This window comes from Limnothrix sp. FACHB-881 (assembly GCF_014698135.1).
Lineage (GTDB): Bacteria > Cyanobacteriota > Cyanobacteriia > CACIAM-69d > CACIAM-69d > CACIAM-69d.
Map to the genome: position 1 here is coordinate 1 of NZ_JACJSN010000008.1, position 198,457 is coordinate 198,457.

Genomic DNA, 198,457 nt, shown 5'->3' on the forward strand with positions numbered 1-198,457 from the left:
AGCATTTCCCACTGGCAGCCAGTGCGCTGGACGTAAAAGATGCCATTGAGGATTTCTCGGAAATCAACTTCTATCGGATGTCCAAAGCCTTTAGGAGCGGGCAGCAGCGGCTGAAGGAGCACCCACTCATCATCGCTCAAATCACTGGGATAGGCTTTGCGGGTAGGATTGGCAATGACCGGGAGACGACTCATGAGCTGGGTGATGCTTCGGTTAGGTCTAGCCTAAAACCGGATTTAGAGCTACCAAGTCGGCTTTAGCTTCTCTTTATAAATTAGCTCTTAAAATTTTTGGCTGATATAAATTTCCGAATCGTTATTACGAGTTTTTACTCATTTTTCTGCATTATATCTTCCTACACGACTAGGACTGAAGGATCAGAAACTTGAGCTTGCGATTGCCACTGCGAGTCATTTTAGTTGTGCCCTTTGTGCTGCAAATTCTGACAGCCGTGGGACTTGTTGCCTTCTTTTCCTTTAAAAATGGTCAGCAGGCAGTGCGCAGCCTAGCCAGCCAGCTCATGGATAGTACCACTCAGCGAGTTGACTCAGAACTCAAGTCTTATCTGAAACTGCCTAAGCAATTGCTGGATGCCACCGCCAAAGCCGTCCTGACCAATCAATTAGATCTGTCTAATCCACGAGAAAAAGAACTCTATTTCTGGAGGCAATCCTCCGCATTTGAATCTATTAGCTATATTGGCTATTTGTTGCCAGATGGTTCAGCAACTGGGGCTGGAAGATGGATTAATCCCAAGGAAGTTACTTTGTATGAGCATCACGCCAGAAACAATCTATCTCAAGAATATAGTAGCGATCAGTATGGTCGCCGTTCTCAAGAATTACAGCGTTATTTTGCTGATCCTCTTGATATTAATCAATCCTATGCAGAAGTCAAATATAGACGGGGATTCTCTTGGGGAGCAGTTTATGAATATGCAGGAAAAAACCTGACTATTAATCCGAATTTATCTTCTGAGGTTGCTCAGGCGATCACTGATTCTAATTATTACGTTGCTCTTGGCGCAATTTATCCGCTATTTGATAAAAACAATAAAATCTCAGGGATGTTGTCAGTTGACCTGCAATTAGATCATATCAGCAAATTTTTGCAGAATCTAAAAATCAGTCCATCTGGTTATATCTTTATTGTTGAGCGCAATGGCCAATTAATTGCTAGCTCTGGTCAGCAACTGGTATTTGCAAAGTTAGGCGATCAAAAAACACTTCGCTATAACGTTAATAATATTCCCGATTCAATAATTCGGAATACGGCTCAAAAAGTTCAACAAAAATTTGGCAACTTTCAATCCATCTATCAGGGTCATACATTCATGGCCTCCATTAATCAGCGCCAGCAATTTGTGCAGGTAACCCCCTGGCAGGATCCAGATGGCATCGATTGGCTCATCATTATCACAGTGCCAGAGTCAGATTTCATGGAGGCCATTGATGCCAACACACGCATGAGCCTATGGCTCTGTTTTGGGACGGCTGTGATCGTCACTGTCTTGAGTATCTGCACGGCAAATTGGATCACCAATCCTGTTTTTAGCTTGCAGAGGGCAAGTAACGCGATCGCCAGTGGCAATCTTAATTTACTGATTAAGGAGAGTAAGATTGTTGAGCTTCAAGGCTTGGCGCAATCTTTTAATCAAATGGCAACTCAGCTAAAGCATTCCTTTGAAATTTTAGAGGATCGCGTGGCGGAAAGAACTGCGGAATTAGAAGCTGCAAAAATTGCGGCCGATGCAGCTAATCATGCCAAGAGTGAATTTCTGGCAAATATGAGCCATGAACTGCGAACGCCACTGAATGGCATCTTAGGCTATGCCCAAATTTTGGCGCGATCGAAAGCGCTTACCGATAAAGATCTACATGGTATTGATGTGATTTATCAATGTGGTTCGCATCTGCTGACCCTCATTGAGGACATTCTGGATTTGGCCAAAATTGAAGCTCGAAAGCTGGAGCTTGACCCAAAACCAGTTCACCTGGAAACTTTCCTCCAGGGGGTGATTGAAATTTGTCGAGTTCGTGCAGATCAAAAAAATATCGAATTTTACTATCAACCAGATCCTAATCTGCCAACAGGAATTTTAGTAGATGAAAAACGCTTAAGACAGGTACTCATTAATCTAATGGGCAATGCCATTAAATTTACTGACTATGGTTCCGTTACCTTAATGATTAATCGAGTGGTTTCTGACTCATCCCATCAGTCTCAGCTTGATTTAACCACTCAAGATCACTGCTGTTTGGAATTTAAAGTTATTGATACAGGAATTGGTATTGCACCAAAAGATATCCAGAAGTTATTCCGATCCTTTGAGCAAGTAGGTGAATCAGGGCGAAAAGCAGCAGGCACCGGTTTGGGCTTGGCTATTAGCCAAAAAATTGTCTCCCTGATGGGTGGAATGATTCAAATCAAGAGCCAACTGGGTGCAGGAAGTCAGTTTTTCTTTCAACTGAATGTTCCCCTAGCAACCGATTGGTTGCAGGAGTCGGTGAAATCCATGGGTGAAGTGGTGGGTTATCAAGGTCTGAAACGCTCTATTTTGATTGTTGATGATGTTCCAGATAATCGAGCTGTTTTGCGGAATTTATTAGAGTCAGTTGGCTTTTTAGTCATAGAAGCGGATCAAGGGCAACAGGCTTTAGGAGAATTGGAACGCCAACTACCCGACTTGATCATTACGGATTTGTCAATGCCTGTGATGGATGGGTTTGAACTGATTCGACAGATCCGTCGTCATCAACAATGGGCCAGCTTAAAGGTCATTGTTTCGTCGGCTTCCGTGTCCCAGCTCGATCGACAAATGAGTCTAGATGTTGGTGGCGATGATTTTCTGGAAAAGCCAGTCAAGGCCGATCGCCTCTTTAGTCTTCTGGCTCAACATCTGGATGTGATTTGGCAACTGCAAAAGCAGGATTCAGCGCAGCTTGTGCCACTCGACAACTCACAAGACCGAATCGTTCCACCCCTCACGGAATTACAATCCTGGTTGTATTTGGTGCAGGTCGGTCGTCTTCAAAAGTTGGTTACGGCGGTGGAGTCACTGCTGCAAGAAGCTGCCACAACCCCAGATGAGCATCTGGAGTCCGGTTCCTATGAGCCTTTTGCGCGAGATGTGTTGCACTTAGCCAAGCAGTTTAAATTAGAAGAGCTTGAGGAAATGATTCAGGCTGCGATTGTTGGTTCCCAGAATTGATCTCTCGATTCTCGCTAATCATAGAAATTAGTGAAAATTATGGATAGTGCCGTAATTCAGTAATGATGAGCTGGTGAAAGTCTTGCGGTGTAGGCGATCAGTCACCAAAAATCATCACCTCACAGGCACTACCAGAACTTTGAATTAAGGCTTTGAAAGCCTCAGAATATAATGAGTGGGTAACAATCCGTTAATTGATCAAAAGCTTCGAGCAATTAAAGCTATGATCAATGAGCCAAAAATTCATACGTTGGCGTTTAATGTATCAAAGATAACGTTTGGTGTCAAAAGTTATACTTGATCAAATGTGAATTTGATCAAATTGATATTCGATTAAAACAATATAAATTGTAAATTAGTTGCGAATTGATGCGTTGACTAATTATTTTTAGCTGAAAGATTGCTGTTGACTTGCTGAGTGACCTAACGCTAACTATGACGGATCTTGTGCTGATTGTTGATGACACCCCTACTAATTTAGATGTGTTGTCTTTGACCTTGAGTAATTCAGGATTTGAGGTGGCGATCGCAACGAGTGGTGAACGTGCTTTGCAGCAAGTTGCCAGGTGTTTGCCCAGCCTGATTTTGCTGGATGTCATGATGCCGGGACTGGATGGATTTGAAACCTGTCTGCGGTTAAAAGAAAATCCTGAAACTGCTCAAGTGCCGGTTATTTTTATGACCGCGCTCACGGATATTAAAAGTAAGATGCGTGGGCTGGAAGTTGGAGCCGTTGATTATATTACAAAACCGTTTCATACCAAAGAAGTGTTGGCTCGAATTAGAACCCATTTAAAGCTTTATCGCTTAACAGAGAAATTAGCCCAAGAAGTTGAAAACGCGACCACTGAGCTACGAGCTTCGCAGATGCAGCTTGTGCAGAGTGAGAAAATGTCTGCCCTGGGAAGCCTCATTGCTGGTGTGGCCCATGAAATCAATAATCCTGTGGGCTGCATTCTCGGAAATATTCAGTTGGCAGAAGATGCGTTAGGCGACTTATTCAAAGTCATTAGGGGTTATCAACAGGAACTGAAGGAACCGAGTCCTGAGCTATTGAAACTGCTGGCTCAAATTGACTTGGATTATTTACAGGAAGATTTGCCGAAGTTGCTGAATTCGATTAAAGGCAGTGGTGAAAGAATTACGACAATTAGTCGTAGTCTGCGAACTTTCTCTAGAATGGGAAGCGATCGCCCGCAGCTTTTCAATGTGCATGATGGCATTGACAGCACATTGATGATTTTGCGCCATCGACTAATTTACAAAAAAGATCGTCCAGCAATTGAAGTAGTGACAAATTATGATGAAATCCCAGATATTTTGTGTTTTCCAGATCAGTTAAATCAGGTTTTTATGAATATTTTAGCGAATGCCATTGATGCGCTGGATGAAATGGTCAGTGATTGGCAAGAGACTAATCCGCTGCCAGATGTGCTGAAAATTACAATTAGGACTCGGGTTGATGGCGAGTTTTTGTCAATCAAGATTGGTGACAACGGTAAGGGAATTCCGGAGCAGATTAAGCCCCGAATTTTTGAGCATTTGTTTACGACGAAGCAAATTGGCAAAGGAACGGGTTTGGGACTGGCGATCGCCCATCAAATTGTGACCGAAAAGCACTTGGGTACTTTGACGGTGGAGTCTCAGGTGGGGCAAGGTACTGAGTTTGAAATTCGCTTGCCCACTCAGCTAGACGTTGAATCTGAGCCTGCTTGATGGCTGGGTTGCTGGCAATTTGAGGGATTGTTGAGCACCAGATGCGTGGTTTGGGGGTTTTCCCCAGGCATAGGCAACCGGTGCTCAGATTTAGTTTTTGGTGAGACCATGCTCCAGGGCAAAGCGGACTAATTCGGTGCGGCTGTTGGTGCCGGTTTTGCTGAATAGGCGGCTGACGTACTTTTCCACATTGCGCACGCTGGTATCTAACCGGCGAGCAATTTCCTTGTTCATTAGCCCCTCGGCGACCAAATTCAAAACACTTTGTTCACGGGGGGTCAAATCCACGGCGATCGGGGGCGGGGTGGGAGTGATGCCGCCGCGTTGGGTCAAGATGGCTTTGATTTCCGCAATTTGCCGAGCCAAATCGGCGATGTCATGTTCGCCATCACCCGTCGGGGCGGTCACTTCATCGCGTCGGCGCAGTAAGTTTTCGACGATCGCCACCAGCTCATCGGGGTCAAAGGGTTTGGATAAATAGGCATCGCAACCGGCGCTATAGCCTTGGATGCGATCGCCCGTCATGCCCTTGGCGGTCAGAAAAACCACGGGAATTGATCGAAACCGGGCATCATCCCGCAACTGCTGCAAAAACTGGTAGCCATCCACCTTGGGCATCATCACATCGGAAATGACGAGATCCGGGGCAAATTGCTGCACCATTTCCCATCCTTCGGTGGCATCGCGGGCAACACGCACCGTGAAACCACTGTCTTCTAGGTAGGCTTGCACCGCTTCCCGGAGACTGGGTTCATCATCAACTAACAGCAATTGAGCAGACATGGGACTGAGAAGAAAGGAAGGAGGAACGGAAAAGGCAGGATGGCAACCAGCCCCAGGGGCCGATCGGTCGGTTTGGAAATCCTGAATCCTAGCCTAGCGGTTGTGGGTGCAGGGCTATCGATCGCGCGGTGGTGTTCGTGGCTGGGTTGCGCTGGGCCAGGGCGGCCCAGGTGGTGGCATCGGCCTGGCCAGTGGGGGCCAAACCCCGATCGCCCTGGAACTGATGCAGGGCGGTGGTGGTGGTTGCGTCAAAGTGGCCGGTGATTCGGTGGTCAAAGTAGCCTCGGCAGCGGAGCCGGGCTTGCAGTTCGGCCACCCAAGGCCCCCGATCGCCCGTTTGCAGGGGCCGATCGGGCCGGATCGGCGCAACGGTTGGTCTGGGGGGTGGGCTGGGCCGTTGGGGGTTGCCTTCTACCCAACGCCAAACCCTGGCATCGGCAATGCCGGTGATCGGCACGCCCCAGGCCCGCTGTAATTTGCGAACGGCTCGATCGGTCAGAGGGCCGTAATACCCCGGTTGATAGGGCGCGCGCAACAGGCCCTGACGTTGGAGGGCGGCTTGCAGAACGGCCACGCGATCGCCCCGCTGACCGGGATAGAGGGTCGATCGGCTGGGGGGCGCTTGCCCTTGGGGCCAAGGATCGGCCGGCAAAGGACGCGCGGGAGTTGCTTGGCGATCGCGGCTAATGGTTTTGGCCAGGCGATCAACGGCGTGATTGGCGCTGTGGGCGGCGTTGGGCTGGGCGCTGGTGGGCGTTGCGTCCGGCGGCAAGGGGCGATCGTAGCCGGGCCCGTAGGCCAAGCCGCGATATTTCAACACCACCGATCGGGGCCAGGGCCAAGCCGCCAACCCTGCCGCCAGCATCGATCGCCCCGCTTGCAGCACAAACTCACAGCCCCGGTATTTGCCGAGATATGGGCCGATCGTCACGGAATCGCTGACCCTGGATGGGGACATCGAGGGGCGATCGGGATTGTCCTGGGCAATGCTGGGGGCCGGGCGTTGATAGGCCAGACCGCGATATTTCAACTCCATGCCTTGATTTAATCCGATGGCGAAACGGGATGCCAATTACCGCTTGGCTCCGCTGACTTCTGGCCGGCCGTACTGGCGCAAAATGTCCGCCAGGGTGGGATAGGCCGTTTCCAGGCCAAAGCTGGCCGGCGACCAAACTTGGTCATAGGTAAAGTGCCGGTAGGCCATGCAGAACCGATCCCAGGGGCCCATCTGGATGTTGAACCAGTCAATTAGCCGATCAGCCAAGCCCACCGACAGGGGAATTTTCAGCCGCGCCGGTCGTCCCTTCAGCACCGTGGAAGCAATATCCACCAGTTCATTGGCGGTCAGGGCCGGCTGACCCAACACAAAATGGCGCGGCCCGGGTTCCGACGGTGGATTGAGGGCCAAGTGGACCACCACCCGGGCAATGTCCGCCGCATGGACAAAGTGAAAGCTGCCATCCACCTTCAGCCGCCGGATCAAGCTGATGTAGCGCAGGGCTTCCGGCAGGCCTTTGGTGGGTTCTGAGTAGGGTTTATCGCGATCGCCCCCGAGCACGATCGTCGGATAGATGGCGGTGATGCGATCGGCTAGCGGGCGATCGGTCAATTGCTGGGTGCATTCGGCTTTGCTGCGAATGTAGTCCGTGCCGAGTTGCAGGGCTTCCGACAGCAAATGCCCATCGCGCCCCAACACGCTGGCCGTGGAGAAATACAGAATCTGATCGCAGCGATCGGGATCCAGCCCATCCATCAGCGCTTGGTTTTGACCCACGTTCACCGCAAAGGTTTCCGGCCCGCCCCAGCAGGTGGCCGCTAGGATGGCCGTTTGCACCTGCTTCAGGCGATCGGCAAAGCGATCAAGCTCGCGCAAATCGCCCGCCAGTACCTCAATTTGCGGGTGATTTTGCCAATCAAATTGCAATTTTTCGGGACTGCGCACCAACAACCACAGGGGGCGATCGGTCAATTGCAACAGGCGATCAACCAGATAGTGGCCCACACAGCCGCTCGCCCCCGTGATCAAAATCGGCCCCATATGGCTTGGTTGCTCCCCGCCCCGATCGGCTTGTCTGAGTGCAGCCGGGCAATCTTAACAAACCGGCGTGCTTGTGATCTAGATGGCAACACCAACCGATGAGGCTAATGGAGGGCCACGAGGTTGCTAGGGTGCGACGGGGGTAATCAACTTAAATGGCGGTTTAAATGGCGGTTGGATGTTGTTCCCGAGTCACAAAAATGCATTGCACCGTTTCCCGATCGAGGGCGGCTCGGGTGCGACCAATGCTGACGATATAGGACGGAAACCGCTGCTCGATCGCAATTTGATTTCCCGGCAAAATGCCCAGCGCCGTCAGCTTGCGGAGCATGGCATCATCCTGGGTTTCCAAATGGGCAATCCAATGGGGATCGCTCGATCGAATCGTGGACAACGCATTCATGGCAATCAGTCTCCAGAGGTAAAAAACGGGCTAGGACGAATAGGATAGCTCAGGGTTGAAAGGGTTGATTTTTCCTAGCCTAATCGTCCCAGACAAGGGGTTTAAGTCCCTTGCCCCCCGAGATCTTGCAGTGGCAGGATGCAAGCCTCGGGGATTGGACGATAGCCCCCTATACCCAGCATTCAAACATCACTGTCCTAGAGCACAATATGAAACAAATTTAGCCCCCAATTCAAAACATAGCCAACTGCCAAAGCGAAGGGGAAAATAAATGACACCATCAACAGGGCAGTTTTGACTCCTCGCTCCTTGATGATCATCTGCAATTGGGCAATGCAAGGCAAAAACAGAGTCAGCACCACTGCTGCAATCAGCAGTTGATCGCCCGTGAGCTGACCGCCCTGCTGCAAATCAAATAACCCCGCAGCGCCATAGTCCCGTCGGAAGAACCCATAGAGCAAAATGGGTGCGGTTTCTTTGGGCAAACCCAAACCTAGGGCGATCGGTTCAATGCCGCTAATCAGCCAATCAAAAATTCCCGTTAAACGACCCACCCAAATAATAGCCGAAGCCCAAATGAACAGCGGCAACACTTCCCAGAAATACCACTTCATCCGCACCCAGGTTTTGGTGATCACGTTGCGGATTTTGGGCAGGCGCAGAGGGGGCAGTTCAATATAAAACTGAGCCGCAGAACCGGGCAGGAATTTATCAATTAAGAAGCCGGCCAGCAGGAAAATGCCCACGATCAACCCAGCCCAGGTGACCAAAGCCGCCGGGCGCTGGGCCAGGAGTCCCAAAATCACACCCCATTGGGCTGCACAGGGAATAGCCAAGGACAGCAAAAAAGTGGCGATCAGTCGTTCCCGCTTGGTTTCCAGGGTGCGGGTAACGATCGTGGCCATGGTGTCACATCCCAGCCCCAAAACGATCGGGATAACAGCTCGGCCCGAGAGGCCGATCGCCTTAAACAGTCGATCGAGCATCAGAGATAGCCGAGGCAAATAGCCGCTATCTTCTAACAGGGAAAACATTAGAAAATAGGTCGCCACCACCGGCAGCACAATCGCCGTGGCGTAGCGAATTCCGAGGGTAATAATCCCGTAGTCATGGGCAAAGAGATCCTGCAAGGCGGGCCAGGGAATCACTTGCTCCGTGACATGGTTCACAACGGGGTTAATTTGTTCCTCAAAGAAGGTTTCAATCCGATCGACTAGTTCTCCGGCTCCGAATTCCCCAACGAATTTATAAACCCCCCAATAGAGCACCAATACCAAAATGGGAAAACCCGAAATGGGGTTCACCGTTAGCTTATGGATCCGCTCGCCCCAACGGCGCTGGCTGGGGTTCGGCTCCGCTAAGGTGTTTTGTTCGATCGCCTGGGCAAATCCTTGGCGTGCCTGGGCAATTTCCAGCGAAATTGGTCGGTTGAGTTGGGCTTGGGTCGTGGCGATTAATTGCTCTAGATCCTGTTGTCGATCGCCCGGTAATTGCTCCCACAAATTGGGGTCTTTTTGCAGCAACAACAGGGCAAAGCTGCGGGATGACAAATGGCGATCGGCAAAGTCTTGACCCCAGCCCGATCGCCACCAAGTTTCAATTTGGGCGATCGCCACTTCGATCGGCTCTAAATATTGGATTGTTAGACTCATTTCTGTTTTCTATTGGCCTGCTCCTGGGCGGCCTTGATAGTTCAGCAATCGTTTAGCAATGGCACGTCCTAGCCCACCGCGGCCAAGACTGGGGCTGGGGTGCTGGCTAGGCGATCGGCCAGGGTTTCTCGCAATTGATCCACGCCCCAGTTGCGGGCCGCCGCCATCAACACCACCGGCACGCCCAATTCTTCAATCAGGGCTTCCCGATCGATGGTCAGGCCCCAACGCTGGGCCTCGTCCATCATGTTCACCGCCACAATCACGGGCAGCTCTGCTTCTAGCAACTGCACCGTTAGCGCCAACATCCGCCCCAAATTCTTGGCATCCAGCACATGGACGATCGCCCCAAAGGGTTCCGACATCAGCAAATCTCGGGCCACCCGTTCTTCTTCGCTAATCGGTAACAGGGAATACATCCCCGGCGTATCAATCACACTGACGGCGCGATCGTCCAGGGTCATGGCCCCGCGCGTCACTTCCACCGTTGTGCCGGGATAGTTAGACACCGTGACGTAAGTGCCAGTCAGGGCATGGAATAGGACGGATTTGCCCACATTCGGCATTCCCACCAGGGCAACTTGTGGCCCACTGGGTTCGATCGGGGGCCGGTTGAAGTTTTCGCCAAAGGGCAACCACCGCAGCGATCGCTTAGACCCACAACTCCCGTTGTTTTGATGGCACTGATGACAATCCATGACCCAACTCTCCCTGGCAATCTTGCCGGGCAACGTAATTTGCAGACGCTATTTCAAGACGCTATCCCAAAGTGCTCAAACCCAAGTGCTCAAGCACCTGCAAGCAGCCAATGCCAACGCCAGCCCCGGACTGAGAGCATTTTGAGACGGTCGCCCTCATTTTAGAAGTGGCAGGATAGCTTACTGGAAATCTGCAAGACTTTCTCAATAATCCTGATTCTACTTCTTGAGCAATTTAGAGTCTAGAGAACCGGTGCTGGGGCGGGGCGATCGGCCCTGATCTGTGCCGAAATTTGGGAAGCGGCCGGGCCAATCTGGACAGTGCAAACCGAAATCAGCAAGCTCAAGAAATTCAGAATTTTCAATAATTGCAGCGATTGGGTGGGTATTGGGAATAGTGGAACTTTCACCCATTGCCAACAAACCATGGAGGGTCAAATTCTGTAATTTTGGCAATTAGCCTCCCGGGAGCCATGCCACTCTATTAAGAAAAATCAGCAATTTTATTGAAAATATCCGTCTATTGCACTTACACTGCTAATGAGTTTGGACAGTTCTGTCCCTCCAAAAGCTTTTCCCCTAAGATCCTTGAAGCCACCGCGCCCCTGGGGGTTTGTCCCGCTGGGTCGTGGGCCACTGGCTGGGATTGTTTGTGCCCCCCATCCTTGTTATGGGGAACTAAAGCCATGAGTCATTCCTCAAACCCCGATCGCGAGCCATCCGTAACCCCTGAGCCGCAACCGTTGGCTAATTCAGGGTTGGACTCGGCCGCTGAGGTCTCTCCAATCGCCCCAGCTTTCCAGGAGCAGCCCCCCGAGTCCGATCGGCTGGTGATCAACGCTTCCTCTGCCCCTCCTCAATCCCAACCTGTGAACTCTGATTCTGATCTGGCCGCAACGGCAACGGGTGCGTTGGCGCAATCCACCCCATCCGGTGCGATCGAGCCGGGCCCTGACTCTGCGTACCTCACCCTGTCTGCCCAATTGGGGCAATGGTTGCAGGAATACGGGGAAATTACGACGATTTTGCCGGTGTTGGCGGGCTTGTTTGTCACAACCCGGTTTCAACTGCGCGGTTCGCGGGCCCTGTTGACCAACCTGGCGATCGCGGCGGTGGTGCGCCAAGTCATTCTGTACTTCAAACAGCAGGCCAACAGCTCGGCGGGAACCTTGGCCATGGTGACGGCGGGGGCGGCTTTGGCCACGGTGACCGCAGCGCCGGCCCCCAGCAACCAATCCGCAGCCGCTGCCCAGACGAGTCCCATTTCCCTCACTGAACTGGGCAATAATTTGGGCGTTGGTTTGGGTTGCGAAGATTGCACGATCGTCCATTCCGTGCCGGGGCGGATTCGGTTGCGGATCGATCGCCTCCGCACCGATCGAGCCTATGGCAAGCGGCTGGAAACCCTGCTGAAGGATGAGCCGATCGTGTTGGGCACGCGGATCAATCAGGCGGCGGCCTCCTTGGCGATTCAATACGACTCCACGGGCCTCTCGGATTTGGAGTTGGGGTTGCGATTGTTGCAGGTGTTGAATCGCGCCAACCAGGATTAGCCACCATCAGGATTTCAGCGAAAAGGGCATGGCAATGGCAAACATGGGGCAGACCGTGGCGGACGATCGCACCTGGCGCTGGGAACGACCGGCGGCCTGGACCCATTGGGAATTGATCCATTGGCAGCCGGGCCGGGTGCGGGTGCGTTGGTGGCCGGCGCGGTCTTCGGCCCTGGCGGTGGAACGGTTGGAAACGGCCCTGGCGGCGCGATCGGACGTGGCGGCGGTGCGGGTGGTGCGGGCGGCCGCTTCGGTGACGATTGTGTATCACGATCGCCAGTTACCAATGGCCGGCCTGCGATTACGCTTGGATGACTGGCTGGCCCTGGCTTGGCCCGATCGGGCCCTGCTGTTGCAACCGGCCCCAGAACCGCCAGCTCCTGCCACGGTCGGAGACCCGATAGAAGCGGCGGAGGATGAAGAAGAGGAAGAAGCCTCCTTGTCCCAAACCTTGACGGCCTTGGCTTTGGCGGGGTTGGCCCGGTGGCGGCCCCTGTTGCCGTTGCGGGTGCTGGCGACGGTGGCCCTGTTGCGGGCCGTTTGGCCCGTGGCCCAGCGGGCTTGGCAAAGCGTGACGGTCGATCGCCGCTTGAACATTGACTGCATGGATCTGTTGGCGATCGGCCTCAGCAGCAGCGGTGGATCTTTGGTGGTTCCGTCCTTGGTCTTGACTCTGCACGCTTTGGGGGATGCGATTCGCGATCGCACCGCACGGGCCACGGCCCTGCGAACGGCTAATTTGTCCGACGCGATCGGGCGGTTTGCTTGGGTGAAAATGAACGACGGGCCGCCCCAACGAATTCCCAGTGACCAGCTCCAGGTGGGCGATTTGGTGGTGGTTTATCCCGGTGAGCAAATTCCCGCCGATGGGCCGGTGCTGTCTGGTGAAGCCACGATCGATGAAAAAAGCCTGACCGGGGAACCCTTGCCCGTGGCCGCCAGTGCCGGCCGCTGGGTTCATGCTTCAACCTTGGTGCGATCGGGGCAAATTTACCTGCGAGCCGAACGGGTGGGCAACCAAACCCGTGCCGCCGCCAGCTTGGCCCTGCTGGAACAGGCCCCGGTCTATGACACTCGGATGGCCAACTATGCCGAACGGCTGGCTGACAGGGCGATCGGCCCGGCCCTGATTTTGGCCCTGGTGGTGCTGATTGCCACCCGCGATCCGGCTCGGGCGGCGGCCATTCTGACCCTGGACTTTGTGACCGGCATTCGGCTGTCGATTCCCACGGCGTTCCTGGGAGCCTTGAACCACACCACCCGTCACGGCGTGTTGGTGCGCAGCGGGCGAACCCTGGAACAGTTGGCGGCGATCGATACGGTGGTGTTCGACAAAACGGGCACGCTCACCCAGGGCGACATTGTTTTAGAGCAAGTGTTGCCCGCCCAACCGGACATCACCCCTGATCAACTCCTGCAACTGGCCGCTTCGGCGGAACAGCGGCTCACCCATCCGGTGGCCGAGGCGATCGTGCGGGCAGCGGCCGATCGGGGCCTGACCCTGAGCGATCGGGGTGAATGGAACTATGAAGTGGGCTTGGGGGTACGGGCCCAACTGGCGGCGGGTGATGTGCTGGTGGGCAGTGCGCGATTTTTAATTCAGCAGGGTGTGACGGGTTTGGGCGAATGGCTGACCACCCTGGATCAACAGGCCAGCAGCCAACCCTCGATCGCCCAGCCTTCGATCTATGTGGCCGTGGATGGCCGATTCATGGGCGAACTGCGCTACACCGACCCCCTGCGGCCCGAAAGTGCGGCCCTGGTGCAAACCCTGCAAACGGAATTGGGATTGGATGTGCGGTTGCTGACCGGCGACACGCCCGCCCGCGCGGCCCAGGTGGCACGGGCCCTGGAAATTCCGACCGATCGGGTTTATGCGGAAGCCTTTCCCGATCGCAAAGCCACCATCATTCGCGACCTGCGGCGATCGGGGCGCACCGTGGCCTTTGTGGGCGATGGCCTCAACGATTCCGTGGCCCTGGCCTATGCGGATGTGTCCATTTCCTTTGAGCAGGGGTCGGAAATTGCCCGCGAAACCGCCGATGTGGTGTTGATGAATAACCATTTGCTGGATTTGCTGGAGGTGTTGACCATCGCCCGCCAAACCCAAGGGTTGATTGAACAAAACACCGCCTTGGTGGTGTTACCCAACCTGATTGCATTGGGGCTAGCCACCACCCGCGGCCTCAGCCCCCCGATCGCCACCGCCATCCACAACGGCTCCGCGATCGCCGCCGGTCTCAATAGTTTGCGCCCCCTGATTCAGCACCACTTTTTTGAGCGACCCCGCGATCGCTAGCGTTCCCTCCCCGCCCACCGATCGCCCCTAATTCACCCCAGCTTTCACCTCGTCGTTCAACCTGCGTTCACTGCCTCGATTTGCAAACCCTTCACCCCCTTCAGACCCATGGCTTGGATTCATCTGGATAAATCCGTGATCACCTTTCATGTCAAGGAAATGATTGAGGATGGCTGTCAACAGGACTTGACTGCCTTGCTGGGGTTGGGGGCCGTCCTGGTGGGGCCCGTGGTGGTGCGATCGCTCCTGCAATCCTTGCACCAGCGCCAACGCCCGATCGCCCTGAGCGATTGGATTACCCAAGCCCAACAAACGGCCCCCGCTCCCACCCTGCGCCTGGCTCCCGCGGCCCAAAACCAACGCCCCAACCGCGCAATGGCAATTGGGGCTTCTCAGCAGGATTCAGTTCAGGGCACAGCACAAACCAACAACGCCGCTTAGGAGAGCGTTAACCGCTCGATCGAACTCGGCAGGAACACCTTGGTGTTCATTCCTGGGCGCTTATATGGGCGCTTATAATTGGGCGCTCATTGTTTGATGACATCGGGACGGAATTGGGCAGTGAGTGGATCGGCTGGCGCATCCAGCCCGATCGCTCACCCTTCCCATTAGACCAGTCGGTGTTCTTCTTCCGGCGAGGTTGCATTCAACGCCGGGGTCACCTCCGATCCGGGCGCACTGGCCGTTAAACCCAGCGGTACCCGGGCTTCCGCGAGGGCTTCAGCACGGGCCTCCGCCGCAATATCCGCGATCATTTCGCCGGTTTCCGCGATCGCGGCTTTTGTCTTTTCAAACAACACAACCCCGGTTTTCAACCCTGCCTTGAGCGCTGGTTTCAACAAAGGCAAAATAATCGGGGCAACCACCACCGTTGCCACACCGGCCAAGGCCACCTTAGCCGCAGGTTCTTGAGCCAAACCGATAATGCGCGATCTCAGACGGAGTTCGCCAAGATTCATCATGGGAGTTACTCGCCACCGACGATACATGCCCTAATTCTATCAAGTCTTTCCAAAAGGATTGGATTAAAACAATCTAGATTTCAGGACAACATCAGTCAGCTTATTGAATATTTTTTAGAGGATTGTAATCGCAATTTTGGGCTGCAAAATGATTGAAAAATGACCCAAAGCAGTCCTGTGATTCGTTTATGATTCCAGATTCCTATAGAGAATTTCTGTCAAATTTTACGCCAACTCATCTCCCAACAGATCGCTCAACTGATCTCAAGGAACCCCAAAATTGGATGCCGAGGATGTCTGAAAAGCCAAAGCTAGGAGAAAACTTGGGTTGGTGGTCGCCTGGCGGTGCTGGTTCCAGTTCGTCGCGGCCGTAAAAAGCGAGGGCGATCGATTCCCGATCGCCCTCGCTTTTGATGCTCTTTATCGACGCACTGAAGCTGCGCCGCACGAAGGGCCGAATGTCTTATCGCGCGCCCACCAACAGCTTGTCAGCGTTCTTCGCCGTTTCAAAGAAGAAGGCGGCATTTTCTTCCGGGGTAGTGGACAGAATGCCATGGCCCAGGTTCAGGACGTGACCCTTGCGGCCGGCCTTGTTGATCGTGTCGATGATCCGATCGCGAATGAATGCCTTGGAGCCGAACAGCACGCCGGGATCGATGTTGCCCTGCACCATGATGTCTGGGCCCAGGCGACGACGCGCATCGGCCATATCCACCGTCCAATCAACGCTGACCACATTTGCGCCCGATTGGCCCATCCGTTCCAGAATGCCGGCGCTGCCGCTGATGTAGAGCACCAGGGGCACATCGGGGTAGCGATCGCGCACCTTCTTGAAGGCCCGTTGTTGGTAGGGCAGGGCAAAGGTGTCGTAATCCTGGGGCGACAGTTGACCCGCCCAGGAGTCGAACATTTGCACCATTTGTGCGCCGCAATCGATTTGGTGACACATGTAATCTGCCACCATGTCCGACAGCTTTTCGAGGAAAGCGTGCAGCACGGCTGGCTCCGAGAAGGCCATCCGCTTAATCACGGCATATTCCTTGGAGCTTTTGCCTTCGATCGCGTAGGCCGCCAATGTCCAGGGCGCGCCCACAAAGCCCAATACGGCCGCCTTGTTGCCCACTTCTTGGCGAAGGGTGGTCAAGATGGTGCGGATGTAGGGCATGGCCGCATCGGGATCCAGACGAGTCAGGGCCTGGACTTGCTCCATTGTCCGAATTGGCGACTCAATCACGGGGCCGCGGCTTTCGATGATGTCGAAGGGGATGCCGATCCCGGTCAGGGGCGTGAGAATGTCCGAAAACATGATCACGCCATCGGGTTGGAAGGCGCGGAAGGGTTGCAGGGAAATTTCGATCGCCAAGTCAGCAATTTCCGAGCGATCGCGGAAGGACGGATATTTTTCGCGCAAATCCCGATAAACCTTCATGTAACGCCCTGCTTGGCGCATCATCCACACGGGCGGGCGAGGCAGTTCTTCGCCCCGCAGCGCTCGCAACAAATAAGGCGTATCGTTTGCGCTGGTCATCGTCGCCGCTTCCTTCTTACAAAAACCGGTTTGTTAAATCGAGTGCTTTGACAGCTTACCACCCGTGCGAGCAAGGGCGACTCTCTTGCTTCGTAACGGTTTGCAACGATTTTCGGGCCGCAATTTAGGCAGTCATGGGACGGAGATTTAAGCAGTCATGGGATGGAGATTTGAGCCAGGAAAAATTCCGGGACCCAAATTTCGAGACCACTCGAATCGGATTGCTCCAAGAATCATGCGCCACTCAAGCGACTCTCGCAATTGTGCCAATAACCTAGCCAAACTACATCCGCCCCGGTCAAATCTCAACCAGGTAAAATAAAGATAAAACTCATTGAGCTATCTGCATGGATGGCGATCCCTTCTGGGAGGATTCTTAATCCGGACAATTAGATGAACCGTGGGCAATGGGGCAAAGGCACAGGTGCATCTGCCACAAAGCCGGAAAATCTAGCGCTGAGAAAATCCAGCGCTCAAAAATGCTAGGACGGCGGGTAATCAATCCGCTATGCTGCTGGCAATTCCCCCTCCATGCCGAGTCTGACCGTTAGCCTTATCTAACCCCCCCCAAACACATGGAACCCTCCACCATGGGCGATCGCGCCGCCAGCCCCCGCCCGGAACGCGAAAAAGTTGAGCTTTCGATTCGTCTCGATCCGGACTTGCTCGATCGAGTCAATCACCTGACCGACGACCCAAGCAAAATTATCGAAGCCGCCGTGCGCCAATGGTTGCGGGGTGGCCCAGCCCGCGAGGATGACCTCTCGCGGTTGTTGCCGCGCAATCCCGTTGTGCCGCCCCGTGGCGAATGGAACGATTAGCCGATCGGTCTTAGCTTCTGTTCCCTGAGCTTGTGTTCTTAGATTGCGTTGCCAGTTGTGTTGAATCGCGGAAATTGTGGTGAACTGGGCCTCAGGATTGAAGCTCAGAGATGTTACCACTGAGGTTATTGAGCGGTTATGGCCCTGTAAGCGAGCGCGTAATGTCTGGATCCCCTTCGTCTTCGGATTTTTCGCCATCTACGTTGACCTCCCCGGACAACTCCGCCATGGATCCGACTGTCCTCCCGCATCGCCCTGGTGATCATCGGGATCTGACGACATATCCAGCGCCGCTTGGGTCTCTTGGTGTGGGTTCATCTCCGGTTAGCGTTCCCTCAGAATCGATCGCACCGGGATCGATTGCGCCGGGGGCGATCGCCTCGGGATCCGTCGCACCAGGATCCGTCGTGTCCGGTTCTGTGCCATCTGATTCTGTGCCGTCGGGAGGGGTTGCGCCCGAATCTGGTGCGCCTGCATCCAGCCTGCCGGAAGCAATCGCGAAGCCAGGGCGATCGGGCATGACCATTGATGAACCCCTCGCGCTTCAGCACTTGGGGGCCGAGTTGGCCTACATCCAAGACAACGAGGGTCACTATCGAGCTTTCCACTGGCGAGAAGCCGCCGCCGTGGGCCTCGATTCCCAACTCATTTGCGCGGCTCCGCCCGAAGAACCCCTCTTTGGGCCAATCAGCCTGCCTGAGTATTTTGAGATTTTGAACCGGGTCATCTTGCAGGGTGCTCCAGAACGTTTAACTTGTCGCCTGGCCTGGGCGAATCAGTCGCGTACTTTTGATTTAGTGCTCAGTCCGATGCTGGGGGACGATGGGCGAGCCGATCGGGTGTTGGTCATGGGGCGATCGATTTCAACGCGATCGCACGAGCCAATGACTCCGGCGAATCTCCCTTCTGCCCTGGATGCTCATCAAAAGCTCCTGAGCAAAATTGCCACCAGCATTCGGCGCACCCTGCCCCTCAGTTCGGCTCTCTATCAAATTCTCTTGACCAAGATTGCGCGCAACATTCGCAAAACGCTCGATCTCGACACCATTTGGCAACAAACGGTTTGTGGCCTCGTCCAAGCCCTCAGTGTTTGTCGGGCCGTTGTTTGTGCCTACCCGGGCCCCCAGGAGGGGGTGGTGCGAGTCGTGGCGGAACATACCCGCAGCCCCAGTCCCCATCCCATGCTGGGCGCTGATCTCTCCGTGGCCCATGACACACCGATGGGGGAGGCGCTGATTAGCCTGGAACCCGTGGTGATGGATCGGCTAAACCAAGATCCCTTCGGGAATCAGTCGGCAATTATTGTGGCGGCTCGTCACCAGGGCAAGGTGAACGGACTGATTGCGCTCTATCAGTACGATCGCACCCGCCACTGGACGACGGCCGAAGCGGAACTGATGCGAGAGTTGGCCGACCAAGTGGGCACGGCGATCGCCCATGCCACCCTCTTTGCGGAAAGCCAAGCCCTGACCCACGAGCTGCAAGAGAAAAACATTCACCTGATTCAAAAACAGCAGGAATTAGAGGAAGCCCGCGAACAGGCGGAGGAGGTCTCGCGGCTCAAGAGTGAATTCTTGGCCAACACATCCCACGAAATTCGCACGCCCCTGAACGGGGTGATTGGCTTTCTGAAGCTGATTTTGGATGGGATGGTGGATGATCCCGAAGAGCAGCAGGACTTTTTGCAGGAGGCCTACAACAGCGCCGTTCACCTGCTGAATATCCTGAACGACATTTTGGACATTGCCCGCATTGAGGCCGATCGCTTGGAATTGCACCTGGTGCCGGTGAACCTGCGGGAACTCTGTCGCCATGCTTCGGATTTCACCTTGGCCCAAATTCAGCAAAAGGGCTTGCGCTATGACTTGCAGCTCCCGGATACCCATGACGATGTGTTGATGTATGGGGACGATCAACGGTTGCTTCAGGTGTTGCTGAATCTGATTGGCAACGCCATTAAGTTCACCCACGAAGGCGGCATCACCGTCAGTGCTGACCTGATTTGGCAACCGGTGGTGGTGCAGAATCGCGAGCTACCGGGATTGGTGCGAATTCGGGTGGCCGACACGGGCATTGGGGTCTCGCTGGATAAACAAGACCGGCTGTTCCAATCCTTCAGCCAGGTGGATGGGGCCCGCACCCGACGCTATGGGGGCACGGGGTTAGGACTGGTGATTTCCCGGCGGCTGGTGGAGGCGATGGGGGGCGATATGAACTTCTACAGCCTGGGCGAAGGGCTGGGTTCCACGGTGACCTTCACGGTTCCCCTGTATCAGGAGCCGGTGATGCGACTGGTGGAGACCTAGGGGCGATCGCCCGCTAGCGACGACGGATCCGACCGAGGGTGGTGATATACAAAACCGCTTCGGCCGGGGGAATGCCCAACACCTCGTTCACTTGGTTGTCAAAGAATCCGGCGATGCCGCTGGCCCCTAACCCTAGGCGGATGGCCGCCAAGTTCAGCCGCTGGCCCAGGTGGCCGCTGTCTAGATGTAAGTAGCGATAGGCGCGATCGCCATAGCGCTCGATCGCCGCGTCTAGGTCTGCCGTTTGGAACACTACCGCCGCCGCATCTCGCCCCAGTTCCTGGCCCAAGCAGAGGAAGTGCAACTCTTCTCGGAAATTTTTGAAGCGAATTTGCCGTAACTCGTTGGCCTGGGGAGCGTAGTAGTAGCAACCGGCTTCGAGACCCTCCACATCGGACACCGCCACGAAGCTGTTGATCAAATAGGGGTCGAAATAGTCCGGGTCAGGATCGAGACCCTGATCGGCGTAATCGCGGGGATGGTAGGCGAAGGTCAAGATGCTGGATAGGTCACTGAGGCTGAGGCTGTCACCGCTGTAGGCCCGGGTTGAGCGACGGTGCAAGATGGTGCGCTCCAACTCCTGAAGCTGCTGACCCCAATGGATGGGTGGCGCGGCGATCGGGGCTTTGAGACCAAAGGGCAGATTGTACTTGTCGGCGGCGACCAAACGGTTGTCCTGGGTGAGCAAGCTCGGATCGATCGCGGCGGATTGGGACGTGATTCGCGTGGCCTGGTGTAGGTAGCGTAGTAGTTGACCATCGGGCAAATCAGGATAGGCGCGATCGGCCCGGGAGGGCAGGGCGCTGGGGGCGGACAGGTGCGGGCGATCGGGCCCGGTTCCTTCGGTGAGGGCCACCACCGCCGTCACGCCCTCTTGCTCGGGTTCCAGAAACAGCAGCCGTTCCAGTTGCTCATCATCAAAACCACCGATCAGCGTGGCCTGATAGTCCACCAGAGAGCTGGCAAGCGTGGCATTGGCCAACAGATGCCCCGTATCCAGACAGATGCGGCGATAGGCTCGATCGCCATAACGCCAGGCCGAGCGCTGAAAAACCGCCGTGGTGACCAAGGCCAAGGAAGCGTCGGTTAAAGCAGGGTGCTGAAAGCAGGCCGCTTGCAGATCGGGCCAAAGGGCGCTATCCCATACCTGAACCAAACCATGGGTTTTCACTTGGTAGTGATATAGCCCCGCCGCCAAGGGGCCGTTGCCCGGCGACAACAGATAAACTTCCGCCGGATACAGCCCCCCCGCCGAAGGAGCCGAACGGAGCGCCACGCCCATTTGCGGCAGCCGAGCCGTGATCCCATAGGCGCAATAGAGCAACTTGGACAGTCGCCGCCACCAGGTCGCGATCGGGCTGTCTAAAACATCGATCGCGCTGGGCTTGAGATCCAGCACTGTGCCAAATCGATAGTCCTTGTATAGTTCCGGGCGATCGTCCCAATTCAGCGGTCGAGATTGACGCTCGATCGTTTCAGGATCATACTTAGTGCGCTCATGATAGTACTGAGCGATAGACAACTCTACCTCGGGCATGGCTTCCAATTGAACGAGGAACGATCGCGCAATCAATATCCAACAACAACGGGGACAAATCAATCCACTCGCGGTAAACATCATCGCCCAATTACACCCCCGATCGTCCCACCACGGGAGCAAGATCAACCATCAGCGCCGTGAGGTACATCTCCCCATTCCGAGTTAATGGTGTGGCCGCCTGGGAGAATTTTTGAAAATGGCTTAATGATGACTTTTTTAAATCAAATGATAATTATTTTTGATTAATAAATTTGCCCTCTATTCAATGCTGAATTGGCTGCTGATCCCACTTCCATCGCCAGCCCATGCAGACGCTCCTGTCCTTGGGAATGTGGCCTTGGCCGATGGCCCTAGTTCGCAATTTGCACCACTACTGGAGCGCGGATCTCCCAAGAAGCCTAGGAGTCTTCAAAGCGATCGAGGGATCATGATATCTGTAAGATTAATTATTTTTTGGCAATTTTAAATGTGTTTTCCTGGTTTATAATTTTCTCGATTATTTTCTAATGCAACCTCCCGATCGCCGCTGGGATTGCTGGAGAAGCAAATTCACAAACTGACAAAATTGATACCTGATTATGGACTGGAAAGACAGTAACCCCAGAAAATGAATCTAAAAAAAATCTTAGGTCTGCAAAAATATCCGAAAAATTCTGATAGAAAACGGTTGAATTTTAGAAAAATTCTGACTTCTTCCTGAGACCTACAGTCAGCCAATATCCAGCCAATATCCAGCCAATATTAGTTAATTAAGCTTTCGTCGATGGTTTAGGAATGCAGCCCAAAATTTGCCCAGTCAGTAATCACCCCAAGGGTTTACCCCGGCAGTAGAATAAGCTCCCGCCACCACTTTGGGCAGAAATTGAGCAGAAACTGACCTGTCACCGTCGCTCCCGCCGTCGCTCGGGAGCCTGTTGTATCGTCGTCGATGGTATGCAAAAACTGACCGCAGCAGAACTCCAATCTGCATATCAGCAAGGTCAACGCAATTTTCAAAAAAGTGATCTTCAGGGAGTGGATCTGTTTGAAGCCTCGTTACCAGACATTGATCTGCAACAGAGCTGTTTGGTCATGGCCTACCTGCCCTATGCCAACTTGAGCCAAGCGCAACTGGCGAAAGTTCAGGGACAACGAATGGAGTTGGGAAATGCTCAGCTCTATCAGGCCAACTTGGCGGGCGCGAACTTGCAGGAGTCCCAATGTGTGCGCAGCAACTTTCGCTATGCCAACCTGCGATCGGCTGATTTGCGTCATGCCAATCTCTGTGGGGCCGATCTATATAGTGCAGATCTGCGGGAGGCGGATTTGCGAGGGGCCGATTTGACCAGTGCCAACCTGAAGTCAGCGCATTTGGAAGGGGCCAAGCTCCAGCGGGCTAATCTGTTTCGGGCGAAGGATCCGGATCTCTCCCAAGCCTTTTATGACCACACAACCCTGCTCCCCGATGGTTACCGGGCCATGGAAAATGAGCACCAATCGCCAACCGGTCAGCAGTCTTTGGATTAGTCAGATTAGACAGCGCTCCGGATTGACGGGGAAATTCAACTCGACCCTACAATGGCGGTTGATGCTCGGAAAGAGTGGATGGGGCTATGGCACAAGAACAGCGCAATCGCATTGATGAACAAGCAACGGTGATCCCGAAAGAAGGTCGATCGCCCCGAAAGCTGGGATTGCGTTCTGGGGGCTGGCTGTCTTTGGGGGTATTGGGCTTGGGGATGTTCGGGGCTTGGCAAGCGCAGGCCCAAACCCAGTCATCGGGAACTGCGGCGATCGCCCAATATGCCGATGCGGTGTTGGCGATCGAGCCGGTGCGCCAGGCCGCGGCCAGCCAACTGAAAACCGTCATGGGCGATCGGCCCTTACCAGTGGTGATTTGCTCTCAGGGCGATACGGTGAAGTCGCTGTCACGGGAGGCGCGGGAAATTGCCGTTTCTTTCTGCAATCAAACCAAGGGCATCATTGAGGGAACGGGCCTCTCGATCGCCCAGTTTAATCAAATGACTCAAACCCACGCGATCGATCCTGCCCTGCGCCAACGGATTCAAGAGGAGTTGGTGAAGCTACAGGCTCCGTCGCAGCCCTAACTGTTCGCAACAAAAGACATCCTGACACAGCAAAAAGCACCCCGGCGTTAGTGATCGCGGGGTGCTCAATTTGGTATCGGATTGAGAAAACGCTTTTAGTTGAGATTTGGCATCAAGGCAACCCATCCATAGAGACCGATTGCCTTGAACTTCCCGGCCTGTCCGGATTGCAACCACACCTGATCACGCCATCGGCAGGCCTGGCAGTGGCGGCAACGAGGCCAGTTCTAGAACTTGAACTCGGTGCGCAGTACGCCCATCACAGCCGTATCACCGTTGTCGTTGGCATCAAACACAGCCACCACACCCGGAGTCAGGTAGATGTTGTCGTTGAGGGCGAACTTGTACATGGCTTCCACCAGAATCGGCGTGTTGTCGTCTTCATCAACGCCGTCGGCATTCACCACCGTCGGCGGTTGACCCACCGTCAGTGCGCCCATGCTGCCTTCCTTGCCCAGGTCGGGGAAGGTGAAGCCCACACCCCAGGTCAGGATGTCAGCATTTGCATCATCGTTGTTCAGGCTGTCAGCCCAGGTGTAGCCAAAGAAGCCATGCATTCCGAAGTGCTCCGAGAAGCGGTATTGGGTTTGGAAGCCAATGTTGTCGCTGTCGAAGGAGTCACCCTTGAACAAGTTGAAGGTGTTCTTCGTGCCCGAGCCGCCCAGGACGTTGAAGGGGCGATCGACCCGAGAGTAGTAGGAGTGGGCGTAAAGCAGACCGGCCGAGAAGCGATCGTCTGAGCTGGTGTAGTTCAAGCTGACGCTGGCGCTGTAGCTACCGTCAAACAAACCGCGACCCTCATCGGGGCTGGCGGAGTTGCCGGCCGAGTAGAGTGCGGCCACCGTGAAGTTGTCGCTGGGGTTCCAACGAATCCCGGCACCGCCGTAGCTGGGCTGACGGAAGATCGGGTTCAGGTCAGCAAAGCTGGTGATTGCGCCGTTCCCGTTGCCGTAGATCGGGTTATGCACCGGGTGGGCATCTTCCAGGATCAAATCTTGACCCACGATCGCCGTGGCGCGATCGCTCAGGGGGAACTCATAGGCCAAGAAGGTCAGGCGGAAGTTCGTATCGGAACCGTTGCCATAGCTGAGGTTGGTTAGCCCCGTCACATCGTTCAGCGGGCTACGAACGCTGTTGGATTCCAAACGGGTGAACAGCTTGTCCTTGCCGGTGAAGCTCGTGACCAACAGCAACCGCGTCCGTTGGCTGAAGGTGACGTTTTCTGCGCCGCTATCGTCGCTGTCGTCGCCCGTGAGCGTGCCACCCTGCATTCCGAAGATCACCTGACCGGACAGCTTGGTGGTGGTTGAAAACTGGTTGGCTTCCAGTTCCGAGGTGCGTGCTTCCAGGGAATCAACCCGGCCGCGCAGGGCTGCCAACTCAGCGGCAAATTCTTCTTGCAGCTTTTGCAGCTTCCGCAAATCTTCCTTGGTGGCCAGCGGGTCGGTGGCGGCCTTGATCAGGTCATTGATCCGATCGAGGCAAGCATTCAAACCAGCGGCGAACTCGTAGCGGCTGAGGGGGCGGTTGCCCTTGAACGTGCCATCGGGATAACCCGCAATACAGCCGTAGCGCTCCACCAGGGACTGCAATGCCTGGAATGCCCAATCGGTGGGCTGTACATCCGACAGTTGCGAAACGGAAGTGACTTGATCCAGCGCCATTTCCGAGTCGATCGACCCGAGTAGCGTCGCTTCCGTGGAGGCGTTTACCCCAACCGGACTTTCAGCAGCCGCGCGATCGGCCGTGCCCAACATTGCCCCACCCGAAATGGCCAAGGCGGCCATCAGGATTCCATAGCGACTTTTCAACACGATCTATCCTCACACCAAAACTTTAGTAAATCCTCACTCAGCTCATCACCCTTGTAAACAACGGCGAACAAGCTGATCCTGATAGTAAATAATCAGTGAGGATTTGGTTAAGTATCGGTTATAACGTTTTTTTCAAAACAGCACAATATCCAAGTTATCGAATAGCGACAATTAGGGTCTGTGATGATGGCCCCCGTTGAAACTCGCCCCCCTCAGGACTTTCAGAAAAGCAGGAAAAATTTTTTCTGTATCCTCAGATACAACGACCTATATTTCAGCGCCCTAGGATGACGCTAAAATCGGGACAAGCCAGGGCTTTTTTGAGTCCTTTATCCAGGCAATAAGCGGGGTTTGTAACTGATTTTTACGCAAAGCTGAGGAGTGTAAAACAATACAATGTCCGGTCAATTTAATCGCCGTAAATTTCTGTTTTACGGCTCCGCTGCCCTGAGTGCCAGTGTTTTACTCAAGGCCTGTGGCCAAGCCCCGGAAAGCGCTCCATCGCCGGGCAGCCCTAGCCCCGGGGCTAGCCCCGCCGGATCTCCCGCTGCTAGTGGTGACACGATCAAAGTCGGCGTTCTGCATTCCCAGAGCGGCACGATGGCGATCAGTGAAAAGAGCGTGATTGATGCTGAACTGCTGGCGATCGAAGAGATCAACAAGGCCGGCGGTGTCCTGGGCAAGCAAATCGAGCCGGTTGTGGAAGATGGAGCCTCTGATTGGCCCACCTTCGCAGAAAAGGCGAAGAAGCTGATTGACCAAGACAAGGTGGTCACCATTTTTGGTTGCTGGACTTCTGCCAGCCGCAAGGCAGTGCTGCCGGTCTTCGAGGAGAAGAAGCACATGCTTTGGTATCCCGTGCAGTATGAGGGGCAGGAATGTTCCCAAAACATCTTCTACACGGGCGCTGCGCCGAACCAACAGATTGAACCGGCCGTTGAGTGGCTGTTCAAAAACAAAGGTAAAGAATTCTTCCTGGTCGGTTCTGACTACGTTTTCCCGAGAACTGCCAACACGATCATCAAAGCCCAAGTGGAAAAGCTGGGTGGCAAAGTTGTTGGTGAGGATTACATTCCCCTGGGCGGCACGGAAGTTACGCCCATCATCACCAAAATTCGCAGCGCTCTGCCCAACGGTGGCGTAATCTTCAACTCCTTGAATGGTGACAGCAATGTTGCATTCTTCAAGCAGTTGCAAGGGGCTGGTTTGGGCCCTGACAAATATCCTTCGATGTCCGTGAGTATTGCGGAAGAAGAAGTGAAAGCGATCGGGGTGGAATACCTAGAAGGCCACTACGCCGCCTGGAACTATTTCATGTCGGTGGATTCTCCGGCGAACAAGAAGTTCGTGGACGCATTCAAGGCTAAATATGGCCCCGATCGCGTTACGAATGACCCCATGGAAGCGGCCTACATTGCCGTTTATCTGTGGAAGCAAGCCGTCGAAAAGGCGAAGACCGCCGATGACCTGGAAAAAGTGCGGGCGGCTGCCTATGGTCAAACCTTCGATGCCCCAGAAGGCATGGTGACCATGAACGCTAACCATCACCTGTCGAAGGTGGTGCGGATTGGCGAAATTGAAAAGAGCGGTCAATTCAAGGTCGTGTTTTCAACGGATAAGGCGATCGAGCCAGTGCCCTGGAACCAATTTGTGGCTGAAACCAAGGGCTTCGCTTGCGACTGGTCGGATCCGAAGAAGGGCGGCAAGTACAAGATCTAAGCCATTTGATCTTTGTAACCCTGATGATGCTTGGCGGGCAATAGCCACTGCATAGGCATCGGTTCTACAGCAGCCAAGGGGCAGTCGGCCAAGTCGTCACTGCCCCTTTGTTGTTGAAAGACCATGGTAATGAGGTTTATTTCACCCGCACACTCAACCCAGTTCTTGAGATGCTTGATGCCATTTTTAGCGGAATTAGCATTGGCTCCGTGTTGCTCATTGCAGCATTAGGCCTGGCGATTGTGTTTGGGCTAATGGGTGTGATTAATATGGCCCACGGCGAGCTGATGATGCTCGGAGCCTACACAACATTTTTGGTTCAGAATCTGTTCAAATCCTTCGGAGAGGGGGCGTTTGAAATTTATATCTTCCCAGCGCTGATTGCTGCTTTTATTGTGACAGCGATCGCGGGGGTAATTTTGGAACGGGGGGTGGTGCGGTTTCTCTACGGTCGCCCTCTGGAAACCCTGTTGGCCACCTGGGGGGTGAGCCTGATGTTGCAGCAGTTTGTGCGCAGCATTAATTGGGTGATGGCGATCGGGCTGGTGCTGTTTTGTGCACTCTTTTTTGGGGCTTGGGGGCTGTTGGGTAAACGCGCCAATTGGGTGGCCATCAAAACCCAGGCCCTGAGCATTTTGTTGCCGGTTTCAGCGGGGATTTCGATCGCCGTGGGCAGCCTGTTAGCTCAACAATTTAAGTTAACGGTCACCAAGCCCTGGTTCGGGGCCCAAAACGTGGACGTGACGGCTCCCCGGTGGTTGCGGGGCGGGATTCCGATCGGGGATTCGCAATTACCTTCCACCCGATTGTTCATCATTGCCCTAACGATTCTTTGCCTCTTTGGCCTGTATTGGTTCCTGAATCGATCGCTCTGGGGCCTGCGCATCCGTGCCGTTACCCAAAATCGCAGCATGAGTGCCTGCTTGGGCATTGCCACCAACACCGTCGATTCCTTGACCTTTGCCCTCGGTTCCGGGCTGGCGGGAATTGCGGGCAGCGCGATCGCCCTGTTGGGTTCCGTGGGGCCCAACACCGGCCAAAACTACATCGTTGATACCTTCATGGTGGTGGTGGTGGGCGGTGTTGGCAAACTGGTTGGCTCGATCGTCGCCGCGTTGGCCATTGGTACTGCGAGTTTCCTGATTGGTTCCGGAACCCTGGCCGCTGTGTTTGAGAAGATTCCACCCCTTGCGGAGTTCTTCAACTTCTTTGCCACCGCCAGTATGGCTAAGGTGATGGTCTTTGCCGCCATCATCGTCTTTTTGCAAGTGCGTCCAGGCGGTCTTTTCCCCCAAAAGGGACGGACGGTCGAGTCCTAAACAGCAATCTGGGAAATGTTTTGCGGCTTATCCATTTCTCCAGATTGTGCGTTTTGCCAGCTTTGATTCTTTAGTTTCGGTTCTTCAGTTTCGATTCTCAAATTCCAATTCGAGAATTGCAGCAATTGCTAACGACAATCCTCATTGCGGGATGTGAGTATGGGATCTTTACCTTCAACCCGAAAACAGCGATCAATTCCCCTCAGTTCGGAGGATTGGGCAGCCATTGTTCTCCTCATTGTGGCGCTTTTGATCCCACTGTTGCTGTCGGATTTTCGCCTGAACCTTCTGGGCCGCTATCTGTCCCTGGCGATCGTGGCCTTGGGTATTGATCTGATCTGGGGCTATACGGGTCTGTTGAGCTTGGGGCATGGGGTGTTTTTTACCCTGGGTGGCTATGCCTTGGCCATGCACCTGAAGCTAGTACAAATTCCGCCCGATGCCACGGTGAAATTGCCGGAGTTTATGTCCCTGTATGGGGTGACGGAACTGCCTTGGTTTTGGCAACCGTTCTATAACTTTCCGGTAACCTTGGTTGGCATGGTTGCCGTTCCCATGGTTGCCGCCAGTATTCTGGGCTATTTGGTGTTTCGGAACCGAATTCGAGGCGTTTATTTTTCCATTCTGACCCAGGCGGCGACCATTGTTTTCTTCAACTTTTTCAATGGTCAGCAAAAGTTAATTAACGGTACCAATGGGCTAACCAATTTTGGGCAATTTCTGGGCTTTGATATTTCATCCCCAGGAACCCAAAAAATCATCTATTTCATCACAGTCGGTGGATTGGTGGTTGCCTATTTGGTTTGTCGTTGGCTCATTTCTGGCCGCTTTGGGCGACTCCTGATCGCCATTCGGGACGATGAACCTCGGGTGCGTTTTTCTGGCTACAACCCCACGGGTTTTAAGGTGGTGGTGTTTGCGGTTTCTGCGGCCCTGGCGGGGTTGGCAGGGGCATTATTTACCCTGCAATCGGGAATTGTGTCGCCCAAAACCATGGATATTCCCTTCTCGATCGAGATGGTGATTTGGGTGGCCGTCGGCGGGCGTGCCACGCTCCTGGGCGCAATTGTGGGAGCGGTGTTGGTGAACTTTGCCAAAAGCCTTTTGAGTGAACAATTCTCAGCAATTTGGCTCTTTTTCCAAGGGGGCTTGTTCCTACTGGTGGTGATGGTGTTGCCCGACGGCATTGTTGGTTGGCTCAAGACCTCTGGCATGGATTTAATCAATCGACTGATCGGTCGATCGCCCCAGCCGGTTGCCACCTATCCCAGCTTGGAAACCGATCCCGAAGTTCAATTTGAGCGCGAAGAATTGCAGGATAAATCATGACCCATTCTTTGGATCTGCCGACGGCGGCGGCTCAGCCAATCCTCGCCATTCAAAACCTGACCGTCAACTTTGATGGATTCAAGGCCCTGAATAACCTAACTTTCAGCATGGCCCCCGGCGAATTGCGGGTGGTGATTGGGCCCAACGGTGCAGGAAAAACCACGTTTTTGGACACAATCACGGGCAAGGTCAAGCCCACCCAAGGAGATGTGTTGTTTAAGGGCCGCAGTCTCAAAGGGCGCAGTGAATATGAAATTGCGCGCTTGGGTATTGGTCGCAAATTCCAAACGCCTCGGGTCTATCAAAATTTGACCGTGGCCCAAAATTTGGAACTGTCGGGCAATCCCCAAAAAGGCGTGCTCCATAGTTTGTTTCGGAAACCTTTGCGATCGGAACGGCAGTCCGTTGCCCAGCTCTTGGAAACCCTAGGACTCACCAGCAAAGCCCAATTACCGGCGGCCCTGCTCTCCCATGGGGAAAAACAACGGCTAGAAATTGGCATGTTGGTTGCTCAATCGCCCGATCTTTTGTTGGTAGATGAACCGGCGGCCGGTTTAACCGACGAAGAAACCTACCAACTGGGAGAATTATTGATTTCTTTGGCGGAAGTTCATTCAATCATTGTGATTGAGCATGATATGGAATTTGTGCGGCAAATTGCCCGTACAGTGACGGTCTTACATGAGGGATCATTGCTGTTTGAAGGCACGATGGATGAAGTTCAAAGCGATGAACGGGTGATTGAAGTCTATTTGGGCAAAGAAGACGAGGACTAGGGATCTGGCAATTGCCCCTAGAAAAGACCCAAGTAATTGAGATGGAGGACTGGGGATGTTGAAGGTTTCGGGCTTGAATGTTTATTACGGTGAAAGTCATATTCTGCGCGATGTGGATATGACCGTTCGCGAAGGGGAAATGACTTGCTTAATTGGTCGGAATGGGGTGGGAAAAACGACGCTTCTGAAAACCATTGTGGGACTGCTGCCGCCTCGGAGCGGCGCGATCGCCCTGGCTGATTCTCCGATCGCCCATTTGTCTCCCGATCGCCGAGCAAAGTTGGGCATTGGCTATGTGCCCCAAGGTCGCGATATCATTCCCCGGCTGACGGTGCGGGAAAACCTGCTGTTGGGTTTGGAAGCTTGCCGAGGAACCGATCGCGCCGGAGCAAATGCCAAAGACTTAACGATTCCTGAAGAAATTTTTGATTTATTTCCGGTGTTGAAAACCATGCTGAATCGGATGGGGGGCGACCTGTCCGGCGGTCAACAACAGCAACTGGCGATCGGGCGGGCTTTGATGGGCAAACCGAAACTTTTGGTGCTGGATGAACCCACGGAAGGGATTCAACCTTCGATCGTGTTGCAGATTGAAGAAGCGGTGCAACATATCATTCGATCGACCGGCATTGCGGTGTTGCTAGTGGAACAGCACTTGCACTTTGTGCGCAAGGCTAATCACTACTACGCCATGCAAAAAGGTTCAATGGTGGCCTCCGGTGACACGAGCGAACTCAGCAACGAAACCATCCAACAATTCCTGGCGGTTTAGGGAATTGGTGTAGGGCGTGAACGTCGGGTTTCGCCAGTCCCATTGCGTTCCCATTGCGCTCGCATCGCGTTTTTATTGCGGGGACTTCCCTCAACTTTCCAAAATCTTGCTCCCGATCGCGATCGCATTCAATTGAAGCGGTAGGATCGGGAGGTTTTGAGTTGAGGAAACCTCCCGTGGCCTTGGTGCGTGTTCGTGAGCATGTCAATCCCCTCAGTCGCCATTATGATCGGGCGATCGAACCCCCCAATTGGTCGCAACTGTTTCGCCAACTCGATCGGCCCCTTCATCTCGACATTGGCTGTGCGAAGGGGCATTTCATCTTAGCCATGGGGGCCCAAGAGCCAACCTGGAACTTTTTGGGCCTCGAAATTCGCGAACCCTTAGTGCATCAAGCCAACCGCTGGGCCGAAGAACGCGGCCTCGAAAATGTGCGGTATTTGCCTTGTAATGCCAATCGCTCAATCCGTCCTCTGTTGGCATCCTTGCCCCCAGGAATTGTGCAGCGGGTAACGATTCAATTTCCCGATCCTTGGTTCAAAAAACGCCACCAAAAGCGCCGGGTCGTGCAACCCAGCCTGGTCAAGGATTTGGCGGAGTTTTTACCCTTGGGGGCACAGGTTTTTGTGCAATCAGACATCGAAGACGTGGCGATTGAAATGCGCGATCGCTTCTGTGAACATGCGGCTTTTCGGCTCACCCATTCCCTTCCTTGGTTGACGCAAAATCCGTTACCGATTCCCACCGAACGGGAAAAATCGGTTTTGGATCAAGGCTTACCGGTTTATCGGGCCTTGTTCGATCGCATTTGATGGCGAAATCTAGTAATTCACCGAATCGATCGAATTAATTTCACCGAATTAATTTCACTGAATTGATTCTACCTAATCAATAGGGGCAGGTTCCTAGAACCTACCCCTACGGATTGCACCGAATTCAGCGCCAACCTGCGTTTGAACTCCCTTGCATTCCAGTCGATCGCGATGCTGGGAAAAATCCTAGCCGCGATATTTACGGAAGGCGAGCGTCACGTTGTGACCACCAAAGCCAAAGGAATTTGACAGGGCCACTTCCACCGGCATTTCCCTTGCTTGATTGGGCACATAGTCCAAATCGCAAGCGGGGTCAGGATCATCCAGGTTAATGGTTGGCGGAACCTTGTTATGGACGATCGCCATAACCGTCGCCACTGCTTCAATTCCACCGGAGCCACCCAGGAGGTGGCCAGTCATGGACTTGGTAGAGCTAATGGCCACCTTGGAAGCCACGTCTTCACCCAAAGCTGCTTTGATGGCCGCTGTTTCCGTGGAATCGTTGGCGGGGGTGCTGGTTCCGTGGGCGTTGATGTAGTTCACTTGGTTGGGAGTGATGCCTGCATCCTTCATGGCCAAGCGAATGGCTCGGGCTGCGCCTTCCCCGCCGGGAACTGGAGCCGTCATGTGGTATGCATCGCAGGTCATCCCGTAGCCGATGATTTCCGCGTAAATTTTGGCTCCCCGGCTGAGGGCGTGATCCAGTTCTTCAAGCAACAGAATCCCGGCTCCTTCGCCCATGACGAAGCCGTCGCGTCCTTGGTCAAAGGGACGGCTGGCGCGGGTGGGATCATCGTTGCGGGTGGACATGGCCTTCATGGCTGCGAAGCCGGCCATCCCCAGCGGTGTGATGGCTGCTTCTGAGCCGCCGCACACGATCGCCTGGGCATAGCCTCGCTGCACGAGCCGGAACGCATCCCCGATCGAGTTGGATCCCGCCGCGCAAGCTGTCACCGTGCAAGAGTTTGGCCCCTTGGCCCCCAGTTGGATTGCCGTCAGACCAGCGGCCATATTGGCAATCATGGTGGGAATCATGAAGGGGCTGCATCGATCGGGCCCACGATGGAGTAGCACTTCCACCTGGTCTTCGAGAACCTTCAGTCCCCCAATGCCGGTTCCGATTAACACCCCAACCTGCTCAGCGTTCAGGTCGTTGATCACGAACTGGGCATCTGCAACGGCTTGCTTACTGGCACAAACCGCGATTTGCGTGAACCGATCCATCCGCTTGGCATCTTTGCGATCGATGTATTGCAGCGGATCAAAGTCCTTCAGTTCGCCGGCAATTCGGCAGTCGTGGCGTGAGGCATCAAACAGCGTAACCGGCCCAATGCCGTTACGCCCCGCCATTAGCCCATCCCAATATTCACTGAGGGTGTTGCCAATGGGGGTAATTGCGCCCAGACCGGTGACGACAACGCGCCGACGGGGTTCGTCAGCGGGGGCCGCACCGGCAGCGCTTGCCACAGGGGTGTCAACGCGGTTGGAACTGGTCATGGTGATAACAGTCTGGAGGTCTGCAAACCCAGCACGAGAGGTCTACGAGCCGTCAGTGGGCGATCGGGCTGCAATAACTAAGATTGTTGAGCGAGGATATAGTCAACCGCTTCTTGCACGGTGGTGATTTTCTCAGCCGCTTCGTCAGGAATTTCGATATCAAATTCTTCTTCGAGGGCCATGACTAACTCAACGGTGTCCAGGGAGTCTGCACCCAGGTCGTTGCTAAAGCTAGCTTCCGGTACGACCTTTTCATCCTCAACGCTGAGCTGATCGGCTACGATTTTTTTAACTTTTTCGAAAATTAGAGCTGACATGATGACTCCTATTGGACAGCCCCCCAAGCCGCCCAGGTTCTAGTCTGACGGGGTGAGGGTTATCGTCGCACAACGGGGGTGCAATGATCGATCCGACAACAGATCTGAGCCGTTGAAAACTCTGAAAATGCTGCGATCGAGAAGGTGAGCGGGCGGGCCTTGCATCCGGCTCAGTCGGCTTGCGTCTGAATAGACCGCAGCGAGGCAGTCGGCTGGCTCGAAGATGACGATAACCAGGCCGCGACCAAGGGGCATCGAGACGGGTCACCGATGAGGGCGCATCTAAGCATTCCTTCATCTTATCGGAAAGCGGCCGTTGCGGGTGAGATTCTACGGGCGATTGCTCCCCGCAGCCCAATGCGAAGCGGTGGGCGGTTTGGGTTGACTTGGCGGGGCAGAAATTCTGGGGTGGGATCAAGGCACAGATACTGAAACCAAGCAACTGGCTCAGAATGGAACAGAATCCAAAAGATTTGCCCTAAACCCCAGTCGCGCCCTTTAAACTCAGAACCATCAACGCCATGACAGCGCCATGACTGAGTTGCCACGATTCGGCTGCCACGATTCGGTTGTCATGTGTTGTCACGTAATCGATGGCTCATGATTCGGCAGTGGCCACGATCGGCAATGACGTGATTGGCAATGAAGTGAATGGGCGTTTGATTAACCCTTGGGAGTAATTTAACGATGGTTGTTGCCCAAAGTGGAACACCGACGACATCGCGATCGACCGGTTCTTTTCCCGATCGCCAGCCGCTACAGGGTCGATCGGGCAAGCTGAAATATGCCTACTACCCGGGCTGTGTGGCCAAGGGGGCCTGTGGCGAGTTGCACCAATCCACCACCGCGATCGCCCGTGTTTTAGGCATTGAACTGGTGGAATTGACGGCGGCCGCCTGTTGTGGGTCAGGCACGTTCAAGGAAGAATCCCAACTGCTTGAAGATACGGTCAATGCTCGCAACATTGCCCTGGCCGAGGCCTTGGATTTACCGATGCTGACCCATTGCAGCACCTGCCAAGGGGTGATTGGCCATGTGGATGAGCGACTCAAAACCGCCCGCGATCGACAACCGGACTATTTTCAACAGGTTAATGGCCTGCTGTCGGATCAGGGTTGCTTGCCCTATCGGGGTTCCACGGAGGTGAAGCATTTGCTCTGGGCCCTGGTGGCCGACTATGGCATTGAAGCGATCGCCCAGCGGGTGACTCGCCAACTGGCCGGCCTCAACTGCGCCGCCTTTTATGGTTGCTATTTACTGCGGGCCCAGTCGTTCAATCGTTACGACAACGCCGACAACCCCCGATCGATGGAGCAAATTTTTGCGGCCTTGGGCGCTGGGGCGATCGACTACCGTGGGCGCACCCAATGCTGCGGTTGGCCCCTGGCCAGCTATGCCACTGAGGCCTCCTTCCAGTTGGCGGGAACCCACCTTGCAGAGGCGATCGCAGCGGGGGCCGACTGCCTGGTCACGCCCTGTCCCCTTTGTCATCTCAACCTCGATTCCCGACAACCGGAAGTGGCAAAAGTGACCGGGCGATCGCTCAACATCCCGGTGCTGCATCTGCCGCAACTGATTGGCCTAGCATTGGGCCTGGCCCCGCGCGATTTGGGCCTCGATCGCCACATTGTTTCCACGCGCCCAGTGCTCCAAAAGCTGGGTCTGGCTTAGGCATCAGCCCCCGGCGACGGGCGATCGACCCCGGCGGGAATCGGCCCCCAAACGACCCACAATGACTGGCCCCCGCCGTCAAGCTTGGTTTACCAACTTTAAATTTTTGCAACCTTCAAGGAAGCCACCAAAACTCGCAAGATACACTGAACGGTGATTTCAACGGATTCTCGGCACGATCGCCGTTTACTTCAAACCAAGGAATCGAAGGGAGTATTGCTTCAATGTCTCATTCGGTAAAAATTTACGACACCTGCATTGGCTGCACCCAATGCGTGCGCGCTTGCCCCACCGACGTGCTGGAGATGGTTCCCTGGGATGGCTGCAAGGCCGCTCAGATTGCTTCCTCGCCCCGCACCGAGGATTGCGTGGGTTGCAAGCGTTGCGAAACCGCTTGCCCCACCGACTTCTTGAGCATCCGTGTTTATCTGGGCGGCGAAACCACCCGCAGCATGGGCTTGGGTTACTAAGCCACGGCTTTTGATGTTGGTTGAAGTTGGCTTGGCTGAATTAGCGCATCTTTGCTGGTTGGCTAAGTTGTCTTGCCGGGAGTCTCGATCGCATCCCCCGCTGGGGTGGTGAACTTGGGACAACGTTGCAGGAATTTTTTAGATGATTTTAAGAGTACGCACCCTTTGCGTACTCTTTACTTTGCTGAACTTTGCTGAAGTTGGGTGGTTTTAGAATTTTGGCAATTTCCAATTAAACCGTTTTAAACCGTTGTGGCGGCCATGTCGTAGTGAATCCCAGCGGCAGCCAGGCGATCGAGCGCTTCACCCAATCGGGGCAAGTCGCAAATCAAGCTGACCCGCACATAGCCTTCGCCCCCCGGGCCAAAAGCATTCCCCGGCGTGAAAACAACGCCCGTTTGCTCCAGCACCGAAAGGGCAAAATCCGTAGAAGTCAGACCCGGCGGGCAGGGAACCCACAGGTACATGGTGGCGCGGGTGGGCTTCAGAGACCAACCCAATTGGTTAAACCGCTCCACTAGGAAATCCCGGCGCGATCGATAGCGTGTTTGCACCTCCGTCAGGTAGGTATCAGGCATCGAAAGGGCTGTTTCCGCCGCCTTTTGCAGGGCTGAAAAGATGCCGTAGTCCAAATTGGTTTTCAGGGTGCGCAACCCCTGGACAATCTCCGTGTTCCCCACCACAAAACCAACCCGCCAGCCGGCCATGTTGTAGGTTTTCGAGAGGGTGTGGAATTCCACGCCAATCTCCTTCGCGCCCGGAATTTCCAGCAAGCTGGTGGGTTGATAGCCATCAAAGGCCAGCTCGGCATAGCAGAGATCGTGAACCAACAGAATCTCGTGCTTGCGGGCAAAGGCCACGGCTTCCTCGTAAAACTCGCGGGGGGCGGTGGCGGCGGTGGGGTTGCTGGGGTAGTTGAAGTAGAGAATTTTGGCGCGATCGGCCACGTCGTCCGGGATGGAACCAAAATCAATCAGCCAATCCTGTTCTGCCTTGAGCATGATCGTGTACAGATCAGCGCCGGCCAGCAGGGGCCCCCGGAAGTGGGGAGGATAGGCAGGGCTAGGAACAAGAATGGTATCGCCCGGATTGATGTAGGCCAGCGCCAGGTGGGTTAGACCCTCCTTGGAACCCAACAGGGGCAATGCTTCGCTGTCGGAATTGAGCTTTACGCCATAGCGCCGCTCATACCAATCGGTGATGGCGCGTCGAAAGCTGGCGTTGCCCTCAAAGGGGGGGTAACCGTGGCCGTTGGGATTGTCGAGGGCTTCTTTGGCGGCGGCAATGACCGGGGCGGGCGCGGGGCCGTCGGGGTTGCCCATGCCCAAATCAATCAAATCTAGGCCCTGTTCCCGGGCGCGGGCTTTCAGTTCGTCAAGGCGAGCAAAAACGTATTGTGGTAGGACGCGCAGGCGATCGGCTGGTTGAATTTTCATGGCTGAGTGACCTCCTCTCCGGTGTAGATGGGGGCCGCGGCGATCGGCCCGCCATCGGGGCTGAAGCTGCTGCGGCAGGGGGCGAGGGTTGACACCAGGGCCGCCATCACTTGGTCGGCACTCACGGGGAAGGGGAGGTGATGAATATCCGATCGCTCATGGCAGGCCAACTCTGCGGCCTGTTTCAAATCCTGAAGTGTCATTTGCCCAAGGCCCAGATCTTCCAGGCAGCGCGGCAACCCGATCGCCTCGTAAAAACTCAGCAATTGGGCCCGGGCAGCGGCAGCCAACTGACTGCCTTGGATCATTTCTTCGAGCCGCAGTTGGGCCAAAATTCCGAGGGCCACCTTTTCGCCATGCAGCGTGCCGTGGCTGGCGCTGATGTGGGTGAGACCGTTGTGGATCGCGTGGGCGGCCACGGTGCGACATTGGGCCCCGCCCAAACCGCCAATCACCCCGGCCATCAGCACGGAAGCATCAACCACTTCTTGCCACAGGGGGCCGCCGGGTTGGGCGATCGCCTCGGCGGATTTTTGCAATAGCAAATCTCGCAACACTCGGGCCGATTGAACGGCGGCAACGATCGTGGTTTGCTCAGAGCGCCCGCTGCTGATGGCGGCTTCGTACCATTTGGCGATTGCGTCACCGATGCCCGCCACCAGGGTGCGAGTGGGGGCCGTCAGCACCAGTTGATAATCCAAAATCAGCAAATCGGGGCAGCGATCGAGCGTCACATCATACAAAAACGCTCCCGATTCGGAATAAACATTTGAGAGGGCTGTCCAGGCGGCGCAAGTGGCCCCGGAACTGGGAATCGTGGCGATCGGGACTTTTAGTTGATGGGCCACCAGTTTGGCCGCATCCAGGGCCTTGCCGCCGCCGGTGCCGATGATGTAGTCCGCTCGATGGGTCTTGGCCGCCACGCGCAGGCGTTCCAGGCTGCTTTCACAGCAATCGGGCAAATAATTGGCGGCGGTGCTTTTAGCCCCGATTTGCTCCAGGATCGGTTGCAAAGGAGGTAATAGGGCCGCCAGGGAGCGATCGCCCCCGATGATCAAGGGTCGCTTGCCCAACCGGGCCAGTTCTGCTCCTGCCTGGGCAATCGCACCCCAACCGCGTGTCACCCTGGCCGGGGCGATCGTTAAGGCTGGAATTGGCACGGTCACGGCAATAGGAGCAGTCGGCATGGCAGTCACCCACTACGATTAGGAATTGACCAGAAAGTACACTTTACTCTATGGCGGGAATAGACAGCGCACGATCATTTTTTGGCTGTCGTTGGCTGTTGTTGGCTGTCGCCAATGGTGACCTTATCGAATGTTGTTGCGATCCAATTTTCAACTCTGGCGGTGGCGGGCGATCGCGGCGCGCTGCTCAAGCCTTGGCCTGCTCTCTCTACTCTTAGGTTGCGTCAGTGACTTGCCCAAGGCACAGTTACCGAGCGTTACAGAACTGCCCAACGATCGGGACACCCTGATCGTGACCACGGACATTAACAATCAAGGCCCCGACCCATCACGGTTGGCATTTTATACGGCCGACTTACAAACGGGCTTGGTGGCTCGCTGGCTGCTGCAAAACGACGTGGAAATTGAGCAGCCCAACAAAAATCAAGCCCTAATTGAAAATGGCCCGCCCGTTTTGTTGCGCGATGGCAGCGGGTTGATCTATCAAGGCGTATTTTCCGGGCGATCGAGTCCCTTTTTGATTACGCCCCAAGGGGGAGTGCGATCGCTCGCCGTTCCCCCCGCCGCCCAAAGCTCCAATGGCCGGCGGGCCTGGAGTGCCGATGGCCGTTGGTTGGCCTATGAACGAATTGAGTCGCGTGGTGAAGCCACTTTTTCGGAAATTTACTTACTCGATCGGCAAACAGGCCAACAACGCCTTTGGCTCGCGAACGATGATGCCGATCGGGAAATTCGCTGGATGAGCTGGTCTCCCGATAGTCAGCGCCTGGCCGTTGCCCGCTATCAACTGGGGCAAGAGGCGGTGGATCTGACCCTGCTGGATTTGCAAAAGCCGCCCCAAGTGCTGATTCGGGAAGGGGAAACCACGCCTTTTCAAGTGCCCGAAGTCGCCATGTACGACTTCCAGTGGTTACCGGATAGTCAGCGGCTGAGCTTTTTAAATCACCGCAACCCGGCCGTGCGCGGCAACGACGATCCGCTTGATGAATTTTTGAGTTTTCAGTGGCTGTTTCCCCAATCGTCCGGGGTGAAATCCCAGTCCTCAATTTGGATTTTAGATACTCGATCACGCCAATTTCAGGAATTGCCGCTGGTGACCCAAGGGGAGCGCTTGGGGGATTTATCGGCCTATACCTGGTCACCGGATGGCCAACAACTAGCTTTGGTGGCCGGCTTTGCGGGCCCCTGTCGGCGGCTGGTGACCGCTGGTCAGGTCACCTGTAGTGACCATATCTATGTGGCGAGTGCGGATGGTCGGCGACTGCGGCAGTTAACCCAGGTGGAGCAGTGGCCGAGCTATCGGGTGTTGTGGTTTTCTCCCCAACGTCCTGCGAGGCCATCATTCTAATGGCAACTGATTTAAGCCTGAGTTCTGCCTGATTTAAGCCTGATTTAAGCCTGATTTGAACTTGATTTGAGCCTGATTTGTATCTCAGTGGCCTCAAATTCCGTGGAAGTGAACGAGCCAGCGAAAGAGCGACGGGAGAATGGCCTTTAAATTGGAGAAAGTATACATACACTGAGCCTAGCTTCCCGTGACTCCGCAGAATTCTGAGCCTTGGCAGTTCTCGATTGATCGGCTGCGTTCCCTCACTCGATATCGCTGCCAAACCGCTTGGCAGGGGTGGCGAGGGGAATTGCGTCTAGATTGGGCCTTGGATCCCGATCGGTGGTCGCGTTGGCCGCAGATGGCGGTGAATGACAAGGGCCACATCCCCGTGGCGGCGGGGCGATCGACCCTGTGGTTGGCCCAACGGATTGTGATTCCGGAATATTTGGCAGAACCCTACCCGATCGCGGGGCTGACGTTGCGACTGGCCTTGGGCTGGTGGGCGGAAGTGGCGGAAATTTATCTGAATGGGCAATTTGTCCAAGCGGGCGATCTCTTCGATCCGGCCTGTCGGCGGTTGCTGAGCGCGGCGGCGGAACCGGGCATGGCGTTTGATTTGGCGATTCGATTGGTGTCACCTGGCCATGATCAAGGGGCGCTGGTGAAGGCAGAACTGATTTTTGAGACGGCTTCTTTGGTCGATCGCCTGGATCCGGGAACGCTGGCCGATGAGTTGGCGGTGGTGGCTCAGTTTGCCACTTTGGAATCGCCCGATCGCCCCGACCGCGCCAGTTTGGATCAGGCGATCGGGCAAATTCACTGGGTGGCCTTAGCCGATCGGGTGGCCTTTGAAGCCTCCCTGCAACGGGCCCGCCAAACCCTGGTGGCCGCTGGTTGGGCCGACTGGCTCAAGCAGCGACAAATTCACGCCGTGGGCCATGCTCACCTGGACATGGCTTGGCTCTGGCCCGTGGCGGATACCTGGGATGCGGCCGATCGCACCTTTCGATCGGTCTTGCAGTTGCAAACGGAATTTCCTGACCTCACCTTCACCCATTCCAGCCCGGCCCTGTTTGAGTGGTTGGCGGCCGATCGCCCGGCCCTGATGGCTCAAGTGCGCGATCGGGTTGGGGAAGGGCGGTGGGAACTGGCGGCGGGCCTGTGGATTGAGCCGGACTTGAACTGCATCAGCGGCGAATCTATCGCCCGCCAAATTCTTTACGGTCAACAATTTGCCCTGAACCATCAAGGCCAGTGGGTGGCGGATCAACCGGCCCGGATTGCCTGGTTGCCCGACACCTTTGGGTTCTGCTGGCAATTGCCGCAACTGTTGCGGTTGGGGGGCATTGATATTTTTGCCACCCAAAAACTGCGCTGGAACGACACCACCCGCTTTCCCCACGAGGCCATCACCTGGGAAAGCCCCGATGGGTCGCAAGTGTTGGGCTGGATGTTGCCGCCCATTGGTACCGACGCGGATCCCCTGGCGATCGCTCGGTATGCCGTCGATTGGGAACAGGCCACCGGCCAAACCACCAGCCTTTGGTTACCGGGGCTGGGCGATCGAGGAGGCGGTCCCACCCGGGAAATGCTGGAGCAGTGGCAGCGCTGGTCTGCTTCTCCCCTGTTCCCGCAGCTAGGGTTTGGACGGGTGACCGACTTGGGTGCAAAACTCGCCGCGATCGACACCTGGCCCCGCTGGCGCGATGAATTGTACCTGGAGTTTCATCGTGGTTGCTACACCACCCACTTGGATCAAAAGCTGGCCAACCGTCGCTGTGAAGGACTGCTGTATGAAGCGGAACTTTGGTGGTCTTTGGCGGAAATGGCAGGGCTGGTGACTTCCGAGTTGGCCACCGCTGCTTTTGCAGACTTAGAGCAGGCCTGGAAACGGGTGCTGTTTAACCAATTCCATGACATTTTGCCCGGTACTTCGATCCCCGAAGTCTATGAAACGGTGAATGGGGATTGGCAGGTGGCGGAAGCCGGAGCCTTGGCCGGGCGCGATCGCGCATTAAGTCACTGGTGCGCGGCGATCGACCTGACCCAACCGCCCGTGGCCGGAGCTTCCCCAGTGGTAATTTTTAACAGCCTCAGTTGGGAGCGATCGGGCGTGGTGGAACTGGCGTTGCCCCCGGGATCTTGGCGAGCGGTGAGTGGCGATGGGCAACCGTTGTTAACTCAGCGATCGGGGCCCCGGGGCGATCAGTTGTTGGTGCAGGTGAATGACTGTCCCGGCGTGGGTTATCAATGCCTGTGGTTAGTGCCCGATGCCGAACCCACGATGGTGGATTTGCAACATTTACCCAACGAGCCGCCGATTCTGCAAAATCCCTGGTTACGGGTCACGATCGATCCGATTACCGGCAACATCAGCAGTTTGTTTGACATCATCCAAAATTGCGAAATCTTGTCCGGCCCCGGCAACGAGCTGCAAGCCTTTCGGGACGCGGGGCAATATTGGGACGCTTGGAATATTGATCCCGCCTACGAAACCAACGCGCTGCCTCCGGCTCAACTGTTGGATTGGCGATGGGAAGAGTCCGGCCCCGTGCGCCAAGTTCTGCGAGTGCGACGACAGGTGGGGCAATCGGTGATCACTCAAGATTACGTTCTGGAGTCCCGATCGCCCCTGTTGCAAATTCGCACTACCGCCCAATGGCAAGAAACCCAAGTGCTTTTAAAAGCCGCCTTTCCCCTCAGTGACGAACCGGATCTCGCCACCTACGAAATTCCTTGCGGGGCAATTGTTCGCCCCACCCGACCCAGCACCGCCGCCGAACAAGCGAAGTGGGAAGTGCCCGCCCTGCGCTGGGCTGACCTGGCCGCCCGCTTAATTGCGGATCATCCTGCTGTGCCTGGGCGATCGACCCCCGATGCGACCCCCGATGTGGCCACCGATGCGCCCCCCGATCGGACTCCCCAAATTGCGGATCCCACGCCGCAGGATGTGGCGGCCTGGGGGGTGAGTTTATTAACCACGGGGCCCCATGGGTTTGATGCCAAGCCGGGACACCTGCGCCTGAGTTTGTTGCGATCGCCCTGTTGGCCCGATCCCCACAGCGATCGAGGTACCTGGGAATTCACCTACGCAATCTATCCCCACTTGGGCGGCTGGCAAGGGGCCCAGACGGTGCAGCGATCGGCCGAGTTGCAATCACCGCTCTTGGCCTGTTGGGTTCCTGTGCCCGCCACTGAGGATCCGCAATTAGCCGAAGCTGCGGCCGATCCGGCGATCGCGCCCCAGTTGCCCACCCAAGCCACCTTGCTCAACTTGGGCTGTGACTATGCCCAACTGATGGCCCTCACCCGCCATCCCCAACGGGCCGATCGCTGGGTGTTGCGGCTTTATGAAAGTGTCGGCCGATCGGGTCAGTTGCACTTGACTAGTGATTTGCCCTTGACCTGGGGCGATCGGGTCAATTTGTTGGGCGATCCCCTGTCGGACTCCACCCCAACGCCCACAGCAACAACCCCAGCAGACCCCGCCAGCACAAAGGCGATCAAGCCCTGGCAAATTTGTTGCCTGGAACTCGATCGCCTCAACTAATCGCTCCCAATTGAACTTATTTCCCAGACTGGCTGGGAACCACGGTCTCCGTTAGCCGCCTAGGATTCCCTTGAAGATTCGTGAGCCTCGCCCTCCGGAGCCGCGCTGCGTGGCCGCGGTTTCGATGGCTTTTGGTCTCCGCTCCGTTGGGGCCGTGGTGTGGCGGGCCGAGTCCCTTCGGGCCGATCCCCCGGCGGGCGATCGTTCCGATTAAACCGGCGACCTCCGCCGCCCCGAGGCTTGTGGTTACCCGTCGGCTTGCGGGGTTTGCGGGGGGGCATTCGTCGGATGGATGTGCCCTGCACGATCGTCAGCACATCCCCTTCCCGCTTCACCTCCACATCCCAGAAATGACCCACGGCTCGCTCACCCAGCACGCCCTTCAAGTGGATCTTGAACGCCTTCGCCTTGTCATCGGGGCGACGCGGCGCTTGCTGGATGCGCATGGTTACCGCCTCTTGGTCGGCCCGATGGAACATCACCTCGCCTCGGATCGAGAAAAATTCTTGATCCACCACGGCTGGTTCTAAAACCGGCTCATCGGATCCTTCCGGCGGCTTGCGGTGCAAGGTTTCCGGCTCCCAAACGCCCACCACTTGCAAATGCAGGTGATTTTCACGGGTGCGCGGATAAACCACCCACAGGTGTTCCTTATCGAGGTCGATGTGGTTTTTGACAAGGCTCATGACCCGGCCCAGCAACACCGCATCGATCTGGATATCGTTTTCCACCACCAAAGCACCCTTGGTTAGGCGCTCTTCGGAAGGCAGGTAGCGACCTCGCACCAGCCCGATCGCCCGGTATTGCATGGGGTCACTGGGGGGTGGAATGGGATGCAGTCGCAACCCAAGGGTACTGTCCTCTTCCGAGATGGGAGCGGCTTCCTCCGGTTCCACGGGTTCCGGCGTGGCGGCCGGTTCGGGGGTGGCGGTTGGGTCTCGCCGCACGGGCTTGGAAATACTAACGATTTTGGCGGACTCTTTTTCCGATTTAGCGGCTTCCTTGCGAGGGGCTTCTTCGGCTTGAGCGGCGGGTGGATTGGGACGGACGGGGGGCGGGTTTGGCCGCTTGGGCCCGTTGTTCGGTGTGGATGACTCGGCCGCAGGCGGCTCAGACGGGGGACACATAAGACCTCCTTGCAGGGGACGGAGACAGGAGCGAGGAACAGAGATCAGTTCGGTGATCGGTCAGCGATCGGTCAGCCCGGCGATCGGTGCATCACGGTGCGCATGGCGATGTGTATGACACTGGATCAGCGCGAATCAGAAATGCAAATCAAAAATGCAAATCAGGGCGATCGCGCCACAGCCATTGAAGATCATTTGGCAAAAATCATTTGGCAAAGATCCTTCAGGGCCGGGCCTCAGCGAGCTTCCCGAGATGAGCCGAGAAACGAGCCAAGAGACCTCAGACGAAACCGATTCGGAACTGATGTTGACGGGGCAAACCCAGGACTCACCCAAACCCCTGGAATGGCATTTTCCAGAGACCAATCACCCCATGGGTTCATGGGGAAACTGAAGGTGACGGCTCAAGGGCCAAGACCCGGGGGCTGTCAATCTGCCTATTCTACTGAATGCATGGATAGCCCAAGGGAGTCAGAAGATTTTTCTGGTTTTTTGGGAGTTCGGGGAAGCGTTGCCGATTTGGACTTGACCTAAAACCCTGATGCCATCATCATTTGAGCGAAATTAGGGATCGATCGCCGCATGGGGTTTGCTCGGTTGCCGAAGGGATCGGATCCAAGAATTCCTGTCGGTTTAGAGCGTGTGGATGTCAAAATGTCGGGTTACGGCCCCCCAAGAGACTCCCCAGCCCGGGGCGGCTCTTCCGTCAGGCAAACGAGGCAAAAACTGTGACGAATCAAAAGCAAAACCGTTGGCTCACGAGCGCTGTGCTGTTTTTGGCGCTACTCGCTTTTGTTGGACTGTCGGTGCTGCCCTTGTTGGGAGGCCTACGCCAAACCCCCAATTCTGCCGCCAGCCCGGGAACTAGCCCGGCCAGCTCGGAGCGCGATCGACTCATGAATGAGGCCAAGGGCTATGAGTTGGTGCTGCAACGGGAGCCGGACAATCAAACGGCCCTGCGGGGGCTGTTGGAAGCCAAGCTGAAAATGGGCGATCGCAAGGGGGCGATCGCGCCGTTGGCCAAGCTAGCGGAGCTGAACCCTTCCGAACCGGACTACGGCATTCTGTTAGCCCAAGCCCAGAAAGAGGCGGGGGACTTGGAAGCGGCGGCAGCCACCTACCGCACCCTGCTCGATCGCCAGCCCAATAGCCTCAAGGCCCTGCAAGGATTGGCCACCCTGCTGGTGGAACAGCAGCGCCCCCAAGCGGCCGTGGGTTTGGTTCAGGAGTCGTTGGATCAGGCGATCGCGGCCAATAAAAGCAAGCCCAACAGCGCCGATGTGGTATCAATTCGGCTGCTCTTGGGCGAGGTTTACGTCAAGTTGGAGCGGTATGACGACGCGATCGCTGCGTTTGACAAGGCCCTAGAGGGTAATCCCAAGGATTTTCGACCGGTTTTGGCCAAGGCGATCGTGCTGCGCAACCAAGGCAAGACTCAACAGGCTGAGGAATTGTTTGCAACGGCTGCGGGGTTAGCACCCGATCGATTTAAAGATCAAATCCGCAAGCTGGCGGCCACGGAACCCGGTGCTGAGCCAACCCCCGCCGCCAGCCCCAGTCCGTCGCCCGCACAGCCCTAGGCTCTGGTTGTCATTGCCTGCAATCCAGTGAAAGCGGTCGATCGATGCGTAGCCTAACGGCCCCAGACAAGGGGCTTAAGCCCCTTGCCCCAACGATCCGCGCCAACCAACCGGCCTAAGCGCCGCCCGGGCCATCCAAGTCTGCGAAGTCAACCTTGCCATGTACATGGTTGTGGCGAGCGGGGACTGATTCCTCGCTTTCCATGATGCCGTTGACAGTTTCCGTGAGGGCTTTGGGATCCATGAAGATCACCTTAGAGTTGGGGCTTTCGCTAATTCGCTGGCTAGCGTCCACATAGCGCTGAGCCACCAGGAATTTCACCATTTGCTCCAAAACCCCCTTGTTTTGGGGACGATCCTGCATGGCGGCCGAAATGAGCTGCACCGCTTGCACAATCCCTTCGGCCTCGGAAACGGCGGCCCGCTTGCGCCCTTCCGCTTCGGCAATGGCCGCATCGCGCTTTCCTTCGGCTTCAGAAACGGCAGCTTGGCGTTCCCGCTCGGCAATCCGAGTTCGCTCCATGGCGCGATCGATCTCTTCAGGGCGCTTGATGTTTTGGATGGCTACCCGCAGCACCTTAATGCCCCACTCAGTGGTAATGGTATCGAGGCGCTCCAGGAGGTAATTATTCAATTCTTCAATTTTGGAGAAGGTTTCCTCTAGATCAATTTGGCCGAATCGGGCGCGTAATTCCGTCAAAACCAGGTTTCTGAGAGAATCATCTAGATTATCAACGTTGTAGTAGGCGGCTTTTAAGTTAACGATGCGCCAAGAAACGAGGGCATCTACCTCGATCGCCAAGCCGTCTTTGGTGATGACTTGCTGGGGGGCGATATCCAGGTCGCGTTCCCGCACGGTTTCGACAATCAGCGAATCCACGAACGGAATCACAAAGTTCAATCCCGGATCGAGCGTTCGTTGATAGCGACCGAGGCGCTCAACCAATGCTTTATTTCCCTGTTCAATCACCCGAGCGGAGCTGGCAAAATAGCCCAAGCCCACGGCGAGAGAAACGAGTAGCCCCAACACTGCATCCACTTTGATTCACTCCATGCTTAGGTGCGACCGTTGGTTGACGCTGCAACCAATGCCGATATTTGGTCTTGCCACTTTGGTTTTGCCACTCTTAGGGGCATTTGACAAGCGGCCGGGCCCCCTGTGTGGTTGGGGGATGACAGCGATCGCCCCAGAAATCTCCTGGAAGGATCAAAAAATGAATTCAAGATAACCCAAAAAAGATAGTCAAAAAATAATCGAAATTGCTGATTGCGGGGCTTTTCGTGACTCTTGCTGGCTGCTCCAGGAATGGCTGCCTCAGGAATAGCAGCTTCAGGAATTATGGTCGCCGCCCAGAGCAACATCCTCCAGAAGGGGGGTGGCCGCTGGCCAAATATGCGCTTCAGCCCGCTCGGCTCGCAATCGATCGAGGGTTTCCACAAAATCCCGAATGCCCTGAAATTGCTGATATACCGAGGCAAAGCGCACGTAGGCCACTTCGCTGAGCAATCGCAACCGATCGAGCACCAGTTCGCCTAATTCATTGGTTTTCACTTCCCGAATCGATCGCTGTTGCACTTCCGCTTCAATTTCGTCCACGATCGATTCCAACTGTTCTACGCCAATGCCAGTTTTTTCACAGGCGCGGATTAACCCCCGCAGCAGCTTTGAGCGATCGAACGACTCCCGCCGCCCGTCTCGCTTGACCACGGCGATCGGCACAAATTCCACCCGTTCGTAGGTTGTGAAGCGCCGTAAACAAGCCAAACACTCGCGCCGCCGCCGAATGCTTTGTCCGCCTTCCGCCGCCCGCGATTCAAGCACCCGACTATCCGTGTGATGGCAGAACGGACACCGCACAGGCATCACCCCTCATAACAGAACCCGAGTGACAAACCGTGCGATCGAGTTGCCCCACAGACCCTCCATCCAAACGATTCATCACTCGGGTTGAACGGTGATCATGGTCGATCGAGCCACCGAAGGGCTACCTCCCAACCCTAGATTGGGCGATCGGGCCAACGATCCAAATATCAATACAGCCGATATGGCCAATACAGCCCCTGGCGCTAATGTCGCCAAGCCGAATGTCGGGAAGCTCAATATCGTGAGGCTCCGTGCAATCAAGCTCAACGCAGCCCATGCGGCCAAGCCTTGCCTACTTGCCAATCCGAGGAGGCTCGCGGAAGGCAATTGCAAAAAACAACGTCCCGATCGCCAACGCCAAAATCAAAATGTAGGCAACGCTTTCCATCGTTCATTTCCTAACAACTTTTCCTCAGTCTATCAAGCAAGGGTCGAAAACGTTCAGTTTCCAAAATCCCGTCAAATCAGGATTTACAACCTGCAACAATCTTCTGAAAAGGAACTTCCGAAAAAGAACTTTCGAAAAAACCTGGGGCTGGCACTGAAGACAAGCTGCCCAGGGCGATCGGCCCCACCGCCCAACACCCCCAAAACACAGCGAGAGAGCCTGGAATTCCAGACTCTCCCGTTAATTTTTGGGCTACTAAGGAGTCAGAGTCTGACCCCTAGCACCCCAAAGCTAGAGTGACCAAAGCCAAGCCCTAGACCGACTCCTTACGGGTGGTCAAGTCGCCCAGTTTTTGGAACGCACCAAACTCGATTTGTTCGCCCAGGTCGGCTTCAATCCCAGCAAACACGTCGCGGAACAGCGTCCGAGCACCGTGCCAGATGTGACCAAAGAAGAACAGCAGCGCAAACGAAGCATGGGCGAAGGTGAACCAACCGCGAGGGCTGGTGCGGAACACGCCATCTGCATCGGTGGTGTCGAACTCAAACGGTTCGCCCAACTGCGAACGGCGAGCCAACCGCTTCACATCCGCCGGGTTGGTGAAGGTTTGGCCGCCCAGCGCACCGCCGTAGACCTTAGCCGTGACACCGCTTTGCTCAACACTCAGCCTCGATTCTGCACGACGGAACGGAATGTCCGCACGCACCACACCATCCGCATCGGTCATCACAACCGGGAAGGTTTCGAAGAAGTTCGGCAGACGGCGCACGTTCAGTTCGCGACCTTCAGCATCGGTGAACACCGCGTGACCCAGCCACTTCTTGGCCGTGCCGTCGCCGCTGTTCATCTTGCCGACGCGGAACAGACCGCCCTTGGCGGGGCTGTTGCCCACGTAGTCATAGAAAGCCAGCTTTTCGGGAATTGCCGACCAAGCTTCATCCAAGCTCTTGCCAGCCGCCACATCGGTTTGAACGCGACGTTGGATTTCCTGTTGGAAGTAGCCGCTATCCCACTGATAACGGGTGGGGCCAAACAGTTCGATCGGGGTGGTGGCGTTGCCGTACCACATGGTGCCCGCAACCACGAAGGCCGAGAAGAACACCGCAGCGATGCTGCTCGACAGCACGGTTTCGATGTTCCCCATTCGCAGGGCCTTGTAGAGGCGCTCGGGCGGGCGGACGCTCAGGTGGAACAGACCGGCAATAATCCCGACAATCCCCGCAGCGATGTGGTGGGCCACAATCCCGCCGGGGTTAAAGGGGTTAAAGCCATCGGGCCCCCATTCGGGCGCAACGGGCTGGACATGGCCAGTGATGCCATAGGGGTCAGACACCCACATCCCTGGCCCAAACAGACCCGTGAGGTGGAATGCACCGAAACCAAAGCAGAGAAGACCAGACAAGAACAGGTGGATGCCGAACATCTTCGGCAAGTCGAGGGCGGGTTCGCCCGTGCGGGGATCGGTGAACAGTTCCAAATCCCAGAACACCCAGTGCCAAACGGCTGCCAAGAACAGCAGACCCGAAAGGACGATGTGGGCAGTTGCTACGCCTTCAAAGCTCCAGAAGCCGACGTTGGTGGCAGTTTCACCCGTGACGCTCCAGCCGCCCCACGATTCGGTCACGCCCAAACGCGCCATGAAGGGCAGCACGAACATGCCTTGCCGCCACATGGGGTTCAGAACGGGATCGCTCGGATCGAAGTTGGATAGCTCAAACAGCGCCATGGAACCGGCCCAGCCGGCCACAAGCGCTGTGTGCATTAGGTGTACGGCAATCAGTCGGCCTGGGTCATTCAGGACGACTGTATGCACTCGATACCAGGGTAGTCCCATTGACTACGGCCTCCTCAATCGTTGGTGATACAGCAGTGCAGTAAATCGATCGCCTGTTATGGAAGTCGCGATGCAGTTTCTCGAAAGAATCCGTTAAGGCAGTTATCTAAAAAAGTGTATAGAGTCCACATACCGATCGCAAGCAAACGGGGAGGCCGATCGCCCTGTGATGGCGGCAATGGGTGATTGGCAGGGGAATGCGCCAGCCGTTGTTGACGGTTGGGGATCGAGACCGTGGCGATCGGGGAAACCCTAGAACTGGCCGGCTTTTTGGGTTTGAAAGTGGGCTTGGGCCAGGCTCAGACGTTCGATTACCTGGTCGGCGCTGATTAAACGGGTGAGCAGCACTTGCCCGATCGGCTGATTAAAGTTGCCGTCGCCCGTGGTGGTCGGTTCGGGCTTGACCTCGATGGTGACGATGCTGGACTCGGCCCGATACAGCCAGAGCACTTCGTCCTGCTGGGTGATGGAGAGGTGGGTGCGTTCAATGCGGGGCCCGCGTCGCCAAGCGATGGTGCTCCAGGGGCCATCGGTGCTCCAAACGCGCCCAACAACCCACCCGTCCGCAAGAAAGAAATATTTCCAAGATTCAGTGCTGTTCATGGCTGTCCCCGGGGAGGCGATCGCAAGTCCGCGCTCAACTTATCACCAATTCACGGCGGGTTGTTGACAGCATCGGGAGTGATTGTCGAGGCTTGGCAGCCGTTGGGCAGGGGGAGGGGAGCGGCGGCCACAACGCGATCGCCCAAGTCCGCTTGGCGGGCCCAAAGAGTTGCGCCGCTGGCAAGAGAACTGTTGGGATTGCTGCGGCCCAGGGTACAGATTTTGAGTTCCACCCAGGTCAGTCCCGGTGGCGGCCCAGAGGGGCGATCACCGGTTGGCGGGTTGGCGATCGGGGTGGCCGTTGGGGTGGCGGGGGCGATCGGCAAGGAAATGCGCAGAATTTGAATGGTGCTGTTGGGGGGTAACCAACCAACCAGGGTGGTTCGATCGGGCCCGTATAACCCCAGGGCGGCAGCTTGGGGCTTGATTTGCAGCACCTCGCCCACGTTCAGAGCCATCGGGCTGGGTACGGGGCTGGGTGTGGTGTTGATTCCACTGGGCGAGGCGATCGGGGTGGGGCTAGGAGCCGGGGTATTGGGGGCATTGGCATCGACCAGTTGCCGCACCAGGGGCATGATCACCAGGGCCAACAGCCCACCGCCGAAAATGACTAGGGCCAACAGGCTGAACCAGCGGCCAACCCAGGGCGATCGAACCAGGGGCGATCGGCCCTCAGGGGGAATTGACGAGGGTTCCGCCGAAGGGGTCACCAGTTCCGTTTGGGGCATTTTGGCCACCACCGAGGGCAACAGGTCATCCCCTTGAAAACTATTGGGGTTATTGGGGTTGGCGGCGGGCGAAACCTCCAATTCTCGATCGAGCGGTGGACTAGGAACCATCACGGGGCGGCGCAGGCGGGCTGGATCCGGCACGATCTGGCGCGTGGCTCCAATTTGCACCAGGCTGATGGTGGCGTTGTCGTGGCCATTGTGCTGATTGGCAAGGGAAATCATTTGGGCCACGGTTTGACCGGGATCCCCTTGGCCCCAACGCGCCGGGAACTGGTCACGCCACGATCGCTCGATCAGGTCAAAATCGCTCACCCCATCGGAGCAGAGGACGATCGCGCAATCCTCGTCCAGCACCATGCGGCGCACGCTGGGATAAAGTTGCTCAGAATTGCCCATGCCTAAGGCCTGTACCAGGGCCCCGGCGGCACTGATTTGCAACAAATCTCGATAGAATCCGAGACCCAAACGGGTTTCGCGGGTAGCCAGGTCATCATCCAAGGTCAAGGCATGGCAGCCCGTGGGCGTGATTTGATAAGCACGGCTATCGCCCACATGGGCAATGTACAGCCATCGATCGATCACCAGGGCCAAAACCACCGTGGTGCCCATCCGTTGTCGCTCGGCTCGCCCCTCCTGCACATTACGCTGGGTAATGACGGCATTGGCCATCCCGATCGCCCGCAGCAGGGTGGCATTCACCAACTCAGGGCTAGGGGGGGCCTGGGCGGCGGCCTCCACAAAGGGCACTAACTCGGTGGTGAGCTGCTCGATCGCCCAACGGGAAGCCACGTCCCCGCCCTCATGGCCCCCTAGCCCATCGCAGACGATCGCCAAGCCCAATCGTTGCCCTCGGGTCTGATCTTGGCTGAAGGGATAGCAAGCATCTTCATTGCGCGATCGGCTCGGCCCCGGGTCGCTCAGGCTGGCCACGGCCAGCTCCACGGGCGCATCCTGGGCCGCCACTTGGGTGATGAGCTGCTCCAAATTCGCCACCAGAGTCGGCGGATCGCAATTACCCAACGCCACCTGTTGCAACAGGGGCGACACCAAAGATTCCAAAGCCGGATGGGGCCGCAGCCGTTGCACCCACCAGCGCCCCCACTCGGCCCAACTGGGCGATCGCCCCGCATTGTCCTTCAGGGCCAGCAACCGCACCCAGCCGCTCCCCACCCGCAGCCGCTCCGGCTCCAACAGGGTGGCAGTGACCCCTGCGTCTTGCAAGGGTTCCCAGAGCCGCGCCACTTGCCAAAGCCAATTCAGTTGGCGCAGGGGTGTGGCCTTGGCCCATTGGTCAACCAACTTTGGCAGCAGGGATCCGTCGGGGCCGATCGGGGCCCCTTCAAGCAACAAAATGGCTTCCCGGCTAAAGTTCGACTGTTTGACAACGCCGTAAATTTGGGGCACTGGGGGCCGATGCTCCACCAGCCGCAAATAGCTGAGAAGCAGGCGCGTCACCTCCCCAGGCACTTCGGGCACTTGGCCTGGCTTGCCGTCCAAAAAGCGCCGATCGCCCAAGTAGTAGTAGCGATTGGCGAGCCAAGTGCCGGGAGCCAGCGACCGCAGGTCGGATCCAATCCCGTAGAGGTATAGATGCAGCAGCGGAGCACCACAGGCAGCACAGACCTTGGCCGAGGCGGGATTCCCGTGACCGCAGTGGGAATTACTGCATTCGATCGACCCGATCGGCACCGTCATAGCTCCTCAATTGCCGCTCCCTAACGGGCCGTTAAGGGCGCAAACTCCGTCAGAATGCCATACATTGCCCAAATCGCCATCGGTCGCAGGTAGGTACTGGCCCGGAAGGTGTTTTGAGCCGTAATAGCCTCCGGCGTTCGGAATTGCAAGCCCCCGCTATAGATTTGGTTCACAACGGCGGCGGCCACTTCCATGGCTTCCTGCTGGTAGCCCATTTGCAACCAAAAGGCCGCTAGCCCAAAGTTAATTCCTGTCCAGACTTCTAGGGGGTGGGTGGCCTTCGGGTTTTCGGGGGAACCATCGGGCAACACACCGTTGGCCACCCCCAGGTTAGGCAGGTCGTGGGGAATGTCCCACCCCAGTTCCCGGGCCCGATCGCTCCGACAGAAGGCGTTGAACTTGACGAAACAGGAGTCATAAACCGTCTCGATCGTCCTGCGAACGGCGGCGCTGTCCACCACATCCGGCAGCCCCAGCAATCGGGCATAGAACTGACCACAAAGCTGATCCGCCATCACCACGTCGGAACCGCTGCCGGTGTCGAGACGATAGGACTGCCCGTTCCAGAGGGCCGAGTGATAAACCGATCGGGCTTGGGTGAGCCAGTCTTGGTAGGTGGCCAGGGTGGCCGCCAAGCGGGGGCGATCGAGGGCGGCGCGGGCCCGGTCTGATTCATAGGTTAAATCATCCAAATCCGCTTCCAGCAGCACTTGCCCGATCGCGATCGCCGCTTCCAAGGCCGCAATCCACAGGCCGCCGCAGTAGGCACTCACGCCCACCAGTCGCCAATCATCAAAGGTTTGGTCGGGTGCGCCGGAGTTTTCGGGAATGCCGTCGCCGTCTTGGTCAAAGGTTTTTAGGTAAGCGAGCGATCGCTCCACCGAATCCCAGCAGTCCACCAAGAATTGCCGATCGCTGGCCCCCGTGAGTTGATAGTCCCGGTAGACCTGCAACACGAAATCGCAGGGTAAATCCTTCCACAGGTTGCAATCCTGATAGCTGGTGTAGTTGGTGGCTTCCCAGGGATGTTCGTTCGGTGCGCCCAAATCATGGGGGGTGGCATCGGCAATCTTCCGAACCGCCGCCGCCCGGTTATAGCCAATGATTCGAGGGGTGGCATCGGCCGTGGGGATTGCCCGCGCAAAGGCTCGCATCACGGCCTTTTCCAGCTCGGGCCACAGCAACAGCAGCCCAAAGGAACCATAGAGCCGCACATCTAAACTTTCATACCAGCGGTAATCCAGACATTCGGCCACGGCGAATTGGCCCTTGGGATCTCGCTCATCGGCGGCACTCCAAACGGTGGCCCCAGCCGTCAGGTCGTATAGCTCATTGAGAAGGCCCATTTTGAACCAATCGGGCCAGTCGGGGCGATCGAGTACGGGTTTTTGCCAGGCAATGATTCCTTCGCGCCAGGCATCGTAATGCTTCAGGGCGGTGCGGGCGATCGACCAGGCCCCTTGACCATTGCGCCCGAAAAAGTCCGTGTAGCGCCGATAGTAGGTCACGCCGGCCTTGAATTCCGTGGTGGGAAAGTCCCAAGCCAAAATGAAGGGAATTTTGCGAGTTTTGCCGGGTCGGAGCGTGAAGCGAACGGCGATCGCCGCGCCAATCCGTTCACCGGCCTTGGCGGGCCGATCATCGCTTTCGTCGGACAGGTCACCCGATCGGGAAAAATCGCGCCACAGATCCGAACCATCGCCGGCCGGATTCCAGCGGGTGTGGTGAAACACCTCCACCGCCGGGTTTTGCACCGTCATCAGGGCCCATTGGCCCATCCCTTCGGCCAAGGGGCGATCGCCCGGATCAATCAAGCCTTCCAAGTTCAGGAGCGTGCAGCCCACCCGCGAGAAATCTTCAATCCAGCGGTTAAAGTTCCCCTCGCTCTCGCCCCAACGGGGTTGATATTCATACTCGGGGCTGCCGTCGTCCCGCACCGTAATTTCGGGATTCTTGAGGGCATTGGTGAACCAACCCACCGTGTTTTCCCAACTGAGCAAAATACTGACCGTAATGGGGCGATCGGTGGGGTTGTGGGCCGTCCACTCAAACACCGCCACGGGATAGCTGGTTTCTTGGTAGTTGCCCGCCAAAATCGGTGAAAACTGTTCGCAGGTGAGGTGGGTCTGCAACACGTTTTCGTAGGTGAACCAACTGCGCGGGTAGAGCGCCGAGTAAGTGCCCGTTGAGCGCTCGGCCGTGGAAGCGGGATACCAAGCCCAATCCCCCAGACTGCCATCGGCGGGTGGTTCGCTGCTGAGGGCATAGGTTCGGGGTAAGTCGCCCTCTGCTTGCTCAAAAACCGCAAACTGACAGCCGGGCAGGTTGGCAAACACATGCTCCCCGCCGTCCATGTGCCAAAAGTTAAATTCACCCCGGGGCGATCGACCCAAGGAGCCGGCCCCAAATCCACCCAAGGGCGCACCATGCCAGGGGCCATCGTCCAAATTGCTGGCATAGCGGACGGTGTAAGGACGTTCCCAACCAAGGCCGATCGGGCGGCTCCAAGCGCATGGGGGGATTGACCCGGCGGAGGGGTGACCGGTGGGGGGCGCGATCGGGGTCGCGGGGGAATTGTTTGTGGGATTTGCCTGAACCATGCCCAGAATTCTAAGGTCTTTTGTTCGATCGCGCCTAGGACTTTGGTTGAAGATTCGACGGTTAATCAGCGTCTGACGCGAAGATCACCTGACGAGAAGATCACCCCGATCCCCACCCCCATGCCCGATCGCCCGGTGGCTCCCACCTTGTGTCTGAGGTCTGTTCTCCAGTACAACGGGAATGGATGATTCTGCAACCAACGTTCACCCATTCCCGATCGCCGTTCAACCAATCGCTGTTCAATCGATCGCGGTTGAATGAAAAAAATTTGAGTCGCTTAGCACTCCAGTCAGAGTCAAGAATTCAGTTTAAGAACTCAATCCACTTTTGATGAGCTTGCTATGGAAAGCTGGGCCTATTTGCACTATGCCCTGGCGTTAGAGGCGCTGGATGCCCCGGAACACCTGGAAGACCAAAATCAGGGAGCTGATCAGGTCATCGATCGGGCCACGGGGCAGCTCAATCGAATCACCTCGGGCCGAATGCTTCTGGGGGCGATCGCCCTTGGGGTGTTGTCTTGGCCATTTCTGGCCGAAGGGGCCCAGGCCTATAACAGCCTGCGATTTGGCGATCGGGGCTTGGCGGTTCAAAATCTTCAGCAACTGCTCAAGGGGGCTGGGCTGGAAGTGCCGATCACCGCTGAGTTTGACAGCGCCACGGAACTGGCCCTGCGCAATTACCAACGGCGCACCGGCAAGCTCACCCCCACGGGCGTGCTCGATCGCACCAGCACCATGATGTTGATGGCGGCCAATGGTGCGCCCGCCCGCCAAACGCCCGCCCCCTACTTGGTGCGCGGCGACCAGGGCCCTTCGGTGCAAGTTCTGCAATGGCGACTGCGACAGGCCAGCACCTTTAACCTGCCCCTGTTGGTGACTGGAACCTTTGACGAAGCCACCCGCACCGCCCTGTTGACCTATCAGGCCCAGCACCGATTGCCAGGAACCGGCGTATTGGATTTAGAAACCCAAGCCAAGCTTGATGCGGAAACGGTGGAGCCGCGCAACCCTTGGCGATCGGACGGCCGCGGCGACACGGGCAACACGAACGATCGGGGGAATCAGCCGGGTGGTTGGCAGCCGGTGATTAACCGTCCGCGCCCCGTGGCTCCGGTGGTGCTGCCCCCGAGCGCTCGCCCCAGCTCCGAGGTCAACACAGGAAGTTATGGAACCCTGACCGCGCCAATCTATGGGGGCGAAACGAGCGATCGCGTGGCCACCCTCCAAGGCAAGCTGCGCACCCTGGGCTTCCAAAAATCGCGCACCAATACGGGTCATTTTGGCAAAGTCACCCAAACGGCCCTGGTTGCCTTCCAGCGATCGCGTCGCATTCCCGCCACCGGCTACGTGGATGCAACCACGGTCAATGCCCTGGCCACCGTGCCCGTTTCCGGCCGCCGAGGCTCTCCCTATTTGCCCGTGAAGCGCCATGTGCGCCGGGCCCGAAACTGGGTGCGACCCGCGACCGATTCCAGTTGGCAGCCTGTTTATAATCCCTGTTGCGTGCGAATCTGTGGCTCTGGCTATGGCGGCTGGCAGTGATTCAGTAGTGATTCTAATTGCAGTTGAGTCTGTGCCCCCGGTTGCGGACGCTTCGGATTGCTTAGGTTCGGATTCTTTGGATTCTTAGGTTTGGCAAATTATCTATGGAAAGTCTTGGCTATCCCCACTTGGCAGCGGCCTACCGGTCTGATTTCCTGGAACTCCCGTCCCTAGAAGCGGCCCTCAGTCGGGTGATCGCCTGGGAGCGGCTGTCGTCCCAAGGTTGGTTGCGCTTTTTGTCGCTGCTGTTGACCGTCAGCATTCTGGGTGCGGCGATCGGCCCAGCCCTGGCCGCTGAGCGTGCGGGTGAAACCCTCCGCAGTGGTGGCGGTGGCGGCGGCGTGGGCGACGGCCCCGCCTTCGTCAATCCCGATCGCCCCGTCACCAAGCCCCTGCCACCCATCACCGTTCGCCCTTGCCCCACCTTCAAAACCATCAGCAGCTACGTTTACCGCCCCCCTTATCTTCGCAATAGCGGCGGATGGGGCGCGGGAGCCGGCCCCTGCTATAGCTGTGTGGGCGGTCGCAACGTCAACACCAGTCGTTTGCAACAGCGGCTGAAAGACTTGGGCTATTTCCGCTTCCGGGTCACGGGGTATTACGGCCCGATCACCGAAGCGGCGGTCAAGCGATTCCAACGGGACTCTGGCTTAGTTCCTGACGGGGTAGCCGGGCCGCGCACCAAGGCGGCTCTGGGTCTGCTGGGCTAGGTTTGACGCGATCGCCCTAACCCAAATCCCGTTCCAGGGCGATCGCCCATTGGGCCGCGATATCAATTTGGGTGAAGGGAATCTTCATGGCTGGGCCGCTGTCCTTGCGCACCAGCTCCAAAATCACCTGCTTGGCTTGAGTGGGATATTTCTCGGGGTTGATCGCCTGGCCATCGGCCATGAGCACCACGCCCTGCACTTGCTCCAGGGAAAGCCGTTGCACCTCGATCGGCCCCTTGCGGTTGGGAATGCCCCAAACCAATTCACGACCCTTTTGGCCCAAGACGGCGTAAATGTCGTATTTGGCGCGATCGAACCCTTTTGCCCAAATTTTGTAAGCCTCTAGCCGTTGGTATTCATTCCAACCGGCATAGGCGAGACCAATAAACAGCCCCAGGAGGGGCAGCCACATCAAACCATGTTCCATAGGGCCGTTACGGGGGTGCGAATTGGATAATTTGGGAGATGATCTTGCTGATTTTACGGGTCTTGTGGATGTTGTGGATCGCCTAGGGTCGAGCACCTGATCATTGTGATCCAAGATTGCAACTCAAAATCCCGATCAAAATTTCAATTTACGCTTCCAAATTTCACTTGAATTAATTAATTGATTGATTATTAATTACAGCCTCTAACTTGCTTCAGATAAAGACTATCAATTGAGCGGTGCGGGGGACAGTAATGCTCGCATGACTCTAATTGCAATAAAAATCCCTTGAATGGTATTGCTATTGTGCAAATGTGAAAGAGCACCCAAAAACTAAGAGTAGACTACATTTTTTTGATAAAACTCTGCTCAAGAAAGTTGTCCCTTGCTCGAAGTGAAATATATAGTTACGCTGCCGATCAATAGGGCATCAGCCGAAAGTTACTGGTGCTTATTAACTAATTCCAAACTCGACAGATGGTGTTTTGTTGCGGAAAGCTGTGCAATCATTTCCGCGCGCGATGAAACTTTTAGCTTACGAAACATTCTCTTCAAAGCCTGCTTGACAGAATTTTCTGTAATCCAAAGTTCACTCCCAATCTGTGCATTGGTTCGTCCTAAAGCTACCAAATTGGCAATCTGCAACTCACGCGGCGTTAGTCGATTGCTACTGAATGATTGATGTTGAGGTTGCAAAGTTGTACTTCGTATGATTCGTACCCTTGCAGTCCAAGCAGATAAGTGCAAACAAATGGCACTCATATCAGCTAAGTCTTGAGTATCAAAAGCAGACATTGATCTTTCACGAGTACATCCCACGGAGCCGACTACTTGACCACGATCAATAATTGGTCCCGCCATCACATGCCAGTGATCTGACCGCGGACAGATTAATTTCCAAGTCTTAGGTATGGTTACTAACCCTTCATGAACGGGTGTATGACGTTCCGCGATGTAACGCGCCACAGGATTATGTTCAAGAGATAGGGCGACGTTCAGAATAGCTTGAAACTTTTGATCGGCTAAAAGCTGATCGAAGAAAAATATCCCAGAGCGCTTAGCAGCAAAATAATTCCCAATTTTTGGAGCAAGTTGTGATTGTAAGCTATCTTCATCCTTTGCTTTGTGAATCTCTTCAAATAAAAGCTTTAAGGAAATGGTCATGATGGTGAAAAGAGTACTCGATCGGGGACTATCCCAGTTTGGTTGCTGACTCTAGTATAGGAGAAAATTCAAGTGCAACCAAAGGAAATGAATTCATGACCGACCCACAAAAATGCATTATTGGTTTGGCATTTTATCCTGGCATGACATCGCTGGATATTCTTGGGCCACAACAAGTTCTTAGTGGGCTTCCTAATGTACAAATTCATCGAATATGGAAGACACTCGATCCCGTTGAAACTGATGACGGGATGATGGTTTTACCCGATACTACTTTTGAGAATTGTCCGCGCCTAGATGTTATTTGCATCGGTGGTGGTTTGGGAATGGCGGCGATAGAAGACGATCCAGAGATACTGGCGTTTTTACGAGCACAAGGCTGTACTGCCAAATTCATTACCTCTGTCTGCGGCGGATCGATACTTTTGGCGAAGGCAGGGTTGCTCGAAGGCTATCGGGCAGCAACTCACTGGGCAGCACGCGAACAACTCGCCCAGTTAGGTGTTGAGGTCAGTACTGAGCGGGTTGAGATTGATCGCAATCGCATTACGGGTGGAGGCGTGACGGCTGGAATCGATTTTGGCTTAATGATCGCTAGCATCCTTTATGGTGAGGAAATCGCCAAAATTATCCAACTATTGCTAGAGTACAATCCCGCTCCACCATTTAATACTGGTTCGCCTGAAAAAGCAGGGGCTGAGTTGGTCGATAAAGCACAGTTGTTTATGCAGGAGTTGTCGAATTTGGCACTGGCAAAATCAGTAACTCGTCACTCAACGAATTTGAGCTTTACCACCAATGTGACTGAATTACAGTAACCCGTTGCTCAACGAATTTGGGTCTCATCATCAATGTGACTGAATTACAGCCTTTACCTCAAATGATAGGTACGTCATGAGCCTGGGTGATGCAAGCACTGCAAGCCCTCACCGTACTTGTTAAGCGAGGCAAAGGCTTAACTCAATCATCAATCAATTGAATCCGACGCGAGCGTTAACCGATCGCCCACTTGCAACATCCTAGATTCTTTGTTGACAGAGGCAGAATTGGGGTCGATCGCCGGAACTTGGGTATTGATGGCCAAGCGGTAGAAGTGATTAAAACGCGATCGCTCGGCCCAAGGTGGCAGGGTGATTTGGCGCTGGGCCATGAAGGTTTTTTGAAATTGAGCCGTGGGTTCGCCGGTTTGGCTGTTTCGGGTGGGGACAATGCAGCGTTGACAGGGATTCGTGCCCAGAAATGGCACTGCGCCAATTTGAAACGGGATCCCGTTGCCAGCGGTGCTGTAGAGCTGTTCTTCCCAAAAAGGCTCCACCTCGTCAATTTCCAGGTTGGTTCGCAGCCGATCGCGCAGTTCCGCGACGGTCAAATCTGGAAACCAACTGGCCACCGTTGCGATCGATCCTGTGCTAATCAAGGTGGGGCCCCAAGCGGCCGGATCATCGGGAAAGCCGGCCTCGTGGTTGTGGGCAATGGTGACCGGTTGCTGAAAGTAGTCGCTGAACCAGGTGGCTAATGCTTCCCGATCGCGATCTAAATGGAAGGTGGCGGCGGCTTGAGAGCCTGCTTGTAAGCGCAGGGTGACGAGACGTTGGGCTAGGTCAAAGGTCGATCGAATGTGGTGAATGGCGGCGTTGCGCTTGCCGTTAATGAACTTGCCTTGGGCATCGAGCAGGGCAAATTCCCGATCGCCCACTAAGGATCCAGCCACCGTCAGGGCGACCCGATCGACCGCGACACCATCCAGGGACTTGATCGGAAACAGGGTGATGCGGGCCAGCCTCGGGTGGGTGGACATGGGGGAGTAGAGGGGTGATCGATGGGTCAACTGGCACTAGCTGGCCTGGGCAGACTGCTGATCGTAGCCGTAAAAATCGATCCGATAGTCAGCGATCTTGACCCCCGTTTGGGCCTCGATTTGGGCAATCAGCTCCGGTGGCAGGGTCACATGCACGTCAACAATTCGGCCGCTGTCTAGGCAGTTGATGTGGCTGTGGGGGTCGCTAATGTTGCCGTACAGACGACCATCAGCCCGATCGATACATTCCACAATGCCGTTACGGGCCAAGGCTTCCAGGTTTTGGTAAACCGAGGTGTGGCCAATGTCTTTGCCCCGCCGATTCAGTCGGTCATAAATTTCCCGTGCCGATAGGTGCTCCTGATCGTCCCATAGCAGTTCCAAGATGAAGCGGCGCTGGCGACTGACGCGCATTCCCAGGGTTTGGCAGCGTTCTAGGGCATCATCAAGCGATCGAATGGGTTTCACGGGCGGCTTCTCAGCAGAACGGGTTAGACAACTGGGTTTGAGGGCAGGTTCAGGGACGGGCGAGAGCGCGGACGGTCTCTTGACAGCGGCGGGCCGTTCGATGCCGGGGGTGGCTGTCAGGGGTGTAAACCGCTGGGAGATGGGCGATCGGGGCTGGCGTTGTTGCGAGCCTTTACCACATCAGGGGGCTATCTCATACCCGGACTGATTTGATTTTAGCGCACCTCTTGGAAACAAGGGTTTGGTGCGAATGGAATGCTCCCATGGACTGTCTGGGCGGTTCAGTTGATCGCGCTGCTGATTAAACCGCCCATTGAGCCAAATCACTGGTGGTTAAGACTCCAGGGCACTGCCTGCGGGGCCGATCGCCGCCACGGCCGTTTCCAGGGCGATCGCCGCGTGAGTCCAGTGGGTTCCCCCTTGGAAATAGGCCACATAGGGCGCGCGCAAGGGCCCATCGGCCGACAGCTCTGAGGTGCTGCCTTCAATGAAGGTGCCCCCAGCCATCACCACTTGATCTTCATAACCGGGCATCACGGCCGGCACGGGATCCACGTAGGAATCGATCGGGGAGGCCTGTTGCACTGCCCGGCAAAAGGCAATTACCTTTTCGGCACTGCCCAGCTTCAGGGCCTGGATGATGTCGCTTTGGGCTGCGTCCGGAGCTGGATTCACCGGATAGCCCAGGTTGGCAAACACCCGCGCTGCCAGGTAATTGCACTTGAGCGCTTCTCCCACCATTTGGGGAGCCAAGAACAAACCCTGATAGAGCAGTCGGTGTTGGTCGAAGGCCGCCCCGCCCTCGGAACCAATGCCGGGAGCCGTTAACCGACAGGCCGCTTGCTCCACAAGATCAGCCCGGCCGGCCACATAGCCGCCAGCGGTGACGATCGTGCCGCCGGGGTTTTTGATCAAGGAGCCGGCCATCAGGTCTGCGCCCACGGCGGTCGGTTCGTTGTCTTCCACAAATTCGCCGTAGCAGTTGTCCACAAAGCAAATCGTGTTCGGATTCTGGGCCTTCACGATCGCCACGATCCGGCCAATGTCAGCAACGGAGAGGCTGGGTCGCCAGTCATAGCCACAGGATCGCTGGATCGTGACCATCTTTGTTTCTGGACGGATTGCTTGGGCCAGGGCTTCCCAATCGATCGTCCCGGCCGGAGTCAAATCCAATTCCCGGTAGGTGATCCCAAAATCCATCAGGGATCCCTGACCGCTGCCCCGCTTGCCAATCACCTCTTCGAGGGTGTCGTAGGGTTTGCCGGCCACGGACAGCAGCTCATCGCCGGGCCGCAGCACTCCAAAGAGGGCACAGGCGATCGCGTGGGTTCCCGACACAATTTGCACTCGCACGATCGCGGCTTCGGCCTGGAGGGCCCGGGCCATGACTCGATCGAGCGTGTCCCGACCCAAATCATCGTGGCCATAGCCCGAAACCCCCGCAAAATGGTGGGCCCCCACTCGTTCCGCCCGAAACGCATCCAACACACGCTTCAGCTTGGCCTGCACCGCGCGATCGATTTGCCCGAATCGGGGCCCCAACTCCTCCACCGCTTGTTGCACCACCGCGGCCGCATCCACCGTGACACCGCCCTTGGTGGCCTGATCCATCTGAATCCCCATGACCGAACTAACCCCAAATGGCTTGAATTTTCGTAATTGCGCCCAAAAAATTGCCAAAATTAGGCAAGCTTTCCAAAATACCGCTCCGGTGCTCAATCGAGATCACCAACAACCCAAAATTGAGGGGCAAAGATGCACTGATCAAGGTCAAAACACGACCAATCTGAGCAGGTTGATCGCCCGTGATCCCCAATGTTTTCAGGGATTCCTGACTTAGACTGGCGTTGATCCCCGGCTCGATCGCGATCGAAAGGTTTCGCGATCCCAAAAATTCCCTAAACCCCCGATCGCGATCAAGCCGCCCCTCTGCGGCTGCTGCCGATTCCTAGATTTCGCAGCGCCAACCCACACCACCGCTGAATTTCGGTCAAAGCTGAATTTCGGTCAAACTGGATGCTCAGTCCATTGTGAAGAAATTCAAATAGGAAATGATACGCTGATTTAGCGCATCGATGACATAGGTAATTGAATGACTGCCGCAACGTCCGCACAGAACTTGCGCCCAGACTGGGGCGTAATTATCTTTATGACGGCGATGCACATCGCAGCCGTCGTGGCATTTCTGCCGCAAAACTTTAGCTGGGCAGCCGTTGGCCTGATGATCTTCCTCCACTGGGTGACGGGCGGCCTCGGAATTACCCTTGGGTGGCATCGCCTCGTCACCCACCGCAGTTTCGAGGTTCCCAAGTGGTTGGAGTACTTCTTCGTGTTCTGTGGAACGCTCTCCTGCCAAGGTGGCCCCATTTGGTGGGTTGGTTTGCACCGCCACCACCACCTGCATTCGGACACGGATCCGGATCATCATGATTCGACCAAGGGTTTCCTCTGGAGCCACATCGGTTGGATGATGTACGAAGTGCCCGCCGAAAGCGAAATTCCCCGCTTTACCAAGGATATCGGCGACGATCCTTTCTATAAATTTCTCGATCGTTACTTCCTGCTGCTGCAAATTCCCCTCGCCGCCATTCTGTACCTGATGGGTGGATGGTCGTTTGTGCTCTGGGGCATCTGCGTGCGGATGGTTTCCCTGTGGCATTGCACTTGGCTGGTGAACAGCGCCACCCACAAGTTTGGCTATCGCACCTTTGAAGACTCAGGCGATCGCTCCACCAACTGCTGGTGGGTTGCGCTCCTGACCTACGGCGAAGGCTGGCACAACAACCACCATGCCCATCAATACTCCGCTCGCCATGGTTTGGCTTGGTGGGAAATTGATGCCACTTGGATGACGATCCAACTGTTGCAGTTCTTAGGCTTGGCGAAGAACGTCAAGTTGGTGAAGGCGGAATCGTAACTTGGGGTGAGCGGCCGTTCAGCCCCGATCGCTTGACAACGGTTTGAGGAAAATTCTGATTCAATCCCAGCTTGGCCCCAAAAGCTTCAAAGCTTGATTCAAGAATTGTCTTTAGTCGTTTCAACTCAACGATCTTTAAAACCAGTTGATTAGCCCTCTTTCGCTGTACGGTTGAAAATCCCTACCATTCAATTGCAAATTGATCGACGGGTTGGTTTATTTCTGTCGAACTCAACCCGCGATTAAGCTTTCAGTCTTAAAGCAGTACCCATGGGAGTGCTGCTTTTTTGTTGCCCATGAATTGGGTTGACATGAATTGGGTTGATGGGTTGTTTTGTTCATGAGGCCACCCTCAAAGGAACTCAACCAGCCGCCATGAGATCGCCGGAGATTAATAGCCGCTGCCGGGCGCACCCGTGCCCCTATTTGATCCGCCTGTTCGCCAATTGGCAAAAAAATCCCGCCTCAAGGGCGGGATCTAATCTTTTGCGGATCTAATTTTGAGCGAAGATTAGATCCAGGTTTGAATGCGCGGCTACAACGATTCCCTGAACCATGCCCAGGACAAGGGTTGTGGGCGAGACTTAGTAGTCGAAGTCGCCGCCGCCCATGCCAGCGCCAGCGCCAGCCGCTTCCTTCGGTTCGGGCTTGTCAACCACAATGCACTCGGTGGTCAGCACCATCGCCGCGATCGAGGCAGCGTTTTGCAGGGCCGAGCGGGTCACCTTGGCGGGGTCAACGATCCCGGCTTCAAACATGTCTACGTATTCGCCGCTCGAAGCGTTGTAGCCCACGTTGAAGTCTTTTTCCATCACGCGCTCAGCGATCACCGCGCCGTTTTGACCGGCGTTTTCAGCAATCCGCTTCAGGGGAGCCGTCAGGGCACGAGCCACGATCAGTGCGCCGGTCAGCTCTTCATCCTTCAGATTGGCGTTTGCCCAATCGGTCAGACTAGGAGCCAAGTGTGCCAGGGTTGTACCACCACCGGGCACGATGCCTTCTTCAACGGCCGCTTTGGTGGCGTTGATCGCATCTTCCAGACGCAGCTTGCGATCCTTCATTTCGGTTTCGGTGGCCGCGCCAACCTTCACCACTGCCACACCGCCAGCCAGCTTGGCCAGACGCTCTTGCAGTTTTTCCTTGTCGTAGGAAGATTCAGTTTCTTCCATTTGACGGCGGATTTGCTCGCAACGGGCCTTCACTTCGGCTTCGTTGCCATCGGCCACGATCGTGGTGGTGTCCTTGGTGATCGTGATCCGGCGGGCTTGACCCAGTTGCTCCAGCTTGGTGCTGTCGATCTTCAAGCCAGCATCTTCGGTGATTAGTTGACCGCCGGTGAGGATGGCGATGTCTTCCAGCATGGCCTTGCGGCGATCGCCAAAGCCAGGAGCCTTCACAGCGGCCACGTTCAGCACGCCGCGCAGACGGTTCACCACCAAGGTGGCCAGGGCTTCCTTCTCGATGTCTTCAGCGATGATCAGCAGGGGCTTGCCAGCGCGAGCGGCTTGCTCCAGGATCGGCACCAGGTCTTGCACCAGGGTGATCTTCTTGTCGGTCAGCAGGATGAAGGGGTTATCCAGCACTGCTTCCATCCGCTCGGTGTCGGTGGCAAAGTAGGGCGAGATATAACCCTTGTCGAAGCGCATCCCTTCGGTGACTTCCAGCTCAGTCGTCATCGACTTGCCTTCTTCCAGGGAGATCACGCCTTCTTTGCCCACTTTGCTCATGGCATCGGCGATCATTTGGCCAACTTCTTCGTCGTTGCCGGCGGAGATGGCTGCCACTTGCGAGATGGCTTTGGAGTCGTTTTCGGGGACTTGGCGAGCGTGGGCCTTGATTTGATCCACCAGGTAAGCGACGGCCTTTTCAGTACCGCGCTTCAGGGTGATGGCGTTGGCACCAGCGGCCACGTTGCGCAGACCTTCTTTAACGATCGCGTGGGCCAACACGGTGGCGGTGGTGGTTCCGTCGCCCGCTGCGTCGTTGGTTTTGGAAGCGGCTTGGCGAATCAGGGCCACGCCGGTGTTTTCCACGTGATCTTCCAGTTCAATTTCTTTGGCGATCGTCACACCATCGTTGATGATTTGGGGTGCGCCAAATTTCTTTTCGAGCACGACGTTGCGGCCCTTGGGACCCAAGGTGACGGCCACGGCTTCCGCCAGGATGTCCATACCGCGCTCAAGGGCACGACGGGCGTTTTCGTTGTAGATAATCTTCTTAGCCATGATCTGCCTGTTGGAGATTAATGATGAGGAGTTTTGCGAAACCCAGGATTGGGCTGGTTAACCCGGTTGGGTCATTGATTTAACCGGGCGATCGAGCCGAGGAACCGTCAACCCTTGAAGAGCAGCCCTTAAAGAGCAGCGGTCGATCGGGACGGCTCGGGCCGTGGCTCAATTAGCCAACAACCGCCAGGATGTCTTTTTCAGAGAGCAGGACGTAATCTTCGCCGCCCAGCTTGATGTCCGTGCCAGCGTACTTGGAGTAGAGAACTTTGTTACCAGTGCTGACTTCGGGAGCTTGGCGGCTACCATCATCGTTGCGCTTGCCAGGGCCCACAGCGACGACTTCGCCAACTTGGGGCTTTTCTTTGGCGTTATCGGGCAGGAGAATACCGCCAGCGGTCTTTTCTTCAGCGGCGGCGACTTTGACCAATACGCGATCGCCCAAAGGAGTCACGGTCGATACGCTCAACGATACGGCTGCCATACAGAATCTGTCTCCAGAGGTTTGAAGTGAAAAGCTAGACCAATGGTGAAGCGGATAGGCGAAAGGCTGAAAACCCGTTGTTGTGCAGTGCTGACTGCGCGGTGCTGACAGGGTGTCTGTCGCAGCCTGACCAACGACTTTTAGCACTCTCTCCATCCGAGTGCTAATTTACTGGAGACCATGGGGCCTGACAACAGACCCCTCTGTACGGGTTCCCGAACTGGCAACCAGGGCGTAACTTGGAAAGATCCCGATCGCCCCGCCCGGCACGCCTCGCCAACCACCCTCAGCCCCACCGCATTGCCCCATGGCAACCCCATTGCATTCTTCCCTTGCGAACCCAGAGGCCGATCGACCCGATCCCGATCCCGATGCCTTAACCCCTTGCCCCGTCGAGGCCCAAACCAATTCCCCAACCGAGGAGGCTCGATCGCTCCTGCCCGTGGTGCGGACATTGGGAATCGATCGCATCGAACGCCACGTTTTCATTTGTGCCGACCAAACCAAACCCCTTTGCTGCCCCAAGGATGCCAGTTTGGAATCCTGGGACTATCTGAAGCGGCGATTGCGAGAATTGGGTCTTGACGGAACCGGCCCAGGCAACCCCTCCGGTTCAGAATTTTCCCCGTCCTCCGTGGTTTTTCGGACAAAAGCGAACTGTTTGCGGGTTTGCACGGAAGGGCCGATCCTGCTGGTTTATCCCGAAGGTGTGTGGTATCGACGCGCCACCCCAGCAGCGATTGAGCAGATCATTCAGGAACATCTCATGGGTGGACGTGTTGTACAGTCCTTGGCTTTCTTTGAGCGATCTTTGCCCCAAATGGCTCCCTGAGCGGCGGAACTGGGCAGCCGTTGCACTCGGGAATCAGGACTGCCTAGCGAAATTACTGGTAGCACTCAACACCAGCATTGCCCTAAACTAGGAGGCAGGTTAAAAAAATACCCATCAATCCTGTCCGTAGCTGGTTAACTTGCCCAGCCGTGGTTGGTTTTTCGGATTTCCTGCCCGTGGCCCAGCGACCACGACCCTAAGTTCATCCTAGTCGTATGATTGCGGCGCATTTCTGCGGCGGGTTGCGACAAAGTTTTGGTGAAATGTTGGTGAAATGGCAGTGAAGTGGTTGTGAACAATTGCGGTGAATTTAATTTCCCCCTTAAATTCCCGAACCGTAGGCTATGCAGTTCCTTGGGCTATGCAGCTCCTTGAGCAGCTCATTCCACGGGACTGAAATTAACCTGAGTGATTAAAAAGGTAGGCGATCGCACTCGATCGTGCTAACTTCCGCTCTTCCTAAAGATCTTTTCGCTTCCTATGAGAAGAAGCAATCTTGGTATTCAAAAACGAATCTTACTCATCGATGACGATCCAAATCTGATTTTGCTCGTCAAAGATTATTTGGAATTTCACGGATATGTGGTGATTCCGGCGAGCAACGGTCGCGAGGCCCTGGAACAGCTTGAGCAAGATTTGCCAGATATGATCATCTGTGATGTGATGATGCCGGAAATGGATGGCTACAGCCTGGTGAAATCCGTGCGTCAAGACCCACGAACAAACTGGATTCCGGTGCTGTTGCTGTCAGCAAAGGGCCAAAGCCAGGATCGAATTAAGGGGCTGACTACGGGGGCCGATATCTACATGACCAAGCCCTTTGAGCCGGAAGAATTGGTGGCCCAAGTCGAGTCTTCTTTGAAACAGGCTTCTCGGTTAATTCGTTACCAAGCGAAGGGAGATCGATCGCCCAAATTCAAAGTGCCAAAAGATGTGGAACTGACCCCCACGGAGTCGCGGGTGGTGCAGTTGGTGGCGCGGGGCATGGCGAATCGGGAAATTGCTGAATTGATGAGCGTCAGCCAACGCACGATCGAAAGTCACGTTAGCAATATGTTGGGCAAAACGGGACTCAGCAACCGCACAGAACTGGCACGCTGGGCGATCGAAACTCGAATGGCGTTATAACCAAAAACTTAAGGAAAACACTAAGCAAAAAAATAGATCAGCGATAGACAAAATGCTTAAGCAAAAACTAAGTGAACAGCTTAAGCAAACAACTCAAAAGCAAAACCTCAAACGAAAAATCAAACGAAACCTTAATAAAAAAGATGAGCGATCGCCTGAATTGGCTAATATCGCTCATCGCAATTGATATTGATTGAGTGGTGAGTGATGGTCTAGCTACAGCAATCTTGATTGATGGCGTTAGGCGGGCGATCAATCTGCAATGATCGAATAGTCGCCAGCCCGTTGGCCACCCGAAAAATCCTAGACCGCAGCCAGCTCGCGAGTGGCGGGGTTCTTGCTGTTGCGGATCCCTTCGATCGCGGTGGCATAATCCGGCGCGTTGAACACTGCCGAACCGGCCACGATCGCGTTTGCACCCGCTTCGAGCACTTGCCAGGTGTTGTCCACCTTCAGGCCGCCATCCACCTCAATCCAAGGATCGAGACCGCGCTCATCGCACATTTGACGCAGCTTGCGAATCTTCGGCAACACACCGGGGATGAACTTCTGGCCGCCAAAACCGGGGTTGACGCTCATGATCAACACCAGGTCGCACAGTTCCAGCGTGTATTCAATCAATTCCAGCGGGGTCGAAGGATTCAACACCACACCAGCCTTGGCACCGGCTTCCTTGATTTGGGCGAGGGTGCGGTGCAGGTGGGGCGAGGCGTTGTGCTCCGCGTGAACCGTGATGTGGTCAGCGCCGGCCTTGGCGAACGCATCCACATATTTTTCCGGCTCGACGATCATCAGGTGGACATCGAGGGGCTTTTGGGTGTGAGGACGCACGGCTTCAACGATCAGCGGGCCGATCGTGATGTTCGGCACGAAGCGACCATCCATGACATCAACGTGGATCCAATCAGCACCGGCAGCATCTACGGCCCGAATTTCTTCACCCAGGCGGCTGAAATCGGCGGATAGAATGGAAGGGGCGACGACGATGGGCTTTTGGCTCATGGTGGGTGCGTCCTCTGGGGGCGGGCAAGGGTAGAAATTGTATTTGTTTTAACAGAATATGAACAATATTTGTTAAAACTTGCAGGTTTTTCAGGGTTTCTTGACGAGCGATCGCGCTACAACCCAAACAGCATCCCCGATCTATCCACGATCAAGACAGGATCAGGATCTGTTCGCCCAAGATTCGTCCAAAATTCGCCCAAAATCTGTTCGTCGCCTTAATTGAGCCAGCAATTTGGTCAGCTTTCATCAGCTATCAGTGAGGAGTTATGGGTCGATCGCGCCATTTGTTTTCCCTCCGATTCGATCGCCTCGGCCAAGCCCTGATTCGGACTGGGCGCTTGGTGTTGTTAGGGGCGATCGGCTGCTCGATCGCCACGACCGCCAGCGCCACTTTGCCCGCCGTGCTGTTGCCGCTGTCCACGGGGCCCGATGGCATCGATTCCGATCGACTGCACCAATCGCCCTACAACATCACCGGCCGCAAAATTGGCATTGGCCAAGTGGAAATTGGTCGGCCCGGTCGTTTTGGCTACGACAAAGCGGTGGGGAACGCGGATGACTTTCGAACTGCGGGCCTGTTGGTTTTGGAGGAGCGGCCAGGGCCCGATGAATATGTGGACGGCCATGCCCACAGTGTGGCGGGGGTGATGATTGGGCGATCGGGGAAATTGGCGCGGGGCGTGGCTCCTGGGGCCATGCTCTATTCCGCAGCCACGGGCCCATCCGAAGGCAATGGCCAAATTGGGGAATGTTTAGCTAGCCAGTCCGTGGCCCTGCAAAACCATGGCGATGTGCGAGCCATTAACTTCAGCTTTGGCGAACCTCTCAGTCAGGATCAGCGACTGAACGCCATGTTGGATGGCAATTCCCTGCTCACCCTTTGTGTGGATTGGTCGGCGCGGGCCCATGACGTGCTGTATCTCATTGCGGGCAATCAGGGCGATGGGGGCATTTCAATTCCCACGGACACCTTTAACGGCATCAATGTGGCCTTTACCCGGCGGTTTCGGGGGCAGTTTTCCAAGTTGGATTTTGCCAACCTGGGGAACGTGGTCACGGGGGTTGGTCGGCATTTGGTGGGCTTCGAAAGCAATGCGGGGTTGCGGCGGTCGATCGGGCTGGTGGCTCCGGGGGCCGATGTGGGGCTGTATGAACTGAGCGGCCAGGTGATCTATGCCAGCGGCACGAGTTTTGCCACCCCCCATGTCACCGCCACCGTGGCCCTGCTTCAGGAATGGGCCGAGCGGCAAATTGCCGGAAAGCAAGCCCGTTGGAGCAAAGATGCCCGTCGCCACCAGGTGATGAAAGCGGTGCTGATGAATTCCGCAGACAAGGCCAAGGACGCGGGAGATGGCAACCGGTTGGGCATGACCCGGGATGTGTGGCGCGAAGACGAGAAAACCTGGCTCGATTCCGATGCCGCCAGCGATCCGACGATTCCGCTCGATGAACAAATTGGTGCGGGTCAACTGAACGCCTACCGGGCCTATCAACAGTTTGCACCGGGTCAATGGCAGCCGGGCGAGGCTGTGCCCTTGGTGGGCTGGGCGTTCCAGTCCTTGGCCCTGAAGGATGACCAACCGGCCGTTCACGACTACCCGATCGCCCAACCGCTCCAGGGCGGCAGCTTTGCGGCCTTGACCCTCACTTGGAGCCGCCATGTGGAATTGCTCGATCGCAACAACAACGGCCGGTTCGATCGGGGTGAAGGTTTTGTGAACAAAGGTCTGAGCGATTTTGATCTGTACCTGATTCCGGAAGGAGAAACCGTGGCCATCACCACTAACCCCTGTCGATCGATCAGCTCCGTGGACAGCGTGGAGCATGTGTTTTGTGAAGTGCCCAAAACCGGCCGCTACCGGGTGCGCGTGGCCCTGAAGGAGGCGGCTGTGGGTCAAAGTGATGAGTATGCCCTCGCTTGGTGGACGAAGGGAGCCAACTAGATGCACCAGCCGCCCGAGGATGTGCCGCCCCTGATCGATCGCACCAAGTTGGGGGTGCGCGATCGGGATCTCGACCCGATCGGCTCCCGGCTGCGGCTGTATCTCTACTACGCGCCGATCGCCGGTTGGTTGCCGGCCTTGCTGGCCCTGCGGCGATCGGGTTTGGATGAGCGGGAATTTGTGGCGGCCAAGCGATCGGTGCAGTTGGCGATCGGCTGGGCGATCGGCCTGGCCGTGGGCAGCACGGTCAGCGAACAGCTCGCTAACCCCAGCCTCAGTTTTTTGTTGCTGCAAAGCGCCTGGACAAGCACCTATTGCCTAATTTGTGTGGGGCTGATGGTGTCCGTGTGGCGGCGGCGCTCCTGGGCGATCGGGCCGGGCCGCGGGCGATCGGGCGATCGGCCGGATTCTGACTGAGATCGATTGGGTTGATGTGCAAAAAACGGTAGCCCAACTTCTGCCAACTTGACGATTTTTCGTACCTCTCAACCTGATGCAGCCACTTAAAGTTTAGGATGTTAATTAAGGTTCACAAAAACCGTATTGTGCGACCCCATAATGGGATAAGTATTGTTTTGCGCTATCCTAATCTCAGCCACTTGTAAGAACAAAGGCTCACTCAAGCAGCAGCCTTTGTTCTCGCCAGTATTCTCTGAATCTTTAAACCGATCTCAATTGGTTGGAAATCCCATGGCTCAACTGGATAGCAATCAGATCGCAGCTTGTCAGAATCTCCAGGAATCCGTTGAAGCCATTGTGCATCTGGTTGAGCAGGAGTCCACACTCCAAAATCAAGATATTACGTCAGTTCATACGTCTCTGCGTAAGGCGATCGCCCCGACCTTTGAAGTGGCCTTTGTGGGGGCTTTCAGCGCTGGCAAATCAATGCTAATTAATGCCCTATTGGGTCGGGAATTGCTCTATAGCGCTGAAGGCCATGCCACCGGAATTGAATGCTACATCGCCTATGCACCGAGCGATCGGGAACGGGTTGTATTGACCTTTGCTAGTGCGGCTGAAGTTCACGAAGAAGTGCAGGTCTTGTTGGAGCGGCTGGGGGTTTCTTCGGCAATTGATTTGAGCCGAGAAGAGACCGTTTCAACGATTCTCACCGCCTGCGAAAAAATGATCGAAAAAGAAGGCGGTGAGTCCAAATCTGAACGGGCTAAACAAGCAAAAGCCCTCAAGTTGCTCATCGAAGGCTGGTGGACTAATCGCGATCGCATCCATCCCACCAGTAATGCTACCTACTCAATGGAGCAATTTAATTTTACCAACCTCAAAGATGCAGCAGCCTATGCTCGCCGGGGCAGCAACAGCGCTGTGCTCAAACGGGTGGAATATTATTGCTGTCATCCGTTGTTGGAAGATGGCAACGTTCTGGTTGATTTGCCAGGAATTGATGCCCCGATCAAAAAGGATGCTGCCCTCACCTATAGCAAAATTAGCAATGAAGACACATCGGCTGTGGTGGCAGTGCTGAAACCAGCCGCAGCGGGTGACATGACGAAAGAGGAAACCGAACTCCTGGAAGCGATGCGCAGCAATTCGGGAATTCGCGATCGGGTCTTTTTCGTCTTCAATCGTATTGATGAAACTTGGTACAACGTTCAACTGCGGCAACGCCTAGAGTCCCTGATTGCCAGTCAGTTTCGAGATGGACAGCGACTCTATAAAACCAGTGGGCTGCTGGGGTTCTATGGCAGCCAGCTCCGAGAAACCAGCGCGGGCGATCGCTTCGGCCTCGACAGCATTTTTGCCAGCAGCATCAAAAGTGCAGAAATTGCCGAAGAAACACCGCAGTTTGTCTATGAATTCAATCGCTATTGCTCCAGTTCTGGCAAATTACCGGCCAATCGTTTTCGGATTTCGGTCAATAACTACGAAAGCCAAAACGAAAACTATGTTCGGATTTTGGGTGAATATGGTTCACCCCTGGTGGATCAACTGATTCATGACAGCGGTATTGAAGTGTTTCGAGAGGGCATCACGCGCTATTTAACGGAAGAAAAGCGGCCGCAACTTTTCTCGACTTTGGCCAATGATTTACAGCCCCTTTGCGTGGCCCTGCGTCGGTTGTATAGCGATCGCTACCGAGAACTCGATAGCCAGCCCACGGAACTCGAAGGCATTAAAAGCAATCGGCTCGATCGACTCAACACCGATCTGAAGCGCCTAGCCGAAAATTTTGCAGATCATTTAAAGCGTGAAGTTAACGAGATTGTCACCAATCAATGTGTCAGCTTTGAAGACGATTTCCGCAATTTACAAGTGCGAATGCAAGGACGGATGGGCGAGCTGCTGAATGGATTTTCCGTTAAGCAAGCTTACCAGCGAGCTACGTTGGCTCATCCACGCAATTCCACCGCTCCTTTGTTGGCAATTTTGGTTGAGGCATTCTATTACTTAGCCAATGAATTGGAAGAAGTGCTAACTGCGGAAATTGAGCGGGTGATTCGGCGGCTCTTTTCATTGTTGATGGATCGAATTCGCCATCAAGATTATTATCGGGAGCTATGCCGGTTAGTGGGAGATGATGCGGGGCTAGAAGATCGATTGAAGGCGATCGAACAATCCGTGCAATTAGCCCTCCGCAGCGAGGCGAGCACTGAGTGCGATCGCTACGTGCGTGAAAGTCCCGATTTCTATCAAGAAGGCTCGGTTTCGCTCTATCAGTTTCGGGAAGTGTTGCGCCAAACTTCTGTGGGCTATGACTTTTTGCCGATGGTGGAAGCAGAACCCGCCATTCGCCAATTGTTAGAACTCGACTTCTCCCCCAAGGTCAAACGCACCGTGACAAGCACCTTTCGCCAAGCGGTGAGCCAAACTCTGAAGTCGCAACTGTTGCCCGTGGCGGTGGAATACGAAGAAGTGATTTTGCAGCAATACACGATCGCCCGTAACCATTTGGAGAAAACGATCGAGAAGGAAGCCCAAGAACAACTGGAGCAACTGGCTGAACAAAAGTCTGCTTTGCAGGAGCAAATTGCGACTTATAACCAGGCAGTGGAGGCGATCGATGCTTGTTTGCAATCTATGGGGTGCGATCGCTACCAACTCCCGATCGTTGAGCTAGTGACCTAACCCCAACCGTGTTTGGCAGCAAGGGGCTTGAGCATCTTGTCTAGGGACAGAAACCAAGATTTTTGAGGCATTTGCGAATGACTGAGCCAATTGTTTATCGTCTTGATGCTGAGGATGTCATTCGATCGGATGATGGAAACTTGCCCTTTGTGGAAATTTCGACTTGCTTGGCTACGGATATGACTGCCAACTTGGAAGAAACCTACGATGAGGACTTAGAAAAGGCTGCTTTTTCGGATGGTTTTCCCTGTAGGGTTTTGCGTCCTGGTCAAAAACAATGGCTGTCAGGGAAGGTGCGTTTCTTTCTGGAAATTGAGCTTGATCCAGATCAAGAAGAAGAGATTACTAACCCCGAAGGATCCAACTCGACGTTGGATGAGCTACGTAAGCTGGCTGGGGAATAGGGTAGAAGTAGCCTGTAGGGTGGGCATTGCCCACCTATAGACCGTGCCGAAGAAATCTGGTCATGTTTTGGGAACAAGCAATTATTGAGGATAAATGTTGTCTTTGTTAAATAATAGTGGTGGGCATTGCCCACCCTACCAGCTACTTGACGTTGGCTGAGCTACGTAAGCTGGCTGGGGAATAGGGTAGAAGTAGAACTGTAATCTTCAAGAGGTTATTCATCATGGATTTTTCTAAAATGCAAGAACTTTTGCCCAACGAAGTGGTCACGATGGAGTATGGCTACTATATCAATAATCGTCCCACTAGCCAGATCTCAGAAATTCAAAAAATTATCAATGATCGCCTTGGTGGGGATCTTAGAGTTTTGTTCTCAGAAGAAGGACTGAAATGCCAAGTTTTAAGACTAGGCGCACCAAAATGGAAATCTGGACGACTGCGGCTAACATTGCTTTTTGAGCCAGATGAACCAGACGAAGTAGAGTCCTTGACTGGCAACCCTGATCAGCCCCTAGATGAAATTCGTAGATTGGCTGATGGATAAAGTTGATCTGGAGTCTTATCCTTAGTCAGGTCTTTTTAAAACCATGCCCCAGGAATTTACATCTCTCAAACCACATGAAGTGATCTCATGCGAAATGAAATATCAGATTGGCTTAAAAACTCCAACTTCCACGGTTGAAGAATTTCTACAGGCTATTGCCAATGCGCTGCAACACTATTCCGGCTATAACATATCCACCATTGAGTGGAATTCAAACCGTCGTTTATGGTTTTCTATAGAAGGGATTAAGGGAGAAGCTTTAAGGTTTGGAGCAAAGGGTTGGCAGTCGGGGCGGTTGAGATTGTCGATCGAGTTTTGTCCTGATGAACCGGAGCCAGAACCAGAACCAGAAACGCCAGAATTGCCCTTATTAGAAGCCAGCATTGAACCGGCTGATTCTCCGTTAGATGAAATTCGGCGATTGGCAGAGGAATAGCAATGGCCAAAACACCTCGCACTAAAATTGACTCGTAGTGTGACAGTTACGAATTTGATTAATCTGTAAGTTGAGTCGTGGTGCAAAATTCAGCACCAAAAAGATTCGCAAGAGCCTAATTTCTTTGCCACTATATTTGGAGGTAGTCAAAGTGGAGAATCATCAATTAATGAAGCTAGGTGAGGTGATCTCTATCTCTACCGCTCAACACATCAATATAACCAATGAAACCTGCACAGTTAAAGAGTTCATGAGAGGACTCTCTAGTGTGGTTGAGAATTATGTAAGGGGTTATGGCAACTATCGTTGGACTGAAGCGCGAGGTCAGTGGTTCACTGAAGAAGGCGTTGAAGGACAAGTGTTGAGGTTTGGGCAAAATGAGTGGGAGTCAGGAACTTTGCGATTAAGGATCGAGTTTTGTCCTGATGAACCGGAGCCAGAACCAAAACCAGAAACGCCAGAATTGCCCTTATTAGAAGCCAGCATTGAACCGGCTGATTCTCCATTAGATGAAATTCGGCGATTGGCAGAGGAATAGGAAATGGCTAAAACTCCCCGCATCAAAATCGATCCAGCCGTTCGACAATTTGTACTCGATCGCGACAATCATCAATGCCAAAGTTGTGGCAGCCGCGATCGCCTAGAAATTGACCACATCAAATCCCTCGCCGCTGGTGGCTCCAACGACATTAGTAACTTGCAAACCCTTTGTCGCAGTTGCAATGCCCGCAAGCGCGATCGCTTCGATTCGCGGTTCGATCGCCGGTTTAATTGGTAATCATCGCCCTATTGCAATCACGGCGATCGGGCCCAGAGGATTGATCACAGGTCATGCGGATTTTGCTTGTGGAGGATGACGATCGGATCTTGCAGCCCCTGGCCGAAGCCCTGCGCGATCGCCACTACACCGTAGACCTGGCCAGCGATGGGCGATCGGGGCTGGAGTTGGCCCAATCCCTGGACTACGACTTGCTGATTTTGGATTGGATGTTGCCCCAACTCAGCGGGGTGGAACTCTGTCGGCAACTGCGAGCCGCTGGGCAAACCGTGCCGATCGTGTTGCTGACCGGGCGAGATACCAGCCGCGACAAGGTGGATGGTCTCGATGCGGGGGCCGATGATTATGTGGTGAAGCCCTTTGACTTGTCGGAATTTTTGGCGCGGGTGCGGGCCCTGTTGCGGCGGGGAACCGTGGCTACTAATCCGGTGCTGAGTTGGGGGGCGTTGGCGCTGGATCCGCGATCGTGCGAAGTCACCTACCGCCACCAGCCGATCTCCCTGTCACCGAAGGAATACGCCCTGTTGGAATTGTTCTTGCGCCATCCTGGCCGCACGTTCGATCGCGCCAGCATTCTCGATAACCTGTGGAATTTTGACGAGCCACCCACCGAAGAAGCGATCACCGCCCACATCCGCCGCCTGCGCCAAAAACTGACCGAAGCAGGCGCACCCAAAACAGCAATCGAAACGCGCTATGGCATGGGCTACCGACTTCATCCACAACTGCCGGAACTGGACGCGGGTTCTTAAGCGATCGCGCCCTGGAACTGCCCTGGCGGCCACCGAAGCCGCCCAGTTTCGGGCCCTGCGGCGGCGGTTGTTGCTGTCGTTTTTGGCGGTGATGACGACGGTGGTGGGGCTGGGGTCGATCGTGGCGATCGAGTTTTTGATCTATAGCCTCTATCAGCAGGTCGATCGACAGCTTTTGGTGTTGGCTCAGGCAGCCGGCCACAGTTTGGAGGCGATCGAGGAAGCCCACGAAGAGCAATTTGACGACGACAGCGACGAGGACGATCGGCAGCAAGCAAAAGAGCGAGCAAAGCAGGAAAGAAAAGCCAAAAAAGAGCAAGCAAAGCAAGCGAAAAAAGAGCGAGCAAGGGAACAAGAATCAGACGATGAGGACGACGATCAAGATGAGTATGAGGATGAAGATCAGGACAAAAATCAAGCGAATCAAAATCAGGCAAGAACCCTTAATACCGATCGCCCCAATGCTGCCAACTTTTTAGACGATCGCTTTTTTGAAGAACGGGAAGAACTGCGGCCGCGCCTGGATAACGATGGGGATTTGGATATTCCCTGGCAAAGTTTGCAGCAACCGGATCAGGGGGTGGAGTGGTTTAATGCGCGGGGCAAGTTGTTGGCTCGCCAAGGTCGGATCTTTCCCGCCTGGCCCCTGGCCCCGATCGCCCAACCCCAGGGGGCGATCGCCCAAGATCAACAACTCCGCACCCTGACCACGCCGCTCTATGACAGAGAACAGCAGCCCCCCAAACTCCGGGGCTATGTGCGGGTGACGGAATCGATCGACCCGATCAACAACGCTATCCAGCAACTGGGAACCGGCCTGGCGATCGGCTCGGGCCTGGCGATCGGGCTGAGTACGATCGGGGGGCTGTGGCTGACCAGGCAATCTTTGCGGCCGATCGAAGCCAGCTTTCGGAAACTGCGGCAGTTCACCGCCGATGCCTCCCATGAGTTGCGCGGGCCGCTGACGGCCATTCGCACCTCCGTGGAAGTGATGCAATCGCACCCTGAGCGGATTGACCCGGCCGATGTGGCCAAGCTGTCGGCCATCCACAACGCCACCGGTCAAATGACCCAACTGGTGGAAGACCTGTTGCTGTTGGCGCGTCAGGACACACCCGGAGCCGCCGCCCACCCGCGCCAATCGATCGACCTGCCCGAATTGCTGGAATCTTTGATCGAAACCTACGCGGATCGGGCCGCCGTGCAGCAACTGGAACTGACCGGTGAGCTGGCCCCCGCCGTTGTGTTGGGCGAGCCGCTGTTGCTGTGGCGGCTGTTTGGCAACCTACTGGATAACGCCCTGAAATACACGCCAGCGGGCGGCCGGGTGCGGGTGGTGATTCTCCCGATCGGGCGCGATCGACAAGTGCGGGTCGAAATTCACGACACGGGCATCGGCATCGCCCCGGCGGATTTGCCCCAAGTGTTCGATCGACTCTGGCGGGCCGATCGGGTGCGATCGCACCGAGAAGGTGGCTCGGGGCTGGGCCTGTCGATCGCCCAGGCGATCGCCCGATCGCACCAGGGCCAAATCACTGTCCGCAGCCAACTGAACCAAGGCAGTTGCTTCACTGTCACCTTGCCGGTTGTTACACCAAGCAGCAAAGTCTCCACCTCATAAGTGAATGTCTGAAAAGGGTTTCCCGCAAAAAGTTAATCGCCGTTGTGTGCCCCCAGTGGACAGATTTTCAAGCGGTCGCTGGATGGTTGATCGTCATTTTTTTGTCATTTTTTCTACCTAGCCTGAAAGGGGCAATGCTTCAGCAACTTCCGCCCCCTAATCAGGTTGGTTGTCCTTGAAATTTCTTGAGCATGGTGATGAATAACCTCAAACAACTACAGTTTTTTGCCGTTGGTGCGCTCACAACCTTGATGGTTTTGCCAGAAGCGGCCCTGGCTCGATCGCTGGCGGAATCTTCCCTGGAGCAACGGCAATCTTTCCAGAATTCAGCTATGGGGCAACGGCCGGCTGAGCGCTTGATTAGTGGAATCGATCGAGCCAAAGATGATGACGATGACGACTGGGATGATGACGATGATGATGACCCCATCATTCGCATTTCGGGCCGGGTGATTCGCTTTGGCGAGCGGGACGAAAACGAGTGGATTGTGGAAGCCAATGGCCGGCGATATCGCGTGGATGCGGGGCCGCGTTGGTGGCGCGATTTACCCGTTTCTGTGGGCGATCAGCTCACCGTTGAAGGCGAGTTGGATGATGGCGAATTGGATGCATTTTGGGTGCAATTGGCCAACGGAGAAACGGTGCAATTGCGAGGGCGATCGGGGCCGCCGCCTTGGTCGGGGGGTCGCCGTCGATCGCGCTAATAACCTTCTTCAAGAGAGACCCACAATCCCAACTCTGTGGCTGTCATGAGTTTGTCGTTTTTGTTGGTTACGGTTTAGGTAATCGCTGAAAACGCGAGTTTTGCAATCCCGATCGCCCAGCCGCTACCTCTCTTGGAGAATGTTCATGTCCTTGCTTCCCTTGGCTCGCTCATCTTCTGCACCGGCAAGAGTTCTGACCCGGGGGCGTTTGACCCTGGCCTTGGTCGCCGCCCTCAGCATTGTGACCAGCGCCGGTTGCAGTTCCCAAACCGCTGCCAACCCTGCGGCCAGCCCCGCCGAGTCGGCCGCCGCTAGCCCCGTTGCCAGCCCCGTTGAACCGACCGCCAGCCCTGCCCCTAGTCCGGCGGCCGGCGGTGACCTCAGCGCATTGACCGCCGTGGTAACCAAAACCCGGGCGGCGGTGGAAGCGGGAGACGCAGCCAAGGCCAAAACGGAATTTGAGCAATTTGAAACCGCTTGGAAACCCGTTGAAGATGGGATTAAGGAAAAAAATCCCAAGGCCTATGAGGCGATCGAGGAAGCCATGGACGGTGTGAGCGGGCAACTGGGCGGTAATTTGGATAAAGCCAAAGCCCTGACGGCTCTGAGCAGTTTGGAAGGGGCGATCGGGCAGGCGAAATAGGGCCAAATCAGGCAATTTCCTTGATTCTGATTGCTGGTGTTGTTGCTTGCGGATCAGGCCTGAACCGATCGCGTGATTTGCCAGGTTCAGGCAACTTGTTTCTAGAGGCTCGATCGCCCATGTTCAAAAATTTCCAAACATTCCAGAAATACCAACGAAAATATCATCGATTTCTGGCTCCGATTTTGCTGTTGCCCCTGATCTTGACGGTGATTACGGGCATGTTGGCCACCTTGGTGGAAGAATGGCATCTGCCCGGAATTAAACGCAGCCTTTTGATGGATATTCATACGGGTGAAATTTTCCATCTGGAAGCGATTTATCCTCTCTTGGATGGGTTGGGTTTGTTGGCTTTAATCCTGACGGGTATCTCGATGTTGGGATGGTTTAAACCAAAGCGCAGCCCAAAGCCGTTGGAATAGGCTAAGGGATCGTCGGGTTGCTTCTTGATGTCAGCACCCATCACCCGAAATTTATGACCGATCGCTCTCCTCAACAGCTTCCTAGCCTCAATCTAGATCACCTGCTGAATCGTCGATTTCACGGCACACCCTGGCAAGCTTTCTGGCAGGAATTTTTGGGCAACAGTGGCCATTTCCTGATTCTGAAAATTTTGTCTGATATCGCCAAAGATGGCTGGTATGCCTCCATCAATGACATTGCAGATTGGTCTTTGATTGGGGCTTTTACTCTGCAATCTTGGTTTCTCAGCCAACGCAAGATTCATCCATTTTGGGGCAACTTAATTGGCCCTAGTTGCTACACGCTGGTTGATTTGCCGTTGGATGGTTGGGAATTTTTTGAAAACCCCAGTCATTGGATGCTTTGGGGGTTTTGCTCGTTGGTGGCCATTGCCCAGGGACTCAGGTTGGCCTGGAAGCCTGCTATCGCTCGATATCTATTGCCCCTGGAAAGCATTGCCCGCACGGTGATGGTGTGGGTTGCCTATTTGATTACGACGGCGGCGTTGCACCAAGAGCCGGTGACGTTGACCTATATTCAAATCTTTTTTACGGGCGCAAGCCACGAATTTCTATTTTCAGCGCTGGTGTTTTTGGGGGTGTTGTTGGGGTTGCAATCGCTGCAACTGGCTCAGCAACAGCAACAAACCCAAGAAACTGCGGCCATTTTGCGCAATTTGGCCCAATGGGGCATGGGCAATCATGTGGTGACTTCAGCGATCGCCAATCCGTCGGCGCTGACCTTTCAGCGGGTGGAACGGGCGATCGTGTTTATGGATATTCGGGGGTTCACGACTTGGTGTGAGGCGGCGCGGCCGGAGCGGGTGGCGCAGGTGCTGAATTGTTACTACCAAGTGGTGGAACCGGTGGCGACGGTGCATCGGCCGCTGCGGGTCACGTTCACGGCGGATGAGGTGATGGTGATTTATGCGGATTTGCCCCAGGCGATGCGAGCGGCGGTGGCGATGCAGCGGGCGGCGCGATCGGTGCTGTCGGCGGAAGGGTTGGGGGCGGGCTGCGGATTACACTACGGCCCGGTGGTGGAAGGGTTGTTTGGTAGCGACGGGGTGCGTACCTACACGGCGATCGGGGACACGGTGAACACGGCCAAGCGGATTGAAGGAGCCACGCCTGCCCACCAACTCTACCTATCGGATGCGGCCTATCAACAACTCCCGATCGAACTACAAATTCACTGCCAAGCATTGCCGTCGATTCAGGCGAAGGGTAAGCGTGTTTCTGTGGCGTTGTGGCACTGGCAGGGCCGCTTGGCTGATTTTGAGGGTTAATTAGGCGGGGCGATGGGCATTCGGGGCGGTGCTGTTTTCCACATCAATTCGATTTCTTCGGGAGTGAGTTGATAGGCTTGGTTCACCAAGTCCGAAAGCCGCTGTTCTCGTCGCAAAATTTCTGCATTGCGCTGTTGAATTGGGGTTGCATAATCGCTATAGGCAAGGTCAATTGATTTAACTTGTTTGGGGCCGATCGCGGTTCCTTTGGGGCAGCGTTTTTTCAGTTCGGCGCGAAATTCATCGAGGCTAAGTTGGGCAAAGTCGGCTAATTTCTGGCCGGGTTTTTCGATGTTGAATTCAAAGGCAAGCCAGCCCATTACGTCGCGGGTTGCTTCTTGGTTGGCTTGGGTGAGTTCGATCAATTCGCTGACCAAATCTTCGGCTTCTCGGCGGATCGGTTCGGTGGGCGGGGCGATCGGTAATTGCTCAAATAAATAGCCCATTGGACTAATTGCATTGGATAGCATCCGTGTAAAATTGCGATGGCTGTAAGACCAAATCAAAGGAGAACCTAAAGCTCCAAGTAAATATCGATCTTCAGAAGGAAGAAAAAACGTTTTGTCATTTCCAAAAATTCCAGAACTATCTAAGGCATAATTTGGCAAAGTTTGAATGACTTGATAGATGATCTTAGTGGAATCAAATAGATGATAATAGTTTGCCCCATATCTACTTAAGCAATACCAAGGAAATCGATTTTGCTGAACTTCTGGTCGCTGTTTTAATGACTTTTCATATTGTCTCAGCCAATTGAGCAATGATGGATATTCATTAATTGGAAAATCCCAGCTAATGAATAATAAATGCCTCTCTGATCCGGGTGAATGCCATCGTTTAATGTCTTGACCGCGCAAGTAAGGCTTAATGAATTCAGCGCACTTAGGATCTGTACTGATCAGGCTTTGGCGCGTTTGATTGTCAATTAAAAAAGCTTGATTTAAACCCGTTACAATCCCGCGATAGGGTTTGGTTCCTGCAAAGTCAACGAGGGGAACGCCGACGCTACGGATTTTTTGCATTAGCGCATCGACCTGCGGATTTTCCAGACTCCAGGCCGCTTCAGACAGGCGCGATCGGGGGATTTCATAGCCCTCCCGCTCCACAAATTGCGCCAAATTGAGGCCCTCTAGCTGCTCCCGAGGAACCGCACAAACCAGCACTTGATTTGCCGAGTCAGACAATCCACCCCCAAGCCCATCAGACAAGGGGCTTAAGCCCCTTGCCCCAGGATTGAGAGCAGCTTTTTGCAACACGATAATGCAAGGAAACGTGTCCGCATCGCGAAAAATCGGTGCATGGCCAAAATCGATAATTTGTTCAAAAATGGTTTGTTCTGCAAAGAACTTGCGTAACGGTTCGCCATAGCCCGATCGCAACCATTTGTTGGTGACAATGTAAGACAACATCCCGCCCGGTTTCAGCAGCTTTACCCCACGTTCATAGAAATAAACATAGAGATCTGCCACCCCGTCATAACAGGCATAATGGGTTTGCAAATAGGGCTTAAAGGGCGATAGCAACTCCTGGCGCACATAGGGCGGATTGCCCAACACCACATCAAAGCCCCCATCGGCCATCACTTCTGGAAATGCCCTTTCCCAATCAAACGCTCTGGGATCAACTGCCCGATCGGCAACAATTGAATTGCCTGCTTTGATGTTGTCATCCAAATTGGTGAGCGCTTGCCCCTTTTCAGCCGTTTGTAACCATAGGGAAAGCTTTGTAATTTCGACCGACTCGGAAGACAAATCAACCCCATAAAGGTTTTGATTGAGAATTGCTTTGTTCAGGTCAAAAATTTCCCGAATGCCGCCTTGCAAGTTAGCAATTTCCGTGTTGATTTTTTCGTATTGCCGCGCCAAAAAGTTAAAGGCCGCAATTAAAAAAGCGCCCGATCCACAGGCCGGATCCAAAACGCGAATGGTTTTGAGTTCTTCGCGCCAAGCTTTCAAATAAGCCAGTTCGGCTGCTTGTCGTTGCTTGGTGTTCCGTTCAGGAATGGCATCTAACTGAAGCCGATCGCGCAGCAACGCCGATCGCTTGGATAAATAGCCGCCTAAGGCTGTTTCCACCATGTATTGCGTCACCCAAGTTGGGGTGTAAAAAACACCTTGGGTTTTGCGTTTTCCTTGCTTGACGTTGTAGGTTTCACCGGCCGCCAGCGATCGCAATTCCTCTAGATCCGTGACCGATTGCTCAAAAATTCGCCCCAGAACATCAACTGAAACTTCTGTGTCAAAGTCATAGGCCGTCAGGTTTTTGAGCCTGGTGCAAAGCCAATCGGGAACCTCAATCTCTTGATCAACGATCGGATCAAGCTTAAAAAGACCGCCGTTGTAGCCCGAAATGGGGGGCTGATCGTTGCCTTGGTCAACCCACCGAAAAATGGCTTTGAATCGCTGCCAAATGCTCGATCGGTTGTAAGGGTTATGAAAATCATGGGCCTCTTTGAGGCATTTGGCTGGCAATAGCTTTCGATCTTCGCAAAAGGCAATGAACAGGATTCGATCGAGAACTTTTTGGGCCGCTTCAATAAACTCCGCCTGTCGATCGCTCCAATCTTTGCTATACCGACCCTTAAAAAACTGCACCAACTGTTGGCGCACATCTTTGTAATCTTGGTAGAGCTTTTCGGTGATCGCTTCTTCGGCTTCGTTGGACTCTGCCAACAACTCATCCAGCCGCGAGCGATCACCTTCATGGGCGCTGGCGGGCAAAAAGTTTTCCCTACAAAGCAGAAAATAAAAGCGCTTGAATGCTTCCAAATCTGCTAAATCTTCTAAGAAAAATTGCTCACAGCAAGCAGGCGTTTTGTTGGTGTGATAAAGCCGCAATTCGCGATAGTTGGAAACAATCACCCAGCGACAACCCATGGTGTAGTTGGCATAGCGCCAGCCCTGTTCCACCGGGGATTCTTGTCCTTTGTGGCGTGTGTCGAGATCGGTTTTGGTTCCTTTCAGCTCAATGGGGGCCACCACACGGCCGGTGAGCTTTTGTTTGCCGCCGGAACCCGTAACCGCAGAAAACAGCCCGATCGCCCCATCCGCAAAGCCGCCACCGCCATCGATATGCTTTTCGGCGTGCAATTCCCAATGTTGTCCTTGGCCACCCACAATGCTGCGATAGCCCAAGGCATCCCGGAAAATATCGCCCAGGAAATCGCCATGCAAAGAGGTTTCTTTGACGGCTTTTAAAGAGTTGCTTTTGAGCACTGTTGCCCAATTTTTAACGGGAGCATGACGCGCCTCCAAATCTGCTGGAAATTCAAACGCTTTGAGGGCAGTTTGTAGGGTTTTGCCATGAAACAAAGCGGGAAAGGTGACGCGCACAACTCAAACTCCTAACTCCAACGGGCCAGAACAACCCTTTGTTCTAACCTATGACTAACTTTAGCTCACTTGAACGAAAGAACTGAAGCGAAAAACCTGAGCTGAGTTGCACTACAGCCTTTACTGAAAATAATTGGCACGCCATATCGCAGATGCCATGGAGCAATGATTCGGTGGGCACTGCCCACCCTACAGGCTAAGTTGAGTTGCCCGAAGTTGAATGGCTAGGCCTTGGGGCGAAACAGGGCAAAAACGGAGGTGTAACCGTGAATAAAGGTTGTGCCACCCACGGGGCCAATTTCACCGTTGCAGAAAAAGCCCGCCACGGGCATCAGACCCAAATATTTTTGCAACAGGCAGGAATCAAAATTGGCTTTGTTATAAAGCCCTTGGCCACGGCCCACACAGGCAAACATCAAGGCCCCGATCGGGTCGGGCTGTTCCGATGGGCGATCGCGCAAATACCGTTCCAACAGGGCGCGTAGGTCTTCGGCGGAGGTGTCCGCATCTCGCAAATGAAACTGAATCCGTTGGCCCCGGCGGATTCGATCGCCGATCGCGATCGCGCCGCCGCTGGGATCCACCCCCAACAGGTTGCGAATCAGGAAATCGCCGGGTTCCAGGGTTTGGCGAAAGGCATCGCGGGCCAGACCCACAAAAAGGGAATATTGCGCCAGTTCGCGATCCTTGTCGCTGAGTTCTTCAATTAGTTGCCGCAGGGCCTTGAGGGGGGCTTGGGGTTTGTCGGCGATCGTGTCTTTGTCCATCTGAATCGACACTTGCATCACGATGTTGCGCTCGCATTCCGTGACCCACAGGGGCTGACCGATCGGGCGGCAACCTTGGGCCACAATCGGCTCAATCACCACATCGCCGCTGAGGGCCACCCCCACCGCGCCCGATCGATAGGCCTGATAGTCCGCAAAGAGTTGCTTGGTTTCCCGAAAGGAGTCCCCGCTGGCCAAGCCGCCCACGGTCACGGAGCCGGGATAGGCATAGTCCAGCCCTTGCAGCAGGTCGTTCATTTGCACCAACCCCGGATCCGCAAAGACCAAAAAGTTAGGGTTCGTGGCGGGATCTGCCCCGATCGCCTCAATCCAGGGTTGGGGCGGCCCATCCAAATCGGGCAGGGCCTCGCGATCGATGTGAAAGGTTTGGATGGTGACGTTGGGTAACCGAGCGGCCATCACGCAGAGGGCCGGATCATCTTCCACCTCTTCCACCTGTTGCGGATCCAGGTTGCCCACAACGCCGCTGCCCCCACAGCCCGCCATGGCCCGAGCGGGCAGGCGATCGCGCAGCAGGGGCATCAGCCGCGCATATTCGCTGCTAAAGGCCGATGAAATGAAGACCAGCAACAAATCTGGCGGTTGCCCCAAGGTGGCCAAAACACGCTGGCTGACCTCATCAATGGCCGCTTCTAGGGATGGTTGCTTGGAAACGGCGCTGACCCATTTCATTTGGTCACTCATGGGGGTTGTCCTCCTGCGGGCGCGGGTCGATCGCTCGGATCGAGTCGGATCAAGATCCTAACCCGGGAGCCTCTGGCCAAGGGCGATCGTGCAGCGAACTGTTGCAAATGAAGTGAGGAGCCGTTTGGATTTACACGGAGGTGGTTTCCCGGACTAATTTGTCCCAACCCAACTCCTTCAGTGCGCCGTTACGACGCAAGGGGCGCGTCACCAATTCCAAAATGTCGCGGGTGCTGCCGAAGCCGTGAATTTGGGCAAAGGTAAACTCCACCGACCACTTGGTATTAATGCCGCGTGCTTCCAAGGGATTGGCGTGGGCCATGCCGGTAATCACCAAATCCGGCTGCAAATCATAGATGCGCTGAATTTGATTGTAGTTGTCCGGCTTTTCAACAATCCGGGGCAATTCCACCCCCATTTCCTGACAGGTTTTGGTCAACAAATCCAGCTCGGCCCCTTGGTAGCGCTTGTCCATGTAGGGAATGCCAATTTCCGGCACAGTTGCCCCACAACGAATCAGGAACCGCGCCATGGAAACTTCGAGCAAATTGTCACCCATGAAGAAAATAGACTTGCCCCGAATCAGTTGCACATAGTCTTCCACGCTCTGCCAAATTTGTGCTTCCCGCTCGGCCAGTCCTTGGGGTTCAATGCCCAACACAGCACAGATTTTTTCGATCCAAGCGCGAGTGCCATCGGGCCCGATCGGGAAGGGTGCGCCAATCAATTTGCACTTGCGCCGCCGCATGAAGGCCGTGGCCGTGCGCGAGAGGAATGGATTCACCCCGGATGCGTAGTAGCCTTCGGCCAAAGCGGGCAATTCTGTGTAGCGTTTGGCGGGTAACCAGCCGGCTAATTTAATCCCTTGGCGCTTCAGTTCGAGGGTCAATTGTGTGACGATCGGGTCAGGCACTGAGCCAAACAACACCAGCGGTTGATGGTTCACATAGCCCGCTTCGTCTTCTTGGATTTCTTCTTTCTTTTTGCCAAAGTTCAGCAATTTTTGAATGGCGTTGCGATCGTCTGCGGCGGCGGGGGTTTGTTGGGTGGCATCGGGGCAGCGCTGCACCATGGCCGCCAGCACCGTATCTTCCCCTTGGGTAAAGGCATAATCCAGCCCATTGGCGCGGGCCACCACGATCGGGATGCCGATTTCTGCTTCTAGTTTGGGGGCAATTCCTTCCAGATCCATCTTGATGATTTCGGTGGTGCAAGTGCCGATCCAAACAATCACCGACGGGTTGCGATCGCGCTTGATATCTTCACAGAGTCGTTTCAGTTCTGCATAGTCATTCAACTGAGCAGAAATATCCCCTTCCTCGAGTTCCGCCATGGCATAGCGTGGCTCGGCAAAAATCATCACACCCATGGCATTTTGCAAGAAATAGCCACAGGTTTTCGTGCCAATCACTAAGAAGAAACTATCTTCGATTTTTTGATAGAGCCAAGCGACGCAACTGATCGGGCAAAAGGTGTGATAATTGCCCGTTTCGCAGTCGAATTGGAGGGCGGGGGTGTTGGGTTCGATCGTGGCAGTCATCGGCTGTTCCTCACAGGTAAAACGGTTGAGTGTTGGGGGATGAATCGGAGGGGCGTATGGCTGTACGTCCTGATCCAGAAGTTTGACTGCAACCCGCTACCCTGACCGCGATCGAACCCTGAATTTCGCTGAATTTAAAAGGTCGATCGCTCCCAAATGGGAATCAGCTCAGCATCGCGGGTGCGGCCATTGCAGTCGGTTTCCTCAAGCTGTTCGATCGGGGGTTGGGCAAACTCGATCGGCGCAGGATCGCTGGCGGGTAACAGGATGGCGGGACGGTTGCGGCGTTCGCGGGCGGCGGCCTTGGCGGCTAGCTCCAATTCCCGATCGGGGTCAAAGTCCAGCCCCAGCGCTTCGATCACCCGATCGGGATCGCTGCTGAGATCCACCAACAGCGGCATCAACTCCGTCACTCGTGGTTCCAGCACCGTCGCCGTCGCCAACAAAAAACTCGACAGGGGGCGGCGGTGGCCCAACTCGCTTTCTGTCCAAATGGCCATGCGGGCTAACCAGGAACGGTTATCGCGGTAATAGTCCAGCCACTTTTGACGGAGCGATCGGCGCAACTGTTCAACGTTCATAGGGCGGAAGATCGGTGGACTTTGGAGATATCAAACCTCGATCGAGCCTACCTGATTAATCCCTATCCGGGCGCAGCAGTTGCAGGGGAGTTGTGGGGCCTTGGGCGGAGGGCGCACAGCGGTGCGCCCCTACGTTTTGCCTTGGTTTTGTCGATCGCCCAACCGATCGCCCGTCGTTGGGGGGCAAAGGGCTTAAGCCCCTGGTCTGGACTGGGGTTCCGCCCTTACACCATCATCAATTCGGGTTCGGGTTCCGTCGTCTTTGGTTCTTGCGGGTTCAGATAGAAGTCCGACAGCATCGAGAACAACTCCCGATCGGGTGATCCGTCAGGAACCACGCCCTCCGGCATCGCCAACAGTTGGTCGGCAATGTTCAAGTAATAGTCACAAACCGGCAGCAACGACGGGTCAGACTCCGCCATCTCAAACAGCGTTTTGCCCTTCACCCGCGACACGCGAATATCTTCAATCAGCGGCAAAATTTCCAGCACCGGCATCGGCACGGCGCTGACATATTTATCAATCAGATCCCGCTTGGAAGTTCGGTTGCCAATCAAGCCCGCCAGCCGCAGCTTGTGCGTCCGCGCCTTTTCGCGCACCGAAGCCGCAATCCGATTGGCCGCAAACAGCGCATCAAAGCCGTTGTCCGTGACGATCACGCAGTAGTCCGCATAGTTCAAAGGAGCCGCAAAGCCGCCGCAAACCACATCGCCCAGCACGTCAAACAAAATCACGTCGTACTCATCAAAGGCGTTCAGCTCCCGCAGCAGCTTCACCGTTTCGCCCACCACGTAGCCCCCGCAGCCCGCGCCGGCCGGCGGCCCGCCCGCTTCCACGCAATGCACGCCGCCATAGCCCTTGTGGATCACGTCATCGGGCCAAACGTCTTCGTAGTGATAGCTCTTGGCTTGCAGGGTGTCGATGATCGTGGGGATCAGGTAGCCCGTGAGCGTGAAGGTGCTGTCGTGTTTCGGATCGCAGCCAATTTGCAGCACTTTTTTGCCACGACGGGCGAGGGCCACGGAGATGTTGCAACTGGTGGTGGATTTGCCGATGCCACCTTTGCCATAGACAGCGAGTTTCACGGGGGAGTCCTCTGGGGAAATCTGGTTGGAACAGGACTGGAGCAGGAATGCAACGGGGATTTAGTCTCGGTCAAGCTCAATCAATCTCGGTCAAGCTCGATCAAGCTCAGTCAGGCGGGGTCAATCTCGCTTGGTCTTCGCCAATCTCGGTGAGCTGCCCGAGTCCTGAACCGGCAGACCGAGCGCGATCGAAATGAGCGAGATGGCAAAAATCAGAACCGGAGCATTGAAGCCTGAGCAGAGGGGCCGATCGGGAATGGGATTAATCGCGAATGAAGCTCAGCGGTAACGAAAATCGGGAATGCAGCCAAAAAACTGAGTTGGGGGTGGGCAGCCCTGGAGCGATCGCGGTTGGTTGCCCCACCGATGGCATTATCAGCAGATTTTTCCCGAAAGGAAAGCAAGGCTAATTTTGTCCGGCCGCGCCAGAAGCCTAAGGGCTGACCCTAAATTCAAAAAATGGTTTTAAAGCTGATCAAAATCAAAAAAATGCGTTTTTAAGCCAGATTAATTAAATTTAGGTTTTTATTTATATAAAAATAAAACCAAAACCAAAACATAACTTCCTAGACCAGCCCAGCCCTTAATTCAGAGCCTGCTCGACTCCCTCATCAGTTTGGGCTTTCCCAAAGGCGGATCCGAGGGCGATCGCACCCCAAAACAGCCGGGCGATCGAGAAATTTGGCGCTGTTTGTTAAGAATTCAATCAAAGCGGGGAGGGTTGGCAGAAAACCAGGCGGCGGGATCGATCGATCAGCTCACCCTTGGCAGCGATCCCCGATCGGGAGTTGCGCCCACTCGTCAAGGAAGCCAGAATCGATCGGCCGCTGGCGAGTGGTTTGTGGCAAATTGGTGGCAGCATCGAGCCAGTTGTGTTACGCCATCTGGTGTTGCCCAATGGTGCAACGGCCCAAAACGCCTGCTGTTTTTGAAATCTCTCCGAGTCCTGTTGTTGCCGAGGGTTGCCCGTTATGTCTTTTGAGGTGTTGTTGATCCTGATCCTGGCGCTGATTTTTCTGTTGCAGTGGCTTGATGGACTCGATCGCGATCGACGCAAGGCAATTGAAGTGCGCCAAAAGGCTGAAGCGGATCTCCTCAATATGTTGATGTTGCGTAAATCCTTGGCAGATTTGTTGAAAAAATTGGCGGCGAACCCTGGCGACATGAGCTTGCAACAACAGGTTTTAGCCTCGATGCGAGTGCAGGAGGATGCCAAAGGAACCGGCCTGGGTTATGGCTCCCTGTTGGCGCTTTTTGAGGCGAATTCCGGTGATAAAACCCTGCGCAAAACGGTGCTAGAGGCGGGCCGGATTCACTACGGCAAGATTGCGGGCGGGGTGGCTTCGTTGGATGATGAACGCCGAGTCATGAACGATATTGCCGTTCGATCGTAGGAATAATCGCACGGGTGCTGAAGGTTGCTCCTCCGGGCGATCGCGGGGTGAGTTTTCCCCTTGGAGGTCAAGGCTTTTGGCAGTAATGTTTTTAAAGCTAGTAGGGTGGGCATCGCCCACCACCCTCTAGCCCAAGTAGTATCCAGCCCCAAAGTCACAACTCCCCTCTCCCCAGTAGTGACCGGATTCATTGGGCGATGCGTCGTAGGTGGGCACTGCCCACCCTACAGGCTGAACTCATTCTTGGAACTGCCTCGGGCATCAGCCTCGAAAGTTTTGTTTGGGAAACTGTTTCTTCGATTCGCAAGCCGGGAAACCTGGTCTGAGCTGTTTATGGTTTTGTCAAACCCTGCCCTTAAATTGCCCGCTGCGATCGCCCTTGTCTGCGTCTTGACCGGTTGCGCCCAAAGCAAAGTGGCCCAATGCAAACAATTGGTGACCATTGCCAACTTGGCCAACGAAACGGCCCGGGAAGCCGCCACCGGTAAACCGGAGGCCATGCGCCGTGCCGCTGAATCGTTCGATCGAGCTGCCCAGGATTTGGGCAAGTTGCCGCTCAGTGATACGCAATTAAAAGACCATCGATCGCGCTTGGCGGATATTTACACCGACACCAGCCGCAGCACCCGTGAATTTTTGAACGCCATTCAGCAAAAGGATCGCAACCTGGCTGAAATTGCGGTGCAATCGCTGGAGCAGTCCGCCAACAATGAGCGCAACCTGATCCAAACCATTAATCAAACCTGTCAGGTGGCTGAATCTGCCGCCAGCAATCCGACCCAGCCGAATCCCCCAGCGCCGTGAGATCTATTTACCGCTGATCACCGCTAATTCCCGCTGAGACAACCCACAGAGCGCGGTTTTCTGGAGGCCGATCGCGGGGCCATCAGTCTCGCGATCGACCCTTGCATTAGAACCAGTCGTCCTCATCGTCCCAATTGTCGTTGTAGGTCGATCGCCGATCGCGCGGTTGGTTGCTGCCGCCCATGTTGTTGTTGCGGGCTTCCCGTCGATCGCCCGATCGCCCTGACCCATCCCGAGGGGCGGGCCGGCTGGGGCGATCGGCTGGATTCCCATAGCCGCCGCCATAGCCCAAATCGTAGGGATCGCGCGATGCCGGGCGGCTCGGTTCCCGGCGGCGATCGCCCTGGCCGTTCGGTTCATTCCAACCCCGATCGCCTCGGCCCGGGTCGCCGCCTCGGCCCAAGTCGCCGCCTCGGCCGTAATCGTTGCGGCCATAGTCGTTGCGCCCGTAATCATTCCGACCGTAGTTGTAGTCACGATCGTAGCGGTCGCCGCCACCCAACACCGCGTCGCGTCCATCCTGGAAGGTGCGCCGAATGGAACCAAAGAAGTTGTCGTCATCTTCCTCGGCATAGCGATCGCGCACGTCCCGATTCAGGTTGTAGATCGCGTCTTGCAAGTCAGCCTGGGTGCGATCGATCTCGATGTCGTCACTGGCGGCGATCGCCTCGCGCAGGGCCTTAACGGTTTTCTCGATCGCCCGCCGATGCACCTCCACAAACTGCATCCCAAAATCGAGGGTCGCTTCCCGCAATTGCCGCTCGGCCTGGAAGGTGAGCGCTTCGGCCCGGTTGCGCTTGTCCACCCGATCGCGCTGCGATCGATCCTGGTCGGCAAACTGCTGGGCCTCCTCGATCGCCTGGCGCACATCCGCCTCGTTCAGGGTCGAAGCATCCTGGATAATCACGCTTTGCTCGCGGCCCGTGGTCATGTCCAGGGCCGTCACCTGCAAAATGCCATTCGCATCGATGTCAAAGGCCACGCGCACTTGGGGCACACCACGCGGCGCGGGCGGCAAGCCCTTGAGGATAAATTTTCCGAGGGATTTGTTGTTGGCCGCCATTTCCCGCTCCCCTTGCAGGATATGGATTTCCACCTGGGTTTGGTTGTTTTCGCTGGTGGAAAACATGTCCGATCGCCGCACGGGAATTGTCGTGTTGCGCGGAATCAGCTTTTTCATCACGCCGCCGGAGGTTTCCAGCCCCAAGGACAGGGGTGTCACGTCCAGCAGCAAAATATCTTTCACTTCGCCGCCCAGGATGCCCGCCTGGATCGCCGCGCCCACGGCTACCACCTCATCGGGGTTGACGTTTTGGCTCGGTTCCTTGCCCACGAGCGATCGCACCACGTCCTGCACAAAGGGAATTCGTGTGGAGCCGCCCACCAACACCACTTCATCGATTTGTGACGGCCGCAACCCCGCATCCATAAAAGCCCGCTTCAGGGGTGCGCGAATCCGTTCGATCAAGTCTGTGCAAAGGCCCTCAAACTGCGATCGGGTCAGGCGGGTTTCCAAATGCTTCGGCCCGTCCTCCGTGGCGGTGATGAAGGGCAAATTAATTTCCGTCGCGCCCACGCCGGACAGCTCGATTTTGGCCTTTTCCGCCGCTTCCGTCAGCCGTTGCAGGGATTGGCGATCGCGCCGCAGATCCAGTCCCTCGGTTTCCAGGAACTGCTCCGCCAGCCAATCCACAATTTTGCGATCGAAATCATTCCCGCCCAATTGCGTATCGCCGCTGGTGGCCTTCACCTCAAAGACCCCATCGCCCACCTCCAGCAGGGACACATCAAACGTGCCGCCCCCGAGGTCAAACACCAACACCGTTTGGCTACTGGCGCGATCGAGACCATAGGCCAAGGCCGCCGCCGTCGGTTCATTAATAATCCGCTTCACATCCAGTCCGGCAATCCGCCCCGCATCGCGCGTGGCCTGCCGCTGGGAATCGTTGAAATAGGCCGGAACCGTAATCACCGCGCCGGTCACGGGCTGGCCCAAATAGCGTTCGGCTTCGTCGGCCAGCTTCCGCAAAATCATCGCTGACAGTTCTTCCGCCGGAAAGTCGCGCTGCAACTTGGGGCACACCACCCGCACATTGCCCTCCTCATTGCGCCGAATCGTGTAGGGCACGCGCTTTGAAGAAGGCGACAGCTCATCGTATTTGCGGCCAATGAACCGCTTCAGCCCATAAAAAGTGTTTTGCGGATTCAACACCGTTTGGCGGCGAGCCAGTTGCCCCACCACCTTTTCGCCATCTTTGTTGAACCCAACGACGGACGGGGTGGTTCTCATCCCTTCGGCATTGGCAATGACGACGGGTTTCCCGCCTTCCATGACGGCCACGACGGAGTTGGTCGTACCGAGATCGATGCCAACGACTTTTCCCATTGCTTGGTTGCTTGTCTCTTGTTGCGGCTGCGAGTGGCTGAGGGGGCGATCGGGAGGGCCGTTCAGCCGAGTTGGATGAATGAACCAGCCCAATGACTGGCGCTTGAGATTGAGGGGCCCAGACAAGGGGCTTAAGCCCCTTGCCCCCCGAATCTCAAGGAATTTGCGGGGGACAGACTCAGCGCCCGATCGCGCGTTAAGAATCTTGTCGGCTTCATTCTATCCTGTGGCTTCCCATCCACCGAACCGAGGCGCGATCGAAACCGGAATCAGCCTCGGCCAAAATCCTTTGCCAGAATGGAGACTGTTAGGCCGCAATGCCAGGAGCGTCGCCCCATGCTGCCATCCTTCCTAGAATCATTGCCCAACGCTGACGAACTCCCCGATTCTTGCGATATTCCCGTGGATAACGAAGACCAGAATTTTATTCCCAACGTCCTCTTATTCTTGCTGGAATACATTTGGAAGCATCGGGAAGACTGGTTTTTTGCGGTTGATATGGGGGTTTACCACGCCACGGGGCCTCATCCGAAAGTGCCTGTGATTCCCGATGGCTTTTTGAGCCTGGGGGTCGATCGCCGCAAGAATGGTAAACCACGCCGCAGCTATATCACCTGGACGGAAAACAACATTCCACCGATTTTGACCCTGGAGGTAGTTTCCTACACACCGGGTGAAGAGTATGACGAAAAAATGGCAATTTACGCCCGACTGGGGGTGTTGTATTACGTGATCTACAATCCCGAATTTTGGCGGCGGGATGGTCACTTGCCCTTAGAGGTTTACAAGCTGGTGGAGGGAACCTATCAACTTCAGGTGGGTGAACCCTGCTGGATGCCGGAAATTGGCTTAGGGATTGGGCGCGATCGGCTGGTGGATGACCCGTTCGATCGGGAAGTCCTGACTTGGTGCGACGCTCAGGGCCGACGCTATCGCAGCGAGGCAGAGGTGGAGCGCGATCGGGCGGCCGCCGAACGCCAACGGGCCGCAACCGAGGCCCAGCGAGCGGACGAGGCCCAGCAACGGGCTGACGAGGCCCAGCAACGAGCCGATCGCCTGGCGGAGCGGTTGCGGGAGTTGGGCATTGATCCGGAGGCGATCGAGTCGGATTGATGGGGTTATGGCGGGTCTGGGGTGATCCAATCCGTGAGCGATCGCCCCAGGTAGGCTTCCAAAAAGGCTCGGGCGGCGGCGGGTTCGATCGCCTCTAGGGCTGCCACGATGGCTGGAATTGCGTCGGCTTGGGGATCTTGGGTTTCGTTGAACCAATAATGCACGGTCGATCGGGCAATGCCCATGGTGACGGCGAGCCGGTTTTGGCTGATGCCGTAGTCTTGCAAGGTTTGTTTGAGTGCTTTTCCTGCTCGCGCCATGCCCCCAATGGTCTCAAAGGGGGGCTGATGGGCGCAATGATGAGGGCAATCGGGTAGGGTGCATGGGAGCAATTTGTAATCGTTACGAAACGGTTGATTTGTTCTCCCATGCACCGTGGATTGATCGCCACCCAACCGATCGTCGTTCCATGCGTGGCGGGTGGCGGTGCATGGGAGATGAATGGTGATTGGTATTGCCTTCCGGGCGTTCTCCCATGCACCCTACGGTTCTTGGATTAGGGCTTGGAAGCGGGGATCTTGGCGGATGGGGTCGAAGGCGCTGTTGGTTTTGGCCCAGTCCCGAGCTTGGGAGTTTAGCTTGATTGCTTGTCGTAGGTGGTCGATCGCTTTATCCACTTGACCTTGTTTGACATAACAGACAGCTTTGCCATACCAAGGGTAGTGGTCGTCGGGTTTGAATTGGATGGCTTTGTCGTAGCTGGCGATCGCCTCTTCATACCGCCCGAGATTCTTCAGCGCACGGCCTCGGCTGCTCCAGGCATAGTGGTAGTCGGGTTTGAGTTGGATTGCTCTGTCAAAGATAGAGATCGCCTCTTCATGCCGTTCGAGAAAAAGTAGCGTCAAGCCTCGGCCGTCCCAGGCATAGTGGTAGTCGGGTTTGAATTGGATTGCTTTGTCAAAGCTGGCGATGGCCTCTTCGTACCGTTTGAGATTAATCAGCGCACAGCCTCGTCTAAACCAGGCCTCGTAGAAGTCGGGACTGAGTTGGAGGGCTTTGTCAAAGCTGGCGATCGCCTCTTCATACCGTTTGCGACAATCCTGCCCAATGCCTTGACGATAAGAAAACCAACGACCAAGCCGCTTTCGCAATCCGGTGCGGGGTTGCGGGGGATGAATTACCAACTCGGTTGGGGCTTCTCGCCAAGGCTGTTTGACCGGTTCTTGGGGACTGGGCGGGGGTGGTGGAACCGATCCCACCCGCACGGTGGGCGCTTGGGAACTCAGGAACATTTGCTGAATCGTCTCCCAAGCAGCCGCTGCATCGCTGTAACGTTCTCGCCAATCGGGAGCCGTCAGCTTGCCCAACACCGATTGCAGCCGATCGCTCACCTGCACCAATGATTGATAGATAAACCTGCCCTGCCCGTCGCGCGGCAGCTTGAGAGCCGGTAATCCCGTCAAGGCTTGCAGCGCAATAATCCCTACCGCGTAGAGATCGCTTTGCAATCGGGCCTCTCCAATGGACTGCTCCGGGGCAATATAACCCTTTGAACCCAAAAACAAAGTGCGGGGATCTTGAATCAGTTGTGCTTGGCTATATTCCCCCGTTGCGACCTCTTTCACACCCCCAAAATCAATCAACACCAACTGGTCATCCGATCGCCGTCGAAGGATGTTATCGGGCTTGATATCTCGGTGAATCAAGGGATGCTGATGGACTACGGCTAATACCGACAGCAGATCAACCAAAAGTTGCACCACCGCCATTTCATCCCAGCGTTCTCCCTGGCCAATCTCCAAGCTGAGGGGTCGCCCATTGATGTGTTCCATCACAATAAAAAATTCGCCCCCTTCCTCAAACTTGGCAAACAAGGAGGGAATTCGATCATGGTGACCCAGGATCATCAGCTTGTCCGCTTCGCGATCAAAGTATTGTTTGGCAATCAATAAATCGTCGGGCAGAATTTGGGAACCATCGCGATCGAACTTGGGTTTGAAATGCTTCACCACACAATCGGGATGGCCGGGTAATTGCAAATCCTGGGCAATGTAGGTGTCACTAAAACCACCTTGCTTGCTCAGGAGTCGGTTAATCAGATAGCGATTTTGGAGGGTGCGGCCAATCATGAGGGGCAGTGAGCAGCGCTGGGAAAATGGTGGTCAGCCGCCTCTAATTTAGCCCCTAGTGTCAATGAAGCACCGATCGCCCCCGACGGCCACCAGGGCTTGGCTACAATCCGATCGAGCTGATCGATCGCCCTGCTGATTGCTGCCTCATTTCTCTGCTGTGATCACCTGTAAATTTAGAGCCGCAATCGGGGGCGATCGCCACGAGGCGATCGGGTAAGACCCGAGGGCTTGAATTTTCTTAAGGGATGGCTGATCAGCGCGATCGCGTGGCTAGACTGAGCGGTGAGGATTTGGCTGGTTTGGACGAGGGAACTCCATGAGTGCGTTTGATTTTCAGCGATCGGGCGATCGCCCCCCCAGATTCAGCAAAGCGCCCAAGCCTCGGGAGTTGGGGTGGTCGGTGTTGGCTCCCTTGGCCGATCGCGATCAGCACCCCTGTCCCATCTGTCGCCACGGACAAATTCAGCCGATGCCGATGATGGAGGATGCCTGGGCCTGCGATTTTTGTCGGCATCTGTTCACGCTGGATTTGCAATCTCGGATTTTGCGGGTGGAAGACAGCACCCAGCCCTTGCAGTGGCGTTGGTTGGGGCGATCGTGGCAACCGGTGCGCTACAGCAATGAAGCGCTCACACCGACCATTTGGCTGCTGGCCGTGATTTTGGCGATCGGGCCGGTGGGGTTGATTGGTTTGTCGCAATACCTCTTTCCCCCTTTGCCCAGCTCCCGATCGGTGGGATTTGGCCAAGGGTGGTTAATTTCAGCGGCGATCGGGCATTTCATTTTGGCCGCCTGGTTGGTGCTGGAACATTACCAGTGGCCGCTCTATGTGTCGTTGAAGTTGCGCTGGCAAGATTGGCGATCGAACCGCTGATTGTCCTGATTAATCATCCCAATTTGACTCGATTGGACTCGATTTGAGTTGATCTGAATCATGCGGATCGAATCGGCGCGATCAGCTGAAGCGCAATCCATGGGAGCGATTAACCAGGCTGGCCCCACCCGCGACCTAGGCCACCAATGATCCGTGACAGGTTTGGTCTGCCAATTCCCGTTCCCACTGCTGGGCCTCTTGAATCGCCTGGGCTACCACCGCTTGGCAACTGTGGCCCGTTTCCACCTGTTGGAGCCACTGTTGGGCGGCATTGCCTTCCCGCAAAATGCGCTGCAAGGGTGACAGGAAGCAGCTAAACCCGCGCTCTTTGGCGATCGGGCGTAATTCTGCATAGAGTTGGGCGATCCAATCCCTGGCCTTGATGGTGCGGCCATCCTGCCAATGGCGTAGGGATGCATCCAAGCTGTGGCGAGCGACGGCCATTTCGTTGGCCAGAGTCAACGACAATAAATCGTCATTGCGGGTGGTGGCCGGCAACAGGCTCGCAGTGAGTGGATCTAAGCTGGGATCGTCCATCAGTTGGCACAGCCGAGCCTCCAGTAGGGCCGTGATCGCCAGCAGGGCCAATGGGTCAATCACCGGGTCACAAATCCGCATTTCCAATCGATTCAGGTTATAGGGTCGGCAATCGCCGTTGGGCCGCACGGAACTCCAGAGGTGGCGGACATTTTGCATGGTTCCCAGTTCTAATTGCTCTTCCGTCCAGCGAATGAAGTGCGCGTGGCTTTCAAACAGGGGCACTCGATCGGGCGTTTGGGGAAACAGATGCCAGCGGGTGGAATGAAATCCGGTTGGTTCGCCATCCAAGAAAGGAGAGGAAGCACTCAGGGCCAAGTAAAGCGGCGCTTCCACCCGCACCAGCCGACAGGCCCGCATCAGCAGTTCTGGATCGGCAATGCCAATGTTGATGTGAACGCTGGCGGTGACGACTTTGGTTCCGTAGGTGCGTTCAATGTAGGCGTGGTAAGGGTTGGCCGGGTCAGATCGGTAGAAGCGATCGCTCCCGCCGAGGGCTAATGTGCCGCCGGGCACTAGGGTGTAGGGGCCCAGGGTTTTCAGGTATTGGCGCAGGCGCAACCGAGGAACGAGCAAATCGCACAGCAACCGCTCATAGCTGCACAGGGGAGCGGTGGTGTATTCCACGTTGCGGCTGTCGGGTTCGCGCACAAAGCCATCGAGGTTGGCGGTAATTCGATCGGACAGGCCCACAATTTGCCCATCGTGGGTTCCGGTATAGATTTCAATTTCAAAGCCTTTGGACAGCATCATAGGGAGTTGTGAAGCAATTGTGCGCGTCGGTCTGCTCTGCCAGCCCGATTTCTATTGTCGCCTGTGGCGCGATCGCCCGAGGGCTGTTCTGCCGTTGCTGGGATTTTTTGGGTCTTGAAAGGGGCGATCGCCCGGCGGCCGTTCTGTCGGGTTCTGGCCTGGTTTTGTTGGATCTAGTTTTTGTTGGATCTGGTTTTGCCTGGCCGGTGGGCGATATGTTGCGCGATCGCCCTTGTGGCGCATCAGTGGCCCAGAAACCGTAGCAGCTCAGAGACCGTAGCACTGGGCGACCTGAGCCGCTGCTCGGTGGATGAGGGCATGGCGATCGACCAGGGCCGCCAAATCATCGCAGTAGCCGCCGCCGATCGTGCAGGCCACGGGATAGCCCGCCGCTACACAGGTGGTCAGCACCTGCATATCCCGCCGAAACAAGCCAGAATCGGTGAGGGCGAGCTTGCCCAGCCGATCGCCTCCGTGGGGATCTACCCCCGCATCGTAAATCACCAGATCGGGCCGCACTTGGGCGAGCAAATCTGGCAGGAAGCGATCGAGCGTTTGTAAATAGTCATCATCTTCCATGCCCTCTGGCAATGCCACATCCAAATCGCTGGCCTGTTTGCGGGCGGGAAAATTTGCCTCGCAATGCATGGAAAAGGTGAAGACCTGCGGTTCGTTGCGGAAAATCCAGGCGGTTCCATCCCCTTGATGCACATCTAAGTCCACAATCAAGACCCGATCGACCAAGCCTTCGGCCTGCAAAACCCTGGTAGCGATCGCCAAATCGTTGAAGATGCAAAACCCGGAGCCAAAATCGGGGAAGGCATGGTGCGTGCCGCCCGCCAAATTGCAAGCCAGCCCATGGCGCAGGGCCAGCCGAGCCGTCAGCACCGTGCCACCCGCCGCCACGCAGGTGCGATTGGCCAAGGCTGGCGACCAGGGCAACCCGATTCGGCGCTGGGCTTTTGGATCCAAAGTGCCTTGGCAATAGGCTTCCACATAGGCGCGATCGTGCACCAGCTCAATCCAGTCCTGGGGCGGCCGATCGGGTTGGTGAAACTGTTCTGGGGTTGCCGTGCCATCGCTGCGTAACCGGTCATAGAGCCTTGCAAACTTTTGCATCGGGAACCGGTGGCCGGGTGGCAACGGCGCGACATAATCGGGGTGATAAACTAGCGGCACATTCATCGCAATCTTGGCTCCGCAATTTTGGCTCCTGGGGCCGACCTGCGGTGGGTCGCCGGTTCATCGCTGGTTAAAGTTGGGTTAACAAGCCTGGGATGGCAGGGCGATCGACCCGGTTCCCAGCTTGGGGCTATGGGGCTAATCAACGGTTGATTGCTCCGGTTGATGATTCCCCCATGATTGTCCCCAAACGTCTTCCTAGGGTAACGCTCTCGCCTTCGTTGTGCGATTCGGGTGATTTGGCGATTTGGGTAATCTGGGCGATCGCCCCCCAACGGTTTAATGAACTGAAAATAATGAATTGAAAATAATTGAAAGATTAATTGTTCAATTAGTTCATGGGATTTTGAAACGGGATTTTGTCCGTGCAACCTTTCAGCGCAACTTGGCTTTACGGCAGCAACGATCCGGAGAATGCTGCTTATTTTGAAACGATCCGCCAATGGTGGGTGAGCTTGGCGGGCAAGTCCGTGACCTGGCGACAGCGCTTGCTCGATCGCGCCACGGATCCCCAGACCCTCGATTGGGATGCGGAGCGCTTCGACGATGAATTCACCATCCAAGGGCCAGAAGTGCGGGGCATCACGTTCTATTACAAAAAGCTGGGCAGCGACTTGGAACGCAACAGCACGCCCCAATCCTTGAAGCTGTCAGCCAATGGGCAATATCTCTACATCTATCCCCAATCTCAAAATGATGTGGTGATTCGGGTGGGGCAGCCAGAAGCTCGCTTGGAAACAATCGCCCTCAACAATCCCACCGCCACGGTCAAAACCGGTGGTGGCCAATGCATTCTCACGTTGATCGATCGCCCAGCGGGCCAAGCTGTGGAAGTGACGCTGAATGCAGAATCCCTGCTGGCCCTCAAAAAGCTGTTGCCCTAGATCTTGTGCCGAGATCTTGATCAGCGAGGGGCCCGTGCCATGAGCCAATGCCGTCGAGGGCGATCGCCCCTGCGACAGCTTTGGATCGCCAGTTGGGCGATCGGGTTAGTGGGTTGCGCCAGTGGTCGCACCCTCAGTTTCCCGTTCGATGCGGCCGGAGCCAACCCCAACAGCCTCAACAGTGCCTTTTCGGAAACCAGCCCGGCCGTGGCGGGGCGCTTTTTGGTGTTTGTGTCCGATCGTCGGGGCAGCCAGGATGTGTTGCTCTATGACCTCCAGGAACGACGGGCGATCGAGCTGCCAGAGCTAAACGCCTTTGACACGATCGCCGCCAGCCCCAGCATTTCCAGCGATGGCCGTTGGATTGCCTTTTCTGCCAGTCGCCAAGGTCGCACCGACATTTACCTGTACGATCGCACCACTAACCAGCTCCGCAACCTGACCCAAGCCCTGCAACTGGAAACCCGCAACCCGCAACTGAGCGCCGACGGCAGCCGCATCGCCTTTGAAATTGAACGGAGTGGTCAGTGGGATATCGCAATTTACACCCGCGATGGCCAGCCCATTAATATTCCCTAACTAATTTCCTCTCCCCTAATCTCCTAATAGTCAGCCCATTAATATTCCCTAACTAAGTTCCTCTGTCCTGATCTCCTGATCTCTTGATCGCGTAATCTTACCCTGGACTAGAACCAAGCTTCGATGATTAGTTTTTATGAATTCTGATGATGGGATAATTTCTTTTGATTCAAAGAATTTCGTGTCTCATTTTTATAATTTCAAATCTCTAATTGATTTTTCTGGACTAAAAAATGAGTCGATTAGCTCTTTGATTAAGAACTGTTGCAAGAAATTTCAGTCTCTATCAAAAATATAAAGCTGATGTTTTGATTGCTCCATGAACTGACGAGCAAACTTATAACTGAAATAGTACTGACGAATTATATAGTTCCTTTATTTTATTCGGAGAAATGGCAATGACGAATGAGAACCAAAGAGTTTACAAGGTGGTGGTTAACCATGAGCAGCAGTATTCCATCTGGCCTGTGGAGCGAGGAAATCCCTGGGGATGGCGGGATGCAGGCAAAGAAGGGCTGAAGAGTGAATGCCTGAAATATATTCAAGAAGTATGGACTTAATGGACTTATTAGTGTCTTGTTGCATGGACGCAATCAGGATGCTGGGATGCATAGGCAGTTAATGGGCGGCCATTGGATAGGCGGCCATTTTGGGTTGCGGCCATTGGGTATGCAGTCATTTGGGGTTCGCCATGTGGCGGTGCCATTCCGTGGAGGGGTTTGCCAGTCGATCTGGTCTGGTCGATCTGGTCTGATCGAGAGGTTTCAAGCTTCTGATCTGTCCTAGCTCCGTATTTTTGCGGTATGGGCTAAATCGGCGGTCGGGGGACGATCGTTGATAGCATGGTGGTAGTATTTTGCTCCCTTCATTCGATTTCACGATCGCCCTGCGACCCGATGGCTGAACAATATTTGCTCGATAAGCTGCAATCCGTTGAGCAAACCTTTAATGAGTTAACCCGCCGCCTTGCGGATCCTGATGTGGCCACGGATCCGACGGAATTTCAGCGAGTGGCCAAGGCGCGATCGTCCTTGGAAGAAACGGTGGTGACCTATGACGCATGGAAAACGGCCGTCAGCGACCTGGAAGGGGCCCGCGAAATCCTGAAGGAGTCGGGCGATGACCCGGAGTTGCGGGAAATGGCACAACTGGAAGTTGAAGAGCTGAACGATCGGGTCGCCCAGTTGGAATATCAACTGAAAATTTTGCTGTTGCCCCGCGACCCCAACGACGACAAAAACATCATGTTGGAAATTCGGGCCGGCACGGGTGGCGATGAGGCCTGTATTTGGGCGGGCGATTTGCTGCGGATGTATTCCCGCTATGCCACCACTCAGGGTTGGAAGGTGGCGTTGGCGAGCGAGTCGCTGTCGGAGGCGGGCGGTTTTAAGGAAGTGATCCTGGAAGTGCAGGGCGATCGGGTTTACAGCAAGCTGAAGTATGAAGCGGGTGTTCACCGGGTGCAGCGCGTGCCGGCCACGGAAGCGGGCGGCCGGGTACATACTTCCACCGCCACGGTGGCGATTATGCCGGAGGTGGATGAAGTGGAAGTTCACATTGACCCGAAGGACATTGAGCTAACCACGGCGCGATCGGGCGGGGCTGGTGGCCAAAACGTGAACAAGGTGGAAACCGCCGCCGACCTGTACCACAAACCGACGGGCATTCGGGTGTTTTGTACGGAGGAGCGATCGCAGCTCAAGAACAAGGAGCGGGCGATGCAAATTTTGCGGGCCAAGCTCTACGAAATGAAGATGCGAGAGCAACAGGAGGCGGTGACTTCTGCCCGGCGATCGCAGGTGGGGAGTGGTTCCCGATCGGAAAAAATTCGCACCTATAACTACAAAGACAATCGCGTGACCGATCACCGTTTGGGCCAAAACTTCACCCTCACGGCGGCCCTCGAAGGTGACATTGACGAGATGATTCAGTCTTGCATCACCCAAGATCAACAGGCCCAATTGGAAGAACTGGCAGCCCAGGTTGGTTAACGTTATCCGCTGTTTGCACCCCTAACCATGTCCTGGCAACGTCCCGACGGTCGATCGCCCGACCAGCTCCGCCCCGTTCAGTTTCAGCGAAATTTCACCAAATATTCTGCCGGGTCTGTGTTGGCCTGTTGTGGTGACACGCAGGTGATTTGCACCGTGTCCGTGCAGTCCGGTGTGCCGCGCTGGCTGGCCGATTCGGGTCAGGGCTGGCTGACGGCGGAATATCGGATGATGCCGGGAGCCACGCCCGATCGGCAGTCGCGGGAAACCTTCAAGCTGTCCGGGCGCACCCAGGAAATTCAACGGTTAATTGGCCGGAGTTTGCGGGCGGCGGTGGATTTGCGGGGCTTGGGGGAGCGCACCCTGACGATCGATGCGGATGTGTTGCAGGCCGATGCGGGCACACGCACCACGGCGATCACGGGCTGCTATGTGGCGCTGGTGGATGCGTTGCAATCGCTGGTGGCCGCTGGAGAGTTGGCAACGCTGCCGATCGCCTCGCCGGTCGCTGCTGTTTCCGTGGGGTTGATCGAGGGAGCCGCCTATCTGGATTTGAACTACCCGGAAGATGTGGCCGCCGATGTGGACTTCAACGTGGTGATGAACGGCGAGGGTAATTTAATTGAAGTGCAGGGGACGGCGGAATCGGGCAGCTACAGCCGATCGCAACTGAATGCACTGCTGGATTTAGCCGAAAAAGGTATCGGTGAATTGATGGCGGCCCAAGCGGCTGCTCTGACCGACTCCAATGATTAGAAATCGCAGTTTTTAGGCGATCGCATAGCCTGAAAAGCGGCGGAAATGAGGTGGATGAAACCCAATCACAATATCTTCTTTGGGAATACCTCGTTCAACCAAATTTTGAGCAATATCCAGTTCAGTATTGTTGGCCTGAATCCAGATTTTTCCTTGCTTTAGGTCAAGGTGCATTGAGCAACCATAAATTCTTTGTTTGTTGTACCAGCCGATCGCCAAAACCTGGTAGTGGTCATGCTCGCTGTCAAACAAGGTTTGAACTTCAATATCACCATAGGATGGCTTGTAAGCTGCATAGTCTGTTAGAAGCTGCTTAATCACAACTCGATAGGCTTGCAGTTTTTCTGTTTCCGAATTTAAGGCTTCCATTCAAGAATTACCTCACTATTAACATCGTAAACCAAGAATTTAAGTTGATATTTCTCAATCACCATCTGTGGAAATGCTTTTTGGAAAAAGGTTTCATAGGCCGTATCAGGAATAGCTAGAAAGAGTTCTCGCTGTGGCTCAAAAACTTCTAGTGCAACTCGGTAATTGATAAATTGTCCAATTGCAAGATGAAAATCAGAAAGGCCAGAAGTATTTATAAAGCTCTTAATTTCAATGGCAATTTTATGATTATCACGTTCAGCGGCGAGTAATTTTTCTGCCCCTAGATCAATGAAAAAATCAACTCCGCCAACTTTTAAAAATAGAGGATCATTTGTAATAGTCCACCCATCTTTGATCAAGGCTGTTTTAACCACGTTATGGAATAGGTCTCTGGCCATTATGTTGTGATGGTTGAGGCGGAGGTTTCCCGGTGAATGACTGGTGTGATGATGAGTCTTCGCTTGACTGAATTTTAATCGATCGATTGTGGCAAATTGATCGCCCGGTGGTGGGGGCAAGGGGTTTAAACCCCTTGTCTGTTGATGGTGTCACGGGGCGTGGGTGGGTGTTGGGGCTGGCTGGTCAGTGGAACAATAGAAACCTGTTCGCGATCGCTGAGGACTTATGGCGCAGGTTTTGGTGCTGACGAATGATGACGGGTACGATGCGCCGGGGATTGCCGCGCTCGATCGCGCCGTTACGGAATTGCAGTTGGGTTCAGTGCGGTGGGTTGCGCCCGCAGCGGAACAGTCGGGCTGTGGCCACCAGATTACTAACCATCGGGTGCTGGCGGTGCAGGAGCGCGATCGCGGGTTTTCGGTGGCGGGTACACCGGCTGACTGTGTGCGGTTGGCCGTCAGTGAGCTGGTTCCCGAAGTGGGCCTGGTGCTGTCAGGAATCAACGCGGGCGGCAACTTGGGCACGGATGTCTATAACTCGGGTACGGTGGCGGCTGCTCGGGAAGCAACGCTGCAAGGCCGACGGGCGATCTCCCTGTCGCACTGGATCCGACGGCCCTTGGAAATCGATTGGGACTGGGCAGCTCAGCAGGCAGCGCGGGTGTTGCCCCTGTTGCTCGATCGCCCCTGGGAGCCGGGCAGTTTTTGGAATGTGAATTTCCCGCACCTTGACCCCGGCGCTCCCGATCCCGAAATCGTGTTTTGTGAGCTGTCTCGTGACCCGGTTCCACCGATCTACCGGCGTACAGAGGAGGGCTATCAGTACAACGGCATCTATGGGGGTCGTCCCTACAAACCCGGAACCGATGTGGCCATTTGCTTTGGTGGCGCGATCGCCGTTACGCAGTTGCGGATTTAGGGAGCCGATCGCGGGCGATCACTAGAATTGAATCAGTTTGTCTCCCTCGTAAGGCTGGTTATGGTGCTTGCTGTCTCCCGCGATCGGGCCCTGTTGCTGGCTGAGTTTCTCGCATTGCCTGAAACTCAACCGGCCAGCGAATACATCAACGGCCAGGTTCATCAGAAGCCAACACTACTTTGAATTGAAATAGCTCAGGCAATCCATTGAAAATTAATAGGAAAACGACCTAATTCTTGGATGCTTCTAATTCTGCTTTCATGCGCTCCAAGGTGATGTGCATCTGATCAAACATCATTTGAGGAGTCATCCCAAATTGCGAGAGGTGGGTTTTCAGTTGCTCCACCTGCATTTTGGCCATGAAATCATCTGACAATTCAAATCGCTTCATGAAAATTCGATAGCGATCGAGCACGGTTTCCATCTGTTCGATGTAAAGTCGCTTCCCTTCGCGATCGAACTTGCCGTAGTCACCCCCAAGCTGCACTAGGGATTGATAAGTGCCAAAAATTTCCTTGGCTTCCTGTTGGACAATTTCAGAATCAAAAATGCTCATGTTTTATGCCTGGGTCATTGTTAACACCCATTTGTCTTTGATCTTAGCCGATTCTCCTCTGAGGCAAAACGCCCACCCAGTCGGGAGATCCGAACTTGAACGATCGGACTTTGCGCAGAGAAATTAGGGCAATGAACAGGGGCGATCGATGGCTGGTTTGCTCGGTCTGCGGTTCAATGGGTGTTCAATGGGTGTAACCGATGTTGCTTTGGCGCGCGCCGCCCCTCGACCCGCCAATTTGCCAACTATCATGAACAATGGGCGCAACATCGCTGCCACCAACTCAGCCAAGGGAGTTCCAGACCGGTGCTGAGTTCCCAGAGTGGCCGAGGCTTGGCAACGGTCAACGCTCTATTGTTCGCCTGTTTTTCCTTGCTTTTTCTATGTTTCGTTGCTGAATCCGTTGTCTAACGAGTAACTTCCATTGCCAGCCAGTTAACTGAGGAGAGAACCATGACGGAAGTGGCAGGAACCTTAACCCGACCACGCAAGCGAACGATGGCCGTGGCCCTGGCCCTCACCTGTTTTGTGGTTCCCTTTGCATCGGGGTTGCACAAGTTCTATTTGCGGCAACGATGGTGGGGCGTGGCTTATTTTCTGTTTTTTTGGACAATGATTCCGCAAATTGCCAGTGCGATCGAGGCAATTTGGTATCTTTCTCAAGACCAAGAAGAGTTCGATCGCAACTTTAATAAAGAGCTACCGGCCGCCCAACGAACTGTCACGGTTACTGTGCAACCGGAGCGGGTAAATGCGGTGGGGGATGCCCTACGAGAATTGGATCGACTTCGCCAAGAGGGATTAATTTCTGAGGCAGAGTTTGAACAAAAGCGCCGTCTGCTACTCGACCAAATTTAGATTAGCTGTCATCAATCTAAGTTTGAAAGATTAAAAGGTTTGACCTTGGTTGCTGGGCGAACCATGACCTGATCTCAACTTTTTAGCACTGATTCAGATCTTGATCTAAGTTGGATCAAAATCTAGTAGCCACTCAAGTTTGGCTTAACCGAAATTCAGTTAGCTAGAAGTTTCCAGTTAGTTGAATCATCATAATTTTTGTTGACTTCTGTGCCTCAGTTCTCTTCTCAAAATCCGCTATTCAGTTGGCTTCAAGCTCCCTTTCAGCCTGCGAACCCGGCTTTGAAAGCAGCTCGCAGCAAAATTGCGCGTGATCCATTTTGTCGGCTCAATTCTGCGTTGGAAGTGGTAGTAGCGGCCGAAATGGGCATTGCAATTGATGCTAATCGCGCCAGCATTGATGATTGGTTACGATTGCCAGGGTTATCGATTCGGCAAGCCACCTTGCTGACTCAATTGAGTGCGAGTGGAGTGGTGTTTTATGGATTAGAAGATTTGGCTGCTGCTTTAGGGGTAACGGTGGCACAGTTGGAGCCTTGGACACCGGTTTTACGATTTTATTTTTACGATCCGGAGGCGGCTTCTTTTCAACGAACCTTGGATGCTAATCACGCCACAGTTGATGAACTGGAGCGGCTGCCGGGGGTCGATCGCGCCTTAGCAGAAAGAATGATTCGCGATCGTCAAGAGCGGGGTGCTTTCCGCAGTTTAATTGACTTAAAACGCCGCTTGAATTTATCTGGTGAACTGCTCGGAGAATTAATGCACTATTTGCGATTCCCAACGTCTTAGATGATACGCATTGCAGGAAATTTAATAAAAACGTTATTGATATCAAATTTTTAAAAGAAAAATGTAACAAATGAGATTGATGAAATGAACTTAATTGATGATTGGCCAAAAACGACGGAAGCCGCCAAAGAAATTCAAAATCAACTGCGCGATCGAGTGATCTTGCAGGATCAATTTTCTGCCCCAAAATTGATTGGGGGAGCTGATGTGGGGTTTGAAGAAAATGGCGCGATCGCCCGTGCAGCCGTTGTGGTTTTGAGCTTTCCTGGCTTAGAGCGACTCGAATTTGCGATCGCTCGAATTCCCACTCCTTTTCCCTATGTGCCGGGATTTTTATCCTTTCGAGAAGTGCCCGTGATTTTGCAAGCTTTTGATCAGCTTCAGCAAAAACCAGATCTGATTTTATGTGATGGTCAAGGCTATGCTCACCCGCGTCGGTTTGGGTTAGCTTGTCACTTGGGATTGTTGTTGAACCTGCCAACTATTGGTGTGGCAAAATCCCACTTGATTGGAACCCACGAGCCGCTAGATTTGGCGAAAGGAAGTTGGCAACCTTTGATCGATCGCGAAGAAACTATTGGCGCAATTGTTCGATCGCGCCACAATTGTCGGCCGCTTTATGTTTCCTCGGGGCATCGAGTGAGTTTGCCCACGGCGATCGAGTTGGTTTTGAATTGCACCCCGCGCTACAGACTGCCAGAAACTACCCGCTGGGCCGACGCGATCGCCTCTCAACGGGGGGCTTTCAAGAACACTGAGCCTGGTAAGGTCAGCCCATAGCTCAGCAATGGCCAATCAACCCTGATTCGATCCTGACTCAAGATATTGCTGCGATGCCAATCTGTTGCTTAGGTGTTGTTTTAGGCGCTTTTGCAGTGATGGACTGGCGATGAACGCAAGGGGCTTGCTTAGCGCTTTTTGAATTTCTGAGTCTAAACTTCAAACTAAACTTCAAACTAAATCTCGAATTTCAGTTCTCGTAAAGTTTGGCGAATTCGCTCCGCTTCCGGTGACTGCTGTTGATCATATAATTCAACGGCTGTCTTGAAGGCTTTCAGACTTTCGGGCACATTGCCACCTTTCAAGAAAGCTGCGCCTAAATTTTGGTGAAATTCGGGCTTTGCCGGATCGAGTTCAATAGCTTTTTGATAATGTTCGATCGCCTCCAAAGTACGGTTCATTGCTCGCAGGTTTGAACCTAAATTGTAATGGGCGATCGCAAAGTTGGGGTCAATGATCACTGCTTGGCGATAGCTCTCATAGGCCGCCTGTAGGTTTCCTTTTTGGCGATAAAGATTACCTAAATTGATCAAAGAACCTAATTTCAAAATTGGCAGAACTGGTTGGCGCAAAGCCGCACGATAATGGGCTTGGGCTAAATCGAGGTTCTGTTGTTGATTATAAAAAATTGCCAGGTGATAGTGTAGCTCATATAAAACTTCGGTCATTTTCTCTTGTTCTGCCCGCTTGAGACCGGTTTTCAAGAGTGCGATCCCTTGTTCTGGTTCTCCTAAGTCGATGAGCAGGGCCCCCAACTTGCTACAGACGTAGGGATCCTCTGGATTTGCTTTCCAAAAAACTTCCATGGCAGCCTTGGCCCGATCGGCTTTGGAAGCGCTGGCGATGCGATCGAGCCGATAGCCATCATGATCGATGGCCGGCATCGAAAGGGACACAATTTTCCAGTGTGGTTCCTGTTGCAAAAGCCGCACCACACTGTCATCAATAATGGCGTGGTAGGGGCGATCGAACTGAATTTCAGGATGTCGCCGAAACAAACGCGAGACCAAAGAATAGGGAGATTGCACTGCGCCCAATTCTCGACGCACCAAATTCACCACCAAATGCTCTGGATAGCTAACCGCTTCGCGAATCGGTTCGATCGCTTCCGGCAGCAACCACTCATCCGCATCCAACACCAATACCCAATCGCTCTCGATTTGGGCCAAGGCTGCGTTTCGAGCGGCCGCAAAATCATTGCACCAATCGAAAAAAGCCACCCGCGCCCCATGCGATCGGGCCCGCTCAACGGTGTCATCGGTGGAACCCGTATCTAACACTAAAATTTCATCCACACAGTCGCGCACACTGTTGAGGCAGCGATCGATCTGATGGGCTTCATTTTTGACAATGAGCGATAAACAGATACTCATGGCCGAAACACCGAGTGTAAATCTGAAGGGTAGATAATGCCGTTAAAATAACGAGATGATCGTTTGATCTTCGTCAATCTGAGCGCTGATCTGATATTGATCGATTCCGGCTTGAACCAGATCTTAATCAGTCCTTAAATTGCGGTTTGTACGCAATTCCCAATCACAACCTCCCGCTTTCATACTGGCTAAATCGTTTCATAAATTGTCTCATCCTATGCCCCAAGACGTTCCACTCGGCTCAGTCATTCAAGGTTCCCTTAGCGAAGGGCTGGAGGTGCGGCTCCATGCCGATGTTTCCGTGGAAGAGATGCGAGTGGGCAAATTTTTGGTGGTGCGGGGGCGGCGATCGCACTTTTTTTGCATGTTAACCGATGTGGCTTTGGGAACCTCCAGCCAACGAATTACGATCGATCCGCCCCATCCCGATGATGATTTTTTGCGCGATGTGCTGGCCGGCAGTGGCACTTTTGGGACGATCGAACTCGCTCCCATGTTGATGTTTGTGCCCCAAGCAGAGATGGACTGGGAAACCCTGCCCTTACCCGATCACTTGGCTCCAGAACCTGCCCGATCGGCCCGCAAAAACGGCAAAGCCAAGGACAAAAACGGCAATCAAACATCCAGTAATTTAGCCTCCTTTGCTGCTAACCGCGATGCCAATTTGGAATTGTTACCCGTGAAAACCATTCCTAGTCACTTTTCGCAGGTCTATGAAGCGAGCGATCGGGACTTTCGGATCGTGTTTGGTTGGGAAGACGATCCCCAGCGACGCAATTTTGCGATTGGAATGCCGATCGATACCGATGTGCCCGTTTGCATTGACCTCGATCGGTTCGTGGAGCGCAGTAACGGCGTTTTTGGGAAATCGGGAACCGGGAAATCATTCCTCACCCGTCTGCTGTTGGCGGGCACAATTCGCAAGCAAGTGGCGGTGAACTTAATCTTTGATATGCATTCGGAATATGGCTGGGAAGCCATGCGCGAAGGCAAAGGAATCAACACCGTCAAAGGGTTGCGACAACTTTTCCCGGGGCAAGTGGAAATTTACACCCTGGACGCGGAATCCACCAAGCGCCGAGGCGTGCGCGATGCCCGAGAACTCTACATCAGTTATGACCAAATTGATGTGGAAGATTTGATGCTGGTGAGTGCGGAACTGAATCTTTCCGAAGCCAGCGTTGAAAATGCAATTATTTTGCAAAATGAATTTGGTAAATCTTGGATTTCACGGCTCCTCAGCATGACCAATGAGGAAATTCAGGATTTTTGCGAAACCAAAATGGGCAGCAAATCTTCGATCATGGCGCTGCAACGAAAGTTAAATCGTCTTGATCAAATCAAATATATGAGAAATGCTGGCTCGGATTATATCAAGCAAATTTTGGACTCCCTGGAAGCTGGAAAACACGTCATCATCGAATTCGGTTCCCAATCAAACATGCTGGCTTATATGCTAGCCACCAATATTATTTCTCGTCGAATTCATGGCATTTACGTGCGCAAAGCCGAGCGCTTTTTGCAAACCAAGGATCCCAACGATAAGCCCCGCCAATTGATGATCACGATTGAGGAAGCACACCGATTTCTAGACCCTGCTACCGCCAAGCAAACTATTTTCGGCACGATCGCCCGTGAAATGCGGAAATATTTTGTCACCTTGCTGGTGGTTGATCAGCGTCCCTCGGGGATTGATAACGAGGTCATGTCGCAAATTGGAACCAGAATTACAGCCCTGTTGAATGACGAAAAAGATATTGAAGCTATCTTTACCGGCGTGGCAGGAGGACAAAGCCTGCGATCGGTTTTGGCCAAGCTGGATTCCAAGCAACAGGCCCTAGTTTTGGGCCATGCTGTGCCCATGCCTGTAGTGGTTAGAACTCGTCCCTATGACGAGAAGTTCTATGCGGAAATTGGCGACACTTTTTGGGAAGAACTGCCCGATGAAATCGCGATCGCGGAAGGGGACAAAGCCAAGGCTGATTTGGGATTTTAAAACGTGCTCATAGAACGTTGATGGGTTGGGTTATGGGGCAGGCGATTGATCGGGCGATCGCCCGCAGGATCTTGAGCACCTGAAACTTGAGTGTCCAAAATCCTTACAACAGCCGTGATTGTTCCTCAACCCCCAAGCGACCAGTTATGGCAATGTCCATGGCTACGGCTACGGCTACGGTGATCAGGGGCGATCGCGCGGGCCCGCAAGGCTTAACAGTGGTGTGACAAAAACTTCGTATGACTGCCATGGCAATGTCGCACCCGCTGGCTATACCTAGACCATGATGCTGATCCTCGGAAGCGGCTGAAGGGGTTTCCAAAACCCCAACCCAGCGCACCAACCAAGCGCAGGGCGGGATACCAATCTTTCAGGTTCGGTTATTGCTCCCCAGTCTGTCGTACCCAATTCCAACTTTTGCGATCACTATGGAAAAAGAGTCGCGCTCAGAAACCTGAAAAAGCCTGATTCTTCATTCAAGTTTGTGGAGTGAATAACAGCCCAATTTCAGTGATTCGGTATTTGTTTCGACCCTTAACGTTACCGATCGAGCTGAGATCTTGCTTCCGGGAGATTCACCAATGAACTTCAAGGAAACTGAATGCCCATAACTCCCTTCGTGATCGCACTCCAATCCTTCTTGAATGGCTGATTTTCAGTGCATTTCTGGCTGATTCTGAACTGGTTTTGATGGATTCTGGCTGATTTTCGGGTGATTTTTGATGGATTTCCGGTTGATTTCTGGTTGGTTGCTGAATTTTCAGTTGTGACCGAATTTGACTAACTGAGTTTTGGCTGACTTTGGTTACGTTTTTCGTGGTTTTGCGAAATTGTCGCCTAATGGCTCGCCGTAACTCTGCTGGGAACTGTTGCCCAAGGTTAATTTAATGAACTTTTTGCAATCCAAGACCGTCTAATTCTTTGTCCCTTTGAGTGTTGCCAGGTGGGTTTTGGCCGCTCTTGGTTTGTGGACTCTTGACCTTTGGATCTTCAGTGTAGATCCGAATTTGGAATTTGTGGGACTCGTTTCCCAGGGCGTTTTTTGAAACAGACTTGCTCATCAATGAACGCCGATAACGCTGACGAATAATGCCGACCCGCAAGCTCTTGTGCTCGCGTCTTTGTGATTGAAAATAGGATGCTGACCATGCCGACCGCTATGATTCGCCCCCAAACGCAGCGATCCAAGTCGCGAGAAGGTGACAGTGCCGATTTGGTTCGCGCCTATTTGCACGAAATTGGCCGAGTTCCGTTGCTGACTGATGAACAGGAAATTATTCTGGGCAAGCAAGTGCAGCAAATGATGCGGCTCTTGGACATCCAGGAGAAGCTGATGGGCGAGTTGGATCGATCGCCCACGGAGCAGGAATGGGCCGCCGCCGCCCAGCTTTCGGTGGAAGATCTGCGCCAGCAGTTGCGGGTGGGCGATCGGGCAAAGAAAAAAATGATTGAAGCCAACCTGCGTCTTGTGGTTTCGATCGCCAAGAAATACCAAAAACGCAACCTAGAACTCTTAGACCTGATCCAAGAAGGCAGCTTGGGTTTGGAGCGCGGGGTGGAAAAGTTTGACCCCATGATGGGCTACAAATTTTCAACCTATGCCTACTGGTGGATTCGCCAAGCGATCACGCGGGCGATCGCCCAACAATCACGCGCCATTCGCCTGCCGATTCACATCACCGAAAAGCTGAATAAGGTGAAGCGGGTGCAGCGGGAGTTAACCCAAAAACTGGGTCGATCGCCCAAGCTCTCGGAAGTGGCGGCCGAGCTGGAATTGGAACCGGCCCAAGTGCGGGAATTCATGCTGATTTCGCGGCAACCGGTTTCCCTGGAGTTGCGAGTGGGCGACAACCAAGACACGGAACTTCAGGACTTGCTGGAAGATGAAGGCGATCTGCCGGAAGATTACGCCAGCCGCGAGGCCCTGCGCTTGGATTTGCAAGCCCTGTTGGCGGAGCTGACTCCTCAACAACGGGATGTGATTACCCTGCGTTTTGGCCTCGAAGATGGTCGGGAACTATCTTTGGCTAAGGTGGGCGATCGACTCAACATCAGCCGTGAGCGGGTGCGCCAGTTGGAACACCAAGCCCTGAAGCAACTGCGCCGTCGCACCGATGTGCGGGAATATTTGGCGAGCTAACGGCCGCCTTAATCCGCCTGCAACAAACCGATTGCAATAAACCGATTGCAACCGACTAATTTCAACAAACGAATTGCAACAAAAAGCGGCGTTCCCGATCGGGTCGCCGCTTTCCAGTTCTAGTTGCGTCGTTTTAGTGCATCCGAGGAAACGGAAAATCTGTCGTGAGGCAAGCCGCGTCTCCCAAAACGCGATTGCATCAGGAATTCAATCTTCGCAGTGTGATATCCGGTCGGATTTGCTTCGACCTGATTGTAGCTGAAGATACGAAAAATTTTGTAACATTTTTTTGCAAAATCTGGCAAAGATTCTGTGAAGAATTTGCAAGATCTCAAAATACCTGCTGTATCCCTCGCGTTTCCCAAAGCACCGGTAACGGCGATGGCCCTTGAAAGATGACTCTCCAACTCTCCCGATCGCTCCTGGAGCAACTGTGTCGAGCAGCGGAAGCGGCTTTGCCCTATGAATGTTGCGGCCTGTTGCTGGGCCGGCAAGTGCGCACCCCAGTTGAATCACCGGTTGAATTACCGATTGAGTCACCAGTCGGCCCAAGGGATCCAGCCCCCGCAGGTTCCATGGGGGCGATCGAGGCGATTGTCTATGAGCTGTGGCCCGCCAATAACGATTGGGAACAGCTCACCGATGAACCCTTTCGCACCTTGGATCCGATCCCCGCTGGCGAAACCAGTCCTGAGCGTCGCTATGCGATCGCCCCGGCCACGATGTTGGCGGCCATGCGGGCCGGTCGTGCCCGTAACCTTGATATCATTGGGGTTTATCATTCACACCCGCAACATCCGGCCGTTCCATCCGAGTTCGATCGCGCCTGTGCTTGGCCTGACTACTCGTACCTGATCCTGTCGGTAAAAGGCGATCAAACTGTGGACTGGCAAAGCTGGCGACTCAATCTCGATCGCCAGTTTCAGCCCGAGCCGATCGTTCTTTGTGGATCCTGATTGTTGATCTCAACTGCCCCTGGCGCGCCCGGTTGCTTAGCCACTGCGATTCGTTGATTCCCCCCAAGGCCGATCGCCCCCCAAGGTGATGCCTAGATGGGAAACCCCTCACAGCGATCGAAGGCGCGATCGCCCCCCCGCGATCGGGCATCGAACCCAAACCACCTCGCAACCTATGCTGAATATCGATACCAGCAACACACAACTCCTAAAAGAAGAGTACGAACGCTACTCTCGACACCTCATCCTGCCCGAAGTGGGACTGGAAGGCCAAAAGCGCCTGAAAGCCGCCAGCGTGCTCTGCATTGGCAGCGGCGGTTTGGGTTCGCCCCTGCTGCTCTACCTCGCCGCCGCCGGCATTGGCCGGATTGGCTTGGTGGACTTTGACGTGGTGGACTACTCCAACCTGCAACGCCAAGTCATCCACGGCACATCCTGGGTTGGCAAACCCAAAATCGAATCCGCCAAAAATCGGATCCTCGAAATTAACCCCTACTGCCAAGTGGATTTGTACGAGGCGCGGCTCAGTTCTGAAAACGCCCTCGACATCTTCCGCCCCTACGACATCGTGGTAGACGGAACGGACAACTTCCCCACCCGCTACCTGGTGAACGACGCTTGCGTTCTGCTCGACAAGCCCAACGTTTACGGTTCCATCTTTCGGTTTGAGGGCCAAGCCACCGTCTTTAATTACGAAGGCGGCCCCAACTATCGCGACCTCTATCCCGAACCCCCGCCGCCGGGCATGGTTCCTTCCTGCGCCGAAGGTGGCGTGTTGGGAATTTTGCCGGGGATCATTGGCGTAATCCAAGCCACGGAAACCGTCAAAATCATCTTGGGCAAGGGCACGACCCTGAATGGTCGTCTGTTGCTGTACAACGCCTTGGATATGAAGTTCCGGGAACTGAAGTTGCGGCCCAACCCCGAACGTCCCGTCATTGAAAAGTTGATTGACTATCAACAATTCTGTGGGTTACCGCCCGTGGGCCAAGCCGAAGAAAAACCCGACGTGGCCGAAATGAGCGTCACGGACTTGAAATCGTTGATCGACAGCGGCGAAGACTTTCTGCTGTTGGATGTGCGCAACCCCAACGAGTTTGAAATTGGCCGTATTCCGGGATCGGTGTTGGTGCCGTTGCCAGATATCGAAAGTGGCAGTGGGGTTGGGAAGGTGAAAGACCTGCTCAAGGGCCGCAAGTTGGTGGTTCACTGCAAGATGGGCGGGCGATCGGCCAAGGCCCTCGGGATCCTGCAAAAGTCTGGCATTGACGGCATCAACGTCAAGGGCGGGATCAATGCTTGGAGCCAAGAAGTGGATCCTTCGGTTCCCCAATACTAGTTCTTGATCCCAGCTCAAAATCCCAGCTCGAAATCCCAGCTCAAAATCCCAGCTTGTAGTCCCACTGAGTTGTGCGAATCTGGTTGGCGCAGATCTGGTTGGCGCAAACTTGGTTGGTGAAAATCTGGTTGGTGAAAAGCGGCGGTTAATCTTCATGAAGAGGGCCGCCGCTTTTGCATGGCTCAGTTTCCTGAGATCCTTGGGCAGAGGGCGATCGCCCGTTCCGGGACATGGGGTCGCCTAGACTTTTCAACCCCTTTGGATACAATGGAAATTGAACGGTTCAGTAAAAATTCCTAACTTCCATCGCTCGATTCGTCCATCGAGGGTGCGATCGTTCGGCGCTTTGGCCCTCCGGTCAGCATTGCCCAATCCCTTAACTTTCTTGGGCTAATTGGCTGTCCCTGCCTCAGTTCCGCTCGGTATTTCTGGTCGTCCAAATGCTCTGTCTCCAGTTGTGATGGCCCCCACAGTTCGCCAAGAAAAACATCAGTGGCGCAAGCTGAGTTTCCCTTCAACGCTGCATTTGTGCCCTGTTCTGGATTTGTTAGTGGAAGATGTCCCGGAGCCTTGGCGCTTTGAAGTGCGCCTTGGGTTACAGGAGGCTTTGGTCAATGCGGTGAAGCATGGTAATGGCCTTGATCCGGGAAAACGAGTGTGTGTTCACTTTTCTGCTCGCAGCCACCGCTACTGGTGGATGATTTCTGATCGGGGGGGAGGATTTAAGCCCCCTTGTTGTTGCCATGCGCCGCCGTTGCCACCCGTGGCCATGGATGCGGATCTGGATGATGTAACCATGGATTTGGATGCGGTGGAAGACCTGCTGCCGGGTAACGAGGGGGAATGCGGCCGCGGTTTGTTCATCCTGCATCAAGTGTTCGATCGGGTGGAGTGGCAAGAAGGCGGCCGCGTGTTGCATCTGTACAAGGAAACGGATCCGATCCGGGTCTCGAAACGGCAGCGGTTGGCCCAAGCGGCCCAAGGTTTGCGGGCCAGTTTGCGAGAACGCTATGTGGCGCTAGTGCGTTAGCGACCATGATCCGGGCAGGGCGGGGCGCTCACGGTGCGATCGAGCCATCCCGCCGCCTGCTGCAAATGCTCTAGGGCCATTTGGGGTTGGTCGCGCAACAGGGCCACCAAGGCCGCCGCCGCCTGTTCCCGGGCCCGGATCGATCGATTGCCCTTTTGTCGATGCCAATCCCCGTTGCCCAGCGCCAAACGCGATGCGAGCACCTGCGCCAGTTCTAAATCGGTCAGCTCTTGACAGGACTTGGCTTCCAGGGGGTTGGTAATCGGCTGGTGGGCAAAAAGGGAAGGTTTCATGGGTTGCTCGATCGCCCAATTGAAGCTGGGGGCAAGAAATCAAGAAATATTGCCTTCAGTGTGGCGACCTTTCCCAAAAAAATCAAATCTAATTACTGATCCCAACCATTGGATCCAAACCATTTGTCCAAGCTACCAGAGACAAGGGGCTTAGGGCCTGTCGTCAAATCGCCCAAAACCCTGACGATCTCATCCTCCCAACCGCCCAGTCCCCGCCCAGTCCCCGCCCAGTCCCCGCCCAGTCCCCGCCCAGTCCCCGCCCAGTCCCCGCCCAGTCCCCGCCCAGTCCCCGCCCAGTCCCCGCGATCCTTGGGTGTTCCCAGGGGTGGACAGGGTTGTAGCGATCGCCCGGGTTAGGGTTGGGAGACCCAACCCCTACGGCGATGGAAATATGGAAAAGGCGATATCCCCTAAGCCCCTTGCCCCCTGATCGCGAAATGATCGGCAACTTCGAGGTGACGATCGGCTCAGGTTACTGGTTGCGCAATTACGATTCCACGATCGTTAATTCACCATCCCGAAAATGGCCGCGAAACTTCCCTTCAAATTGCACCAGGAAAGGAAAGTTGGCGCTGACGGGGCGGCCCTGGTGCTCGGTGACGATCGCAATGATTTCCCCTTCCTTGCCTTCCAAGTTGTAGGGTTTGCCCCGATGCTCCGGGTAGTGGTAGACCTCTACGGTGGTGCTGACACGCACGCGATCGCCGACTTTCATAACCTCTGACAGCTCGCTAATAAACTTGGGTGGTTGAGCACGATCTGGAATGCCCAGAACGCAGGATTACCTACGTGGCGTTCGGTTCCAGTCGCGATTTTGGTCGTGATTCTGGATTTTCCCACACAAACCGCAGCGGAAACGGGTGATTAAGAGATCAATAACTAGCCATCAAAAAACTAGCCATCAAAAAATTCACGGGCTAAGGGCCGGGAACGGGGAGTTCTTCGGTGGTGGTGTTGGGCGCAGGCGTGCCCGGCTGTGTGGAGCGGGTGGGTGCGGAGGGCGTACGGTCGGGATCGGGTCGATCGCCCCCGGAGGGACGCAGGGTGAGGGCCAGGGCGATCGCCCCCAAAATGACCAAGGCGATCGCGCCCAGCCCTATCCACTGGGGTTTGCTCAGGCCCGGGTGCGATCGGCGGCGACGCTGGGAACGGGGAGGACGGCTGGTGGTTTGCAACAGGGCTTGGGACGCTTCGGACATTTCCGATTCCCAGGTGGCCGGAGCCAGGGCCACGGCTTCGGGGGCCGCCGTCCAGGGATCGGGAATGCCCACGTTCAGGGGACTGAGACGACAAAGCAGGGCCACAGCGGTGGTGTTGTCGCTGCCATTGGTGGCGACGGCGGCGGCCACCCAGGCCTTGAGGGTTTCGTTGAGCGATCGCGTGCCGGTCACAATTCCCAATCCATATTCCCGCCAGCTTTGTTCCACCCAACCCTGATCGCTGAACCCATCGGAACAAAGCAACAGCAGCCCATCCTCATCCACAATCCAGCGCTGAACATGGGGTTGCAGATTGTCCGCTTCCTTCGCTCCCAAGGCCTGGGCGATCGCGCTGCCATTGGGTTGGTTCAGGGCTTCGCGATAGGAACGGAAACCGGTTTCTGCTTCGCGGCCCGCCAGGTCGTCATCCACCGTCAAGGGAATGCAGCCGCCCATGGAAATCCAATAGGCTCGGCAGTCGCCCACATGAGCAATGTAGAGATCGCGGGCAATGGTGGTTTGCTCCACGAAGGGGGGCCGCAGGGGTTGGGGCAGGGCGATCGCCAGGGCGGCGGTGGTGGCCATCCGCTGGCGGGCTTCCCGGCCTTGGCTGTCGTTTTGGGTGGCAATCAGATTGTTGGCTACCCGCAGCATGGCCCGAATCTGTTCCGTGGCGATCGGGGCTTCGATCGATTCGCCACTTGTAATCGCCTCGGAAATCAAAGCTTGGGCCTGCAATTGCAACGACTGCATGGCCATTTGGCTGGCCACTTCACCTCGTTCGCGCCCACCCAACCCATCGCAAACAATCGCCACGCCGGGATCGATCGCCCCCACGGGCGGTAAGGGCGAAAAGGTGTCGGGATAGCAGGTGTCCTCGTTGTTTGATCGCTGGCGGCCCGGATCCGTGAGGCCCGCTGCGATCACCGTCAAATCGTATTGGGCTTGGGTTTCTTGGATCAGGCGATCGAGCAGGGTGGCCGCTCCGGCCGGATTCAACGCGCCTTGGCGAATTTGGGTACACCAGTCCTGAAGCCGAACCCCCAGCAGGGCATCATTTTCCGTCGAGACCTGCGGCAACCAACCGGTGAGCCAAGCAAACCACAAATCTCCCAACCGCCGAAAATTCCCTTCCCGATCGGCCTCATCGGCCATCAACTCCCGTAGCCACAAACGCCCCCCCTGAATCCGCACGTTTTGCAACGAAAGCAGGCTGGCTGTCACCCCTTCCGCTGCCAGGGCGGGCCATAGGTCTAACAGTTGCCGCAACCAGTGGAGCCGCCGCAGATTCCGGGCCCCACCCCAAGCCTCATTAATGCTCGGGTAAGGTTGCCCCTGATCGTTCAGGGGAGCGTTTTCCAGCAGGATCGTATCGGGTGACTGATCACCCATCAAGCAAAGACCATAAAACTGAGGCAAGTGGCGGGCCCAACGATGGAGCCGCAGATAGGGCAGGGCCCGATCGGGCAGTTGGGGCGGCACATCGGGCGATCGGGCCGGTTCCGTCTCCAGCCACACGGACGGTGCTTGCACGTAATAGCGCCCGGCCACCATGCTGCCCACCGGAATTGCTGCCGCCACTTCTCCCACGGCCCACAGGTAGCGATAGAGCAGCGGTGTTTGGCACTCGCTACAGCGCTCCCGCCCGATCGCATTGCGAGGTTGGGCACAACTTGGATTTACGCAGTAGATGGGCGGCTCAAGTCCGTTCATTGCTGGCAAGCACAGTAGCGGATACCGCTCGATTGTATCCCTGGAATCTTCCGGATCCCGCCGATCCACGGATCCCAATTGATGAATCCAGTTGATTCAACTGGATGACTCCGTGGATCGATCGATTCAACAGTGTTCACCGTTCACCGGAAACGAATCAACGGGCCCCATCAACAGGACAGCCCAAAACCCGAAAGCTAGAATGGCCTCAGACCGGTCGGCTCTTGCCACCCCTCCCTTCTGAACAGCCGGTTCCTATGTCCTTAACCACCCTTTGGATCCTGCTCGGTGCAGGGTTGTGTTTAGCAGAACTGTTTGTGCCCACGGCCTTTGTGGCGGCGGTGATGGGAGTCAGTGCGCTGGTGGTGGCTCTGGTGTCGGTGGTGTTGCCCAGTGCGCCCCTGCAAGTGGGGCTGTGGTTGGGGTTGTCGGTGGTGATGATTCGGGCGGCCCGGCAATGGCTCGATCGCCCCGCCCCGAAGCAACATTGGGACGCGATTGAGGGGCAAACCCTCACCGCGATCGCCCCCGGCCAACCCGGCCGCGTCCTCTATGAAGGACAATCCTGGGCCGCCCGTTGCCAAGACACCAGCCAGGCGATCGCCCCGCAAACCCCTGTGTATATCGTTGGCCGCCAGGGGACAACCCTGTGGGTGCTACCGATCGAGCATTGGCCAGACAACCTAGAACCAGAGGCATAATGAGCACTTTCCTGATCCTTGCCCTCGCCCTGGGCGGCACAGCCCTCTCGGGCATCAAAATCATCAACCAGGGTGATGAAGCCTTGGTGGAGCAGTTGGGAAAATACAAGGGAAAACGCCTGGAACCGGGCATTAACTACGTGATTCCCGTGCTGGAGCGTGTGGCCTATCGGCAAACCTTGCGGGAACGGGTGATTGATATTCCGCCCCAGCAATGCATCACCAGGGACAACGTGAGCATTACGGCCGATGCCGTGGTCTATTGGCGAGTGGTGGATCTCGAGAAATCTTTTTATAAGGTTGAAAATCTGCAAATGGCCATGACGAATTTGGTGCTGACCCAGATTCGATCGGAAATGGGCAAGTTAGAACTGGATGAAACCTTCACCGCCCGGGAACGGGTTAACGAAGTTCTGCTTCAGGATCTGGACATTGCCACGGATCCTTGGGGTGTGAAGGTGACCCGGGTGGAACTACGCGACATCATTCCCTCCAAGGCCGTTCAGGAATCGATGGAGTTGCAAATGTCCGCCGAGCGGCGCAAACGGGCGGCCATTCTCACCTCGGAAGGGGAGCGGGAATCGGCGGTGAACTCCGCCCGCGGCCAAGCGGAGGCCCAAGTGCTGGAGGCTGAAGCTCGGCAAAAGGCGGCTGTTTTGGCGGCGGAGGGGGAACGTCAGGCGATCGTGCTGAAGGCCCGGGCTGACCAAGAGCGGCAGGTGCTGCAAGCCCAGGCCACGGCGCAGGCCCTGAAAATTGTGGCCCAGTCACTTCAGCAAGATCCCAAGGCAGCGGAGGCCCTGCAATTTCTGATCGCCCAAAGCTATTTGGCGACGGGCCAAGCGATCGGCAGCAGCAACAGCAGCAAGGTGATGTTCATGGATCCGCGCAATATTTTGTCCACCCTCGAAAGCCTGAAGACATTGACGGGCGATTAAGCATAGGGGGCGATCGGGCGGCGGCTCCAATGCGCGATCGAGCCAATCCCTCAGCCCTTACCACTCATCAACGGTTCATCAACTGCGCAAGTTGTTGCGTCATTGGTCTCAGGCGCTTGGGCAATCTTCCGGCCCTGCGCTTAAATGGGGGCGGGACTTACGGCGCTCGGCCTTGGATCGATCGGGATGGATCGGGATCGGTCAGGATCGATCGGGACTGGATGGATTCTGGGTTTGGATCTGGACTCGGATCGAGTCGATCGAGCCGTTGCGACCATTTCCCAATCAGCTTCCCCGGGACTCAGCGAGGCATTGACCCAACCATGAAGTACGGAATCGACATTGGCCACAACGCCCCTCCCGACACGGGGGCACGCGGCATCCGGTTTGAAGACGAGCTGACCATGGCCGTTGGCACAAGGGTAATCAACAAGTTGCGGGCCTTGGGGCATACGGTGGTGAATTGCTCACCGCGTAGCGCCTCCAGCGTCACCAACTCCCTTTGGCAGCGCTGTAATGTGGCAAATCTCAACCGGGTTGATGCGTTTGTGTCGATTCACTTCAACTCCTTCAACACGGTGGTGAGTGGTACGGAAGTTTTTGCAGCCAGCGCCACAGGTGAACGGTTGGCGGCTCCCGTGCTGCGCGAAATTGTGGCCCTGGGGTTCAACAGCCGTGGGGTCAAAAATGGCGCACATTTATACGTGATTCGCAACACGTCTGCACCGGCCATCTTGGTGGAATGCTGTTTTTGCGATTCCCGTCGGGACATGGATTTGTTTGATCCCGAAAAGATGGCTAACGCGATCGTGAAGGGGTTAACGGGACAATTACCCAAGCCGGAGCCAACCCCAACCCCGGTGCAGTCCAGTGCCCAGGTTTTGGAATTGCAGCGCACCTTGAACCGGCTCCGAATTTTGGATCGCAACAACCAGCGCCTAGCCGAAGATGGGTTCATTGGCCCGTCCACCACATCGGCCACCCAACGATTGCAGGCGATTTTGGGTTTGGTGACGGATGGGGTGGCGGGCGATCGCACCTGGGTGAACATTCGGCAAATTTTGGCCAAGCCGATTTTGCGGCCCAACCAAACCTCCGGCCCCGCTGTGCGCTACTTGCAATTTCGGGTGGGTGTGGCGATCGATGGCATCTATGGCCCCGGAACTCTGGATGCGGTGCGCCGTTTCCAAACCCAAAACCGCCTGACGGTGGATGGCATTGTGGGGCCGCAGGCTTGGGCTGCCCTGATTGGCTAGCGGAATGGGCCTCAAGGCCTGAGTAATCACGATCGCCCGCTTATGCACTAGAAAACACAAAGAGGCCGATCAATTGCCCATGAATAGCAATCGATCGGCCTGGCTAAGGGCTTGGGTTTCCCAACCTTTGCTCGGTTATTGAGCAGTCGCCGAGACTGAATCCCAGCATTCAAGCCCGAAACTTCAAAATTGCAACTTCAAGGCCGGCCCTCAATTCAGCGGCCGGTTCCAAGCCGGCCACGATTTAAACCTTTTTAAACCTTTGTGGCAGCTAAACCTTGGTGCGATCGGTCAAAATCTCAAAGCCATCCTCCGTCACCAGCACCGTATGCTCCCACTGGGCTGACCAGGAGCGATCGACCGTTACGGCCGTCCACTTGTCACTCAAAATTTTGGTTTTCTTGGAACCCGCATTCAAAATCGGCTCGATCGCCAGGGTCATCCCCGCCCGCAACCGTACATTCGGCAGCTCACGGGTTCGGAAATTAAACACCGCCGGTTCTTCGTGCAGGTTGCGCCCCACGCCGTGACCGGTGAAATCTTCCACCACCGAGTAGCCATTGGCCTTCACCACGTCCTCGATCGCCCCGGCAATGTCCAGCAGCGTTCCACCGGGCTTCACCTGATGAATTCCGGCAAACAAGGCTTCTTCCGCAACTCGTGCCAGGCGATCGGCCTCCGGAGAGACCTGCCCCACCCGCACCGTCACACAGGAATCGCCATGGAACCCGTTGAAATAGGCTCCCGTGTCCACCTTCACAAGGTCACCACTTTGGATCGTCTTTTTCGAGTTGGGAATTCCATGCACCACTTCATTATTAATGGAGGCGCAAATGGAAGCCGGGAACCCGTGATAGCCCTTGAAGCTGGGCACGGCTCCCATTTCGCGAATTCGCTTTTCCGCGTGGCGATCGAGGTCAGCCGTGGTCATGCCCGGTTCTGCCAACTCCAGAATTTCCTTCAGCACCGTTGCCACGATCGCCGAAGCCTGCCGCATGATCTCGATCTCGCGCTTCGATTTGATTTCAATACCCCGGCGATTTTTTTGAATGCGCGGGCCCGTTTGCGAGTCGGCAGGCTTGGACTTGGGCAGCAGGTCGGCAAAAACGTTCATGGTGTTAGCAGGTGGTGTTAGCGATCGAAGCGACAGTGGGGAAGGCAATGTCCCTCTAGAGCTTATCAAAAAACTTTACAAGCCTGGGGGACTCTGGCCGGGGCTGGGTAACAGCCGGGTGCTTGCCCAACTGCAAGCGGCGATCGCCCGTCAAAGCCCCGGGGAGGTCAAGGCTCCCTACTGAATCAGAATTTCGCCGGTCATGCCCGCCGCCTGGTGGCCAGGCACGGTGCAACGGAGGGTATATTTGCCCGATCGCACCGGCACAAACACCCAATCGGCCACCGTGTTAGGGCGCAATTCCAACTCATGAATCGCGCCCTTAACTTCCACATTGCCCGCATCAACCTTCTGCGACCAAATGGCATCGGCAAAATCTTTGGCCGTGAAATAGTGTTTGGTGGGGCTGTTGTTGCTCAGGCGCAGTTTGTAGCGCTTGCCGGCCTCGAAGGTCAATTGATTGGGCACAAAGCGCAATTCTCCAGAGGTGGTTCCCAGTTCCACGGCCACTTCCACGGGGGTTTGCTGACTTAAGGCCACGGCCGGAGCGGCCCAAGCCGGTGCGCACCCAATTCCCGTCAGCCACAGCCCAGCAATCAGCAATGGCATCAGGATCGATATCAGGATCGATCGCCCGATCGCTCGTTTGGCTGTTTTGAACCCCAGTTGCGTCTTAGCAAGTAAGGTTGTCCTTGTTGACGCATGGGAATCGATCGAAAAAAATGTCAATTTCCGTAAGTTCTGAATTTTCATACTCCTAATTTCCCAATTCTCGAAAAGGTGATTCAATCAAGCTGGGTTACCTCGTCATTTTCTTGATCTTTGATTAATCAACAAATCAATAACCCATTCAATGATTGAGAAACAGTCAAAAACATCTTTCAAAACAAGACAAAAAAGCCCGAAGCTCGATTTTGGTAATGAATTGGATCGATTACCCCACAGCCCTAATTGTCCTAAATCTAGTGTAGGACGGGTTGGTGGCTTCACAAATGGTGAATCACTGCACAGGAGTGCGGTTACTGACTAAAAAACAAGATTGGAAAACCACGTGCGAGATCGATATTGGTGGATCGATCTCGCCAGGGTAAGGCATACTCAAAGTGACCCTTGACCATGCCACTTCTCCCGAACAGCCGCCCTGTGCTCTGAACAGTCTGCAAGAGCACAGCGTTTGTTGTCTAATTCCTGATGTAATGGAGGAGATTTGCATGATTGGCGGTAATCAACGGACTGTTGCGCTCATTGCCCTGGATGATGCTGATGCTGCCAAAAGCGACTGGTAAGCTCCCGCTATCGCCCTGGTTCGACTGCGATCGACTCAATTTGGGTGCAGCCCGATTTCCTCTCCCTGGACTCTCGCGTTTTGACCCCTTGGCCCTATGAGCGATATTCCCTCCATCCTCCAAGACCTCGCACGGGAGTTAGAACGCGACCCAGAAATTGTTCGCATTAAAAAACTGCTGCTGTTGGCTTGTACGGGCCACTGGGAAGGCGATAACCAGAAAATTGCCCTGCTCGATACGGGGCGGTTGCTGCAACGGCTGCAATCCTTGTCGCCCACGATGAATCATCTAACGACTCGGTTAAACCGGGCAGCAGCTCACCTGAATAAGCCTCAGGTGTATGGGGTAATTGCCAGTCGCATTAGCCAGCGGTTGGGAAATCTTTGTCATGATCCGGACGGGGAAGCCACCCTCACCAGCACGGAACCGCGTTTGCCGGTGGAGTCTGGAGACGAGCGGACGGTGCTGTCTTTCCAAGGCCCTAGCCAAAGCGCAGAACCGGCGATTGTGGCTCGGGATCCATCCCAGGACACCATGACCAACCGGCCGGTGGTGAATTTGGCGGCCTACGATTGGTTTGCGGTGCGATTTGAATTATTGCGGGCCACAAACCCGTTGCGGGTGAAGATTCTCAGCTTTTTCACGCTGGATCCCCAAACTAGTTTCAATGCCTACACTTGGGCTTCTATTAAGTCGGAATTGCTCGATCGCCTGTTGTATCGGCTCTGCGAAGCTTGTCCAACCCTGGATGATTTGGAAGAACGCTTGCAAAGCACGGTGAATCGTTTCCCGGAAGTGGAAGAATATGCCCAGGCTGCGGAGTCAATGATTCGCGTGCTCGATCGAGCCATCTATTCAGCGGATCCGGAACCGAAACCCCTGGCCCAAGAATCCTTTGGTGCGACGGGACGTTTTCCGGGCTTTGAAATGTTTGGCGAGGCGGCGGAAAAAACGCAACTTAGCTCTGGCTTACCCATGGAAGCTGAGGATGAGGATGATGAGACAGAACGATCGATGTTTGCGATCGAAAATGTCTTTACCCGATCGCATCCCTAGGCACACTGAGGCTGACCTGAGCGATCGCCCTTGGCCCAGCTCTTCGCGCGGCCTGCAAAATTCCCTGTCTTCTTTCCTGGAAGCCCAACAGACCCATGGACGCACAAGCCATCTTGCAACGCTACAAAGCAGGTGAGACCAACTTCAGTGGCCTCAACCTGAGCGGCTGCAAACTGATTCGCGCGGATCTCGTGGGTGTGAATTTCACCGGAGCCGACCTCAGCCACGCCAATTTGATTTTGTCTTACCTTAATCGGGCGGTGTTGCGAGGGGCCAACTTAACCCACATCAAACTGAGCGGGGCCAACCTCGATCGCGCCAACCTGAGTGCGGCAAACTTGCGGGATGCGGACTTGCACGGGGCCCGGCTGGAAGCGGCCGATCTGCGCAATGTGAACCTTTCCCTGTCGATTTTGACCGATGCCAACCTGGTGGAGGCGGATTTGCGCAACGCCAACCTCAGCGGCATCAATGCCCGAGGGGCCTGCCTGCGGGGGGCCAATCTGCGCGAAGAAAAGCGGGTCTATCAAGGGGCCAACCTCCGGGGAGCCGATTTGAGCTTTGCAGACCTGCAAGGGGCGGATTTGTCTGGGGCGGATCTGACCCGTGCGAATTTGACGGGGGCCAATTTGCGGGAAACCGTCCTGCGCGGGGTGAACCTGATGGAAGCCAACCTGAGCGGAGCCATTTTGTGTAATGCGGCCCTCAGCGACAGCAACTTGGAGCGGGCCACGCTACTTCAGGCAAATCTCACGAGTGTGCGGGCCGAGCGAACTATTTTCAATGAATGCAATCTCAACGGCAGTGTTTGTCAGATGGCGCTGTTTGCGGATGCTAAATTTGCCCACGCCAAAATGTTGCAGTCGGATTTTTCCTATGCACGCTTAACTCGGGCTGATTTGCGCCGGGCGGATATGACCCGATCGAACCTGTCCCAGGCGGATTTGGTGGACTCGTTCTTGACACGCACCAATTTACGAGATGCCAACATGACCAAGGTGCTGTTAAATCGGGCGGAAATGAGCAGTGCAAACCTCAACGGCGCAAACTTGACCAACGCCACCATGCCCGACGGCCAAATTTATTATCAAAACTACTAAAATCCCTCAACCGACGACAGTCCCTAGGCCACCTGAGCCAGGGCCGATCGCAGCGCGTCCAAATAGCCCCCCACGTTGTAAGTGTTGAGGCGATAGCTCACCGGGTGGGCAATGAGTCGGGCTGTGCTTTCAAACAACACCTCAATTTCCACCAAGCCGTTCTCTTTGAGGGTGCGCCCCGTGGCCACCAAGTCCACGATCGCCTCAGACATGCCCGTGATCGGCCCCAACTCCACAGAGCCGTAAAGGGGCACAATCTCCACCGGTAGATCCAACGACTGGAAATATTCGCGGGCACAGCGCACAAACTTGGAGGCAATGCGGCTATGGGCCGGCAGGTCGATCGCCCGTTGATAGGGGCCATCCGCCTGAACTGCCACCGACATGCGACAGCCTCCAAAGCCCAAATCCAGCACGTTGGCAACGTTGGGCGCTTTTTCTCGCAGCACGTCGTAGCCCACAATGCCCAACTGCGCTTGGCCGCATTCCACATAAACCGGCACATCACCATTGCGCACTAGCATGGCCCGCGCCGTGCCGGTGGGGTCGGTCACTTGCAGTTGGCGGTTGCTTTTGTCGAGCAGAACGCTGAAGTCTAGGCCCGCAGCGGCTAGCAATTGCACGCTATCGGCCAGAAGGGAGCCTTTGGGAATGGCGATGGTCAGCACAGGGCGATCGGGGGGTGGGATGGGGCAAGGTTTCGCCCGCCTATTGTATAGATCTATTTCCCGCGTGGCGCATCTTTTGTTTGGGTGTTTGTGTTTGTTTGGGTGTTTATTTGGGTGTTCGTGTCCCTTGGGCTTCATTGCGGCCCAAGCTGGCGCTAACGTCGCTGACTCGATCGACCGCTGGGCAACAGGGGAAACAGACCCGCCACCACCACGCCCGCCCCAAATCCCGTTGCCAACAGGAAACCAAAGGGCATTTGCACGGTGCGAGATCCAAACCACTGCATGGAAACAAGGGTGGCGTTTTGGACGGAAATGAGAGCGATTCCGATCGTTCCTGTGGCCACAATCAGAGCGATCGTCAGATTGGCTAGTTTGCCCATTTTTTACCTGATTTTTGACCTATCGTTTGGACTGAATTTGGTATTTGCCATCGGGTGATTAAACAATTGCTTTCAATGAAACAATTGCTTGAATTGCTTTCAATTAAACAATTGCTTGAAAAAACTGCCCGGAAAGCTACCAGTCTGCCTTAAAAATTACCAAGTGCTGAAGGGGCGATCGGCTAAGGCAGAATTGCGATAGCGGGGATCATGAGACACTTCTTCACCAATCCAGTCTGGTAATTGCACCGGTCGATCGGGGCGATCAAGTTCAATTTCCGCCACGATGAGTCCTGCATTGCTGCCAAAAAATTCATCGATTTCCCAGCAACCTTCCGCACAGGGTAACCGATAGCGAACTTTGTCGATCGGGGGTGAAACACAGAGTGTTGCCAACATTTCCGTGGCATCAATAACGGGAATTTCGTATTCGTATTCCGATCGCGCCAGGCCGTCGGTTTGGCCTTTGATGGTTAGAAATGCCCGATCGCCCGCAATGCGTGCCCGCACGGTGCGCACGGGATCCGACCACAGATAGCCCTGTTGGTAGCGTTTGCCCGGCTGGACAAGATCGCGCCAACGGTTCGATCGCACCAAAAATTTCCGCTCAATCTCGATCGCCATGGGAAGTAGCTGCTGATCAGGATATTGAGTCTGAATATTCAGCCTGGAGTGTTTAGTCTTGAATGTTCAGTTTGGAACCGGTTTGGAACCAGTTTGGAATATTCAGAACCGGGGCTTCAGATCTCCTCTAAATTTTCGAGGATCTCTTCAACCGTTTGGGTTTATTTTTAAGTTTATTGTTAGTTTGCTGTTCCTGAAGGAACGGGATGGAGCTAAGCGGATTCGAACCGCTGACCCCTTCAATGCCATTGAAGTGCTCTACCAACTGAGCTATAGCCCCGTTCAGCGAAGTTAATAATCGCCTAAAAGTTTGGATTCGTCAACCCAAGCGGCCAAATTTTTTTCGGCGGGATTGGGATCAGGTGCGCTAAGGTAGCACTGCTTCTGTAAAGAAGCATTACGAAATTAATCCTCCCGTCGATCGCGCCAGTCCGACTAGCCAATGGCACGAGCCATCGAGTCTTTCGGGGCGATCGGCTCCGGCAGAACTGCTCCACAGCTTTAACTGCTCCCATCAACTGATCGACCCATGAATAACTTTTCAGTTCCTCCAACGGTGTCCTTTGGGTTGCCGATCGGCTTGGATCGATCGCCCCAAAGGCGGTCTCGATCGGGTCGCTGTAATCACCGCCCTGGCCTTTTTGCAAAGCTTGGGTTTGAAACCGAGCCTGAAACGAATTCCCGCGTCAGGCTCGGTTTCATGCCCGTGACGCGGGGGCAACGACAATTTGGCCCACAGCCGATCCGGCGGCGGTGGCTCAGTGGCCTCTGTGGCTTGGCCCTGTTGGCCAGCGGTTGCCAAAACGCCATTCCCCCCAGCGATGCCCAACCGGCCCCGCCGGGAGCCGCCGATCGAGCGGGGCCGCCTTCGGTGGATGTGGCCTTGGCCAAAACCGCCACTCAGCAAACCACCCAGGACTATAGCGGGACGACTCAGCCCTTTCGAGAAGTGGCCGTGCGATCGCGGGTGGAAGGCTACGTGCTAGACATGCGATCGGACGTGGGGCAACCGGTGCGCCAAGGACAATTGTTGGCGCGGGTGGATGCACGGTTGTTGACCTCCGAGGCCGTGGAAGCCCAAGCGGAGGTTTCTGCCCGGGAGCTGGAAGTGGCCAGCAGCCAAGCCCAAATTGGCGAAGCTCAGGCCCGAGTGGGCGAAGCGGAATTGCAACTGCAACAGGCTAAGTCTGATCTCGATCGTCTAGAGCGGTTGTTTCGGGAAGGGGCGATCGCGGAGCAAAGTGTGGAAAATGCCCGCACGGCCGTGGGAACTGCCGCCAAAGCCCTCCAGGCCGCCCGCCAACAGGTGAAAACCCGCCAGCAAACCGTGGCTGTAGCCCGGCGCAGGGTGGCCGCCCAACAGGCGATCGCCGATCAGGCTCGCCAACGTCAGGATTTTGCCCTGGTGCGATCGCCCCTCAGCGGTCTTGTGCTGGCCAAGCTGCTGGAACCCGGCAGCCTGGCCCAACCGGGCAGTGAAATTATCCGCATTGGTGACTTTAGCCAGCTCAAGATTCTGGTGCGCCTGTCCGATCGGGCCCTGGCGGGTGTGCGGCTGGGGCAAGGGGCCCGAGTGCGGCTGGATGCCTTGCCGGGTCAAGAATTTACCGGGCGGGTCACGGCCATTTCTCCCTTGGGCGACGCGGTGGCTCGGCAAGTGCCCGTAGAAATCACCATTCCTAACCCCGATGGGCGCTTAGGGAGTGGGCTGTTGGCCCGGGTGAGCTTTGCCCAGGCGACCACTGCCCGAGTCACCATTCCCGAGCGGGCCTTGGCGGTGGCCGATCTGGCCGATCGCGCTCCCGGTGGGCCGGGGGGACGAGGGGGGCGTTCTGCCGGAGCTGGGCAATCCGCCGCCAACGCGCCGGCTCCCACCCAAGGCACGGTGTTTGTGGTCCAAGGGGAAGGAGAAGCCGTAACCGTTGCACCAAGGGTGGTGCAGTTGGGATCCCGGTTTGATGGCCAGGTGCAGGTGCTCTCGGGTCTGCAACCGGGCGATCGCTATGTCCTGCGCAGTAGCGGCCCCCTGGCCGCGGGCGATCGGGTGCGACTGAGTGCAATTTCTGAACCCGCGAGGTAAGGCAAATGTTTGATTCGCGGCCCACGGGCTTTAGTCTCAGCGCCCTGTCGATTCGTCGTCACATTGCCACCCTGATGTTGGCAGTGGCGGCGATCGTCCTCGGGGGCTTCTTCGTCAGCACCATGCAAGTGGACTTGCTGCCCTCCATCACCTATCCCCGGATTGGTTTACGGGCCGATGCACCGGGCGTGTCACCGGAAGTGGCGATCGATGAAATTACCCGTCCGCTGGAGGAGGCCCTTTCAGCCACCGAAGGCGTGGTGCAGGTGTATTCCCAAACGCGAGAGGGTAGCATCAGTCTAGATTTATATTTCCAGCCGGGCGGCAACTTAGATCAGGCCCTGAATGATGCAACGGCGGCCTTTAACCGGGCCCGGGGCCGACTGCCGGACGCGGTGGAAAATGCACGGCTGTTTAAATTTGACCCCTCCCAGTTACCGGTTTATGAGTTGGCGGTGACCTCCCCTGCCCAATCCCCTGCTCAGTTGCGGGTGTTTGCCGATGAGGAACTCTCGCGCGAGCTGAATGTGGTGGATGGGGTGGCCTCGGTGGATGTGTCCGGTGGGGTGGAAGAAGAGGTGCGGGTCACGCTGGATCTGCAACGGCTCCAGGCGATCGGGCTGGATCTGCAAACGGTGTTGGATGGCTTGAGCGATCGCAACCAAGACATTTCCGGTGGCCGAATCTATGCCCCCGATGGGGAACCCTTGACCCGGGCCACGGGCCGGTTTCGCAGTGCGGCTGAGTTAGCCCAATTGCCCTTTGTGGTGCGGAATGGCAACGGCAGCGCCCCCACCCAAACCGTAACCCTCAGCGACTTTGCCACGGTGGTGGATGGCACGGCGGAGCAGCGGGTGGAAGTGCGCTTGAATGGTCAGCCGTCGGTGAAGCTGAGTGTGCAAAAGCAGCCCGATGCCAACTCGATCGCCGTGGTGGCCGCCGTCAAACAGCGGCTTCAGGAACTGGCGGCCAATGGCACGATTCCGGCGGATGTGACCCTGTTGCCTACCCTAGATGAGTCGGTGTTTATTCAAAACGCCGTCTCCAACGTGATTTCCTCAGGCTTGATGGGGACAGGGTTGGCGGCCTTTGCGGTCTTTATCTTTTTGGGATCCCTGCGCCAAACCCTGATTGTGTCGATTTCGATTCCGCTGGCCACCTTGGCGGCGGTGATTTTGATGCGGTTTTGGGGCCTGACGATCAACGTTTTCAGCTTGGGTGGTTTGGCCCTCGGTGTGGGGATTGTGGTGGATAACTCGATCGTGATGATGGAAGCGATCGTGGAAGGAACCCGCGCCAATGGCCGAGAGGTGGAGCCAGCGGAAGTGGTCGATCGGGCGATCGCCAGCAGCCAAGCGGTGGAGTCGGCCCTGTTGGCTTCCACAAGCACCAACTTGGTGGCCGTGTTGCCCTTTTTGTTCATTGGCGGGTTCATTGCCCTGCTGTTTAATGAACTGATTTTGACCATTAGCTTTGCGGTGGCGGCCTCAATTTTGGTGGCGGCCACGGTGGTTCCAGCCATGGCAGCGCGGTTGCTGGCGGTGCGTTGGTCGAGCGGGGTGGGTCGTTGGTGGCCCCTGCGAGCGTTCGATCGCTGGATGGATGGGGTGATGGTCAACTATGGCCGGCTACTGGGCGGGCTAATGCGGGTGCGGCTGTTGGTGGTGTTGGTCATTGCCACGGCCCTCACGGTCAGCAGCCTGTCGGTGATTGGTTACATTCCCCAAGAAATCCTGCCGCGCATTGCCACGGGCCAGGCGCAATTGGTGGCGATCTTTCCACCCAGCACCACCCTGGAAACAAATCGCCAGGTGATGGAACGGGTTGACCAAATCCTGCGCCAACAGCCGGAAACGGAATACGCCTTCACCACGATCGGGGGATCCCTCTTTGGCAGCAACACCAACGAAAATCCCCTGCGCAGCACTAGCACCATCACCCTGAAACCGGGAGCCAAGGTGGAAGCCTATGTGGAGCGGGTGAATCGGCAACTGCAAAAGCTGAATTTGGTGGATATTCGCCTGCGGTTGCGGCCCGGGGAAGTGCGGGGCTTGATTTTGAATAACTCGCCCGTGCGGGGGGCTGAGTTGGATGTGATTTTGCAGGGCAATGATCCGGCAGCCCTGGCACGGGCCGGGCGGCAGGTGTTGACAGCCCTTGATGAGCAAGCCACGCTGGCGGCCTTCCGGCCCGATGGCGATCGCCCGCAGCCGGAGGTGCAAATTCGCCCGGATCCCACCCGCTTGGCCGATCTGGATCTGGACATCACGGACATTGGCCGGGCGATCGAAACGGCGATTCAAGGTTCCGTGCCCACCCAATTGCAGCGGGGGAACCGGTTGGTTGATGTGCGCGTGCGGCTCGATCGCGCTGCCATCAGCAACCCCTCCCAACTGCTAGACCTGCCCCTGTTTGCCGGGGCCGATCGGCTCGTGCGTCTGGGCGAAGTGGCCAGCCTCGACAGTGCCCAAGCCCCCAGCGAAATTCAGCGGATTAACCAGCGATCGGTGTTTTTGGTGGCCGGGAACCTGAATCCTGGAGCCAGCCTCAGCGATGCCCTGGCGGAAGTGGATCAAATCCTCAGCAAGCTGGAGTTGCCTGCGGGGGTGACCCGGTTGCCCAGCCCCGCCGCCGAAAGCAATCGCCAAATCCAAGGAGCCTTGCCCCTGCTGGGTGGTTTGGCGGCCTTCCTGGTGTTTGTGGTGATGGCGGTGCAATACAACTCCCTAATTGACCCGCTGGTGATCATGTTTGCGATTCCCCTGGCGGTGGCCGGCGGGATTCTCGGTCTCTATTGGACCCAAACGGCGATCGGGGCCACGGTGGTGGTGGGCGCGGTGCTGTTGGTGGGGATCGTGGTGAACAACGCCATCATCATGGTGGAGCTGGCGAACCAACTGCGCGAACAATACCAACTCACCCGCAAAGCCGCGATCGTCCAGGCCGCACCCCAGCGGCTCCGCCCGATCCTGATGACCACGATCACCACGGTTTTGGGGATGTTGCCCATGGCCCTGGGCATGGGGGCTGGCGGAGAATTTCTGCAACCCTTGGGGATTGTGGTGTTTTCGGGGTTGTCTCTGGCCACGTTGCTGACCCTGTTCTTGATCCCCTGCCTTTATGTGTTGATGCATGAGTGGGTGACTTGGCCGGCGGCCTTGCTGAACCGCCGACCCCGGGCGATCGCCCCGGTGCTGGAAGGGCCCCTGGATGGCGAGCCAGAATTGGATCCGGTGACGGTTCCGATCGAACCGTCCGAAGCCGCCACAGCCGGAGATCGGCCGCCGGACTATACCCGTTAAACTCAGAGACCAACGGCGATTGCAACAGCATTCTCTGGAGATCTCGTCTATGCCCACTTCCCTGCGCCGATCGCCCCCATTGCGATTTGGCCAGGCCCAGTCGATCGGGGCCGCGGCAGCGGCGGCCCTGATTGTGCTTGTGGCAACCAGTGTGTTGGTCGGTTCCGAAAACCGCCAATTTCGCAGCCAGGAACGGGCCACGGTACTCAGCAAACTCAGCACGGTTCGCGCCAAGCTCGAAGGCTATATCAACTCCCAACTGCTGCTGGCCGAGTCTCTGGCGGCCTATGTGGCGGCCAATCCCCAAGTGACTCAGGCGGAATTTGCCCGCATGGGTACGGTGCTGCTGGAAAAAAACAACGGCATCCGCAGCGTCAACTTGGCTAAAAACTCCGTCATTAGCCATATCTACCCCTTGCAGGGGAATGAGTTGGCCCTGGGATTGAACTTGGTGGCCAAACCGGAGCAACGGGCCGCCGTGGAACGTGCCATTCAACAAAAGCGCTCCACCATTGCCGGCCCCGTGAAGTTGGTGCAAGGGGGAGTCGCTTTCATTAACCGCACCCCGGCTTTTGTGGTGGATCAACCGGGCTTGAACGCGTCACCGACCTACTGGGGCCTGGCCAGTGTGGTGGTGGACGAAATGGCGATCTATGAAGCGGCGGATTTGCCAAAGGTGAGCCAGCAATTAGCGCTTACCATTCGGGGCAAGGATGGCCTGGGAGAGCGGGGCGATGTGTTTTGGGGCCAGGCTCAGGTTTTTCAACAGGATCCGGTGTTGGTGGGGGTGGCGATTCCCAATGGCACTTGGCAGTTAGCGGCAATTCCCCGATCGGGCTGGCGCGATCGCTCCCCGGTCGCGGGGGTGATTTGGCTGCTGGGTGGTGCGCTGTCGATCGGGGTGGGGGCAGTGGTTTGGAAGCTGATGGGCGAACCGACCCGCCTGCAACGGGCCGTTGACCAAGCCACGGCGGAGTTGCAAACGGCCTTGCAGGATTTGCGCCAGGAAATGGACAACCGCCAGCAGGTGGAAGCGGCCTTGAGCAACAGCCAATTAGCCTTAACCAAAACCCAAGCGGAGTTAGAAATTGCCCATCGCTTACACAAAATGTTGCTGCCGCCCAAGAGTGAACTGGCGGCGATCGAATCGTTAGAAATTGCCAGCTTCACGGCGGCCGCGGCGGAAGTGAGCGGTGATTATTACGATGTGATTTGTCAGGGCGATCACATCAAAATTGGCATCGGTGATGTGACGGGCCATGGCCTAGAAAGCGGCCTCTTAATGCTGATGATTCAGATGGCAGCTCGCACCCTGTTGGCGGCCTGTGAGCATAACTCGGCCCGCTTTTTAAACACAATTAACCGTGCAATTTATGAAAACCTACAGCGCATGAACTTGCACAAACATGCCACCCTGGCGCTGTTGGATTATCAAGGGGGGCGGCTGTGTTTAACGGGGCAGCATGAGGAGGTGATTGTGGTTCGATCGAGCGGCGCGATCGAACGATTTGACACGATGGATTTGGGTTTCCCGATCGGGATTGAGCCAGATATTGCCCATTGGGTGCAGAAAGCGACCCTGGAACTACAAGCGGGTGATGTGGTGGTGCTTTACACGGATGGCATCACGGAAGCCCAGGGCGATCGGCAGACAGCCTACGGATTAGAGCGGCTTTGTTGGGTGGCTTGTCAACAGCGCGATCGCCCAGCAGCGGAAATTATCGAGGCGATTGTTGCTGATTTACGAAGTCATCTCAATCACCAGCAGCCTGAGGATGATATGACCCTGTTGGTGCTGAAACAACGCTAGGATTCCTGTGAATAATCCAAACCTGAAATTCAGTCCTAAAAATCCACGCCGCGCTTCAGATCCATGCCTTTTTCCGCATAGTGCTTGTGGCAAATCATCTCCGAATAAACGCTGGCTAGATTGAAATAAGCCGGTGGATTCAAACAACGGCCTGTGATGATGATTTCAGTATCTTTGGGTTTGCGTAATAGGTCGCGGGCGATCGCTTCCCCATCCAGCAATTCCAAATCAACGGTGGGGTTTAGCTCATCCAGAACGATCGTTTTATATAACCCCGAGGCGATCGCCGCGCGGGCCAGTTCCCAGCCGCGCTCCGCTTCGATGTAGTCCAGTTCCTGTTGTTGGCCGCGCCAGACAATCGCGTCGCGCCCAAACCGCAGATGATCCACCAGGCTGGGATAGCTCTGTTGCAGGGCGGCGATCGCGGCATCTTCGGTGTAGCCGCTGCCCCCTTTCAGCCATTGGGCAATCAGCACCCGGTGGGAACTGTCCCGGCCAATGCCCCGCCCGATCGCCTGGAGCGCTTTGCCGAGGGCGCTGGTGGATTTGCCCTTGCCCGCGCCCGTGTAAATTTCAATGCCTTCAATGCCTTCCAAGTTCAGGTTGGGATCCAATTCCCGAGGGCGCATTTCCGAGTGCAAATCAGCAATATCCAGCAGGGCCGTGGGGGCGCTGCGGCCTGTGGCAATAATTTCCAACTCCGATGGCTTGTTTTTCAGGGTGCTGATCACTTCATCGAGATCCAGCAACCCCAAGTCCAACACGGGGTTAATTTCATCCAACACGACGACGGAATATAGCCCCGAGGCGATCGCCCCTTTGGCCACATCCCAACCCCGCTGGGCTTCCAGGCGATCGAACTTGGTCACGCCTTCGGGCCCGAAATATTCCGATCGCCCTGTGCGTACCTGGTCAATCAGGTGGGGAAAGCCGCGCTGCAAGGCCGCGATCGCCGCGTCTTCGTCGTAGGGGCGATCGGGCCCCTTCAAAAACCGCAACAGTAAAACTCGGGTTTGCCAGTCGCTGTGGATGCCCAAGCCAATTGATCGCAACACAACGCCCAAGGCCGCTTGCGATTTGCCCTTACCCGCGCCATCGTAGACGTGGATTTGCCCCAATTCCCGATCGTCGCGGGCCTGGGCTGTGCGAATACCAATGCCGTTTCGTGGTGCGGTTCTCATGCCGATGCTACAAACGTTGCTGAAGGTTACTGAAAAACCGGAATCTGAGCCATTGCTCAGGGGCCTGTGTCTGGTGCCGCTCGGGTCGTCAACGGGACAGGGAACAAGGCATCGCCCCAGGCTCCGGCCGCCGCTTTTCCCGCAGCGCCAGCGATGCAAAATGCAGGGCCATAATCCCAATGCCGCGCCCTCAGGATCTTAGACCGAAGCGCCCAGACCCGATCGCCCCGATCAGCTCGATCGCGACCGAACCCCCCCGATCGCTGAGAAGCCAGCCCGGTAAAATCAGCATTAACCGGCCCCAACTTCCAGCCCGCAAACCCTGACACCCCCCCCGATCGCCCCTATGCCTCTGATCTTGCCTTTGCCCACCGTTATTTTTCAGATTTTGTTTCTGTTTATCGCGATCGCCAGTGAAGCGGTGATCTTCAACCGACTGGCGGGCATGAACCAGCGCCGCAGCGTGGAATATGCCGCCGCCATGGAACTGCTGGTGCTGTGCGTGGGGTGGGCCTGTTTCTTCACGGCCTATGAGCTGTTCCCGCCCTCAATTCAAAACGATTTGCAGTCGCTGATCTTGCAAGGCGTTTGGTCGAGCGAGCTAAATAATTGGTTATTAATTGTTGTCCCGATTGTCTTTTTCCTGATCTTTGAACTGAAGTCGATCGCCGTCCAATTCCTAGACTTAATCTTGAAATATCCTGCCCCCGGTGCTGATTTGGGCCTTCCGGAAGAGCCGGAAACCGAAACAACCCCCACCCTCACCATCACCATGCGCAAGCAGCTTCAGAGCTTCTTTCAGCGCTACCAGTCCATTCAAAGTGAATTGGCCAAAAAAACGATCTTTTGGGGACATATTGCCAGCACTGGCATTGGCGCTTTGGTGATTGCCATTCAAAGCATTCTCTTTGCCCTTCGTCAGGTTTAGGGTGACTCATCGAGTTCAAAGACAACCGTAAGACCACTGTAAGTTATAGGAAATTGACAGACAATGCTCAAAGAAATTAGCGGTGATTTTTGGAAAATTGTACAACCCAGAAAAGCCTTTTCCTGGCAAACTCTGCTCTGGGTCAGTATTGGCTTTTTAATCTTGTCTGTTATGGCACGGTTGGGGGCGAATAACCTGGAATTACAGCGCACCTTTGCGGGCTTCAGTGCCCTGATGTTGGCCCTGTCTGGGGTGGTTTGGTCGATCGAGCAAAAGCCAATTCAAATCCGGGGTGTTTCCCTTGGTCCCTGGATGGCCGGTGCTCTGTGCTCCCTGTTGCTCTATCGGTTTTTGGCGGATCCCAGCAGCGATCGCACCGATGCCCTGTACTTAGCTTGCTTAACCTTTCCGCTCAGTTCAATTACCATCAAAATTGTCCAAGACTTTCTCAGCAAGCCCACGGACTCTCGCTACAAAGTGCCGATCAAAGAACGCATTCCTTTGGCGATGTGGTTGCTGGGCCATTTCTTGCTGGCCTTTTGGATTCGGTTTGCTTTCATGATTCAATCCTGGATTGATCAACATCCAGCTCTGAATAATAACGATGTCCGAGCCTATGCAGCTAGCATGTTTGTCTGGCCAGTCGATCTGTTTCAATAGGGTTGATTGATCTCATCAGGATCATTAGGATCAACAGAGTGATCGTAGCTTCGGCTTAATTGGCTTTGAGTTAATTAGTTTTGGATCAATCATCCTTGAACTAATTAGCATCCGATCCAGCGTTAGCCCGTAGGGTGGGCATTGCTCACCTGATAATTGCTCCATGAGACCCGCGATATGGTGTGTCAATCGTTCTAGGTAAAGGCTGTAATTGATTTAGGATTGATTAGTATTGATTGATCTTGAAGAAAGCGACACTCGATCAATCAACGTTGAATTCAGCGACTTTGCCCTTTCTCTCTTGTATTCACGTTGCGTTCAGAATTCGTCAGGAACATGGGTCAATTAACAGGTTGGCGAGCATTCTTGGCTGGGTTCAGTGGCCAGCGAATTTGGGCGATCGCCCACAATGCTTTTCTGGAGGCTTGGCGCGCCAAAATCGGCTATTTACTTTTGGTCTATGCCGTAGCCTTGGTGCTGGCGATCGCCCTAGTACCCTTAATTTCCGCCGGTGATTCCGCTGGCAAAATTGTGCTCGATGGCTGCTTGGCCGCCACTAGTCTGCTGGGGCTGTTGGTGACAATTTTGGTGGGCACAAGGCTGATCGATCGCGAAATCGAACGCCGCACCATTTTGCTCGCGATCGCCAAACCCCTCAGCCGCACAGAATTCATGCTGGGCAAGCACTTGGGTTTGTCGATGCTGTTGGCGGCCTGGGTCACGGGGGCCACGCTGGTGCAAACGGTGGGCCTGTGGTTGTGGGGACGGGCCAGCTTTGAACTCAGTGCCATGGTGTTGACGGCTCTGTTTGCTTGGCTGGAGCTGGTGCTGATTGCGGCGGTGACCCTGTTGCTGGGATCCTTCACCAGCCCCCTGCTGGCGGTTGTGCTGACCCTGGCGATTTACCTGATGGGCCACATCAGCCGCAACCTGCTGACGATCGGGATTCAGCTTCAAGATCCCTTTATGCAGCGGCTGACGGAAATTCTCTATCTGATCCTGCCGGATTTGGAGCGGTTTAACCTCAAAAACCTCGCCGTGTATGGCCTGATTCCCGAGGGGCATCTGTTGATCGGTGATGCGGTGTATGGGGTTTTATACGCTGTGCTGCTGTTGTGTGGGGCAATTTTCGCCTTTTCGCGACGAGAGTTCTAAGGGCCAGTCTTCTGCTCAGGGGGCGATCGCCCATTCAACGCATTCCATGGCGACTTGCCCGGAGATCACCCACACATTGCCCGTGTATCACCCGGACATCACACCCATGACGCTAGACCCCGAGTTTCTGAAGAATCTCCCCTAAATCGATTGGGAATGTGTACTTTCGGGAACCCTTTGGCTTATCCTGAAAACGACTTCGTTGCAAAATCCCTATGACCGCCAACGCAACTTCCCGCCGTCCGCGTCGCAGCTGGGCCTGGCCCCAGAACCTCTCCATTCCCTGGCAGGTCACGATCGGCTACATGTTGCTGCTGTTGCTGTTGCCCTTTGCGGCCATGTTCAGCAAAGCCAGCACCCTCCCGATCGAGAGCTTTTGGGAAACGGCCACCGCCCCGATCGCCCTGGCCACCTATCAGGCCACCTTTTTAACAGCTTTTTTGGCCGCTGCGGTCAATGGTCTGGCGGGGTTCATCGTTGCTTGGGTGCTGGAGCGCTACCAATTTCCCGGTAAGCGGCTGCTGGATGCGGCGATCGACCTGCCCTTCGCCCTGCCCACCGCCGTAGCCGGCCTGACCCTGGCCACGGTTTACAGCGAAACGGGTTGGATTGGCTCCCTGCTGGCTCCCCTGAAAGTCCGCGTTTCCTTCACCATCACTGGGGTTTGGGTAGCTATGCTCTTCATCTCCCTGCCCTTTGTGGTGCGCACTTTGCAGCCCGTGATTCGGGAAATTGAATCGGAACTGGAAGAAGCGGCCTGGAGCTTGGGGGCTTCCCCTTGGCAAACCTTCACCCGAGTGCTGTTGCCGCCCCTGCTGCCCGCCACCATCACGGGGGTGGCCCTGGGATTTGCTCGATCGGTAGGGGAATTCGGCTCAGTTGTGCTGATTGCCAGCAACGTGCCTTTTCAAGATTTGGTCGCTTCCGTCTTGATTTTCCAAAAGCTGGAACAGTACGACATCGAAGGAGCCACCGTCATTGGCACCACCATGCTGCTGATTTCCCTGGTCATGCTGTTGATCATTAACCTGCTGCAAGCTTGGGGTCGCCGCTACGACTAGTTTTTTCCCCAATGGAAGCGACCGCCGCAACCACTGTTTGCAGTCCTTTCACGATTAATCGTTAAAAGTTAATCGTTAAAAGTGCGTCGCGCCGGCCGCCACCAGCCGCACGCCACCCCTTCGTCAATCCACCTTTGCGAACTTTTCCCCGTCGGTCACCATGGCTTCGACCCCTCTGAATCCCCCCAACGCTCCCCAGTCTTTGCCCCAAAAAAACTTCAAAGTTGATTGGGTGAAACTAACTCTCATCTTGGGAGTTGCCGCCTATCTGCTACTGGTGCTGGTAATTCCCCTGCTGAATGTGATTTACCAAGCACTCGCGGGCGGTTTTCCGGGGTTTTGGGCCGCGCTGCAAGAGAGCGACTTTCAAAAAGCTGTTCTGCTGACGCTGCTGATTGCGGTGATTGTGGTTCCTTTGAACACGGTTTTTGGGCTTTGCGCGGCTTGGGCTTTGACGCGGCGCAATTTTCCCGGTCGCGCCTTTTTATTAAGCGTGATTGACCTGCCGTTTTCCGTACCGTCGGTGGTGGCGGGGTTGATGTTGGTGCTGCTCTATGGGCGGGAAGGTTGGTTTGGCCCCTTGCTCCAAGAGTGGAATGTAAAAATCATCTTTGCGGTTCCAGGCATGGTCTTGGCTTCGGCCTTCGTAACGATGCCCTTTGTGGTGCGGGAAGTGTTGCCGGTGCTCGAGGACTTGGGCAAAGACCAAGAGGAAGCCGCCCGCACCTTGGGCGCGAATGAGTGGCAAATCTTTTGGCGAGTGACGCTGCCATCCATTCGCTGGAGTGTGATGTATGGGGTGATTTTGACCAATGCTCGCACCATGGGCGAGTTTGGGGCGGTGGCGGTGGTTTCCGGCAGCATTGCGGGCAAAACGCAGACCTTGCCGCTGTATGTGGAGGAAGCCTACAAGCAATATCAAACCCAAGCGTCCTATACGGCGGCGTTGCTGTTGGCTTGCTTGGCGTTGGTGACGTTGGTGCTGAAAACGGTGCTGGAACAGCAAACGCAAACAGGGGATGAGTAGTCGATCGAATCGATCGCCCCGCGCCACCAATAGATCAGTAGATCAGTAGCCGATCGAGTCGATCTCCCCGAGCCGCCACAGGAGAATAGCCTTGAGCAATCCCTAGCCAAATTTTTTCTTGGCGGCTTCGTAAACTTCAACGGTGATGGTGGTTTCACCGGCTTCTTGGGCGAATTTCTCGATCTTTTTGCGAGCGGCGGGCCGTACAAAGAATGGAATTTCTTTGAGCTTGGCTTCGGCTTCGGGAGTCCAGTTCATAAGTAAGCAAATCAAGACGAGCAAGTTAACAAGATTGCCTGGGATTTACGACTGGTCAAGCGGTCGCCACCCAGAACAGCGGCAACTGAGAGCGGTGGCAACCGGGCCAGCAGGCCCCTAGGCCATCTCTTCAGCCAGGGTGCGGGCGATCGCCCCGAGGTTAAAGCCCGATGGGTAGCAATGTTCGGCTTTGCACCGCTTCAGTTCCGTTTCATTGATCACGATTTTGAGCCGCTGCATGATTTGGCGGGTGAGGTCAGCGCGATCGAGCGTGCCCACCACGGAACCGATCGGACTCAAAACCACCAACCGCTTCACCTGCCGTTCTTCCATCAGCAGGGCCGCTTCGGCCAGGGTGGCACTGTCCGCGATCGAGGCGAGGCGGTCAATGGGTTCGATAGCATCCACCACCCGAATCCAGGGCCAGCGCTCATGGTCAATGGCTTTGAGGCTTTCGGGATCAATCCGGCCCCGATCGCGGCCATCCATGGCCACAAAGTATTCCGGGCGATCGGCCGTCAGCAGATAGTTATCCACAAAATCCCGCAGGCTCAGGTGGCCATCCACGATCCGGAATTCCCGGGACTGGGCATTGGCCACCCGTTCATTCACCAGGGCTTCTTGCACGGTGGTCAGGCGTTCGTAACTGGCGGCATTTCGCAAACAGAACCAGCCAATTAACCCAATCCACCAACCCTGGAGACCACCGGGCACAAACAGGATCAGGCAGGCCGCCAAGCTGATGCCCAACCAGCCGATCGCCTGGCCAGCTTTGGCGGCCCAACGCACGCCCGTAAACCGGCTGCCGGTGGCTTTCCAAACCAGTGCTTTCAGCACCTGGCCGCCATCGAGGGGCAAACCGGGAATCAGGTTAAACACCGCCAGCACTAAATTAATCCGTGCCAAATTCAAGCAAAGAATGGTGAGCGGGCTGGTGGGAGCCAACCGCCCGATCGCGGACAGCAAAATAAACAGGCTCAAGCTGACGAGGGGCCCCGCGATCGCCACTTGCATTGCGCCGCCGGGGGTTTTGGATTCCCGGTCGATCGCGGCCACACCGCCAAACATGAACAGGGTGATCGAATTCACGGCGATGCCTTGCGATCGGGCCGCCAAGCTGTGACCCAACTCATGCACCAGCACGGAGCCAAAGAGCAACAAAGCGGTCAGCAAACCCAACAGCCAAGTTAGCCCCGCGCCCCAATCGGGATAGCGGTTCGCCCACTCAACACTGTTGGCGGCCGAAAACCAAACCAAAATTAAAAACCACGATGGATCGACTAGTAGCGGAATGTTAAAGATCGACCCCACGCGCCAACCGCTTTGCATGGTAACCGCCTCAATCGATCGAACTCTTTCTTCCAGGGTAACGCGCTTCTTTGGATCGACTGAATCGACGCAAGGAAATTGATAATTATCAGCTTTACAATCTCGTTAGGCTCCCTTTTCCAATCCCTTTCCCCCTACCGTGACTGCGATCGCCCCTGAACTCACCCAATTTTCCGCCACCGATGCTTGTCCTTATGTTTGGACTTGGCAAGGCCATCGCATTTGCTATCAGCATTCGGGTGATGCTGGCCCCGCTGTGGTTTTAATCCATGGGTTTGGCGCTTCCTGGCGGCATTGGCGTAAAAATATTCCCTTTTTGGCGCAACATTGCCGAGTATTTGCCCTTGATCTAATTGGTTTTGGGGGGTCAGCCAAGCCCACGCCCGATCGGGAAATTCGCTACACCTTCGAGACTTGGGGGCAGTTAGTGGCGGACTTTTGCCGCGAGGTGGTTGGGGAAGCGGCGTTTTTGGTGGGCAACTCGATCGGCTGCGTGGTGGCCATGCAGGCGGCCGTTGACCACCCCGAGCTGGCGCGGGCGGTGGTGTTGTTGAACTGTTCCTTGCGCCTGTTGCACGATCGCCGCCGGGCCGAGCTGCCCTGGTTCAAGCGAGTTGGCTCCGGCTATTTGCAAAAAATCTTGGGTTGGCCTTGGTTGGGCCGAACTTTTTTCCAACAAATTGCCCAGCCGGCCACCGTGCGCAAAATTCTTTGCCAAGCCTACCGAGACACCAGCGCGGTGACGGATGAGCTGGTGGAGATCCTGATGGAACCGGCACGTGATCCGGGGGCGGCCGATGTGTTCTTGGCCTTCACGCGCTATTCCCAAGGGCCGTTGCCAGAGGACTTGCTCCCGAAGCTGCCTTGTCCGGCCATGATTCTGTGGGGCGCGGCGGATCCTTGGGAGCCGATCGAGCGTGGGTTGGCCTTCGAACAATACCCAGCCGTTGAGCGGTTTGTGAATTTGGAAGGGGTCGGCCACTGCCCCCAAGACGAGGCTCCCAAGCAGGTGAACTATTTGCTGCGGGATTGGATTCTTTGGAAAGCGGCAGCCAAGCAGCAGCATTCACCCTTGTCGATCGGGGATTGGGTGGAAATTGCAGTGGTGCGGCCCGACGGAGACCCAATTTGGAACGGCCTGCGCGGCCAGGTGGCACAGGTGGGCGATCGGGCGGTGACGGTGCGAGTGGAACAGGGCCAAGGCATCCGGCACTTCTATCGAGAAGATGTGAGGGCGATCGAACCGCCAACGGATTTGGAGTGGGAAAAAGATGGGGAATAGGTTGCGCAGGAAGTCCATCACTGCCGCCGGATCCGGCCCATCACTGCCCGATCGCCCCTGATACAATGGGGCCGAGCCGTTTAAACAAAACTCGATTTAAATCCCGAGAGCGATCGCATGGAAACGCCCGTCACCGACCTGGCCCCCGAGACCCAAGACAGCGCCGCCCAAACCGCCGCCCCTCTGGATACCAAAGCATTTCGGCGATCGCTGAACCATTCCGATAATTACTTTCGGCGCGGGTTTGGTCACGGAGAAGCGGTGGCTGAAACCATGGCCACCTCTTACCAAAGCGGTTTAATTCAAGAACTGCGGGCCAATGGCAACGTGTTGACCCGGGGCGATGTGACCATTCGCTTGGCCCAGGCATTCGGGTTTTGTTGGGGGGTGGAACGGGCGGTGGCCATGGCCTATGAAGCCCGCAAACAATTCCCCACGGAGCGCATTTGGATCACCAATGAAATCATCCACAATCCATCGGTGAATGACCATTTGCGACAGATGGGCGTGTTGTTCATTGAAGTGAACCATGGCCAAAAAGACTTCTCGGTGGTGGAACGAGGAGACGTGGTGATTCTGCCGGCGTTTGGGGCCAGTGTGCAGGAAATGCAACTGTTGAACGATCGCGGTTGCATCATCGTAGACACCACTTGTCCTTGGGTGGCGAAGGTGTGGAATAGCGTTGAAAAACACAAAAAAAGTGATTACACCTCGATCGTTCATGGGAAATACAACCATGAAGAAACGATCGCCACAAGTTCCTTTGCCAATAAATATTTGGTTGTGCTGAATATGGAGCAGGCGGAATACGTCAGCAACTATATTCTGCACGGCGGAGATAAGACAGAATTTCTCGCTAAGTTTGCCAAGGCTTGTTCTCAAGGGTTCGATCCCGATCGGGATCTCGATCGGGTGGGTGTGGCGAATCAAACCACCATGCTCAAGAGCGAAACCGAGGCGATCGGGAAACTATTTGAGCGCACCATGATGCAACGGTTTGGCCCCGACAAACTGAACGATCACTTCATGAGTTTTAACACCATTTGTGATGCCACCCAAGAACGGCAAGATGCCATGTTTGAGTTGGTGGATGCGCCGATGGATTTGATGATTGTGATTGGTGGGTTTAACTCTTCCAACACCACCCATTTGCAGGAAATTGCCATCGAACGCCATATTCCTTCCTATCACATTGACAGTGCCGATCGAATTGTGGATGAGCGGGCGATCGAGCACAAACCCCTCCACGGCGACATCGAACGCGCCGAAAACTGGTTACCCGCCGGGCCGATCACCGTGGGCATCACTTCCGGTGCATCCACGCCGGATAAGGCCGTTGAGGAAACGATCGAGCGGATTTTTGCCTGCAAAGAACGCCTCGCTCAATAGGTTAGCCAGAATTTTTATTCTGAGAGGCGGTCTAGAACGTTAACGGTTGATGGGCGATCTAATGGGCGATCTTAATGGGTGATCGTGATAGGCAACTTTGTTAACCCACGAAAGCCCCATCAAAAGCCTCATCAGAAGCCCCGCCAAAAACACTATAAAAACGGGGTACTGGCTCTTAACCAGCACCCCGTTTCTGTTGTGGCAAAAGCTTACAGCAACTTGGATTGACTAGGGACTTGAGATCCTTATATTTGAACCCAAGAGTTGAATCCAATCTTGGTTGAACTCAATCATTTCATCAGAGAAATGCTGCTAGAGAGAACCTGTTGGATATTGTGTCCTTTGCCTTCTTGGTTTGACCTTTATTCAACTTTTGCTCCTGGAGCTAAAAGCGTCTGGTGGCCAGGTCGCGACCATCCGATAACCCCAACGATTCCACCCGATCGCCTCTGGATTCCGTAACTCGTTCAGCGACTTCTTGGTAGCGGTTTTTATAGCGTTGCTGTGCGATCGACAGCAGCAAATAAACCACCGCCAAATAGACTACCGATGCCCCCAAAATAGTCCAAGACGTTTGCTGCGGAAACACCAAATGCGCCACGTTATTAATCGGTAATGAATACCGATTTGCGATCACCAATCCTTGGTAGAGGGCCAATCCCACCAACAGTCCCAGCGCGTTCATAGCAGTAACTGTACATGAATATAGTTTTTGTGAGCTGAAAATATGGTCGCGCTGAAGCCAGCACTGAAATATGGTTCAAAACGCGATCGACATCCCCCGGTCGCCGTTTCAAAACAATGACAGCACTCACCATGGCGCACACCAAGGCCGAACCCTGACTCAAGGCAATTGAGAATCGGAGTCCAACCTAGTGCTTAACCCCTATCTGGGTCTGGGCCTCACTGAATAGAACCATCCCATCGGGAACCGGAACACCCTTTAAGGATGCTGATTCGCGATCGCTACCGGATTGGTTCGGGTCAGCAGACCTGATAGCGGCTTGGATCTGGTCGTCTTTGTGTGATAGTGCTCACGCAATTCACATTTCGGAGTCCAGTCCTATTCAATTCGGCAAAGCTTGCAGCGGGCAGCTTTCCCATGAAGTTTTTAGAAACCCCTGACCTATAGAATAACACCTGATTTCTCAGGGTTGACAGTGAATTTTTGGTGGTTTTTACAAATCTTTAGAAATCCCCAAAAGCCCGTATTGATGGGCATTCGTGCAACAGCGATCCCCGATCAATCACCGTAACCTTGACAAATCCCGATCCCACTCATCTACACGGATTGGTCTGGGGTTAGCTTAAAATAATCACAGAATGCGTAAAATTTCGTAACCTGATGCTGCACCGGGCCAATCCATGACCTCGACGATTTCCCTGCTTTCTCCGGTTGAAGCCGATCTTGATGCCATGACGATGAACCTGCGCAAGCTGGTTGGCGCAAAGCATCCGATCCTCTATGCAGCGGCAGAGCACTTGTTCAGTGCAGGCGGCAAGCGTTTGCGACCGGCGATTGTGTTGTTGGTGGCCCGGGCCACGATGGGGTCAGCGGAAATTACGGCCCGACATCGACGGTTGGCAGAAATTACGGAAATGATCCACACGGCCAGCTTGGTTCATGACGATGTGGTGGATGAAGCCGGAACGCGGCGGGGTGTGCCCACCGTACACAGTCGTTTCAACAACCGGGTGGCGGTGCTGGCGGGCGACTTCCTTTTTGCCCAGTCCTCTTGGTACTTGGCAAATTTGGACAATCTGGAAGTGGTGAAGCTGCTTTCGGAAGTGATTATGAATTTGGCGGAGGGCGAAATTGACCAGGGCCTCAATCGCTTTGACACCAGCCTGACCCTGGAAGCCTATCTACAAAAGAGCTACTACAAAACCGCATCGCTGGTGGCCAACAGTTCCAAGGCAGCGGCGATTCTGAGCGATGTGGAGCGATCGGTGGCTGAGCGGCTCTATAGCTACGGTCGTCATGTGGGTTTGGCGTTCCAGGTGGTGGATGACATTCTCGATTTCACCAGTTCCGATGAAGTGCTCGGGAAACCGGCGGGGTCGGATTTGCGCAGCGGCAATCTGACGGCTCCGGTTTTGTATGCGCTGGAGGAGTTCCCCCAACTGGAGGGGCCGATCGAGCGGGAGTTTTCAGAGGAGGGCGATATTGAAACGGCCCTGGAATTGGTGCGATCGAGCCAGGGTATTGAGCGGTCTCGTGCTTTGGCGAAACATCACGTGGAGCAGGCGATCGAGGATGTGATGGTGTTGGCTCCGTCGGCGGCGCGGGAGGCCTTGGTGGGGTTGGCACATTACGCGATCGAACGGATTTACTAAGGTTGGCTGGGTTTCAAGGGGGGCGATCGGGTGATGGTCGCCAACGGGTGATCATCCCAGAGCAATCACGATCCAGAGCAATCACGATCTCAAACCAACAGCCACTCCAGACAAGGGGCTTAAGCCCCTTGCCCTCCAGGATTCTGCGACGCAAGAACCGGTGTTTGGCGAATCCGAGTGATCGGCCCTAGCGTTTGGGATGGGGCTTCAGGATGCGTTTGGCCTTGGTCAGTGCCCGTTGCCAGATCGATCGCGGGGGTGGCGGGGCCAACGGGGAGACGGTCGGTTTCGGTTCGTGTAAATATCGATATTGCTCCCACAGTTCCCAGTAGGGACAACCGGGCTGGAGTCGAATGCCGGCCCAATGCAGATAGGGAACGGGTTTGTTGACTTTCGGATCGATCAAGCGATCGCCCTGCCAAACAAAATGTTTGCTACCGGCCCAGCTTCCGGGCCCCTTTGCGGGCCGCTGTGTCCAATTCCAACGCCGAGGAAACCGACGTAAAACCATGTAGTTAATGATTGGTTGGTCGGATGTTTTCTTAGAAAAATCAAAATATTCTGGGTGAGCGGCACATTCAGCAAAGGTGTCGTACAAATCCTGTTCGGTGATTAATCCCTTGCGAGATCCCCACAAACCGCCGTTAAAAGTTCCCCGCAAATCTTCTTCTGTAAAAATGCCTTGTTCGAGAACGGTGGATGTGAAAACGTCCTTCAGACCTCCAGCATGTTGATAGTCATAGCAAACAAAGTCTGCTTCAGAGAGGGCATCAAGGCATTGAATAATCGGCTCAAAAACAATCAGGTCTGTGTCAATGTAGAGAAATTCATCAAAGGGGCCAAACCAGCAAGCTTGTTTACGAAACTGATTAGGACGAGCGAAAAATTCCTGACCAAAGATGCTTTGAAGCTGAACAGAAAGACGCTGAATAAACTCTAAATCTTCAAATAATAAAACACCGAAGCGATCGCTCAGAATTTTGGCAACCTTTTGGTAGTGATCATCATAGGGAATGAGCATAACGGGCGTTTCGGAATCAGTTGCCCGAATACTTTCGAGCAGCGCGATCGCATGTTCCGTTACTTTGTCATTGGCGATGATATAAAATCCACGACTCATAGTCGATCGATCCTTTGCAATTCAGTTCAGCCGATCCTTGGCCATTTCAGCATAGGCCTGAACCTTTATTCTTGCCATCGGTTGCCAAATCCCCATAAATCGGAGCCATCTTGGATTGTGCCCAAGGATGATGTGCTTAGGGCTGATCGGCTGAGAAAGAATTGGGCGATGAAATTGATCAAGAATAATCTGCTCAGAAATTCAAAGGGGCGATCGAACCTGCTCGATCGCCCCTTAATTTGCTCGATGGATGCCGTTAACCCCTGAAAACGGCAACCGCCAGTGTTTTTCTATCGCATGTTGGTGCGTTGAATTAGCTCTTGGGCTTCTCGGCTAGGCGTGTAGCTGTAGCCAGCGGTTGAAGCGTTCGAGTCGTCCAGCAATTGCGGTGTGAGCAACACCACCAACTCCTTGCGCTCGTTGCGGCGATCGGTGCGGCGGAACAGAGACCCCAACAGTGGCAAGTCACCCAAAATCGGAATCTTGCGCACTTCGCTGCGATCCGTGTCTTGAATAATGCCCGCCAGGACTAGGGTTTGGCCATCCCGAATCCGAATCGTGCCGGATGATAGCTTCCGTTCAGACAACAAAGTGGCAAAGGCATTATCTTCAAGGGCCCCAAACCGATCAACCGGGACTTTCAGCGAGGGCGAAACTGATAGGGTAACAAACCCATTGTCATCGATTCGATCGACTTGAATGCCCAAAACGAGGCCGGCCTTTTCCTTTTCAATGGTGAAAGTCGTGTTGCTCACACCATTGGAAACTTCCGTTTCCGCCTCCACGGTTCCCACCACTTCTTCAGTGAGTTCCACGTTGGCCACTTGCCCTTCCTGCACCACCAAGGTTGGATCGGTCAAAATTTTGGCATTTCCGTTAACCACAGAAGCTTGGAGCTGAGCGAGGAAGTCGTTGGCGATGTTAAAACCATTGGGATTTTGGCCATTCACATCGCCTGAAATTGACAGGGGAACCGAAACGGGCCCAAACCCAACGGACTCGGGAGCCAGACTGGTGGAGTAGGGCGCGCCCCGATCGCTCCAGTTAATCACCCCGATGCCGCCCGTGTTGACGATGCGAGTGCCGCCCACCCCAAAGGAGAAACTCGTACCCAGGCGATCGTTTTGCAGCAGGTTGATGTCAATCACCCGCACATTCACCACCACCTGACGCAGGCGGCTATCAATCCGCGACAACTGCTCAGAAGCCAGGGCAACCAAATCCCGCTGCCCCACCAAGGTGATGGTGTTGGTGCGCTGATCTACCGCAATTTGCAGGCCGCGGAGAATCGGAACCGAATCTTTCGGGTCATAGCGAAGCGGGTTAATGACCGTGCGCTCACTGGTGCGGGTTTGGGTCAAGGGAGCCGCTTGGACTTGCGCATCACCACCGCCCTGCTGCTGTTGCTCTGCCCCGATCCGCACAACCTCTGTTGTTCGCTCCGTGGCCGCCGTGGCACTTTCGGCCCCCAAAATCACCAAATAGCCAGCCGCTTCGTTGGCCCGCACTTGGTTGAGGCGCACGGAACGCATGGCCACATCCCGGGCCGCGTTGGGCAAACTGCGGCCCACAAAAATGGTGCGGCCATTGCGGCTGGCCTGAAGACCGCTAATCCGCAAGACATAGTTAAAAACGTCCTGGGCCGATTCGTTTTCAATGTCGAGGCTAATCCGAGCGTCGGCTCCGGTGGTGGGAGGCGTGCCGGGAGCGGTGGGGCTGCCGGGGGTGGGGCCAGCCGCGTTGTCTGCGAAGGCGATGTTCACGCCGCTGGCCCGGGCTAGCAGCGACAACACCTCGCGCACGGGGGCTTCTCGCAACACCAAACGGGGAATGATTTGGTTGCTGCCCAGGTTAATGGTGTAGGGCTGGATCGGCAGATCGGAAATGGCAATGTCGCCAACGGGTGGGGCGATCGCCCGGGGCATGGTGGGAGGAGCTACCGCCGGACTGAGCACGGCCGGTTGACCATCGATGGTGATGGTGGGGTTGGGAACCAGAACGTTGGGTGCGCCGTTGCCAACCGGTGAGCCGGTGTTGGCCGGTGTTTGGGCTACGGGGCTGCCAGTATTGCTGGGGGTGCTTGGGGTGCTGGGGGTGGTCGTGCCGGCATAGCTCAGCAGAACGGCATTGTTGTTGCTGGGGCGAATGCGACCGGTGGGGCGAGCCGTAGTGCCACGTACCGTCACCTGGACGGTGCTGCCATCCAGTTGGGTCACTTCCACGGCCGCAATCCCGGGGGCTGGGTTGGCTCGGGTCACGTTGCCGCCGGGAACCACCAACCGCGCGCCGGCCACATGGGCAATCAGGCTGGTTCCTTGGGGAGGCAACAGGAACACCTGGGGTCGATCGACCGAATCGGTCACCAATTCCACATCCACGCCGCTGCCGCTGCCGCTGATCCGCACATCCAGCACGTTGGTTTCGGCCAAGGCGGGCTGCACGATCGCCACCGTTGCCAACCCACCCATCAGCGCTGCATTGCCCAAAATCCGCTCGTAGTTCACCGTTCGCTCCTCACTGCTGTTTTGTCGATCGTGGTTGTTGGGGTTAGGGAAAGGAAAATGGGTGTTCGCCAGGGCGATCGAGTCAGAACATCATGATGCTGCGGATCCCTCGGCCACCAATCTTGTGATTACTTTCTGGCGATTACTTGGGTGCTTCGCCCTCCGGTTTATCTGCGTTTTCGCCTGCTTTGTTGGCTTCGGCGGCGGCCTGTTGGGCCAACTCCCGAGCCGAGAGTGGTAGGAGCACCTTTAACGAAAAATTGGTTTGAATCCGAACCTGGGGCGCACCTTGGGCGACAAACTGCCCAGTTTTGTCATCAAACCGCACCGCCTGCTTGGAGAGTTTCAGCTCGGAGGTCAAATCATCGATCGCCAGCATTGACTGATAGCGCTCAAGGTTGCGCAGGATGTTGCCGGTGCGATCGTAGTCCGCCTCGAACCCCACCTTCAGCACCAGTTGCCGAATTTTGCTGTTGACCGCATCGCCCCAAGAGCCATCGGTGACCATCTCCTCCGATGGACTTTTGACCGGGACAGGTTCCAGCTTGGTGATTTGGCCAAACTGTTCGGAAACAATCCGGTTGAGATCCAGCGGCAGCACCGAAACCGTGGTGGGAGCGGGAAACAAAGCCAGCACTTGCTCTTGGGTGGCGCGGGCCCGCTGCAAATTGTCGAGAGTTTGCTGCACCTTACGTTTTTCTTCGGCCACCTGCTCTAGGCGTTCTCGTTTGGTGGCCACATCCTCTTCAAGCTTTTTGTATTCTTCGTATTGGGGCATCACCACCTGAATCAGGAGCGCCACGCCGCCAATGACACCGACGGCGGCCACAACACCGCCGAGGATGGTGGGTGTGAAGGTAATCCCAAAAACAACGGGATCGCTGGGTTCCGTGACCGCTTGCTGTGCGCTAAACGCCATTGTTGGTATTCTCCTTAGGCTCGCTGTCGCCGGCCGGCGGGGTGAGACCGGTGTTGGGGGTTTTGCCTTGTTCAGCCAAAATGCGGCGAATGGTTTCGATGCGCACCACAAGGCCGGAGGCTCCGTTGCGATCGAGCACCGGCAGCAACTCTTCGGCGGGCTTGGTCGTGTAAGCCGACTGAATCGTGTACCTAATGACCTTCGGCGCAACGATTCTAACTTGGCCACCGGCGGCCGCCGCAGTGGGCGGGGGCGCAGCTAGCACATAGGCAATGCCATCTTGCACCTCTTGGTTTGCCTGGACGATCTGGGCGGGGTTATCGATCGCCTGGCTGCCCACTAGCTGGGTTTTGGCCGCATCCAAAAAGGGCGACTTTTGCAGCAGCAGCAAAAACTCACCCACCCCTTCCAGAGAGTTGGCATAACCCTCGATCGTCAGGGTTTTCGGGGGACGAATGGGTTTGTTGGCCGCGGGCGCGGCAGCCGCGCCGGGGCTGGGCTTGGGGGTGCTGGCGGCGGCGGTGGCAGCGTTTTTGTCTTCGACCTCGCGGATGGCCGTCATCTGCACGCCCACCGGCAATCGATCGCGCAAATCACCCAGCAGAGCAGACCAAGACTTCACGCGACTGAACACCCCCACCAAGCCTTGGGTGAGCTGGTCGATCGCCTTCATCTCTGCTTCGGCCTGGGCCGCTTTGGCCAATTCCGCTTCCAATTCCTGCAAGTCTTTATTGAGTTCGGCTTGGCTCTGTTCCAAGGCGGCTTTTTGGAACTGGAGATAGCCCCAAAATCCACCGATGGCCGCCGGAACCGCCAAACCCACCATCACACCCAAAATCAGCGGCAACTTACTCGCCTGGGCGACAGCCGCACCCGCTGTTTTGCCGGCCCCGGCGGTTTGGTACTCGGGGCGATCCTTCAGGAAGTTGATGTTGAGACTATACATAGCGAGGGCAACAGTCGGGTGGCTCGGGGTTTGCAGTCTCGGGATTCAGCTCGGTCATCACCCGGGGCAGAAGGGCGGACGATCGACAAGGGGCGATCGGGCAGGGAGTCGATGGGTCAATTCAGAAGTTGAGCGGTTGAACCGACATTAACCAACAGGGGTAACAGCAACAACCCTTGCGAGTCAATGGCTGTGCGTCAGTGGCTCTGTGCTAGGGCCCCCTATTCCCGGTCATCGAGTGCATTCCGCAGCCCCAAACCTAACACGACTCCCAAGCTGGCGCGTTGGGCTTCGGTGATGTCGCTGTCGGCCTCCAAACCCAAGGACTCGATCGGGTCAACCCGCATCACGGGCACGTTTAACCGTTGGGTAAAAAACTCATCAATTTCCCCGATCGCCGCGCCGGGCCCCGCCAACATCAACTGGGCAATTTCCAAATTTTCGCTTTGGTTGAGATAGAAATCGACCGATCGCCGCAACTCATCGGCCAACTCGCCCATCATCTTCACAATCGCCACCGAACCGGGACTCATGCCCGTTGTGCCCGAAGCCGCCCCCACGGCCTCGATTTGCGAGATGGGAATGGTCATCTCCATCAGCATGTCTGTGCTGCGGCTGGGAGGCGTGTTCATGGCCCGATTCAAGGCCTCTTGCATTTGTAATGTCCCGATCGGGACTGTCCGCGAAAATTGCGGCACGCCATCCACCACAATCGCAATTTCACTGCTATCAAACTGAATATCCACCAGCACCACGGCCTGATTGGAAGCATAGCCCCGGAGCTGTTCGCGGATGGTGCGAATGAGGGCAAAGCTGCTGATTTCTAGGGTCTTGATTCGTAGCCCCGCCTGCTCAAAGGTGTCCAAATAAGCATCAGTGACTTCTCGACGTGTGGCCACCAGCAACACTTGCACCTTTTCGATTCCATCTTCATCGGTGAAGTAGCCGAGTTTTTGATAGTCAACATCCGCCTCTTCCCGAGGAAAAGGCAGATAAAGACCCGCTTCCTGGTTCATGTATTGCCGCAGTTCATCATCATTGAGTTCCGCTGGCACGGGAATCAAACGAATCACGGTTTCACGCCCTGGAATCGCCGTGGCCACTTCCTTGACCTTGACGCGGCTATCTTGAATGACCGCCTGAATGAGTTCGGCGGCGGCGGGGGGATCCACAATTGCTCCCTCTTCAATCACGCCTTCAGGAACTTCCACGGAAGAGAGGATATTGAGCTTGAATTTCTGGCCCTTTTTTTGGAGTTGAACCAGGTTAATTCGTTCGGGTGAAATTTCGATGCCGATGCCTTTTTTCCCGCCTCCTAAGAGACTGCCGATCGCGTTGGTTAAGGGGGCAAACAAGTTTCCAGCAGCGTTCATAGTTGGGGACGGTTAGGAGACCCGAAAATGGCAGTCAAGGGGCCGATGGGCAACCATCAGGGATCCAAAATCAGGGGGATTGTTTGGCCCCAAATGGGTTGGCAGGCAGGGAATGGATGGCTCAAAAAGCCGAAAACGCTGATGGTTTCAGCACTACCATGGACTACGACGCATGGTATCCAATTTCGTTTAAGATCGCCATACCCGAGGGTAAAGAAATCTTGCTGGCCGTAGGTTTTCACGATTGACGGCGATCGGGAAATCGCCGCAAAATTCCGTGTAAATTCGGAGAGAGCACCATGGGGATGGCCAAGATGCAGCGGAGAGGGCAGCACGGAGGGTGGAGCCGTCGATCGTTCTTGCAGTTGGCTGGCGGCACGGCGATCGGGCTGGCGGCCTGTGGCCGATCGAATTCATCATCGGCGCTGCAATTTTGGACGATGCAGCTCCAGCCCAAATTTACGGACTATTTTCAGCGGGTGATCGGGGAGTTTGAATCAGCTCGATCGGGCCTGCGGGTGAATTGGCTCGATGTGCCCTGGGCCGCCATGGAAAGCAAAATTCTGACGGCGGTGGCGGCCCGCCAGGCTCCGGATGTGGTGAATTTGAACCCCAGCTTTGCCTCTCGGCTGGCGGCACGCGGGGCTTGGCTGACCTTGGGCGATCGGGTGCCTGCGGCCGTTCAAAGGCGCTACTTGCCCAATATCTGGCAAGCGAACGCGATCGGGGGCGAACCCTTTGGCGTGCCTTGGTATTTGACCACCAAGGTGACGATTTATAACCGATCGCTCCTGGAACGGGCCGGGATCGATCGGCCACCCGCCACCTACGAAGACTTGGCGGAGTTGGCCCAACGGGTGCGCGAAAAAACTGGCAAATACGGCTTTTTCATCACCTTTGCTCCCAATGATTCGGCTGAGGTGCTGGAAGCTTTGGTGCAAATGGGGGTGACCTTGGTGGACGATCGGGGGCGGGCCGCCTTTGAGTCGGCCGCCGGGCGAGCCGCCGTGAACTACTGGGTTAACCTGTTTCGGCGGGGCTGGTTACCCCCGGAAGCCCTCACCCAAGGCCACCGTCGCGGCATTGAGCTATATCAGGCGGGAGAATCGGCCCTGGTTGGTTCCAGTCCTGAATTTTTGAATGCGATCGCCACCAATGCCCCCTCGATCGCGGCCCTGTCGGCGGCGGCTCCCCAAGTGGTCGGTTCCTCCGGGGTGCGCAGCGTGGCCGTGATGAATCTCACCATTCCCAAAAAATCCCCCCGAGCCGAAGCGGCCGTCGATTTTGCCCTGTTTTTAACGGACGATCGCCACCAACTCAGCTTTGCCCAGGCTGCCAACGTGTTGCCCTCCACCCAAGGCGCTCTGGCCAGCTTGCGGGCTAGCCTGGCCCAGGCCACACGCCAAGGTAACTCCAGCGCGATCGACCAAGCCCGCAAAATTGCCGCCGACCAACTGACCAGCGCCCGCGTGTTGCTGCCCCCAATTAAAAACCTGAAGGATCTTCAGCAAATTTTGTATGAAAACATCCAAGGCGCGTTGCTAGACGAAAAAAGCGTTGATCAAGCCCTGCGGGATGCGGCGATCGAGTGGAATCGTTTAGCCCCCAGCTAGGTAGATTCCCAAATATCAAAAGGGACAGCACCACACAGGGCTGTCCCTTTCATCGGTCTTGGTCGAAAATTGGGGTTGCGATCGATACCGCACCGGTTTGCGATCAAACACCTCACCCGTGGCAAGGGGCGATCGAGCGATAGGAACTGGCGCGGCCTGAGATTGCCCAATCTCCATAGCCAACCAGGAAACTACTTTTGACCCAACACCTGACCCTTCAGGGTTGCAATCTTGCTGGAGAGTTCCTGACGGTTTTCGGCCCGCAGCAGGTAGCGATAAATGAACCAACCGGTGTAGGTGGCCCCAATCAGCTCGAACGTGGGCGACAGCAGCGGGATCTCGTTGATTGCACCCAACAGGGCCAACAGGATCTTCACTGAAATCAGCGCGAAAACAATCAGAGCGACGGTGACTACGGGCTGACGGTATTCGCCATAGAACTTGCCGATGTATTCCGGCAGTTTGGCCAAAAAGTCAGAAACTTGGTCAAGGATTTGCTGAAACTCAGCGTTGCTTGCTTCTTCGCTACTGGCCGGGGCTAGCGAACCGCCTTTTTCGGCACTTACGGAGCCAGCGTCGGCATAGTCAGATTTTTGCAGTTCGGGTTCCATTGTTCACGACCGATATACAGCGTTTCGATAGTAGACTGCTGCCGCAAAGGGAGACTGTCCGATCAAAACATCCGATGGGAACAGTTGTTTTGGGGGGACAGCTCACGGTTTACGCAGTCAGTCCGGTGTGTGGTGGGTTGGGCTGGAGCGAGGGGCATTCCCGATCGAGCGATCGTGGTTTAGCTAGGAAAATACCCTAGACTCTTCAGAACTGCAATCCTGGGACGATCGCCCGGCAAGGGGCCTGCCGAAAGTCTAACCAAGCTAGCACGGCCGATGAATATCGGTAGATGGAAGTTTTGTTGAGCAGGGCGAAACCATGAGTGAACCAATGGAACAACGGGGACTGGCTTCTCAATCCCGATCGACCCGATCGGCCGTTTTGCGAATTTTGGATGCCAACCTCGATCGGGCCCGGGAGGGGCTGCGGATTGTGGAGGAATGGTGTCGATTTGGCCTAGAAAGTGCCGAACTCACCGAGCAGTGCAAAGCCATGCGCCACGAATTAGCCCAATGGCACAGCGATGAAATGCGATCGGCCCGCAACACCCCCGCCGATCCCGGCACAGCCCTGACCCACAGCAACGAAGAGACCCGATCGAGTATTCAAGCCGTTTTGCAGGCCAATCTGTGCCGAGTGCAGGAAGCCCTCCGCTCGATCGAGGAATATGGCAAGCTGCTATCCCCCGAGCTATCCCAAGCTTGCAAGCAACTGCGCTACCAAACCTATAGCCTAGAGAGCCGTTTGCAGGGACGGAACCGCCACCAACAATTGGCGGCTGCCCGGCTTTATTTGGTCACCTCACCCCATGAATACCTCTTTGAAGTGGTGGAAGAGGCCCTCAAGGGGGGGCTGTCCCTCGTGCAATATCGCGACAAAAACGAGGACGATGGGCGGCGCTTGGCCAATGCCCAACGACTTTGCGATTTGTGCCATCACTACGGGGCGCTGTTTTTGGTGAACGATCGGGTTGACGTGGCGATCGCCGTCGGGGCCGATGGGGTTCACCTGGGTCAGCAGGATTTTCCTTTGGAAGCGGCCCGGCAGATTTTGGGGCCCGAATATCTCATTGGCTGCTCCACCACCAACCCGGCTGAAATGGAGCGGGCCCTGCGAGGTGGTGCTGATTACATCGGCGTGGGCCCCGTCTATGAAACCCCCACCAAAGCGGGCAAGGCGGCCGCTGGGTTGGAGTATGTGGCTTTTGCGGCGGAAAAGTCGCCGGTTCCCTGGTTTGCGATCGGGGGCATTGATGCCCAAAACTTGCCGGCCGTTTTGGAAGCCGGTGCGCAACGGGTGGCCGTGGTGCGGGCCCTGATGGCCGCAGAGCAACCCAAACAAGTCACTCAATATCTACTGTCCCAACTTTACGCCCGATAACTTCACGTCTTCTAACTTCGCGCCTTTTAACTCCAAGCCCTTGAGTCCTTTGGGCAGGACGGGGGGCACAACCCGATCGCCGGGACTGTTGCCCCAATTGCAGCAAACTTTCCACACATCCAGACCCTTTGAGCCGTTTTTGAGCCGTTTTGGAGGATCCTTCATGAGTGAGCTATCCAGTTCAACCATTGCCTTGCAGGTGAATGGCGAAGCCCGCCACTGTGCTCCTGGCACGCAGCTCCCGGATTTTTTGACACAATTGGGACTAAATCCGCGTTTGGTGGCTGTGGAATATAACGGTGAAATCTTGCATCGGCAGTTCTGGGAGCGCACCACGCTACAGGGGGGCGATCGGCTGGAGATTGTCACGATCGTGGGTGGCGGCTAAGGGTGGGGCTAGGGGTTTAGCCCCCTTGTCTGTCAGGTAGGCGGGCCGACAATCTGGAGATGGAGTCGTCGGAATTGCCCGATCGGGCCCGATCGGGATGGATTGCCCACCGATGCCCAAACCATCAAAGGCTGATGATTTTGAAGGATTGCGACTCGGGAAATTGCAATTCAGGAAATTGGGATCCAGGGCAATAACGATTCAGGTTGATTGAGGTCGATTTAGGTTGATTGCCCATCAGGTTGATTGCTCACCGATCGCTACTGATCGTCCAGTGATCACCTACCTGATTGCTCACCGATCATCTAAACCGATCGTCCGATGGGGCGCGATCGCAAAAAAAAGCTCCCCACCCGAAGGCGGAGAGCTGAGATATCGTCAGGGTGCATCTACCTGTCTTTTCCCTTCGCAGAACCATACGGTTGATCCGGAGAAGCTGACGAAAAAAGTTTTAGCTAGTTTGGTTTTTGATTGTTCTTATTCACTTTCCGCTTGTTCGCTTTCCTTTTGTTCGCTCTTTTCCATTGCCACCCTATGGCTGTCTGATTTTTGGCTGTCTGATTGTTCGCCCGCTGTAGCGCCCTTGTCCTATGCCGACTTCCGTGATCGCCAAAGCCGTCTTGGAATTTCACCTGTCGATTACGCCGTTGGGTGGGGACGATCGGGTGTTGATTCGCACGGAGCGAGCGCCTAAGGGAGTGATGTTGGCAGAAGAGCAAGCCATTTGGCCGATCGGGGAATGGTTGGTGCAGGCGGAACGGTTGATGGCGGATCCTCTGTGGGATCTGTTTCGCACGGAGCCAGCAACCGATGAGCGTCTGGCCAGCCTGGTGGCCTTGGGAGAACAGCTATACAGCGCCTTATTTCAAGGCTCCATTCGCGATCGATGGATTTCTGCCCAAAGCGTGGCCGATAGCCAAGATGCGGCACTGCATTTGCGGTTGGGACTGCGGGGCGATCGACTGCTGCAATTGCCCTGGGAAGCGCTCTATGGCGATGGGCGACTGTTGACCACGGGCACGGACATCACCTTTTCTCGCTATCGATCGCAGTTTGGCCGCTCCGGTAGCTTTGATGCGCGGCGGTTGACCCTGCGCCGTTCAGACTCATTGCGAATTTTGGTGGCCCTGGCGGCTCCCGACGACCAAGCGGCCTTGGCCGTGGAGCAAGAAGTGGGGCGGTTGCGCCAAGAGCTGCAACAAACCACCGCCCACATGGAAATCGATGTGCTGGATCAGCCCGATCGGGAACAACTCACCCACGCCCTTGAACAGGGGCAATACCATGTTTTTCACTACGCCGGCCACAGTGACCCGGGCCCCGATGGGGGCAGTTTGCACTTGGTGAATCGGCGCACGGGTCTGGCGGAACCCTTGGCGGGTAACGACTTGGCGGGGCTGTTGGTGAATAACGGCGTGTGGCTAGCTTTTTTGAATTCTTGTCGGGGCAGCGACTCGCCGGTTTATCGATCGGATGCGCCGGAAACCGATGCGGACACGTTGGCGGCGGCCCTGATGCGGCGCGGTGTGCCGGGGGTGCTGGCCATGTCGGAGCAAATTCCCGACGATGTGGCGATTACTCTGATGCAGTTGTTTTATCGCAACCTGCGTCCAGACTATTCCCTAGATTTAGCCACCAGTCGAATGCGTCAGGGGTTGGTTTCCACCTATGGTTCGGCGCAGTTCTATTGGGCCTTGCCCATTTTGTATTTGCATCCCGATTTTGATGGGCTGCTATTTGCGGCGGGTGTACCCATCTCGCTGCCGGGGCGAGCGCCCTTAATTCCCAACGGTGAGCCACTGCCCACCACGCCCCGATCGCCCGATGAGTCGGGGTTGCGGCCCCCAATGCCCCTCAAGGGTCTGGCGGATGAGCAGCTAGCGGATGATCAGTGGGCTGACCAAACCATGGCGGTGAATCTGGAGGAACTGGTGGCGCGATCGCCCTCAGATGCCTCAAGGGGTGATCACCCGGCAGCGAGCCAGGGCGGCCCCAATCATCAAAGGGACCAAGAGGGTCAGGGGCATTTATTTTCTGCGGCCTCCTCATCCGCTGCGGCCTCATCCCCTGCGGCTCCATCGGCGGATCGATCGCACCCTCGGTTTGACCTGGGATCCGCCGACGCGGACAACGCTGCCCGATCGGGGGCTGCCAAGGCCGTCACAGTGCCCCAATCTTGGTTAGTGGCCGGAGCCTTGGCCGTGCTGTTGGGGGCGGGCGGGTTGTGGTGGACGGGGGCCCGATCGGGAACCCAATCGCAGCCAACGCCCCAACCCACCACCCCGATCGCCCAATCCCTGAATCCGCCAAACGACTGGAACAACACCAACACGGAAACAGTGCAGGCGATCGCCCTGCAAGCCTTACGCCAAAAGCAACTCCCCACCGCTGTTCAGGCGATCGAAGCCCTGCTGGCCCCCAACCGCAACGCCGCCGCCATTGCTCGGGACGTGCTGCAAACCCTCCCCAACAGCCAAGACACCGCCGAAACCCTCTTCTTGCGCGGGCGGGTGACCTGGCAACTGGCACGCCAACAGCAACCGGACTACAGCTTCAACGATGCCCAGCGGTTTTGGGAGCTGGCCATTCAACAAAACCCCAATGATCCGCGCTATCACCTGGCCTTAGGGTTTGCGCATTTTCAGACCCAAACCCTCGATCGAGCTGAGCAAGCCTTTGCTGAATCCCTGAACCTCTCCCAAACGGCTGACGGGGCCATTCTCAGCGATAACCTGGCCCTCACCGCCCAAGCAGGCCTTGCGCTGGTGGCCCAGGCCCGGGCCCAACAAAACAACGACTCCGCAGCCCTGCAACAAGCCATTCGCTACCGTGATCAGGTGCAAGCCAATGCTGGCAGCCAGTTTCAGCCCCCCGTTTTGGCGCAAAATTGGCTCTGGACAGAGTTGGCCCTCAGTCAATGGCAGCAACTACTCAGCCGATCGTAATCTTTTGAAATCTTGCCATTGGCCCCGATCGAGCGACCCCAAAACCGGGACCAGATCTCCTCTTTGTTGGCCAGAGTTTGGCTCCGTTGGCTTGCGCTGTGCCCCTTTGCCCCGTTTTCTCGATCCCAATGCTCGATCGCCTTTGCTACGAACCGTAACGTTAATTACGAAAATTCATAAGATCCCAAAGTATTTGCAAAGTTCTAGCTATACCTTTCCTGATATATTTTTTTTGGGCAATTCGGCTACAACTTCGCGAGAGTGCAGCCCGTTGGCGGTATCGTCTCGACCGTCACCTTTGAAGAAACTGCTTCTCTCGGATTTCTAGCTGCTTGATCGCTCGTCCAAGCGCCGATTCATCGAAAATAATGCAATTTGCATAATGCGGTTCGCATTCCTCGGTTTGCGAAGCTCCAAGATCTAAGGGGCTTCGCAAGATTCTGCTGTGAAGACGCTGCTGATCTCTCAATCGCCCACCACTTTCGCCGACCCTCGATCGACGAAGCAGTTCTTAGGAAGGGACGTTATGGCTTACGCACAGACGCAATCAAAAGCTGGCTACGACGCTGGCGTAAAAGACTACAAGCTGACCTATTACACGCCGGACTACACGCCGAAAGATACTGATATTTTGGCTGCGTTCCGCATGACCCCGCAACCGGGCGTTCCCCCGGAAGAAGCTGGGGCAGCCGTGGCCGCTGAGTCCTCGACCGGGACTTGGACCACTGTGTGGACTGACCTGCTGACCGACCTCGATCGCTACAAGGGTCGTTGCTACGATCTAGAGCCGGTTCCCGGTGAAGACAACCAATACATTGCCTACATCGCCTATCCCCTGGATCTGTTTGAAGAAGGCTCCGTTACCAACCTGCTGACCTCGCTGGTGGGTAACGTTTTCGGCTTTAAGGCCCTGAAAGCGCTGCGTCTGGAAGACTTGCGGATTCCCGTCGCTTACCTGAAGACCTTCCAAGGCCCCCCGCACGGGATCCAAGTAGAGCGCGATCGGATCAACAAGTACGGTCGTCCCCTGCTGGGTTGCACCATCAAACCCAAATTGGGTCTGTCGGCGAAGAACTACGGTCGTGCAGTGTACGAATGTCTGCGCGGCGGTCTGGACTTCACCAAAGACGACGAAAACATCAACTCGCAGCCCTTCCAACGTTGGCGCGATCGCTTCTTGTTTGTGGCTGATGCCATTCACAAGGCGCAAGCGGAAACCGGCGAAATCAAGGGTCACTACCTGAACGTGACCGCTGCCACCTGCGAAGAAATGCTGAAGCGGGCCGAGTACGCCAAAGAACTCGAAATGCCCATCATCATGCATGACTTCTTGACGGCTGGCTTCACCGCCAACACCACCCTGTCGCACTGGTGCCGTAACAACGGCGTGCTGCTGCACATCCACCGCGCTATGCACGCGGTAATCGACCGTCAGAAGAACCACGGGATCCACTTCCGCGTGCTGTCGAAGTGCTTGCGGATGTCCGGTGGTGACCACATCCACACCGGTACGGTGGTCGGTAAGCTGGAAGGCGACCAAGCCGTAACCCTGGGCTTTGTGGACTTGCTGCGCGAAAACTACATCGAGCAAGACCGCAGCCGTGGGATCTACTTCACCCAAGACTGGGCTTCGATGCCGGGCGTGATGGCTGTGGCTTCGGGTGGTATCCACGTGTGGCACATGCCCGCACTGGTTGACATCTTCGGCGATGACGCGGTGCTGCAATTCGGCGGTGGTACGCTGGGTCACCCCTGGGGTAATGCTCCGGGTGCAACGGCCAACCGCGTGGCTCTGGAAGCTTGCGTCCAAGCCCGTAACGAAGGCCGCAACCTGCTGCGTGAAGGCGGCGACATCCTGCGTGAGGCTGCTCGTTGGTCTCCTGACCTGGCTGTGGCCCTGGAACTGTGGAAGGAAATCAAGTTCGAGTTCGAGGCGGTTGATACCGTCTGATGATGCGGCGAACCGGTTGATTGGCCGATCGAGGGGGAAGCTGCGCACCGATGGAAATCGGTCAGCCGGTAGCGGTTTCTGAAGCTGCGATCGTCTAGCATCGTGAGAACGTTGGGCGATCGCGGAGGCTGCGTATGGATCTCAAGCAAATTGCCAAGGATACGGCCAAAACGCTGCAAAGCTATTTGACCTACCAGGCAATGCGGACTGTCCTCGCGCAACTACATGAAACTAATCCCCCCAAGGCGGTTTGGCTGCATCGGTTTTCGGCGGAGAGCAACTTGCAAGATGGGGAAGCCTATTTGCAATCCCTGCTGACTGTTGATCCGGATTTGGCCTTTCGTCTGATGACGGTGCGTGATGAGTTGGTCAGTGATGTGACTGACTATTTGCCGGAGATGGTGCGTGAAGGGGTTCAAAAGTCCAATGGCCATCTCCGTCGCCAGCACCTCGAACGGCTAACACAACTGGTTTTGGCTGAGGAACCCGATCGACTCCTGGAATCGGAGCGGCGATCGGGTGACCACTCGATCGATGACTAATTCCACTCCTGGAATTAGCCACGGGATGAGTGAATCGCATTCGAATTGCATTCGTTGAAGTTTTTTCTCTTCGCCCCGTTTGGAGACAACTGGCATGAAGACTCTGCCCAAAGAGCGTCGTTTTGAGACCTTCTCGTATCTGCCTCCCCTCAGCGACCAACAGATCGCCAAGCAAATCCAGTACATGATCGACCAGGGCTACATCCCCGGTGTTGAGTTCAACGAGAACTCGGATCCCGAGGTGTACTACTGGACGATGTGGAAGTTGCCTCTGTTCAACGCGCGTTCGGTGCAAGAAGTGTTGACCGAAGTGCAAGCTTGCCGCTCGGAATATGGCAACTGCTACATCCGTGTTGTGGGCTTCGACAACATCAAGCAGTGCCAATCGGTGGGCTTCATTGTGCACCGTCCTAACCTGAGCCGCTACTAAGTTGCGGTGGGAGCTAGCTAGCGCGATCGAGATCGTTAGCGGCTAAAGTGGTCATTTTGAATCAGCAGCAGGGGTGAGGTTGACTCGCCCCTGTTTGTTTTTCTGCGGGTTTTTTCCGTAATCCCGCCGATTGGCAGGGCATACTGAGAACAGGCTTGAAGGCGAATACCGGTCAATCGCTCACGGATGCTACGGATGCTGGGTCTATGGTGGAAATGAAGGTTGCGGGAATTGCATTGGATGCGGCGAGCCGCACGCCGATCGTGTTGCTTCGAGATACGGCCGATCGGCGTGCCCTCCCGATCTACATTGGGCCGGATCAAGCCAAGGCGATCATCAGTGCCATGGAGGATCGGCCACCGCCGCGCCCGCTCACCCATGATTTGATGGCGAATCTGCTCCAGGCTTGGGAAATGACCCTGGAGAAGGTGATTGTCCATTCGCTGCAAGATGGCACGTTCTATGCGGTGCTCTGTGTACGGCAAGGGGATGTGCAAAAGGATATTGATGCGCGCCCAAGCGACGCGATCGCCCTGGCCCTGCGCACCGATAGCCCCATTTGGGTGATGGAGGAGGTGATTGCCGATGCTTCGGTGCCGGTCGATCGGGACGCGGACGAGGCCGAGCAAGCCGCTTTTCGGGACTTTCTCGCCAATTTACGCCCGGAGGATTTCTCGGAGCGGGGCAATCGTTTCCAGGGTGAGCCGACTAGCGAATCGGAGAGTTAGGACGACAGAAGCTGACGCGGCTGTAAAGGGCGAAGGCGGCATCTTCGCGCATGGGCTGGGCGTTGCGGCGAGGAACAGGGATTTGGGGATTGAGCCGATCGAGCAATTCTCGGTAATCCAAGGCTGTTTCCGCAAAACCGGTGAACCGATCAAATACCCGGGCGATCGGGGTTTGTTGAGCCACAAAGGTCACGAGGGCGTTCCATTGGGTGCGCCGGGTGGGGCGACCGTCATCCAATTCCTGCACAAAGGAGTTGGGCGAAAATCCCATGGGCGCGAAGGCCACACCCCGATCGAACTGATAGGCACTTTCGCAAAGGCGCAAAATGCAGCCCCGATCGGGTAAATGCAAATCCACAAGAGGAACCCAATCTTGGGTTTGATCTCGGCGCACAATTTGGCCGCGTGCATTCAAATCAATCACCGATTCCACCACGGGCACGGCTCCCAACACGCGCTGGCTCACCTCCGCCCACCGAAAAGCCAAGGTTCCCAACTGGTGTCGATCGTTTTCGCAAATCACGATCGGGTCTGGATCAACGGATTGGAAATGCTTGATGGTGAAAGTTTTGATGGCTTGTACCGCTTTTTCATCCACACAAAAGCAGGGAATTTGGTGCGATTGGAGGGCTTCCGCATAGACTTGCAGTTCTCCCAAGAGGCCGGTGCGATAGAGTCGCCAATCGCGGCTGGGCAACTGCATCCGGGCGGTGTAGGGATCTAAGTCAAAAATGCGGGCAAATTGTTTCGCCGCTTCCGGGCGATTGTCCGAGGCGATCGGCTCCAAAATTAAAATGCCGTGGGCTGGTTTTGGGAGTCGATCGCCCTGGTTCGTGCCTTGATGGGTAGCTTGGCTGGCGGCGGCTCGGGCTTGGGTAATGGCGGCTTGGCGTTGGGTGCGATCGGCCGTTTCCAAGCGCTGCAACCCCTGGCGAGCTTGGGCCAAAATCTTGGGATTGGGGTTAGTTGTGTTTTTTAGCAGCTCTCGATAAATGGGTTCCGCCACCGTCGGCCGCCCCGCCAACTCATGGAGCCGCGCCGCATAGAGTTGCACCCAAGGATCGCGTGGGTGGCTGGTGAGCAGTGGATTCAGCAACCGGGCGGCGGTGCGATAGTCCTTGTTTTTAAAGGCTTCGATCACGCGATCGATTTCGGGAGGACGACTCATGGGCGATCGAACCTACGATGGCCGTTGCAGCAAGGGATGGGGGAACTAAACTCAACTCAATTCAACCAAACCCAAAAATCTAGATCCCAAAAACCTAGATCCCAAAAATCTAGATCCCAAACTAGACGCTAACAACGATTCAAGGGGAAGGAATTGTGATGATGGATCCAAGCATGGCACAGGTATGGCGGCGGTTGCGAGTGGCGATCCTCGGCGCTGTAATTGGCGCGATCGGAACCGGAGCCATGGTTTGCCCGCAGTCGCTGGCCGCCGCCCTCACTCAGCCTCACCGGGCCGAGACCCAACCGGAGCGCCCCCAAATGCCACCCCGAATGCCACCCCGAACGCCACCCCGGATGCGTTCACCCGTGGAGTTGACCGAAAATCAGGTTCGATCGCGCTTGGAAGGGCTGCTGGCCGCCATCAAAAACCAAGATATTGAGGCGATCGTCAGCTTCTATGCACCCAATGCGGCAATTCGGGCAACGGTGAACCTCGCCGGAGGATCTCAAATGATTCGGCTTGACGGTCGCCAACAAATTCGAGATTTGCTGGAGCTAGCCTATCCCCAAATGCGTATGACCGCCGTTCGTTACGAAGATTTGGTGATTGAGATTTCGCCCGATCGCTCCCAAGCGGTGGTGACCTGCACCCTGTTTCAGTCGGCGCTGGCTCGCGATCAGCCCCTGAACAGTGTGGCGAATCAGCGGTTGGTGTTTCGCGTCATTGATCAAGAAATTCTAATTACCGAAGATATTTCTGAGGAAACGAGTCGTAGTTTTCCCAAAAATTAATTCCAACCTAGCGGCCCTGTGGGAAATTCGTGACCGGGAAAATTGCCCAACAATTCCCGCGCTGAAAACCGGAAACCCCTTGGAAAATATTGATCAAGACTCAGCAGAATTCTGAGATCGTGGGGCGCGGCTGTCATGACTCATGATGTGCAAATCCACTGACTGCTCCGTTAGGAGATTCATCAATCGGTAGGTTAAAGAGCCGCGCAGCAATAATTGCCACCGCGATCGACGGGTTTCGCCCAGCACAATTTGTGTAATTCGATAATCTCGGGCCACTTTGGCGATCTCCTGGGGAATGTTGGAGGCTTGAACTTGTAAAAACTCCCCCCCAAACTCCTCACAAAGTCGCTGACAGCCTTCAATTTGGAGCGCTTCGCTTTTGCTTAAAAACCGATCGGGCGGACAAACAAATAAGCCATACAAGGGCGCATTCATATAACTCGCCAAACGTGCTGCCCGTCGTAATAGGCGCATCGATCCTTCGTAGGTTGAAACACAGACCAACACGCGCTCGTGAATGTTACAAAATGGAGTGCTGGGATCTTGGTCGATCGCCTGTTCTTCAACATTGTCGGCCACTTCCCGCAAGGCCAATTCTCGCAGAGCAATCAGGTGGCGACGCTGAAAGAAATTGGTCAACGCTTGGGGAATTTTATCCAGGGCATAAACCTTCCCATCCTGTAGGCGTTCTTCCAAGGTTTCAGGGGTGACATCAATCACCACCACCTCATTCGCTTCCTCAAGAATTCGATCGGGCACGCGCTCTCGAATCACCACACCGGTAATTTGAGTCACGAGATCATTGAGGCTTTCTAAATGCTGAATATTCAGCGTGGAAAACACATCAATTCCCGCCCCCAAAATCAGCTCTACATCTTGATAGCGTTTGGGGCGATCGCTCGTGGGCACATTGGTATGGGCCAGCTCATCAATTAATACCAACTGGGGCTGGCGATCGCAAATGGCGGCCACATCCATCTCCGGCAGCAATCGATTTTGGTAAGCAATTTGGGCGGGGGGAACCACCTCCAGCCCGATCGCTTTGTCGGCGGTTTCTTTGCGGCCATGGGTTTCCAATAACCCAATCACCACATCCACGCCCTCTGCTTTTAATTGCTGGCCTTCTTCCAACATGCGGTAAGTTTTGCCAACACCGGGAGCCATGCCGATAAAGACTTTATGTTTACCGCGTTTGGGAATATGCATGAGCTGATCGCCCTTTGAAACTGACTGCGCCCCTAGGGATTGGCCGATCGCCCATTGCCGGGTTTCGCCTTGTTGTTCAAGATGCTGTCGAGGGTCTGCCCCGGTGGCAAATCCGTGAAGACCCGATCGCCCGGTTTAATGCCTTGGAGTACCTGCACCTGATTGCCTAAGGTGGGGCCCAAAACCACCGCGCGAAACTCGGGCTTTTGGGTGGCATTGGGGACTAAAACGCCCGTGCGCCCGCGATCGGTCACCACGGCCACCGTCGGCACAACCACGGCTTGGGGCAGGCGATCGCCCACAAAGACCAAATCCACATTCATGCCCGATCGCAACACCTCCTGCCCCGACAGAATCGCCACGCGCACTTCAAAGGAGGTGACATCGCGCTCCCGAATCGCTTCCGGAGCCACCAGCTTCACCCGTCCCCGAAAGACCCGATCGGGATAGGCATCGGCCGTAATTTCCACCGTTTGCCCCAACTTGATTTGCCCAATGTCCACTTCCGGAACCCGAGCCAACACCTCCAACCCGCTGGCCAGAGCCGCGATCGAGGTGGAAGTTGCTCCACTGCCGGAGGAAGCGGACGTGGTGGGAGTCACGAAGGAGCCGGGTTCTGCATACTTTTGGGAAATGAATCCGGCAAAGGGCGCACGCACCACGGTGTCATTCAATTGCGTTTGGATCAGGGCCATTTGGGCGCGGGCCTCGGCCACATCGGCCCGGGCGGCGGCGATGTCCTCAATCCGGGAACCGTTCCGAATTCGATCGCGCCCCTTTTGGGATTCCACCAACGCCGCCTTGGCTCGATCGACATCCGCCTTGGCGCTGCGGGCCTCTTGCTCAAACCCATCCAGGCGATCGCGCTCAATTACTCCCGCTTCCGCCAGCGATCGGTTGCGTTCCAGCCGTTCCCGCGCCAAATCCAGCCGCGCCTGGGCACTCACCACATCCGCGCGCGATCGATTAACGCGAGCTTCCGCCTCGGCAATTTCTTCCGGTCGGTTGCCGGTTTGGGCCTCCGCCAGCCTTGCCTGGGCCCGCGCCAAGCCGGCCTGGGCCCGCGCCAGTTGCGCCCGCAGTTCCGCATCATCCATCCGGGCAATCACTTGGCCCTTTTGCACCGCATCTCCCTGCTCCACATACAACTCCAGCAGTCGCCCGGAGGTTTTGGGACTCAGGTTCACGGTTTGGATCGGGCGGATAGTGCCGCTTGCATCAATCTTGACCGTCAAATTAGCGGAGGTGACCGGAACGGTCAGCTTGGCCAAGGGATCAACCGCCGGATCCGCTGGCTTGCGCAATTGCCACAGACCCCAACCGGCGGCCCCCAAGATGGCCGTGGCCGCCACCCCAAACAGAGGCCAAAACAAACGGCGCGATCGCTGCTCCCATTGGTTCAGCTCCTGGAGTGCCGAGGGTGAGGCTGGGGGGGCAGATCCAGAGTCCGAATCAGCAGCCGGGGCACTTGATGGAGATCGCTGGGCCGTGCCCGATCGACCCGCATTCGATCGCTGGGTATCAGGCTGAGACTCAAGTTGCACAGGTTGCTACTCAGAACGCGCTAACTATATTCATTATGAAAGGGATTGGGCGAACTGCGGGAGCCGCCGCCCGGCGAAATCTCCACACCCGGTGATCGCCCCAGCGGCCTCCCGATCGTCCCCAGTTTTTGCCCCCAGCGTTGCCCAAGATCCCGCCCTAGCCGGGCCAAGCGCTGCCTCAAAAAAATTTAAAAAAATTTTGGGCTGCCTATTGGGAATTTTCGATCCTTGTGCTATTGTTATCTCCCGTGGTGGAAGCGGGTCGATGCCCGAGTGGTTAATGGGGACGGACTGTAAATCCGTTGGCTATGCCTACGCTGGTTCAAATCCAGCTCGGCCCACCACCCCGCCTCTGTAGCTCAGTGGTAGAGCGCACCCTTGGTAAGGGTGAGGTCACGAGTTCAATCCTCGTCAGAGGCTCTTTTGATCAGCTCATTGAAATCTTTGAGCCTCTATTGTCAACCCCTATTCAGTCCCTATAGCGAATTGAGCGCACCAGTTATGGCAGCGTCTAACTTCGATTGGCTCCATCGCGGAACCGCCGATATTTTTCCCAACCAACCCGACTCAGCGGATCCGACCCAGAACCTAGAGCGGTTGTTGGCCACGACCGATCGCCCCTTGCGCGTCAAGCTCGGCATTGACCCCACCGGCAGCGAGATTCACCTGGGGCACAGCATTCCCGTTCGCAAATTGCGCGCTTTCCAGGATGCGGGCCACACCGCCGTCCTGATTATTGGCGATTTCACCGCTCGCATTGGCGACCCCACCGGTAAATCGGAAGTGCGCAAGCAACTAACCGAAGCGCAAGTGCAAGCCAACGCGGAAACCTATTTGGAACAGGTGCGATCGATCCTGGATTTTGAAACGCCTGGCCGCCTGGAGGTGCGCTACAACTCCGAGTGGTTAGCCAAGCTGGACTTAGGCAAAATCCTGGAACTCCTCAGCACCATGACCGTTGGCCAAATGTTGGCCAAGGAAGGGTTTGCAGAGCGCTATCAGCAGGAAAGTCCCATCTTTTTGCATGAATTTCTCTATCCGTTGATGCAGGGCTACGACTCCGTGGCCGTGCGGGCGGATGTGGAACTGGGTGGCACAGACCAAAAGTTCAACCTAGCCGTAGGGCGAGATTTGCAGCGCCACTTTGGCCAAAAACCACAATTTGGATTGCTCACGCCCATTTTGATCGGGACAGATGGGGTGCAAAAAATGTCCAAATCCTTGGGGAACTATGTGGCCCTGCGAGAAGACCCGCTCACCATGTATTCCAAGCTGGAAAAGGTGGCCGATGCGCAACTGGAAACCTACTTTGAACTGATGACGGATTTCCCGTTGGATCAGTTGCCCGAAAATCCCCGCGATCGCCAGAAATTGTTGGCCCTGGAAATTACCCAACAAATCCATGGCGAGGCGATCGCCCTGCAAGCCCAAAAAGATGCCATGAATTTGGTGTCGGGCGGTGGCGGTGCGGAAAATGTACCGGAATTTTCCTTGGCGCAGGTGGAATTTCCGGCTCCAATTTTCTATCTTTTGAGTGCCACAAAGTTATGTACCACCAGTAGCGAAGCCCGTCGCCAAATTCAAGGGGGCGGTGTGAAACTGGATGGCGAAAAGCTGGCGGATGTGAACCAAAAGTTTGAATCAGCGGCGGATTTGTTGGGCAAAGTGCTGCAAGTGGGAAAAAAGAAATTTGTGCGATTAGTCGCCTAGGAACAGCCCAAAGCCTAGTAGCGCGACAGGATTAATACATTGGGTCAACGTTGCGGAGCCAGTCGTGGTAACAAGGGGCTTGAGCATCTTGCTGCTTAACGATCAGGTGATGGCAACAGCCATATCATTTAACCCAGTGAATTAAGGCAGCCACGCTACTAGCCTGAGAGTTGATTGCCCCTGGCAACCAACAAAATCCGATTGTTATACTGGCCAGCCGGGCTAGCCTCAAAATGGTTACTCAAGCCAGCCTGGCAAGGTTGGGCAAAGTAATGCTGGGCTGGGCAATGCTGGGCTAGGGCTAATCAACAATCGGTGATTCCCATGTTTAAGAGTTTGGCTTCGGATGCCTTGGGTCTCAGTGATATTGGGGTGGTGATTCGTCCCCAGGATTACGGCAAGGTTGATGCGGACGACTACATCATCAATGAAGAAGGCGAGAAAATCTATTTTTTGATTAAGTCCAAGATGGATGAATATTGCTTCACCAACTTGGCCCTAATCCATGTGGATGGCACATCGGCTGTCAGCAAAAAACGCACTTTGCGGCGCTTTAACTATGCCCACCATGCCATTTCCCATGTGACTTTGGAAACGGCGGGAACGCTCGATCGGGATGTGGAAATTAAGTTTTCCATGGGCAGCCAGCATTACTCGATCGATGTGGCCAAAGTCCATATTCACGAACTCAAGGACTTGTATAAGGCCCTGCTGAAAATTGCCTTGATTCAGCAGGAAAATACTGCGTTCCACGGCTATGCACAAACCAGTTTGAACACGGCGGCCACCACTATCAGCCGATCGACCAGCACTTCAACGGCCGAAGAGCAATTCAAGGCAATTAACCAATACGCATTCAATTGGTTAAAGCTGGCCCATGAGTCCTATGTGCGCAAGGATTTTGGGGAAGTTTTCGAGAAGTTTATTAATAACTAATCGCTCGCGGCTAACTTCTTGCGGGTTTGTCGCCTAATCTTCCTCAATTCGGTAACCCAAATCGGCCAGGCGAGCGGGCGACCGCCGCCATTTGGGTTGCAACTTCACGTACAACTCCAGGTAAACCTTGCCATCAATTAACTTTTGAATTTGTTCGCGGGCTGCCGTGCCGATCGCCTTCAGCATGGAACCACCTTTGCCGATCAAGATTGCCTTTTGGCTGGCCCGTTCAATGTGAATGGTGGCTAATACGCGGGTAATTTTCGGGGTTTCCTCCACCCGATCGATTTCCACCGCCACGGAATGGGGAATTTCGTCCCGGGCATGGAGCAAAATTTGCTCGCGAATTAGTTCGCCCATAATGAATCGTTCGGGGCGATCGGTCACCAATTCCGGGGGGTAATAAAACGGGCCCGGCGGCAGTTGATCGATCAGCGCCTGCAATAGGTCTTCTGTCCCTTCGCCCTGGAGTGCCGAAAACCGCACGATCGGCCAACCCCGATCGGCCGCCAAGGCCGCGTAGGACGCTTCCACCGTCGGATCCGTTTGCAGATCAATTTTGTTCAGCCCCAAAACCACCGGTACGGATGCTTGGGCCAGCCACTCGGCTACAAAGCGATCGCCCCCGCCTGCTTCCACCGACCCATCGACCACAAACAGCAGCAAATCCGCCGAATGGATGGCCATGCGTGCATTGGCCACCAACACTTTGCCCAATTCGTGGTGGGGCTTATGAATGCCGGGCGTGTCTACAAACACAATTTGCGCATCATCCCGGGTCAGGATGCCCCGCAGCCGGTTGCGAGTGGTTTGGGCGATCGGGGAGACGATGGCTACTTTTTGCCCCACCAAACCATTCATCAGCGTGGACTTGCCCACATTTGGCCGCCCCACAATTCCCACAAAGCCCGATCGAAAATCGTCGGGAGCCGTCGGAATTCCCAAATTCAGCGCCTCTAGCATTTCATCCAACGAGTTGGCCACAGCGGCGCGATCGTCCGTTGGCTGGGAATGCTGTTCAATGCTCATAGGGTTGCGACTGACGATGTGGGAAATGGTGTTGGAGAAGATGGCAGGACAAGCCGTTCAAAAGTTTTCAGCCCACGGTGAAATCCATGGTGAAGCCGATTGCTGAGCCGATTGTGCAGCCAATCACTAAACAAATTGTTAAACAGCTTGTTAAACAAATTGTGAAACCAACTGTTAAAACGGATCGGCGATCGGGCGGCAGGTAGCGGATTTGGGGCGATCGCTTCGGGATCGAAATGGGGCAATATGGCCAAGGTAGCCTCGGCAACCGCTTGACCACGGCCAATCCATGGCCCCGTCAAGATTCTAACCCGCCCTTGCCGTTGGGTCTTCCCACCCTTGCGTTAGGACAATTATTCGTCAACCCCCGCATGACCGAGCCATCCCTCTTGCCTTCTCCCACAAACCCCGCTGACGATCCGCTTGAGGATCCCCTTGCCAAGGTGCGGGCCCAGTTCGATCGCGCCCCCTATCCCCGCATTCCGCTCGATCGCTTACCGGCCGAAACCCATACCTACTGGCACGATTTCCGCACCGCCTACTATCGTCGCAACCAAAAAATTGCCAACACCGAAGGGCGGTTGATGCTGGATGTGGGCTGTGGCAGTGGATACGGCGTGTTGAGCATGGCTTTGGCCAACCCCGGTGCGCGCATTGTGGGGGTGGACTTGTCGCCCGCTTCCGTGGACTTGGCCCAAAAGCGCTTGGAGCATCATGGATTGGGCGATCGCGTGGAATTTCATGCATTGGCAATGGAAGAATTGCCGAAATTAGGCATGGAATTTGACTACATTAACTGCGATGAATTGCTATATCTGCAACCGGATCCTGCCGATGGGTTGGCGGCCATGAAAGCCGTCTTGAAACCCGATGGCATTATTCGTTCCAATCTCCATAGTCTTTATCAGCGATTTGACTATTTCAAGGCCCAAAGCTTGGCTCACCTGATTGGGTTGATGGATGACAATCCGGGTGAGCTAGAAATGGGAATTCTGACTGAATTGATGGAGTCTTTGAAGGATACAACACTCCTGAAAATGCGAATTTGGGATTCTGGGAAAATGAAGGATGAACAGCGGGTGATGATGAACCTGTTGTTCCAGCGCGATCGGGGATTTACTATTCCGCAGCTTTTTGACTATATCGATCGCTCCGGTCTGGAATTCATTAGCATGACCGATTGGCAGTCCTGGGAAGTGACGGATCTGTTCAAAGACCCAGAGAATATGCCCATTTCGATTGCTTTTGGCTTGTCGGAAGCGCCGATTTCCGATCAACTACACTTTTTTGATTTGATTCGATCGAACCATCGACTTTTAGATTTCTGGTGTGGTCATCCTGACGCGGCGCAACCCTGGACAGCCCTCAGCGATTGGGAACCAGAAGATTGGCATCAATCCCGAGCCGCGCTTCACCCGCAGTTAGATACGCCAGAATTTGCCGCAGACCTCAAAAATGTGGTTTTAAAGGGCACTGATTTAAAGTTGAGTCAACACTTGTCTCTGAACTGGGGTTGGGAGTCGGTCAGCAGCGCGATCGCTATCGGGTTGTTGCCCCTGTTGGAAGGGATGAAAACCTTTACGGAACTCGCAGATTCGCTGCAACAATTGCGTCCTGTGGATCCAGTAACCTTGGAACCCATTGCGCGATCGGAAGTGGAAGCAGCCTTGCGTTATCTGCTCTTGGAATTGGGTCAAGCGGGTTATTTGTTGGTTGAACTCGCCTGAATTGAACTCGCCTGAGTGGAAGCAGCCTTGCGTTATCTGCTCTTGGAATTGGGTCAAGCGGGTTATTTGTTGGTTGAACTCGCCTGAATTGAACTCGCCTGAGTTGAACTTGCCTGAATTGAGCTGAATTACTGGGTGAATTGAACTGACGAATTGACGAATTAACTTGACTGGGCGCGAATTTTTTGAAAATTCACGAAAACTCGAACTGAGTCAGGCCAAATTAATTTGAGTCAAATCAAATTCAAATCAAATTCAAACCAAATTCAAGTCAAATTCAAGTCAAGCCAGATTGAGTCAAATTGAATCGAATTGATTGATTTCGCAGCCCTGATTGGAAGCCCTGATTTGCCATGAATTTTGAATCTTCCGCTGAACGAGAAGCCTGGATTCAGCGACAGTTTGACCAAACGCCTTATCCTCGCGAACCGATCGAAACGGCTCCCGATAGTCAGCCCGACGAATTTCATGCCCACTCCTTGGCCACCGCATTCTATGCCCGCGATCGCCGATCGGTCAGCTCCGAAGGAATGCAGATTCTGGATGTGGGTTGCGGCAGCGGCTTTAAGGGTTTGATGTTGGCTCATCTGAACCCGGGAACAACCATTACCGGCATTGATCTTTCTCCGGCTTCGATCGACGTGGCGATCGAGCGGTTTCGGCGGTTTGATTTGCTCGATCGGGCTAAATTTTTAACCCTCAATATCGATCAGCTTCCTAGCCTCAATCAGCAATTTGACTACATCAACTGCGATGAGGTGCTGTACCTGTTGGAAGATCCCCTCGCTAGTTTGCGGTTGATGGCCAGCGTGCTGAAACCAACGGGTATTTTGCGAGTGAATTTGCATAGCTTCAACACTCGAATTCCCGTGCTTTGTGCCCAGGAATTTTTGCGTGATGTGGGTGCGATCACACCCGATCGGGATGAAAAAACCACCATGACTCTGGTGGAATCCATTGTGTTGTCCCTGAATCCGCGCAATGTGGATGTGCGGAAAATGTGGGATCGCAATGACACTGACAATCCTGATATTCGCGAGCGGATCTTGGCTTTTAATTTCATGCTCCACGGCGATCGGGGATTTTCAGTGCCGGAAGTGTTTGACCTAGTTGATGGTGCAAACTTACAGGTCATTGCCCCGGTGGAACCCCAGGATTGGACAGTGAAAACCATGCTGGATCTGGAGCAATTTCCCGAGGAACTGCGATCGCGATTTGCGCAAATCAGTTGTCGTGAACAAATGCATTGGCATGATCTGTTGGTTAGCCGCAACCGATTGATCGACATATTCTGTACGCCAAAAACCATGGCAGAACCGCCGCAGTCGCCCACGGTTGAGCAGTTGGTTCAGCAGCCCGATCGCACCCAAGCGGTGCTGCACCCACTTCTGAACAATCCAGAATTTGAAGCCGCCCTCGTGGAATCCTGCCGCTACCTCAAGCCCCTGAACTTCGCGAAATTTTTGCGGCGGCCGGAAGGGATCGCAGCGGCCAGTGCCAGCCTAGTGCCTGTGTTGGTTCCGCTGTTGACGGGGCCCCAACCGATTACGCAACTGATCGATCGGTTCATGCGGGTGCGGCCCCTGAACCCAGTCGATCGATCACCAGTCGATCGCGCCAGTGCCACCCAAGCGGTTTGCAGCTTCTTGCGGGACTTGGAAACCTTCGGCTACATCTTCCTAGAGTCCACTGAGGCCTAGAGTCGATCCAGAATCCCTAAAAAGGCATCCCTTGGGCATCCCGAAAAATGGCGCTGAACAGGTGCTGCGCTCGCCCGTCAGGATCGCGGAAATCATGATCCTGATCCAAAAGCCACCTAAAAATTCCTTGGGGTTAACTCTCGAATATGCTTGTTTAACAAGGGTTTTCAGGCTTTTTCCCTTGACCCCAAAAAAATTCTGCTGCGGTTGATATGAATCCCCGGTAACCTGGGTAAGTTGCAAGCATGAGGGGAACAAAATCCCCACCTTCCCAACCTTCCTCCCCCGACTCTCGAGGAGACTATCCCAGATGAAAGCTGAATTCAAAGCCAAGCTGATCCAACACCTCGCCCAGCGCCGCAACAGCGAAGAAGGCTTCACCCTGATTGAACTGCTGGTTGTAATCATCATCATCGGTATTCTGGCAGCAATTGCTCTGCCCTCCTTCCTCAACCAAGCCGCTAAGGCTCGTCAGTCGGAAGGTAGCACCTATGTTGGTTCGCTCAACCGTGCTCAACAGGCTTACTACGTGGAGCAAGGTAAGTTTGCTGCTGACCTGAAGACCCTGAACGCTGGTATCAAGGAAAAAACCGATAACTTCGAGTACAAGACCGTTGGTACCGACACGGAAGCAACCAGCACCGCTGATAAGCTGCAAGCTTCTCTGAAGAGCTTCAAGGGCGTGGTGAAGTTGGAAGACCAACAAGCCAAGGCTATCTTGTGCATCACGGCTAAGGAAAATGAAGCTGCTAGCTCTGCTACCAAGTTGGCTAGCGACTCTACCAAGGATTGCAACTAATCAAGGCTAGCGCAGTCCATTGCGAAAATGGATAGCCTTGGGTGGAGCCAGTGTTGTCGCTGGCTCCACCTTGTTTTTTGGGAATTTCTTTGGGAACTTTTCAAGGATCCGATCGCTAGCGATCGGCTGAAATGAGGACAAGACATTGTTGAACGCTGGGGTCGGCGCAGCCGGTGCAGTCGCCGCCGAGGGCCAGGGTTTGCTGAATTTGGCCGATCGCCTCGGAAGTGATGATTTCCCCAGGCACGATTGCGGGAATTCCCGGCGGATAGGGACAAATCCACTCAGCGGCAATGCGCCCGATCGCCCGGTCAAGGTCGATCGCCTCGGTGGGGCGCTGGCTGGCCTGGCGTGGGGTCAGCGGGGCCGGACTGGGAGGCGCAAGCAACCCGGCAATGGCATCCAGCCCCCGATCGGGAGCCATTTGGGGCGATCGCGCCAGGGCCCCCAAAGCCGCCACCAAGCGATCGGCTTCCTGGTCGGTGTTGGCCGGTGTCCAAACAAAGGTTAGGTGCTGGGGGCTGCTGAGTTCGGCGGTGATCCCCCAATCTTGGTCTAACGCTTCATCGGCCTGGTAACCATTCCAGCCAGCCAAGTGAACAGTCAAGCGCGATCGATCCAGATTTGGCCCCGAAAGCACCCGAATCGCCCGCTCGCCCGCCAACTGCGATCGCACCCGATCGACCCGCACCAACGTTTGGCCCCAATCAACTTGACCCCACAGCGCCGCCCGCCGCCGAGCCGCGTCCAAGCTGGCCATCAGCAAATAGCTGGGGCTGCTGGAGGTGACCCATCGCAACACTTGATTCAGCCGATCGCGATCGATCAAAGCCTGGGGGTGTAGATGAAGCAGCGCCGATTGGGTTAAGGAACCAAGGGTTTTGTGAGCCGAAGCCACCACCAGATCCGCGCCGGCCGCCAAGGGAGCGATCGGGAGTTCCGAATGCAGCCCCAAGTGGGCCCCGTGGGCCGCATCGACAATTAAAGGAATACCGTGCGATCGAGTGAGTTGGGCGATCGCGGGCAAATCCGAAACCCAACCGTGATAGGTCGGTGACACCAGCAGCACCGCCTTCGCTTGGGGATAGGTCGCCAGGGCTTGGGCGATCGCCTCGGGAGTCACCACCGTGGGCATTTGCCATTCCCGATCGACCGTTGGCCAAACCCAGCAGGGCCGCGCCCCCGCAAGAATTAAACCTGCCAAAACAGATTGATGGGCATTGCGAGCCACAATCAGCGAGTCGCCATCTTGGCAAACTGCCCCGATCGCCGCCACCAGTCCGCTCGTGGCCCCATTCACCAAGAATCGAGTGAGGCCCGCCCCAAAGCAATCGGCCGCCAACGCTTCGGCCGCCGCGATCACGCCCTGGGGAGCCGCCCAATTATCCAACCCATCCAGTTCTGTTAAATCCCAGGCCCAGCAATCGCCCCAAGCATCCGCCAACAGCGGGTCGATCGCCCGGCCCTTATGACCCGGCACATGAAACCGCCCCGATCGACGGCCCGCGCGATCGGCCAGCGCTTCGAGCAAGGGTGCGGCTTGCTGACACTCAGCGTGATGATCCGTGTGATGACCCGTGATTGCGTTTGAGATCTCAAACTGTCCCCCCAATTCCATGCATCCCCATCCTGTATTTCACAATCAATTCATTCAAGAGCCATTCCTTCCACCCAAAACACCCTCTACCATGCGCCACACCACCGCCTGGATCGTCCAAGTTTGGCTATCGTTTCTGTTTTCAACCGGGGGGACAGCCCTTTGCATCTATTACCTTCCGGTCGATACCTGGATGAAATTTGCCATGTCCATGGGTTTGGGTTTCACCATCAGCTCAACCCTGACGCTGGCCAAAACCACCCGCGACCAATATGAAGTCAAACAATTGGTGGCCAAGGTCGAAGAAGCAAAGGTTGAAAAACTGTTGGCCCAACATCATTAACAGCAGGAGACTGAGACATCTCTTGAGGTGCTCGCAAATCACCAATCACCTTGGCTTGGGCAATCTCTAGGGGTAGTCATCCACAACGGCAACCTGACCCGTCGCCCCCGCGCCCAACCAGCGCCGCGATCGCCCAACCGCGCGGGGACTGCCAAAGTCCGGTACTATGTTGAACTGGATTTCCCAAAAAATTAGCCGCGCAACCGGTGGGATGGCGCAATCGATCGCCGCCACCCTTGCCCAGGCAATCCGAACCCTCTGAATTGACCGACTCAGCCCGCAACCCCAGCACCAGCGAAATGGTACAAGAACGCGTACTTCCCGCAACCCCGACCACCCGCGCCACCGTCACCCGCGAAGAAGGGCTTATGCTCTACGAAGACATGGTGCTGGGTCGCCTTTTTGAAGACAAGTGCGCCGAGATGTACTATCGCGGCAAAATGTTTGGCTTCGTTCACCTCTACAACGGCCAAGAAGCCGTTTCGACGGGGGTGATTCGGGCTTTGCGCCGCGATGCCAATGATTACGTGTGTAGCACCTACCGCGATCACGTTCATGCCCTGAGTGCTGGTGTGCCTGCCCGGGAAGTGATGTCAGAGCTGTTTGGTAAGGTGACGGGTTGCAGCAAGGGCCGTGGTGGTTCTATGCACTTGTTCTCGGAGCCGCACCGCCTGCTGGGGGGCTATGCCTTTGTGTCGGAAGGAATTCCGGTGGCAACGGGCGTGGCCTTCCAAAGCAAGTATCGACGAGAAGCCATGAATGACCCCAGTTCCGACGGGGTGACCGTTTGCTTCTTTGGGGACGGAGCCGCAAACAATGGCCAGTTCTTTGAATGCTTGAACATGGCGGCCCTTTGGAAGCTGCCGGTGATCTATGTCATTGAGAACAATAAATGGGCGATCGGGATGGCCCACGAACGGGCCACCTCTGTACCCGAAATCTACAAAAAAGGCCCCGCATTCGGGATGCCCGGCGTAGAAGTGGACGGGATGGATGTGTTGGCGGTGCGCGGTGTGGCCCAAGAGGCGATCGCCCGGGCCCGCGCTGGTGAAGGCCCCACGGTCATTGAAGCCTTGACCTATCGTTTTCGGGGTCACTCCTTGGCCGATCCGGATGAACTGCGGGCGAAGGAAGAAAAGGAAGTTTGGGGTAAGCGCGATCCGATCACTCGCCTGGCCGATCACCTGCTTGGTGAAGGATTGGTTAAGGCGGAAGAACTGAAAGAGATCGATCGCCGGATCCAAGAGCATGTGAACGATGCGGTGAAATTTGCCCTCGACAGCCCTGAACCGGATCCCAAGGATCTGTACAAGTACATTTTTGCGGAAGATTAAGCTAGCCAGAACCGTCAAAGATCGAATGAACGGGCTAATCGAAAGCTAAGGCGATCGTCCGTCAGAAACCGCGAAATTCCGCATAAACTGGGGCAAAGGGTCATCCTTCCTGCCCCAGTTTTTGATCGGACAAATCCGACAAATCGGACAAACAGATCGCACAGATTTTCCGATCGAGCGATTGGCGCGAATGATTGAGCGAACCTATCGATCGAAGACTGGCAACAGCAATGGGGCAAAACAGAAATGGTCAAAACCAAGGACTGCCGGATCGGGTCATTGTTGATCGGGTCGTTGTTGATCGGGTCATTGTTTTGATTGATGGGCTGTGGGGTGACCTATTGATCCAGCCATCTTGATCCAGCCATCGCGGTTTTGCCCATGAGTCGTCGCTCCCAAGATGCCCCATTACTGATTACGGCTCTGTTCATGTCCTTGGCCCTGTTGGGCGGGGGCTATTGGTTGGTGCGATCGAACGGTCTTTTGGGCAACGAGGGCCAGACCCCGCCAACCGCTAATCCCCAAGGGGGGCCGGCCCCGTCCTTGAGCAGTGGCGAGCAGGTTTTGTTGGCAGATTCGCCCGATAAGTTGGCGGCGGCAGCGGCGGGGCAAGCTGGAGATCCAATCCAGGCGATCGCCCTGTTGCGCAAAAGTCTGCAACAGCGGCCCAATGATCCGGAAGCCCTGATTTATTTGAATAATTGGCTGGCGCGGGAGGCTCCGCAACGGACGATCGCCGTAGTTGTACCGGCGGCTAATTTGCCCGATGTGGCCAAGGAGTTGCTGCGGGGAGTGGCGCAGGCCCAAGCCCAATGGAACCAGGGCGATCGGGAGCGATCCGGCCCGAAACCTACCTGGCAATTGCGAGTGGTGATTGCGGACGACAGCAACAACCCGGTCACCGCCAAGGCCGTTGCCGAAACCCTAGCGGCAGATCCTCGGGTGTTGGGGGTGGTGGGCCACTTCAGCTCCACCACTTCGCTGGCGGCGGCTGGGGTTTATCAACGGGCTGGGCTGCCGATGATTTCCCCTTCCAGCACGGCGGTGACCCTCAGTGGGTTGGGGGATGCGGTGTTGCGAACGGTTCCGAGCGATCGCCAGGCGGGACAGGCCCTGGCGATGGTGGCCCGTCAGCAATTGAAACTGGCGCGGGTCTCGGTGTTTTACAACCCCAAAAGCGCCTATAGCCAATCCCTGAAAACGGAATTTGTGCAACAGTTCATGGCCGACGGCCGGGGCCAGGTGCAGTTGCAAGAAATGGGTTCCGAGCCGATCGATGCGCAACGGGCGATCGGTCAGGCCCAATCGTTCAACACGGAGGGCTTGGTGCTGTTTGGGGAACGCCAAAGCCAGGGTAGCGAAGGGTTAGTGCTCTTGGGCGATCGCTCGACACTGCCGTCAGCTTTGGCGATTGTGGAAGCCAATCAAGGACGGCTGCCGGTGTTGGGGGGTGATTCGATTTATTCACTGGACCTGTTGAAGTTGGGAGCCAGTGCGCAGGGCACGATTCTGGCAATTCCTTGGCATCCGGATTTGCCCCAATCGCTGGATTTTGCCAAGGCCATGCGTCGTCGTTGGGGTGGGGATGTGAATTGGCGAACGGCGATGGCCTACGATGCGGCCCAGGCTTTGATTCAAGCAATTAATCAGGAAATTACTCAAAAACCCGACCCAAAACCGGTTTCTGGCAGTGATTTGAATGAGGCCCAAGACCCCACGCGATCGGCTGTGAAGGCTGCGTTGCATCGGCCAGACTTCCAAGCGGCGGGGTCTTCCGCTTCCGTGCGCTTTGCCAATACGGGCGATCGCTCATTGCCCCTGGTGTTGATCACGGTGCGGGAGGGCAATCGATCGGGAACGGGGTTTGATTTCCGGCTGTTGAATCCTGGCCCCTAAGCGCCCGATTTTTGCCGATTTCTGTTGATTTCTAGGGATCGGTTCCGTCCGTGGATTCTGAGTCGATCGAGCTGGAATCGATTAGGGTGCTGCCCGCGGCCTTGGCCCGCCAGCCTTGGAACAAAACCCCCTGACGCGGGCTAAACAACAGCGACAGCACAAAGAACCCGGAAGCCACCAGCACGATCGCCGGCCCCGAAGGCAAATTGAAAAAATAACTGAGATATAGCCCCGCCACGCTGGAGCAACAACCCAACAGGGCCCCTAGCCCCATCATTTGGTGGAGTCGAGGGACGAGCAAATAGGCTGTGGCTGGCGGCGTAATCAACAGGGCCAACACCAACACCACCCCCACCGCCTTCATGCTGGCCACGATCGTGATCGCGATCGCGGTGGTCAGCCCCCAATCGAGCCAACGGACGGGCAAGCCAGCCGCCTGGGCCCCGAGGCGATCGAACGTATAAAAGTGCAGTTCCTTATAGCAAAGGGCGATCGCTCCGAGCACCAGCGCCGCCGCCAGCCCCGTGTCCCACAGGTCACCGCTGGTCACCGCCAGAAGGTTGCCAAACAGGAAATGATTGAGATCGATTTTGTTGTCTTTTTGGATCGTGGTGATCAGCACAATCCCCAGGGCGAAAAAGGCCGAAAGGACAATGCCCATGGCCGCATCTTCCTTGAGGGGCGATCGATTGCGGATAAAGTCAATGGCCGCCGCGCTCACCAACCCAGCCACCAGGGCCCCTAGGAACAAGCTGCCACCCATGGCAAAGGCGATCGCTAAGCCCACCAACAGAGAATGGCTGATGGCATCGCCCAACAGGGCCATGCGCTGCACCAAAAGATAGCTGCCCGTGCAGGCACAAAGCAGGCCCACCACCACCGCCGCCACCAACGATCGCTGAAAAAAGGTGTATTGCAGCGGTTCCACTAGGGCTTGCAGCAGCCCGTCCATTAGGCGGCCTCCTGGAAGAATTTCACCCGGCTGCCATAGGCCCGTTGCAAATTCAGGTCATTCAACACCGCCGCCCGATCGCCCGCGGCCACCAGTTGGCGATTGAGCAGCACCAAATCATCAAAATGGGTAATCGACTCGCCCAAGTCATGATTCACCACCATCACCACCTTGCCGTCTTGGGCCAGTTCCCGAAACAGGTCAAACAAGATAGCTTCATTGCGCCGATCGACCCCCACGAAGGGTTCATCAAAACAAAACACATCCGCTTCTTGGGCGATCGAGCGTGCCAAAAACACCCGCTGCTGTTGCCCTCCCGATAGCTGAGCGATCGGGCGATCGCGCAATTCCCACAGGCCCACCCGCTCCAGGGCCGCCCGGGCCGCTTGGCGGCTGGTGTTGGAAAAGGGCCGCAGCCAGCCCGTTTTGCGCGTTCGCCCCATCAACACCACATCCCAAACCGTGGCCGGGTAATCCAAATCCACCTGCGATCGTTGGGCCACATAGGCCACGCGATCGAGCTGTTGTTGCAAAGGGCGATCGCCATAGACCACCCGCCCCGCCGCGATCGGCACCAGGCCCAGCATGGCCTTCATCAGGGTGCTTTTGCCCGCCCCATTGGGCCCCACCACGCCCGTCAGCCGTCCGGGCTGGATGCGCAAACTCACATCCAGGAGCGCCTGCACGCCGCGATAGGCAGCATTTAAGTGGTCAATTTCGATCGCATGAGTGCTCATCATCATTGGAGTTGGGCCCATGGGCAAAAAAAGTCCAGATCAAATCGTGCGAAATGACCTGAACCCGATCTAGCAGCTACCTGCCTTTCACGATATCAAACCGAGAAAGATCATGAAAAGATTATGAATGCAATTATGAAATGATAATGAAAGTTAAGTCAAGCCCTCCCAGCGCTCTGATTGGGGCCAGGCTGCGGGCCCTTGGGCAAAAACACCGCGATCGGGCTGGGGTTGGCCCCGGTCTTGGGCTGCTGGCGGTGGCTTGATGATGGCAATGGAGAAACGGCACATGATTCGACCCTTAGAACCCCGAAAACCACGGCAGAAATTACCCCAATTACCCCAGAAAGCACGGCAGAAATTACCCCAGCAATTACGCCAGCAATCACAACTGGCATCACTGCGAAAACACCACACAACCGGCCAGCCCTCGATCGGGCAGCGGGGCCCCGGTTTTGCCTGGGGGCGATGGCTGGGCGGTTTGGGGATTGGGGTCTTGCTGGTGGGCTGTGGGTTAGGAGAACAACCCAGCGGGCCCGATCGGCCCACGGTGGTGGTCACCAACACGATCTTGACGGACTTAACCCAACGGGTGGCGGGTGATGAAGTAATCGTGAAGGGCTTGCTCCGACCCGGCGATGACCCCCACCTCTATGAACCCGTGCCGCGCGATACGGTGGCGATCGAGCGGGCAAATCGGATTTTTTACAATGGCTATAACCTGGAGCCGGGAATTATTAAGCTGATTCAATCTTCGGGGCAGACGGCCAAGGCTGTGGCGATCGGGGAGCGAGTGCCGGCCCTCACCTTGACCGAGCGAGGGGCAACGGTTCCGGATCCCCACGTGTGGGGCAGCGCCCGCAATGGAATAGTGATGGTGATGGCGATTCGGGATGAATTAAGCAAGCTTTCCCCGGGCGATCGGGCGGAGTTTGTGGCCAATGCCGATCGGTTGTTGGGGGAACTCAAACAGCTTGATCAATGGATTGGTGTCCAAATTCAAACCATTCCCGCCGCCCAGCGACGACTGGTGACCACCCACGATGCTTTTCAGTACTATGCCCAGACCTATCGGATTCCGGTGCTCGGAACCCTGATTGGCATTAGCACTGAGGAGCAACCCAGCGCCCAAACCATGGCCCGGATGGCGGCGGCCATTCGCCAAGCCAAAGTGCCAGCAATTTTTGCAGAAACAACCATTAACCCGGCTTTGATTGAGACGGTGGCGGCGGAAAGTGGGGTCACCCTGGCTCCCGACAAGCTCTATGCGGATTCGATCGGGGTGGCTGGGGGGCCGGCCGAGAGCTACGTGAAGATGTTGGCGCAAAATACGCGGGCGATCGTGCGGGCCTTGGGTGGGCACGATCGCCCCTTTGCGCCGAACCTTGCGCCCGCCAGCGCACCCACTCCCTCAAGCGCCCCAGCCATGCCGCGTTAGGGCTGGTTGGCCAAACTGCAATCGCTCAGGTGCGGCAACTGGGCGGCAGGGGCAGCAACACCGGCAGCCGAATCACAAATTCTGTGCCCCATTCCGGGTCGGAAGTCCAGTCGATCGTGCCGCCGTGATTTTCCACCACGATTTGATAGGTGATGGACAGGCCCAAGCCCGTGCCGCGACCCACGGGCTTGGTGGTAAAGAAGGGATTAAACAGATGGGGGCGAATGTCGTCAGAAATCCCATAGCCCGAATCACGAATGGCAATTTCCGCGATCGATTGGGGGCCGTTGCTCAACAGACGGGTGCTGATTTTTAAGATGGCGGGTCGATCGATCGACTCCATCGCGTCAATGGCATTGCCAATGAGGTTCATCAACACCTGGGCCATCTGGCCCCCATGGCAGGTCACCAGGGGCAGTTCTCCCCGATCGATCTCCAATTGAATGCCCCCAAATCGCCCATGGGGTTCCAGCCGGTGGCGCAGGAGGGTGAGGGTTTCGTCCAAGCATTCGTGGAGATTGGTGGGTTTCATCCCTGCTCGATCGAGGCGAGCAAAGTTGCGCAGGGAAAGGACAATTTGCCGAATTCGCTCCGCTGCCAACCCCATGGCTTCCAGGAGTTTCGTGAAGTCTTGGCGAACAAAGGTTAAGTCAATGTCCCGCAACAGTTGGTCGATCGCCTCGTGGGCTTCGGGATAGGTCGATCGATAGGTGTCAATCACCCTCAGCAATTCCGCCAAATACTGTCGGGCATATTTCAAATTGCCATGGACAACGGCGATCGGGTTGTTGATTTCGTGGGCAATGCCGGCCACCATTTGCCCCAGGCTGGACATCTTTTCGCTTTGGAACAGTTGCATTTGGGTAGACTGCAACTCATCCAGGGCTTGGGCCAGGCGATCGGCCTGGTCGCGGGCTTGGCGGGCCTTGTCTTGGGCATCGGTGTAAAGGGCCGCTTGATCCAGGGCGATCGCCAATTGGTCGCACACCCCCCGCAACAGGCCTACCTCGCTTTCGCTCCAGACCCGATCGCCCCGATGCTCCACACAGGCCACCGCTCCCAAAAAGGTGGTGCGGCTGCCCTGAACCGGCAAAATCAGTGCGGCCCCCGCCGACAGTTGCGCCAAAAATTCCTGCACCGTAATCGCCGCCGGCCGCACCACCTCATCGGTGCAAACAATTTCCCACTGCAACAGCAACGGCGCAACTCCCGCCGCCAAGCCATGTAACTGCTTGCCCACAAAGCTCGGTAGACTGCCCTGGGCCGACTCGGCCGCCACTTCCCAATAGGATTGCTCTAGGAAGGTCACGTCCTTGTTCACCGGCCGGGGGCAATAGTTCAAAAACAAGCAGCGATCGACATGCAGGAGCGATCGAATCTCCTGCACCGCCGCTTGCAAAACCACTTCCACATCCAGGGATTGGCGAATTTGCCCCGCCAACCGAAACAGCAGCGCCTCCCGCCGCGACATCAGGGCCTCGCGGGCCCAGGCTCGGTCAATGGCCATGGCCAAGACGCTGGCAATCCAACCCAGGGCCCCATGTTCCGCCGACACCATGGGCCGCCGCCCAAACAGGGCCATCACCCCCACCAATTGGTCATCCACAATCAGGGGATAGCCCGCAAAGGCCACAACCTGCTCACTGTCGAGCCAATCGCGGGCCTCAAAGTTGGGGTCGGTGGCGGTGCAGTTGGTCAGGTAGGGTTGGCGACTTTGGGCGATCGCCCCCACCAGGGAAGCCCCGATCGGGATATAGGTGGGAAATTCCGCCACCAGGGAATGTTGACCGGCTGAGGCTCGCAACTCCAGCAACCGCGCCTCCCGGTTATAGGTCCAAACCCGCACAAAGGGCACTTGCAGGGCCCCGGCGATCGTTTGGGTGCAACGTTGCAACACTTCCGACAGCGATCCCCCAGAAGCGAGGGCCGCCCCCACCTCCGCCTCCAACTTGGACAGCCGGGCCCGTTCAATCAACACCCGATCGGCCAAGCGCCGTTCCGTGATGTCGTGGCAGTTCACCACAATGCCGCGCACGGCCGAATCGTCCAGCAGATTGGTGGTGACCGCATCAAAAAAACGCCAAGAGCCGTCCCCATGGCGCACGCGATAATCCGACAGCCGTTGACTCACGCCGGGTTGGGCCAGGGCCGCCGCGATCGTGCCTTGGACGGCGGGCAAATCTACCGGATGCACGAAGTTTTCGACCGGTTGCCCCACGGTTTCAGCGGAAGTGTAGCCCAAAATGCCCTCGGTGGAGGGGCTGACGTAGCGAAAAATTCCGCAACTGTCCAAAATCACTACAATATCCGTGGCTTTTTCAATCAGAGATTGAAAATTGACCTGATGCTCATCAAAGCTCACGGCCCGGTAGGGAGGAGCCGAATCGGCCTCCGGGTGCAGAGCAATGCTCGCGTCAGGTTCTGACCGAGACGGTGGGGTCGATGGTGAGGTCGATCCAGCAGGAGATGAGGCGGTGCTGAACGGGTCGGTCATGGGGCTAGGCAACAGGACTTCTCGAAGGCAGGATGACGGATCCCCAGGGGCGATCGCACGGGACGATCAACGCTTCCCATACGTTAACAACAGTCTGAAAGGACGGCCTGAATTATTTTGGGAAGAATTGCTTTGGGAAGAATGACTTTGGAAAGTCCGTCGGGAATGATTGGGGGACTGGGTTGAAGCTGAGGAGACTGGGGCCAGCGGCTTGCGGGCATGACTCCAGGGCAATAGAAGCACAAGCGAATGGGGCAGGGCAGCACGCGATCGGCCATGGTGCAAGAGGCTTGGTTTGAGCAAGCGACAATTCCCTCAGCACAGACTAACTGAGATTACCCGGACGCTGCCGCAGAAAGTCCCGATTTCAAGGTTTTGATTCGCTCCCTGAAGCCCACCGAATTAGAGATGCGAAATTAGAGATGCGAACAGAGATGCAAACTGACATCTAGACCGAACCCACCAACCGATCGACTAGCTGATCGACCAGCCGATTGATCAGCCGATCTATAAAACAGAAAACAAAACAGATGCGGGCTAAGCAGCCTCGCCAGGATGGGACTGCTGAACCCGCATGGATGTTGTTGGAGTTGCCCGATCCCTCATGATTTGAGCATGAGACCCTGCTAGCTTCCGTCGCAACGATCACGCTTCGGAGGCCAACCAGCGCCCGATCGAGCACTGAATTATGGGAAGGATCGGTTTGGGGATGTGACTTGGTTGTCGCCCATTAGGCTCAAGACAGGGCCCGCTGCAAGGTTGACTGTTTGGGGCCACCGGGGCGATCGCCTGCGATCGAGCTGCTACCGAAACGGGCGATCGGGCTGGGATACACCAACGGGGACGGAGGCCGATCGCCAAAGCCAGGAATTTGGTAATGGGCTAACCCTTCCAAAATGCCCCAAGCGTAGTGCCCTCCGGCAAAGTAGATGTTTGGATGAGTGCGCAGCCGATCGAGTTCGCGGCTGTGGTTCCCCACCACCACGGCCCGGGTGTTGCCCCGCAGCATGGAAACATCATTGCCCGAATCGCCCGCCACCAGCAGGTTTTTGATCAAAAATCCCCACTTCAGAGCGCAGTAGCGAAGGGCATCGCCCTTGGAGGCACGCCAGGGCAAAATGTCTAAATATTGCCCATGGGAGCTAATCAGCCGGACATTTAGCCCCTGACGGCGCAGATATTGGCGAATTTGGCGAACTTGGGGCGCAATTTGCGGATCAATCCAATAGCTGATCTTGTGCGATCGCTGGTTGGCAGCGGGCTGCAACACCAGGCCTTCCATGTCGTTCAAGGCGTTGCGGATGGCGTTCGGTTGCCAATTGTGGCTGATGTATTGTCGCCAACGGGTGTCGGGAACCAGGTCGGGGCCGTAGTGAATTTCGCTGCCAACGGCCGTGATCAACACATCCGGGAGCGGGATTTGCCAATCTTGCAGGGTTTCGAGGGCGCTGGGCAGGGTGCGCCCGGTGGCCACACCAAACCCGATCGCCCGATCGTCCACCAGCAACTGGGCCAAGAGCTGATCCAGTCCTTCGCGATCGCCAATCAGGGTGTTGTCAATGTCGGAAATGAACAGATGTTCTGCCCGAATCAGCGGATTCGTGGAAACCTCCCGCCGCTGGCGATGGGCCGGGGTGGTGACGCTGAGGGCGCTGCCCACATGCAAGGCCTTGGGTTGTAACAGTTGCCGAATCTGTTGCAGATATTTTTCCGTATGGGCTTCCCAGGAAAAGGTGCGTCGCACGCCTGCCAAACCTTGCTCAGACCACTGTTGCCAACGATCGGGCTGGGTCAAGGCTTGGTAAAGGGCCGATCGAATTTGGTCAAGATTCAACGGATCCACCAACTGCCCGTTGGCACAGGCCGCCAGAATATCGCGCGGGCCGCCGTCATTGGTGGCCACCACCGGCAAACCGCTGGCCGCCGCCTCAATCAACGTTAAGCCAAAGGGTTCCGTTAGGGCCGGATTAATGAACACGCCCCGAGTTTGGGTGGCCAGGCGGTATAAATCCGCCACGTCGGTGCTCTGGTGTTGCTTGGGATAGGCCACCTTGCCGTAGAGATCGTAGCGATCGATCAACAGCATCAGTTCCGTCATCACCTGCCTGGGGCCCGGCTCCATGGCTGCAATGTCCGTGCGGCTGCCCAGCACCAACACCAGGTTGGCCAGGGATTGCAATTCCGGCGACTCGCCATAGGCCTGCACCAAACTGGCCACATTCTTGCGCCGCTCCGCCCGCGACAGGGCCAGGATCATCGGCTTTTGCGGCTCGGTGAGGAATCGATCGAGCTGGGTTTGGATCGGTGGGGTGGGCCATTGGGCCGGCGGTGGATAAAACTGCTGCAGCTCCGTGCCCGGCGGAATTACCACCATCCGATCGGGCTGGTAATTGTCATAAACCTGATATTGCTCCTGCACTTCCTGTTGTGTGCTGGCCACAATCAAGCTGGCACTGGCCAGGGTGACTTCCTCCGCTTCAATGCGGGTGTTGAAGTGGAACTGCTCCTCCAGGGCGGCCGGCTTGCTGCCTTGCTCCAACATCCGCTGCAACTTCACCCGCCCCAGTGAATGGCCCGTATGTACCAGGGGCACCCCCAGCCACCCGGCCACCCGGGATCCCACATAGCCCGCATCGGCGTAGTGACTGTGAATCAAATCCGGCGTGCGGCCCACCGTGCGCAGGTAGCGCAAGACTTCATCGGCAAAGATATCGAGATGGGGCCAAAGCACCTCCTTGCGCAGATAGCGACGCGGCCCGGCCGGCAGCCGAACGATTTGCGATTTGGGGCTGAGGGGTTCAATGGGCTGGGCATAGTCGGCGCTCACTTTCGGGTCTTGGATGCGGCGAGTGATGAGATCGACCCGATCAATTTCTGGACGCTGGGCGAGCGATCGCGCCAGCTCCACCACGTACTTGGTTTGACCACCCGTATCAGCATCGCGGCCCAGTTCCAAATTGCTGCCCCGCAGCAAGCCGTGAATGCTAATGGTGACGATATACAGGTTTTTCAAGTCAGTCATGGTTCTGTTGGAATCCTCCATGAACAGCCCGTTCTTCAGCGATGGGTAATGACCAATGACCCTCGGGATGCTGAATCGAGCCTTGAGTAACTCGGCAACTGACGGTGAAACGACTGGTTGAACGACCGGCCGAAACGTGCCGCTCGGCCTCTCCAGCATAACCAGCGAATTTTGAGTAGCTTGGAGGGGTTACCCGAACCTCAAATTGCCCGGCGATCGGTTAAGCACCGGCCACAAGGCGATAGATTTCCGCTAAGGATTTGCATTTATGGCTCGATTTGACAGCGTTCAAAGTATTCATCACGCGCGGCATTTGCTCTATGACAAATCAATTGTTTACTGTCGAGATCGCCCCGTGGGAACCTTTGCCGCCTTGCCACAACCTCGGCGCGATCGACCCGATGCCCCGCCGGATCCTGACCTGAATTACAACGAAGTTTTCATCCGGGATAACGTACCCGTGATGATTTATTTTTTGCTGGATGGACGAGCGGATTTACTGCGAGATTTCCTAGATATTTGTCTGGACTTGCAAAGCACCGATCCCCAAACGGAAGGCATTTTTCCCAGCAGCTTTTATGTGGAACCCAACAGCCAAACCCTGGTGGCTGACTATGGCCAACGGGCGATCGGGCGGGTTTCCTCCGTTGATGCCAGCCTTTGGTGGCCGATTTTGGCCCATGTTTATGTGCAACGCACGGGCGATTGGAGTTGGAGCCAACAACCCAAAGTCCAACAGGGAATCCAGCGGTTTCTGCGGCTGATTTTGCATCCATGGTTTCGGCACGCTCCAACCCTTTACGTACCCGATGGAGCCTTCATGATCGATCGCCCCTTGGATGTGTGGGGCGCACCCTTAGAAATTCAAACCTTGCTGTATGGAGCCTTGCTCAGTTCCGTCGTTTTAATTCATAGCGACCTGAAGGAAAAAGTGATTGGCAGCACTGCCGGATCGGCAGCCCTCACCGATCCCTTTATCCGGCAGCAAATTTGGCAATTACGATACGCCACTGCCCTGGCCCGTCGCCTGCGTCGCTATTTGCTTCAGCACTATTGGATTAATGGTAAAACCATTCAAATCCTGCGCCGTCGTCCCACTGATCAATACGGCGAGCGAGTCTCCAATGAATATAATATTCGCACCGAAACGATTCCCCACTGGTTGCAAACCTGGCTGGGCGATCAAGGGGGATATCTGATTGGTAATATCCGTACAGGTCGCCCCGATTTTCGCTTTTTTTCCTTGGGAAATTGCTTGGGCGCGATTTTTGATGTGCTCACCTTTTCCCAACAGCGTGCCCTCTTTCAATTGGTGCTGAATAACCAAGCTGATTTGTTTGGAGAAATGCCTTTGCGCATTTGCCATCCCCCTTTGGATGCCAGTGATTGGCGCAATAAAACGGGATATGACTCCAAAAATCGCCCCTGGTGCTATCACAATGGCGGTCACTGGCCCTGCCTGCTTTGGTATTTTGTGGTGGCTGTTTTGCGACATCAACAAACGTCAACCACGCCCTACTATCGCTTTGGGCATTTGCACGAGTCGCTCTGGGATTGCTTGCAAGATGCCTATCAGGTGTTGTTGAAGCGGTTACCGGAACAAAAATGGCCGGAATATTTTGATGGGCCCACGGGGGTTTGGTTGGGGCAAGAGGCGCGTCTTTACCAAACCTGGACTTTTACGGGCCTGCTGTTGGTTCATCATTTTTTGAATAAGCCGGCCGATGCCACGGTGTTGGATATGCCGGGATTGCGATCGATCCTGTCGATCGAGGCGCAATATCAGGATTTGCGATGGGATTGAGGACGCTGGCAGCCAACGCGATCGCCCATGGTGACCGAACCAGGCCCCGCAGCGGGCGATCGCGTGAGTTGCCGGTTCGGGCCCGGCGATCGCCCCAGGGCCCCGCCCTGAGCATTGACCCGCACAATGCCGGGGAACCCCCGGCCGAATTCCTGGGGCGATCCCCTAGCCGGATTTAGGTAAAGAAAGTTAAACTTTTCTGAGAGTGATTGTGGCGATTCGATCGCTTTGTGCTTAGTCGCCCTTGGCCATCGATCATCCCTGACCTCTCATTTTTGTCATTTATTTCCCTTCTTACTCGGAGTTCTTCCATGACCATCGCAGTTGGACGCGTGGGCACGGAACGCGGGTGGTTCGACGTAGTGGACGACTGGCTGAAGCGGGATCGCTTCGTCTTCGTCGGCTGGTCGGGTCTGCTGCT

At 55.6% G+C, this 198,457-nt stretch carries 173 protein-coding genes, 3 tRNA genes and 3 pseudogenes; 101 read left to right on the top strand and 78 right to left on the bottom strand.

Annotation, left to right across the window (positions count from 1 at the left end; genetic code table 11):
* On the bottom strand, positions 1-194 hold a 194-nt coding region (locus H6G52_RS09265), incomplete at its 3' end, for a transposase (RefSeq protein ID WP_190527913.1).
* 227 nt (positions 195-421) lie between these two features.
* Between H6G52_RS09265 and H6G52_RS09270 the strand changes: the two genes are divergently transcribed.
* Entirely contained in the window at positions 422-3,211 is a 2,790-nt protein-coding gene (locus tag H6G52_RS09270) for a hybrid sensor histidine kinase/response regulator (RefSeq protein WP_190527915.1), read from the top strand.
* Positions 3,212-3,646: 435 nt separating this feature from the next.
* Entirely contained in the window at positions 3,647-4,927 is a 1,281-nt protein-coding gene (locus tag H6G52_RS09275; RefSeq protein ID WP_190527917.1) for a sensor histidine kinase, read from the top strand.
* A 90-nt stretch (positions 4,928-5,017) separates the two neighbouring features.
* Here the strand turns inward: H6G52_RS09275 and H6G52_RS09280 are convergent, their stop codons facing one another.
* From H6G52_RS09280 to H6G52_RS09305, 6 genes are all read right to left on the bottom strand, one after another.
* Positions 5,018-5,710: a response regulator transcription factor gene (locus tag H6G52_RS09280; protein WP_099534036.1), complete on the bottom strand. Its 693-nt coding sequence runs from the start codon at positions 5,708-5,710 to the stop codon at positions 5,018-5,020.
* An 88-nt stretch (positions 5,711-5,798) separates the two neighbouring features.
* Entirely contained in the window at positions 5,799-6,746 is a 948-nt protein-coding gene (locus H6G52_RS09285) for a peptidoglycan-binding protein (protein ID WP_190527918.1), read from the bottom strand.
* Positions 6,747-6,782: 36 nt separating this feature from the next.
* Positions 6,783-7,748: an NAD(P)-dependent oxidoreductase gene (locus H6G52_RS09290; RefSeq protein WP_190527920.1), complete on the bottom strand. Its 966-nt coding sequence runs from the start codon at positions 7,746-7,748 to the stop codon at positions 6,783-6,785.
* A gap of 163 nt (positions 7,749-7,911) precedes the next feature.
* Positions 7,912-8,151: a FeoA family protein gene (locus tag H6G52_RS09295; protein WP_099534029.1), complete on the bottom strand. Its 240-nt coding sequence runs from the start codon at positions 8,149-8,151 to the stop codon at positions 7,912-7,914.
* A 197-nt stretch (positions 8,152-8,348) separates the two neighbouring features.
* Positions 8,349-9,803 (bottom strand): ferrous iron transporter B, encoded by a 1,455-nt coding sequence (locus H6G52_RS09300; protein WP_190354639.1) that lies wholly within the window; start codon positions 9,801-9,803, stop codon positions 8,349-8,351.
* A 68-nt stretch (positions 9,804-9,871) separates the two neighbouring features.
* A complete protein-coding gene (locus tag H6G52_RS09305; protein WP_099532346.1) occupies positions 9,872-10,501 on the bottom strand; it encodes a FeoB small GTPase domain-containing protein in 630 nt (209 codons plus the stop codon).
* On the opposite strand from H6G52_RS09305, the gene H6G52_RS09310 reads away from it, so the two are divergent.
* The 4 genes from H6G52_RS09310 to H6G52_RS09325 all read left to right on the top strand — a co-directional run bounded on the left by H6G52_RS09310 (position 10,500) and on the right by H6G52_RS09325 (position 14,794).
* On the top strand, positions 10,500-10,646 hold the full coding sequence (locus H6G52_RS09310) for a hypothetical protein (protein ID WP_158234361.1): 147 nt from the start codon (positions 10,500-10,502) through the stop codon (positions 10,644-10,646). The two genes, H6G52_RS09305 and H6G52_RS09310, sit on opposite strands and share 2 nt — an antisense overlap.
* Positions 10,647-11,187: 541 nt before the next feature.
* Positions 11,188-12,054 carry an HMA2 domain-containing protein gene (locus tag H6G52_RS09315; RefSeq protein ID WP_199312301.1) on the top strand — a complete coding sequence of 289 codons (867 nt, stop codon included), beginning with the start codon at positions 11,188-11,190 and terminating at the stop codon, positions 12,052-12,054.
* 28 nt (positions 12,055-12,082) lie between these two features.
* Positions 12,083-14,353 carry a heavy metal translocating P-type ATPase gene (locus tag H6G52_RS09320; protein WP_199312303.1) on the top strand — a complete coding sequence of 757 codons (2,271 nt, stop codon included), beginning with the start codon at positions 12,083-12,085 and terminating at the stop codon, positions 14,351-14,353.
* Positions 14,354-14,461: 108 nt separating this feature from the next.
* Complete coding sequence (locus tag H6G52_RS09325; RefSeq protein WP_099532344.1) at positions 14,462-14,794, top strand: hypothetical protein; 333 nt, start codon at positions 14,462-14,464, stop codon at positions 14,792-14,794.
* A 167-nt stretch (positions 14,795-14,961) separates the two neighbouring features.
* Here H6G52_RS09325 and H6G52_RS09330 read toward each other — a convergent pair whose 3' ends face one another.
* Positions 14,962-15,270 (bottom strand): DUF5132 domain-containing protein, encoded by a 309-nt coding sequence (locus tag H6G52_RS09330; protein ID WP_199309193.1) that lies wholly within the window; start codon positions 15,268-15,270, stop codon positions 14,962-14,964.
* Between the two features lie 508 nt (positions 15,271-15,778).
* The gene (gene hemE / locus H6G52_RS09335) at positions 15,779-16,843 is read right to left on the bottom strand and encodes a uroporphyrinogen decarboxylase (RefSeq protein WP_099532343.1); all 1,065 of its coding nucleotides are present in this window, start codon (positions 16,841-16,843) and stop codon (positions 15,779-15,781) included.
* 590 nt (positions 16,844-17,433) lie between these two features.
* Here hemE and H6G52_RS09340 point away from each other — a divergent pair.
* Both H6G52_RS09340 and H6G52_RS09345 read left to right on the top strand, forming a co-directional pair.
* A complete protein-coding gene (locus tag H6G52_RS09340) occupies positions 17,434-17,664 on the top strand; it encodes a hypothetical protein (protein ID WP_099532358.1) in 231 nt (76 codons plus the stop codon).
* A gap of 308 nt (positions 17,665-17,972) precedes the next feature.
* Positions 17,973-19,970, top strand: coding sequence for an ATP-binding protein (locus H6G52_RS09345; protein WP_370567690.1), 1,998 nt, complete (start codon positions 17,973-17,975; stop codon positions 19,968-19,970).
* 13 nt (positions 19,971-19,983) lie between these two features.
* Here the strand turns inward: H6G52_RS09345 and H6G52_RS09350 are convergent, their stop codons facing one another.
* Entirely contained in the window at positions 19,984-21,507 is a 1,524-nt protein-coding gene (locus H6G52_RS09350) for a SagB/ThcOx family dehydrogenase (protein ID WP_099532357.1), read from the bottom strand.
* Positions 21,508-22,443: 936 nt separating this feature from the next.
* Here H6G52_RS09350 and H6G52_RS09355 point away from each other — a divergent pair.
* Both H6G52_RS09355 and H6G52_RS09360 read left to right on the top strand, forming a co-directional pair.
* On the top strand, positions 22,444-23,016 hold the full coding sequence (locus H6G52_RS09355) for a pentapeptide repeat-containing protein (protein ID WP_190354635.1): 573 nt from the start codon (positions 22,444-22,446) through the stop codon (positions 23,014-23,016).
* A gap of 86 nt (positions 23,017-23,102) precedes the next feature.
* Positions 23,103-23,597, top strand: coding sequence for a DUF4168 domain-containing protein (locus tag H6G52_RS09360; RefSeq protein WP_190354634.1), 495 nt, complete (start codon positions 23,103-23,105; stop codon positions 23,595-23,597).
* 227 nt (positions 23,598-23,824) lie between these two features.
* Here H6G52_RS09360 and H6G52_RS09365 read toward each other — a convergent pair whose 3' ends face one another.
* Positions 23,825-25,411: an iron uptake porin gene (locus tag H6G52_RS09365; RefSeq protein WP_190527922.1), complete on the bottom strand. Its 1,587-nt coding sequence runs from the start codon at positions 25,409-25,411 to the stop codon at positions 23,825-23,827.
* A 396-nt stretch (positions 25,412-25,807) separates the two neighbouring features.
* On the opposite strand from H6G52_RS09365, the gene urtA reads away from it, so the two are divergent.
* From urtA to trmB, 6 genes are all read left to right on the top strand, one after another.
* Positions 25,808-27,130 carry an urea ABC transporter substrate-binding protein gene (gene urtA / locus H6G52_RS09370; protein ID WP_099532338.1) on the top strand — a complete coding sequence of 441 codons (1,323 nt, stop codon included), beginning with the start codon at positions 25,808-25,810 and terminating at the stop codon, positions 27,128-27,130.
* 170 nt (positions 27,131-27,300) lie between these two features.
* On the top strand, positions 27,301-28,449 hold the full coding sequence (locus tag H6G52_RS09375; RefSeq protein ID WP_099532337.1) for a branched-chain amino acid ABC transporter permease: 1,149 nt from the start codon (positions 27,301-27,303) through the stop codon (positions 28,447-28,449).
* Between the two features lie 159 nt (positions 28,450-28,608).
* Complete coding sequence (gene urtC, locus H6G52_RS09380; protein ID WP_099532336.1) at positions 28,609-29,778, top strand: urea ABC transporter permease subunit UrtC; 1,170 nt, start codon at positions 28,609-28,611, stop codon at positions 29,776-29,778.
* Positions 29,775-30,554, top strand: coding sequence for an urea ABC transporter ATP-binding protein UrtD (gene urtD, locus H6G52_RS09385; RefSeq protein ID WP_099532335.1), 780 nt, complete (start codon positions 29,775-29,777; stop codon positions 30,552-30,554). The genes urtC and urtD overlap by 4 nt, the downstream gene beginning before the upstream one ends.
* A 55-nt stretch (positions 30,555-30,609) precedes the next feature.
* Positions 30,610-31,326: an urea ABC transporter ATP-binding subunit UrtE gene (gene urtE / locus H6G52_RS09390; protein WP_190354631.1), complete on the top strand. Its 717-nt coding sequence runs from the start codon at positions 30,610-30,612 to the stop codon at positions 31,324-31,326.
* Positions 31,327-31,502: 176 nt separating this feature from the next.
* Positions 31,503-32,138, top strand: a complete 636-nt coding sequence (gene trmB, locus H6G52_RS09395; RefSeq protein ID WP_190354683.1) for a tRNA (guanosine(46)-N7)-methyltransferase TrmB — start codon at positions 31,503-31,505, stop codon at positions 32,136-32,138.
* Positions 32,139-32,324: 186 nt separating this feature from the next.
* Here the strand turns inward: trmB and fabF are convergent, their stop codons facing one another.
* The gene (fabF, locus tag H6G52_RS09400; RefSeq protein ID WP_099532332.1) at positions 32,325-33,635 is read right to left on the bottom strand and encodes a beta-ketoacyl-ACP synthase II; all 1,311 of its coding nucleotides are present in this window, start codon (positions 33,633-33,635) and stop codon (positions 32,325-32,327) included.
* A gap of 77 nt (positions 33,636-33,712) precedes the next feature.
* A complete protein-coding gene (gene acpP, locus H6G52_RS09405; RefSeq protein WP_099532356.1) occupies positions 33,713-33,955 on the bottom strand; it encodes an acyl carrier protein in 243 nt (80 codons plus the stop codon).
* A gap of 684 nt (positions 33,956-34,639) precedes the next feature.
* On the opposite strand from acpP, the gene H6G52_RS09410 reads away from it, so the two are divergent.
* Both H6G52_RS09410 and psaC read left to right on the top strand, forming a co-directional pair.
* Positions 34,640-35,623, top strand: a complete 984-nt coding sequence (locus H6G52_RS09410; protein ID WP_190527924.1) for a CoB--CoM heterodisulfide reductase iron-sulfur subunit B family protein — start codon at positions 34,640-34,642, stop codon at positions 35,621-35,623.
* 224 nt (positions 35,624-35,847) lie between these two features.
* Entirely contained in the window at positions 35,848-36,093 is a 246-nt protein-coding gene (gene psaC, locus H6G52_RS09415; RefSeq protein ID WP_190354628.1) for a photosystem I iron-sulfur center protein PsaC, read from the top strand.
* 242 nt (positions 36,094-36,335) lie between these two features.
* On the opposite strand, the gene H6G52_RS09420 is transcribed toward psaC, so the two are convergent.
* Both H6G52_RS09420 and H6G52_RS09425 read right to left on the bottom strand, forming a co-directional pair.
* The gene (locus tag H6G52_RS09420) at positions 36,336-37,529 is read right to left on the bottom strand and encodes an aspartate aminotransferase (RefSeq protein ID WP_099532329.1); all 1,194 of its coding nucleotides are present in this window, start codon (positions 37,527-37,529) and stop codon (positions 36,336-36,338) included.
* On the bottom strand, positions 37,526-38,716 hold the full coding sequence (locus tag H6G52_RS09425; RefSeq protein WP_190527925.1) for an iron-containing alcohol dehydrogenase family protein: 1,191 nt from the start codon (positions 38,714-38,716) through the stop codon (positions 37,526-37,528). Before H6G52_RS09425 ends, H6G52_RS09420 begins: the two co-directional genes overlap by 4 nt.
* Before the next feature lie 130 nt (positions 38,717-38,846).
* Between H6G52_RS09425 and H6G52_RS09430 the strand changes: the two genes are divergently transcribed.
* Both H6G52_RS09430 and H6G52_RS09435 read left to right on the top strand, forming a co-directional pair.
* Positions 38,847-40,064, top strand: a complete 1,218-nt coding sequence (locus H6G52_RS09430; RefSeq protein WP_190527927.1) for a PD40 domain-containing protein — start codon at positions 38,847-38,849, stop codon at positions 40,062-40,064.
* 187 nt (positions 40,065-40,251) lie between these two features.
* Positions 40,252-43,596, top strand: a complete 3,345-nt coding sequence (locus tag H6G52_RS09435; RefSeq protein ID WP_190527929.1) for an alpha-mannosidase — start codon at positions 40,252-40,254, stop codon at positions 43,594-43,596.
* 59 nt (positions 43,597-43,655) lie between these two features.
* Here the strand turns inward: H6G52_RS09435 and H6G52_RS09440 are convergent, their stop codons facing one another.
* Positions 43,656-44,723 carry a hypothetical protein gene (locus H6G52_RS09440; RefSeq protein ID WP_190527931.1) on the bottom strand — a complete coding sequence of 356 codons (1,068 nt, stop codon included), beginning with the start codon at positions 44,721-44,723 and terminating at the stop codon, positions 43,656-43,658.
* A 728-nt stretch (positions 44,724-45,451) separates the two neighbouring features.
* Between H6G52_RS09440 and H6G52_RS09445 the strand changes: the two genes are divergently transcribed.
* Positions 45,452-46,303 carry a lipopolysaccharide assembly protein LapB gene (locus tag H6G52_RS09445; RefSeq protein WP_099532323.1) on the top strand — a complete coding sequence of 284 codons (852 nt, stop codon included), beginning with the start codon at positions 45,452-45,454 and terminating at the stop codon, positions 46,301-46,303.
* A gap of 115 nt (positions 46,304-46,418) precedes the next feature.
* Here H6G52_RS09445 and H6G52_RS09450 read toward each other — a convergent pair whose 3' ends face one another.
* The 7 genes from H6G52_RS09450 to H6G52_RS09480 form a co-directional block, all read right to left on the bottom strand.
* Complete coding sequence (locus H6G52_RS09450; protein WP_190354623.1) at positions 46,419-47,342, bottom strand: SPFH domain-containing protein; 924 nt, start codon at positions 47,340-47,342, stop codon at positions 46,419-46,421.
* Between the two features lie 291 nt (positions 47,343-47,633).
* A complete protein-coding gene (nrdR, locus tag H6G52_RS09455) occupies positions 47,634-48,161 on the bottom strand; it encodes a transcriptional regulator NrdR (RefSeq protein ID WP_190354622.1) in 528 nt (175 codons plus the stop codon).
* A 298-nt stretch (positions 48,162-48,459) separates the two neighbouring features.
* Positions 48,460-48,555: a photosystem II reaction center protein T gene (locus tag H6G52_RS09460; RefSeq protein ID WP_037216787.1), complete on the bottom strand. Its 96-nt coding sequence runs from the start codon at positions 48,553-48,555 to the stop codon at positions 48,460-48,462.
* A gap of 313 nt (positions 48,556-48,868) precedes the next feature.
* A complete protein-coding gene (gene psbB / locus H6G52_RS09465; RefSeq protein ID WP_099532321.1) occupies positions 48,869-50,389 on the bottom strand; it encodes a photosystem II chlorophyll-binding protein CP47 in 1,521 nt (506 codons plus the stop codon).
* Positions 50,390-50,641: 252 nt separating this feature from the next.
* Positions 50,642-50,992, bottom strand: a complete 351-nt coding sequence (locus H6G52_RS09470; protein ID WP_099532320.1) for a hypothetical protein — start codon at positions 50,990-50,992, stop codon at positions 50,642-50,644.
* A gap of 50 nt (positions 50,993-51,042) precedes the next feature.
* Positions 51,043-53,418: a protein phosphatase 2C domain-containing protein gene (locus H6G52_RS09475; protein WP_190527933.1), complete on the bottom strand. Its 2,376-nt coding sequence runs from the start codon at positions 53,416-53,418 to the stop codon at positions 51,043-51,045.
* A gap of 20 nt (positions 53,419-53,438) precedes the next feature.
* Complete coding sequence (locus H6G52_RS09480; RefSeq protein ID WP_190527935.1) at positions 53,439-56,018, bottom strand: GH116 family glycosyl hydrolase; 2,580 nt, start codon at positions 56,016-56,018, stop codon at positions 53,439-53,441.
* A 342-nt stretch (positions 56,019-56,360) separates the two neighbouring features.
* Between H6G52_RS09480 and H6G52_RS09485 the strand changes: the two genes are divergently transcribed.
* Together H6G52_RS09485 and H6G52_RS09490 are read left to right on the top strand one after the other, a co-directional pair.
* Positions 56,361-57,560 (top strand): peptidoglycan-binding protein, encoded by a 1,200-nt coding sequence (locus H6G52_RS09485; RefSeq protein ID WP_190527937.1) that lies wholly within the window; start codon positions 56,361-56,363, stop codon positions 57,558-57,560.
* A gap of 104 nt (positions 57,561-57,664) precedes the next feature.
* Positions 57,665-58,270 (top strand): peptidoglycan-binding protein, encoded by a 606-nt coding sequence (locus tag H6G52_RS09490; protein ID WP_190527939.1) that lies wholly within the window; start codon positions 57,665-57,667, stop codon positions 58,268-58,270.
* Positions 58,271-58,286: 16 nt separating this feature from the next.
* Here H6G52_RS09490 and H6G52_RS09495 read toward each other — a convergent pair whose 3' ends face one another.
* Both H6G52_RS09495 and H6G52_RS09500 read right to left on the bottom strand, forming a co-directional pair.
* Positions 58,287-58,697, bottom strand: coding sequence for a hypothetical protein (locus tag H6G52_RS09495; RefSeq protein WP_099533734.1), 411 nt, complete (start codon positions 58,695-58,697; stop codon positions 58,287-58,289).
* Between the two features lie 441 nt (positions 58,698-59,138).
* Positions 59,139-59,861 (bottom strand): LuxR C-terminal-related transcriptional regulator, encoded by a 723-nt coding sequence (locus tag H6G52_RS09500; protein WP_190527941.1) that lies wholly within the window; start codon positions 59,859-59,861, stop codon positions 59,139-59,141.
* A gap of 95 nt (positions 59,862-59,956) precedes the next feature.
* Between H6G52_RS09500 and H6G52_RS09505 the strand changes: the two genes are divergently transcribed.
* Positions 59,957-60,679 carry a DJ-1/PfpI family protein gene (locus H6G52_RS09505; protein ID WP_190527943.1) on the top strand — a complete coding sequence of 241 codons (723 nt, stop codon included), beginning with the start codon at positions 59,957-59,959 and terminating at the stop codon, positions 60,677-60,679.
* A gap of 149 nt (positions 60,680-60,828) precedes the next feature.
* Here H6G52_RS09505 and H6G52_RS09510 read toward each other — a convergent pair whose 3' ends face one another.
* The 4 genes from H6G52_RS09510 to H6G52_RS09525 form a co-directional block, all read right to left on the bottom strand.
* A complete protein-coding gene (locus H6G52_RS09510; protein WP_190527945.1) occupies positions 60,829-61,659 on the bottom strand; it encodes an MOSC domain-containing protein in 831 nt (276 codons plus the stop codon).
* A 36-nt stretch (positions 61,660-61,695) separates the two neighbouring features.
* Positions 61,696-62,127 (bottom strand): Fur family transcriptional regulator, encoded by a 432-nt coding sequence (locus tag H6G52_RS09515; protein WP_347278305.1) that lies wholly within the window; start codon positions 62,125-62,127, stop codon positions 61,696-61,698.
* A gap of 333 nt (positions 62,128-62,460) precedes the next feature.
* Positions 62,461-63,708, bottom strand: a complete 1,248-nt coding sequence (locus H6G52_RS09520; RefSeq protein ID WP_190354682.1) for a methionine gamma-lyase family protein — start codon at positions 63,706-63,708, stop codon at positions 62,461-62,463.
* Between the two features lie 49 nt (positions 63,709-63,757).
* The gene (locus H6G52_RS09525) at positions 63,758-64,018 is read right to left on the bottom strand and encodes a hypothetical protein (RefSeq protein WP_190527947.1); all 261 of its coding nucleotides are present in this window, start codon (positions 64,016-64,018) and stop codon (positions 63,758-63,760) included.
* Between the two features lie 201 nt (positions 64,019-64,219).
* Here H6G52_RS09525 and H6G52_RS09530 point away from each other — a divergent pair, with 201 nt between their 5' ends.
* Positions 64,220-65,044 (top strand): acyl-CoA desaturase, encoded by an 825-nt coding sequence (locus tag H6G52_RS09530; RefSeq protein WP_099533726.1) that lies wholly within the window; start codon positions 64,220-64,222, stop codon positions 65,042-65,044.
* A gap of 584 nt (positions 65,045-65,628) precedes the next feature.
* Here the strand turns inward: H6G52_RS09530 and groL are convergent.
* Both groL and groES read right to left on the bottom strand, forming a co-directional pair.
* The gene (gene groL / locus H6G52_RS09535; protein WP_099533724.1) at positions 65,629-67,269 is read right to left on the bottom strand and encodes a chaperonin GroEL; all 1,641 of its coding nucleotides are present in this window, start codon (positions 67,267-67,269) and stop codon (positions 65,629-65,631) included.
* 172 nt (positions 67,270-67,441) lie between these two features.
* Positions 67,442-67,753, bottom strand: a complete 312-nt coding sequence (groES, locus tag H6G52_RS09540) for a co-chaperone GroES (protein WP_099533722.1) — start codon at positions 67,751-67,753, stop codon at positions 67,442-67,444.
* Between the two features lie 307 nt (positions 67,754-68,060).
* Here groES and H6G52_RS09545 point away from each other — a divergent pair, with 307 nt between their 5' ends.
* Together H6G52_RS09545 and H6G52_RS09550 are read left to right on the top strand one after the other, a co-directional pair.
* The gene (locus H6G52_RS09545; RefSeq protein ID WP_370567691.1) at positions 68,061-68,585 is read left to right on the top strand and encodes a ferredoxin; all 525 of its coding nucleotides are present in this window, start codon (positions 68,061-68,063) and stop codon (positions 68,583-68,585) included.
* 480 nt (positions 68,586-69,065) lie between these two features.
* Complete coding sequence (locus tag H6G52_RS09550; RefSeq protein WP_099533721.1) at positions 69,066-69,713, top strand: response regulator transcription factor; 648 nt, start codon at positions 69,066-69,068, stop codon at positions 69,711-69,713.
* Positions 69,714-70,016: 303 nt separating this feature from the next.
* Here H6G52_RS09550 and rpe read toward each other — a convergent pair whose 3' ends face one another.
* Positions 70,017-70,715 (bottom strand): ribulose-phosphate 3-epimerase, encoded by a 699-nt coding sequence (gene rpe / locus H6G52_RS09555; protein WP_099533719.1) that lies wholly within the window; start codon positions 70,713-70,715, stop codon positions 70,017-70,019.
* Positions 70,716-70,984: 269 nt separating this feature from the next.
* On the opposite strand from rpe, the gene H6G52_RS09560 reads away from it, so the two are divergent.
* The 14 genes from H6G52_RS09560 to H6G52_RS09625 all read left to right on the top strand — a co-directional run bounded on the left by H6G52_RS09560 (position 70,985) and on the right by H6G52_RS09625 (position 83,378).
* On the top strand, positions 70,985-72,661 hold the full coding sequence (locus H6G52_RS09560) for a S8 family serine peptidase (protein ID WP_190527949.1): 1,677 nt from the start codon (positions 70,985-70,987) through the stop codon (positions 72,659-72,661).
* A complete protein-coding gene (locus H6G52_RS09565) occupies positions 72,662-73,078 on the top strand; it encodes a hypothetical protein (RefSeq protein WP_190527951.1) in 417 nt (138 codons plus the stop codon).
* A 273-nt stretch (positions 73,079-73,351) separates the two neighbouring features.
* A complete protein-coding gene (locus H6G52_RS09570; protein ID WP_190527953.1) occupies positions 73,352-75,745 on the top strand; it encodes a dynamin-like GTPase family protein in 2,394 nt (797 codons plus the stop codon).
* Positions 75,746-75,822: 77 nt separating this feature from the next.
* A complete protein-coding gene (locus H6G52_RS09575; protein ID WP_099533710.1) occupies positions 75,823-76,149 on the top strand; it encodes a KGK domain-containing protein in 327 nt (108 codons plus the stop codon).
* Positions 76,150-76,373: 224 nt separating this feature from the next.
* The gene (locus H6G52_RS09580; RefSeq protein ID WP_190527955.1) at positions 76,374-76,694 is read left to right on the top strand and encodes a KGK domain-containing protein; all 321 of its coding nucleotides are present in this window, start codon (positions 76,374-76,376) and stop codon (positions 76,692-76,694) included.
* A 43-nt stretch (positions 76,695-76,737) separates the two neighbouring features.
* Positions 76,738-77,130: a KGK domain-containing protein gene (locus H6G52_RS09585; protein ID WP_190527956.1), complete on the top strand. Its 393-nt coding sequence runs from the start codon at positions 76,738-76,740 to the stop codon at positions 77,128-77,130.
* 70 nt (positions 77,131-77,200) lie between these two features.
* Entirely contained in the window at positions 77,201-77,668 is a 468-nt protein-coding gene (locus tag H6G52_RS09590; protein WP_190527958.1) for a KGK domain-containing protein, read from the top strand.
* A gap of 3 nt (positions 77,669-77,671) precedes the next feature.
* Positions 77,672-77,908, top strand: a complete 237-nt coding sequence (locus tag H6G52_RS09595) for an HNH endonuclease (protein ID WP_099533703.1) — start codon at positions 77,672-77,674, stop codon at positions 77,906-77,908.
* A 53-nt stretch (positions 77,909-77,961) separates the two neighbouring features.
* The gene (locus tag H6G52_RS09600; RefSeq protein ID WP_190527960.1) at positions 77,962-78,660 is read left to right on the top strand and encodes a response regulator transcription factor; all 699 of its coding nucleotides are present in this window, start codon (positions 77,962-77,964) and stop codon (positions 78,658-78,660) included.
* Complete coding sequence (locus H6G52_RS09605) at positions 78,605-80,281, top strand: cell wall metabolism sensor histidine kinase WalK (protein ID WP_190527962.1); 1,677 nt, start codon at positions 78,605-78,607, stop codon at positions 80,279-80,281. Before H6G52_RS09600 ends, H6G52_RS09605 begins: the two co-directional genes overlap by 56 nt.
* A gap of 197 nt (positions 80,282-80,478) precedes the next feature.
* On the top strand, positions 80,479-80,985 hold the full coding sequence (locus H6G52_RS09610) for a hypothetical protein (RefSeq protein WP_190527964.1): 507 nt from the start codon (positions 80,479-80,481) through the stop codon (positions 80,983-80,985).
* A gap of 145 nt (positions 80,986-81,130) precedes the next feature.
* Entirely contained in the window at positions 81,131-81,628 is a 498-nt protein-coding gene (locus H6G52_RS09615) for a DUF4363 domain-containing protein (protein ID WP_190527966.1), read from the top strand.
* 119 nt (positions 81,629-81,747) lie between these two features.
* The gene (locus tag H6G52_RS09620) at positions 81,748-82,050 is read left to right on the top strand and encodes a peptidase (RefSeq protein ID WP_099533749.1); all 303 of its coding nucleotides are present in this window, start codon (positions 81,748-81,750) and stop codon (positions 82,048-82,050) included.
* A gap of 53 nt (positions 82,051-82,103) precedes the next feature.
* Positions 82,104-83,378: an adenylate/guanylate cyclase domain-containing protein gene (locus tag H6G52_RS09625; RefSeq protein ID WP_190527968.1), complete on the top strand. Its 1,275-nt coding sequence runs from the start codon at positions 82,104-82,106 to the stop codon at positions 83,376-83,378.
* Here H6G52_RS09625 and H6G52_RS09630 read toward each other — a convergent pair.
* The 5 genes from H6G52_RS09630 to bchL all read right to left on the bottom strand — a co-directional run bounded on the left by H6G52_RS09630 (position 83,375) and on the right by bchL (position 91,388).
* Positions 83,375-86,710: a DNA methyltransferase gene (locus H6G52_RS09630; RefSeq protein WP_190527970.1), complete on the bottom strand. Its 3,336-nt coding sequence runs from the start codon at positions 86,708-86,710 to the stop codon at positions 83,375-83,377. The genes H6G52_RS09625 and H6G52_RS09630 overlap by 4 nt on opposite strands.
* A gap of 224 nt (positions 86,711-86,934) precedes the next feature.
* Positions 86,935-88,182 carry an FIST N-terminal domain-containing protein gene (locus H6G52_RS09635; RefSeq protein ID WP_242026303.1) on the bottom strand — a complete coding sequence of 416 codons (1,248 nt, stop codon included), beginning with the start codon at positions 88,180-88,182 and terminating at the stop codon, positions 86,935-86,937.
* 130 nt (positions 88,183-88,312) lie between these two features.
* Positions 88,313-89,722, bottom strand: a complete 1,410-nt coding sequence (locus tag H6G52_RS09640; protein WP_099533691.1) for a ferredoxin:protochlorophyllide reductase (ATP-dependent) subunit N — start codon at positions 89,720-89,722, stop codon at positions 88,313-88,315.
* A 134-nt stretch (positions 89,723-89,856) separates the two neighbouring features.
* A complete protein-coding gene (locus H6G52_RS09645) occupies positions 89,857-90,303 on the bottom strand; it encodes a DUF5331 domain-containing protein (RefSeq protein WP_190354603.1) in 447 nt (148 codons plus the stop codon).
* A gap of 224 nt (positions 90,304-90,527) precedes the next feature.
* Entirely contained in the window at positions 90,528-91,388 is an 861-nt protein-coding gene (bchL, locus tag H6G52_RS09650) for a ferredoxin:protochlorophyllide reductase (ATP-dependent) iron-sulfur ATP-binding protein (protein WP_099533688.1), read from the bottom strand.
* Positions 91,389-92,004: 616 nt separating this feature from the next.
* Between bchL and H6G52_RS09655 the strand changes: the two genes are divergently transcribed.
* The 3 genes from H6G52_RS09655 (at position 92,005) to H6G52_RS09665 (ending at position 93,586) form a co-directional block, all read left to right on the top strand.
* On the top strand, positions 92,005-92,370 hold the full coding sequence (locus H6G52_RS09655; RefSeq protein ID WP_099533686.1) for a hypothetical protein: 366 nt from the start codon (positions 92,005-92,007) through the stop codon (positions 92,368-92,370).
* Complete coding sequence (locus H6G52_RS09660) at positions 92,351-92,782, top strand: hypothetical protein (RefSeq protein ID WP_190527972.1); 432 nt, start codon at positions 92,351-92,353, stop codon at positions 92,780-92,782. Before H6G52_RS09655 ends, H6G52_RS09660 begins: the two co-directional genes overlap by 20 nt.
* A gap of 333 nt (positions 92,783-93,115) precedes the next feature.
* Positions 93,116-93,586, top strand: coding sequence for a hypothetical protein (locus tag H6G52_RS09665; protein WP_099533683.1), 471 nt, complete (start codon positions 93,116-93,118; stop codon positions 93,584-93,586).
* Positions 93,587-93,692: 106 nt separating this feature from the next.
* On the opposite strand, the gene dnaK is transcribed toward H6G52_RS09665, so the two are convergent.
* The gene (gene dnaK, locus H6G52_RS09670) at positions 93,693-95,972 is read right to left on the bottom strand and encodes a molecular chaperone DnaK (protein ID WP_190527974.1); all 2,280 of its coding nucleotides are present in this window, start codon (positions 95,970-95,972) and stop codon (positions 93,693-93,695) included.
* A 336-nt stretch (positions 95,973-96,308) separates the two neighbouring features.
* On the opposite strand from dnaK, the gene H6G52_RS09675 reads away from it, so the two are divergent.
* Positions 96,309-97,085 carry a Uma2 family endonuclease gene (locus H6G52_RS09675; RefSeq protein ID WP_190527976.1) on the top strand — a complete coding sequence of 259 codons (777 nt, stop codon included), beginning with the start codon at positions 96,309-96,311 and terminating at the stop codon, positions 97,083-97,085.
* Positions 97,086-97,090: 5 nt separating this feature from the next.
* On the opposite strand, the gene H6G52_RS09680 is transcribed toward H6G52_RS09675, so the two are convergent.
* Positions 97,091-97,345, bottom strand: a complete 255-nt coding sequence (locus tag H6G52_RS09680) for a helix-turn-helix transcriptional regulator (RefSeq protein ID WP_099533679.1) — start codon at positions 97,343-97,345, stop codon at positions 97,091-97,093.
* A 222-nt stretch (positions 97,346-97,567) separates the two neighbouring features.
* The gene (locus H6G52_RS09685) at positions 97,568-99,154 is read right to left on the bottom strand and encodes a tetratricopeptide repeat protein (RefSeq protein WP_190527977.1); all 1,587 of its coding nucleotides are present in this window, start codon (positions 99,152-99,154) and stop codon (positions 97,568-97,570) included.
* A 319-nt stretch (positions 99,155-99,473) separates the two neighbouring features.
* On the opposite strand from H6G52_RS09685, the gene H6G52_RS09690 reads away from it, so the two are divergent.
* The gene (locus H6G52_RS09690) at positions 99,474-100,031 is read left to right on the top strand and encodes a hypothetical protein (RefSeq protein WP_190527979.1); all 558 of its coding nucleotides are present in this window, start codon (positions 99,474-99,476) and stop codon (positions 100,029-100,031) included.
* A 135-nt stretch (positions 100,032-100,166) separates the two neighbouring features.
* Here the strand turns inward: H6G52_RS09690 and gshA are convergent, their stop codons facing one another.
* Positions 100,167-101,321, bottom strand: coding sequence for a glutamate--cysteine ligase (gshA, locus tag H6G52_RS09695; protein ID WP_190527981.1), 1,155 nt, complete (start codon positions 101,319-101,321; stop codon positions 100,167-100,169).
* An 8-nt stretch (positions 101,322-101,329) separates the two neighbouring features.
* Between gshA and H6G52_RS09700 the strand changes: the two genes are divergently transcribed.
* Entirely contained in the window at positions 101,330-101,584 is a 255-nt protein-coding gene (locus tag H6G52_RS09700; RefSeq protein WP_190527983.1) for a hypothetical protein, read from the top strand.
* A gap of 4 nt (positions 101,585-101,588) precedes the next feature.
* On the opposite strand, the gene H6G52_RS09705 is transcribed toward H6G52_RS09700, so the two are convergent.
* Positions 101,589-102,506: a histone deacetylase gene (locus H6G52_RS09705; RefSeq protein WP_099533671.1), complete on the bottom strand. Its 918-nt coding sequence runs from the start codon at positions 102,504-102,506 to the stop codon at positions 101,589-101,591.
* A 362-nt stretch (positions 102,507-102,868) separates the two neighbouring features.
* Here H6G52_RS09705 and H6G52_RS09710 point away from each other — a divergent pair, with 362 nt between their 5' ends.
* The 5 genes from H6G52_RS09710 to rph all read left to right on the top strand — a co-directional run bounded on the left by H6G52_RS09710 (position 102,869) and on the right by rph (position 106,713).
* Complete coding sequence (locus tag H6G52_RS09710) at positions 102,869-103,387, top strand: hypothetical protein (protein WP_099533668.1); 519 nt, start codon at positions 102,869-102,871, stop codon at positions 103,385-103,387.
* 39 nt (positions 103,388-103,426) lie between these two features.
* Positions 103,427-103,966, top strand: a complete 540-nt coding sequence (locus H6G52_RS09715) for a PD40 domain-containing protein (RefSeq protein ID WP_190527985.1) — start codon at positions 103,427-103,429, stop codon at positions 103,964-103,966.
* 392 nt (positions 103,967-104,358) lie between these two features.
* The gene (locus H6G52_RS19095) at positions 104,359-104,526 is read left to right on the top strand and encodes an MbtH family protein (protein WP_199312305.1); all 168 of its coding nucleotides are present in this window, start codon (positions 104,359-104,361) and stop codon (positions 104,524-104,526) included.
* A gap of 336 nt (positions 104,527-104,862) precedes the next feature.
* A complete protein-coding gene (gene prfA / locus H6G52_RS09725) occupies positions 104,863-105,957 on the top strand; it encodes a peptide chain release factor 1 (protein ID WP_190527987.1) in 1,095 nt (364 codons plus the stop codon).
* 27 nt (positions 105,958-105,984) lie between these two features.
* Entirely contained in the window at positions 105,985-106,713 is a 729-nt protein-coding gene (rph, locus tag H6G52_RS09730) for a ribonuclease PH (protein ID WP_190527989.1), read from the top strand.
* A gap of 12 nt (positions 106,714-106,725) precedes the next feature.
* Here the strand turns inward: rph and H6G52_RS09735 are convergent, their stop codons facing one another.
* A complete protein-coding gene (locus H6G52_RS09735) occupies positions 106,726-107,082 on the bottom strand; it encodes a XisI protein (RefSeq protein ID WP_190527991.1) in 357 nt (118 codons plus the stop codon).
* Positions 107,070-107,483, bottom strand: a complete 414-nt coding sequence (locus H6G52_RS09740) for a XisH family protein (protein WP_190528066.1) — start codon at positions 107,481-107,483, stop codon at positions 107,070-107,072. The genes H6G52_RS09735 and H6G52_RS09740 overlap by 13 nt, the downstream gene beginning before the upstream one ends.
* 226 nt (positions 107,484-107,709) lie before the next feature.
* Here H6G52_RS09740 and surE point away from each other — a divergent pair, with 226 nt between their 5' ends.
* Both surE and H6G52_RS19100 read left to right on the top strand, forming a co-directional pair.
* Complete coding sequence (gene surE, locus H6G52_RS09745) at positions 107,710-108,402, top strand: 5'/3'-nucleotidase SurE (RefSeq protein WP_190527993.1); 693 nt, start codon at positions 107,710-107,712, stop codon at positions 108,400-108,402.
* 60 nt (positions 108,403-108,462) lie between these two features.
* Positions 108,463-108,573: pseudogene (locus H6G52_RS19100) on the top strand (Uma2 family endonuclease); the annotation flags it as partial.
* 58 nt (positions 108,574-108,631) lie between these two features.
* On the opposite strand, the gene H6G52_RS09750 reads toward H6G52_RS19100, so the two are convergent.
* Entirely contained in the window at positions 108,632-108,958 is a 327-nt protein-coding gene (locus H6G52_RS09750; protein ID WP_099533655.1) for a DUF1825 family protein, read from the bottom strand.
* A gap of 453 nt (positions 108,959-109,411) precedes the next feature.
* Here H6G52_RS09750 and H6G52_RS09755 point away from each other — a divergent pair, with 453 nt between their 5' ends.
* The 3 genes from H6G52_RS09755 to nfi all read left to right on the top strand — a co-directional run bounded on the left by H6G52_RS09755 (position 109,412) and on the right by nfi (position 111,388).
* Positions 109,412-109,816 (top strand): NINE protein, encoded by a 405-nt coding sequence (locus H6G52_RS09755; RefSeq protein ID WP_099533653.1) that lies wholly within the window; start codon positions 109,412-109,414, stop codon positions 109,814-109,816.
* A 363-nt stretch (positions 109,817-110,179) separates the two neighbouring features.
* Positions 110,180-110,608 carry a ComEA family DNA-binding protein gene (locus tag H6G52_RS09760; RefSeq protein ID WP_099533742.1) on the top strand — a complete coding sequence of 143 codons (429 nt, stop codon included), beginning with the start codon at positions 110,180-110,182 and terminating at the stop codon, positions 110,606-110,608.
* A gap of 84 nt (positions 110,609-110,692) precedes the next feature.
* On the top strand, positions 110,693-111,388 hold the full coding sequence (gene nfi / locus H6G52_RS09765; protein ID WP_190527997.1) for a deoxyribonuclease V: 696 nt from the start codon (positions 110,693-110,695) through the stop codon (positions 111,386-111,388).
* A gap of 176 nt (positions 111,389-111,564) precedes the next feature.
* On the opposite strand, the gene H6G52_RS09770 is transcribed toward nfi, so the two are convergent.
* Positions 111,565-112,761 carry a tetratricopeptide repeat protein gene (locus H6G52_RS09770; RefSeq protein WP_190527999.1) on the bottom strand — a complete coding sequence of 399 codons (1,197 nt, stop codon included), beginning with the start codon at positions 112,759-112,761 and terminating at the stop codon, positions 111,565-111,567.
* 217 nt (positions 112,762-112,978) lie between these two features.
* Between H6G52_RS09770 and H6G52_RS09775 the strand changes: the two genes are divergently transcribed.
* On the top strand, positions 112,979-114,757 hold the full coding sequence (locus H6G52_RS09775; protein WP_190528001.1) for a helicase HerA domain-containing protein: 1,779 nt from the start codon (positions 112,979-112,981) through the stop codon (positions 114,755-114,757).
* A gap of 103 nt (positions 114,758-114,860) precedes the next feature.
* Here the strand turns inward: H6G52_RS09775 and H6G52_RS09780 are convergent, their stop codons facing one another.
* The gene (locus H6G52_RS09780; RefSeq protein ID WP_190528003.1) at positions 114,861-115,007 is read right to left on the bottom strand and encodes a hypothetical protein; all 147 of its coding nucleotides are present in this window, start codon (positions 115,005-115,007) and stop codon (positions 114,861-114,863) included.
* 897 nt (positions 115,008-115,904) lie between these two features.
* Between H6G52_RS09780 and H6G52_RS09785 the strand changes: the two genes are divergently transcribed.
* From H6G52_RS09785 to H6G52_RS09800, 4 genes are all read left to right on the top strand, one after another.
* Positions 115,905-116,897 carry an RNA polymerase sigma factor, RpoD/SigA family gene (locus tag H6G52_RS09785; RefSeq protein ID WP_099533740.1) on the top strand — a complete coding sequence of 331 codons (993 nt, stop codon included), beginning with the start codon at positions 115,905-115,907 and terminating at the stop codon, positions 116,895-116,897.
* Positions 116,898-117,292: 395 nt separating this feature from the next.
* Positions 117,293-117,853, top strand: coding sequence for a M67 family metallopeptidase (locus tag H6G52_RS09790; protein WP_190528006.1), 561 nt, complete (start codon positions 117,293-117,295; stop codon positions 117,851-117,853).
* Between the two features lie 175 nt (positions 117,854-118,028).
* The gene (gene moeB, locus H6G52_RS09795; protein WP_099533643.1) at positions 118,029-119,192 is read left to right on the top strand and encodes a molybdopterin-synthase adenylyltransferase MoeB; all 1,164 of its coding nucleotides are present in this window, start codon (positions 118,029-118,031) and stop codon (positions 119,190-119,192) included.
* A 460-nt stretch (positions 119,193-119,652) separates the two neighbouring features.
* Positions 119,653-120,222, top strand: a complete 570-nt coding sequence (locus tag H6G52_RS09800; protein ID WP_190354582.1) for an ATP-binding protein — start codon at positions 119,653-119,655, stop codon at positions 120,220-120,222.
* Here the strand turns inward: H6G52_RS09800 and H6G52_RS09805 are convergent.
* The 3 genes from H6G52_RS09805 to H6G52_RS09815 form a co-directional block, all read right to left on the bottom strand.
* A complete protein-coding gene (locus tag H6G52_RS09805) occupies positions 120,219-120,515 on the bottom strand; it encodes a DUF6439 family protein (protein WP_199291485.1) in 297 nt (98 codons plus the stop codon). The two genes, H6G52_RS09800 and H6G52_RS09805, sit on opposite strands and share 4 nt — an antisense overlap.
* 487 nt (positions 120,516-121,002) lie before the next feature.
* On the bottom strand, positions 121,003-121,230 hold the full coding sequence (locus tag H6G52_RS09810; protein WP_099535277.1) for a ferredoxin-thioredoxin reductase variable chain: 228 nt from the start codon (positions 121,228-121,230) through the stop codon (positions 121,003-121,005).
* 202 nt (positions 121,231-121,432) lie between these two features.
* Positions 121,433-123,427, bottom strand: coding sequence for a PP2C family serine/threonine-protein phosphatase (locus H6G52_RS09815; RefSeq protein ID WP_143473182.1), 1,995 nt, complete (start codon positions 123,425-123,427; stop codon positions 121,433-121,435).
* Positions 123,428-123,531: 104 nt separating this feature from the next.
* Here H6G52_RS09815 and H6G52_RS09820 point away from each other — a divergent pair, with 104 nt between their 5' ends.
* From H6G52_RS09820 to H6G52_RS18780, 3 genes are all read left to right on the top strand, one after another.
* On the top strand, positions 123,532-124,128 hold the full coding sequence (locus tag H6G52_RS09820) for an NfeD family protein (protein WP_242026304.1): 597 nt from the start codon (positions 123,532-123,534) through the stop codon (positions 124,126-124,128).
* Positions 124,128-125,066: an SPFH domain-containing protein gene (locus H6G52_RS09825; protein WP_199312307.1), complete on the top strand. Its 939-nt coding sequence runs from the start codon at positions 124,128-124,130 to the stop codon at positions 125,064-125,066. Before H6G52_RS09820 ends, H6G52_RS09825 begins: the two co-directional genes overlap by 1 nt.
* Before the next feature lie 323 nt (positions 125,067-125,389).
* Positions 125,390-126,322, top strand: coding sequence for an N-acetylmuramoyl-L-alanine amidase (locus H6G52_RS18780; protein WP_190528008.1), 933 nt, complete (start codon positions 125,390-125,392; stop codon positions 126,320-126,322).
* A 271-nt stretch (positions 126,323-126,593) separates the two neighbouring features.
* Here the strand turns inward: H6G52_RS18780 and map are convergent, their stop codons facing one another.
* Together map and H6G52_RS09840 are read right to left on the bottom strand one after the other, a co-directional pair.
* The gene (map, locus tag H6G52_RS09835) at positions 126,594-127,436 is read right to left on the bottom strand and encodes a type I methionyl aminopeptidase (protein ID WP_099535267.1); all 843 of its coding nucleotides are present in this window, start codon (positions 127,434-127,436) and stop codon (positions 126,594-126,596) included.
* 177 nt (positions 127,437-127,613) lie between these two features.
* A complete protein-coding gene (locus tag H6G52_RS09840; protein WP_099535263.1) occupies positions 127,614-128,045 on the bottom strand; it encodes a plastocyanin/azurin family copper-binding protein in 432 nt (143 codons plus the stop codon).
* A 773-nt stretch (positions 128,046-128,818) separates the two neighbouring features.
* Between H6G52_RS09840 and H6G52_RS09845 the strand changes: the two genes are divergently transcribed.
* Both H6G52_RS09845 and H6G52_RS09850 read left to right on the top strand, forming a co-directional pair.
* Entirely contained in the window at positions 128,819-129,778 is a 960-nt protein-coding gene (locus tag H6G52_RS09845; RefSeq protein ID WP_099535259.1) for a hypothetical protein, read from the top strand.
* Between the two features lie 95 nt (positions 129,779-129,873).
* The gene (locus H6G52_RS09850; protein WP_099535257.1) at positions 129,874-130,878 is read left to right on the top strand and encodes a pentapeptide repeat-containing protein; all 1,005 of its coding nucleotides are present in this window, start codon (positions 129,874-129,876) and stop codon (positions 130,876-130,878) included.
* A gap of 23 nt (positions 130,879-130,901) precedes the next feature.
* On the opposite strand, the gene hisG is transcribed toward H6G52_RS09850, so the two are convergent.
* From hisG to H6G52_RS09870, 4 genes are all read right to left on the bottom strand, one after another.
* Complete coding sequence (gene hisG / locus H6G52_RS09855) at positions 130,902-131,546, bottom strand: ATP phosphoribosyltransferase (RefSeq protein ID WP_099535255.1); 645 nt, start codon at positions 131,544-131,546, stop codon at positions 130,902-130,904.
* Positions 131,547-131,701: 155 nt separating this feature from the next.
* Positions 131,702-131,929: a DUF1049 domain-containing protein gene (locus H6G52_RS09860; RefSeq protein WP_190354575.1), complete on the bottom strand. Its 228-nt coding sequence runs from the start codon at positions 131,927-131,929 to the stop codon at positions 131,702-131,704.
* Positions 131,930-132,085: 156 nt separating this feature from the next.
* Positions 132,086-132,553 (bottom strand): CYTH domain-containing protein, encoded by a 468-nt coding sequence (locus tag H6G52_RS09865; protein WP_190528010.1) that lies wholly within the window; start codon positions 132,551-132,553, stop codon positions 132,086-132,088.
* 207 nt (positions 132,554-132,760) lie between these two features.
* A tRNA-Ala gene (locus H6G52_RS09870) sits at positions 132,761-132,833 on the bottom strand.
* A 249-nt stretch (positions 132,834-133,082) separates the two neighbouring features.
* Between H6G52_RS09870 and H6G52_RS09875 the strand changes: the two genes are divergently transcribed.
* Genes H6G52_RS09875 through H6G52_RS09885 form a run of 3 tightly spaced genes read left to right on the top strand, consistent with a single transcriptional unit; the run spans position 133,083 to position 139,745 of the window.
* Positions 133,083-134,633 carry an efflux RND transporter periplasmic adaptor subunit gene (locus tag H6G52_RS09875; RefSeq protein WP_242026305.1) on the top strand — a complete coding sequence of 517 codons (1,551 nt, stop codon included), beginning with the start codon at positions 133,083-133,085 and terminating at the stop codon, positions 134,631-134,633.
* 5 nt (positions 134,634-134,638) lie between these two features.
* Complete coding sequence (locus tag H6G52_RS09880) at positions 134,639-137,935, top strand: efflux RND transporter permease subunit (protein ID WP_190528012.1); 3,297 nt, start codon at positions 134,639-134,641, stop codon at positions 137,933-137,935.
* Positions 137,936-137,984: 49 nt separating this feature from the next.
* Positions 137,985-139,745 carry a SpoIIE family protein phosphatase gene (locus tag H6G52_RS09885; RefSeq protein WP_099535244.1) on the top strand — a complete coding sequence of 587 codons (1,761 nt, stop codon included), beginning with the start codon at positions 137,985-137,987 and terminating at the stop codon, positions 139,743-139,745.
* 35 nt (positions 139,746-139,780) lie between these two features.
* Here H6G52_RS09885 and H6G52_RS09890 read toward each other — a convergent pair whose 3' ends face one another.
* Positions 139,781-140,926: a cob(I)yrinic acid a,c-diamide adenosyltransferase gene (locus H6G52_RS09890; RefSeq protein ID WP_190528014.1), complete on the bottom strand. Its 1,146-nt coding sequence runs from the start codon at positions 140,924-140,926 to the stop codon at positions 139,781-139,783.
* A 346-nt stretch (positions 140,927-141,272) separates the two neighbouring features.
* Between H6G52_RS09890 and fraC the strand changes: the two genes are divergently transcribed.
* From fraC to cysW, 5 genes are all read left to right on the top strand, one after another.
* Positions 141,273-141,854, top strand: coding sequence for a filament integrity protein FraC (gene fraC, locus H6G52_RS09895; RefSeq protein ID WP_190528016.1), 582 nt, complete (start codon positions 141,273-141,275; stop codon positions 141,852-141,854).
* A gap of 63 nt (positions 141,855-141,917) precedes the next feature.
* Positions 141,918-142,514: a DUF5357 family protein gene (locus H6G52_RS09900; RefSeq protein ID WP_099535237.1), complete on the top strand. Its 597-nt coding sequence runs from the start codon at positions 141,918-141,920 to the stop codon at positions 142,512-142,514.
* A 336-nt stretch (positions 142,515-142,850) separates the two neighbouring features.
* On the top strand, positions 142,851-143,669 hold the full coding sequence (locus tag H6G52_RS09905) for an ABC transporter permease (RefSeq protein WP_099535235.1): 819 nt from the start codon (positions 142,851-142,853) through the stop codon (positions 143,667-143,669).
* 215 nt (positions 143,670-143,884) lie between these two features.
* Positions 143,885-144,730, top strand: coding sequence for a sulfate ABC transporter permease subunit CysT (gene cysT, locus H6G52_RS09910; RefSeq protein ID WP_190354571.1), 846 nt, complete (start codon positions 143,885-143,887; stop codon positions 144,728-144,730).
* A 160-nt stretch (positions 144,731-144,890) separates the two neighbouring features.
* The gene (gene cysW / locus H6G52_RS09915) at positions 144,891-145,757 is read left to right on the top strand and encodes a sulfate ABC transporter permease subunit CysW (RefSeq protein WP_099535231.1); all 867 of its coding nucleotides are present in this window, start codon (positions 144,891-144,893) and stop codon (positions 145,755-145,757) included.
* 102 nt (positions 145,758-145,859) lie between these two features.
* Here cysW and H6G52_RS09920 read toward each other — a convergent pair whose 3' ends face one another.
* Together H6G52_RS09920 and H6G52_RS09925 are read right to left on the bottom strand one after the other, a co-directional pair.
* The gene (locus H6G52_RS09920) at positions 145,860-146,015 is read right to left on the bottom strand and encodes a PCP reductase family protein (protein WP_099535229.1); all 156 of its coding nucleotides are present in this window, start codon (positions 146,013-146,015) and stop codon (positions 145,860-145,862) included.
* 117 nt (positions 146,016-146,132) lie between these two features.
* Positions 146,133-147,344 (bottom strand): site-2 protease family protein, encoded by a 1,212-nt coding sequence (locus H6G52_RS09925; protein WP_099535227.1) that lies wholly within the window; start codon positions 147,342-147,344, stop codon positions 146,133-146,135.
* A gap of 148 nt (positions 147,345-147,492) precedes the next feature.
* Between H6G52_RS09925 and H6G52_RS09930 the strand changes: the two are divergent.
* Positions 147,493-148,380: pseudogene (locus H6G52_RS09930) on the top strand (alpha/beta fold hydrolase); the annotation flags it as partial.
* Positions 148,381-148,809: 429 nt separating this feature from the next.
* Complete coding sequence (locus H6G52_RS09935) at positions 148,810-150,015, top strand: 4-hydroxy-3-methylbut-2-enyl diphosphate reductase (protein ID WP_190354676.1); 1,206 nt, start codon at positions 148,810-148,812, stop codon at positions 150,013-150,015.
* A 385-nt stretch (positions 150,016-150,400) separates the two neighbouring features.
* Here H6G52_RS09935 and H6G52_RS09940 read toward each other — a convergent pair whose 3' ends face one another.
* Positions 150,401-150,700 (bottom strand): hypothetical protein, encoded by a 300-nt coding sequence (locus H6G52_RS09940; protein WP_099535225.1) that lies wholly within the window; start codon positions 150,698-150,700, stop codon positions 150,401-150,403.
* 680 nt (positions 150,701-151,380) lie between these two features.
* Here H6G52_RS09940 and sds point away from each other — a divergent pair.
* Complete coding sequence (gene sds / locus H6G52_RS09945) at positions 151,381-152,352, top strand: solanesyl diphosphate synthase (RefSeq protein ID WP_099535223.1); 972 nt, start codon at positions 151,381-151,383, stop codon at positions 152,350-152,352.
* Between the two features lie 187 nt (positions 152,353-152,539).
* Here the strand turns inward: sds and H6G52_RS09950 are convergent, their stop codons facing one another.
* From H6G52_RS09950 to pilM, 5 genes are all read right to left on the bottom strand, one after another.
* Positions 152,540-153,472, bottom strand: a complete 933-nt coding sequence (locus tag H6G52_RS09950) for an Npun_R2821/Npun_R2822 family protein (RefSeq protein ID WP_190354569.1) — start codon at positions 153,470-153,472, stop codon at positions 152,540-152,542.
* A gap of 290 nt (positions 153,473-153,762) precedes the next feature.
* Positions 153,763-155,976: a type IV pilus secretin family protein gene (locus H6G52_RS09955; protein ID WP_199309190.1), complete on the bottom strand. Its 2,214-nt coding sequence runs from the start codon at positions 155,974-155,976 to the stop codon at positions 153,763-153,765.
* A 142-nt stretch (positions 155,977-156,118) separates the two neighbouring features.
* Positions 156,119-156,895 (bottom strand): hypothetical protein, encoded by a 777-nt coding sequence (locus tag H6G52_RS09960; protein WP_099534313.1) that lies wholly within the window; start codon positions 156,893-156,895, stop codon positions 156,119-156,121.
* Positions 156,885-157,841, bottom strand: coding sequence for a PilN domain-containing protein (locus tag H6G52_RS09965; RefSeq protein WP_190354568.1), 957 nt, complete (start codon positions 157,839-157,841; stop codon positions 156,885-156,887). Before H6G52_RS09965 ends, H6G52_RS09960 begins: the two co-directional genes overlap by 11 nt.
* 221 nt (positions 157,842-158,062) lie before the next feature.
* Positions 158,063-159,214 carry a type IV pilus assembly protein PilM gene (gene pilM / locus H6G52_RS09970; RefSeq protein ID WP_099534315.1) on the bottom strand — a complete coding sequence of 384 codons (1,152 nt, stop codon included), beginning with the start codon at positions 159,212-159,214 and terminating at the stop codon, positions 158,063-158,065.
* 299 nt (positions 159,215-159,513) lie between these two features.
* Between pilM and H6G52_RS09975 the strand changes: the two genes are divergently transcribed.
* A complete protein-coding gene (locus H6G52_RS09975; RefSeq protein WP_190528019.1) occupies positions 159,514-160,827 on the top strand; it encodes an ABC transporter substrate-binding protein in 1,314 nt (437 codons plus the stop codon).
* A gap of 191 nt (positions 160,828-161,018) precedes the next feature.
* Here the strand turns inward: H6G52_RS09975 and H6G52_RS09980 are convergent, their stop codons facing one another.
* On the bottom strand, positions 161,019-161,438 hold the full coding sequence (locus H6G52_RS09980; RefSeq protein ID WP_099534318.1) for a CAAD domain-containing protein: 420 nt from the start codon (positions 161,436-161,438) through the stop codon (positions 161,019-161,021).
* A gap of 319 nt (positions 161,439-161,757) precedes the next feature.
* On the opposite strand from H6G52_RS09980, the gene H6G52_RS09985 reads away from it, so the two are divergent.
* On the top strand, positions 161,758-162,819 hold the full coding sequence (locus tag H6G52_RS09985) for a thiamine phosphate synthase (RefSeq protein WP_242026306.1): 1,062 nt from the start codon (positions 161,758-161,760) through the stop codon (positions 162,817-162,819).
* Here H6G52_RS09985 and H6G52_RS09990 read toward each other — a convergent pair.
* Entirely contained in the window at positions 162,793-162,984 is a 192-nt protein-coding gene (locus H6G52_RS09990) for a hypothetical protein (RefSeq protein ID WP_190528021.1), read from the bottom strand. The two genes, H6G52_RS09985 and H6G52_RS09990, sit on opposite strands and share 27 nt — an antisense overlap.
* Here H6G52_RS09990 and thiS point away from each other — a divergent pair.
* From thiS to H6G52_RS10020, 6 genes are all read left to right on the top strand, one after another.
* A complete protein-coding gene (thiS, locus tag H6G52_RS09995; RefSeq protein WP_190354566.1) occupies positions 162,983-163,207 on the top strand; it encodes a sulfur carrier protein ThiS in 225 nt (74 codons plus the stop codon). The genes H6G52_RS09990 and thiS overlap by 2 nt on opposite strands.
* Positions 163,208-163,797: 590 nt before the next feature.
* Entirely contained in the window at positions 163,798-166,152 is a 2,355-nt protein-coding gene (locus tag H6G52_RS10000) for a CHAT domain-containing protein (RefSeq protein WP_190528023.1), read from the top strand.
* 526 nt (positions 166,153-166,678) lie between these two features.
* Entirely contained in the window at positions 166,679-168,103 is a 1,425-nt protein-coding gene (locus H6G52_RS10005) for a form I ribulose bisphosphate carboxylase large subunit (RefSeq protein WP_099534321.1), read from the top strand.
* A 134-nt stretch (positions 168,104-168,237) separates the two neighbouring features.
* Positions 168,238-168,645, top strand: coding sequence for a chaperonin family protein RbcX (locus H6G52_RS10010; RefSeq protein WP_099534322.1), 408 nt, complete (start codon positions 168,238-168,240; stop codon positions 168,643-168,645).
* Between the two features lie 94 nt (positions 168,646-168,739).
* Positions 168,740-169,075 (top strand): ribulose bisphosphate carboxylase small subunit, encoded by a 336-nt coding sequence (locus H6G52_RS10015; RefSeq protein WP_099534326.1) that lies wholly within the window; start codon positions 168,740-168,742, stop codon positions 169,073-169,075.
* Between the two features lie 206 nt (positions 169,076-169,281).
* Positions 169,282-169,803 carry a bifunctional nuclease family protein gene (locus H6G52_RS10020; RefSeq protein WP_099534323.1) on the top strand — a complete coding sequence of 174 codons (522 nt, stop codon included), beginning with the start codon at positions 169,282-169,284 and terminating at the stop codon, positions 169,801-169,803.
* Here H6G52_RS10020 and H6G52_RS10025 read toward each other — a convergent pair.
* Positions 169,784-170,971: a tol-pal system YbgF family protein gene (locus H6G52_RS10025; RefSeq protein ID WP_190528025.1), complete on the bottom strand. Its 1,188-nt coding sequence runs from the start codon at positions 170,969-170,971 to the stop codon at positions 169,784-169,786. The genes H6G52_RS10020 and H6G52_RS10025 overlap by 20 nt on opposite strands.
* A gap of 173 nt (positions 170,972-171,144) precedes the next feature.
* Between H6G52_RS10025 and H6G52_RS10030 the strand changes: the two genes are divergently transcribed.
* On the top strand, positions 171,145-171,765 hold the full coding sequence (locus H6G52_RS10030) for a nuclear transport factor 2 family protein (protein WP_190354563.1): 621 nt from the start codon (positions 171,145-171,147) through the stop codon (positions 171,763-171,765).
* A 93-nt stretch (positions 171,766-171,858) separates the two neighbouring features.
* Here H6G52_RS10030 and H6G52_RS10035 read toward each other — a convergent pair whose 3' ends face one another.
* Together H6G52_RS10035 and H6G52_RS10040 are read right to left on the bottom strand one after the other, a co-directional pair.
* Complete coding sequence (locus H6G52_RS10035) at positions 171,859-172,974, bottom strand: universal stress protein (protein WP_190528027.1); 1,116 nt, start codon at positions 172,972-172,974, stop codon at positions 171,859-171,861.
* Between the two features lie 32 nt (positions 172,975-173,006).
* A complete protein-coding gene (locus tag H6G52_RS10040) occupies positions 173,007-174,518 on the bottom strand; it encodes an HlyD family secretion protein (protein WP_234406830.1) in 1,512 nt (503 codons plus the stop codon).
* Between the two features lie 259 nt (positions 174,519-174,777).
* Between H6G52_RS10040 and H6G52_RS10045 the strand changes: the two genes are divergently transcribed.
* From H6G52_RS10045 to H6G52_RS10060, 4 genes are all read left to right on the top strand, one after another.
* Positions 174,778-174,862: transfer RNA gene (locus tag H6G52_RS10045), tRNA-Tyr, on the top strand.
* Positions 174,863-174,866: 4 nt separating this feature from the next.
* Positions 174,867-174,938, top strand: a tRNA-Thr gene (locus H6G52_RS10050).
* 81 nt (positions 174,939-175,019) lie between these two features.
* Positions 175,020-176,228 (top strand): tyrosine--tRNA ligase, encoded by a 1,209-nt coding sequence (gene tyrS / locus H6G52_RS10055; RefSeq protein ID WP_190528029.1) that lies wholly within the window; start codon positions 175,020-175,022, stop codon positions 176,226-176,228.
* A gap of 324 nt (positions 176,229-176,552) precedes the next feature.
* Entirely contained in the window at positions 176,553-177,164 is a 612-nt protein-coding gene (locus H6G52_RS10060; protein WP_099532952.1) for a PH domain-containing protein, read from the top strand.
* 33 nt (positions 177,165-177,197) lie between these two features.
* On the opposite strand, the gene era is transcribed toward H6G52_RS10060, so the two are convergent.
* Positions 177,198-178,127 carry a GTPase Era gene (era, locus tag H6G52_RS10065; protein ID WP_190528076.1) on the bottom strand — a complete coding sequence of 310 codons (930 nt, stop codon included), beginning with the start codon at positions 178,125-178,127 and terminating at the stop codon, positions 177,198-177,200.
* A 437-nt stretch (positions 178,128-178,564) separates the two neighbouring features.
* On the opposite strand from era, the gene H6G52_RS10070 reads away from it, so the two are divergent.
* The 3 genes from H6G52_RS10070 (at position 178,565) to H6G52_RS10080 (ending at position 182,419) form a co-directional block, all read left to right on the top strand.
* Positions 178,565-179,920, top strand: a complete 1,356-nt coding sequence (locus tag H6G52_RS10070; RefSeq protein WP_190528031.1) for a bifunctional 2-polyprenyl-6-hydroxyphenol methylase/3-demethylubiquinol 3-O-methyltransferase UbiG — start codon at positions 178,565-178,567, stop codon at positions 179,918-179,920.
* Positions 179,921-180,273: 353 nt separating this feature from the next.
* Positions 180,274-181,620: a class I SAM-dependent methyltransferase gene (locus H6G52_RS10075; RefSeq protein WP_190528033.1), complete on the top strand. Its 1,347-nt coding sequence runs from the start codon at positions 180,274-180,276 to the stop codon at positions 181,618-181,620.
* Between the two features lie 310 nt (positions 181,621-181,930).
* A complete protein-coding gene (locus tag H6G52_RS10080; RefSeq protein ID WP_190528035.1) occupies positions 181,931-182,419 on the top strand; it encodes a type IV pilin-like G/H family protein in 489 nt (162 codons plus the stop codon).
* Positions 182,420-182,534: 115 nt separating this feature from the next.
* Here the strand turns inward: H6G52_RS10080 and H6G52_RS10085 are convergent, their stop codons facing one another.
* The gene (locus H6G52_RS10085) at positions 182,535-184,037 is read right to left on the bottom strand and encodes an aminotransferase class I/II-fold pyridoxal phosphate-dependent enzyme (protein ID WP_190528037.1); all 1,503 of its coding nucleotides are present in this window, start codon (positions 184,035-184,037) and stop codon (positions 182,535-182,537) included.
* A 70-nt stretch (positions 184,038-184,107) separates the two neighbouring features.
* Between H6G52_RS10085 and H6G52_RS10090 the strand changes: the two genes are divergently transcribed.
* Positions 184,108-184,359 (top strand): YiaA/YiaB family inner membrane protein, encoded by a 252-nt coding sequence (locus H6G52_RS10090; RefSeq protein ID WP_190354671.1) that lies wholly within the window; start codon positions 184,108-184,110, stop codon positions 184,357-184,359.
* 66 nt (positions 184,360-184,425) lie between these two features.
* Here the strand turns inward: H6G52_RS10090 and H6G52_RS10095 are convergent, their stop codons facing one another.
* Positions 184,426-184,593, bottom strand: coding sequence for a hypothetical protein (locus H6G52_RS10095; RefSeq protein ID WP_190528039.1), 168 nt, complete (start codon positions 184,591-184,593; stop codon positions 184,426-184,428).
* Between the two features lie 65 nt (positions 184,594-184,658).
* Between H6G52_RS10095 and pdhA the strand changes: the two genes are divergently transcribed.
* Positions 184,659-185,693: a pyruvate dehydrogenase (acetyl-transferring) E1 component subunit alpha gene (gene pdhA / locus H6G52_RS10100; RefSeq protein WP_099532957.1), complete on the top strand. Its 1,035-nt coding sequence runs from the start codon at positions 184,659-184,661 to the stop codon at positions 185,691-185,693.
* A 381-nt stretch (positions 185,694-186,074) separates the two neighbouring features.
* Positions 186,075-187,589, top strand: coding sequence for an ABC transporter substrate-binding protein (locus tag H6G52_RS10105; RefSeq protein ID WP_190528042.1), 1,515 nt, complete (start codon positions 186,075-186,077; stop codon positions 187,587-187,589).
* A gap of 31 nt (positions 187,590-187,620) precedes the next feature.
* Here the strand turns inward: H6G52_RS10105 and H6G52_RS10110 are convergent, their stop codons facing one another.
* From H6G52_RS10110 to H6G52_RS10120, 3 genes are all read right to left on the bottom strand, one after another.
* Positions 187,621-188,532, bottom strand: coding sequence for an iron chelate uptake ABC transporter family permease subunit (locus H6G52_RS10110; protein WP_190528078.1), 912 nt, complete (start codon positions 188,530-188,532; stop codon positions 187,621-187,623).
* 8 nt (positions 188,533-188,540) lie between these two features.
* Positions 188,541-189,299 carry a metal ABC transporter ATP-binding protein gene (locus tag H6G52_RS10115; RefSeq protein WP_099532945.1) on the bottom strand — a complete coding sequence of 253 codons (759 nt, stop codon included), beginning with the start codon at positions 189,297-189,299 and terminating at the stop codon, positions 188,541-188,543.
* A gap of 132 nt (positions 189,300-189,431) precedes the next feature.
* The gene (locus H6G52_RS10120) at positions 189,432-189,569 is read right to left on the bottom strand and encodes a hypothetical protein (protein ID WP_190528044.1); all 138 of its coding nucleotides are present in this window, start codon (positions 189,567-189,569) and stop codon (positions 189,432-189,434) included.
* Here H6G52_RS10120 and H6G52_RS10125 point away from each other — a divergent pair.
* Complete coding sequence (locus tag H6G52_RS10125) at positions 189,568-190,716, top strand: metal ABC transporter solute-binding protein, Zn/Mn family (protein ID WP_190528046.1); 1,149 nt, start codon at positions 189,568-189,570, stop codon at positions 190,714-190,716. The two genes, H6G52_RS10120 and H6G52_RS10125, sit on opposite strands and share 2 nt — an antisense overlap.
* Before the next feature lie 25 nt (positions 190,717-190,741).
* Here the strand turns inward: H6G52_RS10125 and H6G52_RS10130 are convergent, their stop codons facing one another.
* Positions 190,742-193,210, bottom strand: coding sequence for a GAF domain-containing protein (locus tag H6G52_RS10130; RefSeq protein ID WP_190528048.1), 2,469 nt, complete (start codon positions 193,208-193,210; stop codon positions 190,742-190,744).
* A gap of 736 nt (positions 193,211-193,946) precedes the next feature.
* The gene (locus H6G52_RS10135; RefSeq protein WP_190528050.1) at positions 193,947-196,232 is read right to left on the bottom strand and encodes an HAD-IIB family hydrolase; all 2,286 of its coding nucleotides are present in this window, start codon (positions 196,230-196,232) and stop codon (positions 193,947-193,949) included.
* A gap of 268 nt (positions 196,233-196,500) precedes the next feature.
* On the opposite strand from H6G52_RS10135, the gene H6G52_RS10140 reads away from it, so the two are divergent.
* The 3 genes and pseudogenes from H6G52_RS10140 to H6G52_RS10150 form a co-directional block, all read left to right on the top strand.
* Entirely contained in the window at positions 196,501-198,036 is a 1,536-nt protein-coding gene (locus tag H6G52_RS10140) for a glycoside hydrolase 100 family protein (RefSeq protein WP_190354551.1), read from the top strand.
* Positions 198,027-198,215, top strand: a complete 189-nt coding sequence (locus H6G52_RS10145; protein WP_190528052.1) for a hypothetical protein — start codon at positions 198,027-198,029, stop codon at positions 198,213-198,215. The genes H6G52_RS10140 and H6G52_RS10145 overlap by 10 nt, the downstream gene beginning before the upstream one ends.
* 132 nt (positions 198,216-198,347) lie before the next feature.
* Positions 198,348-198,457: pseudogene (locus tag H6G52_RS10150) on the top strand (photosystem II D2 protein (photosystem q(a) protein)); the annotation flags it as partial.

Coding starts and splice junctions, on each gene's coding strand:
- H6G52_RS09275 (WP_190527917.1), top strand. CDS start 3,647: ATGACGGATCTTGTGCTGATTGTTGATGACACCCCTACTAATTTAGAT.
- H6G52_RS09280 (WP_099534036.1), bottom strand. CDS start 5,710: ATGTCTGCTCAATTGCTGTTAGTTGATGATGAACCCAGTCTCCGGGAA.
- H6G52_RS09285 (WP_190527918.1), bottom strand. CDS start 6,746: ATGGAGTTGAAATATCGCGGTCTGGCCTATCAACGCCCGGCCCCCAGC.
- H6G52_RS09290 (WP_190527920.1), bottom strand. CDS start 7,748: ATGGGGCCGATTTTGATCACGGGGGCGAGCGGCTGTGTGGGCCACTAT.
- H6G52_RS09295 (WP_099534029.1), bottom strand. CDS start 8,151: ATGAATGCGTTGTCCACGATTCGATCGAGCGATCCCCATTGGATTGCC.
- H6G52_RS09300 (WP_190354639.1), bottom strand. CDS start 9,803: ATGAGTCTAACAATCCAATATTTAGAGCCGATCGAAGTGGCGATCGCC.
- H6G52_RS09310 (WP_158234361.1), top strand. CDS start 10,500: ATGACCCAACTCTCCCTGGCAATCTTGCCGGGCAACGTAATTTGCAGA.
- H6G52_RS09305 (WP_099532346.1), bottom strand. CDS start 10,501: ATGGATTGTCATCAGTGCCATCAAAACAACGGGAGTTGTGGGTCTAAG.
- H6G52_RS09315 (WP_199312301.1), top strand. CDS start 11,188: ATGAGTCATTCCTCAAACCCCGATCGCGAGCCATCCGTAACCCCTGAG.
- H6G52_RS09320 (WP_199312303.1), top strand. CDS start 12,083: ATGGCAATGGCAAACATGGGGCAGACCGTGGCGGACGATCGCACCTGG.
- H6G52_RS09325 (WP_099532344.1), top strand. CDS start 14,462: ATGGCTTGGATTCATCTGGATAAATCCGTGATCACCTTTCATGTCAAG.
- hemE (WP_099532343.1), bottom strand. CDS start 16,843: ATGACCAGCGCAAACGATACGCCTTATTTGTTGCGAGCGCTGCGGGGC.
- H6G52_RS09340 (WP_099532358.1), top strand. CDS start 17,434: ATGGGCGATCGCGCCGCCAGCCCCCGCCCGGAACGCGAAAAAGTTGAG.
- H6G52_RS09350 (WP_099532357.1), bottom strand. CDS start 21,507: ATGCCCGAGGTAGAGTTGTCTATCGCTCAGTACTATCATGAGCGCACT.
- H6G52_RS09355 (WP_190354635.1), top strand. CDS start 22,444: ATGCAAAAACTGACCGCAGCAGAACTCCAATCTGCATATCAGCAAGGT.
- H6G52_RS09360 (WP_190354634.1), top strand. CDS start 23,103: ATGGCACAAGAACAGCGCAATCGCATTGATGAACAAGCAACGGTGATC.
- urtA (WP_099532338.1), top strand. CDS start 25,808: ATGTCCGGTCAATTTAATCGCCGTAAATTTCTGTTTTACGGCTCCGCT.
- H6G52_RS09375 (WP_099532337.1), top strand. CDS start 27,301: ATGCTTGATGCCATTTTTAGCGGAATTAGCATTGGCTCCGTGTTGCTC.
- urtC (WP_099532336.1), top strand. CDS start 28,609: ATGGGATCTTTACCTTCAACCCGAAAACAGCGATCAATTCCCCTCAGT.
- urtD (WP_099532335.1), top strand. CDS start 29,775: ATGACCCATTCTTTGGATCTGCCGACGGCGGCGGCTCAGCCAATCCTC.
- urtE (WP_190354631.1), top strand. CDS start 30,610: ATGTTGAAGGTTTCGGGCTTGAATGTTTATTACGGTGAAAGTCATATT.
- fabF (WP_099532332.1), bottom strand. CDS start 33,635: ATGACCAGTTCCAACCGCGTTGACACCCCTGTGGCAAGCGCTGCCGGT.
- H6G52_RS09410 (WP_190527924.1), top strand. CDS start 34,640: ATGGTTGTTGCCCAAAGTGGAACACCGACGACATCGCGATCGACCGGT.
- psaC (WP_190354628.1), top strand. CDS start 35,848: ATGTCTCATTCGGTAAAAATTTACGACACCTGCATTGGCTGCACCCAA.
- H6G52_RS09420 (WP_099532329.1), bottom strand. CDS start 37,529: ATGAAAATTCAACCAGCCGATCGCCTGCGCGTCCTACCACAATACGTT.
- H6G52_RS09425 (WP_190527925.1), bottom strand. CDS start 38,716: ATGCCGACTGCTCCTATTGCCGTGACCGTGCCAATTCCAGCCTTAACG.
- H6G52_RS09430 (WP_190527927.1), top strand. CDS start 38,847: ATGTTGTTGCGATCCAATTTTCAACTCTGGCGGTGGCGGGCGATCGCG.
- H6G52_RS09440 (WP_190527931.1), bottom strand. CDS start 44,723: ATGTGTCCCCCGTCTGAGCCGCCTGCGGCCGAGTCATCCACACCGAAC.
- H6G52_RS09460 (WP_037216787.1), bottom strand. CDS start 48,555: ATGGAAAGCGTTGCCTACATTTTGATTTTGGCGTTGGCGATCGGGACG.
- psbB (WP_099532321.1), bottom strand. CDS start 50,389: ATGGGACTACCCTGGTATCGAGTGCATACAGTCGTCCTGAATGACCCA.
- H6G52_RS09470 (WP_099532320.1), bottom strand. CDS start 50,992: ATGAACAGCACTGAATCTTGGAAATATTTCTTTCTTGCGGACGGGTGG.
- H6G52_RS09475 (WP_190527933.1), bottom strand. CDS start 53,418: ATGACGGTGCCGATCGGGTCGATCGAATGCAGTAATTCCCACTGCGGT.
- H6G52_RS09480 (WP_190527935.1), bottom strand. CDS start 56,018: ATGGTTCAGGCAAATCCCACAAACAATTCCCCCGCGACCCCGATCGCG.
- H6G52_RS09485 (WP_190527937.1), top strand. CDS start 56,361: ATGGAAAGCTGGGCCTATTTGCACTATGCCCTGGCGTTAGAGGCGCTG.
- H6G52_RS09490 (WP_190527939.1), top strand. CDS start 57,665: ATGGAAAGTCTTGGCTATCCCCACTTGGCAGCGGCCTACCGGTCTGAT.
- H6G52_RS09495 (WP_099533734.1), bottom strand. CDS start 58,697: ATGGAACATGGTTTGATGTGGCTGCCCCTCCTGGGGCTGTTTATTGGT.
- H6G52_RS09500 (WP_190527941.1), bottom strand. CDS start 59,861: ATGACCATTTCCTTAAAGCTTTTATTTGAAGAGATTCACAAAGCAAAG.
- H6G52_RS09505 (WP_190527943.1), top strand. CDS start 59,957: ATGACCGACCCACAAAAATGCATTATTGGTTTGGCATTTTATCCTGGC.
- H6G52_RS09510 (WP_190527945.1), bottom strand. CDS start 61,659: ATGTCCACCCACCCGAGGCTGGCCCGCATCACCCTGTTTCCGATCAAG.
- H6G52_RS09530 (WP_099533726.1), top strand. CDS start 64,220: ATGACTGCCGCAACGTCCGCACAGAACTTGCGCCCAGACTGGGGCGTA.
- groL (WP_099533724.1), bottom strand. CDS start 67,269: ATGGCTAAGAAGATTATCTACAACGAAAACGCCCGTCGTGCCCTTGAG.
- groES (WP_099533722.1), bottom strand. CDS start 67,753: ATGGCAGCCGTATCGTTGAGCGTATCGACCGTGACTCCTTTGGGCGAT.
- H6G52_RS09545 (WP_370567691.1), top strand. CDS start 68,061: ATGGCAACCCCATTGCATTCTTCCCTTGCGAACCCAGAGGCCGATCGA.
- H6G52_RS09550 (WP_099533721.1), top strand. CDS start 69,066: ATGAGAAGAAGCAATCTTGGTATTCAAAAACGAATCTTACTCATCGAT.
- rpe (WP_099533719.1), bottom strand. CDS start 70,715: ATGAGCCAAAAGCCCATCGTCGTCGCCCCTTCCATTCTATCCGCCGAT.
- H6G52_RS09560 (WP_190527949.1), top strand. CDS start 70,985: ATGGGTCGATCGCGCCATTTGTTTTCCCTCCGATTCGATCGCCTCGGC.
- H6G52_RS09565 (WP_190527951.1), top strand. CDS start 72,662: ATGCACCAGCCGCCCGAGGATGTGCCGCCCCTGATCGATCGCACCAAG.
- H6G52_RS09570 (WP_190527953.1), top strand. CDS start 73,352: ATGGCTCAACTGGATAGCAATCAGATCGCAGCTTGTCAGAATCTCCAG.
- H6G52_RS09575 (WP_099533710.1), top strand. CDS start 75,823: ATGACTGAGCCAATTGTTTATCGTCTTGATGCTGAGGATGTCATTCGA.
- H6G52_RS09580 (WP_190527955.1), top strand. CDS start 76,374: ATGGATTTTTCTAAAATGCAAGAACTTTTGCCCAACGAAGTGGTCACG.
- H6G52_RS09585 (WP_190527956.1), top strand. CDS start 76,738: ATGCCCCAGGAATTTACATCTCTCAAACCACATGAAGTGATCTCATGC.
- H6G52_RS09595 (WP_099533703.1), top strand. CDS start 77,672: ATGGCTAAAACTCCCCGCATCAAAATCGATCCAGCCGTTCGACAATTT.
- H6G52_RS09600 (WP_190527960.1), top strand. CDS start 77,962: ATGCGGATTTTGCTTGTGGAGGATGACGATCGGATCTTGCAGCCCCTG.
- H6G52_RS09605 (WP_190527962.1), top strand. CDS start 78,605: ATGGCATGGGCTACCGACTTCATCCACAACTGCCGGAACTGGACGCGG.
- H6G52_RS09610 (WP_190527964.1), top strand. CDS start 80,479: ATGAATAACCTCAAACAACTACAGTTTTTTGCCGTTGGTGCGCTCACA.
- H6G52_RS09615 (WP_190527966.1), top strand. CDS start 81,131: ATGTCCTTGCTTCCCTTGGCTCGCTCATCTTCTGCACCGGCAAGAGTT.
- H6G52_RS09620 (WP_099533749.1), top strand. CDS start 81,748: ATGTTCAAAAATTTCCAAACATTCCAGAAATACCAACGAAAATATCAT.
- H6G52_RS09625 (WP_190527968.1), top strand. CDS start 82,104: ATGACCGATCGCTCTCCTCAACAGCTTCCTAGCCTCAATCTAGATCAC.
- H6G52_RS09635 (WP_242026303.1), bottom strand. CDS start 88,182: ATGAGTGACCAAATGAAATGGGTCAGCGCCGTTTCCAAGCAACCATCC.
- H6G52_RS09640 (WP_099533691.1), bottom strand. CDS start 89,722: ATGACTGCCACGATCGAACCCAACACCCCCGCCCTCCAATTCGACTGC.
- H6G52_RS09645 (WP_190354603.1), bottom strand. CDS start 90,303: ATGAACGTTGAACAGTTGCGCCGATCGCTCCGTCAAAAGTGGCTGGAC.
- H6G52_RS09665 (WP_099533683.1), top strand. CDS start 93,116: ATGGTTTTGTCAAACCCTGCCCTTAAATTGCCCGCTGCGATCGCCCTT.
- dnaK (WP_190527974.1), bottom strand. CDS start 95,972: ATGGGAAAAGTCGTTGGCATCGATCTCGGTACGACCAACTCCGTCGTG.
- H6G52_RS09675 (WP_190527976.1), top strand. CDS start 96,309: ATGCTGCCATCCTTCCTAGAATCATTGCCCAACGCTGACGAACTCCCC.
- H6G52_RS09680 (WP_099533679.1), bottom strand. CDS start 97,345: ATGGCGCGAGCAGGAAAAGCACTCAAACAAACCTTGCAAGACTACGGC.
- H6G52_RS09685 (WP_190527977.1), bottom strand. CDS start 99,154: ATGATTGGCCGCACCCTCCAAAATCGCTATCTGATTAACCGACTCCTG.
- H6G52_RS09690 (WP_190527979.1), top strand. CDS start 99,474: ATGAGTGCGTTTGATTTTCAGCGATCGGGCGATCGCCCCCCCAGATTC.
- gshA (WP_190527981.1), bottom strand. CDS start 101,321: ATGATGCTGTCCAAAGGCTTTGAAATTGAAATCTATACCGGAACCCAC.
- H6G52_RS09705 (WP_099533671.1), bottom strand. CDS start 102,506: ATGAATGTGCCGCTAGTTTATCACCCCGATTATGTCGCGCCGTTGCCA.
- H6G52_RS09715 (WP_190527985.1), top strand. CDS start 103,427: ATGAGCCAATGCCGTCGAGGGCGATCGCCCCTGCGACAGCTTTGGATC.
- H6G52_RS19095 (WP_199312305.1), top strand. CDS start 104,359: ATGGCAATGACGAATGAGAACCAAAGAGTTTACAAGGTGGTGGTTAAC.
- prfA (WP_190527987.1), top strand. CDS start 104,863: ATGGCTGAACAATATTTGCTCGATAAGCTGCAATCCGTTGAGCAAACC.
- rph (WP_190527989.1), top strand. CDS start 105,985: ATGTCCTGGCAACGTCCCGACGGTCGATCGCCCGACCAGCTCCGCCCC.
- H6G52_RS09735 (WP_190527991.1), bottom strand. CDS start 107,082: ATGGAAGCCTTAAATTCGGAAACAGAAAAACTGCAAGCCTATCGAGTT.
- H6G52_RS09740 (WP_190528066.1), bottom strand. CDS start 107,483: ATGGCCAGAGACCTATTCCATAACGTGGTTAAAACAGCCTTGATCAAA.
- surE (WP_190527993.1), top strand. CDS start 107,710: ATGGCGCAGGTTTTGGTGCTGACGAATGATGACGGGTACGATGCGCCG.
- H6G52_RS09750 (WP_099533655.1), bottom strand. CDS start 108,958: ATGAGCATTTTTGATTCTGAAATTGTCCAACAGGAAGCCAAGGAAATT.
- H6G52_RS09755 (WP_099533653.1), top strand. CDS start 109,412: ATGACGGAAGTGGCAGGAACCTTAACCCGACCACGCAAGCGAACGATG.
- H6G52_RS09760 (WP_099533742.1), top strand. CDS start 110,180: ATGGGCATTGCAATTGATGCTAATCGCGCCAGCATTGATGATTGGTTA.
- nfi (WP_190527997.1), top strand. CDS start 110,693: ATGAACTTAATTGATGATTGGCCAAAAACGACGGAAGCCGCCAAAGAA.
- H6G52_RS09770 (WP_190527999.1), bottom strand. CDS start 112,761: ATGAGTATCTGTTTATCGCTCATTGTCAAAAATGAAGCCCATCAGATC.
- H6G52_RS09775 (WP_190528001.1), top strand. CDS start 112,979: ATGCCCCAAGACGTTCCACTCGGCTCAGTCATTCAAGGTTCCCTTAGC.
- H6G52_RS09780 (WP_190528003.1), bottom strand. CDS start 115,007: ATGGCAGTCATACGAAGTTTTTGTCACACCACTGTTAAGCCTTGCGGG.
- H6G52_RS09785 (WP_099533740.1), top strand. CDS start 115,905: ATGCCGACCGCTATGATTCGCCCCCAAACGCAGCGATCCAAGTCGCGA.
- H6G52_RS09790 (WP_190528006.1), top strand. CDS start 117,293: ATGACTCTCCAACTCTCCCGATCGCTCCTGGAGCAACTGTGTCGAGCA.
- moeB (WP_099533643.1), top strand. CDS start 118,029: ATGCTGAATATCGATACCAGCAACACACAACTCCTAAAAGAAGAGTAC.
- H6G52_RS09800 (WP_190354582.1), top strand. CDS start 119,653: ATGGCCCCCACAGTTCGCCAAGAAAAACATCAGTGGCGCAAGCTGAGT.
- H6G52_RS09805 (WP_199291485.1), bottom strand. CDS start 120,515: ATGAAACCTTCCCTTTTTGCCCACCAGCCGATTACCAACCCCCTGGAA.
- H6G52_RS09810 (WP_099535277.1), bottom strand. CDS start 121,230: ATGAAAGTCGGCGATCGCGTGCGTGTCAGCACCACCGTAGAGGTCTAC.
- H6G52_RS09815 (WP_143473182.1), bottom strand. CDS start 123,427: ATGAACGGACTTGAGCCGCCCATCTACTGCGTAAATCCAAGTTGTGCC.
- H6G52_RS09820 (WP_242026304.1), top strand. CDS start 123,532: ATGACTCCGTGGATCGATCGATTCAACAGTGTTCACCGTTCACCGGAA.
- H6G52_RS09825 (WP_199312307.1), top strand. CDS start 124,128: ATGAGCACTTTCCTGATCCTTGCCCTCGCCCTGGGCGGCACAGCCCTC.
- H6G52_RS18780 (WP_190528008.1), top strand. CDS start 125,390: ATGAAGTACGGAATCGACATTGGCCACAACGCCCCTCCCGACACGGGG.
- map (WP_099535267.1), bottom strand. CDS start 127,436: ATGAACGTTTTTGCCGACCTGCTGCCCAAGTCCAAGCCTGCCGACTCG.
- H6G52_RS09840 (WP_099535263.1), bottom strand. CDS start 128,045: ATGCCATTGCTGATTGCTGGGCTGTGGCTGACGGGAATTGGGTGCGCA.
- H6G52_RS09845 (WP_099535259.1), top strand. CDS start 128,819: ATGAGCGATATTCCCTCCATCCTCCAAGACCTCGCACGGGAGTTAGAA.
- H6G52_RS09850 (WP_099535257.1), top strand. CDS start 129,874: ATGGACGCACAAGCCATCTTGCAACGCTACAAAGCAGGTGAGACCAAC.
- H6G52_RS09860 (WP_190354575.1), bottom strand. CDS start 131,929: ATGGGCAAACTAGCCAATCTGACGATCGCTCTGATTGTGGCCACAGGA.
- H6G52_RS09865 (WP_190528010.1), bottom strand. CDS start 132,553: ATGGCGATCGAGATTGAGCGGAAATTTTTGGTGCGATCGAACCGTTGG.
- H6G52_RS09875 (WP_242026305.1), top strand. CDS start 133,083: ATGAATAACTTTTCAGTTCCTCCAACGGTGTCCTTTGGGTTGCCGATC.
- H6G52_RS09880 (WP_190528012.1), top strand. CDS start 134,639: ATGTTTGATTCGCGGCCCACGGGCTTTAGTCTCAGCGCCCTGTCGATT.
- H6G52_RS09885 (WP_099535244.1), top strand. CDS start 137,985: ATGCCCACTTCCCTGCGCCGATCGCCCCCATTGCGATTTGGCCAGGCC.
- H6G52_RS09890 (WP_190528014.1), bottom strand. CDS start 140,926: ATGAGAACCGCACCACGAAACGGCATTGGTATTCGCACAGCCCAGGCC.
- fraC (WP_190528016.1), top strand. CDS start 141,273: ATGCCTCTGATCTTGCCTTTGCCCACCGTTATTTTTCAGATTTTGTTT.
- H6G52_RS09900 (WP_099535237.1), top strand. CDS start 141,918: ATGCTCAAAGAAATTAGCGGTGATTTTTGGAAAATTGTACAACCCAGA.
- H6G52_RS09905 (WP_099535235.1), top strand. CDS start 142,851: ATGGGTCAATTAACAGGTTGGCGAGCATTCTTGGCTGGGTTCAGTGGC.
- cysT (WP_190354571.1), top strand. CDS start 143,885: ATGACCGCCAACGCAACTTCCCGCCGTCCGCGTCGCAGCTGGGCCTGG.
- cysW (WP_099535231.1), top strand. CDS start 144,891: ATGGCTTCGACCCCTCTGAATCCCCCCAACGCTCCCCAGTCTTTGCCC.
- H6G52_RS09920 (WP_099535229.1), bottom strand. CDS start 146,015: ATGAACTGGACTCCCGAAGCCGAAGCCAAGCTCAAAGAAATTCCATTC.
- H6G52_RS09925 (WP_099535227.1), bottom strand. CDS start 147,344: ATGCAAAGCGGTTGGCGCGTGGGGTCGATCTTTAACATTCCGCTACTA.
- H6G52_RS09940 (WP_099535225.1), bottom strand. CDS start 150,700: ATGAACGCGCTGGGACTGTTGGTGGGATTGGCCCTCTACCAAGGATTG.
- sds (WP_099535223.1), top strand. CDS start 151,381: ATGACCTCGACGATTTCCCTGCTTTCTCCGGTTGAAGCCGATCTTGAT.
- H6G52_RS09950 (WP_190354569.1), bottom strand. CDS start 153,472: ATGAGTCGTGGATTTTATATCATCGCCAATGACAAAGTAACGGAACAT.
- H6G52_RS09960 (WP_099534313.1), bottom strand. CDS start 156,895: ATGGCGTTTAGCGCACAGCAAGCGGTCACGGAACCCAGCGATCCCGTT.
- H6G52_RS09965 (WP_190354568.1), bottom strand. CDS start 157,841: ATGTATAGTCTCAACATCAACTTCCTGAAGGATCGCCCCGAGTACCAA.
- pilM (WP_099534315.1), bottom strand. CDS start 159,214: ATGAACGCTGCTGGAAACTTGTTTGCCCCCTTAACCAACGCGATCGGC.
- H6G52_RS09975 (WP_190528019.1), top strand. CDS start 159,514: ATGGGGATGGCCAAGATGCAGCGGAGAGGGCAGCACGGAGGGTGGAGC.
- H6G52_RS09980 (WP_099534318.1), bottom strand. CDS start 161,438: ATGGAACCCGAACTGCAAAAATCTGACTATGCCGACGCTGGCTCCGTA.
- H6G52_RS09985 (WP_242026306.1), top strand. CDS start 161,758: ATGAGTGAACCAATGGAACAACGGGGACTGGCTTCTCAATCCCGATCG.
- thiS (WP_190354566.1), top strand. CDS start 162,983: ATGAGTGAGCTATCCAGTTCAACCATTGCCTTGCAGGTGAATGGCGAA.
- H6G52_RS09990 (WP_190528021.1), bottom strand. CDS start 162,984: ATGAAGGATCCTCCAAAACGGCTCAAAAACGGCTCAAAGGGTCTGGAT.
- H6G52_RS10000 (WP_190528023.1), top strand. CDS start 163,798: ATGCCGACTTCCGTGATCGCCAAAGCCGTCTTGGAATTTCACCTGTCG.
- H6G52_RS10005 (WP_099534321.1), top strand. CDS start 166,679: ATGGCTTACGCACAGACGCAATCAAAAGCTGGCTACGACGCTGGCGTA.
- H6G52_RS10010 (WP_099534322.1), top strand. CDS start 168,238: ATGGATCTCAAGCAAATTGCCAAGGATACGGCCAAAACGCTGCAAAGC.
- H6G52_RS10015 (WP_099534326.1), top strand. CDS start 168,740: ATGAAGACTCTGCCCAAAGAGCGTCGTTTTGAGACCTTCTCGTATCTG.
- H6G52_RS10020 (WP_099534323.1), top strand. CDS start 169,282: ATGGTGGAAATGAAGGTTGCGGGAATTGCATTGGATGCGGCGAGCCGC.
- H6G52_RS10025 (WP_190528025.1), bottom strand. CDS start 170,971: ATGAGTCGTCCTCCCGAAATCGATCGCGTGATCGAAGCCTTTAAAAAC.
- H6G52_RS10030 (WP_190354563.1), top strand. CDS start 171,145: ATGGCACAGGTATGGCGGCGGTTGCGAGTGGCGATCCTCGGCGCTGTA.
- H6G52_RS10035 (WP_190528027.1), bottom strand. CDS start 172,974: ATGCATATTCCCAAACGCGGTAAACATAAAGTCTTTATCGGCATGGCT.
- tyrS (WP_190528029.1), top strand. CDS start 175,020: ATGGCAGCGTCTAACTTCGATTGGCTCCATCGCGGAACCGCCGATATT.
- H6G52_RS10060 (WP_099532952.1), top strand. CDS start 176,553: ATGTTTAAGAGTTTGGCTTCGGATGCCTTGGGTCTCAGTGATATTGGG.
- era (WP_190528076.1), bottom strand. CDS start 178,127: ATGCTAGAGGCGCTGAATTTGGGAATTCCGACGGCTCCCGACGATTTT.
- H6G52_RS10070 (WP_190528031.1), top strand. CDS start 178,565: ATGACCGAGCCATCCCTCTTGCCTTCTCCCACAAACCCCGCTGACGAT.
- H6G52_RS10075 (WP_190528033.1), top strand. CDS start 180,274: ATGAATTTTGAATCTTCCGCTGAACGAGAAGCCTGGATTCAGCGACAG.
- H6G52_RS10080 (WP_190528035.1), top strand. CDS start 181,931: ATGAAAGCTGAATTCAAAGCCAAGCTGATCCAACACCTCGCCCAGCGC.
- H6G52_RS10085 (WP_190528037.1), bottom strand. CDS start 184,037: ATGGAATTGGGGGGACAGTTTGAGATCTCAAACGCAATCACGGGTCAT.
- H6G52_RS10090 (WP_190354671.1), top strand. CDS start 184,108: ATGCGCCACACCACCGCCTGGATCGTCCAAGTTTGGCTATCGTTTCTG.
- pdhA (WP_099532957.1), top strand. CDS start 184,659: ATGGTACAAGAACGCGTACTTCCCGCAACCCCGACCACCCGCGCCACC.
- H6G52_RS10105 (WP_190528042.1), top strand. CDS start 186,075: ATGAGTCGTCGCTCCCAAGATGCCCCATTACTGATTACGGCTCTGTTC.
- H6G52_RS10115 (WP_099532945.1), bottom strand. CDS start 189,299: ATGGGCCCAACTCCAATGATGATGAGCACTCATGCGATCGAAATTGAC.
- H6G52_RS10125 (WP_190528046.1), top strand. CDS start 189,568: ATGATTCGACCCTTAGAACCCCGAAAACCACGGCAGAAATTACCCCAA.
- H6G52_RS10120 (WP_190528044.1), bottom strand. CDS start 189,569: ATGTGCCGTTTCTCCATTGCCATCATCAAGCCACCGCCAGCAGCCCAA.
- H6G52_RS10130 (WP_190528048.1), bottom strand. CDS start 193,210: ATGACCGACCCGTTCAGCACCGCCTCATCTCCTGCTGGATCGACCTCA.
- H6G52_RS10135 (WP_190528050.1), bottom strand. CDS start 196,232: ATGACTGACTTGAAAAACCTGTATATCGTCACCATTAGCATTCACGGC.
- H6G52_RS10140 (WP_190354551.1), top strand. CDS start 196,501: ATGGCTCGATTTGACAGCGTTCAAAGTATTCATCACGCGCGGCATTTG.
- H6G52_RS10145 (WP_190528052.1), top strand. CDS start 198,027: ATGGGATTGAGGACGCTGGCAGCCAACGCGATCGCCCATGGTGACCGA.